General features: G+C 62.7%; 178 protein-coding genes and 1 tRNA gene. 76 read left to right on the plus strand and 103 right to left on the minus strand.

The features are described from left to right. Window positions 1-170: 170 nt before the first annotated feature. The gene (locus tag HEP69_RS17625; RefSeq protein WP_290559805.1) at window positions 171-1,079 is read right to left on the minus strand and encodes a MoxR family ATPase; all 909 of its coding nucleotides are present in this window, start codon (window positions 1,077-1,079) and stop codon (window positions 171-173) included. Window positions 1,080-1,294: 215 nt separating this feature from the next. Between HEP69_RS17625 and HEP69_RS17630 the strand changes: the two genes are divergently transcribed. The 23 genes from HEP69_RS17630 to HEP69_RS17740 all read left to right on the plus strand — a co-directional run bounded on the left by HEP69_RS17630 (window position 1,295) and on the right by HEP69_RS17740 (window position 24,393). Then, window positions 1,295-2,326 (plus strand): glycosyltransferase family 2 protein, encoded by a 1,032-nt coding sequence (locus tag HEP69_RS17630; protein ID WP_290559806.1) that lies wholly within the window; start codon window positions 1,295-1,297, stop codon window positions 2,324-2,326. Next, a complete protein-coding gene (locus HEP69_RS17635) occupies window positions 2,323-2,952 on the plus strand; it encodes a hypothetical protein (RefSeq protein WP_290559807.1) in 630 nt (209 codons plus the stop codon). The genes HEP69_RS17630 and HEP69_RS17635 overlap by 4 nt, the downstream gene beginning before the upstream one ends. Continuing rightward, complete coding sequence (locus HEP69_RS17640; protein ID WP_290559808.1) at window positions 2,952-5,315, plus strand: glycosyltransferase family 2 protein; 2,364 nt, start codon at window positions 2,952-2,954, stop codon at window positions 5,313-5,315. The genes HEP69_RS17635 and HEP69_RS17640 overlap by 1 nt, the downstream gene beginning before the upstream one ends. Before the next feature lie 3 nt (window positions 5,316-5,318). Beyond that, on the plus strand, window positions 5,319-6,029 hold the full coding sequence (locus HEP69_RS17645; protein ID WP_290559809.1) for an FkbM family methyltransferase: 711 nt from the start codon (window positions 5,319-5,321) through the stop codon (window positions 6,027-6,029). Further along, complete coding sequence (locus HEP69_RS17650) at window positions 6,026-7,072, plus strand: glycosyltransferase family 2 protein (protein WP_290559810.1); 1,047 nt, start codon at window positions 6,026-6,028, stop codon at window positions 7,070-7,072. Before HEP69_RS17645 ends, HEP69_RS17650 begins: the two co-directional genes overlap by 4 nt. Window positions 7,073-7,201: 129 nt before the next feature. After that, on the plus strand, window positions 7,202-8,131 hold the full coding sequence (locus HEP69_RS17655; RefSeq protein ID WP_290559811.1) for a phosphoadenosine phosphosulfate reductase: 930 nt from the start codon (window positions 7,202-7,204) through the stop codon (window positions 8,129-8,131). Window positions 8,132-8,184: 53 nt separating this feature from the next. Continuing rightward, on the plus strand, window positions 8,185-9,222 hold the full coding sequence (gene pyrC, locus HEP69_RS17660) for a dihydroorotase (RefSeq protein ID WP_290559812.1): 1,038 nt from the start codon (window positions 8,185-8,187) through the stop codon (window positions 9,220-9,222). A 53-nt stretch (window positions 9,223-9,275) separates the two neighbouring features. Beyond that, window positions 9,276-9,956, plus strand: coding sequence for an orotate phosphoribosyltransferase (locus HEP69_RS17665; RefSeq protein ID WP_290559813.1), 681 nt, complete (start codon window positions 9,276-9,278; stop codon window positions 9,954-9,956). Between the two features lie 201 nt (window positions 9,957-10,157). Continuing rightward, entirely contained in the window at window positions 10,158-11,657 is a 1,500-nt protein-coding gene (locus HEP69_RS17670; protein WP_290559814.1) for a replicative DNA helicase, read from the plus strand. A 146-nt stretch (window positions 11,658-11,803) separates the two neighbouring features. Then, window positions 11,804-12,592 carry a DUF1194 domain-containing protein gene (locus HEP69_RS17675; RefSeq protein ID WP_290559815.1) on the plus strand — a complete coding sequence of 263 codons (789 nt, stop codon included), beginning with the start codon at window positions 11,804-11,806 and terminating at the stop codon, window positions 12,590-12,592. A gap of 52 nt (window positions 12,593-12,644) precedes the next feature. Further along, the gene (gene alr, locus HEP69_RS17680) at window positions 12,645-13,679 is read left to right on the plus strand and encodes an alanine racemase (RefSeq protein ID WP_290559816.1); all 1,035 of its coding nucleotides are present in this window, start codon (window positions 12,645-12,647) and stop codon (window positions 13,677-13,679) included. Further along, on the plus strand, window positions 13,676-14,458 hold the full coding sequence (locus HEP69_RS17685) for an ABC transporter permease (protein WP_290559817.1): 783 nt from the start codon (window positions 13,676-13,678) through the stop codon (window positions 14,456-14,458). Before alr ends, HEP69_RS17685 begins: the two co-directional genes overlap by 4 nt. Next, window positions 14,455-15,201: an ATP-binding cassette domain-containing protein gene (locus HEP69_RS17690; RefSeq protein ID WP_290559818.1), complete on the plus strand. Its 747-nt coding sequence runs from the start codon at window positions 14,455-14,457 to the stop codon at window positions 15,199-15,201. The genes HEP69_RS17685 and HEP69_RS17690 overlap by 4 nt, the downstream gene beginning before the upstream one ends. A gap of 59 nt (window positions 15,202-15,260) precedes the next feature. Next, window positions 15,261-15,725: a paraquat-inducible protein A gene (locus HEP69_RS17695; protein WP_290559819.1), complete on the plus strand. Its 465-nt coding sequence runs from the start codon at window positions 15,261-15,263 to the stop codon at window positions 15,723-15,725. Window positions 15,726-15,848: 123 nt separating this feature from the next. Continuing rightward, entirely contained in the window at window positions 15,849-16,709 is an 861-nt protein-coding gene (locus tag HEP69_RS17700) for a DNA repair protein (RefSeq protein WP_290559820.1), read from the plus strand. A 146-nt stretch (window positions 16,710-16,855) separates the two neighbouring features. Further along, window positions 16,856-18,220 (plus strand): DNA repair protein RadA, encoded by a 1,365-nt coding sequence (gene radA / locus HEP69_RS17705; protein ID WP_290559821.1) that lies wholly within the window; start codon window positions 16,856-16,858, stop codon window positions 18,218-18,220. Between the two features lie 23 nt (window positions 18,221-18,243). Continuing rightward, window positions 18,244-18,807 (plus strand): CvpA family protein, encoded by a 564-nt coding sequence (locus HEP69_RS17710; RefSeq protein WP_290559822.1) that lies wholly within the window; start codon window positions 18,244-18,246, stop codon window positions 18,805-18,807. A 153-nt stretch (window positions 18,808-18,960) separates the two neighbouring features. Further along, window positions 18,961-20,445 carry an amidophosphoribosyltransferase gene (gene purF, locus HEP69_RS17715; RefSeq protein WP_290559976.1) on the plus strand — a complete coding sequence of 495 codons (1,485 nt, stop codon included), beginning with the start codon at window positions 18,961-18,963 and terminating at the stop codon, window positions 20,443-20,445. A 213-nt stretch (window positions 20,446-20,658) separates the two neighbouring features. Further along, on the plus strand, window positions 20,659-20,922 hold the full coding sequence (locus HEP69_RS17720) for a hypothetical protein (RefSeq protein WP_290559823.1): 264 nt from the start codon (window positions 20,659-20,661) through the stop codon (window positions 20,920-20,922). A gap of 51 nt (window positions 20,923-20,973) precedes the next feature. Next, on the plus strand, window positions 20,974-21,615 hold the full coding sequence (locus tag HEP69_RS17725; protein ID WP_290559824.1) for an SDR family oxidoreductase: 642 nt from the start codon (window positions 20,974-20,976) through the stop codon (window positions 21,613-21,615). Window positions 21,616-21,746: 131 nt separating this feature from the next. Continuing rightward, complete coding sequence (surE, locus tag HEP69_RS17730) at window positions 21,747-22,529, plus strand: 5'/3'-nucleotidase SurE (RefSeq protein ID WP_290559825.1); 783 nt, start codon at window positions 21,747-21,749, stop codon at window positions 22,527-22,529. 12 nt (window positions 22,530-22,541) lie between these two features. Then, entirely contained in the window at window positions 22,542-23,186 is a 645-nt protein-coding gene (locus HEP69_RS17735; RefSeq protein WP_290559826.1) for a protein-L-isoaspartate(D-aspartate) O-methyltransferase, read from the plus strand. 55 nt (window positions 23,187-23,241) lie between these two features. Continuing rightward, on the plus strand, window positions 23,242-24,393 hold the full coding sequence (locus tag HEP69_RS17740) for a peptidoglycan DD-metalloendopeptidase family protein (protein ID WP_290559827.1): 1,152 nt from the start codon (window positions 23,242-23,244) through the stop codon (window positions 24,391-24,393). Window positions 24,394-24,555: 162 nt separating this feature from the next. Here HEP69_RS17740 and HEP69_RS17745 read toward each other — a convergent pair whose 3' ends face one another. Genes HEP69_RS17745 through tatA form a run of 4 tightly spaced genes read right to left on the minus strand, consistent with a single transcriptional unit; the run spans window position 24,556 to window position 27,013 of the window. Continuing rightward, the gene (locus HEP69_RS17745; RefSeq protein WP_290559828.1) at window positions 24,556-25,398 is read right to left on the minus strand and encodes an ATP-binding protein; all 843 of its coding nucleotides are present in this window, start codon (window positions 25,396-25,398) and stop codon (window positions 24,556-24,558) included. Then, entirely contained in the window at window positions 25,395-26,288 is an 894-nt protein-coding gene (gene tatC, locus HEP69_RS17750) for a twin-arginine translocase subunit TatC (RefSeq protein WP_290559829.1), read from the minus strand. The genes HEP69_RS17745 and tatC overlap by 4 nt, the downstream gene beginning before the upstream one ends. After that, window positions 26,285-26,761: a Sec-independent protein translocase protein TatB gene (tatB, locus tag HEP69_RS17755; RefSeq protein WP_290559830.1), complete on the minus strand. Its 477-nt coding sequence runs from the start codon at window positions 26,759-26,761 to the stop codon at window positions 26,285-26,287. Before tatB ends, tatC begins: the two co-directional genes overlap by 4 nt. 3 nt (window positions 26,762-26,764) lie before the next feature. Next, window positions 26,765-27,013, minus strand: a complete 249-nt coding sequence (tatA, locus tag HEP69_RS17760; RefSeq protein WP_290559831.1) for a twin-arginine translocase TatA/TatE family subunit — start codon at window positions 27,011-27,013, stop codon at window positions 26,765-26,767. A 216-nt stretch (window positions 27,014-27,229) separates the two neighbouring features. On the opposite strand from tatA, the gene HEP69_RS17765 reads away from it, so the two are divergent. After that, a complete protein-coding gene (locus HEP69_RS17765; RefSeq protein ID WP_290559832.1) occupies window positions 27,230-27,901 on the plus strand; it encodes a YafY family protein in 672 nt (223 codons plus the stop codon). Between the two features lie 122 nt (window positions 27,902-28,023). Here HEP69_RS17765 and HEP69_RS17770 read toward each other — a convergent pair whose 3' ends face one another. From HEP69_RS17770 to HEP69_RS17780, 3 genes are all read right to left on the minus strand, one after another. Continuing rightward, window positions 28,024-29,118 (minus strand): ABC transporter ATP-binding protein, encoded by a 1,095-nt coding sequence (locus tag HEP69_RS17770; RefSeq protein ID WP_290559833.1) that lies wholly within the window; start codon window positions 29,116-29,118, stop codon window positions 28,024-28,026. A 79-nt stretch (window positions 29,119-29,197) separates the two neighbouring features. Then, window positions 29,198-30,325, minus strand: a complete 1,128-nt coding sequence (locus HEP69_RS17775) for a DNA alkylation repair protein (protein ID WP_290559834.1) — start codon at window positions 30,323-30,325, stop codon at window positions 29,198-29,200. A gap of 11 nt (window positions 30,326-30,336) precedes the next feature. Next, a complete protein-coding gene (locus HEP69_RS17780; protein ID WP_290559835.1) occupies window positions 30,337-31,116 on the minus strand; it encodes an SDR family oxidoreductase in 780 nt (259 codons plus the stop codon). A gap of 170 nt (window positions 31,117-31,286) precedes the next feature. Here HEP69_RS17780 and HEP69_RS17785 point away from each other — a divergent pair, with 170 nt between their 5' ends. Continuing rightward, window positions 31,287-32,297: a Hint domain-containing protein gene (locus tag HEP69_RS17785; RefSeq protein ID WP_290559836.1), complete on the plus strand. Its 1,011-nt coding sequence runs from the start codon at window positions 31,287-31,289 to the stop codon at window positions 32,295-32,297. Window positions 32,298-32,328: 31 nt separating this feature from the next. On the opposite strand, the gene HEP69_RS17790 is transcribed toward HEP69_RS17785, so the two are convergent. Beyond that, on the minus strand, window positions 32,329-32,706 hold the full coding sequence (locus HEP69_RS17790; protein ID WP_290559837.1) for a nuclear transport factor 2 family protein: 378 nt from the start codon (window positions 32,704-32,706) through the stop codon (window positions 32,329-32,331). A gap of 227 nt (window positions 32,707-32,933) precedes the next feature. Here HEP69_RS17790 and HEP69_RS17795 point away from each other — a divergent pair, with 227 nt between their 5' ends. The 3 genes from HEP69_RS17795 to HEP69_RS17805 all read left to right on the plus strand — a co-directional run bounded on the left by HEP69_RS17795 (window position 32,934) and on the right by HEP69_RS17805 (window position 37,124). After that, the gene (locus HEP69_RS17795; RefSeq protein ID WP_290559838.1) at window positions 32,934-34,541 is read left to right on the plus strand and encodes a peptide chain release factor 3; all 1,608 of its coding nucleotides are present in this window, start codon (window positions 32,934-32,936) and stop codon (window positions 34,539-34,541) included. A gap of 20 nt (window positions 34,542-34,561) precedes the next feature. Then, window positions 34,562-35,500: a glycosyltransferase family 2 protein gene (locus HEP69_RS17800; protein ID WP_290559839.1), complete on the plus strand. Its 939-nt coding sequence runs from the start codon at window positions 34,562-34,564 to the stop codon at window positions 35,498-35,500. Between the two features lie 172 nt (window positions 35,501-35,672). Then, window positions 35,673-37,124, plus strand: coding sequence for a DEAD/DEAH box helicase (locus HEP69_RS17805; protein ID WP_290559840.1), 1,452 nt, complete (start codon window positions 35,673-35,675; stop codon window positions 37,122-37,124). Between the two features lie 26 nt (window positions 37,125-37,150). On the opposite strand, the gene HEP69_RS17810 is transcribed toward HEP69_RS17805, so the two are convergent. From HEP69_RS17810 to HEP69_RS17955, 30 genes are all read right to left on the minus strand, one after another. After that, window positions 37,151-38,818: a ribonuclease J gene (locus HEP69_RS17810; protein WP_290559841.1), complete on the minus strand. Its 1,668-nt coding sequence runs from the start codon at window positions 38,816-38,818 to the stop codon at window positions 37,151-37,153. Between the two features lie 3 nt (window positions 38,819-38,821). Continuing rightward, a complete protein-coding gene (locus tag HEP69_RS17815) occupies window positions 38,822-39,595 on the minus strand; it encodes a type III pantothenate kinase (RefSeq protein WP_290559842.1) in 774 nt (257 codons plus the stop codon). A 12-nt stretch (window positions 39,596-39,607) separates the two neighbouring features. Further along, on the minus strand, window positions 39,608-40,357 hold the full coding sequence (locus tag HEP69_RS17820; RefSeq protein WP_290559843.1) for a biotin--[acetyl-CoA-carboxylase] ligase: 750 nt from the start codon (window positions 40,355-40,357) through the stop codon (window positions 39,608-39,610). Between the two features lie 61 nt (window positions 40,358-40,418). Further along, window positions 40,419-41,861 (minus strand): NADH-quinone oxidoreductase subunit NuoN, encoded by a 1,443-nt coding sequence (gene nuoN / locus HEP69_RS17825; RefSeq protein ID WP_290559844.1) that lies wholly within the window; start codon window positions 41,859-41,861, stop codon window positions 40,419-40,421. 12 nt (window positions 41,862-41,873) lie between these two features. Continuing rightward, complete coding sequence (locus HEP69_RS17830; protein ID WP_290559845.1) at window positions 41,874-43,415, minus strand: NADH-quinone oxidoreductase subunit M; 1,542 nt, start codon at window positions 43,413-43,415, stop codon at window positions 41,874-41,876. Next, window positions 43,415-45,550, minus strand: coding sequence for an NADH-quinone oxidoreductase subunit L (gene nuoL / locus HEP69_RS17835; RefSeq protein ID WP_290559846.1), 2,136 nt, complete (start codon window positions 45,548-45,550; stop codon window positions 43,415-43,417). The genes HEP69_RS17830 and nuoL overlap by 1 nt, the downstream gene beginning before the upstream one ends. Window positions 45,551-45,556: 6 nt before the next feature. After that, window positions 45,557-45,862: an NADH-quinone oxidoreductase subunit NuoK gene (nuoK, locus tag HEP69_RS17840; protein ID WP_039686350.1), complete on the minus strand. Its 306-nt coding sequence runs from the start codon at window positions 45,860-45,862 to the stop codon at window positions 45,557-45,559. Between the two features lie 73 nt (window positions 45,863-45,935). Then, a complete protein-coding gene (locus tag HEP69_RS17845; RefSeq protein ID WP_290559847.1) occupies window positions 45,936-46,412 on the minus strand; it encodes a hypothetical protein in 477 nt (158 codons plus the stop codon). Window positions 46,413-46,499: 87 nt separating this feature from the next. Then, window positions 46,500-47,102, minus strand: coding sequence for an NADH-quinone oxidoreductase subunit J (locus HEP69_RS17850; protein WP_290559848.1), 603 nt, complete (start codon window positions 47,100-47,102; stop codon window positions 46,500-46,502). Further along, window positions 47,099-47,509, minus strand: a complete 411-nt coding sequence (locus HEP69_RS17855) for a carboxymuconolactone decarboxylase family protein (protein WP_290559849.1) — start codon at window positions 47,507-47,509, stop codon at window positions 47,099-47,101. The genes HEP69_RS17850 and HEP69_RS17855 overlap by 4 nt, the downstream gene beginning before the upstream one ends. Further along, window positions 47,506-47,904, minus strand: coding sequence for a carboxymuconolactone decarboxylase family protein (locus HEP69_RS17860; protein ID WP_290559850.1), 399 nt, complete (start codon window positions 47,902-47,904; stop codon window positions 47,506-47,508). The genes HEP69_RS17855 and HEP69_RS17860 overlap by 4 nt, the downstream gene beginning before the upstream one ends. Then, window positions 47,901-48,395, minus strand: coding sequence for an NADH-quinone oxidoreductase subunit NuoI (gene nuoI / locus HEP69_RS17865; protein ID WP_290559851.1), 495 nt, complete (start codon window positions 48,393-48,395; stop codon window positions 47,901-47,903). The genes HEP69_RS17860 and nuoI overlap by 4 nt, the downstream gene beginning before the upstream one ends. A 67-nt stretch (window positions 48,396-48,462) precedes the next feature. Then, complete coding sequence (gene nuoH / locus HEP69_RS17870; protein ID WP_290559852.1) at window positions 48,463-49,494, minus strand: NADH-quinone oxidoreductase subunit NuoH; 1,032 nt, start codon at window positions 49,492-49,494, stop codon at window positions 48,463-48,465. A gap of 6 nt (window positions 49,495-49,500) precedes the next feature. Next, complete coding sequence (locus HEP69_RS17875; protein WP_290559853.1) at window positions 49,501-49,884, minus strand: hypothetical protein; 384 nt, start codon at window positions 49,882-49,884, stop codon at window positions 49,501-49,503. Continuing rightward, window positions 49,884-51,905 carry an NADH-quinone oxidoreductase subunit NuoG gene (gene nuoG / locus HEP69_RS17880; protein WP_290559854.1) on the minus strand — a complete coding sequence of 674 codons (2,022 nt, stop codon included), beginning with the start codon at window positions 51,903-51,905 and terminating at the stop codon, window positions 49,884-49,886. The genes HEP69_RS17875 and nuoG overlap by 1 nt, the downstream gene beginning before the upstream one ends. A gap of 175 nt (window positions 51,906-52,080) precedes the next feature. Then, window positions 52,081-52,494: a DUF5333 domain-containing protein gene (locus HEP69_RS17885; RefSeq protein WP_290559855.1), complete on the minus strand. Its 414-nt coding sequence runs from the start codon at window positions 52,492-52,494 to the stop codon at window positions 52,081-52,083. Between the two features lie 100 nt (window positions 52,495-52,594). Next, entirely contained in the window at window positions 52,595-52,921 is a 327-nt protein-coding gene (locus HEP69_RS17890; RefSeq protein WP_290559856.1) for a hypothetical protein, read from the minus strand. Window positions 52,922-52,926: 5 nt separating this feature from the next. Continuing rightward, a complete protein-coding gene (locus HEP69_RS17895; RefSeq protein WP_290559857.1) occupies window positions 52,927-53,427 on the minus strand; it encodes a DUF3291 domain-containing protein in 501 nt (166 codons plus the stop codon). Beyond that, on the minus strand, window positions 53,424-53,660 hold the full coding sequence (locus HEP69_RS17900; RefSeq protein WP_290559858.1) for a pentapeptide repeat-containing protein: 237 nt from the start codon (window positions 53,658-53,660) through the stop codon (window positions 53,424-53,426). The genes HEP69_RS17895 and HEP69_RS17900 overlap by 4 nt, the downstream gene beginning before the upstream one ends. Before the next feature lie 5 nt (window positions 53,661-53,665). Further along, the gene (nuoF, locus tag HEP69_RS17905) at window positions 53,666-54,964 is read right to left on the minus strand and encodes an NADH-quinone oxidoreductase subunit NuoF (protein WP_290559859.1); all 1,299 of its coding nucleotides are present in this window, start codon (window positions 54,962-54,964) and stop codon (window positions 53,666-53,668) included. A 7-nt stretch (window positions 54,965-54,971) separates the two neighbouring features. Then, window positions 54,972-55,196, minus strand: coding sequence for a DUF5337 domain-containing protein (locus tag HEP69_RS17910; protein ID WP_290559860.1), 225 nt, complete (start codon window positions 55,194-55,196; stop codon window positions 54,972-54,974). 28 nt (window positions 55,197-55,224) lie between these two features. Continuing rightward, on the minus strand, window positions 55,225-55,878 hold the full coding sequence (locus tag HEP69_RS17915; RefSeq protein WP_290559861.1) for a hypothetical protein: 654 nt from the start codon (window positions 55,876-55,878) through the stop codon (window positions 55,225-55,227). 27 nt (window positions 55,879-55,905) lie between these two features. Then, window positions 55,906-57,042: an NADH-quinone oxidoreductase subunit E gene (locus HEP69_RS17920; protein WP_290559862.1), complete on the minus strand. Its 1,137-nt coding sequence runs from the start codon at window positions 57,040-57,042 to the stop codon at window positions 55,906-55,908. Window positions 57,043-57,045: 3 nt separating this feature from the next. Beyond that, a complete protein-coding gene (locus tag HEP69_RS17925; RefSeq protein WP_290559863.1) occupies window positions 57,046-57,681 on the minus strand; it encodes a hypothetical protein in 636 nt (211 codons plus the stop codon). Beyond that, complete coding sequence (locus HEP69_RS17930; RefSeq protein ID WP_290559864.1) at window positions 57,678-58,892, minus strand: NADH-quinone oxidoreductase subunit D; 1,215 nt, start codon at window positions 58,890-58,892, stop codon at window positions 57,678-57,680. The genes HEP69_RS17925 and HEP69_RS17930 overlap by 4 nt, the downstream gene beginning before the upstream one ends. Further along, window positions 58,892-59,371 carry a GFA family protein gene (locus tag HEP69_RS17935; RefSeq protein ID WP_366111577.1) on the minus strand — a complete coding sequence of 160 codons (480 nt, stop codon included), beginning with the start codon at window positions 59,369-59,371 and terminating at the stop codon, window positions 58,892-58,894. Before HEP69_RS17935 ends, HEP69_RS17930 begins: the two co-directional genes overlap by 1 nt. Continuing rightward, window positions 59,329-59,499 (minus strand): hypothetical protein, encoded by a 171-nt coding sequence (locus tag HEP69_RS17940; protein WP_290559865.1) that lies wholly within the window; start codon window positions 59,497-59,499, stop codon window positions 59,329-59,331. The genes HEP69_RS17935 and HEP69_RS17940 overlap by 43 nt, the downstream gene beginning before the upstream one ends. Next, window positions 59,499-60,107, minus strand: coding sequence for an NADH-quinone oxidoreductase subunit C (locus tag HEP69_RS17945; protein WP_290559866.1), 609 nt, complete (start codon window positions 60,105-60,107; stop codon window positions 59,499-59,501). The genes HEP69_RS17940 and HEP69_RS17945 overlap by 1 nt, the downstream gene beginning before the upstream one ends. A gap of 9 nt (window positions 60,108-60,116) precedes the next feature. Beyond that, the gene (locus HEP69_RS17950) at window positions 60,117-60,650 is read right to left on the minus strand and encodes an NADH-quinone oxidoreductase subunit B (protein ID WP_290559867.1); all 534 of its coding nucleotides are present in this window, start codon (window positions 60,648-60,650) and stop codon (window positions 60,117-60,119) included. Then, on the minus strand, window positions 60,641-61,006 hold the full coding sequence (locus HEP69_RS17955; RefSeq protein WP_290559868.1) for an NADH-quinone oxidoreductase subunit A: 366 nt from the start codon (window positions 61,004-61,006) through the stop codon (window positions 60,641-60,643). The genes HEP69_RS17950 and HEP69_RS17955 overlap by 10 nt, the downstream gene beginning before the upstream one ends. 650 nt (window positions 61,007-61,656) lie before the next feature. On the opposite strand from HEP69_RS17955, the gene HEP69_RS17960 reads away from it, so the two are divergent. Beyond that, window positions 61,657-61,920 carry a hypothetical protein gene (locus HEP69_RS17960; protein WP_290559869.1) on the plus strand — a complete coding sequence of 88 codons (264 nt, stop codon included), beginning with the start codon at window positions 61,657-61,659 and terminating at the stop codon, window positions 61,918-61,920. A 37-nt stretch (window positions 61,921-61,957) separates the two neighbouring features. Here the strand turns inward: HEP69_RS17960 and HEP69_RS17965 are convergent, their stop codons facing one another. The 5 genes from HEP69_RS17965 to HEP69_RS17985 form a co-directional block, all read right to left on the minus strand. Continuing rightward, window positions 61,958-62,746, minus strand: a complete 789-nt coding sequence (locus HEP69_RS17965) for a crotonase/enoyl-CoA hydratase family protein (protein WP_290559870.1) — start codon at window positions 62,744-62,746, stop codon at window positions 61,958-61,960. Between the two features lie 64 nt (window positions 62,747-62,810). Beyond that, entirely contained in the window at window positions 62,811-63,662 is an 852-nt protein-coding gene (locus HEP69_RS17970) for a hydroxymethylglutaryl-CoA lyase (protein ID WP_290559871.1), read from the minus strand. Between the two features lie 45 nt (window positions 63,663-63,707). Further along, on the minus strand, window positions 63,708-64,367 hold the full coding sequence (locus HEP69_RS17975) for a glutathione S-transferase family protein (protein ID WP_290559872.1): 660 nt from the start codon (window positions 64,365-64,367) through the stop codon (window positions 63,708-63,710). After that, window positions 64,364-66,304: an acetyl/propionyl/methylcrotonyl-CoA carboxylase subunit alpha gene (locus HEP69_RS17980; RefSeq protein WP_290559873.1), complete on the minus strand. Its 1,941-nt coding sequence runs from the start codon at window positions 66,302-66,304 to the stop codon at window positions 64,364-64,366. The genes HEP69_RS17975 and HEP69_RS17980 overlap by 4 nt, the downstream gene beginning before the upstream one ends. A 64-nt stretch (window positions 66,305-66,368) precedes the next feature. Next, window positions 66,369-67,973 (minus strand): carboxyl transferase domain-containing protein, encoded by a 1,605-nt coding sequence (locus HEP69_RS17985; protein WP_290559874.1) that lies wholly within the window; start codon window positions 67,971-67,973, stop codon window positions 66,369-66,371. A gap of 131 nt (window positions 67,974-68,104) precedes the next feature. Here HEP69_RS17985 and HEP69_RS17990 point away from each other — a divergent pair, with 131 nt between their 5' ends. Further along, window positions 68,105-68,707 (plus strand): OmpW family outer membrane protein, encoded by a 603-nt coding sequence (locus HEP69_RS17990; RefSeq protein ID WP_290559875.1) that lies wholly within the window; start codon window positions 68,105-68,107, stop codon window positions 68,705-68,707. 39 nt (window positions 68,708-68,746) lie between these two features. Here HEP69_RS17990 and HEP69_RS17995 read toward each other — a convergent pair whose 3' ends face one another. The 3 genes from HEP69_RS17995 to HEP69_RS18005 all read right to left on the minus strand — a co-directional run bounded on the left by HEP69_RS17995 (window position 68,747) and on the right by HEP69_RS18005 (window position 72,137). Then, window positions 68,747-69,910: an isovaleryl-CoA dehydrogenase gene (locus HEP69_RS17995; RefSeq protein WP_290559876.1), complete on the minus strand. Its 1,164-nt coding sequence runs from the start codon at window positions 69,908-69,910 to the stop codon at window positions 68,747-68,749. A 305-nt stretch (window positions 69,911-70,215) separates the two neighbouring features. Beyond that, window positions 70,216-71,412: an aminotransferase class I/II-fold pyridoxal phosphate-dependent enzyme gene (locus HEP69_RS18000; RefSeq protein ID WP_290559877.1), complete on the minus strand. Its 1,197-nt coding sequence runs from the start codon at window positions 71,410-71,412 to the stop codon at window positions 70,216-70,218. A 44-nt stretch (window positions 71,413-71,456) separates the two neighbouring features. Continuing rightward, on the minus strand, window positions 71,457-72,137 hold the full coding sequence (locus tag HEP69_RS18005; protein ID WP_290559878.1) for an HAD-IA family hydrolase: 681 nt from the start codon (window positions 72,135-72,137) through the stop codon (window positions 71,457-71,459). A gap of 131 nt (window positions 72,138-72,268) precedes the next feature. On the opposite strand from HEP69_RS18005, the gene glmU reads away from it, so the two are divergent. The 3 genes from glmU to HEP69_RS18020 are packed head-to-tail and all read left to right on the plus strand — an operon-like array spanning window position 72,269 to window position 76,173. Then, window positions 72,269-73,624 carry a bifunctional UDP-N-acetylglucosamine diphosphorylase/glucosamine-1-phosphate N-acetyltransferase GlmU gene (glmU, locus tag HEP69_RS18010; RefSeq protein ID WP_290559879.1) on the plus strand — a complete coding sequence of 452 codons (1,356 nt, stop codon included), beginning with the start codon at window positions 72,269-72,271 and terminating at the stop codon, window positions 73,622-73,624. After that, the gene (gene glmS, locus HEP69_RS18015; RefSeq protein ID WP_290559880.1) at window positions 73,624-75,444 is read left to right on the plus strand and encodes a glutamine--fructose-6-phosphate transaminase (isomerizing); all 1,821 of its coding nucleotides are present in this window, start codon (window positions 73,624-73,626) and stop codon (window positions 75,442-75,444) included. The genes glmU and glmS overlap by 1 nt, the downstream gene beginning before the upstream one ends. An 18-nt stretch (window positions 75,445-75,462) precedes the next feature. Continuing rightward, window positions 75,463-76,173: a DNA alkylation repair protein gene (locus HEP69_RS18020; protein WP_290559881.1), complete on the plus strand. Its 711-nt coding sequence runs from the start codon at window positions 75,463-75,465 to the stop codon at window positions 76,171-76,173. On the opposite strand, the gene HEP69_RS18025 is transcribed toward HEP69_RS18020, so the two are convergent. Together HEP69_RS18025 and HEP69_RS18030 are read right to left on the minus strand one after the other, a co-directional pair. Next, window positions 76,143-76,550 (minus strand): Rid family hydrolase, encoded by a 408-nt coding sequence (locus HEP69_RS18025; protein ID WP_290559882.1) that lies wholly within the window; start codon window positions 76,548-76,550, stop codon window positions 76,143-76,145. The two genes, HEP69_RS18020 and HEP69_RS18025, sit on opposite strands and share 31 nt — an antisense overlap. Window positions 76,551-76,593: 43 nt before the next feature. Next, on the minus strand, window positions 76,594-77,043 hold the full coding sequence (locus tag HEP69_RS18030) for a hypothetical protein (RefSeq protein WP_290559883.1): 450 nt from the start codon (window positions 77,041-77,043) through the stop codon (window positions 76,594-76,596). 86 nt (window positions 77,044-77,129) lie between these two features. Here HEP69_RS18030 and moaA point away from each other — a divergent pair, with 86 nt between their 5' ends. From moaA to HEP69_RS18045, 3 genes are read left to right on the plus strand one after another with little or no spacing between them, the layout of a single operon-like run. Then, a complete protein-coding gene (moaA, locus tag HEP69_RS18035; protein WP_290559884.1) occupies window positions 77,130-78,137 on the plus strand; it encodes a GTP 3',8-cyclase MoaA in 1,008 nt (335 codons plus the stop codon). Next, a complete protein-coding gene (locus HEP69_RS18040) occupies window positions 78,137-79,438 on the plus strand; it encodes a 3-deoxy-D-manno-octulosonic acid transferase (RefSeq protein WP_290559885.1) in 1,302 nt (433 codons plus the stop codon). Before moaA ends, HEP69_RS18040 begins: the two co-directional genes overlap by 1 nt. Then, window positions 79,438-80,478, plus strand: coding sequence for a glycosyltransferase family 4 protein (locus HEP69_RS18045; protein ID WP_290559886.1), 1,041 nt, complete (start codon window positions 79,438-79,440; stop codon window positions 80,476-80,478). The genes HEP69_RS18040 and HEP69_RS18045 overlap by 1 nt, the downstream gene beginning before the upstream one ends. Window positions 80,479-80,629: 151 nt before the next feature. On the opposite strand, the gene HEP69_RS18050 is transcribed toward HEP69_RS18045, so the two are convergent. From HEP69_RS18050 to HEP69_RS18085, 8 genes are all read right to left on the minus strand, one after another. Then, window positions 80,630-81,793: a M20 aminoacylase family protein gene (locus HEP69_RS18050; RefSeq protein WP_290559887.1), complete on the minus strand. Its 1,164-nt coding sequence runs from the start codon at window positions 81,791-81,793 to the stop codon at window positions 80,630-80,632. 102 nt (window positions 81,794-81,895) lie between these two features. Continuing rightward, the gene (locus tag HEP69_RS18055) at window positions 81,896-83,059 is read right to left on the minus strand and encodes a M20 aminoacylase family protein (RefSeq protein ID WP_290559888.1); all 1,164 of its coding nucleotides are present in this window, start codon (window positions 83,057-83,059) and stop codon (window positions 81,896-81,898) included. A 114-nt stretch (window positions 83,060-83,173) separates the two neighbouring features. After that, complete coding sequence (locus HEP69_RS18060; RefSeq protein WP_290559889.1) at window positions 83,174-84,337, minus strand: M20 aminoacylase family protein; 1,164 nt, start codon at window positions 84,335-84,337, stop codon at window positions 83,174-83,176. Window positions 84,338-84,355: 18 nt separating this feature from the next. Then, window positions 84,356-85,522 (minus strand): M20 aminoacylase family protein, encoded by a 1,167-nt coding sequence (locus HEP69_RS18065; protein WP_290559978.1) that lies wholly within the window; start codon window positions 85,520-85,522, stop codon window positions 84,356-84,358. A 189-nt stretch (window positions 85,523-85,711) separates the two neighbouring features. Beyond that, window positions 85,712-86,875: an acetylornithine deacetylase gene (argE, locus tag HEP69_RS18070; protein WP_290559890.1), complete on the minus strand. Its 1,164-nt coding sequence runs from the start codon at window positions 86,873-86,875 to the stop codon at window positions 85,712-85,714. Beyond that, window positions 86,872-87,579, minus strand: coding sequence for an SDR family oxidoreductase (locus HEP69_RS18075; protein ID WP_290559891.1), 708 nt, complete (start codon window positions 87,577-87,579; stop codon window positions 86,872-86,874). Before HEP69_RS18075 ends, argE begins: the two co-directional genes overlap by 4 nt. After that, window positions 87,576-87,956 (minus strand): VOC family protein, encoded by a 381-nt coding sequence (locus tag HEP69_RS18080; protein WP_290559892.1) that lies wholly within the window; start codon window positions 87,954-87,956, stop codon window positions 87,576-87,578. Before HEP69_RS18080 ends, HEP69_RS18075 begins: the two co-directional genes overlap by 4 nt. Further along, window positions 87,956-89,776 carry an ABC transporter ATP-binding protein gene (locus HEP69_RS18085; protein WP_290559893.1) on the minus strand — a complete coding sequence of 607 codons (1,821 nt, stop codon included), beginning with the start codon at window positions 89,774-89,776 and terminating at the stop codon, window positions 87,956-87,958. The genes HEP69_RS18080 and HEP69_RS18085 overlap by 1 nt, the downstream gene beginning before the upstream one ends. A gap of 269 nt (window positions 89,777-90,045) precedes the next feature. Between HEP69_RS18085 and HEP69_RS18090 the strand changes: the two genes are divergently transcribed. The 4 genes from HEP69_RS18090 (at window position 90,046) to HEP69_RS18105 (ending at window position 94,417) form a co-directional block, all read left to right on the plus strand. Further along, complete coding sequence (locus HEP69_RS18090; RefSeq protein WP_290559894.1) at window positions 90,046-91,755, plus strand: peptide ABC transporter substrate-binding protein; 1,710 nt, start codon at window positions 90,046-90,048, stop codon at window positions 91,753-91,755. A gap of 94 nt (window positions 91,756-91,849) precedes the next feature. Further along, window positions 91,850-92,857, plus strand: a complete 1,008-nt coding sequence (locus HEP69_RS18095; protein WP_290559895.1) for an ABC transporter permease — start codon at window positions 91,850-91,852, stop codon at window positions 92,855-92,857. After that, window positions 92,850-93,845 (plus strand): ABC transporter permease, encoded by a 996-nt coding sequence (locus HEP69_RS18100; protein ID WP_290559896.1) that lies wholly within the window; start codon window positions 92,850-92,852, stop codon window positions 93,843-93,845. Before HEP69_RS18095 ends, HEP69_RS18100 begins: the two co-directional genes overlap by 8 nt. After that, window positions 93,842-94,417: a GNAT family N-acetyltransferase gene (locus tag HEP69_RS18105; RefSeq protein ID WP_290559897.1), complete on the plus strand. Its 576-nt coding sequence runs from the start codon at window positions 93,842-93,844 to the stop codon at window positions 94,415-94,417. The genes HEP69_RS18100 and HEP69_RS18105 overlap by 4 nt, the downstream gene beginning before the upstream one ends. Window positions 94,418-94,421: 4 nt before the next feature. Here HEP69_RS18105 and HEP69_RS18110 read toward each other — a convergent pair whose 3' ends face one another. Continuing rightward, on the minus strand, window positions 94,422-95,702 hold the full coding sequence (locus tag HEP69_RS18110; RefSeq protein WP_290559898.1) for a DUF3422 domain-containing protein: 1,281 nt from the start codon (window positions 95,700-95,702) through the stop codon (window positions 94,422-94,424). Window positions 95,703-95,920: 218 nt separating this feature from the next. Here HEP69_RS18110 and HEP69_RS18115 point away from each other — a divergent pair, with 218 nt between their 5' ends. After that, window positions 95,921-96,298 (plus strand): VOC family protein, encoded by a 378-nt coding sequence (locus HEP69_RS18115; protein WP_290559899.1) that lies wholly within the window; start codon window positions 95,921-95,923, stop codon window positions 96,296-96,298. A 43-nt stretch (window positions 96,299-96,341) separates the two neighbouring features. Here the strand turns inward: HEP69_RS18115 and HEP69_RS18120 are convergent, their stop codons facing one another. The 3 genes from HEP69_RS18120 to HEP69_RS18130 form a co-directional block, all read right to left on the minus strand. Next, window positions 96,342-97,838 carry an NAD(P)(+) transhydrogenase (Re/Si-specific) subunit beta gene (locus tag HEP69_RS18120; RefSeq protein WP_290559900.1) on the minus strand — a complete coding sequence of 499 codons (1,497 nt, stop codon included), beginning with the start codon at window positions 97,836-97,838 and terminating at the stop codon, window positions 96,342-96,344. Window positions 97,839-97,851: 13 nt separating this feature from the next. Then, a complete protein-coding gene (locus tag HEP69_RS18125; RefSeq protein WP_290559901.1) occupies window positions 97,852-99,423 on the minus strand; it encodes a Re/Si-specific NAD(P)(+) transhydrogenase subunit alpha in 1,572 nt (523 codons plus the stop codon). Window positions 99,424-99,547: 124 nt separating this feature from the next. Then, entirely contained in the window at window positions 99,548-99,997 is a 450-nt protein-coding gene (locus tag HEP69_RS18130; RefSeq protein WP_290559902.1) for an isoprenylcysteine carboxylmethyltransferase family protein, read from the minus strand. A gap of 212 nt (window positions 99,998-100,209) precedes the next feature. Here HEP69_RS18130 and HEP69_RS18135 point away from each other — a divergent pair, with 212 nt between their 5' ends. Further along, on the plus strand, window positions 100,210-100,962 hold the full coding sequence (locus HEP69_RS18135) for an SDR family oxidoreductase (RefSeq protein WP_290559903.1): 753 nt from the start codon (window positions 100,210-100,212) through the stop codon (window positions 100,960-100,962). A gap of 399 nt (window positions 100,963-101,361) precedes the next feature. Here the strand turns inward: HEP69_RS18135 and HEP69_RS18140 are convergent, their stop codons facing one another. Continuing rightward, window positions 101,362-101,943: a TetR/AcrR family transcriptional regulator gene (locus tag HEP69_RS18140; RefSeq protein ID WP_290559904.1), complete on the minus strand. Its 582-nt coding sequence runs from the start codon at window positions 101,941-101,943 to the stop codon at window positions 101,362-101,364. A 93-nt stretch (window positions 101,944-102,036) separates the two neighbouring features. On the opposite strand from HEP69_RS18140, the gene HEP69_RS18145 reads away from it, so the two are divergent. Further along, complete coding sequence (locus HEP69_RS18145) at window positions 102,037-102,501, plus strand: (2Fe-2S)-binding protein (RefSeq protein WP_290559905.1); 465 nt, start codon at window positions 102,037-102,039, stop codon at window positions 102,499-102,501. Between the two features lie 3 nt (window positions 102,502-102,504). Next, window positions 102,505-104,745: a molybdopterin cofactor-binding domain-containing protein gene (locus HEP69_RS18150; protein WP_290559906.1), complete on the plus strand. Its 2,241-nt coding sequence runs from the start codon at window positions 102,505-102,507 to the stop codon at window positions 104,743-104,745. A gap of 27 nt (window positions 104,746-104,772) precedes the next feature. Here the strand turns inward: HEP69_RS18150 and HEP69_RS18155 are convergent, their stop codons facing one another. Then, the gene (locus tag HEP69_RS18155; protein WP_290559907.1) at window positions 104,773-105,300 is read right to left on the minus strand and encodes a flavodoxin domain-containing protein; all 528 of its coding nucleotides are present in this window, start codon (window positions 105,298-105,300) and stop codon (window positions 104,773-104,775) included. 263 nt (window positions 105,301-105,563) lie between these two features. Between HEP69_RS18155 and HEP69_RS18160 the strand changes: the two genes are divergently transcribed. Next, window positions 105,564-107,630: a Hint domain-containing protein gene (locus HEP69_RS18160; protein ID WP_290559908.1), complete on the plus strand. Its 2,067-nt coding sequence runs from the start codon at window positions 105,564-105,566 to the stop codon at window positions 107,628-107,630. A 15-nt stretch (window positions 107,631-107,645) separates the two neighbouring features. Here HEP69_RS18160 and HEP69_RS18165 read toward each other — a convergent pair whose 3' ends face one another. From HEP69_RS18165 to HEP69_RS18200, 8 genes are all read right to left on the minus strand, one after another. After that, complete coding sequence (locus HEP69_RS18165; RefSeq protein WP_290559909.1) at window positions 107,646-108,425, minus strand: gamma-glutamyl-gamma-aminobutyrate hydrolase family protein; 780 nt, start codon at window positions 108,423-108,425, stop codon at window positions 107,646-107,648. Window positions 108,426-108,551: 126 nt separating this feature from the next. Then, window positions 108,552-108,767: a hypothetical protein gene (locus tag HEP69_RS18170; RefSeq protein ID WP_290559910.1), complete on the minus strand. Its 216-nt coding sequence runs from the start codon at window positions 108,765-108,767 to the stop codon at window positions 108,552-108,554. 8 nt (window positions 108,768-108,775) lie between these two features. Next, window positions 108,776-109,201 (minus strand): heme-binding protein, encoded by a 426-nt coding sequence (locus HEP69_RS18175; RefSeq protein ID WP_290559911.1) that lies wholly within the window; start codon window positions 109,199-109,201, stop codon window positions 108,776-108,778. Window positions 109,202-109,277: 76 nt separating this feature from the next. Beyond that, window positions 109,278-109,676 (minus strand): hypothetical protein, encoded by a 399-nt coding sequence (locus HEP69_RS18180; RefSeq protein ID WP_290559912.1) that lies wholly within the window; start codon window positions 109,674-109,676, stop codon window positions 109,278-109,280. Between the two features lie 35 nt (window positions 109,677-109,711). Then, a complete protein-coding gene (locus HEP69_RS18185) occupies window positions 109,712-110,044 on the minus strand; it encodes a hypothetical protein (RefSeq protein ID WP_290559913.1) in 333 nt (110 codons plus the stop codon). Between the two features lie 181 nt (window positions 110,045-110,225). Then, window positions 110,226-112,364 carry a malate synthase G gene (locus HEP69_RS18190; protein ID WP_290559914.1) on the minus strand — a complete coding sequence of 713 codons (2,139 nt, stop codon included), beginning with the start codon at window positions 112,362-112,364 and terminating at the stop codon, window positions 110,226-110,228. Between the two features lie 112 nt (window positions 112,365-112,476). Further along, window positions 112,477-112,620, minus strand: a complete 144-nt coding sequence (locus HEP69_RS18195) for a DUF2256 domain-containing protein (RefSeq protein ID WP_290559915.1) — start codon at window positions 112,618-112,620, stop codon at window positions 112,477-112,479. Then, window positions 112,620-114,119, minus strand: a complete 1,500-nt coding sequence (locus HEP69_RS18200; protein WP_290559916.1) for an FAD-binding domain-containing protein — start codon at window positions 114,117-114,119, stop codon at window positions 112,620-112,622. The genes HEP69_RS18195 and HEP69_RS18200 overlap by 1 nt, the downstream gene beginning before the upstream one ends. 100 nt (window positions 114,120-114,219) lie before the next feature. On the opposite strand from HEP69_RS18200, the gene pepN reads away from it, so the two are divergent. From pepN to HEP69_RS18240, 8 genes are all read left to right on the plus strand, one after another. After that, window positions 114,220-116,802 carry an aminopeptidase N gene (gene pepN, locus HEP69_RS18205; protein WP_290559917.1) on the plus strand — a complete coding sequence of 861 codons (2,583 nt, stop codon included), beginning with the start codon at window positions 114,220-114,222 and terminating at the stop codon, window positions 116,800-116,802. Next, window positions 116,799-117,200, plus strand: a complete 402-nt coding sequence (locus tag HEP69_RS18210) for a nuclear transport factor 2 family protein (protein WP_290559918.1) — start codon at window positions 116,799-116,801, stop codon at window positions 117,198-117,200. Before pepN ends, HEP69_RS18210 begins: the two co-directional genes overlap by 4 nt. Then, window positions 117,190-117,912 (plus strand): SDR family oxidoreductase, encoded by a 723-nt coding sequence (locus HEP69_RS18215; RefSeq protein ID WP_290559919.1) that lies wholly within the window; start codon window positions 117,190-117,192, stop codon window positions 117,910-117,912. Before HEP69_RS18210 ends, HEP69_RS18215 begins: the two co-directional genes overlap by 11 nt. After that, on the plus strand, window positions 117,912-118,343 hold the full coding sequence (locus HEP69_RS18220; protein WP_290559920.1) for a hypothetical protein: 432 nt from the start codon (window positions 117,912-117,914) through the stop codon (window positions 118,341-118,343). Before HEP69_RS18215 ends, HEP69_RS18220 begins: the two co-directional genes overlap by 1 nt. Before the next feature lie 159 nt (window positions 118,344-118,502). Then, entirely contained in the window at window positions 118,503-119,732 is a 1,230-nt protein-coding gene (locus HEP69_RS18225) for a hypothetical protein (protein WP_290559921.1), read from the plus strand. A gap of 67 nt (window positions 119,733-119,799) precedes the next feature. Continuing rightward, complete coding sequence (gene gatB / locus HEP69_RS18230) at window positions 119,800-121,308, plus strand: Asp-tRNA(Asn)/Glu-tRNA(Gln) amidotransferase subunit GatB (RefSeq protein ID WP_290559922.1); 1,509 nt, start codon at window positions 119,800-119,802, stop codon at window positions 121,306-121,308. A gap of 149 nt (window positions 121,309-121,457) precedes the next feature. After that, a complete protein-coding gene (locus tag HEP69_RS18235; RefSeq protein ID WP_290559979.1) occupies window positions 121,458-121,904 on the plus strand; it encodes a thioesterase family protein in 447 nt (148 codons plus the stop codon). Between the two features lie 61 nt (window positions 121,905-121,965). Then, window positions 121,966-122,517: a DUF4177 domain-containing protein gene (locus HEP69_RS18240; protein WP_290559923.1), complete on the plus strand. Its 552-nt coding sequence runs from the start codon at window positions 121,966-121,968 to the stop codon at window positions 122,515-122,517. Here the strand turns inward: HEP69_RS18240 and HEP69_RS18245 are convergent, their stop codons facing one another. Further along, on the minus strand, window positions 122,518-122,775 hold the full coding sequence (locus HEP69_RS18245) for a BolA family protein (protein WP_290559924.1): 258 nt from the start codon (window positions 122,773-122,775) through the stop codon (window positions 122,518-122,520). A gap of 133 nt (window positions 122,776-122,908) precedes the next feature. Between HEP69_RS18245 and HEP69_RS18250 the strand changes: the two genes are divergently transcribed. The 8 genes from HEP69_RS18250 (at window position 122,909) to HEP69_RS18285 (ending at window position 130,865) form a co-directional block, all read left to right on the plus strand. Next, the gene (locus tag HEP69_RS18250) at window positions 122,909-123,538 is read left to right on the plus strand and encodes a J domain-containing protein (protein WP_290559925.1); all 630 of its coding nucleotides are present in this window, start codon (window positions 122,909-122,911) and stop codon (window positions 123,536-123,538) included. Window positions 123,539-123,778: 240 nt separating this feature from the next. Continuing rightward, window positions 123,779-124,765 carry a cobaltochelatase subunit CobS gene (gene cobS / locus HEP69_RS18255; protein WP_290559926.1) on the plus strand — a complete coding sequence of 329 codons (987 nt, stop codon included), beginning with the start codon at window positions 123,779-123,781 and terminating at the stop codon, window positions 124,763-124,765. A gap of 146 nt (window positions 124,766-124,911) precedes the next feature. Next, the gene (locus HEP69_RS18260) at window positions 124,912-125,220 is read left to right on the plus strand and encodes a thermonuclease family protein (RefSeq protein WP_290559927.1); all 309 of its coding nucleotides are present in this window, start codon (window positions 124,912-124,914) and stop codon (window positions 125,218-125,220) included. 165 nt (window positions 125,221-125,385) lie between these two features. Then, a complete protein-coding gene (locus HEP69_RS18265) occupies window positions 125,386-125,802 on the plus strand; it encodes a hypothetical protein (RefSeq protein WP_290559928.1) in 417 nt (138 codons plus the stop codon). Window positions 125,803-125,820: 18 nt separating this feature from the next. After that, window positions 125,821-126,513 (plus strand): aspartate/glutamate racemase family protein, encoded by a 693-nt coding sequence (locus tag HEP69_RS18270; protein WP_290559929.1) that lies wholly within the window; start codon window positions 125,821-125,823, stop codon window positions 126,511-126,513. Window positions 126,514-126,524: 11 nt separating this feature from the next. Further along, window positions 126,525-128,402, plus strand: coding sequence for a cobaltochelatase subunit CobT (gene cobT / locus HEP69_RS18275; protein WP_290559930.1), 1,878 nt, complete (start codon window positions 126,525-126,527; stop codon window positions 128,400-128,402). A 244-nt stretch (window positions 128,403-128,646) separates the two neighbouring features. Beyond that, window positions 128,647-130,440 (plus strand): aminopeptidase P family protein, encoded by a 1,794-nt coding sequence (locus tag HEP69_RS18280; RefSeq protein WP_290559931.1) that lies wholly within the window; start codon window positions 128,647-128,649, stop codon window positions 130,438-130,440. An 80-nt stretch (window positions 130,441-130,520) separates the two neighbouring features. Then, window positions 130,521-130,865, plus strand: a complete 345-nt coding sequence (locus HEP69_RS18285; protein WP_290559932.1) for a DUF427 domain-containing protein — start codon at window positions 130,521-130,523, stop codon at window positions 130,863-130,865. Window positions 130,866-130,886: 21 nt separating this feature from the next. Here HEP69_RS18285 and HEP69_RS18290 read toward each other — a convergent pair whose 3' ends face one another. The 16 genes from HEP69_RS18290 to ftsW all read right to left on the minus strand — a co-directional run bounded on the left by HEP69_RS18290 (window position 130,887) and on the right by ftsW (window position 148,872). Beyond that, window positions 130,887-132,179, minus strand: a complete 1,293-nt coding sequence (locus HEP69_RS18290) for a calcium-binding protein (RefSeq protein WP_290559933.1) — start codon at window positions 132,177-132,179, stop codon at window positions 130,887-130,889. A gap of 157 nt (window positions 132,180-132,336) precedes the next feature. Further along, window positions 132,337-134,022, minus strand: coding sequence for a chloride channel protein (locus HEP69_RS18295; protein ID WP_290559934.1), 1,686 nt, complete (start codon window positions 134,020-134,022; stop codon window positions 132,337-132,339). Between the two features lie 252 nt (window positions 134,023-134,274). After that, window positions 134,275-135,924, minus strand: coding sequence for a DNA repair protein RecN (gene recN / locus HEP69_RS18300; protein WP_290559935.1), 1,650 nt, complete (start codon window positions 135,922-135,924; stop codon window positions 134,275-134,277). A 40-nt stretch (window positions 135,925-135,964) separates the two neighbouring features. Further along, complete coding sequence (locus tag HEP69_RS18305) at window positions 135,965-136,849, minus strand: outer membrane protein assembly factor BamD (RefSeq protein ID WP_290559936.1); 885 nt, start codon at window positions 136,847-136,849, stop codon at window positions 135,965-135,967. A gap of 134 nt (window positions 136,850-136,983) precedes the next feature. Further along, on the minus strand, window positions 136,984-137,907 hold the full coding sequence (gene lpxC / locus HEP69_RS18310; protein WP_290559937.1) for a UDP-3-O-acyl-N-acetylglucosamine deacetylase: 924 nt from the start codon (window positions 137,905-137,907) through the stop codon (window positions 136,984-136,986). 215 nt (window positions 137,908-138,122) lie between these two features. Then, complete coding sequence (gene ftsZ, locus HEP69_RS18315) at window positions 138,123-139,751, minus strand: cell division protein FtsZ (RefSeq protein ID WP_290559938.1); 1,629 nt, start codon at window positions 139,749-139,751, stop codon at window positions 138,123-138,125. A 418-nt stretch (window positions 139,752-140,169) separates the two neighbouring features. Further along, the gene (ftsA, locus tag HEP69_RS18320) at window positions 140,170-141,504 is read right to left on the minus strand and encodes a cell division protein FtsA (RefSeq protein WP_290559939.1); all 1,335 of its coding nucleotides are present in this window, start codon (window positions 141,502-141,504) and stop codon (window positions 140,170-140,172) included. Window positions 141,505-141,570: 66 nt separating this feature from the next. Next, window positions 141,571-142,449 carry a cell division protein FtsQ/DivIB gene (locus tag HEP69_RS18325; RefSeq protein ID WP_290559940.1) on the minus strand — a complete coding sequence of 293 codons (879 nt, stop codon included), beginning with the start codon at window positions 142,447-142,449 and terminating at the stop codon, window positions 141,571-141,573. After that, the gene (locus HEP69_RS18330; protein ID WP_290559941.1) at window positions 142,437-143,354 is read right to left on the minus strand and encodes a D-alanine--D-alanine ligase; all 918 of its coding nucleotides are present in this window, start codon (window positions 143,352-143,354) and stop codon (window positions 142,437-142,439) included. Before HEP69_RS18330 ends, HEP69_RS18325 begins: the two co-directional genes overlap by 13 nt. Before the next feature lie 47 nt (window positions 143,355-143,401). Next, window positions 143,402-144,382 (minus strand): UDP-N-acetylmuramate dehydrogenase, encoded by a 981-nt coding sequence (gene murB / locus HEP69_RS18335; RefSeq protein ID WP_290559942.1) that lies wholly within the window; start codon window positions 144,380-144,382, stop codon window positions 143,402-143,404. Next, the gene (locus tag HEP69_RS18340) at window positions 144,375-144,662 is read right to left on the minus strand and encodes a hypothetical protein (protein WP_290559943.1); all 288 of its coding nucleotides are present in this window, start codon (window positions 144,660-144,662) and stop codon (window positions 144,375-144,377) included. Before HEP69_RS18340 ends, murB begins: the two co-directional genes overlap by 8 nt. Window positions 144,663-144,703: 41 nt before the next feature. Beyond that, window positions 144,704-144,958 carry a DUF2484 family protein gene (locus HEP69_RS18345; RefSeq protein WP_290559944.1) on the minus strand — a complete coding sequence of 85 codons (255 nt, stop codon included), beginning with the start codon at window positions 144,956-144,958 and terminating at the stop codon, window positions 144,704-144,706. After that, window positions 144,955-145,209 carry a DUF2484 family protein gene (locus tag HEP69_RS18350; protein WP_290559945.1) on the minus strand — a complete coding sequence of 85 codons (255 nt, stop codon included), beginning with the start codon at window positions 145,207-145,209 and terminating at the stop codon, window positions 144,955-144,957. Before HEP69_RS18350 ends, HEP69_RS18345 begins: the two co-directional genes overlap by 4 nt. Then, window positions 145,206-146,612, minus strand: coding sequence for a UDP-N-acetylmuramate--L-alanine ligase (gene murC, locus HEP69_RS18355; protein ID WP_290559946.1), 1,407 nt, complete (start codon window positions 146,610-146,612; stop codon window positions 145,206-145,208). Before murC ends, HEP69_RS18350 begins: the two co-directional genes overlap by 4 nt. Further along, window positions 146,609-147,709: an undecaprenyldiphospho-muramoylpentapeptide beta-N-acetylglucosaminyltransferase gene (gene murG / locus HEP69_RS18360; RefSeq protein WP_290559947.1), complete on the minus strand. Its 1,101-nt coding sequence runs from the start codon at window positions 147,707-147,709 to the stop codon at window positions 146,609-146,611. Before murG ends, murC begins: the two co-directional genes overlap by 4 nt. Further along, window positions 147,706-148,872, minus strand: coding sequence for a putative lipid II flippase FtsW (ftsW, locus tag HEP69_RS18365; protein WP_290559948.1), 1,167 nt, complete (start codon window positions 148,870-148,872; stop codon window positions 147,706-147,708). Before ftsW ends, murG begins: the two co-directional genes overlap by 4 nt. A 230-nt stretch (window positions 148,873-149,102) precedes the next feature. On the opposite strand from ftsW, the gene HEP69_RS18370 reads away from it, so the two are divergent. Beyond that, window positions 149,103-150,290 carry an NAD(P)/FAD-dependent oxidoreductase gene (locus HEP69_RS18370; protein WP_290559949.1) on the plus strand — a complete coding sequence of 396 codons (1,188 nt, stop codon included), beginning with the start codon at window positions 149,103-149,105 and terminating at the stop codon, window positions 150,288-150,290. Window positions 150,291-150,374: 84 nt separating this feature from the next. Here HEP69_RS18370 and murD read toward each other — a convergent pair whose 3' ends face one another. After that, window positions 150,375-151,775 (minus strand): UDP-N-acetylmuramoyl-L-alanine--D-glutamate ligase, encoded by a 1,401-nt coding sequence (murD, locus tag HEP69_RS18375; protein ID WP_290559950.1) that lies wholly within the window; start codon window positions 151,773-151,775, stop codon window positions 150,375-150,377. 361 nt (window positions 151,776-152,136) lie between these two features. Between murD and HEP69_RS18380 the strand changes: the two genes are divergently transcribed. Next, window positions 152,137-152,583, plus strand: coding sequence for an NUDIX domain-containing protein (locus HEP69_RS18380; RefSeq protein WP_290559951.1), 447 nt, complete (start codon window positions 152,137-152,139; stop codon window positions 152,581-152,583). Between the two features lie 512 nt (window positions 152,584-153,095). Here HEP69_RS18380 and HEP69_RS18385 read toward each other — a convergent pair. The 8 genes from HEP69_RS18385 to mraZ form a co-directional block, all read right to left on the minus strand. After that, window positions 153,096-153,749, minus strand: coding sequence for an SDR family NAD(P)-dependent oxidoreductase (locus HEP69_RS18385; protein ID WP_290559952.1), 654 nt, complete (start codon window positions 153,747-153,749; stop codon window positions 153,096-153,098). 365 nt (window positions 153,750-154,114) lie between these two features. After that, window positions 154,115-155,236 (minus strand): phospho-N-acetylmuramoyl-pentapeptide-transferase, encoded by a 1,122-nt coding sequence (gene mraY, locus HEP69_RS18390; RefSeq protein ID WP_290559953.1) that lies wholly within the window; start codon window positions 155,234-155,236, stop codon window positions 154,115-154,117. Window positions 155,237-155,248: 12 nt separating this feature from the next. Continuing rightward, entirely contained in the window at window positions 155,249-156,700 is a 1,452-nt protein-coding gene (gene murF / locus HEP69_RS18395) for a UDP-N-acetylmuramoyl-tripeptide--D-alanyl-D-alanine ligase (RefSeq protein ID WP_290559954.1), read from the minus strand. Next, window positions 156,697-158,178 (minus strand): UDP-N-acetylmuramoyl-L-alanyl-D-glutamate--2,6-diaminopimelate ligase, encoded by a 1,482-nt coding sequence (locus HEP69_RS18400; RefSeq protein ID WP_290559955.1) that lies wholly within the window; start codon window positions 158,176-158,178, stop codon window positions 156,697-156,699. The genes murF and HEP69_RS18400 overlap by 4 nt, the downstream gene beginning before the upstream one ends. A gap of 17 nt (window positions 158,179-158,195) precedes the next feature. Then, entirely contained in the window at window positions 158,196-159,983 is a 1,788-nt protein-coding gene (locus HEP69_RS18405) for a penicillin-binding protein 2 (protein WP_290559956.1), read from the minus strand. Beyond that, window positions 159,980-160,336 (minus strand): cell division protein FtsL, encoded by a 357-nt coding sequence (locus tag HEP69_RS18410; protein ID WP_290559957.1) that lies wholly within the window; start codon window positions 160,334-160,336, stop codon window positions 159,980-159,982. The genes HEP69_RS18405 and HEP69_RS18410 overlap by 4 nt, the downstream gene beginning before the upstream one ends. After that, the gene (gene rsmH / locus HEP69_RS18415) at window positions 160,333-161,328 is read right to left on the minus strand and encodes a 16S rRNA (cytosine(1402)-N(4))-methyltransferase RsmH (protein WP_290559958.1); all 996 of its coding nucleotides are present in this window, start codon (window positions 161,326-161,328) and stop codon (window positions 160,333-160,335) included. The genes HEP69_RS18410 and rsmH overlap by 4 nt, the downstream gene beginning before the upstream one ends. A gap of 4 nt (window positions 161,329-161,332) precedes the next feature. Continuing rightward, complete coding sequence (gene mraZ / locus HEP69_RS18420) at window positions 161,333-161,836, minus strand: division/cell wall cluster transcriptional repressor MraZ (protein ID WP_290559959.1); 504 nt, start codon at window positions 161,834-161,836, stop codon at window positions 161,333-161,335. 1,065 nt (window positions 161,837-162,901) lie between these two features. Here mraZ and HEP69_RS18425 point away from each other — a divergent pair. Beyond that, window positions 162,902-163,117 carry a DUF1127 domain-containing protein gene (locus HEP69_RS18425; protein ID WP_290559960.1) on the plus strand — a complete coding sequence of 72 codons (216 nt, stop codon included), beginning with the start codon at window positions 162,902-162,904 and terminating at the stop codon, window positions 163,115-163,117. A gap of 253 nt (window positions 163,118-163,370) precedes the next feature. Here the strand turns inward: HEP69_RS18425 and HEP69_RS18430 are convergent, their stop codons facing one another. Both HEP69_RS18430 and HEP69_RS18435 read right to left on the minus strand, forming a co-directional pair. Further along, complete coding sequence (locus HEP69_RS18430; RefSeq protein ID WP_290559961.1) at window positions 163,371-164,009, minus strand: DUF1062 domain-containing protein; 639 nt, start codon at window positions 164,007-164,009, stop codon at window positions 163,371-163,373. A gap of 364 nt (window positions 164,010-164,373) precedes the next feature. Beyond that, window positions 164,374-166,770, minus strand: coding sequence for a UvrD-helicase domain-containing protein (locus HEP69_RS18435; protein ID WP_290559962.1), 2,397 nt, complete (start codon window positions 166,768-166,770; stop codon window positions 164,374-164,376). Between the two features lie 180 nt (window positions 166,771-166,950). Between HEP69_RS18435 and HEP69_RS18440 the strand changes: the two genes are divergently transcribed. Continuing rightward, window positions 166,951-167,778 (plus strand): glycosyltransferase, encoded by an 828-nt coding sequence (locus HEP69_RS18440; protein ID WP_290559963.1) that lies wholly within the window; start codon window positions 166,951-166,953, stop codon window positions 167,776-167,778. Between the two features lie 31 nt (window positions 167,779-167,809). Next, window positions 167,810-168,979 (plus strand): alpha-hydroxy acid oxidase, encoded by a 1,170-nt coding sequence (locus tag HEP69_RS18445; RefSeq protein ID WP_290559964.1) that lies wholly within the window; start codon window positions 167,810-167,812, stop codon window positions 168,977-168,979. Window positions 168,980-169,088: 109 nt separating this feature from the next. Here HEP69_RS18445 and HEP69_RS18450 read toward each other — a convergent pair whose 3' ends face one another. Then, window positions 169,089-170,519: a Glu/Leu/Phe/Val dehydrogenase gene (locus HEP69_RS18450; RefSeq protein ID WP_290559980.1), complete on the minus strand. Its 1,431-nt coding sequence runs from the start codon at window positions 170,517-170,519 to the stop codon at window positions 169,089-169,091. Window positions 170,520-170,966: 447 nt separating this feature from the next. On the opposite strand from HEP69_RS18450, the gene HEP69_RS18455 reads away from it, so the two are divergent. From HEP69_RS18455 to HEP69_RS18465, 3 genes are all read left to right on the plus strand, one after another. Next, window positions 170,967-172,550 carry a Tad domain-containing protein gene (locus tag HEP69_RS18455; RefSeq protein WP_290559965.1) on the plus strand — a complete coding sequence of 528 codons (1,584 nt, stop codon included), beginning with the start codon at window positions 170,967-170,969 and terminating at the stop codon, window positions 172,548-172,550. Next, window positions 172,547-173,086: a TadE/TadG family type IV pilus assembly protein gene (locus HEP69_RS18460; RefSeq protein WP_290559966.1), complete on the plus strand. Its 540-nt coding sequence runs from the start codon at window positions 172,547-172,549 to the stop codon at window positions 173,084-173,086. Before HEP69_RS18455 ends, HEP69_RS18460 begins: the two co-directional genes overlap by 4 nt. Before the next feature lie 67 nt (window positions 173,087-173,153). Beyond that, window positions 173,154-173,651, plus strand: coding sequence for a pilus assembly protein (locus HEP69_RS18465; RefSeq protein ID WP_290559967.1), 498 nt, complete (start codon window positions 173,154-173,156; stop codon window positions 173,649-173,651). A gap of 420 nt (window positions 173,652-174,071) precedes the next feature. Here HEP69_RS18465 and HEP69_RS18470 read toward each other — a convergent pair whose 3' ends face one another. Then, entirely contained in the window at window positions 174,072-174,545 is a 474-nt protein-coding gene (locus HEP69_RS18470) for a hypothetical protein (RefSeq protein WP_290559968.1), read from the minus strand. A 750-nt stretch (window positions 174,546-175,295) separates the two neighbouring features. Here HEP69_RS18470 and HEP69_RS18475 point away from each other — a divergent pair. After that, a complete protein-coding gene (locus HEP69_RS18475; protein ID WP_290559969.1) occupies window positions 175,296-176,207 on the plus strand; it encodes a pirin family protein in 912 nt (303 codons plus the stop codon). A gap of 174 nt (window positions 176,208-176,381) precedes the next feature. On the opposite strand, the gene HEP69_RS18480 is transcribed toward HEP69_RS18475, so the two are convergent. Next, the gene (locus HEP69_RS18480) at window positions 176,382-177,014 is read right to left on the minus strand and encodes a TetR/AcrR family transcriptional regulator (protein WP_290559970.1); all 633 of its coding nucleotides are present in this window, start codon (window positions 177,012-177,014) and stop codon (window positions 176,382-176,384) included. A gap of 79 nt (window positions 177,015-177,093) precedes the next feature. Between HEP69_RS18480 and HEP69_RS18485 the strand changes: the two genes are divergently transcribed. The 5 genes from HEP69_RS18485 (at window position 177,094) to HEP69_RS18505 (ending at window position 181,730) form a co-directional block, all read left to right on the plus strand. Beyond that, window positions 177,094-177,411 carry a hypothetical protein gene (locus tag HEP69_RS18485; RefSeq protein ID WP_290559971.1) on the plus strand — a complete coding sequence of 106 codons (318 nt, stop codon included), beginning with the start codon at window positions 177,094-177,096 and terminating at the stop codon, window positions 177,409-177,411. A 75-nt stretch (window positions 177,412-177,486) separates the two neighbouring features. Further along, window positions 177,487-178,773 (plus strand): homoserine dehydrogenase, encoded by a 1,287-nt coding sequence (locus HEP69_RS18490; protein ID WP_290559972.1) that lies wholly within the window; start codon window positions 177,487-177,489, stop codon window positions 178,771-178,773. Window positions 178,774-178,817: 44 nt separating this feature from the next. Beyond that, window positions 178,818-179,783, plus strand: a complete 966-nt coding sequence (gene glpX / locus HEP69_RS18495) for a class II fructose-bisphosphatase (protein WP_290559973.1) — start codon at window positions 178,818-178,820, stop codon at window positions 179,781-179,783. 43 nt (window positions 179,784-179,826) lie between these two features. Next, window positions 179,827-181,572, plus strand: a complete 1,746-nt coding sequence (gene recJ, locus HEP69_RS18500; protein WP_290559974.1) for a single-stranded-DNA-specific exonuclease RecJ — start codon at window positions 179,827-179,829, stop codon at window positions 181,570-181,572. Between the two features lie 83 nt (window positions 181,573-181,655). Then, window positions 181,656-181,730, plus strand: a tRNA-Glu gene (locus HEP69_RS18505). Here HEP69_RS18505 and HEP69_RS23790 read toward each other — a convergent pair. Beyond that, the gene (locus HEP69_RS23790) at window positions 181,690-182,388 is read right to left on the minus strand and encodes a tyrosine-type recombinase/integrase (RefSeq protein ID WP_366111597.1); all 699 of its coding nucleotides are present in this window, start codon (window positions 182,386-182,388) and stop codon (window positions 181,690-181,692) included. The genes HEP69_RS18505 and HEP69_RS23790 overlap by 41 nt on opposite strands. Before the next feature lie 34 nt (window positions 182,389-182,422). On the opposite strand from HEP69_RS23790, the gene HEP69_RS18510 reads away from it, so the two are divergent. Then, the coding region (locus HEP69_RS18510) for a transposase (RefSeq protein ID WP_290559975.1) at window positions 182,423-182,649 on the plus strand (227 nt) is incomplete at its 3' end.

The raw sequence follows: 182,649 nt of genomic DNA on the forward strand, positions 1-182,649 counted from the left end.
CCCCGCCTTGCGCCCCGTGGGCGGGAGAGGGTGCTGGTGGTGGGGTGTGCGGCGGGGCGGGGGGGGTGGGGGGAGGGGGTGGGGTTCTCGCCCCCCCGCCGGGGTGGGGCCCACCCCCCCCCCCCCCGCCGGTATTTGAAAAGAGAAGAAGAGGCTGGTCATCACCGGGCTCAGACCGCGTCGAGGGACGCTTTGGCCTCATCCAGAAGGCGTTTGGCCTCGGAGCCTTGCAGTTTCGCGATATCGTCCTGGTACTTCAGGATCGCGCCCAATGTATCCGAGATCACCTCGGGGCTGAGATTGATCACATCCAGCGCAAGCAGGCATTTGGCCCAGTCTATGGTCTCGGCCACGCCGGGTTTTTTGAAAAGATCCTCGGTTCTGAGTTTTTGCACGAAGGCCACGACCTCGCGACTGAGCGCAGCGGACGCCTCGGGCGCGCGGGCCTCAAGGATGGCGATTTCGCGGTCGAAATCTGGATAGTCCACCCAATGATAGAGGCAGCGTCGCTTGAGCGCGTCATGCACTTCGCGCGTGCGGTTGGACGTCACGATCACAATCGGCGGCTCGGGCGCGGCGATGGTGCCCAGCTCGGGGATGGTGACCTGAAAATCGCTGAGCGCTTCGAGCAAGAAGGCCTCGAACGGCTCATCCGTGCGGTCCAGCTCATCGATCAAAAGCACGGGCGCGCCGTTTTCATCCGGGCGCATCGCCTGCAAGAGCGGGCGTTCGATCAGGTATTCGGGGCCGAACAGCTCGGTTTTCAGCGCATCACGATCCGCGCCTCCGGCCGCCTCCGCGGTGCGGATGGCGACCATTTGGGCCGGAAAGTTCCACTCGTAAACCGCGCTGGAAGCATCGAGCCCTTCGTAGCATTGCAGCCGGATCAGGCGGCGGCCCAGCGACGCCGACAACGCCTTGGCGATCTCGGTCTTGCCGACCCCGGCTTCGCCCTCGAGAAACAAAGGCCGCCCCAGCCGCAGGGACAGAAACACCACCGTGGCCAGCGCCCGCCCGCAGACATAGCCTTGGTTGCCGAGCATCGTCTGCACGGCCTCGATGGATGTGGCTTGGGTCATTCGGATCCTCCCTGCCCGGCCAAGAGGCCACGCGCACCCGCCAAGGTCAAGCGGCCTGTCATCTGGCGCGATCGGGCCGCGCCCTGCGCCGGATTGACGCCACAGACCAGAAATGTCATCAATCCCTTAAGAAAATAACGGTATCCGTCGATAAATGGCGCGATCAGAGCAGGCGATCAGATGACCGGATATTCCGGCACGGGCAAGGCGTTCAGGTGCGCATAACGACCGTCACATGTGTAAAGAACGAAGGCCCGTTCCTGTTGGAATGGATCGCGTTCAACCGCCTTTTGGGCGTCACGGATTTTCTCGTCTACTCAAACGATTGCAGCGACGCGACCGATCGGTTGCTGGATGCGCTGGCGCGGACCGGCTGGCTGACCCACCTGCCCAATCCCGCCCAGGGGCGCAACTACCAGATGGAGGCGCTGAAGGACGCGGCAAACCAATCCGTGGTCCTGGAGGCCGATTGGGTCTGGATCGCGGATGTCGATGAGTTTCTCAACATCCATGTGGGCGATCATACCATTGCGGCGCTGATCGAGGCATGCGGCGATCCGCAGGCGATCTCGGTCACCTTTCAATTCTTTGCCAATGACGGTGTCGTCGCGTTCGAGGACGCGCCCGTGATCGCGCAATTCAGGCATTGCCACAATCCCGATCTGTGGTGTGGCGAGACGGCGATTGAGGTCAAATCCCTGATCCGGAACGACTTTCCACTTCAGTATTACGGCGCGCACCGTCCGTTTTTCCGCAAGAACCTGGCTCCGCGCAAGCGGCCGCGCTGGACCGACGGGTCGGGCCGCGATGTGCCGCACCGGTTCCTGGTGGCCGCCAACCCGCGCCGCATCCGCCGGTTTCCAGCACGTGGCGCGCGGGACTTCGCGACGCTCAACCACTATGCGCTGCGCTCTGTCGACAGTTATCTGATTAAGACCGATCGGGGCGATGTGAACCGTGAAAACCGGGTCTTTGACGACACCTATTGGCGCGAGCGAAACGATCCGGCCTGGGAGGATCTGTCGATCCAGCGCTATCTGCCGGATCTCAAACGCGAGATCGAAGCGCTCAAGGCGCTGCCGGGGGTCGGTGCGCTGCATGACGAGGCCGTCGCACTGCACCGGGCGCGCCGCGACGCGCTACTGCGCGCGCCCGCCTATCGCAAGATGCGCGACCAATTGATCGCCGCCCCGAAACTGCCGCCGCAGGAGGAAGCGTTGTTGCAGTTGCTGGGTCTGGCTCCATGAGCCTGAAGGTGGTCAACCTGGGCCTGCCCAAATCGGGCACCACCACGCTGGCACGCGCCCTGCGACGGGGATCCCTGCCCTGTGCCGATCACAGGATTACTCCATGTGTGGGTTGCATAGAAAAAACAGAGTTTTATGTCGGGGAATTGATGTATCACGGCCTCTTCGATCTGGGAGATCCAGCGGCCTTTCTGGACGGGCTCGACACCGTCTCGGAGAGGCGCGTGCTGCGCGCGGGCCGCTCGCTTTGGCCGCAGACGGATTTTGCGATCATCGACGCGCTCCGGCGTCTTCATCCAGAACTGCGGTTCGTGGCCACGCGGCGCGATCCATTCGAGATGTCGCAATCCATGCTGGCCTGGTCCAACCTGGGGGAGCGGTTGCAGCAGGCCGAAATTCCAGGCCTGCCCGCCGGGTTCGGCGACACAACCAAGGCCCAGACCCAGTGGATCGAGGGGCATTATGCCCATTTGCGCGCGCTCTTCGAGGGCAGCGACCGGTTTCTGGAGCTCGACGTCTCGGCTCCCGATGCACGCGCCCGGTTGACGGATTTTCTGGGCACCGGACTGCCCTGGTGGGGACGCATCAACACCAATCCCCTCACCAAAGAGGGGGAGAGGCTGTAATGCGCATCGTGATCCATATCGGCCCTGCCGAGGTCGGGGCGGACCGGCTGCAAAAGGTACTGGCTGACAAGCGCGAAGCTCTTGAAAGAAAAGGCGTTCTTTTTCCGCGCGTGGCAGGTGCCACGAATCACACCCGGCTTTACATGGCCGTCACCGACCCCGATCACATAGACCCCTTGCGGTTCAATCGCGGAGTGATCGCGCCCGACGCTCAGACCGATCTGCGCGAAACACTGGCGGATGATCTGGCGCGTGAGGTGGCGCGCGCGCGCCCTGATCTGTTGCTTCTGTCGGCGCACCAACTGGGCGCATCGCTTCATCGGAGGTCCGAATTGGAGCGGCTGCGGGCCCTGCTGACCCCATTGTCGGACGATATCCGGTTGGTTGCGCATATTGACGAGCCTGCACGCCTGTTGTCGCGGGTCTATGCGGCGCAGGTGATGGAGGGGCGCGCCCGCTCGCTCAGCGCTGAGTTGGCCCTGACGGATGCCGCCGACTGGTGGGAGGGCGCCTTGGCCTTTTGTAACGCGATCGATCCCCAAGCTGGGGTGTTCATCGAAACGCAAGCCCCTCCCTTTTGGCTGGATTATCAGCGCCTTCGGGGATTTTGGGAGGGGGTGTTCGGGGCCGGGAGCCTGGCATTCCGCGCCTATGACCCGGAGCGGTTCGCGGATGCGGACGTGACCGAAGAAATCCGGCACAGCTTTGGCATTGAGGCGCAGATCGGCAAAGCGCAACCGGAGGCCGCCGCCACCTTGCCCTCGGCCGCATGGCTGGCCCGCGCGCGGCAGATGAACGCGCTTTTGCTGAAACTGCTTGAGAGCCGCAAACGCATCCTGCCGCGGCCCTTGTGGCGCAGTTTCCTCCAAGATCTGTTCGTGCCGGGAGACCCCGAGGATCCCGCAACACTTGGCGCCGTGTCGGAACGGTTCAAAGGCGATCTTGCCGATCTGATCGCCGAGCAGAGCCTGCCGCCGCGCGCGCTCACGGCCCCGCCCGCGACAGGGCCCTGGGTCGAGGCGGATCCGATGTATGGCTTTCGGGCCTCTCAATATCTGTTGGGTTTCATGTGGCGGATCAACAAGGCAACAAAGCAGGAGCGTGGCACGCGCGGCGCCGCGTTGGATCAGGTCGGGCAACCCAAGGGCGATGCCGAAAACGGGCGCAAAGACAACGATCTATCGGACAAAGCCAAAGCGATCATGCCGCCACTGGCAGTCCAGAAGTTCCGCACCCTGGTCACCTCTCCCTACCGGCCGCACAACCGCATGGGGGCCGTCAATGAAGAGGACCTTGCCGCCGCTTTTACGCCTGCCCCGCGTCGGCCGCTGGCCACGGGATCCAGCGGCAATGTGATTGTCGGCTGCATGAAGAACGAGGCGCCCTATATCCTGGAATGGATCGCCTATCACCGCGCGGTCGGCGTGGACAATTTCCTGATCTATACCAACGACTGCTCGGACGGGACCGAAGAGCTGCTTGAACGTCTCGATCAGCTGGGGGTGATCCAGCATCGCAACAACGATGTGTGGAAAGGCAACTCCCCCCAGCAATACGCGCTCAACCAGGCGCTGGCCGAACCGGTGATCCAAAACGCCGACTGGCTGATCCACATCGACGTGGACGAGTTTATCAATATACGCACCGGTAACGGCACGCTGGAGGATTTCTTTGCGAAGGTCCCGGATGCCACCAATGTCGCGATGACCTGGCGTCTGTTTGGACATAACGGCGTCACCCGGCTGCGCGACGATCTGGTGATCGACCAGTTCGAGGCCTGCGCACCGAAATTCTGCCCCAAGCCGCATACGGTCTGGGGGTTCAAAACGATGTTCAAGAACATCGGCGCCTATGCAAAGCTGTCGTGCCACCGGCCAAACAAGCTGGTCGAGGCGCAGGCGGGTCGGGTTAAATGGGTCAACGGCTCGGGTCAGGACATGACCCGCGAGGCGATCAAGAACGGCTGGCGCAACTCCAAGAAATCCATTGGCTATGACCTTTTGCAGCTCAATCATTACGCGCTGCGCTCGGCTGAGAGTTTCCTGATCAAACGGCAACGGGGCCGTGCGCTGCATGTGGACCGATCGATCGGACTGAACTACTGGATCCGCATGGATTGGTCGGATGTCCGCGACATCACGATCAAGCGGAACGTCCCACGGGTGCGGGCCGAATATGACCGCCTGATGCAGGATGCACGGTTGCGGACGCTGCATCGACAGGGCTTTGCCTGGCATCAGGCCAAGGCCGCCGAATTGCGCGCCATCCCGGAATTTCGGGATCTCTATACCCAGGCCCTGAGGGTCGAGCTGAACGAGACCGAGCGTGTCGCCTATGCTCTGGCGCTGGATATGGAGAGCTGAGCGGTGGATGGCACGGCCTGGATCGATCTGACGGATATGGAGTATCTGCATTGCCGCGGCATGAGGTTTCCCAAGGTCCATGACATCATTGGCGGTGCAATCCGGCACGGGCTGCGCAATGGCGATTACGAAGCCAAGGAGGCAGAAATCGTCAGCAAAAACATCAAGCCCGAGGACACCGTTCTGGAACTGGGCGGCGGCATCGGCTTTATCTCGACCCTGGCGGCGACCAAAGGCAAGGCGCGCGCCGTCCACACATTCGAGGCCAATCCCCGGCTGATCCCTTACATCCGCGCCGTGCACGAGGCCAATGACTGCCCCCATGTCGAAGTCAACAACGCCATTCTGGGAGCGCGCAAGGGTGTGGTCGATTTCTATATCCGCAAGAACCCGCTGGCCTCTTCCATGAGCGCGGTGCCCAACAAACCAGCGCTGGAGGTCACAAGGGTCGAGATGCGCAACGCCCGACATGAGTTCAAGCGCATCAAACCCACCGTGCTGATCTGCGACATCGAAGGGGCCGAGGCCCATCTGATGCCCGCCCTGCCCTTGGACGGTCTGCGCGCGGCCATTCTGGAACTGCATCCGCAATGGATCGGGCCCGACGGGATCAACCGCGTCTTTCGGGCCTTCATGGATGCGGGGATGGCCTATTACCCGCGCTTTTCCACCAACAAAGTGGTCTGTTTCCGCCGGGCCTGGCACGTGACATGAGCAGGCTGGCCGTTCTGACCGTCCGCAATGAAGGCGCCTTCGTGCTGGAGTGGCTTTCGCATCACCGCGCGACGGGGTTCACCGATTTCCTGGTCTTTAGCAATGATTGCCAGGACGGCACCGATACCATGCTGGATCGTCTGGCCGAATTGGGTTGGCTGACGCATATCCGCAATGACGGGCCCTATGACAAACGCGGCATTCAGTTCACCGCGCTCAAGACCGCCGAAAAGCTGGACGTGGTAAAGCGGGCGGACTGGATCCTGCCCCTCGATGTGGATGAGTTCGTCAATATCCATGTCGGCGACCGCACGCTGGACGCACTGTTTCAGGCACTGCCCGAGGCCACGGCGATCCCGCTGACCTGGCGGCTTTTTGGCAATGGCGACCAGGTGCGTTTTGCCGACAGACCGGTGACAGAGACATTTACCCGGGCCGCGCCGCTGGATATGCCCTGGCCCTGGCGCTCGGCCATGTTCAAGACGCTCTATCGCAATGACGGGACCTATCGCAAACTGGGTGTCCACCGCCCGCGCGACCCCGATCCCGACCGCATCGACCAGGCCCGCTGGTTCGATGGTGAGGGGCGCGAGTTAGGCGATCAGTTTCGCAAACGCCGCATCTTCTCCAATTACGGGCGCTCCAATCACGCGTTGGTACAGCTCAATCATTACGCCATCGGCGCGATGGAAAGCTTTGTCGTCAAGGCCGATCGCGGGCGCGCGGTACATTCCGATCACATGCTGGATGTCGATTACTGGGTTGAGCGGAACTTCAACACCGAAACCGATACAACCATTCATGCATTGGCGGATCAAAGCCGCCCGCATCTGGAAGGGCTGATGGCCGATGCAACGCTGCACGCGCTGCATGAACAGGCGGTCAACTGGCGCAAGGAACGATTCGAAGCGCTTTTGCTTGAGGAGCCATTCCGCGCGCTTTTTGCCCGGCTCTTGATGACACCGCCCTCGCGCCCGATCTCGGCGGCCACGGCCCGCACGCTGATCGGTTATGCCAATCGCGGCCGCACCGCCAAGGGCTGAACCCGCCGACAGAACCCAGGGCCGCATCAAACTGGCCCGAATTTTTCTCAATTTTGCCGTATTGCGAAAATAGCTTAGATTGCTATCGGAACAGCCCGCAGATGGCTGGCGCATTGAGGATCAAGTAAGATGCAGGACACGCCCCGCAGCCTGGAAAAATCCCTGGCAGGCCTCGACAAACAGGCGTGGAAGGCCGAACTGGCCAAGCTCGCGGAAGAGTGCGGCATGTTCCAGCCATTGGGCGACAAGCATTTCGCGACCTTCATCGAAGACAAGAACACCCTTTTGGTCACGTTTGAGACAGTCGACGGCATTCGCACCTTGTCGGAGGATGCACAGCCTTTGGGCTTTGATATGATCGGCGCATTGGGATGGTCCCATCTGGCGGTGATCTCGGATGGGGATACCTGGTTTCGCGACCCGCTGATCTATGGCTTTTTCGACCGGCTGATCGATGATGGCTTTTTCGAGGGTTTTGAAAAGATCGTGTTTTACGGCGCGGGTCCCTGCGGCTACGCCGCAGCCGCCTATTCGGTGGCGGCCCCCGGTGCGACGGTGATCGCGATCCAGCCTCAGGCGACGCTCGATCCGCGCATGACCGAATGGGACGAACGCTTTCCCGAAATGCGGCGCACATCGTTTACGGATCGCTATGGCTACGCGCCCCAGATGCTCGAAGCGGCCGAACAGGCCTATATCCTTTATGACCCGCGCGAAGATCTCGATGCGATGCATTCCGCGCTGTTCGAGCGCGCGAATGTCACCCGCCTGCGTCTGCCGATGATGGGCGGAGCGCTGCAAACCAGCCTCATCGACATGCACATCGTTTATCGGATGATTGTCCAGGCGGGCCAGGGCAAGTTTTCCGAAAGGGCGTTTTACCGGATGTATCGCGCACGCCGGGATTATCCGCCCTATCTGCGCAATGTCCTGGCGCGGCTGGACCGGGACGAGCGCGAGACGCTGTCCATGGCGCTGTGCCGCAATGTCACTTCGCGCATGCATGCTCCGAAGTTCGGGCGCAGGCTGGTGCAACTGGAACGCGCAAAGGCGAACTGACGCCGCACACACGGCATCTTTCCCACCCCGCATGGCTGTGCTAGCGGGGGATCATGTCTGATACACTGACCCTGCGCCGCCCCGACGATTGGCACCTGCATCTGCGCGATGGTGCGATGCTCAAGGGTGTCCTGCCCGAAACCGCCCGCCATTTCGCCCGTGCGATCATCATGCCCAACCTGGTCCCTCCCGTGGTAACCGGCGCCCAGGCAGCCGCCTATCGCGACCGGATCCGCGCCGCGCTGCCAGATGACATGCGTTTCGAGCCGTTGATGACGCTGTATCTGACCGAAGACACCGATCCCGATGACATGGCCGCCGCCCATGCCAGCGGGCTGATCACAGCCGTCAAGCTCTATCCGGCGGGCGCCACCACCAACTCCGCCTCTGGTGTGCGCGATTTCGAGCGCGTCCGTCCGGTGCTGGAACGGATGGCCGAGATCGGCCTGCCGCTCTGTGTGCATGGCGAGGTCACCGATGCCGATATCGACATCTTCGATCGCGAGGCCGTGTTCATCGACCGCGTGCTGGACCCGATCCGCCGCGCCACCCCCGGCCTGCGCGTGGTCATGGAACATGTCACCACCAGCGACGCGGTCGACTATGCGCGTTCGGGCGGGGAGGATCTGGGCGCGACGATCACCACCCATCACCTGGTGATCAACCGCAACGATATCCTGGTGGGCGGGATCAAGCCGCATTACTACTGCCTGCCCGTGGCCAAACGCGAGGAACACCGCCTCGCCCTGCGCGCCGCTGCAACCTCCGGTGAGCCTACGTTCTTCCTGGGCACCGACAGCGCGCCCCATGTGGATCCGCTCAAGGAACAGGCCTGCGGCTGCGCGGGATGTTTCACCGCCACCAACACCCTGTCGATCCTGGCCGAAGTCTTCGAGCAGGACGGCGCGCTCGACCGGTTCGAAGGCTTTGTTTCGCTCCACGGACCCCGCTTCTATCATCTGCCCGTAAACGAAGACACCATCACCCTCACCAAAGGCGATCCGGTCGTCTACCCCGCCAAACTCGACACCGGCGAGGGCCCCGTCACGATCTTCGACCCGATGATGCCGCTTCATTGGCGCGTGACCTGATCTTCTTCTCTTCTTAAATACGGCACTCCGCCGCTTGCCACGAAAGACCCGCGATGATCCCGTCCTCCTACCCGCCCGCCGATGAAATCGCCCGCCTCACCGCGCGCATGCTTCTGGAAATCGAGGCGGTGCATCTGAATGGCGACGATCCCTTCATCCTGGCCTCCGGCCTGCCCTCGCCCACCTACATCGATTGCCGCAAGCTGATCTCCTTTCCGCGCATCCGCGCCACGCTGATGGATTTTCTGACCGTCACCGTGATGCGCAACGCGGGCTTTGAGGCCTTCGACAATATCGCGGGCGGCGAGACCGCCGGTATCCCCTTCGCCGCGATGGTGTCCGAACGCATGGCTCTGCCAATGACCTATGTGCGCAAAAAACCCAAAGGATACGGCCGCAATGCGCGTATCGAAGGGGTGATGACCGAAGGCCAGCGCGTGTTGCTGGTCGAGGATCTGACAACCGATGGCGGCTCGAAACTGTCCTTCGTCGACGCGATCCGTGACACGGGCGCCCGCTGCGCCCATACGGCGGTGATCTTTTCTTATGGCATTTTCCCAGAAACCGAAAAAACCCTCGGCGACCATGGCGTGACCCTTCATGCGCTCTGCACCTGGTGGGATGTGCTCGCGGAAGCCAAAGAATCAGGCAGCTTCACTGCTGCAACCCTGACGGAAGTCGAAGCCTTTCTGAACGCCCCCCGGGCCTGGCAGGACGCGCGGAAAAACGCCTGAACCAGGGGCAAGACCAGGCAGATCCCGTCACGCATATTTGACAGAAGATCCCGCCGCTGACACTGTATCTGGTAGAACAGCGTCGGATGTGATCTGTATGATGGGGTTTGGGGATCGACCCACAACCTATCCACAGAAACATACAATTTGCACAAAATCCCGGGCACGCGCTATGCCAGCCCCGGTAGGCGTGGGGACGACATGAACGAGATTTCAAGCATTGATGCGGTACGCATGCAGGCCGAGGGCGATGCCCTGACGCAGCCGCATTCGATCGAGGCCGAACAGCAGCTGCTGGGCGCGATCCTCACCAATAACGACGTTTATGACCGTATCGCCGCGATCATCGGTCCGCAGCATTTCTACGATCCCGTACATGCCCGCATCTACGAGATCGCCGCCAGCCGCATCGCCAAGAATGCGCTGGCCTCGCCGGTCACGCTCAAGGCCTTTCTTGAGGATGACGAGGGGCTCAAAGAACTGGGCGGGCCAGCCTATCTGGCCCGTCTGGCAGGCGCCGCGATCAGCGCGTTTGCAGTGCGCGACTATGCCCAGATGATCTATGATTTCGCGATCCGGCGCGAGTTGATCGGCCTGGGCCGCGAGATCGCCGACAAGGCCGCCAAGGTCGATGTCGCCTCCGAACCCCGCGAGCAGATCGTCGAGGCCGAGCAAAAGCTCTACAAGCTCAGCGAGCAAGGCCAGTCCGAACGCGGTTTTCAGAGCTTTCTCAAAGCCGTAACAGACGCGGTCAATGTCGCAAACGCCGCCTATCAGCGCGAAGGCGGCCTTGCGGGCATCTCCACGGGTCTGACGGATATGGACAAGAAGCTGGGCGGATTGCACCGCTCGGACCTGCTGATTCTGGCCGGGCGCCCATCCATGGGCAAGACCTCGCTGGCCACCAATATCGCCTTTAACATCGCCAAGACCTACAAGCGCGGCCTGACCCCGGACGGCACCGAAGGCGCTGTGGATGGCGGCGTCGTGGGGTTTTATTCACTGGAGATGAGCGCCGAGCAGCTCGCCGCGCGGATTCTGTCAGAAGCATCCGAAGTGCCATCCGAACAGATCCGTCGCGGCGACATGACCGAAGCCGAGTTTCGCCGCTTTGTCGAGGCCGCCAAGGCGCTCGAGGCCTGCCCGCTCTATATCGACGACACCCCCGCCCTGCCGATAAGCCAGCTGGCCGCGCGCGCCCGGCGCCTCAAGCGGACCCATGGGCTCGATGTGCTGATCGTGGATTACCTCCAACTGGTCCGCCCCGCCACGGCCAAGGACAGCCGCGTCAACGAGGTTTCGGAAATAACCCAGGGCCTCAAAGCCATCGCCAAAGAGCTGGATATCCCCGTTGTGGCGTTGTCGCAGCTCAGCCGTCAGGTCGAAAGCCGCGAGGACAAACGGCCGCAACTCAGCGATCTGCGCGAATCAGGCTCCATCGAACAGGACGCCGACGTGGTGATGTTCGTCTTCCGCGAGGAATACTACGCCGAGCGTGAAAAACCCTCCGATGACCGCCTGGAGGAAATGGCCGCCTGGCAGGAGCGCATGGAACGTCTGCACGGCAAGGCGGAAGTGGTGATCGGCAAACAGCGCCACGGCCCGATCGGCACGGTCGAGCTGAGCTTCGAAGGGCGCTTTACCCGTTTTGGCAACCTGGTCAAACCCTGGCAACAGGACGGCGCAGCGGGCGATTACTGACCCGCGAGCCGCAAAATCCCGTCGGCCGAGAGACCGCCCCGGGCTTCTTCTGGCCATAAGTATTCCCGGGGGTCTGGGGGCAGCGCCCCCAGTCTGACCGCAAAGTGAGTGGACAGGCCCGGTCCTGCCGGGCGAGAGTTCGGAACATGCGCTGGCTCATGCTCCTGCTCTTTTTTCCCACACTGACCCTGGCCGATGAGCCGGTCGAGGTCGATGTCGAACTGTTTCTGGCGGTCGATCTCTCCCGCTCCATGACCCCGGCAGAGATCGATATCCAGCGGCGCGGCTATGCGACCGCCCTGGCCGACGGCGCGGTGTTCGCGGCCATTCAACAAGGGCTCTTGCAGCGCATCGCAGTCACCTATGTCGAATGGGCCGGGGAATACGCCCAGCGCGTGGTCGTGCCCTGGACCCTGATCGAAACGGCACAAGACGCCCAGACCGTTGCCGACCGGATTCAGTCGGAACTCAGCGACGGGATGAGCAGAACCTCGATCTCAGGCGCGCTCCTCTATGCGGCCCAAAGCATCCAGAGCAATGATTTCAACGGCTTGCGACGTGTCATTGATATTTCGGGTGACGGGCCCAACAACCAGGGCCGCCCGGTCCTTCGCGCCCGCGACCACGTGCTGGAGCAAGGGATCGTCATCAACGGCCTGCCGCTGATGACGCGCGACCAGATGAGCCGCATCTGGGACCTGCCGGATCTTGACGAATACTATCGTCGTTGTGTGATCGGCGGTCCGGGCGCCTTTGTGATCCCGGTCGAGGATTGGTCGCAATTCGCCGACGCCGTCAAACGCAAGCTGGTCTTGGAAATCGCAGGGCTGCCCGCCCGCCCGCTCCGGGTCCAGATGCGCAGTTTGCCGCCCTATGATTGTCTGGTCGGCGAAAAATTGTGGGAACGCAACCGCCGCTATTTCGACCTGCCCTGACCTGGGTCGCTTTCGCTTGACCTTGCCGTGCATCGACCGCATGAACCGGGCCATGGGTACGGCGCGACTTTCCATCAACCATTCGGCCATCGCCGCCAATTGGCGGGCGCTGGATGCATTGACCCGGTGCGAAACGGCTGCGGTGGTCAAGGCCGATGGCTATGGGTTGGGCGCGGGTCCGGTGGCGCGCACGCTGGCCCGGTCGGGCGCGCGGGTGTTTTTCGTGGCCATGGCCGAAGAAGGCGCCGCCATACGCGGGGCGCTGGGGCCCGAGCCGCAGATCTGCGTTTTTTCGGGCCATATGGAGGGCGATACCGACATCCTGCGCGCCCATCGGCTGACGCCGATGCTGAATTCGGTCGATCAGATGCTGCGCCATGTAGAGGCATTGCCGGGTCACAGCTTTGGCTTGCAGCTGGACACCGGGATGAACCGTCTGGGTATGGAGCCCGGCGAATGGTCCGCCCTGCGCGAGATCGCGATTGAGCAGAACCCGTTTCTGATCATGTCCCACCTGGCCTGCGCGGATGAACCGGATCATCCGATGAATGCGCATCAGCTCAGGCTGTTTCGCGATATGACCGCCGAGATGGAGGCGCCCCGCTCTCTGGCCGCGACCGGCGGCATCCTTTTGGGGCCAGAGTATCACTTTGAGCTGACCCGGCCAGGCATCGGCCTTTATGGCGGCCTGCCCTTCGCCGAGGCCGAACCGGTCGTGCGGCTGGATGCGCCAGTTATTCAGATCCGGACCGTCGAAGCGGGTGAAAGCGTCGGATATGGCAATAGCTGGATCGCCCAACGCCCCAGCCAGATCGCCACAGTTTCAGCCGGTTATGCCGATGGGCTGATCCGCGCCATGGGGCCGCGCGCGCTGGTCTATGCGGGCGAAAAACCCTGCGCCGTTGTCGGTCGCGTCTCGATGGATCTGATCACCGTCGATGTGACCGATCTCGACACCGCACCCGAGACGCTCAGCCTGTTGAATGCACATCAGACAGTCGACGACCTCGCCTTGGCGGCGGGCACCATCGGATACGAGATCCTGACCTCTCTGGGTGCGCGCTATAAACGGAAGGTGCTGGGATGATCGTTCTGTCGCCGCTGGGCGCGCTGGGTCGGGCCACGTTGGATGTTCTGTCGGCGATGGGACGGGTGGCGATCTTTGCCTTTGCCACATTCAGCCATATGGTCCGCCCGCCCTTTTATCCGCGCGAATTTGCGCTGGCGCTGTTGCAGATCGGCTGGCTGTCGCTGCCGGTGGTGGGCCTGACGGCGCTTTTCACCGGCGGCGCTCTGGCGCTCCAGATCTATGCCGGCGGCGCGCGGTTCAATGCCGAAGCGGTGGTGCCGCAGATCGTCGCCATCGGTATGGTCCGCGAGCTTGGGCCGGTTCTGGTTGGGCTGATGATCGCGGCGCGCGTCACCTCATCCATCGCCGCCGAGATCGCGACAATGAAAGTCACCGAGCAGATCGACGCGCTGGTGACACTCTCCACCGACCCGATGAAATACCTCACCGCCCCGCGTGTGCTGGCCGCACTGATCACGGTTCCAATTCTGGTGGGGATCGGCGATGTCATCGGCATTTTCGGCGGCTATGCTGTGGCGACGCAAAACCTTGGGTTCAACCCCGCGACCTATCTCAAGAACACAGTCGATTTTCTGGAGTTCCGCGACATCGTCTCAAGCCTGATCAAAGGCTGTGTCTTTGGCGGGATTGCCGCGTTGATGGGGTGCTACTATGGCATGAACTCGGGCCGCGGCGCCCAAGGGGTCGGACGTGCCACCAAGGGATCGGTTGAGGCGGCAGCCGTCATGATCCTGGCGGCGAACTTCCTTCTGACAGGGGTGTTTTTCTCGGTATGATCCGATTTGAAGGCGTGCATAAGGCCTTTGGCGACAATCGCGTGCTCAGAGGTGTCGATCTTGAGATCACCAAGGGCACCTCGATGGTGATCATCGGCGGGTCCGGCACTGGAAAATCAGTGGCGCTGAAATGCGTTCTGGGGCTGATCACGCCGGATCAGGGGCGCATTCTGGTGGATGGGAAGGACTCTCGGGCGGGCGATCACGACGCGTTTCTGGCCCGGTTCGGGATGCTCTTTCAAGGTGGTGCGCTTTTTGACAGCCTGCCGGTCTGGCAGAACGTGGCGTTTCGTCTGCTGCGCGGGTCGCTCAAGCGCCCGCAGGCCGAGGCGCGCGAGATCGCCATCGAGAAACTGCGCCGGGTGGGGCTGAAACCGGATGTGGCCGACAGGTTTCCGGCCGAGCTTTCGGGGGGCATGCAGAAACGCGTCGGATTGGCGCGCGCGATTGCCGCCGAACCACAGATCATCTTTTTTGACGAACCCACCACAGGGCTGGATCCGATCATGGCAGGCGTGATCAACGATCTGATCCGCGAGATTGTGACCGAGATGGGGGCGACGGCGATGACGATCACTCATGACATGAGCTCGGTCCGGGCGATTGCGGATACTGTGGCAATGCTGCATGACGGGGTGATCCAATGGACCGGACCCGTGGGACAGATGGATGTTTCGGGCGATCCGTATCTCGATCAGTTCATCCACGGACGCGCCGAGGGGCCCATTGAAGCCGTCCGATAATCCCCGGGCCCAGAAAATACGTATTTTCTGGGACATTTTCTGTTAGAAAATGGGTGCTTATGATCCTGCGCATCCTCACCCTTTCCCTGCTGGTTCTTTACCCCGTCGCGTGGTTCGCACCGCTGATGCGCGCGGGCCTTCTGCCGCTCTTTGGGTTGTCAGAAATCTCGGTGATCACCGGGCTTCAATCTCTCTGGGAATCCGATGTGTTTCTGGCGCTTGTCGTGACGGGTTTTGCGCTCTTTGCTCCTTATCTCAAGACAATCGGTCTGGCGCTGGTGCAATGGGACCTGCTGTCTCCGCGATTGATGCCTGCGCTGCACGTTCTGGGCAGGCTCGCCATGGCCGATATTTTCCTGATCGCGCTCTACATCACCCTCGCCAAAGGCATCGGTGTCGGCAGGATCGAGGTCGCCTGGGGCCTTTACCTGTTCACCGCGTGCATTCTATCGGGTCTGGTTCTGCATCATCTGACAGAGCGGGCCGGCGAGATTGACGCAGATCTGGAAACAACAACCAGATAATGTCCATGATTTGCCACCTTTCTGACACATTCCGCTAACCGTATGCTTTTTCCTTTGAAAACGCGGTGTTGGCCAACGTAGACTCTCGCGGTGGTGCATCATCTCGCACCATTGGGGGACAAAATGAATGATACGCTGCGCGCGACCTGGGCGGTCGTGGTCTATTTGTTGCAACGTCTGGCGGTCTTTATCATCGCGCTGACCGCACTGGGGCTTGCGGGGTACGTGTTGGCTTGCGGGTTGGGCCTTGCCCCCTGGCTCAGCCTTGAGTTGCGTTTTGGTCCCTATTTGGTCCAGGAGGCCGGGATCGCGGTGCAACTGGCGGTGACCTTTATGGCCCTGACATTGCTCTTTTACCTGCCCAGCCACACCCGCATGATGGCTCTGGAAACCTCACACCGCAACTTTCACATGACCATGCGCGACGTGGCGCGCGCCTATGCCGCTGCGCATCAGGAAGACCGGGAGGGGGCGTTCACCCTGTCCTCCGAGTTCGACTCGATCCGTGACCGCATCGCCTTTCTGCGCGCCCATCCCGATCTGGACACGCTTGAGCCCGAGGTGATGGAGCTGGCGGCCCAGATGAGCCATATCTCCCGCGAGCTGGCTCGCACCTATTCGCAAAACAACGTCGCCCGCGCCCGCGATTTTCTGGTCCAGCGGCAAGAGGATATCGCCGAGTTCGAGGACCGCGTGCGCCTTGCCAAATCGGTTGCCGAAGAGCTGACCCGCTGGAATAGGCGGGTCGAACTGGAAGAAAGTGTCGCGCGCTCGCAGCTTGAACAATTGCGCATTGAGCTGGCCGATATCCTGCCCGAGCTGATCGCCGAGCCGGAGCCAACCGCGCCCGCCACCGAGAGGATCGCCAGGGACGATCCGGGGGACCATCCACGCCCCGCTCCGCCGGATCTGAACGATGAGGCCGACCTTTATGCCGAAGACGGGCGCATCGTCGCGCTTCTGGCCCGGCGGGCGGTGCGGTAGCAGCTCGCGGCCGCTTCAAGATGGGCATCGACATGCAACGGGCCCGCGCCTTGCGGGTGACGCGCGAGATCACCTGACATGACTTCGGTCCTGCGCCTTGACGTCTGGGCCTTGTTGGCGCGCCCACTCTGAGGCAAGAAGCAGGCATGGCTAAAACCAAATCCTTTACCTGCACCGCCTGTGCCAGCACCTTCACCAAATGGTCGGGCCGCTGCGAGAATTGCGGCGAATGGAACACCATCGCAGAACAGGGCCCCCTCTCCTCCGGCCCGCCGTCCAAGACGTTGGGAGGCAAGCGCGGTCAGACGATACAGCTTACCGATCTTGCCACGTCCGAGGCGCCGCCACCGCGCACCCATTCGGGCCTGGGAGAGCTTGACCGCGTCCTGGGCGGCGGTCTGGTCGCGGCCTCGGCCACGCTGGTGGGCGGAGATCCCGGTATCGGGAAATCCACGTTGTTGCTGCAAGGCGCGGCGCAGTTCGCCCGGGCAGGTCTCAAGACGCTCTACATCTCGGGCGAGGAAGCCTCCGCCCAGGTCCGCATGCGCGCCCGGCGTCTGGGCCTTACCGACGCGCCCGTCAAGCTGGCCGCCGAAACCAATCTGCGCGACATCCTCACCACGCTGGAGGCCGAACGCCCGCAGCTTGCCATTGTCGATTCGATCCAGACCATGTGGGCCGATAATGTTGAAAGCGCGCCGGGGTCGGTCGCCCAGGTCCGCGCCTGTGCGCATGAGCTGACCGCCTTTGCCAAACGGCACGGCACATCCGTGATCCTGGTGGGCCATGTCACCAAGGATGGCCAGATCGCGGGCCCCCGCGTGGTTGAGCATATGGTCGATACCGTGCTTTACTTTGAAGGAGAGCGCGGACACCAGTTTCGCATCCTGCGCAGCGTCAAGAACCGCTTCGGCCCCGCCGACGAGATTGGCGTCTTTGAGATGACCGGTCGCGGGTTGGAAGAGGTCACCAACCCCTCGGCTCTCTTTCTGTCGGAACGGGGCGAGCCCAGCCCCGGCTCTATCGTTTTTGCCGGAATCGAGGGGACGCGCCCGGTGCTGGTCGAGCTTCAGGCGCTCGTGGCCCCGACCCCGCATTCGCAACCCCGCCGCACGGTCGTGGGCTGGGATGGCGGACGGCTGGCGATGATTCTGGCGGTGCTTGAAGCGCGCTGCGGCATCCCGTTTGCCGGGCTCGATGTCTATCTCAATGTCGCGGGAGGGCTGAAAATCACCGAACCCGCCGCCGATCTGGCCGTGGCCGCGGCGCTTTTGTCGGCGCGCGAAGATACGGCACTTCCCGCGGATACGGTTGTTTTTGGGGAAATCAGCCTTTCTGGCGCGCTGCGCCCCGCGCCGCAAACCGAAAACAGGTTGAAAGAGGCGCAAAAACTTGGTTTTTCAGGGGCCATCGCACCCGCCGGTGGCAAGATCGGGTCGGGCGGTGGTCTTACCCTGACCCGCCCCTCCGATCTGACGCAATTTGTCGGTGACGTGTTCGGAGCGGGCTGACAACACACATACAGGCGAGGGACATGGAAGGCTTTACCATCATCGACGGCATCGTGGCCGTGATTATCGTGCTTTCGGCGCTGCTGGCCTATTCCCGGGGTCTGGTGCGCGAAACGCTGGCTATAGCCGGATGGATCGTCGCGGCGATTCTGGGGTTCATCTTTGCCCCGCAAGTCGAGCCGCTGGTCAAGGAAATCCCTGTCGTGGGAGAGTTCATCGCCGACAGTTGCGAGCTTGGCGTGATCGCCGCCTTTGCCGCGGTCTTTGCCGTGGCGCTGATCGTGGTCAGCTTTTTCACGCCGCTTTTTTCCTCGCTCGTGCAACGCAGCGTGCTGGGCGGGCTCGATCAGGGGTTGGGCTTTCTTTTCGGGGTGGCACGCGGCGTGCTTTTGATCGCAATCGCCTTTTTCGTCTATGACGTCGTGATCACCGGGCAGACCTTCACCATGGTGGACGAAAGCCGCTCAGCGGTGGTGTTTGACCAGTTCTCCTCACGTATCGAAGAGCAAAACCCCCAGGCCGCCCTGGGCTGGATCACCGCGCAATACGAGAACCTTGTCAGCAGTTGTGCCGCGCCTGCCCAGTGAGCCCTTGCATCGCTGCAACAGGCAGTCGGCACGACCCCTTGAAATGCGATCCTTTCGTGACATGTATGGCGTGACCTTTTAAGGAAAGGTTGCGTCCCCTTTTCCCGGATCCGGAGCTGCCCCTTGTCCGACCAGATCGTCGCAGACGACCCGTTGCCGCCCTCCAGCCCGTTCGATGTAGATGCGTTTTATCCTGACGCTGCGGATGAGGATAAGCTCAAGGAGGAATGCGGCATTTTCGGCGTGATCGGCGTCAAGGATGCGGCAAGTTTCGTGGCTCTTGGCCTGCACGCCCTGCAACATCGCGGTCAGGAGGCGGGTGGCATTGTCACCCACCACCCCGAGCACGGTTTCAACCAGACGCGGCGTTTTGGCTATGTGCGCGACAATTTCACCAGCGCATCGGTGATGGAGACGCTGCCCGGGCCCCTGGCCATCGGGCATGTGCGCTATTCCACCGCTGGAAGCAAAGGGCCCACAGCGATTCGCGACGTGCAGCCGTTTTTTGGTGAGTTTTCCATGGGCGGTGCCGCGATTGCCCATAACGGCAACATCACCAATGCCAATGCGCTACGCCGTGAGCTGATCGAGCGCGGCTCGATCTTTCAATCCTCGTCAGACAGCGAATGCATCATCCATCTGATGGCCCGGTCGCTGCAACGCAACATCCCCGAACGGATGGAAGATGCGCTGCGCCGGGTCGAGGGCGCCTTTTCCGTGGTCGCCATGACCCGCACCAAGCTGATTGGCGTGCGCGATCCCTTGGGTGTGCGCCCGCTGGTTCTGGGCCAGGTCGGCGATGGCTGGGCGCTGAGTTCCGAGACCTGCGCGCTCGACATCATCGGTGCCGATTTCGTGCGCGAGATCAAGCCCGGCGAAATGGTGGTGATCACCGAAAAAGGCGTGGAGAGCCATTTCCCCTTCCGCCCCGCGCCGCCGCGCTTTTGCATCTTTGAGCATGTGTATTTCTCGCGCCCTGATTCGATCATCGGCGGACGGTCGGTCTATGAAACGCGCGAGGCCATCGGGATGGAACTGGCCAAGGAGTCCCCGGTCGACGCAGACCTCGTCTGCCCTGTTCCCGACAGCGGCACGCCTGCGGCCATCGGCTATGCCCGGCAATCGGGCATTCCGTACGGCATGGGCATCATCCGCAACCAATATGTGGGACGCACCTTTATCGAGCCGACCGAGCAGATCCGAAACATGGGTGTGCGGCTCAAGCTGAATGTCAACCGTGCGCTGATCAGCGGCAAACGGGTCATCCTGGTGGACGATTCGGTGGTGCGTGGCACCACCAGCCGCAAGATCAAGGAAATGATCCTGGATGCCGGCGCGGCCGAGGTCCATTTCCGCATTGCCTCCCCTCCGACGGCCTGGCCGTGCTTTTATGGGGTCGACACGCCGCAGCGCGAGAAACTCCTTGCCGCCACCATGTCCGAGGATGAGATGTGCGCGCATCTGGCGGTCGACAGTCTGAAATTCATCTCGCTCGATGGGCTCTACCGTGCCGTAGGCGAGGCCAAAGGCCGCGACAACAGCTGCCCGCAATATTGCGATGCGTGTTTTTCCGGCGAATACCCGGTTGAGCCTGCCGACATGATCGCCCAAGGCTTCGAGCTGAAAGCGGCGGAGTAACCCTCCGCTCCCGGCTCGGGGTCCGCCCGGTTTCAAGAGGATCGTCACGCATACCCGCTTTGCGTGGCGACGCTTTGCCGATGGCAGGCGCCCCTTTGCCGACACGCGACCGCCGCAATTCGGCCCCCTCTTTTCGCCGTCTCCTCCGCATGATAGCGCCCGGTGCTGCAACGCAGCAGGAAACGCGTCGACCAGACGCTGGAGACAGGCAGAATGGCAGAACCAATCCCCGCGGCAGACGCTGCTCAGGATTTCGCGACCGAAGATGGGGTGCTGCCCTTGGGCCGGATGAGCCTGATCGGTACGATGGGCACCGACACGGTACGCCGTGCGCTGATCCGCCTGCCCAGTGGCCGGATCGAACGGGTGGGCGTTGGTGACACGCTGCGCGGACGCCGGATTGATGCGATTGAACCCGAACGCGTTTTGCTGAGCCGCAATGGACGTCAAAGCGTTCTGGAAATGCCCCATGGATGACCCGGCAAAGGGGGGCTTGACCCCACATCGCCCAAAGGCCAAACCGCAGCCATGACCGAGAAACTTGCCCTGATCACCGGTGCCTCACGCGGGCTTGGCGCCGCTATGGCCGAAGCGTTGGCCCCGACCCATCATATCGTGGCCGTCGCGCGCACCGTCGGCGCGCTTGAAGAGCTCGACGACAGGATCACCGCCAAGGGCGGCACGGCCACGCTGGCGCCGATGGACATCACCAATGCGGATGCGATGGCGACCCTCTGCCGAGGGATCTATGACCGGTGGGGCATGCTCGATCTTTGGGTCCATGCCGCGATCCATGCCGCACCTCTCAGCCCGGCCAATCATGTGGATGCCAAGGACTGGCAGAAATCGGTCGCAATCAACGCCAACGCGACCTCGGTGCTGATCCCCTATATCGCGCCGCTCTTGGGCCGGACGGGACAGGCCGTGTTCTTTGCCGATCCCGACACGACGGGCGCGAAGTTCTTTGGCGCCTATGGGGCCACCAAGGCCGCGCAGATCGCCCTCGCCCGCAGTTGGGCGGCAGAGACTGAAAAGACCGGGCCCAGGGTGCAGATCCTCAGCCCCCGGCCAATGCCGACGGCCACCCGCGCGCGGTTCCATCCCGGCGAGGATCGCAGCCGCCTTGCCGCACCCGGCGACGAGGCGCGGCGCCTGCTGTCGATGATCTGAACGATCGGCCCGGGCACCCGCGCCGCGCCGTTGAAACATCAGGCTGGACCAACCCAACCGCTTTGCCGGTCTGGGCAATGCTTGCCCTGCCCTGCCCGCCCGTCTATCAAGTGCCAAACAAGGGGCAGATCATGCGAATTTTGTTGACGAATGACGATGGGATCAACGCGCCCGGGCTTGCGGTTCTCGAAGACATCGCCGCCGAACTTGCAGGCCCCGATGGAGAGGTCTGGGTCGTCGCCCCTGCCTTTGAACAATCGGGCGTGGCCCATTGCATCAGCTATACCCATCCGATGATGATCGCCCAAATGGGGCCGCGCCGTTGGGCCGCCGAAGGCTCTCCGGCCGATTGTGTTCTGGCCGCCATTCACGACGTGATGACCGACGCGCGCCCCGATCTGATCCTATCGGGGGTGAACCGGGGCAATAACTCGGCCGAGAACGCGCTTTACTCCGGCACGCTGGGGGGCGCGATGGAAGGGGCGTTGCAGGGCTATCCCGCAATCGCATTGTCGCAGTTTTATGGACCTGCCGTCGCACAATTGCCCGATCCCTTTGGTGCGGCCCGTGCCCAAGGCGCCGAGGTCATCAGGCGGATCCTGAATGCGGAAATGCCCAAATCGGATGAGTATCGCCTGTTTTACAACGTCAATTTCCCGCCCGTCCCAGGCGATGAGGTCAAAGGCATCAAGGTGGCACCCCAGGGGTTCCGCCGCGACATGGGCTTTGGCGTTCAGCCGCACCTGTCGCCCGGCGGCAAGCGCTTTTTGTGGGTCACCGGCGCGCCGCAGCAACAGCCGACCCATCCCGGCACGGATGCGGCGGTGAACCTTCAGGGCTATGTCTCTGTCACACCGATGCGGGCGGATCTGACCGATCACAGTGCTCTGGACGCGCTGAAAGTCATCGAATGAGCAGGCTCTGACATGGGCCCGACGCCCGAAACCACGATGCAGTTTCTCTACGCTTTGCGGTCCAAGGGCGTGACCGATGCACGGGTGCTGAGCGCGATGGAAGAGATCGACCGAGGCCCTTTCGTGCGCGGTCTGTTTGCCGAACGCGCCTATGAGGACATGCCCCTGCCGATCAATTGCGGCCAGACGATCTCGCAGCCTTCGGTGGTGGGGCTGATGACGCAAGCCTTGCAGATCAACCCGCGCGACAAGGTGCTGGAGGTGGGCACCGGCTCGGGCTATCAGGCGGCGATCCTGTCGAAGCTGGCGCGGCGCGTCTATACGGTGGACCGGCACCGCCGTCTGGTGCAGGAGGCGCGCGCGGTTTTCGCCGACCTCGATCTGACCAATGTCACGGCCGTCACCGGCGATGGATCCTTCGGGTTGCCCGAACAGGCCCCCTTCGACCGCATCCTCGTGACCGCCGCCGCCGAGGACCCGCCCGGCCCCCTATTGGCGCAGCTCAAGATCGGGGGTATCATGGTGGTGCCGGTGGGGCAGTCCGATGCGGTTCAAACCCTGATCCGGGTGCGCAAGACCGAAGACGGCCTTGAATATGACGAGCTGAGGCCGGTTCGCTTTGTTCCTCTGCTTGAGGGGCTGAGCCGCGACAGTTGAAAAGCTTTGATGCAAAATCCCCGGACAACATGGGGAGGTTTTTGAGGATATCGAGATGCGTTTTGCGAAACGATCTGCTGCAGCGATGACGGCATGCCTGGCCTTGGCGGCCTGTAGTGAGCCGCTGGACTTCGACCTGCGGGGCAATCTGGGTGCGTTTTCGACCGCCGATGCGGCGCGCACGGCGACGGCCTCCCGGCCCGCGCCGGACGCGCGTGGCATCATTTCCTATCCCACCTATCAGGTTGCCGTGGCACGCCGGGGCGACACGGTCACGTCGCTTGCCCAACGCATCGGCAGCGATGCCGACGCACTGGCCCGCTTTAACGGGGTCGACAAGGACGTGCCGCTGCGCGACGGCGAAATCCTGGCCCTGCCCAGCCGGGTAACCGAACCCGCACCGGGCACCCCCGGCTCGATCGATCTGACCACGCTGGCCGGGAACGCGATTGACGACGCACCCAGCACCCCGCGCGTGACCACAGCGGCTCTGGAACCGGCTCAGCCCAGCCAGGCGGACGCACAGGGCGAACCCATCCGCCACAAGGTGTCACGCGGCGAGACAGCCTATACCATCGCGCGGCTCTACCGCGTGCCGGTGCGCGCCCTGGGAGAATGGAACGGGCTCAGCTCGGACTTTGCGATCCGCGAGGGGCAGTACCTGTTGATCCCGGTCGCGAATGCGGAGCCGCCGCGCCGCACGGCCTCGGCCCAGCCGGTCACCGAACCCGGTCAGGGCTCCCCGACGCCGACCCCACCCAGTGCAACCACACCCCTGCCTGACGAGGATGTCGCCTCGGCCAGTTCGGTGCCGCCCGCACCCACCGTCGATGTGGGCACCCCGACACGGGCCAGCACGGCGCGTATGGCGATGCCGGTTCAGGGCAGCATCATCCGTGACTATGCCAAAGGCCGCAATGACGGCATCGATATTGCGGCCGATCCCGGCGCACCGGTGCGCGCCGCAGACGATGGCACGGTGGCCGCGATCACATCGGACGCCGATCAAGTCCCCATCGTCGTGGTCCGCCACGCGGACAACATCCTCACCGTCTATGCCAATGTGGACGGCATTTCGGTTGAGAAAGGCGATACTGTCACGCGCGGCCAGCAGATTGCCAGGCTGCGCGGCGGAGACGACGCCTATGTGCATTTCGAGGTCCGTGAAGGCTTTGACAGCGTCGATCCCAACCCATACCTGAACTGATCGTCTGAAGACGGCCCGCCGAAGCGGGGCAGATCCGCAACGCAACGCAAAGAGGCCCTCTTGCCAGGCGGCAAGCGGGATCAGCCGCTAACGCCGCAACCCATTGCGCCGCGCCTGAAACGCAAAAGCAGCCAGGTCGTATGAGGTTATTGGCGGGGCGCCCTAGATCAGGGAAACCCCGTGACGCCCGGCCAGATCGACAAAGAACTGCCAGGCGACCCGGCCCGACCGCGCGCCGCGCGTGGCCTGCCACTCGATCGCCTCGGCGCGCAGTCTGTCGGCGTCAACGGCCACATTGTGGGCCGCGCAATAGCCGTCGATCATCGCCAGATACTCATCCTGGCTACAGGGGTGGAAACCGAGCCAAAGCCCGAACCGATCCGAGAGCGATACCTTCTCCTCCACCGCCTCTGACGGGTTGATCGCCGAGGAACGCTCATTCTCGATCATATCGCGGGGCATCAAATGCCGACGGTTGGATGTGGCATAGAAGACGACATTCTCAGGCCGTCCCTCGATCCCGCCATCCAGCACGGCCTTGAGGCTTTTATAGTGCTGATCGTCGTGGGAAAATGATAGATCGTCACAAAACAACACAAAACGATAAGGCGCCCCGCGCAGAAGATTGAGCAGACGCCCCACAGATGGCAGGTCCTCGCGTTGCAGTTCCACCAGCTTGAGATCCGGATGATCGGTGTGAACTGCGGCATGGATCGCTTTGACCAGGCTTGATTTTCCCATGCCCCGCGCACCCCAGAGAAGTGCGTTGTTGGCCCCGAACCCCCTGGCAAAGCGCAGGGTGTTGTCCAGCAACGTATCGCGGGACCGGTCGACGCCCACCAACAGGGTCAGATCCACCCGGTTCACATCGACCACCGCTGCCAGCCGATCCGGCTCCACGTGCCAGACAAATGCACCGGCCTGAGAGAAATCAGGGGCCTCCAGTGGCGCGGGAGACATCCGCTCCAGCGCCGCTGCAATGCGGTCCAACGCATCATCGCTCACGATTTGCGGTCCTCGCCCATATCGGCCATGTCATCTGCGGCCTCGGGGTCTTCGTCCTCGTCATCGTCAAACCACAGGCCTTGGGCGCGCAGCTCTTTTTCACGCTTGCGCTCCACCCGGCGCACCAATTGGATCGAGATCTCGTAAAGCCCATAAACCACGACAAAGAGGATGGCCTGGGTGATCACATCCGGCGGCGTGACAAGCGCGGCCAGCACCAGAATGCCCACCACCGCGTATTTGCGCACATCACCCAAGCCCTGGGCGCTGACCAGGCCCGCCTTGCCCATCAATGTCAGCAAAACCGGCAGTTGGAAACACATGCCAAAGGCAACGATGAATTTGATCGTCAGGTTCAGATATTCCTGAGCCGACCCCTGGAACACCACCGATAAAGGCGCTGTCTGCCCCTCGGGAACGGCCTCACCTTCGGCGCCAAACTGCTGAAATCCCAAGAAGAAATCATAGGCCAAGGGCGTCACGATATAGAATGCGAAGGACGCGCCCAGAAAGAACATGAATGGGGAGGCGACCAGAAACGGCAGGAACGCCCCTTTTTCCTGCTTGTAAAGACCCGGCGCCACGAACCGCCAGAGCTGATGCGCGATAAACGGAAAGCCCAGGATGAACCCGCCCAGAAGCGACACCTTGATGGCGACAAAGAACCCTTCCTGCGGGCTGATAAAGATCAGGTCGCAGTCCTGCCCCCGATCGGCCAGCACCTGACACAAGGGCGCCGTGAGAAAGTTGAAGATCGGCGTGGCCACCGTAAAACACACGATCATGCCGGCCAGAAAATAAAGAACACAGCGAATGAGCCGCGTGCGCAGCTCGGTCAGATGCTCGATCAGCGGGGCGGCCGAGTCGTCGATGTCTTCGGTCTGGCTCATGTCTTGGTCTCGGAGCTTTCAGGGCTTGGGGGCGTCAGCTGCGCCTCGTACTCTTCGGCCTTGGCCAGCGCGTCAGCGGCTTCCTTGGCCTTGCGCTCGGCTGCGGCGCGGGCGGTCGCTGCCTGAATTTTCCGCGCGTTTTCAGCACGCTCCGCGGCCAGCTTGCCCGTCTCGGTCTCGGGATCGTATCTCGTGGGATCAAGGCCCTTGGTGATATCGCGTGTGGCCTCCTTGACGCTGTCCATCGCGCTGCCAACCGGGTTGGCCGCAGCCTTGAGGCCTTTGGCCACCTCATTGACGCCCGCCTCATCGGCGGCATCGTTCATCGCGCGCGAAAACTCCCGCGCCATGCCGCGCGCCTTGCCCACGAAGCGGCCGATATTGCGAAACAGCATCGGCAGGTCTTTGGGACCCACGACGATCAGCGCGACAATGCCAATGACCAGAAGCTCGGTCCAGCCAAGGTCAAACATGGATCAGACCTTGTCCTTGTCCACGTCAGCCGTCGCTTTGCTCGGCGCATCGGCACCGGGTGTAACGTCTTTGGCTTCAACCGCGGCGGCCTGTTCCTCCATCTCATCGGTGCTGTCTTTGACGCCCTTCTTAAAGGCGGTGATGCCCTTGCCCACCTCTCCCATCAGGCTGGAGATTTTACCCCGCCCAAACAGAACGAGCACCACAACGGCAATCAGCAAAAGGCCAGGAAGGCCGATATTGTTCAGCATGTCAGTCTCCTTGCAAGTCAGTGGCGGACCGGCAGTGCCGGATCGCGCATCAAGTCCTGCCCTGTCTAAGCGTGCCGCCCCCTGTCGGAAAAGGGCCAAGGCGCGGGAATTGCGGCGCAACACACAGAATAGGCCGGAGTTTTGGGCCTTGGCACACTCTCCTGACAGGTTTATGTCAGTTGTATGCCCCCTTTCGCCGCCCATGAGTGAGGCCAGATGCGCCGGTCCGACCGCCTGCTTGAGATTCTGCAAATCCTGCGTGACGGAAACCGGCACCGCGCCGAAGACATCGCGGCCCGCTTGGGCGTGTCGGTGCGAACGATCTACCGGGATATGGACACGCTTCAGGCCTCGGGCCTTTCCGTCGAAGGCGCGCGCGGACAGGGGTACAAGATCGGTGACACGATCAGCCTGCCGCCTCTCACCCTGACCGAGGCAGAGCTGGAAGCGCTGAACCTCGGGATCGCAATCGTGTCAGAAGCCGCTGATCCCGCTCTCAAGACGGCCGCGCAGCACCTGGCGGAAAAGATTGATGCAGGTCTGTCGGTTGAAGCCGTAGCCGAGGCGGATGCCTGGAAATTCGCGATTTACCCCTTTGCGGATGCGGCGCGCGGACTGTCTCATATGGCGCCGTTGCGGGCGGCCATTACGGGGCGGCAAAAGTTGAGGATCTGCTACCGGCGCCCCGATGGTACACGAAGCACGCGCCAGATCCGGCCATTGATGATGGAGTATTGGGGGCGTGGCTGGATCCTGACCGCCTGGTGCGAATGGCGGTCGGATTTCCGAATGTTCCGCCTGGACCTGATCGAAGAGGCGACGGCCCTGCCCGAGCTCTTTGTGGATGAGCCTGGCAGGACCCTATCCGATTTCCGAAGTCGCACCTGATCCAATTGCGCGCCTGCGGCGCATGCGATGCTGGCACGTCGTGCCGCCGCCCCTATCCAAGGGTGCGTCTTTTCGCGCCCAAGCAGACCGAATGCCCCGAAAGCGTGACAGAAGGCAGGGCGTCAGGCGGGGAAGACAAAGCACTTGTCGCGCCGCACCGTCAGCCACATCACCTTGCCTTCCTTGGGCAAGAATACCCCCGGCACGGTCACCCGGATCATGGATTGGTCGTAATCCATCCGGAACTCCACCAGGCTCTCATTGCCCATGAAACGCGCGCGCTGCACCAACCCGCGTGCAGGCGTGCCATCCGTCGCGGTGGGGACAGGCCCCCTGCCATTGCGGTCGAAATCGATCCGCACATGTTGAGGGCGAAAGACGATTTCAACCTCTGTATCGTCCGGCACCCCCGGAGCCAGAAACCGCCCGAACGGTGTCATAGCGAGAGCACCGTTCACGCGGGCGCGCAGCACGTTGGTGTCGCTGAAAAACGCCACCGCCGCATGATCCAGCGGGCGGGTATAGACGTTATAGGGCGCGCCCTGCTGGACGATGCGACCGTCGCGCATCAACGCGATCTCATCAGCCATGCGCATCGCCTCATCCGGCTCATGCGTGACCAACAAAACGGCGGTGTCCTCGGCCTTGAGCAGATCCAGCGTCTCGTCCCGGATGCCATCGCGCAGCCGGTTGTCGAGACCGGAAAACGGTTCGTCCATCAGCATGATCCGGGGGCGCGGGGCCAGCGCGCGGGCCAAGGCCACCCGTTGCTGTTCGCCCCCCGACAACTGATGCGGATAGCCGTCGATGAACCGCAAAAGATCGACCTTGGACAGCAGCTCTTCGACACGGGCGCGCTTGGCCTCCTTGGGGCCCTTGAGGCCGAAGGAGACGTTGTCGGACACGCTCAGATGTGGAAAGAGCGCGAAATCCTGGAACATCAGGCCGATCTCGCGCCGCTCTGGCGGCACCCGGGTGATGGTGTCACAAACCAGTTTGCCATCCACATAAATCTCGCCCGAATCCTGCATTTCAACCCCGGCGATCATGCGCAGCGTCGTAGACTTGCCACAGCCCGATGGACCCAACAGGCACGTCACCTGCCCCGGCATGATACGAAGCGAGACATCGTCCACCACCGCACGATTGTCGAATCGGCGGATCAGATTGCGGACCTCCAGTCTGGCGACTGGGACTTGGGGGGCGTGGGGCAGCAATCGGGCCTCTCTTCGGTGATCCCGATCAAAACCATCGGACATTTCCGCAGTTACCAACCCCGCCCGCGACGTGCAAGCCTCAGGCAATCAGATCGAAGCACGCCTTGGCCCTGATGCGGCCATTGACCTGCACCTCGATACGATGCGGGCCGGGGATCAATGCAAAGGTCGTGGCGTTGGCTTTAAGCTTGTGGGCTTTGGTCAGCCTCAGCTCCTGTCTCGCGGGCACTGTCGATTGCTTTAACTTGAAGGTTTTCTGCCGCGTCTTGCCCGATGCCGTGGGAAAAAACAGCACATAATCCACAATGACGGGCGTATCCTTCGATGCCGTCAGCGTAACCGCGACGTCAAGCGTCTCTCCGATCCGGATCTTGGTTGCCACCAATGACAGACCGACCTCCAGGGCCGCATCTGGATCGAACCCCAAAAGCCGCAGCGCTTGCGGGGCGCCTGCCTTGACCTGGGTGCGCAGCGCATGGCGGGTCATCCAATCCAGTTCCTTGGCGGTCTGATCGCTACGACCCTGCCAGTCCTCCAGATGGGCAATGACGCGGTCCGGCACCGTCTTGGTCAGGTCATTGAGATGGTTGGCCACCGACCGGGTCACATAACGGGCGCGATCCGCATGCAGACGATCCAACAGGGGCAAGGTGCGCTCCGGGCTCAGATCCACCGCCCGGGCCCAGGGCAGTTTGGGGCGCGTCCCCTCGCTGACCAGACGTCTGACATGGTAGTTGTCCGACCCGGCCCAGAGTGACAGACGCGCCAGCGTCTCCTCTGGCCAACGGTTCAGAAACGGACGGATGTAGAACTCCATCGAGAACCGCTGTGTCGCTTCATGCAACAGATCGAGCGCGCGGTCCCGATCCCCCTCCAGCCCGTGCCGCACCGCGATGATGCCCGGAACGGCATGGATGAACCGGCCAAAATCATCATCGGTCAGGGTCAGATCGAGAGGCGGCGGCATGGCGGCCTCCAACGCCTCGGCCATGGCGGGAAACCCCGCTGGAAGCGAGGGCTCCAGACAATCGGCAATCCAGTCCAGCCGCTGCATCAACTCGCGGTCCGGAAATCCCGCCAGGACCTCTGCGGTGAACCGCTCGGCATCGAAGTCAGGCCATGCAGCGGCATATTCCGCCGCCAGATCGCCGATGCTTTCGGCGTTAAAAAGGTGGTCTTTCAGCGAAAAGCGCTCGGTGCCTGCCAAGTCAGCCACCGTTACAGGGTCGCGTTCGTGGCGCCGCCGTCCAGCAGCAGGTTCTGCCCGACGATGAACCCCGCATGTTGGGAGCATAGAAATGCGCAGGCCGCGCCGAACTCCTCCAGCGTGCCATAACGGCGCACCGGGATTGTGGCCGCGCGGCGTGCGCGGGCCTGCTCCATCGTGATGCCCTGGGCGCGCGCCACCGGGCCATCCAGCGCCTCTGCCCGGTCCGTGGCGTGGATGCCCGGCAGCAGGTTGTTGATCGTCACTCCCGCCTCGGCCACTTGCCGCGCGGTACCCGCAACAAAGCCGGTCAGCCCGGTGCGCGCCGCATTCGACAGCCCCAGCTGCGGGATCGGCGCCTTGACCGACTGGCTGGTGATATTGACCACCCGGCCCCATCCTCGCTCCATCATCCCCGGCAATACCGCCTGCATGAAGGCAATCGGTGTGAGCATATTGGCGTCGAGCGCGGCCACGAAATCATCGCGGCTCCAGTCGTGCCACATACCCGGCGGAGGCCCTCCGGCATTGGTCACCAGGATATCGACTTCGCCCGCCGCCGCCAGCACAGCCGCGCGCCCATCCGGTGTGGTCACATCGGCGGCCGCGGTTGTCACCTCCACGCCATGGGCGGACCGTATGGCCTCCGCCGTGGTCTCCAGCGTCTCGGCTCCGCGCGCGTTCATCACCAGGTGAACCCCTGCGCCTGCCAGCGCCTCGGCACAGCCGCGGCCCAAGCCCTTGCTCGATGCGCAGATCAATGCGCGTTTTCCGGCGATCCCAAGATCCATAATTCGTCCTCCCATATGCCTGATTTTCCGGGCATTTAGCACCACCGACCTTGCAATCGCCAGCAAAATACCGGGGCGTTGACCCCTTCGCGCCACAATCCTAGTCTAGCGTTCCTGGACATCGCGGTTCACCCCCGCGCCGCAGGCAGATCCACGCAGGAGTCCACAGCATGCCCCATAGGACAGCGCCCGTCCAATCGGTTCAGGTCTATTCTGCGGATATGCTGCGGGTGTCCGCCGGTGCCAATCTGGGCGACGGTGTGTCCTGGCATCAGGAACTCGACCTCGACGATATCTATATGCTGGATGCAGGCGCTGACCGCGCGCGGCTGTCGCTTCAGCCGGATGCGACGGGCGGGTTTCATGTGGCCGAGGAGACCGGGATCGGCCGACCCGGAGCGCCGCTGCATCTGGATTGTGCGCTGACCTTCATGTCGCCGGATGGGTTGACCCAAGTCGTGATCGTGATGGTGGAATTGGACGCCGAGGATCAAATCGCGGCGATCTATCTTCTGTCGCTGTCGGTGCTGCGCCCGAAAATCGAATACTCGCTGGTGGGCATCGACACGGACGGCGCGCGCGAACACTTTGCCCGCGTTGCCTGTGTGTACTTCACCCGCGGCACGCATATCACGATGCATACCGGAGAACAGCGCCGGATCGAGACCCTGCAAGCGGGCGATCGGGTGCTGACTCGGGATGATGGCGCGCAGGAAATCCACTGGATCGGATCGTCGACCATCCGCGCCCAGGGAGCGATGGCACCCGTGGTGATCGAAGCGGGCGCACTCAACAACGACCACGACCTGGTGGTCAGCCCCGATCACCGCCTCTTTGTCTATCAGCGCAAGGATCGGATCGGTGCCGGCCAGGCCGAGATCATGGTCAAGGCCAGGCATCTGGTCAATGGCGACACAGTGCGGGTGGCTGAGGGCGGATTTGTCGACTATTTCCAGATCCTGTTCGAGCGGCACCACATTATCTATGCCGAAGGGATCGCGGCGGAATCCATGCTGGTCGACCCGCGCACCCGGCCCGCCCTGCCGCCGGACATGCTCGACAAGCTGACCGAAGTGATGCCTGGCCATGCCCGCTCCGGCCAGCACGGTGTCGATGTGCAAGAAGCGCTGCTGGATCGGCCCGATGCGATCGACATCCTGCGCCGCGCATCCTCGCGCTGAGGCCGACCCATCACGCGTTTTCGCCGAAAACCTAGGCTTGGGCAGAGGTCTGATAGAAGAATTCTTCGCGCGTGATCTTGCCGTTTGCCACGGTATAGACGCCGACTTCCTTCATATCGAAGGGTTTGCCTCCGTCCTTTTCGTGGCCCTTGACCTCGAAGATCACCGCGAACCGGTCCTCGCCATGCACCATCGGATCGCTGACGTTGGTTTGCGTCGCCTCCATCGCGCTGTTCCACCACTCATGTTTGCCGCGAATCGCCTCCAGACCCGCGGCCTCACGCCCGTTGCCCATGTCCGCCGCCTCCACCGAAACGGCGTCCGGCGCATAGAGTTTGTCCAGATTGGCCATTTCCGTTCCGGCGCGACATCCGGCGACCAGCGCATCTGCGATTTGTTGAAGTGTCATGGTCTTTCTCCCTATTTTGTTCACTTTATGTTCTCAATCTATGTCAAAGCCGTTGAATGGCCAAGTCCGAATTCCGGACAGCCCCCGGGCGCGCCACTCTCCGCCGATCAAGCCCTGCATCCACGGACGACAGAAGGCCGGGTTCGAGCGCAAAGGCCCAAGAGCGTTTCCACAGATCCATGCGGGCGTTCTTGCCTTGCTGCCAAGCCTCACCTATACGCGCGATCATGTTAGACGCGCCGAAAAACCGCCCCGATCTGCCCGCCGAAATCGCCCGGCGGCGCACCTTTGCGATCATCTCGCACCCGGACGCGGGCAAGACCACCCTGACCGAGAAGTTCCTGCTTTATGGCGGTGCGATCCAGATGGCCGGCCAGGTCCGCGCCAAGGGCGAGGCGCGGCGCACCCGTTCCGATTTCATGGCGATGGAGAAGGATCGCGGCATCTCGGTCTCGGCCTCGGCAATGTCGTTTGATTACAAAAACTTCCGGTTCAATCTTGTGGATACACCGGGTCACTCGGACTTCTCCGAAGACACTTATCGCACGCTCACCGCCGTGGACGCCGCCGTGATGGTGATCGACGGTGCCAAGGGGGTGGAAAGCCAGACGCGCAAGCTTTTCGAGGTGTGCCGCCTGCGCGATCTGCCGATCCTGACATTTTGTAACAAGATGGACCGGGAAAGCCGGGATACCTTTGAAATTATTGACGAAATTCAGGAAAATCTGGCTATTGACGTGACCCCGGCCTCGTGGCCCATCGGGGTCGGTCGCGATTTCATCGGCTGTTATGATATCCTGCGAGACCGGTTGGAGCTGATGGACCGCGCGGATCGCAACAAGGTCGCGGAAACCATTGAAATCAACGGGCTGGATGATCCAAAGCTGGCCGAACACGTGCCCGAAGCGCTGCTCGATCAGCTCAAGGAAGAGCTGGAGATGGCGCGCGAATTGCTGCCTGCGCTGGATCAGACCTCGGTATTGGAAGGAACGATGACGCCCATCTGGTTCGGCTCTGCCATCAACTCGTTCGGGGTCAAGGAACTGATGGACGGTATCGGTCTCTATGGGCCGGAACCGCAGGTGCAGTCGGCTCAGCCACGTCAGATTTCCCCCGAAGAAACAAAGGTTTCTGGATTTGTCTTTAAGGTTCAGGCGAATATGGATCCCAAGCATCGCGACCGCGTGGCGTTTGTGCGCATGGCCTCGGGGCATTTCAGGCGCGGCATGAAACTGACCCACGTGCGCACCAAAAAACCCATGGCGATTTCCAATCCGGTGCTGTTTCTGGCCTCGGATCGCGAATTAGCCGAAGAGGCCTGGGCCGGCGACATTATCGGCATTCCCAACCATGGCCAGCTGCGCATCGGCGACACGCTGACCGAAGGCGAGGCGCTGCGGGTGACGGGCATCCCGTCCTTTGCGCCCGAGCTGTTGCAGGGCGTGCGCGCGGGCGATCCGATGAAGGCCAAACATCTGGAGAAAGCCCTGATGCAGTTCGCCGAGGAAGGGGCCGCCAAAGTGTTCAAACCCGCCATCGGCTCGGGATTTGTCGTAGGCGTTGTCGGCGCGTTGCAGTTTGAAGTGCTGGCCTCGCGGATCGAGCTGGAATACGGGCTGCCGGTCCGGTTTGAAAACTCACAATTCACCTCTGCGCGCTGGGTGAAGGGTGACCGACAAGAGGTTGAGAAATTTATCAAATCCAACCAGCAGCATATTGCGCATGATCATGATGGCGACGTGGTGTACCTGACCCGGTTGCAATGGGATATTGACCGGATCGAGCGGGATTTTCCCGCGTTGACGTTGAGCGCGACCAAGGAAATGATGGTCTGAACCTGAACGGGAGCGGGCACATGACCAGATGGGGCATCGTCTCCACCATCAAGGCGCCGGTGGACGAGACGCTGCGCTTTGCCGCTTACCACCTCAGCCAGGGCGCACACCGGCTCTATCTTTATCTCGACGATGCGAACGAAGCCGCGTTTGTCGCTTTGAACGACCATCCGCAGATCACTCCCATCCTGTGCGACGAGGTCTGGTGGCAAAAGCGCGGACGCCGTCCGGAAAAGCACCAGGTGCGCCAGACCCGCAATGCCACCCACGCCTATCGCCGTCTGGCGCGGGTCGACTGGCTGATCCATATGGATGTCGATGAGTTCCTGGTCAGCGAGGCCTTCCTCTGCGATCAACTGGACGCCCTGCCGGCCGACACGCCGATTGCCCGGGTCCGCCCGATGGAGCAGCTGTCCGGCGATCCCACCCTTTTCAAGGTCTTCTTGCCAGGGGGCGCGCACCGCCACAGGCTGGTGGAGGAGATCTATCCCACCTTTGGCGCGCATCTCAAATCCGGTTTTCTCAGCCATGTGGCGGGCAAGATCTTTGTGCGGACGGGCCAGCAGGATCTGCAATTGCGTATCCACCAGGCCTTTCGCGACAACGCACGGATCGTCGGCGAGGTCGAGATGCAAGGCGTCGATCTGGCCCATGCCCATGCCAAGGATTGGGACGCGTTTCGCGCGGCTTTCCGGTTTCGGCTGGAGCGCGGATCCTATCGCTCCGAACTGGCGCCCGAGCGCGCGCGCGCAGATGGGGGGCTGACCCTGCATGAGCTCTTTCAGCAGATTGACGCCACCGACGGGGACACCGGGCTGCGCGCCTTTTTCGACGAGGTCTGCGCGGCCACACCGCGTCTCACCCAGGCCCTGGAGCGCCATGGCCTGCTCAGACATGTCGCGTTGGAGCTCGATACACATTTGCGTGAACATTTCCCCCAATACGTGCGAAAACCCTGACATATCCGCAACAATCCCCCGCTCTGCCCCGTGCTGCGGCCGCGTGATTTGACGACAGGCAAGTGCAGTGCTATCTGCCCCTCCAAGCCAACCATGCGCAGGTGCGCGGGCCATCCGGGCCAGGCTGATAACCGTGCGGGCCGCGTCGAGTGTCCGCAAATTGCGGATACACATGACAAAATTTTCTGATCTGAATCTGAACCCCAAGGTTCTCAAAGCCGTTGTTGACGCGGGTTATGAGACCCCCACCCCCATTCAGGCCGGCGCCATTCCGCCCGCTCTCGATGGGCGTGACGTTCTGGGTATCGCCCAGACCGGCACCGGCAAAACCGCCAGTTTCACCCTCCCAATGATCACCCTTCTTGCCCGGGGACGCGCACGTGCCCGCATGCCGCGCAGCTTGGTTCTGTGCCCCACGCGGGAACTGGCGGCGCAGGTCGCCGAGAACTTTGACACCTATGCCAAGAACGTCAAGCTGACCAAGGCGCTGCTGATCGGTGGCGTCAGCTTCAAGGAGCAGGACCTTTTGATCGACAAGGGCGTCGATGTTCTGATCGCGACGCCAGGCCGCCTGCTGGATCATTTCGAGCGCGGAAAGCTGATCCTGTCGGATGTCAAGGTTATGGTCGTGGATGAGGCGGACCGGATGCTCGATATGGGATTCATCCCCGATATCGAACGCATTTTCGGCCTGACGCCCTTTACCCGCCAGACCCTCTTTTTCTCAGCCACCATGGCGCCCGAGATCGAACGGATCACCAATACCTTCCTCAGCAATCCCGAACGGATCGAGGTTGCCCGGCAGGCGACAGCGTCCGAGACGATTGAGCAGGGCGTGGTGATGTTCAAAGGATCGCGCAAGGATCGCGAAGCCAGCGAAAAGCGCAGGCTATTGCGGATGCTGATAGATGCCGAAGGCGAGAAATGCACCAACGCGATCATCTTCTGCAACCGCAAATCAGATGTCGATATCGTCGCCAAGTCCCTGAAAAAATATGGCTACGACGCTGAACCGATCCATGGTGACCTGGATCAGAGCCAACGCACGCGCACGCTCGATGGGTTCCGGTCGGGCGATATTCGACTGCTGGTGGCATCGGATGTGGCCGCCCGCGGGCTCGATATTCCCGCAGTGAGCCATGTGTTCAATTTCGACGTGCCCAGCCATGCCGAAGACTATGTGCACCGCATCGGCAGGACCGGGCGCGCCGGGCGTGAAGGCAAGGCCGTGATGATCTGTGTGCCGCGCGATGAAAGGAACTTCGACGATATCGAGCGGTTGTTGCAAAAAGAAATCCCGCGCCTTGAGAATCCGTTGCAAACCGCCAAAAGCGATACGGGTGAGACCGAAGAGCAGACCGAAAAGCCCAAGCGCACCCGCCGCAGCCGGAGCCGCAAGGACGATGCGACCCCTGAGGCCAAACCCGCCCCCGAGGCAGGCCTGTCCAGTGAGACTGTCGAGACAGCTCCCACATCGCCCCCGAAAGGCCCGGTCGAGGCAAGACAACGCTCCCGCCAGGGTCGGCGCAGCGGTCAGGAACGCGGCGACGCGGCCGTTGTCGGCATGGGCGATCACATGCCGGGCTTTATCGCACTGAGCTTTGATGAGCGCCGCACCGGGTAACCTCGGACGGCGCCCTCACGGCCAGCTCAGCGCATCCGGCTCACAACCACCGTCACTTCGGGCTTCTTGCCGATTTCGGACTGCGATGTCTGCCGCACGATCCGGCGCAGCGCCTCTTCCAGCGCGTCATCGTCCCGCAGCGTTTTCTCGCCCGCACGCATCATGAACTGGCCGAGATCTTCTTCCAGCACATCCACCAAGGGCGCCTTGGACTTGCCCGTCTCTGCCAATCCTTTGAGATCACACCAGGGATCGCCAAGGGGTTCATCGGCTTCGTCCAGGATCACGGTCACGACCACATGTCCGTTCAGTGCCATGCGGATGCGATCGCGCACGATACCGTCCAGCGCACCGATCTGCATCGAACCATCCAGATAGGTCCGCCCGGTTTCGATGTACTCGGCCACCGATGGGGCATTGCCGCTCAGGTCGATCATCATCCCATTGACCGCGACAATTGCCTGGAACCCATTGGCTTCGCTCAGCTTCACATGCTCGCGCAGGTGCCGGTGCTCACCATGCATCGGGATCACGATCTGGGGTTTGACAATGCGCTGCAACCGCTCAAGGTCGGGCCGGTTGGCATGGCCCGACACGTGATAGAGGCCAGAACTGTCATCGACAACATCCACCCCTTTTTCCGAAAACTGGTTGATAATGCGGATCACCCCGCGCTCGTTGCCCGGGATGGTCTTCGAGGAAAAGAGGAAAAGATCCCCCTCCTTGATCTCCAGCCCCATATACTTGCCGCGCGCCAGTTGCGCAGAGGCCGCGCGCCGCTCCCCCTGGCTGCCGGTGACCAAGAGGAGCAGGTTCTCACGCGGGATTGACGCTGCATCTTCGGGGCTGACGACCCGCGGAAAATCGGCCAGAACGCCGGTCTCGATCGCGGCTTCGATCATCCGCCTCATGGCGCGGCCCAACAAGACGATGGATCGGCCCGCACGCTCTCCTGCTTCGGCCAGGGTTTTGACCCGTGCCACATTTGAGGCAAAAGTGGTGGCCACCACCATGCCCGTGGCCCCCGCCACCAGCTTTTCAATCTCGGGCCCCACGTCGGCTTCGGATCGGCCCGGGTGGGGTGCAAAAACATTCGTGCTGTCGCAGATCAGTGCGCGCACCCCCTGTTTGGACACATCGCGCCACAACGCCTCGTCAAAGGGCTCCCCGACACCCGGCGTTTCATCCAGTTTGAAATCGCCGCTGTGGATCACCCGTCCGTCCGGGCTGTCGATCACCAGGCCGGCGCTTTCCGGTATGGAGTGCGATATCGGCAGAAAGCCCACGCGAAACGGCCCGGCCTGCACCTGTTCGGGCCAGGCACCAACGGTTTGCACGGCGTCTTCAGGATGGTTGTGTTCGGCCATCTTGCGCCGCGCGATGTTGGCGGTGAAGGCGCGCGCATAGACCGGCGCACCCAGCGCATTGTAGAAATGCGCCACAGCGCCGACATGATCCTCGTGAGCATGGGTGATGAAGATCGCGTCCAATCGGTCGGCGCGCTCTTTCAGCCATGTCATATCCGGCAGGATCAGATCAACCCCGGGAGAACCATCCATATCCGGGAAGGTTACACCCAGATCGACCAGGATGAACCTTTCCGCATCTACAGGGCCATAGCCATAGACATAGGCATTCATGCCGATTTCGCCCGCCCCGCCCAGAGGGAGGTAAATCAGTCTTTCACTGCTCATTTTTTATCCGTTTTCCTTGTTATGGGCATGGATCACCGTCAGCCCATGCATCGTCAAGTCATCTTCAAAGGCATCAAATAGGTCTTCTGTCTCGTCAAACAACGGGGCAAGGCCGCCGGTCGAGATGACGGTCATCTCACTCTCCCTCTCGGCCTTGATGCGCGCGCAGCACTCCTTGACCAGCCCGACATAGCCCCAGAACACACCAGACTGCATGCAGGTCACGGTGTTGGTCCCCACAACCCTCTGAGGTTTTGAAATATCCACATGCGGCAGGGCGGCGGCGGCCATATGCAGCGCCTCAAGGCTCAGGTTCACCCCCGGCGCGATCAACCCACCGACATAGGCGCCATCGTGATCGACCACGTCAAAGGTCGTGGCAGTGCCGAAATCCACCACGATCAGGTTCCCGCCATGCCGGTCAAATGCGCCCGCCGTGTTCACCAGCCGATCCGGACCCACACTCGTGCCTTCATCGACACGCGGGTTGCGCGGCAAGGCGCAGTCGGGCTTGCCCACCACCAGCGGGCGGCAGCCAAAGAACCGGTCGGCAAAGACACGCAGGTTGAAGACCACCCGCGGCACGGTCGAAGAGATAATCACATCGGTGATATCCGGGGCAATCCTGTAATGATCCAAAAGCGTCGAGAACCACGTGAAATAGGCATCCGCCGTGCGCGCATGGTGGGTCGAGGTGCGCATCGTGCACAAGAACCCTGTCCCGTCCCAGATCGAAAACACCGTATTGGTATTGCCGCAGTCGATGGCCAAAAGCATGTCGGCCTCCCCTCAGAAGTAAATCTCGGCGGCAGGAATGGTGACCTGCCCGCTCTGGGTTCCCAACACCAGATTACCCGTGGCATCAATCGTCTCAAAGATGCCGCTTGTCTCGGATCGTGCGGTGCGGGCCATGATCGGCTCCCCCAATCGGGCCGCGCGCTCCAGCCAAGCGGTTCGGATTGGCTCAAATCCGAAATCCTGCATCTGCCGCTCGTAATGCGCAAACCGGCTGGCCAGCACTGTCAGAAACCCTTCGGGCTGGATCGACATCCCCGTCTCGCCCATCAGGGATACGGGCCGCACCGCCAGAGGCTCGACACAGTCCGGCGGCGGCGCCTCGGCCAAGTTCACACCAATCCCGATCGCCAGATGCCGCACCCCACCAGTGGCGCCGGCACTCTCCAACAGGATACCGGCCAGCTTTCCGCCGTTCAACAGCACATCATTGGGCCATTTCAGCGACAGCCCCTCCGTTCGGCCCGTCACATCCGCTACCGCATCATAAAGGGCCAGTGCCGCGACGAACGATCTGAGTGCGGCCACGCCAGGACCGCCTTCGGGCCGCATTACCAACGTGGCCGACAGGTTCCCTTCGGTAGTAACCCAGGCCCGGCCCCGGCGACCGCGCGCAGCCGTCTGGCGATGCGCCAGGATCCACACCGGACCGCTCAGCTCTGGCGCAAGGCGGGCAGCCTCGTTAAGCGTGCTGTCGACCTGCGCCAGAACATGTCTGCCATATCCAGACGGCCAGTCACTCATGGATGTCCCGCGCTTCTTCTCTTTCCAAATACGGCACCCTGCCGGTGACGCGGCGCGACACTCAATTGACCAAGACCGTCGCCGCCGCCTCTGCCACGCCTTCGACGCCGAACATATTCACAATGCCCAGCACCATTATCGCCGCCGATCCCATCAGAAAACCCCAAAGCACCGGAGAGTTGCCGGTCTCCAGCTCGTCGCCCGTATCGTCGCCGAAATACATGTAAAAGACGATGCGCAGATAATAGAACGCACCGATCACCGACGCGACCACACCGGCCACGGCCAGCCAGATCAGATCTGCCTCATAGGCCGCTCTGAGCACATAGAACTTACCGAAAAATCCCAACATCGGCGGCACCCCGGCCAGGGAAAACAGCAGCACCAGCATGGCCAGCGCCTTGCCCGGCTCACGTTTGGAATACATGTTGAGCGATGAGATATTCGTAACTGGCTGACCGTCACGCTCCATCATCAGGATAAAGGCAAAGGTGCCGATATTCATCGTCACATAGATCGCCATATAGACCAGCATCGCCTGGACACCGAAAGCGGTGCCCGCGGCCAGACCCATCAGCGCATAGCCCATATGGGCAATCGATGAATAGGCCATCAGCCGTTTGATATTGGTCTGACCGATTGCGGCAATAGCGCCCAGAAACATCGACAGCACCGACAAGAGCGCCACGACCTGGCTCCAATCCGGGACCGCACCGCCAAAGGCGTCATGCAGCACCCGAGCGAAAAGACCCATCGCCGCCACTTTTGGCGCGGTCGCAAAAAATGCCGTAACCGGCGTGGGCGAGCCTTCGTAGACATCCGGCGTCCACATATGGAACGGCACGGCGGAGACCTTGAACGCCAGACCGGAAATCACGAAGATCAGACCAAAGAGCATACCCAGCGAAATCTCTTCTTGGGTCGCGGTCTGGATGATGCCGGAAAAGAGCGTTGTGCCCGAATAGCCGTAAACCAGTGACGCGCCATAGAGCAATAGACCGGAGGAGAGCGCACCCAGCACAAAGTATTTCAGCCCGGCTTCGGTCGATTTTGCACTGTCGCGGCGCAAAGAGGCCACCACATAAAGCGAGAGCGATTGCAGCTCCAGCCCCATGTAAAGGGCCATCAGATCGCCCGCGCTGACCATCATCATCATGCCGACCGTCGCCAGGACGATGAGAACCGGATACTCGAACCGCAGAAGATCGCGTTTGGTCATATATTCCTGGCTCATCACCAGAACGGCTGCCGCCGAGAGCAGGATCACCACCTTTGCAAAGCGCGAGAATGCATCATCGACGAACATGCCGCCAAAGGCGATATTGGTGCCTTGCCCAAAAAGCCCGATATAGGCCGCCACCCCGGCCATCACCGCCGCCGAAAGCCAGACCAGCATCGGGGCCAGCTTGTCCTTGGAGGTGTAGACCGCAAAGATCAGCGCGGCCATCGCATAGACCGCCAGCGCGATCTCGGGCAGGATAACGTTCAGATCAGCCTGGATCATGCCCCGGCCCCCTTAATTCGATGCAAGCTGGTTGGCGGCCTCTGCCGCAGCCAGCGCCGTTTCGTAATTGCCCACCAGTGCGGCGACCGAGGGCCCAATGATATCGAGGATCGGGGCAGGATAGACGCCAAAGAGGATCGTGGCCACCACAAGCGGGGCAAAGATCGCCCGTTCACGCCGCGACATATCGGTGATCGTCTTGAGGCTTTCCTTGATCAGATCGCCCATCACCACCCGGCGATAGAGCCAGAGCGCATAGCCGGCAGACAGGATCACGCCTGTGGCCGCTACCGCCGCTACCCAGGTATTGACCTGAAAGACCGCCATCAGCGTCAGGAACTCTCCGACAAAGCCCGACGTCCCCGGCAGGCCCACATTTGCCATGGTAAACAGCATGAAGATCAGCGCATAGGCAGGCATCCGGTTCACCAGACCGCCATAGGCGTCGATATCGCGCGTGTGCATCCGGTCATAGATCACACCGACACACAAAAAGAGCGCGCCCGAGATAAACCCGTGGCTGATCATCTGAAAGATCGCGCCGTCGATGCCCTGCTGGTTGGCCGCAAAGATCCCCATGGTCACAAATCCCATGTGCGCGACCGAGGAATAGGCGATCAGCTTTTTCATATCCTCCTGCACCAGTGCGACCAGCGAAGTATAGACGATGGCGATGGCGCTCAGCCACAGAACCAGCGGCCCCATCACATCCGATCCGACCGGGAACATCGGCAGTGAAAACCTCAGGAACCCATAGCCACCCATCTTCAAAAGGATCGCCGCTAGCACGACCGAGCCTGCGGTGGGCGCCTGCACATGCGCGTCAGGCAGCCAGGTATGGACCGGCCACATCGGCATCTTGACCGCGAAACTTGCGAAAAACGCCAGCCACATCAGCGTTTGCACACCGCCCACGATCTGCACGCCCAACAGGCTAAAGGTCTCGGTGCCGAACTGATGGCTCATCAACTGTTCGATATCGGTGGTGCCCGCATCCACATACATGCCCACCATCGCCACCAGCATCAGGACCGAGCCCAGGAAGGTGTAGAGGAAGAATTTGAACGAGGCATAGATACGTTCCTTGCCGCCCCAGATGCCGATGATCAGGAACATCGGGATCAGGCCTGCCTCGAAGAACAGGTAAAACAGCACAAGATCCAGCGCCATGAAGACGCCCAGCATCAGCGTTTCCAGCAGCAAAAACGCGATCATGTATTCCTTGACGCGGTGCGTGATTTCCCAACTGGCCAGAATGACCAGCGGCATGATGAACGTCGTCAGCATCACAAACAGAACGCTGATCCCATCCACACCCATCTTGTAATTCAAGCCGAGGATCCACTCCCCCTCCTCTACGAACTGAAAGCCCGTGTCGTTGGGATCGAAGCCAAAGAGGATGAAGAGCGAGACGACGAACGTGGCCGAAGTTGCAAAAAGTGCGGCCCATTTGGCGTTTTTCTGCGCGGCCTCGTCATCGCCACGCAAAAACAGTGCGAGGATAACGGCGGCAATCGCCGGGATAAACGTGGTGATGGAAAGGAGGTTATCCATTATTCCGCTCCTCCGCCAATCGACATCCAGGTGATCAGCACCGCGATGCCGACGACCATCCAGAACGCATAGGTAAAGATGTATCCAGACTGGGCGCGACCGGCGAGACGGGTGATAAACGGGATGATCCCCATCGCCACGCCGTTGATCGTCCCGTCGATCACATTGCCATCGCCGCGCCGCCAGAACAGGCGACCCACACCCATCGCAGGTTTGACAAAGATCGCATCGTAAAGCTCGTCAAAATACCATTTGTTCTTGAGAAAGAGGTAGAGCGGGCGCTGGTTTTCCGCCAGCCGCCCCGGCAGGCTGGGGTTCTTGATATAGAACCAATAGGCCATCAGGAACCCGATCAGCATTGCTGCAAAGGGCGAGGTCTTCACCCAGTACGGCACCTTATGCGCGTCGTCCAGCAAGGTGTTGTCGGGCGCGATGTAAAGCGCGCCCTCGCCGGGTTGTCCGGCAAAGGCATAGTGATGCTCTTTCTCGGTCCCGTGATCGTCCCCGGCTGGGGCAGCACCGTGATCGTCACCATGCCCCGCATCCGCCTCACCATGCCCGGCGGCGTCCTCATAGGGAATGCCATAGAATGTGCCGACCTGATCCACATGGCCAAAGAAGGGCTTGTACCAGATCATACCGGCAAACACCGCGCCGATGGCCAGCACCCCCAGCGGCACCAGCATGACGGTGGGGCTTTCATGGGCATGCTCATGGGTGTGCTTGCTGCCGCGCGGCTCGCCGTAAAAGGTCAGAAACATCAGCCGCCAGGAATAAAAGCTGGTAAAGAGCGCAGCGATCACCAGAAGCCAGAAGCCATATCCGGAACCGGCCGCATAGGCGCTTTCGACAATGGCGTCCTTGGAATGGAACCCCGCAAAGCCGATGGGGATCTCACCCAGTGTCACGATCCAAACAGGGATACCGACCCCGGTAATCGCCAGCGTGCCGATCATCATCGCCCAGAACGTATAGGGGATCTTTTTGCGCAAGCCCCCGTAATTCATCATGTCCTGCTCATGATGCATCGCATGAATGACCGAGCCTGCGCCCAGAAACAGCATCGCCTTGAAGAACGCGTGCGTCAGCAGATGGAACATGGCCGCCGAATACATGCCGACGCCCGCGGCCACGAACATATAGCCCAGTTGCGAACAGGTCGAATAGGCGATCACCCGTTTGATGTCGGTCTGAACCAGACCCACAGTGGCCGCGAAAAACGCGGTCGTGGCCCCCAGGAAGGTGATGAACATCGTAGCGTTGGGTGCAAATTCCATGATCGGCGACATCCGGCAGACCAGGAACACACCCGCCGTCACCATGGTTGCCGCGTGGATCAGCGCCGAAACCGGAGTCGGACCTTCCATCGCGTCAGGCAACCAGGTGTGCAGGAAAAGCTGCGCCGATTTCCCCATCGCCCCGATAAAGAGCAGGAACGCCACCAGCTCGGCCGCGTTCCACGAGGTCCACAGGAAGGTCACCTGTGTCTCGGCAAGCGTCGGCGCGGCGGCGAAAATGTCGCTCAGGTTGATGGAATCGACCAGGAAGAACAGCGCAAAAATCCCAAGTGCAAAGCCGAAATCCCCGACCCGGTTCACGACGAACGCCTTGATCGCGGCGGCATTGGCACTTGGCTTGCGGTAGTAGAACCCGATGAGAAGGTACGAGGCGACGCCAACACCCTCCCAGCCAAAGAACATCTGCACCAGGTTATCTGCCGTCACCAGCATCAGCATCGAGAAGGTGAAGAACGACAGATACGCAAAAAAGCGTGGCTTATATGTCTCGCCCTCGCGCCATTGCGGGTCGTGATCCATATAGCCAAAGCTGTAAAGATGGACGAGCGCGGAGACGGTGGTGATCACGATCAGCATGATCGCGGTCAGCCGGTCCATCCGGATCGCCCAATCGGTGCTGAGCGTGCCGCTTTCGATCCAACGCAAGATCGAAACGGTGTAATGCCCGCCCTCATGCGCCGAGGGATCAAAGCTCAGGAAGATGATCCACGACAGGATCGCCGACAGGAACAACAGCCCCGTGGCCACCCACATCGCGGCCGTCTCGCCGATGATCTTCCAGCCAAAGCCGCACAGAAGCGCGCCCACCAGCGGGGCAAAAAGCAGAATGGTTTCCATCGGTCCCTACCCCTTCATCACGTTGACATCTTCCACCGCGATCGTGCCGCGGTTGCGGAAGAAGCAAACGAGGATCGCAAGGCCAATCGCGGCCTCGGCAGCAGCCACCGTCAGGACAAAAAGCGTAAAGACCTGCCCCACCAGATCGTCCAGAAAGGACGAGAACGCGACCAGGTTGATATTCACCGCCAACAGCATCAACTCGATGCTCATCAGCAGGATGATCACGTTCTTTCTGTTGAGAAACAGCCCGAAGATACCGATGACGAAAAGCGTCGCCGCCACCGTCAGGTAATGTTCCAAACCAATCATATCGTCCCTCAGGCCTCTTTGGTTCCTGGCGAGGTCTTGTTGCCCCGTCATGTTCCAGTGTCGGGTGGCCGGATCAGCCGCCCAAGTGAAATTCCGTCTTGTCTCCGCGCCGGTCGCCATAAAGGGCGGCACAGGCGCAGGGTTCATCGTTCAATGTGCTCAGCGTAATGTCGCGCGCTGTGGAGCCAAGCGCGTCCGCCATCCGGTCGAGCGTTGCAAAGACGCGGTCGCCTGTCTCATGCTCGGCCACGATGCGCAACGCCGCGTCGGTGCGATCGAATGTCGACCGCGCGTTCATCCGGTCCTCGGCGGTACGAAACCGCAAGGCGGCACCGGGCCCGCAATCAACGATCACGATATCGGTGGCGGTGCCCTCCTGAGACCACCAGTCGCGCCACATCACCCGGCCCGCGCCCAGATCGACATGTGCGGTCTCGCCCCCATGCGACACATGCGTGGTGCGGTCACAGCCGGACAACGTCAGAGCCTGTGCCCCGCTGGCGCCCAGCATCATCAGTGCTGCCATCATATGAGGGGAAAGCCGTTTCATCCCATCCTTACCGATTGAAATATCCACGCGCCGCCAGAAGGGCCACGGCAATCGCCACCAGAATGGCAATGATCTCTGTCTCACCCATTACAAGCCCTGCCCCGGTTTGACGTCTTTCAGCTCCATCGCCTTGGCCGGATCGCGATACATCTGGGCCAGAACGTCCTGGCGTTTGATGTCCGAACGGTGGCGCAGGGTCAGCACGATGGCGCCCACCATGGCAACCAGCAGGATCAGACCCGCAAGCTGGAACAGAAGGAAATACTGATCATAAAGGATCATCCCCAGCGCCTCGGTGTTGTGGCGATCCACCGGGGTGACTTGCGCGCGCAGCCCCTCGGCGGCGGCGTTGCTTTCCCAGGCGCCGAAGGCCATCACGAACTGCATCAGGATCACCACACCGATCAGCAGAGCAAGCGGCATGTATTTGGCCATCTCGGCCTTCAACTCGGCGAAGTCCACGTCCAGCATCATCACGACGAACAGAAACAGCACCGCAACCGCACCCACATAGACGATGATCAGCAGCATTGCGACGAACTCGGCCCCCAAAAGGACGAACAGCCCCGCTGCCGACAAGAACGCCAGGATCAGCCACAGCACCGAATGCACCGGATTGCGGCTGATCACGGTAAAGAGCCCCCCGGCGATCACGCTGACCGCGAAAAGATAGAATGCAAAGACGCTCATGCCTCGTCCCCTTCTGTGTCGGCCATCGCCTCTTGCGCCAGCTCCAGCGCGCGGGTCATGGCCGGGATGCCGGCAAAGACCGACATCTGTCCGATCGCCTCGACGATCTCCTGTTTCGTTGCGCCCGCCTCCACCGCGTGGCGCACTGTCTGACGGACTGCCGCATCCGCTTGCGCGCCCTGCATGGTCAGCCCCGCAAGGGTCAAAAGCAGCCGCGTCTTGGCATCCAACCCATCCTTGTTCAGCGTGTTGCCAAACCAAAACTCCATCGCATCCTTGGGCATCGTCGGCCACAGAGCCTCAAACCCCTTGGGGTTGAAATTCTCCAGCGCGGGATTGAACGCCTTTGCCATTTCCTGTGCCTGGACCATCATGGCCTCGAACGGGTTGCGGGGGGTGTCGGTCATGGCGCGGTCTCTGCCTCCTCGAACACTTCGATAGCGGCATTCAGCGCATTGATCATCGCCGGAAATCCGCCATAGAGAGCGGTCTGCAAAATGGTCTCGCTGATCTGTTGTGGCGACCATCCCTGGTCCAGCGCCGACCGGACGTGGATCTTGAGTTGTGGGCGCGTTTGCCCCCCCAGCGCCGCCAGAACCGCAACCGTGTTGAGTTGCCGCGTCTTCAGATCGAGCCCCTCGCGCGCATAGGGTCCGCCATAGACTGTCGCCACCTGCCAAGCGGCAAAGCCCGGCAGATAGCGGTCGTATTTCCCGGCAAGGGCGGCTTCGAGCCCGGGCATCATCTGTTCGGAAAGATCCCGACCGGTCTCAAGCGCGGTTTGAAAGACAGGGTCACTCATCTGTAGGGCGCGTCCAGTTCCAAGTTATGCGCGATCTCCGCCTCCCAGCGTTCGCCATTGGCCAGCAGCTTGTCCTTGTCGTAAAACAGCTCTTCACGCGTTTCGGTCGCAAACTCGAAATTCGGACCCTCGACGATGGCGTCGACCGGGCAGGCTTCCTGACAAAACCCGCAATAGATGCATTTGGTCATATCGATATCGTATCGCGTGGTCCGGCGGCTGCCATCCTCGCGCGGTTCGGCATCGATGGTGATGGCCTGGGCGGGGCAGATCGCCTCGCAAAGTTTGCAGGCGATGCAGCGTTCTTCGCCATTGGGATAGCGGCGGAGCGCGTGTTCGCCCCGGAAGCGCGGGGACAGCGGGCCCTTTTCATGCGGATAGTTCAGGGTCGCCTTGGGAGCGAAGAAGTACTTCAATCCCAGCTTCATCCCCTTGGCGAAATCGGCCAGCAGAAAGTACTTCGCGGCGCGGGTGTAATCCATCTGTGTCATGCGTTGCCTCCTTGGCCGGGGCATCGCGCAAGGCGGGCCACGGTCCATCTGGGGGTGAGCGTCAGGGTCATGCGGGCCACCGTGCGAAGATGCCCCAGAACCAGTCGAACCGCGCGGCAAAGGCCACGAATACGACCCAGGCCAATGAGAACGGCAGGAACACTTTCCACCCGATCCGCATCAGTTGGTCATAGCGGTAGCGCGGTGTGATCGCTTTGACCATCGCGAAGAGGAAGAAGAAGAACGCCATCTTGGCGATCATCCAATGCGCCCCGTCGGCCAGGAACGGCACGGGGGAGAGCCAGCCGCCAAAGAACAGCAGGCTCATCAGCGCGCACATCAGGAAGATCGCGATGTATTCGCCGGCCATAAAGAGCAGGAATGGCGTGGAGGAGTATTCCACCTGATAGCCCGCCACCAGTTCAGACTCGGCCTCCGGCAGATCGAACGGGGGTCGGTTGGTTTCGGCCAAGGCACTGATAAAGAACAAAAACACCATCGGAAGATGCGGCAGCCAGTACCAGCCGAAAAAGCCATAAGCGGTGTCCTGCGCGCCCACGATGGCGCCGAAATTCATCGAACCTGTGGACAGGATCACCCCGATGATGATCAGACCGATCGAGACCTCGTACGAGATCATCTGCGCCGCAGACCGCAAGCTGCCCAGGAACGGGTATTTCGAGTTCGACGCCCAGCCGCCCATAATCACGCCGTAAACCTCAAGCGAGGAGATCGCGAAGACATAAAGGATCGCCACGTTGATGTCCGACAGAACCCAGCCATCGTTGAACGGGATCACCGCCCAGGCCACCAGCGCCAGCACGAAGGAGGTCATCGGCGCAAGCATGAACACCGTCTTGTCCGCGCCCGCCGGGACGACCACCTCTTTGACGACGTATTTCAGCGCGTCGGCCACCGTCTGCAACAGGCCAAAGGTACCGACCACATTGGGGCCGCGCCGCATCTGGACCGCAGCCCAGATCTTGCGGTCGCCATAGACCAGGAACAACAGCGACAGCATGACAAAGGCAACAACCGCAAGCACTTGCGCCAGGATCAGGACAGCCAGGCCGCCGGGAGTGGTAAAGAAATCAGCCATTGTTCCTCACACCATGGGTATTCCGTTTTCCGCGCAATTGGCGGCCACGACTTCGGCGTCGATGGTGCGCGCCCCGCGCGGCAGGGAGGGCGAGATGGTGTAAACAGCATCCGCCGACCAGACGCCACCCTCTTCGGCCACTTTTGTGCGTAAATGCCGCGCAAATCCGTAACCCCGGATCAGCGTGTATTGGGCCGCCGCACATTCGGCGTAGGCTTCGACATCCAGGGGCGTGCGCGCCCCCGTCATCGAGACCTGAAACTGCACCAGTTCCCCTTCCAACAGCCGTGTCTCCACGCCTTGATAGGTCGGCGCAAAGCGCGCGACCTCCGGCTCGCTCGTATCACAGCCCGCCAGGACACAGAGGGGGATCAGAGGGCTCAAACGCATCACTCCGCAGCGATCTTCGCCGCGCCCCGGGCCTTGGCGTTGGCCGAGAGTTCGGCCATCAGCTGGCTGGCGCGGGCGATGGGGTTGGTCAGGTAAAAATCGCCGAGAGCGTAGCGGAAAGGCGCCTCGCCCATGGGGCCGCTGGGCAGTGGGTGCCAATCGTTTTCCGGCACCGCGTCGATCTGCGCAAGATGCGGCACCTTCGCCACCAGCGCCTGGCGCAGTTGCGGCAGGCTGTCCCAGGGTTGCACAGCGCCCAGCTCCCCCGAAAGCGCGCGCAGAATCGCCCAGTTCTCCTTGGCTTCACCAGGAGGGAAGCCTGCGCGGAAGGCCAGTTGCGGACGCCCTTCGGTGTTCACGAAAAGGCCGTTTTCCTCGGTATAGGCGGCAGCGGGCAGAATCAGATCGGCGCGGTGCGCGCCCCGGTCCCCGTGGCTGCCCTGATAGATCACGAAGGGTCCGGCGGGAATGTCCCCCTCATCGGCGCCCAGGTTATAGATAACGTCGGCGGGTTTGACCGCGCCCATGCCCTCCTCGGCCACGGCGCCGACATCCAGCGCGCCAACACGACCGGCGGCGGTATGCAGGATCAGCAGACCGGCTTTGGCGGCTTCGGCGATCCGCATCGCTTCGGCGAGGATCGCCGCGCCGTCGTCCCGGCAGAGCGCGCCCTGCCCCACGATCACCATGCCCGGCCCGCCGGCCGACATATTGTCGATGGCACATTGCGCATATTCGGCCAGCGCCTGCGGGCCGTCGCCGAAATGCCCGTACTCATAGGTCAGATCCACCGCGGGGCCGACCAGGCCAACCTCGGCCCCGTCGATCCAGGCCTTGCGAATACGCGCGTTCAGCACCGGTGCCTCGATCCGCGGATCGGTTCCGATCAACAGAAATGACCTTGCCGCGTCAATATCCTCGATACCGGCGGTGCCCACATAGGCCGAGCGGTTGTCGGCCGGCAGCTTGGCCCCATCCGTGCGGCACTCAACCTGGCCGCCCTGCCCCTCGATCAGCTGTTTAAGAGAGAAGGCCGCCTCGGTCGGGGCAAGGTCCCCCACCAGACCGACAAGCCGTTCGGCCCCGTTGATCGCGTAAGCGGCTGCCGCCAGCGCTTCATCCCAGTCAGCCGGGCGCAGCTTGCCGTTTTGACGGATATAGGGCCGGTCTAGCCGCTGACGGCGCAGCCCGTCCCAGACAAAGCGGGTCTTGTCGGAAATCCACTCCTCGTTCACGCCGTCATGGTTGCGCGGCAAAAGCCGCATCACTTCGCGGCCCTTGGTGTCCACGCGGATGTTCGATCCAAGCGCATCCATCACGTCGATGCTTTCGGTCTTGGTCAGCTCCCATGGCCGCGCGGTAAAGGCATAGGGTTTCGACACCAGCGCTCCCACCGGGCAAAGGTCGATGATATTGCCCTGGAGATTGCTGTCCAGCGTCTCCCCCAGATAGGAGGTGATCTCGCTATCCTCACCGCGCCCGGTCTGGCCCATCTGGGTGATGCCCGCCACCTCGGTGGTGAAGCGCACGCAGCGCGTGCAGGAGATACAGCGCGTCATATGCGTCTCGACCAGCGGCCCCAGATCCAGATCGTCAACGGCGCGCTTGGGTTCACGGAAGCGGCTGAAGTCCACGCCATAAGCCATTGCCTGGTCTTGCAAATCGCATTCGCCACCCTGATCGCAGATCGGACAATCCAGCGGGTGGTTGATCAGCAGAAACTCCATAACGCCCTCACGGGCCTTCTTGACCATGGGCGAGTTTGTCTTGACGACCGGCGGCTGGCCCTCCGGTCCGGGGCGCAGATCCTTGACCTGCATCGCGCAGGAGGCGGCCGGTTTGGGCGGTCCGCCGACAACTTCCACCAGGCACATCCGGCAATTCCCGGCAATCGACAGCCGCTCGTGATAGCAAAAGCGCGGGATCTCGATCCCGGCCTCTTCGCAGGCCTGGATCAGGGTCATCGCCCCCTCCACTTCGACCTCGGTCTCGTCGATGATGATTTTGCGCAGATCGCTCATGTGCATTGCCCTGTGAATTGCCATATGTCCGGCACGGCCCTTTTGCCGCGCGTGGCTGTGTCTGTGATGTGTTCCGCCGCGCCGAACTGTGCCGCGCAATGGCGCCCGGTCGCGCGATACGCCGGATCACGCGCATGGTTGCCGAGCAGGCCAGCAAGATATGTCGCCGCCCCCCTCATCGGGCCCGCAACAACGCCCCGATGGCGCTTTTCTTGGCGATCTCTTCCCGGCCCATCCGGCACAGATCGTCAGGGTTGTCCGGGTTTACCCCCCGGGCCTCAAAAAGCGCCGCACCCCGCGCGATCATCCGATCCTTTTCCGCCCGGCTGTCGACATAGGCGTCGATTTCGGCATCCGAGTACCCCAGCGACAGCGCGTGGTTCTTGATGTCCTGCATCACGCCAATCGCCTTGAAGAGGCGCCCGTCGATGCTGTCGCAGCGCTTGCGGATCACATTGGCCACAGCCACCTGAAACAGCCCGTCATCCACCTGCGCCACCTCGCGCAGGGGCGGTTTGGCCGCCGCGACCGAACTGACCGCGAGACAGAGCGTCGCGGCAATCGCCACCGGTTTGAACAATCCGATCATAGGTCACCTCTTTGCGGATCAAAGAGGGCACGCAAATGCATACCGCCACCGTTATGCAATAACAGGGACGCCGACCGGCAGGGATATGTCACCCGCCGCGTCACCGTTTGCACATCCCCGCGAAACTTAGCCGGTCACGTTCGATCACCAGCGCTGCGGGATCGGTGTCGGGGCCGACACTCCACTCGATATTCGAGGTGCCATATTCGTTGATGCAGTACTTGATGCCTTCAAACCGCCCCGCTTCGCGCGCACCATCAAGCGATGCCGAGACCGGCGAAACCTCTACGGTGAACTTGCGACGGTCGTCCCGATCATGGGACGCCTTGCCGCGAAACACCTCCCCATCAAAGCGGACGCGGTCGTCGCGCGCCGTGCAACCGGCCACAAGCGCCAGGGCCAAACTCATCAGGATCAAGGGTTTCATCACACTCACTCCGCTGCCACCGGGGCGCATTGATGGGTGCGCCACATGTCGCTGTCTTTCAGATGCGACCAGCCAAACGCATGCTCACTGTCCCCATGGGCCTTGAGGTGCTCCAACCGTGCCAACGCCTCATCCAGGCTGGGCCGGTGACCGGCGGGCACCCACCACATCACGAAATGCATGGCGCCCAGAACCTCGAACCACTCTTGCCGCCGTTCATAGAACCGCTTGTGGATGGTGCCCCAAACAAATTTTTCCAGGCTGGGCGCGTCTTGCCATACGGTCAGATTGGCGACTGCTTGCGGGTCATCGCCAATAGCGTTTTCGGTATTTCCGGTACCCGGTTCACCGGAACCTTCCATCATCCAGACGAAACCCGGCATGCGTTTGCCCAGCCCGTTGATCCGGTCGAGGTTTTCCATGAATTCCGCCACGCGAGGATCATCCGTCGGCGCCAACAGACGGCCAATATTCAACTCCGCCAGGTGCATTTCAGCCGCCGTCATGACTGTCCCTCATAAGCGGACAGCAGATCACTGACCAGAATGCCCCGGATGCGCATACCGGTCAGGTTCGCGTCCGAGATATCTACGTCACCGAGGTTAACATTCTCGAACCGCGACCCGGCCAGGTTCACATCGCTGAACGTCGATGCCGAGAGATCGACATCACGAAAAACCGAGCCAGACAGCCCTGCATCGACTGCTTCGATCCTGTCTTGGGTATCGGTCAGCTTCATTGCGCCTACTCCGCCGCCACGGCGCTGGAGCGGCCGGTGCGTTTGTGTTTGATACGATCTTCGATCTCATCCCGGAAATTGCGGATCAGACCCTGAATGGGCCAGGCTGCCGCGTCTCCCAGGGCGCAGATCGTGTGGCCCTCGACCTGTTTGGTGACGTCGAACAGCATGTCGATCTCCTCGACCTCCGCCTCTCCGGTCACCAACCGCTCCATCACCCGCATCATCCAGCCGGTGCCCTCGCGACAGGGGGTACACTGGCCGCAGCTTTCGTGCTTGTAGAATTTCGACAGCCGCCAGATCGCCTTGATGATATCCGTGCTCTGATCCATCACGATCACCGCGGCCGTGCCCAGGCCACTGCCCAGCTCACCACGCAGGTAATCGAAATCCATCAGCGCGTCTTTCATGTTCTCGCCGCGCACACATGGCACCGAGGAGCCGCCGGGGATCACCGCCTTGAGGTTGTCCCAGCCGCCGCGGATGCCGCCGCAATGCTTGTCGATCAACTCCTCGAAGGAAATCGACATCGCCTCCTCGACCACACAGGGATTGTTCACATGGCCCGAGATCGCAAAGATCTTGGTGCCCGCGTTATTGGGGCGGCCAAAGCCCGCGAACCATTCCGGGCCGCGCCGCAGGATGGTGGGCACAACGGCAATGGATTCCACGTTGTTGACCGTGGTGGGGCAGCCATAAAGCCCCGCGCCCGCAGGAAACGGCGGTTTCATACGCGGCATGCCCTTCTTGCCTTCAAGGCTCTCCAGAAGGGCGGTTTCCTCACCACAGATATAGGCACCCGCGCCGTGATGCAGGTAGAGATCGAAATCCCAGCCCGATCCGGCGGCGTTCTTGCCCAGAAGGCCCGCGTCATACGCCTCGTCAATGGCGATCTGGAGCGCCTCTTTCTCGCGGATATATTCGCCGCGAATGTAGATGTAGCAGGCGTTGGCCTGCATCGCGAAGCTGGCGATCAGGCACCCTTCGATCAGGGTGTGCGGATCGTGCCGCATGATCTCGCGATCCTTGCAGGTGCCGGGCTCGGACTCGTCGGCATTGACCACCAGATAGCTGGGCCGCCCATCGCTCTCCTTGGGCATGAAGGACCATTTCAGACCGGTGGGAAAGCCCGCCCCGCCGCGGCCGCGCAGGCCGCTGTCCTTCATTTGCTGGACGATCCAGTCGCGCCCCTTCTTGATCAGATCCGCCGTGCCGTCCCAATGGCCGCGCGCCCGTGCGCCTGCCAGGGTACGGTCATGCATGCCGTAAAGGTTGGTAAAGATCCGGTCCTGGTCTTTCAGCATCTGCCGATTACCCTTTGCTGTCCCGGCGCATCCGCCGGAGTTGCACAATATTGACGCCCGCATAGATCAGCGCGGCCAGAGCGAAGAAATCGAACAGCAGGGCGAACCGCCCTGGCCATCCCATCTGCCCCCCGATGAACTGAGCGACAAGCCAGATCACCATTGTGCCCGCGATCACCAACCCGATGTGGCGACCCTTGGCTGCGATCTGCTTGTCTTGCTCGGCGCTCATGTCGTTCTATCCGCCCTCTCGGACGGTCCTATTTGCTGCGTTTGGAAAATTCGGTCTCGCCGCCGGCGGCCAGAATTTTCGCCTGTTCGATCCAGCCGTCCCGTTCGATCCGGCCTTTGAATTTCAACCGCGTATCGACCCAAGCCACCTCGGCCTCGGTCCATTTGGCGATCTGGTCGAAATGGAAAAACCCAAGCTCGTTCAGGGTTTGCTCCAGTTTCGGACCCACCCCTTTGAGAAGCTTGAGATTATCGGCGCGGCCGTCACGCGCGCCGACAAGCGTCTCGGGCTGGCTTTCAGTGGTCGCGTCAGATGTATTGCCGGACCCTTCGAAAGACCAGGTGCCTTTACGTTCGGCCAGTTCCGCCTCACCGGGCAATTGCGAGGATTTGACCTCCGCTGTGGCCGGTGCCTGTGCCGGTGCAGATTGCGCGGCTGGCTGCGGCGCAACCGCCCGCTTGGCCCCGTGCGGATTGACCGTTCCGATCGGAGGAAGCGGCTTGCAGATGAGCCAGCTTAACAACGCGCCCGCCACGAAGAAGATCAGAGCGGCAATGAACATAGATTGCAGGAAGGTCCAGTCCGCCGCCACGATCAGCAGGGCGGCTGCCAGAAAACCGCTGAGCGATGCAACCGCCCAACAGCCCAACGTGCAGATAAGCTTATCCGAAGTCTTGTTCATGTCTTTCCCTCTCCCGGTTCGCTGTGTTTACTGCTCCGTCTTACCGCCTTTTTGCTTGGCTTTGGAAAATTCCGTCTCACCCCCATCCGCGAGGGTTCGGGCCTGGTCGATCCAACCGTCCCGTTCGATCCGCCCTTTGAACTTCAACCGCGTATCGACCCAGGCCACCTCGGCCTCGGTCCAGTCTGCGATCTGGTCGAAATGATAGACCCCCAGAGCGTTCAACGTCTGCTCGAGTTTCGGGCCGACACCCTTGAGCAATTTCAGATCATCCGCCCCATCCGAACGCGCGGCGCTCAGCATCGCGGGTTCCTGTTCATCCACAGGATCCGAGGCCGAGGGCGGCTTGGCTGTCGACTGCGCCTGTGCGGCTTGCTTGACAACGCCTGTTGCATCCGCAGGAGCCGCAGCAGCCGGTTTGGCCGCCGCGGAGGGCTTGCCATCGGCATTGGCCGCCTTGCCTTGCCAGGGCGTGATCAGCGGCACTTCGGTGCCATCGATCCGCTTGATCGTGTCGCCGATGTCAGCAGCCAGTTGCACCGATGCGTTGTATTTCGTGTGCCCGCTGTCGAACTCCTTGAGAGAGGTCAGTCCGCTGGCCGGTTCGGAGGCAAAGCGTCCGATCTGCGAGCCCGGAGTCGGCACCTTGCCCGCGGCCAGCTCGTCGAGCATTTCGGCGAAGCGTTCGGCGGTCAGATCCTCGTAATAATCCTTGCCGATCTGGGCCATCGGCGCGTTGGCGCAGGCGCCCAGGCATTCGACCTCCTCCCAGCTCATCGTCCCATCCGCTGACAATTGATGCGGTTTGGGCGCGATTTTCTCGCGGCAGACCGCCACCAGATCCTCGGCCCCGCAGATCATGCAGGAGGTGGTGCCGCAGATCTGAATATGTGCCACCGATCCAACCGGTTGCAGCTGAAACATGAAGTAGAACGAAGCGACCTCAAGCGCCCGGATATAGGCCAGGTCCAGCATCTCCGCGACCGCTTCGATGGCCGGTCGGGTCAGCCAGCCCTCCTGTTCCTGCGCACGCCACAACAGCGGGATGATCGCAGAGGCCTGACGGCCTTCGGGATATTTGGTGATCTGCGCCTCGGCCCAGGCCAGATTGGCGGGGCTGAAGGCGAAACCATCGGGTTGATCAGGGTGAAGACGGCGGAGCATAATCTATCTCAACAGTTCAAGCTTTTGTTCGTAACGGGGCAGGTTCGCCTCAGAGGCTCCGGTGTTGCTTGCAACCAACATCGGGGGCCCCCAAGGACCGGACAACAAAAGCGGTATGACGGCTCGGTGTATGTCCAACTCAGATGCACCTTGACGTCGCAGGTGATCGCGCAGCTCATCGCTGCTAAACTTTGCGGGGTTGTTGTTCACAAGAGCGAGCACATCGTTTTGAAGGTTCCGAACGCGTGCCGCTTCGGCCTCGTTGCCAAGCATGGTCGCGAATTGCAATGGCACACGATAGTTGTTGTCTGTGCCCATTATGATCGAGTTCTTGGAGGCAAGTTCGATAATACCGCCAAGAACTTGTTTCTCAGTGGCCACATCGGGATTGATCGATGTGAACGCACGGCCCTCGATCATGGATCGCTGCACGCCGGTGACCAACTCCTCCAGCGAGAGCCCGCTCTCGCCGGACTCCAAGACCAAGGCAAAGATCTCCACGGCCTGCCAAGATCTGGCTTGCGCAGATTGCCGGGCCTGTACATCGTTATAATAGGTATAGGTAAAGCCAATAAACGCCATCAGCCCCGATAGCCCGGCAATGCCCTTGAGTATCGAGTAAAGGCGACCCCAGTTCACCGATCGATCTCCCCGAACACCACATCGAGCGTACCAATAATCGCTGCGACATCGGCGAGTTGATGGCCCTTGCTGATGTGATCCATCGCCTGCATATGCAAGAACCCCGGCGCGCGTATCTTGGCGCGGTAGGGCCGGTTCGTGCCATCGGCCACGAGATACACACCGAACTCGCCCTTGGGCGCCTCGACGGCGGCATAGATCTCGCCCTCGGGCACGTGGAAGCCTTCGGTGTAAAGCTTGAAGTGATGGATCAGCGCCTCCATCGAGGTCTTCATCTCCGACCGGGGCGGCGGGGTAATCTTGCCGCGCGCCAGCACATCGCCAGTGGCCTCGCGCAGTTTCACAATGGCCTGGCGGATGATCGAGGTCGATTGGCGCATCTCCTCCATCCGGCAGAGGTAGCGGTCATAGCAATCGCCGTTCTTGCCCACAGGGATCTGGAAATCGAACTCGTCATAACATTCATAGGGCTGCGCGCGCCGCAGATCCCAAGCCAGACCCGAACCGCGCACCATCACACCGGAAAAGCCGTAGTTGAGGATATCCTCTTCGGTCACCACACCGATATCGGCGTTACGCTGCTTGAAGATGCGATTTTCGGTCAAGAGCCCGTCAATATCGTTGAGCAGATTGGGGAATTCAATCGCCCATTCCTCGATATCGTCGAGCAGTTCATCAGGCAGATCCTGATGCACGCCACCGGGCCGGAAATAGGCCGCGTGAAGCCGCGCGCCACAGGCCCGCTCGTAAAAGATCATCAGCTTCTCGCGTTCCTCGAACCCCCAGAGCGGCGGCGTCAGCGCCCCCACGTCCAGCGCCTGCGTGGTCACGTTCAGCAGGTGGTTCAGCACGCGCCCGATCTCGGAATAAAGCACCCGGATCAGCGAGGCGCGGCGCGGTACCTCGACGCCAGTCAACCGTTCGATGGCCAGACACCAGGCATGTTCCTGGTTCATCGGCGCGACATAGTCCAGCCGGTCGAAATAGGGCAGGTTCTGGAGGTAGGTCCGGCTCTCCATCAGTTTTTCGGTGCCGCGATGCAAAAGGCCGATATGCGGATCGCAGCGTTCGACGATCTCGCCGTCCAGCTCAAGCACCAGCCGCAAAACACCATGCGCGGCAGGGTGTTGCGGGCCAAAGTTGATGTTGAAATTGCGGATTTTCTGTTCACCCGTTAGGGCGTCATCGAACCCTTTGGAACCGTCCATCACGACTGGCCCTCCGCATTCTGCGCAAACAGCGCAATAACCTCTGCCTCGGTCATGGTATTGCGCTCTCCGGCCAGCGCATAATTTGCGGGCTTGTTGTCAATGAAAACCTCGACACTAAGGTCGAATTGACCGGGCTTGTCAAAGCACTGGATCGACGCGTTCTGCATCGAGCCGTCCTGTAGCTGCCAAACGAGTGAGGAACCGCACTCACCACAAAACAGACGCTCACCCCAGTCCGACGCTTTGTAGGATTTGACCGGTGAGCCCTCGGCAAACTCCACCGAATTGCCGCAATCCACGGACATGAAAATCCCGCCGGACCAATGCCTGCACATGCCGCAATGACACGCGCCGGCCCCTTGGCCGGATGGCGTTGCGGTGAAGGAACATGCGCCACACATGCACGATCCGCTCAGTTGCGTGGTCTCGGCCATCAGCGTTTCTCCAACTCTTGCAGCTTGACGGCCATGTACCATGCAAGCACCGGCACCCCGATGGGGATCAAACAAGCCGCAGCCCAGTATTTGTTGATGCCAAAATGCGGCAGCAGTTTCAGCATCGGGATCGTGGTCAGCGCGCTGATCAGCCAGATGAAGCCACCCATTACTTGGCCTCCTCTTTCTTTTCATCGCCGGGCAGGATGTATTCCGCCCCTTCCCAGGGGCTCATGAAATCGAACTGGCGGTACTCCTGAACCAGGCTGACCGGTTCATAGACAACCCGTTTCTGCGCCTCGTCATAGCGCACTTCGGTATAGCCCGTGGTCGGGAAATCCTTGCGCAGCGGATAGCCGCGAAAGCCGTAATCGGTCAGGATACGGCGCAAATCGGGGTGGCCCGAGAACAGGATGCCGAACATGTCGAACACCTCCCGCTCGAACCAGTTGGCCGAAGGGTGCACATCGCTGATCGAGGGCACCATATCCTCTTCCCGCACGCCCACGCGCAGGCGAATGCGGTGATTTTGGTACATCGACAGGAAATGATAGACCACGTCGAACCGCTTGGGCCGTTCGGGATAATCCACGCCGGTTATATCCACCAGGGTGGAAAACCGGCAGGTCGCGTCGCCTTTCAGAAAATCGACGAACCCCACAATGTTCGACAGCGCCACATCGACATTCAGCTCGTCATGCGTTACATCCCATGCAATCACGCAATCGGGACGTTTGGCTTCGATATAGGCACCCAGTTCGGTCAATGCGTCAGACATCTGCCCTCCTTACCGCACAATTGTGCCGGTGCGCCGGATTTTGCGTTGCAATTGCATGATACCGTAAAGCAGAGCCTCGGCCGTGGGTGGACAGCCCGGCACATAGACGTCCACCGGCACGATGCGGTCACAGCCACGCACCACCGAATAGCTATAGTGGTAGTATCCCCCGCCATTGGCGCAGGAGCCCATGGAGATGACATAGCGCGGCTCGGGCATCTGGTCGTAAACCTTGCGCAGCGCGGGCGCCATCTTGTTGGTCAGCGTGCCGGCCACGATCATCAGATCCGACTGGCGCGGGGATGCGCGCGGCGCGGTGCCAAAGCGTTCAAGATCATAGCGCGGCATCGACGTATGCATCATCTCGACCGCGCAACAGGCCAGACCGAAGGTCATCCAGTGCAAGGACCCGGTCCGCGCCCAGTTGATAATGTCTTCGGTGGAAGTCAGCAGGAAGCCTTTATCCTGCAATTCGCGGTTCAGGTCCTGGGTCGCCACCTCCCGGTCGGGGGCTGCGGTGTTGGCTCCTGTCATCACTCCCATTCCAAGGCCCCTTTCTTCCATTCATAGGCGAACCCGATAGTCAGGACGCCCAGAAACACCATCATCGACCAAAACGCCGTATCGCTGAGATCGCCGAAGCTCACCGCCCAGGGAAACAGGAACGCAATCTCCAGATCAAAGATAATGAAAAGGATGGAGACGAGATAAAAACGGACGTCGAATTTCATCCTGGCATCGTCGAACGCGTTGAATCCGCATTCATAGGCCGAGACTTTTTCGGGGTCGGGATTGCGCACAGCCAGGACGACGGCGGCAAGGATCAAAACAAGGCCGAGGCCGATGGCAACGGCCAGGAACACGAGAATGGGGAGGTATTCCCTCAGCATCTCTTCCACGAGGTGGCTCCTTATCAGGGCACGCCATGAATGCGGCGTGCGCAGTCAACAAGTGACTTGGCTGAATTTGGGTGTAGCCCCCGTTGCCAGAGGCGTCAACGGGGGGCAGCGGTGAGAAACACGGCTGAATTGACGCATTTCAGACTTTGTGATCACAAACCATGCGTTGCCGTTAAGAGAGATTAACAACATAGCGCCAAACCGGGGTGCGGCGAGGTCGTCAGAGCAGGTTATCGGAGGGCTTTGGGGAACCGCGACCAGAGGCAGAGCCCCCAGTGCTGCCCGCCCACGGGCTGTCTTTGCATCTCTGCTGACTTTACGCGATGTCATGCAAGAAGAGCTGCTTTGCGGACGCCACAATGTGGCTCAGACATGCGCGGAACGGCGGCGTCGCCACTCCGACAAAGCATGGCTGCGCATTTGCCGACCCAAGTGGGCGCAACGTAGGCCGCCGCCGATGCGGGATGTCCGCGGATCCCCGTCCGGCGGCGCAGCCCGGAGCAACCGTAACGCTATTGAAAGGATCGGCGGCTAGCTTTGCCGGCCGATGAGGGTGGCAAGGCGATGATACGATTTAAGGGGCTGTTCCGGCGGATGTTTGACGACGGGGGCAAACGGCCTAAATCGCGCGTTTCAAAGGAGAGCACATCATGAAAGATACCCATATCGGCATCGCCAGCGAGGCGGCAGAGCCCCGCCATAGCGAGACCTATCTGCGGGCTGTCCGCGCACTGGATGCCGACAAGCGCCGCAAGCAGCAAAACGGGTATGCCGTGATGCTGACCGCCGCCGCGATGGTGGGGACAACCGATGGCAGCAGCGCACCTGGGCGGGTGGCGCGGGCGGCGCAGAAATTCTGCATCCTGTTTGCCTTTGCGGCGCCCAATATCCTGTTTGCCATGTATGTGCTCTGACCTTGCCAGCAGCTCTTAGATGAGCCTGCAGGGTCCGCTAGCTCATCCAGTTCGCCTTGCGCTTGTCAAAGAATGCGGTGATGCCTTCAACCGCCTCGTCGGTCTCCCATCTGGTCTTGAGTGCCGCGATGGTCATTGCGATGGTCTGCTCATCGATCCTGGGACCCAGATCGCGGGCCAATGCCTTGGCGGCGGCAACCGCCCCGGGCGCGCAGGAAAGGTAAGGCGCGACCTCGGCCTCGACTGCCGTCATCAGATCGGCGGCGGGCACGACGCGCGCCAGAAGACCCAGTGTAACGGCCTCATCCGCACCGAACAGGCGTGCGTTCATAAAGACCCGCCTTGCCCGCCCCTCGCCCATCCGCGCGATGACATAGGGCCCGATGGTCGCTGGAATGATACCCAGCCGCGTCTCTGTCAGCCCCATTTTCAGGTGATCGACGCCAATCGCGATATCACAGACCGAGGCCATGCCGACCCCGCCACCAAAAGCATTGCCCTGCACCGCACCAATCAGCGGTTTGGGCAGGGTGTTGAGCGCCTGAAGCATCTGGGCCAGCTTTGCCGCTTCCCGCGCGCGGGTGTCGGGATCGGCGGCCATCTGCGCCTGCATCCAGCCCAGATCGCCGCCCGCGCAAAAGCTTTTGCCCGCGCCGGTCAGCACAACCACACGCACATCCGCATCCGCCCCCAATTGCTGTGTGGCCTGGGTCAGATCGGCCAGCATCTGCGCCGACATCGCGTTATGCTTGTCGGGGCGGTTCAAGGTGAGCGTCGCCACCCCGCGCCCATCCACGTCAATCGAAATCGTCTCGAACCCGTCCATCCTGGCTCTCCCTAAAATATTTGTCGAACATGCGCTCTTGCCAATACTCTTCTGCGAAGAGTTTTCAGCTGCGCATCGCGCGTGCCATTCCGGCTGCCGCCACGATGACGTCCATGTCGAGCCGGGTTTCATATCCCCGATCGCTCAGATGCGCGACCACCGCCTCTGTCGCAACATTTCCCGCAGCTCCGGGCGCATAAGGGCACCCGCCCAGCCCGCCGACAGCGGCATCAAACACCCGCACCCCCCTCTCCAGCGACGCGTCGATATTGTCGAGCGCCTTGCCCCCGGTATCGTGATAGTGCCCAGCGATCCGGTCCACCGGGATCTCTTGCTCGACCGCGCACAGCATTGCGCGAATCGTTTCGGGTGTGCCTTTGCCAATCGTATCGCCCAGACTGATCTCGTAGCACCCCATGGCAAAAAGCGCGGCCGCCACACGCGCCACCTGATCCGGCGCAACCGGCCCGTCATAGGGGCAGTCTGTCACACAGGACACATATCCCCTGACCGGCATCCCGATTGCCCGAGCCGCCTGCGCAACCGGTCTGAACCGCTCCAGGCTGTCGGCAATCGTTGCGTTTATATTGGCACGCGAGAACCCCTCGCTGGCCGAGCCGAAAATGGCGATTTCATCGGCCTTGGCCGCGACCGCATCTTCAAATCCACGCATATTGGGCGCCAGCGCGGCATAGGACACGCCCGGCACGCGGGTGATTCCCGCCAGCACATCCGCGCTTCCGGCCATTTGCGGGACCCATTTCGGGCTCACAAAACTTGCGCATTCGATGCGGCGGAACCCGGCCTCGCTCAACCGGTCGACCAGCGCGATCTTTTCGGCCACCGGGATATCTCGGGCTTCGTTCTGCAAGCCGTCGCGGGGACCCACTTCGAAGATCTCAACATATTCTGCCATTGCCATTCCCATCGTAGATGAAACGTCCTGCGCCGACCCGCCGGATTAGTCCGTGCCGACAAGCCGGTCCATGAAATCGGGCCGCGTCTGGGCAAACGAACCCCGTTCCGCCATGGAACCGAACCAATGCGCGAGCGCGGGCCGCGCCTCCAGCAGAGCGCGCGCCTCCGGAAGGGCCGCGAAATAGTCGATCATCGGGGCCAGATGGCAATCGGCGCGGGTGATGTCGCGCCCGTTCAGAACAAGGCCCGCGCCCGCGATCTCTTCGAGCGCATCCAGGACCGTGCCGGACGCGGCCAAACCCGCCGCAACGGTTTCGGGATCCGCCGACTCTCCCAGATGCGGCAGATAGATCCCGTGCGAGAACACCTGCCGGACCAGCGGCTGGTAGAGATAGCTGTCGACGATGCCCTCAACCTGTATCACGCGGGCGCGCGCCTTGGCCCCTTTGGGCCAAAGCGGCGGCGCATCGAAACCGTCATCAAGATAACCCAGGATCGCCGCTGTCTCATAAAGCACGAACGCGTAATGGCGCAGCACCGGGACCCGGCCAAAAGGGTGCATTCCGACCAGGGCCGCCTGACCCGCCGGCGTGAACGGGTCTACCTCGTCATAGTCGTAGGCCAGGTCTTTTTCATGCAGCGCCATCCGCACCGCACGGGTATAGACGCTGTGCTCAAAGCCGATAAGAGCGAGCCCCTTCACGCCGCATCCTCCTCCTCGAGCCGGACCAGCGCAGCGCCGGCCTCGACCTGGGCGCCCTCGGCCGCCAGAACCTCGGCCACCACACCGTCGCGCGCCGCCAGCAGCGCGTGCTCCATTTTCATCGCCTCGAGCACCGCCAGCCTGTCGCCCGCATTCACGTTCTGACCCGGGGTCGCGTAAAGCGCCTTGACCAGGCCAGGCATCGGCGCCTCGATCACATTGCCATCGCCCGCGGCACTCGTCGCCCGGTCGAGCGGATCGACAATATCAAAAGCCAGGCCATATTGCGCGAAAACAAACACCTGTCCGCCGACGACCGCCGCGCGCGGAGCGGATGCGCCATCCAGGCGCCAGCCCGCATCGCCATGCCGCGCAGCCACGACCGTTTCTCCCACATGAACGTCGATGGCCGTGGCGGTGTGCACTTCCAGCTCGACCGCAATGTCCTGATCGTCGTGCCGCAAGGGGATCGCGCGCCGCAAACTGTGCCACAACGTGAACCCCGCATCCGTCGTGGGCCACTCCAGACCTGCCGCAACGATCGCCGCCCAGGCGATATCGGCCACCGCCGGCGCGTTCTCGGCCACCAGAGCCTCGAGATCCCGGTCGATCAGCCCTGTGTCCACATCGCCCGCGGCAAAGCCCGCGTGATCGACCAAGGCGCCCAGAAACGCCAGGTTGGTCACCGTCCCGCCCACTTCGGTTTCGCGCAAGGCCTGCGCCATGCGGGTCAGCGCAACCGCCCGTGTGGATCCATAGGTGATCACCTTGGCGATCATCGGATCGTACCAAGGGCTGATCGCATCGCCCGCGCGCACGCCGCTGTCGGACCGGGCGATGGGCGGAAACGCCAGATGCGCCAGCGTACCGGTGGCGGGCAAAAACCCCTTGGGCACATCCTCGGCATAAAGCCGCGCCTCAAAGGCGTGGCCGGTAATCCGCAAATCGTCTTGCGTGGCAGGCAACGGCTCACCGGAAGCCACCCGCAACTGCCAATCCACCAGATCGACGCCCGTGATCGCCTCGGTGATGGGATGCTCGACCTGAAGGCGGGTGTTCATCTCCATGAACCAGAACCCGTCCGCGCGCAGCCCGTCCGAGCCATCGACGATAAACTCGATGGTTCCGGCCCCCTTATACCCGATCGCCTCGGCCGCGCGCACGGCGGCCTGTCCCATCGCGGCGCGCATCTCGGGGGTCATGCCCGGCGCGGGGGCCTCCTCGATCACTTTCTGGTGGCGCCGCTGGAGCGAGCAGTCCCGCTCAAACAAATGCACCGCGCGGGTGCCGTCGCCAAAGACCTGCACCTCGATATGGCGGGGCGTGTCGACGAATTTCTCGATCAGCACCGCGTCATTGCCAAAGGCGGTGCGCGCCTCGGCCTTGGCACTTTCCAGCGCGCTGACAAAGGCTTCGGGTGCATCCACCTTGCGCATGCCCTTGCCGCCACCGCCCGCCACCGCCTTGATCAACACCGGATAGCCGATCTGCGCGGCCTCAACCTCCAGATGGCCGGGATCCTGATCGGCGCCGTGATAGCCCGGCACGACGGGCACGCCTGCCTCCTCCATCAGTTTCTTGGCCGCATCCTTGAGGCCCATGGCGCGGATTGCCTCTGCGGAGGGGCCGATAAAGGTCAGGCCCGCCGCCGCGACAGCCTCCACGAAATCGGGGTTCTCCGAAAGAAAACCATAACCGGGGTGGATCGCCTGCGCGCCCGTATCCAACGCGGCCTGAATGATCCGGTCGCCCCGCAGATAGCTTTCGGCAGGAGCTGCGCCCCCGATCTGGACGGCAAGATCGGCCATGGCGACATGTTTAGCCCCCGCATCCGCGTCCGAATAAACCGCGACACAGCGCACGCCCATGGCTTGTGCCGTTTGCATCACCCGGCAAGCGATCTCGCCCCGGTTGGCAATCAGGATCGTGTCGAACATGGGTCTTGTCCTTTTTGAAATGGCTGGATCAGGCGCTCACCGGGATGCTGGGAACAGACGTGCCTCACATCCGGAAGACGCCGAAGCGTGTCTCTTCGATGGACGCGTTCAGCGCGGCGGAGAGGCTGAGGCCGAGCACGTCGCGCGATTTGCGCGGGTCGATGATCCCGTCATCCCACAGCCGCGCGCTGGCATAGAGCGGATGGGACTGTTCCTCGAACATCTCGATGGTGGGGCGCTTGAACTCCGCCTCCTCACCGACGGACCAGTCGCCGCCCTGCCGTTCGATGGCGTCGCGTTTGACGGTGGCCAGAACCCCCGCCGCCTGTTCACCGCCCATGACCGAGATGCGGCTGTTGGGCCAGGTCCACAGGAACCGCGGCTGATAGGCGCGCCCGGCCATGCCGTAATTGCCCGCGCCGAACGAGCCGCCCACTAGCATGGTGATCTTGGGCACCGAGGTGGTGGCCACAGCCGTGACCATCTTGGCCCCATGCCGGGCGATGCCTTCGTTCTCGTATTTGCGGCCCACCATGAAGCCAGTGATGTTTTGCAGGAAAACCAGCGGAATTTTCCGCTGGCTGCACAGTTCGACAAAATGTGCGCCTTTTTGCGCGGCTTCGGAAAAGAGCACGCCGTTATTGGCGATGATCCCGACAGGGCAGCCTTTGACATGTGCAAAGCCGCAGACCAGCGTCTCGCCGAACCGCGCCTTGAACTCGTCAAAGCGCGAGCCATCGACCAGCCGGGCAATGACCTCGCGGATATCATAGGGTGTGCGCAGATCGCCCGGCACCACGCCCAGGATCTCTTCGGGATCATAGGCCGGCTCTTCGGGGCTTTGCCATTCGACACCGTTTGGCTTGGCCCGATTCAACCCCGCCACCGCGCGCCGCGCGAGCGCCAGCGCATGGGCATCATCCTCGGCCAGATAGTCGGCCACACCGGAAAGGCGGGTATGGACATCACCGCCACCCAGATCCTCGGCAGTGACCACCTCGCCGGTCGCGGCTTTCACCAGCGGGGGACCGGCCAGAAAGATCGTGCCTTGCTCCTTGACGATGATCGTCACATCCGACATCGCCGGAACATACGCGCCGCCCGCCGTGCACGAGCCCATCACCACCGCGATCTGGGGAATGCCCTTGGCGCTCATCCTGGCTTGATTGTAAAAGATGCGCCCGAAATGATCGCGGTCGGGAAAGACCTCGTCCTGATTGGGCAGGTTCGCGCCACCGGAATCGACCAGATAGACGCAAGGCAGATTGCATTCCTCGGCGATCTCCTGGGCGCGCAGGTGCTTTTTGACTGTCATCGGGTAGTAGGTGCCGCCCTTTACAGTGGCGTCGTTGCAGATCACCATCACCTCCTGGCCCTGCACCCGGCCCACCCCCGCAATCACTCCTGCCGACGGCGCGGCCCCGTCATAAAGCCCATGCGCGGCCACCGCCCCCACCTCCAGAAACGGCGATCCAGGGTCGAGCAGATTGGCCACCCGCCTGCGCGGCAGCATCTTGCCCCGGCTTTCGTGGCGCGCGCGGGATTTCTCCCCTCCGCCCAGCCGCGCGGCCCCTGCCGCGGCCTCGATCGTTGCCAGAGCTTCAAGATGGGCGGCCCGGTTCTGAGCAAAAACCTCGCCTGAGGTCAGAACGGCGGATTTCAGTTTCATATGACGGCTCCCTTACGCGCGCGTATTAGTGGAATGTGACGTAGCGGCATTTTGTTTTCTTGATGCAAATCAAGACACTGACCCGTCCGGCAACGGTAGAGTGAAGCATAACTCAATGAAATGGTGACATCATGACCCGTATCTCTGTCTTTGCCGCTGCCTCCACCGCGCTTTGCCTGTTGGCCGCACCCGCTTTCGCGCAATCCCAGGGGGATTGGACCTTTGGCATCGGGATCGGCAACGTCGATCCGAAATCCGACAACGGCACGCTTGCGGGCGGCTCGGCGACAATTGACGACAACACCCAGTTGACCCTCACAGGGGAGTATTTCATTCGCGACAATCTGGGGATCGAGCTTCTGGCGGCCACACCGTTTGAGCATGACGTCTCGATCAATGGCGGCTTTGCCGGCCGGGTCAAGCATCTGCCACCGACCGTCTCGCTCAACTATCACTTCCCCACACAGGGCAATATCAAACCTTTCGCCGGGATCGGTCTGAACTATACCACCTTCTTTGACGAAAGCTCGCCGCTGGGCACGCTTGAGTTGGACGACTCGTTCGGGGTGGCCGTGCAGGTCGGCGTCGACTTCATGGTTGGGCCGCAAGGTGCGTTGCGCGTGAATGCACGCTGGATCGACATCGAAAGCGATGTCACCCTGAACGGCGCGCCCATCGGCACAGCCGAGATCGATCCGGTTGTTCTGGGCGTCGCTTACGTCCATCGGTTCTGATCCCCCCTCTGGCCGGGGGCGACCCCGGCCAGCCTCCCCTCAGGACATTGCGCCCATCAATTCGCGCCCGATCAGCATCCGGCGCACTTCTGACGTTCCGGCACCGATTTCCATCAGCTTGGCATCGCGGAAGATCCGCGCCACCGGACTGTCGTTCAGGAACCCTGCCCCGCCCATCGCCTGCACCGCTTGGTGCGCTTGGGTCATCGCCACTTCCGAGGCATAAAGACAGCACGCCGCCGCATCCTGGCGCGTGGCCTCTCCCCGGTCACAGGCTTTGGCGCATTCATAGACATAGGCCCGTGCGGAATTCATCGCCGTGTACATATCGGCGATCTTGCCTTGCATCAGTTGGAAATTTCCGATGGGCTGGCCGAACTGCTTGCGCTCGCTCAGATAGGGCATGATCTCATCGAGACAGGCCGCGATAATGCCGGTGCCGATCCCGGCCAGCACGACGCGCTCGTAATCCAGGCCCGACATCAGCACGGCAACGCCGCGCCCCTCTTCGCCCAGCACATTCTCGAACGGGACCTCGACATCTTCAAAGATCAGCTCGGCCGTGTTCGATCCGCGCATGCCCAGCTTGTCGAAATGCGGTGAGGTCGAAAATCCTGTCATCTCCTTTTCGATCAGAAACGCGGTGATCCCCTTGGAGCCCGCCTCCGGGTCGGTCTTGGCATAAACCACCAGCGTATCGGCATCCGGCCCGTTGGTGATCCAGTATTTCGTCCCGTTTAGACGGTAGTGGTCGTTGCGCTTTTCCGCGCGCAGCTTCATCGACACAACATCCGATCCCGCACCGGCTTCGGACATGGCCAGCGCACCCACATGCTCGCCCGACACCAGGCCCGGCAGGTATTTGGCCTTCTGCTCGGCCGTGCCGTTCAGCTTGATCTGGTTCACGCAGAGGTTGGAATGCGCGCCATAGGACAGTGAGACCGAGGCTGACGCGCGCGCGATCTCTTCGACCGCGACAACATGAGCGAGATAGCTCATGCCCGCCCCGCCATAGTCTTCGTCAACGGTGATGCCCAACAGGCCCAACTCGCCCATTTCGCGCCAAAGCTCATTGGGAAAGGCGTTCTTGGCGTCGATCTCGGCGGCCATGGGTTTGACCCTGTCTTGCGCCCAGCGATGCACCACCTCGCGCAACGCGTTGACGTCTTCCCCCAGATCGAACTGCATCACGGCATTGAACATGGCCCGCGACTCCCTCAGCGTTATTGAACACTTGTTCATATAACGCGCAGAAAGCCCCCCGGTCAAGGCATGCCGCGCTTTCCGGTGCAGCGTGTGTCTGAGCAGTCGCGTGACAGATATGATTTCAAAATTGACCCGGAGGCTTGCACTCCACGCCTGCGCACCGAAGACGTCGGCACCACGCGCAAGGTCGCGCCGATCTCGAGACAGGGGCACCCCGCGCGGGGCGGCGGCAGGTTCGGGCAAAGCTCTGCCAGAATGCGCCAATCAAGCACATGAAACGCGCCGTGAGGCGCTCCTTTGGATCACGCGGCGCTTTGATAGACCGCGCTGACCTCGGCCCGGATGATACGTGCGATCAGTTCGCAATCCTCCAACGAAAACGTCAGCGGCACCCGCATGTCCAGAATTCCCGCTAAAATACGATCGCTCCGGGGCATCTGCTCGCTCCGGGCATAGCGCCAGCTGTCATAGCGGGAGGTAAAGCCCTTGGGCTCTGCCTCGCCGAACCACTTCAACTCGACACCCCGCAGCGCACAGCGCCGCACAACATCGGCCACACCCTCCGCCGCCCAATCGAGCAGCAAGACCTGAATGGAAGAGCCGACGAATTTCTCGGTCTCGGGCCGCTCGATCAAGGTCAGCCCGGGCGTGTCGCGCAGACCCTGTTCGAGGGTCCGGTAGCGCGCGTTCCAGCGTGCCACACGGTCTTCCAGATCGCGCAGCTGCGGCCGCAGGATCGCGGCGCGCAGATTGTCCATCCGGCTTGATGTGTTTGGCGTGTCGTATTTGACGCGCTCAAACACGTCCGCCGGAGGACCGGCCAAGTGCCGCTCGTAGAGCATGTAGGAGCCTGACAGAATGATCGCCCGCGCCGCAATCTCGGCGTCGTCGGTCACCACAAACCCGCCCTCGCCGGAATTGGCGTGCTTGTAGGTCTGGCACGAATAGCACCCGACCAGCCCATGCCGCCCCGACGGTATGTCGTTCCAGGCCGCCCCCATCGTATGCGCGCAATCCTCGATCACCGCGACACCGGCGGTATCGCAGAGCGCCATCAGCCGATCCATATCGCAGATATGCCCGCGCATATGGCTGAGCAGCAGCACCCTGGACTGATCGAGCTTGGTTTCCAAATCGTCCAGGTCGATGGTCAGATCCTCGGTCACGCCGACGAATACGGGGCGCGCGCCAACAGCGGCAATCGCACCGGGTACCGGGGCCAGGGTGAAGGCGTTCGACAGAACCGGATCGCCGGGCTGCACCCCGATCGCGCGCAACGCGATGGTCATCGCTGAACCGCCCGAGGCCACGGCAAGCGCATAGCGCGCGCCAGTCAGGGCCGCGAACGCCTGTTCCAGAAGGGCTGTTTCACCCACCTCACCCTCTGCCACGTTATAGCGGTGCAACCGCCCATGGCGCAAAACGGCCAGCGCCGCCGCGATCCCCTCTTCCGGGATCGGCTCCTGTTGCGTGAAACTGCCGGTGAATATCTCGCTCATAGATCTGTTTTGGGGCGCGGTGGCGGACGGGTCAATGGGGTGCGTTAAGGTTTTGCATCCGCAGGACCGATCAGACCGCTGACAACCGCTGGCAAATCGGCGAAATCGCCCAACAGCGCCTCGGGCGACAGGGCCGCCATGTCCCCGCCGGCGGGGCCGAATGTCACCAGAACGGACGGCACCCCTGCGGCGGCCGCCGTCTTGCGGTCTGTATCGCTGTCACCGATCAGGCAGGTCAGGGCCGGATCGCCTCCGGCACGTCGCGCCGCCTCGCGCAGTGGCTCTGGATCGGGCTTGCGCACCGGCAGAGTATCGGCCCCGACCATCGAGGCAAAGGCATCCCGCACACCCAGACGGCTGAGCAGTGTCTCGGCCAGCCCGGCCGGTTTGTTGGTGCAGATACCAACGCCGTAGCCCGCCGAACGGAGTGCTGCAACCGCGTCCATCGCACCGGGATAAAGCACCGTGTGATGATCAATCGCCTCGGCATAGGCGTCCAGCAAGACCGGATAATACTGCGTGACGACCGCCTCATCAAAGGCGCCCATCCGCTCCAGCCCCCGGGTCAGCATCATGCGCCCCCCGCGCAGTGCGATGCCCGCATCCCGGCCCGGCACCAGAACATCCCCCAGCCCCATCTGGCGGAAACAAACATTGGCCGCCGCGATCAGATCGCCGCTGGTATCGGCCAATGTGCCGTCCAGATCAAAGATAACCGTTCGCATGGCATTGCCCCCAATCGGCGCGTTTCCGCACGCATGTATTGCAGTCCGCAACCGGAATTGATGGCCCTTGGTGTTGCGCGCTCCTGTCAGCCGGATAAAACGGGACCAGCGAAAAGACAAAGAGAAAACACATGAGCACCGCGCTTGTCATCCTGGCCGCAGGCAAAGGCACACGGATGAACTCGGACCTGCCCAAGGTCCTGCACCCTCTGGCCCAAGCCCCGATGCTTGCCCATGCGATGCGCGCGGGGCAGGTTCTGGCGCCCGAACGCACCATCATCGTCGCAGGCCACGGGGCGGATCAGGTCACCAAAGCTGCGCACAAGATCGACGAGACCGCTCAGGTGGTGCTTCAGACCGAACAGTTGGGCACCGCCCATGCCGTGGCCCAGGCCCGCACGGCGCTGGAAGGGTTTGGGGGCGATATCATCGTGCTTTACGGTGACACGCCCTTTGTCCGGCCCGAAACGCTGCACGCAATGATGGCCGCACGCGCCGCGCATGACCTTGTGGTGCTTGGGTTCGAGGCAGCCGACGCCGGGCGCTATGGCCGTCTGGTGATGGCGGGTTCGCAACTGGCCCGCGTCGTGGAATTCAAGGATGCATCACCTCAAGAGCGGGCGATAACCCTCTGCAATAGCGGGCTTGTTGCCTGCGACGCGCAGGTTCTCTTTCGACTGATCGACGCGGTCGGCAATGACAATGCCGCTGGTGAATACTATCTGCCCGATATCGTCGCACTGGCCAGGCAGCAGGGGTTGTCCGCAACGGCCGTGACCTGTGACGAAGCCGAGACGCTGGGCATCAACACCCGCGCCGAACTGGCAGGTGCCGAGGCGCTTTTTCAAGATCGCGCGCGCCACGATCTGATGGAAGCCGGCGTCACCCTGATGGCCCCCGACACGGTGCATCTGTCGCTCGACACCGTGATCGGGCGTGATGCGGTGGTGGAGCCCAATGTCGTCTTTGGCCCGAACGTCACGGTCGAGTCCGGGGCGACAATCCGCGCGTTTTCGCATCTTGAGGGCTGCCATGTCAGCCGGGGGGCGATTGTAGGTCCCTACGCCCGCCTGCGCCCCGGCACGGAACTGGCAGAAGACACGCATATCGGCAATTTCGTCGAAATCAAGAACGCCACCTTGGCCGAAGGTGCCAAGGTCAATCACCTGAGCTATATCGGGGATGCCAGTATCGGCGCCCGAACCAATATCGGCGCGGGCACGATCACCTGCAATTACGACGGGGTGATGAAACACCGCACCGATATTGGAGAGCGGGCCTTTATCGGGTCGAATACAATGCTCGTGGCCCCTGTCACGGTCGGTGACGAGGCCATGACGGGATCGGGCAGCGTCATCACCGAGGATGTCGCGGCAGGCGCGCTCGCCCTGGCGCGGGCTCCGCAAACGGCCAGGCCCGGCGCGGCGCGCAAGCTCATAGCGATTCTGAAATCAAAAAAGAAACAACAGGGTAAGGGCCAAAGCTGATGTGCGGAATTGTTGGTGTTCTGGGCGAACACGAGGCTGCGCCCATCCTTGTCGAAGCGCTCAAACGGCTGGAATATCGCGGCTATGACAGCGCCGGCATCGCGACAATCAATGCAGGCACCCTGGACCGCCGCCGGGCGGTGGGCAAACTGGTCAATCTCAGCGATCTGCTGGTGCATGAACCGCTCGCGGGCAAGGCCGGGATCGGGCACACCCGCTGGGCCACTCATGGCGTGCCGTCTGTCGGCAACGCACACCCTCACAAGGCAGGCAAGGTGGCGGTTGTGCATAACGGGATCATCGAGAATTATCGCGAAATCCGAACCGAACTTGCCACCCATGGCATCGGGTTCGAGACCGAGACCGACACAGAGACCGTGGCCCTTCTGACCAGCCACTATATGGAGCAGGGCGCCAACGCCGCCGAAGCCGCGTTTCAGACGCTTGACCGATTGGAAGGTGCATTCGCGCTGGCCTTCCTGTTCGACGGGGAGGTCGACCTGATCGTGGCCGCGCGCAAAGGTTCTCCGCTGGCCATTGGACATGGGGATGGAGAGATGTTCGTGGGCTCCGACGCGATCGCATTGGCCCCTCTGACCGACCGGATCACATATCTGGAGGAAGGCGACCGCGCCATCGTGACCCGTGCCGGTGTCGAAATTCGCGACCAGAACGGCACCCTTGCCAACCGCCCGGTTAAGGTTGTCTCGATTGAAAACACCCGCGTTGACAAAGCCGGTCACAAGCACTTCATGGCCAAGGAGATCGCGGAACAGCCCAAGGTCGTAGGCGACGCGCTCGGGCAGTACGTCACCGCAAATGGGAACATAAACATCTCGGACAAAGCGATTGATTTTGCAGAATTTGATCGCATCGTCATGGTTGCTTGCGGGACGGCGTATTATGCCTGTCTGGTGGCCAAATACTGGTTTGAACAGATCGCACGCCTGCCGGTCGAGGTCGATATCGCCTCGGAATTCAGATATCGCGAACCGCCCATCCCCGCGCGCACGTTGGCCATCTTTGTGAGCCAGTCGGGCGAGACCGCCGACACCTTGGCCGCGCTTCGCTATTGTGTTGGAAAGGCGGACAGAATCCTGTCGATGGTGAATGTGCCCGAAAGCTCCATCGGCCGCGAAAGCGATATGTCGCTCCAGATCCATGCAGGCGTCGAGGTGAGCGTCGCGTCCACCAAGGCCTTTACCTGTCAGCTCACCGTGCTGCTGGCGCTGGCCCTCAAGGCCGCCGAGGCGGGCGGGCATTTGAGCGCCGAGGCGCGCAGCGATCACCTGTCGGCCATGCGCGGACTGCCTGCCGCGATCTCGCTGGCGCTTGATCAGACCGAGACGATCCACAAGGCCGCCCTGAGGCTGGCAGAGGCGCGTGACGTTCTCTTTCTGGGGCGCGGATTGATGTACCCCCTCGCCCTGGAAGGGGCATTAAAGCTCAAGGAACTCAGCTATATACATGCCGAAGCTTATGCATCAGGCGAGCTGAAGCATGGCCCGATCGCCCTGATCGACAAGCATATGCCGGTGGTGGTCATGGCGCCACGCGACAGCGTTTTCGACAAGACCCTCTCGAATATGCAAGAGGTCATGGCGCGCAAGGGCAAGGTCATCCTGGTCTCGGACGAGCCGGGAATTGCGGAAGCCGGAGACGAGGTGTGGAGTACGATCCGCATGCCCACTGTTGCCCCGATCCTGGCTCCGATCCTCTATGCGATACCGGCGCAGCTTTTGGCCTATCACACGGCGGTGGCCAAGGGGACAGATGTCGACCAGCCGCGCAATCTGGCCAAATCCGTGACCGTGGAGTAACCGGGAAGGATCCGACCCTTGGCCAGTCATGAGCCCTATCTGGACGCCCTGCGCGCTGTCGCCGATCCAGACCGCGCGCCGCAAATGGCTGCCTATCACAAGGCGGATCGCGTCTATCTGGGGCTGAAGAACGGGCAGATCGACGCGCTGGCCAAAGCGTGGCGACGGTCCTTGACCGTGGCGGAGCGGGTCGCACTGGCCCGTGGCCTTTGGAATACCGACATCTACGAAGCACGGTTGGCGGCGGCCAAACTTCTGACCCAAGCCCGCATCCGGCCCGATGATGCGGTTTGGGCACTGATCGCAAGCTGGGTGCCCGATTTCGACAGTTGGGCGATTGCCGATCACGCCTGTATGGCGGGCCAGCGACGGCTGATGGCAGATCCCGCGCGTCTGGATGAGGTGGAACGCTGGACCACCTCGGAGCACATGTGGACCCGGCGCGCGGCGCTTGTCATCACCCTGCCCTGGACCAAGCAAAACCACCCCAACCCCGAGGATCTGGCCCGGCGAGACCGAATCCTGGGCTGGGCGGCGGGCTATGTGCCCGACCGTGAGTGGTTCATTCAAAAGGCCATCGCCTGGTGGCTGCGCGAGCTCAGCAAACACGACGCGCCCCGGGTCGAGGCGTTTCTGGCCGCGCATGGTGCAGCACTGAAACCCTTTGCCCGGAAAGAAGCCGCCAGGTATCTCAGAAGTCAGACGTCAGAGGCGCGCCCGCCCGCATAGGCAATCGCGCGGATCTCGATCACGGCCCCTTCCCGCCGCAAACCGGCAACTTCGACGGCAGTCCATGCCGGAAACGGCGCCGTGCAATAGTGACAGCGGATCTCATCGAAACGGTCGAAATGGGCACGCAATCCAATATGATAGCTGGTCATCTCGACCAGCGCGTCAAAGCCCAGACCGGCCTCGGCCAGTATCTGCCCTATCTTGTCAAACGCGTTGCGGGTCTGTTGACCGGGATCGTCCGGCATCACTCCATCAGCCCCGCCCCCCGTCGCGCCGGTGAGAAAGAGGTAATCGCCCGCCAAAAGGCCCGGCGACATCCGCAGCGTTTCAGCCGTCTGGCGCAGGCTCTCAGGCATGATCGCACGTCTGCTCATGAACCGGGCTGGTCAAGGGCGGTTCTGCAATCGGGCATGAGGCTCAGGTCGCCTCGACCGTGACTTCGACAAGGTCCGTCAGCGACGCGCCCAACGCCTGCATCGCCCTGAGCGAAATCTGGCTGCCCGATCCAACCGGCAGATCCAGTGGCTGCAATGTGACTGCCACGACAGATCCGCGATACCGCACCTGACCGGGCCGCTCGGAGCGTACCAAAGGTGTTTTGAGCCACATGCCGCCCTGCGCCGGATCGCCCAATGAGGCCACCGTCATGCCCAGCGTCGATCCCTGACCGACAGGCGGAGGCAAGGCCGCATTGGGAAGGTTTGACCCGGCTGCCGCGTCGGTCACCGCATCGTTTTCGCCGTCCGGCTCCGGCATGGCGGGCGCCACTGTCTGCTGGCCCGGCGCGTCGGCCGGACCCGGCAGGATGGACCGCGCCAGGTCGCATCCCGGCAAAGCTAACAAGGCTAGACAACAGATCAATCGCATGGCGTCTCTTTATCCCTCCCGATCGGGTGCCGCAATTGGCAACTGTCGCCTTGCAACGCGCCGACGGGCTGAGTACCTATAGGCGCATGACCGCTCCTTTGATTGACCCGTTCGCCCGCGCGATCACCTACCTGCGCGTTTCCGTCACCGACCGGTGCGATTTCCGCTGCGTCTATTGCATGTCGGAAAACATGACCTTCCTGCCGAAGAAAGAGCTTCTGACGCTGGAAGAGCTGGATCGCATGTGTTCGACCTTTGTCAAGCTGGGGGTCGAGAAACTGCGCATCACCGGCGGCGAACCGTTGGTGCGGCGCGATATCATGACGTTTTTCCGGTCTATGACTCGGCACCTGGACAGCGGCGCACTCAAGGAACTGACGCTGACGACCAATGGCTCTCAGCTGGAGCGTTTCGCCGACGACCTCTACGATGCGGGCGTGCGGCGCATCAACGTTTCGCTCGACACGCTGGACGAGGAGAAATTCGCCGAAATCACCCGCTGGGGCCGTCTGCCGCAGGTGCTTCGCGGGATCGACGCTGCACAAAAGGCCGGTCTCAGGGTCAAGCTGAATGCGGTGGCGCTCAAGGGCTTTAACGAGGACGAGCTGCCCAAGATCACGCAATGGTGCGCCGAGCGGGGCATGGATCTGACCTGGATCGAGGTGATGCCGATGGGCGATATCGGCAATGAGGATCGCCTGGGTCAGTACTGGTCGCTCAAGGATGTGCGCAAAACCTATGAAGAGCATTATCAGGTCAGCGACCTGGCAGAACGCACCGGTGGCCCCGCCCGCTATGTGCGGCTGGAAGAGACCGGCCAGAAGATCGGCTTTATCACGCCGCTCAGCCACAATTTCTGCGAAAGCTGCAACCGGGTACGGCTGACCTGTACCGGTGAGCTTTACATGTGCCTGGGGCAGGAGGATATGGCCGATCTGCGCGCGCCGCTGCGCGATCATGTCGACACCGAGGCCCCGCTTGAGGCCGCGATTCGCGCCGCCATCGACCGCAAGCCCAAGGGCCATGATTTCGACTATTCGCGCCAGCGTCTGGATGGTCAGGTCTCGCGCCACATGAGCCACACAGGCGGCTGATGCAGCCCCAGCCCCGCAGGGCGACGGCGCTCTACCGGGTCTACCGGGGGGCGATGACAGGGCTGGCTCCGCTGATCTGGTGGGTGGTCTCACGCAAACTCAAGCACCATGGCGTCCCCGCCCTACGCATGCATGAACGGCTGGGACATGCCAGCATCGCGCGACCGGTTGGTCCTTTGGTGTGGTTTCACGGCGCCAGCGTGGGCGAAAGCCTGGCCGTGCTCAGCCTGATCGAGGCCTTGCTGGCGCGCCGTCCCGACCTGAACGTGCTGATGACCTCCGGCACCGCCACCTCTGCCGAAATCCTCGCACAGCGGATGCCGGAACGGTGCCAGCATCAATTCGTGCCGCTGGATGTCGCAGGCCCCGTGGCGCGGTTTCTGGATTACTGGCGCCCGGATGCGGGCATCTTTGTGGACAGCGAGATCTGGCCCAACATGCTGGTCATGGCACGCAGCGCGGGCACCAGGCTGGCACTGGTCAATGCGCGGCTCTCGCGGAAATCGGTGGACGGGTGGCGCAAATACCCCGAGACGAGCGCCTTTGTGCTGGATCAGTTCGACCTGATCCTGACCCAGAACCGCGACACAGCCGCAGCCCTGCGCCAGATGGGTGCGCCCGAGGACCGGCTGCGCATCGGTGTGAACCTGAAATCAACCGCCAAACCTCTCCCCGTGGATGAGTTGGAACTGGCACGGCTGCGCGGACATCTGGGTGACCGACCGCTTTGGATTGCCAGCTCCACCCATCCGGGGGAGGAGGAGGAGGTGCTCAAGGCACATTGCGCGGTTCTCAGATCTCATCCCCAGGCCTGCCTGATCCTGGTTCCCAGACATCCCCAACGGGGCGCGGAGATTGCAGAGCTGATCCAGACCGAGGGGTTGACCGCCGCCCGCCGCAGCCTTTCCGAGCCGCCGGCGCCCGGGGTGCAGGTCTATCTCGCCGATACGCTGGGGGAGTTGGGGCTGTGGTACAGTCTGGCGCAGATCGTGTTTCTGGGCGGTTCCCTGCGGGAAATCGGCGGGCATAATCCGTTTGAACCGGCCCAGTTCGGCACCGCCATCCTCACCGGCCCATATGTCACGAGCTTTCCCGAGACCTATCAGGCGTTGGCAGCCATTGACGGGGTCAGGACAGTGACGACTGCGGCCGAACTGGGCGATCAGGTATTGCGGCTCATCACACAGGACGCGGCGCGCGCGCAGATGTCGGAGGCGGCGCAGCGCTTTGCCCAGCGCGGGCAGGAGGCATTGGACCGGGTGGCCGGGGATCTTCTCTGCGTGATCGACGGAGCCGGGTGATGCCAGAGCTTTTCGTCACCAATTTCAATCGGAACTTCACCGGGGTGTCGGCCACTGCCGCCAATGTGCTGCGCCAGCAGAGGGCGGACTACGATCTGCGTCTGGTGGGCCACCCCCTGCCCGGCTGTCCGACACCGATCTCGCTGCGGCAGGCACGCGCGCTCAGCCGCACGGCTCCGCCGGGTCTCCCCTTTGCGATCTGGCATGTGCGCCGCAACCCTGAAATGCGCGCGGCAATCTGGGCGCGCGATGTATTGGGCCTGCCGATCCGCGTGGTCTTCACCTCGGCCGCGCAGCGCCGTCATTCGCTGGTCCCGCGTTGGCTGATCTCCAGAATGGATGCCGTGATCGCCACGACCGATCGCGCGGCCACGTTCGTACCGCATGTGCGCGGGATCGTCCCGCATGGCGCGGACACCGATCTCTTTACGCCCGCGCTCGACCGCGCGGCGGCCTGGACCGCGACGGGATATGGTGGCACCGCAGGCGTCGCCACCATCGGGCGCATCCGGCCAGAGAAAGGGACGGATCTGTTTGTCGATGCGATGATCCGTGCCCTGCCCGATCTGCCCGGCGTCACGGCCCTGGTGATCGGGCGCGCCACGCGGGATCACCAGAAATTCGAGCTGACCTTGAAAGATCGCGTGCAGCGCGCGGGGCTTATCGACCGGATCCGCTTTATCGGTGAGATCCCGGCACCTGAACTACCGCCCCTTATGCGCGCGCTGTCTCTGGTCATTCAGCTGCCGCGTTACGAAGGGTATGGTATGGCACCGCTCGAAGGGATGGCCTCTGGCGTGCCATTCATCGGCTCGAACGCGGGCTACTACGAGGCGTTCAGCGCACAGGGCAAGACCGGTCTGATCGTGCCACCGGACATGGCTCAGGCGGCCAGCGACGCCGCCGCCGCGCTGCTTTCGGACCCAGAGCGGCATGCCGCCATGAGCCGCGCGGCCCGGGACGTTGCCGAAAACAGCTTTAGCGCGCGGAACGAGGCGGCGGGCATCGCAGAGGTGTATCGCAGTCTTTGGGCCGGTTAAGGGCGTCAGGCCAACCCACTCCCAAAGACCGGAGACGGGCTGTCTCTGGCGTGCTCAGACATTTGATCTGCAAGATGAAGAGCGATTTGCATCCTCTTCATCTTGCTGGATAAACACCGGATAGTGAGAGGGCGGCCTTCCTGATCCGGCCTTACGCCGCTGGCATACGGGTTTCGACAATCTCTGCCCACCAGCTGCATCCGGCCGGAATCGCCTCGTCGTTAAAGTTGTACTCCGGATGATGCACCATCGCCGTGTCACCATTGCCCACCAGGATATAGGCGCCGGGGCGTTCCTCGAGCATGAAGGCGAAATCCTCGCCACCCATCACCAGGGGCGCCTCATCGCAATCGCCGGACACTTTGCGCGCGACATCCGCCGCGAAGGCGGTCTGTTCGTCACTGTTGACCATCACCGGATAGCCGCGATGATAACTGATGTCGGCGCTGCCGCCGAATGTGGCAGCGATGCCGTTGCAGATCTCCTTGATCCGGGTTTCGGCCAGCGTGCGCATCTCGGCCGACATGGTGCGCACGGTGCCCTTAAGCTGCACCCGCTGCGGGATCACGTTGAAGGCCTTGGACGATGTCTCGAACGAGGTGACCGAGACCACGACCTGATCCACCGGATCGGCATTGCGGCTGGCGATGGTTTGCAGCGCCAGAACGGTTTGCGCCGCCATCACGGTGGTATCCACGGTATCCTGCGGCTTTGCGGCATGACCGCCGCGCCCTTCGAGCGTGATATCAAACGTGTCGGTGGCCGCGAAGAACGCGCCGGGCCGGATCGCAAAGCTGCCCACGGGACGGCCCGGCCAGTTATGCATGCCGTAAACCTCCTGAATGCCCCAGCGCTCCATCATGCCATCGTCGCACATCTCCTTGCCGCCGCCGCCGCCTTCCTCGGCCGGCTGAAAGATCACCACGACAGTGCCGTCGAAATTGCGCGTCTCGGCCAGATATTTCGCCGCCCCCAGCAGCATCGCGGTATGCCCGTCATGGCCGCAGGCATGCATCGCGCCATCGGTCTTGGAGGCATAGTCGAGCCCGGTCTGCTCGTGAATGGGCAGCGCGTCCATATCCGCGCGCAACCCGATCACCCGGCCCTTGCTGTCAGATTTGCCCTTGATCACGCCGACAACACCGGTGCGCCCGATACCGGTAACCACCTCATCCAGGCCGAAGGCTTGCAGTTTTTCGGCCACCAGTGCGCTGGTGCGGTGGGTTTCGAACAGGATTTCGGGATTTTCGTGCAGATCGCGGCGCCATTCGGTGATCTCGGTCTGCAATTCTGCAAATCGGTTTTTGACAGGCATGGGTATTCTCCTTTTTGAGTGCGCGCTCAGGGCGCATTTGTTTCGGACCGTGTGACAGGGACCACGGGTTTTCAACGAAAACCCGGTTTGTCCGCACGAAGTCTAAGCCGCAGGCATGCGCCGTTCGACCAGTTCGGCGAAATAGCTGCATCCCACGGGGATGATGTCGTCGTTGAAGTTGTATTCAGGGTGATGCAATGCTGCGGTCTCTCCGTTGCCCAGAAAGATGAACGCGCCGGGTCGGGCCTGCAACATGTAAGAGAAATCCTCGCCCCCCATGATCAGCGGAGAGGTGTTGCAGCCTCCGCTGATCTCGCGGGCGATCTCGGCGGCAAAACTGGCCTGTTCCTCGGCATTCACCGTGACGGGCACCTGACGGCGGTAATCGAGCGTGGCCGTGCCGCCCATCGTGTGTGCGATACCGCTCACCACCTCGCCCATGCGCGCCTCGATCCGGTCGCGCACTTCTTCGGAATGGCTGCGCACGGTGCCGCGCAGCGTCGCGCGGTCGGGGATCACGTTGAACGCATGCGAGGAGGTGTCGACGGCTGTAAAGGACAGCACGGCCTCCTCAACCGGGTCCATGTTGCGCGACACAACCGTCTGCATGGCCACGATCATCTGGCTGGTCAGCACGGTGGTGTCGACCGTCTCTTGCGGTTTGGCCGCGTGCCCGCCGCGCCCCTGAACGGTGATCTCAAAGAAATCGACAGCTGCCATCAGCGCCCCGGGGCGGATCGCAAACTGTCCCGCGGGCAGACCCGGAGAGTTATGCAGGCCATAAACCTCCTGAATGCCCCACCGCTCCATCATGCCATCCTCGACCATGGCAAGCGCGCCATTGCCACCCTCCTCCGCCGGCTGGAAGATCACGACCACGGTGCCGTCGAAATTGCGCGTCTCGGTCAGGTACCGGGCCGCGCCCAGCACCATCGCGGTGTGCCCGTCATGACCGCAGGCATGCATCGCACCGGGAATGGTGGAGGCATAGTCGAGCCCGGTCTGTTCTTGCATCGGCAACGCGTCCATATCCGCGCGCAGCCCGATTACCGATCCCTTGGTGTCGGTCTTGCCGCGGATCACGCCCACGACCCCTGTGCGTCCGATGCCCGTCACCACCTCGTCACAGCCGAAATCGCGCAGCTTGTCGGCCACCAGCGCACTGGTGCGGTGGGTATCGTAGAGGATCTCGGGATGCGCATGGATATCGCGGCGCCATGCGGTGATATCGGCATGCAGATCGGCGAGGCGGTTCTTGACGGGCATGGCTTGGGGTCCTTTTCGTGGTCGACTGGGTGTTCTCGTTTTTCAGGTGGCGCGTTCCGCAGGTTTTCTTCGGTGACCCACTCTGGCCGCATATCGCGGGGCGGACAGGTGCCGCTACATCAGCGGCATCCGTGTTTCGGCAAGTTCGGCGTACCAGCTCACGCCCGCCGGAATGATCTCATCGTTAAAGTCATAGGCCGGGTTGTGCAAATCGGCGCTGTCGCCATTGCCGATGAAAAGATAGGCGCCCGGACGTTCGGCCAGCATGTCCGAGAAATCCTCTCCCGGCATCACCGGATCGAGATCGCGGATCACATCGCCGGCGACCCGTCGCGCCACATCCGCGGCGCGCGCGGCGGCGTCGGGGTCGTTGATCGTGGCGCCCACCTGATTGGTATAATCGACCACCGCGCTGGCCCCGTAGGCGGCCGCCGTGGCCTCGGCAATCGCCGTCAGCCGCGTGACAATCATCTCCTGCACCTGCGGCTCCAGATACCGCACCGTGCCTTTCAGCGTCACGGTATCGGGGATCACGTTGAACGTATCGGTATCCGACCGGATGCCGCCAATGGACAAAACCATGGTTTTCAGCGGGTCGAGATTGCGCGCCGCGATGGATTGCACCGCCACCACGGTGGCCGAGGCCGCAAGGGACGTGTCCACCGCCAGATGCGGCAGCGCCGCATGGCCGCCGCGCCCCTTGACGGTGATGGTGAAGTAATCCACCGCTCCCATCTGCGGACCGTCGCGCACCGCGAAGGCCCCCGCGGGCAGACCGGGCCAGTTATGCATGCCATAGACCTCGTCGATGGACCACCGTTCCATCAGCCCATCGGCGATCATCGCGCGGGCCCCGCCGCTGCCTTCCTCGGCCGGTTGAAAGATCACCACGACTGTGCCCGCGAAATTCCGCGTCTCGGCCAGATACCGCGCCGCGCCCAAGAGCATCGCGGTGTGCCCGTCATGGCCGCAGGCATGCATCTTGCCCGGGCTTTGCGAAGCATGGGGCGCGCCGGTCGCCTCCTCGATCGGCAGAGCGTCCATATCGGCGCGAAACCCGATCACGCGATCGCCCGGTGCGCGGCCTTTGATGACGCCCACCACACCGGTTCGACCGATGCCCGTGGCCACCTCATCGCATCCGAAAGCGGCAAGCCTTTCGGCGACCAAGGCGCTGGTGCGATGTTCCTCAAACCGCAATTCGGGGTTGCTGTGCAGATCGCGCCGCCAGGCCGTCACTTCGGCATGCATATCCGCAATGCGGTTCTTGATGGGCATGGGGGTCCTCCGGGTCTGTCAGGCGGCGGGCATCCGGCGTTCGACCAGTTCCACAAACCAGCTGGAGCCTGCCGGGATCGCCTCGTCATCAAAGACATAGGCCGGGTGGTGGCATTGCGCCGTGTCGCCATTGCCCAGGAACATATACGCGCCCGGGCGTTCTTCCAGCATATAGGCGAAATCCTCGGACGGCATAATCGGGTCAACATCGTCGATGACATCGCCCGCCACGGCCCTCGCCGCGTCGGCGGCAAAGGCGGTCTGGTCGTCGTGATTGACCGTCACCGGATAGCCGGAGGTCCAGACGACCTCGGCGGTCGCACCGAAGGCGGCCGCCGTGCCGGCCACAATCGCATTCACCCGTTCCTGGGCCAGCGCGCGGCATTCGCTATCGAGCGTGCGTACGGTGCCTTCCAGGATCGCCTGATGCGCGATGATGTTCGAAGCTGAGCTGTCTGTGTTGAACGTCCCGACCGTGAGGACCACGCGCTTGATCGGATCAATGGTTCGGCTGACCACAGATTGCAGCGACACCACGATCTGGGAAGCCACGAGCGTTGTGTCAACCGCATCATGGGGTGCGGCTGCGTGGCCGCCCTTGCCGGTGACGGTGATCTCGAACTCGTCAGAGGATGCCAAAAGCGCACCGGGCCGGATCGCGAAGCTGCCGGTCGGCACACCGGGGGCGTTATGCAGGCCATACACCTCCTGAATGCCCCAGCGCGCCATCAGACCATCGTCGCACATCGCCTTGGCGCCTGCTCCGCCCTCTTCGGCAGGCTGGAAGATGAACACCGCGGTGCCATCGAAATTGCGTGTCTCGGCCAGGTATTTCGCGGCCCCCAGCAGGATCGAGGTATGCCCGTCATGACCGCAAGCATGCATCTTGCCCGGCACCTTCGAGGCATAGTCCACCCCTGAGGCTTCGTGGATCGGCAGCGCGTCCATATCCGCGCGCAGACCGATCACCCGGCCGGATGTGTCGGTCTTGCCCTTGATAACCGCCACGACGCCGGTTTTTCCGATACCGGGGGTGATCTCGTCCACGCCCATCTCTTTGAGCCGCTCGGCGACAAAGGCAGCCGTTTCATGCACCTCGTAAAGCAGTTCGGGGTTTTCATGCAGATGCCTGCGCCACCCGGTGATTTCCGGGTGCAGTTCGGCCAGACGGTTTCGGATCGGCATTGGCATGTCCTCCCTCATTTGACCGCGCTACCCTGCCCGACAGGCAAGGGAGCCGCAAGGGCCGCACGCGCGGATGACACCGCGCCTTCAATGCCGGGATGAGACCGGCCCGGTTCCTGCCGATCTGAGGTTGACCGGTTCGGCAAACGGGGTCTGCGTCATCGCCGACACCACCGCGCCGCGGATCGCTTATGCCAACCTTTTGAGCAGCGCGCGCATAAATTCAACGCCTGCGTTGAACTGCGCGACCGAGACAAACTCATTGGGCTGGTGCGCCTGCGCGATATCGCCCGGCCCGCAGACCACCGCAGAATAGCCTGCGGCCTGAAACTGCCCGGCCTCGGTTCCGTAGCTGACCACATGGGTGCCATTGTCACCAGTAATCGCGCGAGCCAGCGCTTCGGCCTGGCCCTCCTCTTCCGGGCGCAGGGCGGGCACATGGAAGCGTTCGGTCACGTCGATCCGCGCCTCGGGGTGGACGGCCCGCATATCGGCCTCGACCGCGCGGATGCGGGTGACGATGCGATCCCGCCAGACCTTCGGATCGCTGTCGGGCACCGCGCGATAGCCGATATCGAAGGTGCAGTGCTTGGCCGTGATGTTCTGCGCCGTCCCGCCCGAGATCGTGCCGGTATGAAGCGAGGTCCAGGGCGGATCGAACATCGCCGCCACGGTCGAGGGCGCGCGCGCGCGTTCCTCCTCATTGACGTGATTGGCCCAGTCGATGATGCGCGCAGCCTCCATGATCGCGTTCACACCTGTGTGCATGATCGACGAGTGCACCTCGAACCCCCAGACCTCGACGGCAAAGCCCTGCCCGCCCTTGTGGCCGGTGACCGCCCTCATCATCGACGGCTCCCCCACGATGACCGCACCGCCCTTGGGCAGAACGGGCTGCATCGCCTCGATCATCGGAGGTGCGCCGGTGCAGCCGACCTCTTCGTCGAAACTCAACGCCAGTTGCAGCGGGCGTGTAACGCCGCGATGATGCGCCTCGACCAGGGCCCAGATCGCAAGCGCGTCGAAGCCTTTCATGTCGCAGGTGCCGCGCCCGTAATACTTGCCGTTCCGCTCCACCACCTCGAACGGATCGCTGTCCCAGGGTTGCCCGTCCACCGGCACCACATCGGTATGGCCGGACAGGACAACCGCTCCCTCTTCCCATGGTCCGACATGGGCAAAAAGGGCCGCCTTGTGCGGTTGGTTCGGGTCCGGCCAGCGATGGGCTGTGATCCCGTGAGTGCCAAGATAGCGTTCGACCCAGTCGATCAGCGGCAGGTTGGTGTCGCGGCTGACAGTGGGGAACGAGACCAGCTTTTGCATGATCTCATAGGCAGAGAGGCGGTCTGTCACAGCCGGTATCCTCCGGAAACGGTCAGCACCTCGCCCGTGATGAACTCTGCCTGATCGCTCGCCAGAAACCGCACGGCCTTTGAAATATCCTCGGGCGTGCCGATACGGCCCAGGGCGGTCATGTCCACGAAAGCCTGTGTCAAATCTGGCGGGCGCGGGTCTTCGGCGATGTTGATGGCACCCGGAGCCACGGCGTTGACGCGGATGCCTCTGGGGCCCAACTCCTTGGCCATGGCGCGGGTCCACAGGTCAAGCGCGGCCTTGCTAGCCCCGTAAAGCGCGGCGCCCTGCGGCGGCAACACCGCGTTGACCGACGAGATATTGATCACCGCCGCACCCGGTTGCAGATGCGCCAGAGCGGCAGCCAACAGGCCATGCGGCGCCAGCAGATTGACATCAAGAATAGCGCGGTAAGCGTCCTGATCGAACTGATCCACTTTGGAGTGTGCGATGGCACCGGCATTGTTGACCAGCACGTCCAATCTGCCAAAGCGGTCGATAATTGCGGCGATCACGTCTGCCGCGCTCTGCGGTTCGGAGAGATCGGCCTGAATGGCCAGGCTTTCGGCAGGCGTCGTGCCCGGAGCAGTCGTGTTCCAGGTGATGGCGACCCGATGATCGCGCGCCAGGTCCGCCGCGATCACCCGACCAATCCCCCGGGCGGCGCCGGTCACCAGTGCGACAGGCGTCTCAGGCCCGGTCATCGGTCAATCGCCTGGCCAAAGAACACCAGCGTGCAATCCTCGTCGAGGACGTGAAATTCGCGCTGGCCATAGTCCTGATCAAAGGGGCCCCGCACACGCCCTTCTGGCAATGTGCTCAGCCCCGGTTCGAGACTGCGATAAAGCGCGTCAATCCCCTCGACATCTATATAGAACGACATCTCCCGCTCGGGCGCTGTCAGATCAATGCCTGCGGCGACCTCGATCAAACGGATCGCCACATCGCCGCGCTGCAAAAACGCGTAATTCTGGGCCTGAAACCCCACGGTAAAGCCCAGCAGATCGCAGTAAAACCCGACCTGACGCGCCAGCGTGCTGCACGGAACAAACGGGGTGATCCGCGCCAGCCGGTACGCCATCAATACCCGCTATCGGTGGTCAGCACGAAATGCCCCGGCTCGACCTCATCGTATTCGGACGGCGCGGGCTCATAGCCGATGGGATGAATGGGCGACGGGATCGGTTTGAAATTGAGATCCTTTTCGGCCTTGCGCTTGCGCGGATCGGCGATGGGTACGGCCTTCATCAATGCCTGGGTATAAGCATGCTGGGGGTTCTCGAACACGCGGGCGCGCGGCCCCATCTCGACGATGCGACCCAGATACATCACGCCCACATCATGGCTGACCCGTTCGACCACGGCCATGTCGTGGCTGATAAACAGATAGCTCAGCCCCAGATCGGCCTGAAGCTCCATCATCAGGTTCAGGACCTGCGCCTGCACCGACACGTCCAGAGCCGAAACCGCCTCATCCGCGATGATCAACTTGGGGTTCAGCGCCAGCGCACGGGCAATCGCGATCCTTTGCCGCTGGCCACCCGACATCTCATGCGGGTACCGGCGCATGAAGCTGCGCGGCAGATGCACCCGGTCAAAAAGGCTGGCGACGCGGTCCTGCAACTCGGACCCGGACGCGATATTGTAATTGCGCATCGGCTCGGAGACCTGGTCCATCAGTTGCATCTGCGGGTTGAGCGACGCAAACGGATCCTGGAAGATCATCTGCATATCCAGACGTGCGCGGCGCAGCCCGCCGGTATCCAGCTTCATCACGTCGGTGCCGTCGATGTCGATCTGGCCCGACTGAGGTTCGACCAGACGCAGGATCGACCGACCGGCGGTGGATTTTCCACACCCCGATTCGCCCACAAGGCTGAGCGTGCGGCCCTTGTTGAGGGTAAACGACACATCCTCGACCGCGTGGACATTTGCCACCGTGCGGCGAAAGAACCCACCCTTGACCGGAAACCGCGTGGTCAGGTTCTTGACGGTCAGCAGAACCTCGTCGGTGCCGGGGATCGGCTCGATCTTCTGGCCCTCGACGCCCAGCAGTTTCATCGGTTCGGGGCAGGCTTTGCCGCGCATCTCGCCCAGTTTCGGGACGGCCGCCAGCAGCGCCTTGGTGTAATCGTGCTTGGGGTTCTCGAAAATCTCCTCGACGGGCCCTTCCTCGACCTTGTTGCCACGGTACATGACCACCACGCGGTCGGCCATCTGGGCCACGACAGCCATATCGTGGGTGATGAACATCACCGCCGTGCCCGTCTCGCGTTTGAGCCGGTCCATTAGCGCCAGGATCTCGGCCTGGATCGTCACATCAAGCGCGGTCGTCGGCTCATCCGCGATCAAGAGCCGCGGCTCGCAGGCCAGCGCCATGGCGATGACCACCCGCTGGCGCATACCGCCAGACAGCTCATGCGGATATTGTTGCAGGCGCCGCTCCGGTTCGGGAATGCGCACCTGCCTGAGCAGCTCCAATGCGCGTGCTTCCGCCTCGCGCTGGGTCAGACCCTTGTGCAGGCGCAGCCCTTCGGTCAACTGCCGTCCGACGGTAAAGACCGGGTTGAGCGCGGTCATCGGCTCCTGAAAGATCATACCGATCTCATTGCCGCGAATACCGCGCATCACCTCCTGACCGGCCGTGGCCAGATCGAACTCGGACCCATCGCGCCGGTCGAACATCAATTGTCCCCCGGCAATGGCCCCGCCGCCAAACTCCACCAGCCGCATCAGCGACAGCGACGAGACCGACTTGCCGGACCCGGATTCGCCCACGACACAGACGGTTTCTCCGGGGTGGATATCGAATGAAACGTCCTCGACCCCCACGACCGGTCCGTCCTTGGTCTGAAACTCGACCCTCAGTCCCTTGATCTGTGCAATCGCGTGATCCAGCACCTGCCGTCCCCTTTATCAGTCACCCCGAAACGCTAAGACTACGCGCTAGGCAGTGTCAAACCAATCGCGCGGATTTCCCAACGGCAAGGCTTGCATTTTTCCAAAACTCTGTTTCGATGAACAGGTACCCGTTTAGGCAGGCGGCGCGGCTTGGTAGCACCATCTGGTATTACGCAAGCTTCTCAGTTACTTGCCACAAGAACGGCAACAACGGGCCCGCAGAGTATGCGGCCAGTAACGGGACCAACGTGTCCGACATGGAGTGATAAATGAAACTCAAGACCCTTTTGATGGGTGCAATTGCGTCCGCCGCATTTGCCCCCGCCGCCTTTGCCGAGCGCGGTTCGGACGGCAATGTCAGCATTATCTATTGGCAAGCGCCATCGATTCTGAACCCGTTCCTGTCGGGCGGCACCAAGGATGTGGAATCCGCCTCATTGGTGATCGAACCGCTGGCGCGGTACAATCAAGATGGCGAGCTGGTGCCCTGGCTGGTGGACGAAGTGCCCACCGTCGCCAATGGCGGCGTGAACCAAGAGCTGACCCAGATCACGTGGAACATCACGCCCGGTATCCTGTGGTCTGATGGCACGCCCTTCACCTCGGCGGATGTGAAATTCACCTATGATTATTGCACCCACCCCGATGGCGGCTGTGCGCAGGTCACCAAGTTTGAAGGGGTCGAAAGCGTGGAAACGCCCGACGACCTGACCGTCATCGTGAACTTCGCCCAGCCGACGCCGTTCCCCTACGGACCCTTCGTCGGCGGCGAGAGCCCGATCCTGCAAGCCGCGCAATTTGCCGATTGCTTGGGCGCACGCGCCCCTGAATGCACCGAGCAGAACTTCAACCCAATCGGCACCGGCCCCTTTGTCGTGGATGAGTTCAAGCCCAACGACGTGATCACCATGTCGGCCAATCCCAACTTTCGCGATCCGTCCAAACCGGCCTTTGCGACGCTGACCTTCAAGGGCGGCGGCGATGCCACGGCGGCGGGCCGCGCGGTGATGGAGACGGGCGAGTTCGACTATGCCTGGAACCTGCAACTGGCGCCCGACGTGATCGCGCAGATGGAAGCGGGCGGCAAAGGCACTCCGGTGGCAGGCTTTGGCCCGCTGGTCGAGCGGATCAAGCTCAATAACACCAATGCCGATCCCTCCCTGCCCGAAGGCGAGCGTTCGACTGCGATGCATCCGCACCCGTTCCTGCGCGACCCGGCGGTCTATAACGCCATGTCGCTGGCCATCGACCGGCCGCTGCTGGTGGAAATCGGCTATGGCCAGGCGGGTCGTGTAACCTGCAACTGGGTCCCTGCCCCGGCCGCCGTGAACTCTGACACCTTCACCTGCGACACGCAGGATATCGAAGCGGCCAAGGCGATGCTGGAAGAGGCAGGATATGTCGACACCAATGGTGACGGCATCCGCGAAACGCCTGATGGGCAAGAGATGCGGATCCTCTACCAGACCTCGACCAACGCTGTGCGCCAGGACTTCCAGGCGCTGATCAAGCAGTGGTGGAGCGAGATCGGCATTGACGCCGAACTGCGCAACGTGAACGCATCCGTCTTCTTTGGCGGTGACCCGGGCTCGCCCGACACCTTCCAGAAGTTCTATGCCGATGTGCAGATGTACGCCAACACCTTCAACGGCACCGATCCGCAGTCCTATTTGGGCAACATGCTCTGCGACAAGGCCCCGCGCCCGGAAACGCAGTGGCAGGGCGAAAACATCGCGCGGTTCTGCATGGAAGAGTATGACGCGCTGCATGCGACACTGACCACCACCGCCGGCGCGGAGGAACGCGCGGCGATTGCCCGCCAGCTCAACGACATGGCCGTCGGCAATGGCGCAATGATCCCGCTGGTGCATCGCGGTCGTCTTTCGGCCCATGCCAACACGCTGGGTGGCGTCATCCTGAACGTGTGGGACAGCGAGCTTTGGAACGTGGCGGACTGGTATCGCCTCGAAGGGTCCTAAGCCCCTTGTGATCTCAGGTGCGACCCCGGCATTTCGCGGGGTCGCACCTCATTTCATCCAATAAGAACAGACTAATCTGCAAAGGCGCCCTTGAATGCTGACCTTTACGATCAGGCGGCTAGTCCTGGCCATTCCGACGCTTTTGTTCATCAGTTTGGTGATCTTCCTTCTGCTGGAGCTTGCCCCCGGCGATCCCATGGCGCAGGTGCCGCTTACCGTGCCGCCGGAAGTCAAAGAACGCATGCGCGAAGCGCTGGGACTGGGCCAGCCCTGGCCGATCCGCTACTGGAAATGGCTGGTGCAGTTCTTCTGGATCGAGCCGCAGGTCCTGATCGATTATTATTTCGGCACCACATTCAGTGCCGATGATCTGCGGGTGATCAGCTGGCAGACCCGCTCGCCGGTGATGGACATCGTGGTGCAGCGTCTGCCCCAGACCCTGTGGGTCGTGGGCACTGCCTATGTGGTGGGGATCCTGATCGCCCTGCCGGTGGGCATCTACTCGGCCTACAGGCAGTATTCGTGGTTCGACAATGCTGGTACCTTTGTAACCATGGTCGGCTTTTCGGTGCCGCCATTCTTCTCCGGCGTTCTGGTGATCGTGATCTTTTCGGTGCAACTGGGCTGGTTCCCGTCGATCTATGACACCACGCTCAGGGTGACCGATTGGGACAGTTTGGTCCTCCAGCTGCAACAGATGGTCATGCCGGTGATGGTGCTGGCCCTTCAGATCACGTCCCAGATCAGCCGGTTCATGCGCGCCTCAATGCTGGACAATCTCAACCAGGATTACGTGCGCACCGCCCGCGCCAAAGGTCTGCGCGAGAAATCGGTGGTTCTGGTGCATGTGCTGCGCAATTCGATGATCCCGGTTGTCACGGTCATCGCGCTGGGTATTCCGGGCATCTTTGGCGGTGCGATCATCACCGAACAGGTGTTCAAGGTGAACGGCATCGGCCAGCTTCTGATCACCGCCATTCAGGCCAATGACCTGCCGATGGTGCAGACCCTGACCTTTATCTTTGCGGTGCTGATCGTGCTCTTCAACCTCATCGCAGACGTGCTTTACGGGCTGCTTGACCCGAGGATCCGCTATGACTGACCCCGCAGCCGAGATTCATTATGACGATAAGGGCGTTGTCGAGGCAATCCCGACCAGACCGCCGCGCAGCCAATGGGCCGAGGTCTGGCAACAGCTCAAGGCCCACAAGGGCGCGATGGCGGGGGCGTATCTGTTTATCTTCATCGTGCTCGCGGTGATGGTCGGCCCCTTTATCTGGCATGCCGACCCGCAGTTCCTGCCACAGGGGCGTGACTTCATCAATCTGCGCGATACACGGCCCATCTATACGGCGCTGTGGGACAGCGGCGCCAAGGTGAACTGGGCCCATCCGCTGGGCACCGACAATCTGGGACGCGACACGCTGGCGCGGCTTTTGTCGGGCGGTCGGGTGTCGATTGCCGTGGGTCTGACGGCGATGGTGCTGTCGATCCTGTTGGGCACGCTGGTGGGCGTGGTCGCGGGGTTCTTTCGCAAGTTCGACGGCCCGCTGATGCGCCTGACCGACCTCTTCCTCGCGCTGCCCCTGCTGCCGCTGATCCTGGTGGCCTCACTGTTGTTCCGCGAACCGCTGTCAAATACCTTTGGCACCGAGGGGGGCATCTTTATACTTATCGTGGCCCTGATCGGGATCACCTCATGGATGCAGACCGCGCGGATCGTGCGCGGCGATGTTCTGGCCCTGAAAGAGCGTGAGTTCGTCCTGGCCGCCCGGTCCGTGGGCACAAACCCGATCCAGTTGATGATCCGCCACCTGCTGCCCAATGTGCTGTCGCCGATCATGGTGTCGGCCACGCTGGGCATTGCCACGGCGATCATCACCGAAAGCGCCCTGTCGTTCCTGGGCTTTGGTTTCCCCCCCGATTTTCCGACCTGGGGGCGGCTGTTGAATGACAGCGTGGACCGCATGGTTCTTTATCCAGAACGGGTGATTTGGCCGGGGCTGCTGATCTCGCTCACCGTGCTTAGCGTGAACTATCTGGGCGACGGTCTGCGCGACGCGCTGGACCCGCGCATCCGGGGTCGGTGAGCGTTCACACAGAGCCGGTGACCCCGGATCGCTGGGGCGATCTGGAAACCCTGTTTGAGGAAGCCAGTGCGACGCGCAATTGCTGGTGCATGTGGTGGCGGATCGCGGGCACTGCCTGGCGCGACACCGACAAGGGATCGCGTAAGCAGTCATTCTCGGCTCTGGTCGCCACAGGCCCGCCGCCGGGCCTGCTGGCCTATGACAAGGCTATGCCAATTGGATGGGTCCAGATCACGCCCCGCGCGGTCCTGCCCCGCTTTAACGCCGCGCGCACGGCCAAACCCGACACGGACGCGGATCTGGATGCTGTCTGGGCGCTGTCGTGTTTCTATATCGCGCGCAGTCACCGGCGCACCGGAGTGATGGCCCGGCTGGCGCAAGACGCCTGCCTCTGGGCGGCCAGGCAGGGCGCGCACAGCGTCGAGGCCGCCGCCCTGCGCCCCGGCAAACCGCTGCAATGGAGCGACGGCTATACCGGCCTTTCCAGCGCGCTGACCAGGGCAGGATTTGAAACCGTCGAACCGCGCGGCACCCGGCGCGTGCTGATGCGCTGGCATCCCCGCACGGCTTGACGGGCTATTTGATCTTGCCCCTGATGCGGCGGATCAACCCCCAGACCAGCAGCACCACGGGCACCGTCACAATCGCCACCAGCGCCCCTTCGGACAGCCCCGTGGCATCGCTGAGCGGATAGAGCAGATAGCCCGCCAGCGACACCGCGTAATAGCTGATCGCCACAACCGACAGCCCCTCGACCGTGTGTTGCAGGCGCAGCTGCATATCGGCGCGCCGATCCATGCTTTCCAGGAGTTTCTGGTTCTGCGCGCTCCGCTCCACATCGACCCGTGTCCGCAAGAGATCCCCCGCCCGGATCGCCCTGTCGGCAAGCGCCTGAAGGCGCATTTCGGTCGATTTGACTGTCCGCATCGCAGGCTCATAGCGGCGCACCATGAACTCCGCAAAGGTCTGACGGCCCTTGAATCGCCCCTCGCGCAGCGCGGCGATACGCTGCATCACGATGGCCTCATACGCCCCTGTCGCGCCAAAGCGAAACGAGCTCTTGGCGGAGGTCGCCTCCAGCTCGGCCGAGATCGCCAAGAGCTTGGGCAAGGTCTCCTCCGCCGGTATCTCTCCGGAGGTCATGTCGCCCATCAGTTCGGTCAGGCGCGTGTCCAGCTCTCCGATCCGGGGCGAAAGACTGCGCACCCGGGAAAACCCCAGCATCGACATGGACTTGTAGGTTTCGACCTCACACAGGCGCTGCACGATCCGGCCCAGCCGCCTGCTGCCTGTATCGGCATTGGCAAAAACGGCAAAGCGCAGATGTCCCGCCGGATCGATGCGGAAATCCCCGGCCACGACCGCATTGTCATCCAGCACGGTGCTGACCGCCAGACTTTCGGGCACGAACCACTCCGCCAAATGCGCTTCGATCTGGGTATCGGCGGGCCGCGCGTCCAGACGGATATGGGCCGAGGTGATGCGCTGACCGGGTGCGGCGTCCAGCCACTCCTCGGGGAAAACCTCGAAATCTGCGGGATCGAAGGCCCGGTCGCTCAGCCCGTCGGAAAACGCCGTATAGGTCACGAATTCGGTGTGCTGCTCCCACTTCATCCGATAGCGCCCGATCTGCCCTGAAAAATGCGTGGCCCCGGGTTGGGGATGGGGCGCGCCGTATTTGTCCAGCAGCGTTGTCAGATGCGCCAGATCCGCCGCGCGGTCGCGGCCCGCGGCATCGGTCGGTTGCTTGAACGCGATATAGACGACCGTGCAGGGTGTCGCCATCGTCGGAAACGGGCGGGCATGCAGCTCATTGGCGAGCTTATAGCGCAAAGGGTGATCTTCGATGGGGGCCATAGCAGTATCCTTTGCAGCTCAGATGGCATGCCGTTCTCCTAATTTCAAGAAAAATAGGTTGTTAATCAATGCGTTGCGAGAATGCAATTGTATGCCGTCCGCTATCCGGGCAGTCATGGCGTTGATCTGGCATCGAATTTCGCACGCATCACCCCACAAAGGTGATTTGGCCTGATCGCTGGACCGGTCTAGGCTGAGCGCAAACGGAGGTGCCCAGCATGGAAAAGGTAACCGGTATCGGTGGCGTGTTCTTTCGCGCCAAGGACCCGGCGACGCTCAAGGACTGGTACGCCACCCATCTGGGTGTCGGCTGGAGCGATGAGGCGCCCTGGCAGCAACAACAGGGGTTTACGATCTTCGAACCCTTTGCCCAGGACACGACGTATTTCGGGCGCCCGGATCAAGGCTGGATGATCAATTTCCGGGTCGACGATCTGGACGCCATGATCGCACAGCTTGAGGCCGCGCAGATCGCCGTTCAAGCCCGGGCCGAATGGAACGGCCCCGTGGGCCGCTTTGCCCGCGTCCATGACCCTGAAGGCAATCCGATCGAGCTTTGGGAGCCCGCGAACGAAACGGCCCCGGAGGCGGAGTGAACCGCGCCCCGGGGCCGTGATCTGTCTCAGGCCGTGCTTTGGATCAGTCGATCTTGGGCAGCAGCGTATCGAGCGATGCCTTGGCGTCGCCATAGAACATGCGCGTGTTCTCTTTGTAAAAGAGCGGGTTTTCGATGCCGGAATAGCCCGTGCCCTGACCCCGCTTGGAGACGAAGACCTGCTTGGCCTTCCAGCATTCCAGCACCGGCATGCCGGCGATGGGGCTGTTGGGGTCTTCCTGCGCGGCCGGGTTCACGATGTCGTTCGAGCCGATCACGATGGCGACGTCGGTGTCGGGGAAGTCGTCGTTGATCTCATCCATCTCCATCACGATGTCATAGGGCACCTTGGCCTCGGCCAGAAGCACGTTCATATGCCCCGGCAGACGACCCGCCACCGGGTGGATCGCAAAGCGCACGGTCTTGCCCTTGGCGCGCAGCTTGCGGACCAGTTCGCTGACCGACTGCTGGGCCTGGGCCACCGCCATCCCGTAGCCGGGGATGATGATGACGCTGTCGGCCTCGTTCAGGGCCGTGGCGACCCCGTCGGCGTCGATGGCGACCTGCTCGCCCTCGACCTCCATCGCGGGGCCTGACGCGCCGCCAAAGCCGCCCAGGATCACGCTGATGAACGACCGGTTCATCGCCTTGCACATGATGTAGGACAGGATCGCCCCGGACGAGCCCACAAGCGCGCCCACCACGATCAGCAGGTCATTGCCAAGTGAGAAACCAATCGCCGCCGCCGCCCAGCCGGAATAGCTGTTGAGCATGGAGACCACGACAGGCATGTCGGCGCCGCCGATCCCCATGATCAGGTGATAGCCGATGAACAGCGCCAGAAGCGTCAAGAGAACCAGCGTCCAGCTGCCCGCATCCCCCAGATACAGCGCCGCCAACAGCACCGACCCCAGCGCCGCGCCCGCGTTCAGCAGATGGCCGCCCGGCAATTGCTTGGCCGAGGTGTCGACCTTGCCCGCCAGCTTGCCATAGGCGATCACCGATCCGGTAAAGGTCACGGCTCCGATCCAGATCCCCAGGACCAGCTCGATCTTCAGGATATTGATCTCGACATTGGATTTCTTGGCGATCAGCTGCCCGAACGAGGACAGCCCGTCATTGATCTCTTTCGGCAGGCCGATGGCGGTATAGCCATCCGGCCCCACAGCGCCCAGCACGAGGCTGTTGGCCTCATAGATCCCCGCAACCGCGTTGATCATGATATCGGCGTTAAAGCCCACGAACACCGCCGCGAGACCCACGAGGGAGTGCATGATCGCGACCAGTTCGGGCATCTGGGTCATCTGCACCCTGGTGGCCAGCTGATAGCCGACAGCAGCCCCCAGCGCGATCAGGACGATAGACGCACCCCAAAGACCCTGACCGGGTCCGACCATCGTGGCCACAACCGCGATCGCCATACCGGCGATGCCGTACCACACGGCACGTTTCGCGCTTTCCTGCCCCGAAAGGCCGCCCAGCGATAGGATGAAGAGAACAGCCGCGACCGCATAGGCCGCAATGGTAAATCCGAAATCCATATCTCAGGCCCCCTTAGGATTTCTGGAACATGGCAAGCATGCGCCGTGTCACGAGGAAGCCACCGAAGATATTCACCGAGGCCATGAAGACACCTGCGGCTGCAAGTATCGTGATAAGGGCGGAACTGGATCCGATCTGGATCAGGGCACCCAGAATGATGATGGACGAGATCGCGTTGGTCACCGCCATCAGCGGCGTATGCAGGCTGTGCGCCACGTTCCAAATCACCTGGAAGCCGATAAAGACCGACAGCACGAAGACAATGAAATGCTGCATGAAGCTGGCCGGAGCGACAAGGCCCACCGACAGCACCAGCAATGCACCGACCCCAAGCAGGATGACCTGGTTCTTGGTCTGCGCCTTAAAGGCCGCAACCTCTTCGGCGCGGATCTCTTCGGGGGTCTTTTCCTTGACCGGTTCTTTTTTCTGCGCCGCGATGGCCTGCACCTTGGGCGGCGGCGGCGGGAAGGTGACCTCCTTGGCATGCGCGATGGTCGCACCCCGGATCACGTCGTCTTCCATGTTGTGATTGACCACGCCGTCTTTCTCGGGCGTCAGATCGGTCATCATGTGGCGGATATTGGTGGCATAAAGCGTCGAACTCTGCGCCGCCATCCGGCTGGGGAAGTCGGTATAGCCGATGATGGTGACACCGTTATCTGTGACGATTTTCTCGTCCATCACGGTCAGTTTGCAGTTGCCGCCACGTTCGGCCGCGAGATCCACGATGACCGATCCGGGCTTCATCGCCTTGACCATGTCTTCGGTCCAAAGCTCGGGCGCCTCGCGGTTAGGGATCAGCGCCGTGGTGATGACGATGTCCATCTCCGGGGCCAGTTCGCGGAATTTGGCAAGCTGGGCCGCAGCGAATTCAGGCGAGGAGACCGCGGCATAGCCACCCGTCGCCGCACCGTCCTGCTGTTCCTCCTCGAAATCGAGGAAGACGAACTCGGCCCCCATCGATTCGACCTGTTCGGCCACCTCGGGGCGCACATCGAACGCATAGGTGATCGCCCCCAGCGAGGTCGCCGTGCCGATGGCGGCCAGGCCCGCGACACCGGCGCCCACGACCAGAACCTTGGCGGGCGGTACCTTGCCGGCGGCAGTCACCTGACCGGTGAAGAACCGGCCGAAATTGTTGCCGGCCTCTATCACCGCGCGGTAGCCTGCGATATTGGCCATCGACGACAGCGCGTCCATCTTCTGCGCGCGGCTGATGCGCGGCACCATGTCCATCGCGATGACCGTGGCGCCCTTGTCGGCGGCCAGGCCCATCAGTTTCTCATTCGAGCCCGGGTAGAAAAACGAAATCAGCGTCTGGCCCTCGCGCAGACGTTTGACCTCTGTTTCGGAGGGCGGGCGCACCTTGGCCACGATGTCGGCGGCCTTGAAGAGGGCGGCCCCGGTCTTGACGACCTCGACGCCGGCATCTTTGTAAAGCTGATCAGAAAAGCCAGCCGCAGCCCCAGCGCCCGCTTCGATCACACAGTCGTGGCCCAGCTTTTGCAGTTGAAGCGCGCTGTCGGGCGTCATCGCGACGCGGTTTTCGCCTGTGGCCGTTTCTTTCGGTGTTCCGATTTTCACCCTGTCATCCCCCTATCGCCGTCCGCGGCGCAAAATGGTCCGGTTGCAGACCTTGTCCACTACCGCGCGCAATTAAATTGCGCAAGCAAGTGGCGAAACTTGCCTGGAATTTGTCGCAGACTGTCTACACCCAACGGCGCACCTTGTTGGCATAACGCGCAAATTCCATGCGAAACGTGCGCCGCATGCGGTCTTCCTCGGGCAGGATAAAGCGCCTTTCGATCACCCAGACAAAGATTGGCACCAATGGTAGCGCCAACACCGCGTCCCATCTGAGAATCAGACCCAAGAGAACCAGGGTATCGCCCAGATAGATCGGGTTGCGCGTTCGGCTGAAGATGCCAGACTGGATCAACTGGGACGGTGTCTGATGTGGTATCAAGGTCGTCTTGTGGCGGCGAAACTCGGCAAATGCCAGCGCCATCAGGAGAATGCCGCCACCCACGCAGAGCCCCCCGACCAGATCCGCCCACGCACCGCCAAAACTCAGACCATAAGGCAGATAGCTTACCTGGGCCCAGGCCAGGAGAACGAAAACCGCCAACCATACCGGTGGAAGATCAAGCCATTTCATTGCGTTACCTCGAATGCGACGGTGCTGCCGGAGACGCCCGCGCAGCCCAGAAACTGACACAGTTTCTGGGCATTTTCTGTGTCAGAAAATGCCGCCTTGGGTTGGGTCATGCAGGTCTCATACCAAAATGAAAAAGTGACGGAACGGCGCGTCTTGTCACGGGGGGGCCAGAGCGCCACGCTGCGATCAGCTTGAATTACGGGAGGAAAGACATGTCACTTGCAGGCAAACACGCGCTGATCACAGGTGGTGGCACCGGGATCGGTCTGGCAATCGCTCAGGCTCTGGTTGCCGAGGGTGTTCACGTTACCATCACCGGTCGGCGCCAGGCGGTGTTGGATGACGTGGCAACCGACGGTATGACGGGCCTTGCGATGGATGTGCGAGACGAGGCCGACGTGACAGCCAAGATCGCCGCTGCGGTCGACAAGAACGGCCCCATCCAGATCTGCATTCCAAATGCGGGTATTGCCGAAGGGAAAGCGGTGCACAAGACCACCATGGAGTTCTGGCGCAACATGATGGCAACCAATCTCGACGGGGCCTTCATCACAATCCGGGAAAGCCTGGCGTCCATGCGCCAGACCGATTGGGGCCGGGTCATCACCATCGCCTCGCTCGCGGGGCTGCGCGGGTTGCAGGGCGCTGCCTGCTATTCGGCCTCCAAACATGGCATGATCGGCCTGACCCGCTCGCTCAGCGAAGATTATCTGGGCACGCCGTTTACGTTCAACGCCATCTGCCCTGGCTATGTGGACACCCCCATCGTCGCGCGCAATACGACCTCCATCGCCAACCGGGCGGGTGTGTCGGAGGATAAGGCGCTCAGCATGATGATCAATGCCAACCGCCACCAGCGTTTGATTGCCCCCGAAGAGGTGGCATCCGCTGTCATGTGGCTCTGCCGTCCAGGATCGGAGAGCATCAACGGCCAGACGATCGAGATCGCCGGAGGGCAGGTCTGACCCCCGGCGGTGGATCTGTTCTTCGTATTTGCAGCGAGAAGAAGACGGGGCGCGCGCGCCATCCAGTTGGGCGCGCCCTTTGCCGTGAGGCGGGGTGGCTGGCGCGACAGGCCATTGCGCTGGTGCTTTGGTCAAGCGCGTGGATGCGCCCGCGAAGACCGCATTGCTTTTGTATCGGGATCACCACTCGTCCCTGTCACATCAGGCTGGTCGGCGCGCCCGAGTTTCGGGCCAAAGGTCGGCATGATCGACCTTTGGCAGAGCGGATCGCGTCTTTTGGCGCTCGACGTGGGCAGCACCGCAGCTTGGCGGGGCAAAACCGGACACACAGACGCGGCGCGGCCCGATACACCCCGGCGAGAACAGACCTGTTCAAATCCGCAACAGCCGCTTGGATCTTTAGGCCGTGCGCAGCCCTGCGCCGAGGATCTGGGCCAGTACGGCCAGCCTTGCGGAGAGTGTCGTGTAATCCATGCCCGAATCCTTCAACCCTTTGAGCGCAGATGAAATCGTCGCGGCAACGTCAGATGCCGGGGCAAAAAGCCTGATATGGCCCGCCGCGGCTTCGCGCACCAGCCAGTCTGCATAAAGGCCGCGCAACCGCGTCTCGCCCGCCTCCTTGATGTCTGAGGCCGCCGCCGCGCCGGTATCGAGAAGCTCATGCCCGTGTGGCGAGTTGAGCATCATCTCCACCACCTCTCCGGTCTGCGCCTCAAAGGCGGCCGCCAGCACATCGCCGGGCATGCCAGAGCTCTGCAAGGCAGCTTCGACACCCTCGGAGGCGGTGTCATAGTAGAACTGCACAAGGCTGCGGAAAATCGCTTCTTTGTTGGGATAGTGGAGGTAGAGCGCCGGGCGCGACATCGCTGCCCCGCGCGCTATGTCATCCATCGAGGTCTTGCGGAATCCATAGGTGGCGAATGCATGCCATGCGGCATCCAGAATGGCATTCAGCTTAGGATCGGGACTGAGGTCTTTCATGCCCTTTTCCTGACAGCCTGGCCAAATAATGTCAATTGACGCACTGACATTAATGATATAATATGTCAGAATGTATTCATCAGGGAGTGGCCCATGGCAACCTCACTCAGGATCAACGGAACTGCGCATAATGTCGAGCTTCCAGAGGACGTCCCGCTCTTGTGGGTGTTGCGCGATGAGATCGGTCTGACCGGTACGAAATTCGGGTGTGGCGTGGCCGCCTGTGGTGCCTGCACCGTGCATATCGACGGTGAGGCCGTCCGGTCCTGTCAGGTGGCTCTGGGCGATGTCTGGGGCGATGTAACGACAATCGAAGGGGTCGGCACGCCGGACGCCATGGCGACGATCCAGCGCGCCTGGGTCGAAGAGCAGGTCGCGCAATGCGGCTATTGCCAGTCCGGGCAGATCATGCAGGCCGCAGCGCTGTTGGCCGAAAACCCCGACCCGACGGATGCCGACATAAACGACGCAATGCAGGGCAACCTGTGCCGCTGTGGCACCTATCCACGTATCCGCGCCGCCGTAAAATCGGCCGCCCGCATGATGAAGGAGGCATAAGCCATGGCATCGGTTGGCAAAATCCTGCGCCGGACCTTTCTGATCGGCTCAACCGCCATCGTCGGCGGCGTGGCCTTTGGCGCCTATATGGTCTCCCGCCCCGCCGCGAACCCGCTGCAACCGGGCGACGGCGAAGCCGCGCTGAACCCATTTGTCTTCATCGACCAGGAGGGCGTGACGCTGATCGCGCCCCGGGCCGAGATGGGCCAGGGCGTGCATACAACCTGGGCCGCCCTGATCGCCGAGGAGTTGGACGTGGCGCTTGAGGATGTGCGCGTCCTGCACGGACCGCCCGCCAAGGCATACTACAATACCGCGATGATCGGTGAGGTCTTGCCCAACAAAGGCTATGATATCAGTGACTTCCAGCATAATCTGGGGGAGTTGCTGGGCGTTGTCGGCAAGGTCGTGAACCTTCAGGTCACGGGGGGGTCGACCTCGATGCGGGACGGGTTCGTGCGGATGCGCGAGGCCGGAGCTTCGGCCCGCGAGACCCTCAAAGAGGCCGCCGCGCAACAGCTTGGCGTGCCCCGCGATCAGCTTAGAACCGACGCCGGAAAGGTGATCGCACCGGACGGGACCGAGCTAAGCTATAGCGCGCTCGCACCCGCCGCTGCCGGGATCGACCCGATCGAGGCCCGGCTGCGCGATCCGGCGCAATGGCGGTATCTGGGGCAGACCGTTCCGCGCATCGACATCGTGGCCAAATCCACCGGAACGGCCGAATTTGGCGTGGATGTCCGCCTGCCGGGTATGAAATTCGCCTCGGTCCGCATCAATCCGCGGCTGGGCGGGGTGATGAACGGCTTTGACGACAGCGCCGCGCGGAATATGCCCGGGGTCGAACAGATCGTCGATCTGGGCAATGGCGTGGCGGTTGTCGCCACCAACAGCTGGCTGGCCGCGCAGGCCGCCAACGCCATTGAGATCGATTGGGGTGCAGCCCCCTACCCGCCCGAAACGGACGGCCTTTTTGCCGAGATCGCCAAGGCGTTTGACACGCGCGCCAACTCGACCATGCGCGACGACGGCGATGTCTCGACCATTCCATCCTCCGCCACCCGGATCGAGGCGGAATACAAGCTCCCCTATCTCGCGCACGCGACGATGGAGCCGATGAATGCCACAGCGCTTTACACCGGCACCGCGCTTGAGATCTGGTGCGGAAACCAATCCCCGACCTTCCAGCAATCAACCTGCGCGAGCATCGCGGGTCTGGAGACCGAAGACGTGATGGTCCACACGACGCTGATGGGGGGTGGCTTTGGCCGCCGGAGTGAGCTGGATTTTGCCGGATATGCCACGCAGGTCGCGATGGCGATGCAGGGCACGCCTGTGCAGGTTGCCTGGACACGCGAAGAGGATATGACGCATGACTTCTATCGACCCGGTGCGATGGCCCGCTTTACCGGGGCGGTGGACGGCGGTCAGGCGGTGATGCTGGACGGACAGATCGCATCGCAATCCTGTGCGCAGCAGGCAATGGGACGTCTGACCGGTATGCAGATGGGGGGCCCCGACAAGGTGCTGGTCGAAGGTGCGTTCAACCAGCCCTATGCGATCCCGAATTACCGCATTCGCGGCCATATCGCCGAGCTGGACGTGCCTGTCGGGTTCTGGCGGGCGGTTGGCAACTCTCACAACGGGTTCTTTTTCGATACCTTCATGGACGAGATGGCCTATGCCGCGGGCGCCGATCCATTGGAGTTCCGCCTGGCCCTGATGCGCAGCGAGCACGCCCCCAGCGCCGGTTGCCTGGAGGCCGTGCGCGAGATGTCGGGATGGACCGGGCAAACGCCGGATGGCGTGGGCCGCGGCGTGGGGTTCACCTATAGCTTCGGCACTCCGGTCGCTCAGGTCATTGAAGTGGTCGATGAAGACGGCACCATCCGCGTCAACAAAGCCTGGATCGCCTGCGACATGGGCATCGCACTGGATCCCGGCAACGTGCGCGCGCAAATGTTCGGCGGTATGATCTATGGCCTGTCGGCGGCGTGTTACGAAGAGATCACCTTTGCCGATGGCGCGGTGGAGCAGCTGAATTTCCCCGACTACGAGGCAATGCGCATGCATACCGCGCCCGAGGTCGAGGTGCGCATCCTGGAAACCAACACCCATATGGGCGGAGCCGGAGAGCCGGGCACCCCGCCCGCAGCGCCCGCATTGGGCAATGCGCTGTTTGACCTGACCGGGATCCGGGCGCGCGAACTGCCGTTCTCCAAAACCTTCGATCTGCTGATCTGAGACCCCCTTCGGGAGACTGGCGCGCGCTCAGGGCGCGTGCCAGCTCTCCAGGACAGAAGCCAGCGCCGCCCAGTCAGTATACTCGGTGTCCATCCCGGGCGCGACATCGTGATCTCGTTGTGACGCGATCCACCGCATCGCCCAGCCCTTGAAAAAATCATATTGGGTGAACCGGAACGCACCCGCAATGTGATGGACGGCCCCCGGGCGCCACCCGGCCCCGTCGCAAAACCCCTGCGCGATCAGATCCAAATCGGCCCGTTCGTCCGCGTCCTCCCCCGCGGCGGCCAACGACACCTGCAAAAAGAGAGTCGGCAGTGTGTTCAGCCCTGCCGCATGCGCCTCGGCGAAATCCGCCAATTCACGCTGGATCCGACCGGCATGGACCGATCCGGCCAAGATCGCGGCGTCAAAGAGCGACAGACCGATCTCTTGCGCGTCGGTCGCGGCGATCACCTCCACGCTGTGCCCATGCGCAATCAACTGGCTTGCGCAGAACCGCGCGATCTTGCGCGTTTGCCCCTCGCTGGTGGCATAGCATATCAGAATGTTCATCGAACTCCTCGCCGTTGGTGAGACTTTGCGCCATCCTAGCAGACGGCCTATCGGTCCGTCTTGAGACGGATCGTGACCACGCCGGTTGGACCGGTTTGCAGAGCCACGCGGGCAAAACCTTACAAACGCCTCAAAATATCCAGAAATTGACCAAATCCGCTTGCCATTTTATAAGACAGGGAACCGGGCACCATAGGCCCGGATATGATCGCAGAGGATCCGAACCCTCGGACCATCGTGCGACGGTAATGAGGATAGAGCGTATGCCAGTGGGATATCTGGTTGATCTGGGTGCGAATAACGCGCTGGGATCATCCGATCTTATCAGTGATCCATGGACGGATTTTGACAGCGCCGAAGAGTTGGGCCGCGGTGAATGGGAATTCACAGGGCGCGACGGCGGCAACAATTTTTCCAACGAGCAGGAGCCCGGGACCTATTTCCTGGCCACAGACGGCCAGGTCTATTTCGTTCCGGACTTCGGCGAGGTCGACCGGCTGGACACGGCGCAAGTCATCACCGCGCCGGACTATGCGGCGATCAACATCGTTGACGGCACCGATGAGGACGATGTCATCGACGGGACCTTCACCGATACCGACGGCGATCAGGTCGATGAAGGGACCACCGGCGGCGCCAATGCCGACCTGGTCTTTGGCAATCAGGGTGACGACGACATCTCCTCCGGCGCGGGCCAGGACACCGTCTATGGCGGGCTGGGAGACGACACCATCAGCGGCGGCCGCGGCGGGGATCTGCTCTTTGGCGATGATCCTGACGATGCCCCGGCCATAACCGAACATCTCAGCTGGTCCTCCCAGGGCAGCGACGAGGCGGATATCTCGGGCACCTTCACCCAGGATACCGGCCTGATGAACGTCACGGTCGAATTCGATCAGCCGGGTTTTAACAACAACGCGACCTTCACGGTCGAGAGCAGCGACAGGATCTATACCGAAAGCGGAGAGCCCTTCGACCCCAACTCAAGCGCTCATGTGTTCGGGGATGGCGACGATGGGACCGGTCTGATCAGTCTGGGTTTCTCGTCCGGGGACCCGTCGGTCGAGGATGAGGTCACCAATGTTGTCTTTCGGATCAACGATATCGATCATTCAGGCGGCAATCACAGGGATGTGCTGACGATCACCGCGACAGACGCGAATGGCGATCCGGTCAAAGTGACGATTACCGCCGAAGGAGACGACACCGTCAGCGGCAATGTTGTGACAGCCGCCGATGGCGGGCAGACCCAGGCTCAGGCGGAAGGCTCTGTTCTGGTCGAGATCGCGGGCCCGGTCTCGGACATCGAGATCCTTTACGAGAACGCGCTGGACGGCACCCAGGCGATCTGGATCAGCGACGTCTATTTCGACGTCGTTCCAGTCGACGGCAACGATCAGATCTCTGGCGATCAGGGCAACGACACGATCTTCGGTCAGGGCGGTGACGATCTTCTGGACGGCGGGAAAGGATCCGACAGCGTCGAGGGCGGCGCAGGCAACGACACGATTGACATCGCGCAAGGCGACACCGTGTCGGGCGGCGCGGGTGACGATCTGTTCCGCATCGTCGATCTGGCCGAAAGCGGCAGCGGCACGATCACACTTGTCGGCGGTGAGGATGACGAGACCGGCGGCGACACGCTGGATCTGGGCGGTCAGGCGGATCGCACCACGCTGAACCTGACCACCAATGAGCTGGGTGAGCTGGCAGGCTCGGTCGAGCTGATCGACGGCACGCTCCTGACCTTCAGCAATATCGAGAACATCATCTGCTTCACGCCCGGCACGCAGATCCTGACGGTTGCAGGGCTCCGTCCGATCGAAACGCTGGCACCGGGCGATCTGATCCTGACCCGTGATCATGGCCCGCAGCCGCTGCGCTGGATGGGCCAACGCACGGTGCCCGCAACGGGCGGGTTCGCGCCGGTGGAGATCGACCCGATGCTGATCGATGGCGCCACGGCACCCTTGCGTGTCTCGCAACAGCACCGGATCTTGTGGGAAGGCTACAGGGCGCAGATGCTGTTCGGCGAAAGCGAGGTTCTGGTTGCGGCCAAGCATCTTCTGTCGAGCCCTGCGGTGCGCCTGCGGGTCGGTGAAACCGTGACCTATATTCACCTGCTTTTTGACCGGCACGAGGTGATCTATGCCAATGGCATACCCACCGAGAGCTTTTATCCAGGCGATACGGCTCTCGAAACCGTGACCGATGAAGGACGCGACGAATTGTTCAGGATCTTTCCGGATCTACGGTGCGATCTTGGTGATTTCGGCCGTACCGCACGGGTCTGCCTGCGTCAGCATGAGGCGCCGTTGCTGGTCGCCTGACCGGCAATATGCCCTTTACCCGGCGGCTTTGAGAATATCGGGACGTTCGCCCGCCGCCCAGCTGCGCACCGCATCCCCGAACGCGGCGAACAAGGGCCGTGAAACCGGATCGTTGGCCGCGTCCCATTCCGGGTGCCACTGCACCGATAGGGTAAAGCCCGGCGCACCCTCGACATAGATCGCCTCGGGTGTGCCATCGGGGGCGTAGCCATCAATCGCGATGCGCGCGCCCGGCGTCTTGATCCCCTGACCGTGCAATGTGTTTGTCATCACCTCGGCGGCGCCGAAAAGGCGGTGAAACACGCCGCCTTCGGACAGGGTCACCTTGTGGCGCAGCGCAAACTTTTCTTCCAGCGTGCCATCGGGCGGCATGCGGTGGTTCATCCGCCCCGGCAAATCGCGGATCTCCGGATAAAGCGTGCCGCCCATGGCGACGTTGACCTCTTGAAACCCCCGGCAGATACCCAGGAACGGCTGCCCGCTTTCGACACAGGCCCGCACCAGCGGCAATGTGATCGCGTCGCGCGCCCTGTCGAAATCGCCATGCGCTTCGGTCGGCGGCTCGCCATATTCCTCGGGATGCACATTGGGCCGCCCGCCGGTCAGGACAAAGCCGTCGCAAACCTCAAGAAGTTCGGGCACCGAAGTCAGGCGCGGATCTGAGGGGATCAGCATCGGCACGCAGCCCGACACCTCTGCGACCGCGTGTGAATTCATGGTGCCACCCGCATGTACGGCGTACTGATCGTTGATCAGATGCGAATTGCTGATGATGCCGACGACAGGCCGCGCCATGTGTATCCCCGTGATCGTGTCCCTTGGCGAAAAGATAGAGCCGCAATACACCAACAGCAACTACGTGAGCTGCGCGGGCGCGCACACGCCCCTGTGCGCCTGCCCATCCTGCCCAAAAACTGTAACTTAAGCGTTGATGGATGCGTTGCCGGACATCGGGCCGGATTGGCCGCCCCATTCGCAAACAGCGATCCGATCCGAGCGCGTGTTCAAAACAGCACGATCCGGCCCGCGCACCATCCGCTGCGCTCCCCCCCCGGCCACACGGGCAAGCAGGCGGGCGCGCTGCGCATACTCCGTCTCGATCCGCGCCGCGCCATCTGTCTGTCGCGCGGCGCGCAATCCTCGGCTCAGATCTCTCCGATCAGGCCCGCCGCTTCGATCCCCGCCATTGCGGCGACGGCGTCATTGTCCGATGTGTCGCCGGTCACGCCCACGGCACCAATCACAACACCTTTCTTGTCGCGCAGCAGAACGCCCCCCGGCACCGGGACAAGCTGCCCACCGAAAAGCCCGTTCACAGCGCCCATGAAATAGGCCTGGGTTTCGGCGCGCGCCATCTGCGCGGTGCCCGCCAGCCCCAGCATCACCGATCCATAGGCCTTGCCATGGGCGACCGCGAACCGGCCCGGCGCCGCGCCGTCCTCACGCTCGAACGCCTGCACATGCCCGCCCGCATCCAGCACCACGACCGAGAGCGGTTTGAGCTCCATCTCACGCCCCTTCTCCAGCGCTTTGCGGATAATCGTGCGTGCTTTTCTGAGTGAAATCGTCATTCTGCGGCTCCCGTTGGCAGTTGTCGCGTTCAGATATCTGGGTGCGCGCGAGGAGGCAACGCCCCCTCGCCGCTTTTCAGCCCGGAACCCGATCGCGATGAGCCAGACCCGCGATCTCCAGCATCCTTGGATCGGCCTCTTGCATGCGGGTAACCACCTGCGGGCAACGATGGCAGGCCGCGGCACCTTCCTGCACATACCACCGGCAGGTCCGCCGGATCGCACAGGGCGGTAGCTTGTCCACACGGGGTGACAACCCATCGGCGATCCGCACCGCAAGCTGGCATTTGCCTGCCTCGAAATGGGTGCATTTGCTCTCGGCACATGGCGCTGCAAAGCGCAGCACATGCGTCGGTGGCACGGCACCGGTGGCCTCCAGCAGATCCGGCGTCACCGGCACATGGGCGTTGACATAGGTAAGCTCAGGCCCCTCCGGCCCTCGCTCGACCACGCCCAAAACCTGTGCATCCGGCATCTCCGGCTGCGCCGAGGGGCAACTCAGCGGGCGTTTCACCGGAGCGTGTCGAACTGGATGGGCCCGGAGGGGAAGTAACCCATCGTGCCGAAATCCTTGAAGATCTGGACGGTGGGACTGGCGCCTTCGGCGACAGGCCCCATCGCATCGGTGATCTTGGCAGACATCTCATAAACCTCACGCATGTTAAGCCGGTCCAGATCCATATCGCGCCAGATCAGCCCTACCGTGCCGATATCGGGAAAAACGCCGATCTCGACCCGACCGCCGCCAAGGACCTCGATCCGGTCGGCAATCACGTGTTCCGCGGCTTTTCTGGCCCGCGCCGTCACCTCGTCCACTGGGACGGATTTTGCTCGTATTGACATGACTTTCTCCTAAAAATTGCTTTTGAAAACCGGTGCGACAGGCGCACCGCGACGCAGAAAAAAATGGATCTGCGCCGCTAAAGCGTACAGCAAAGGGCCGCGAAAAACAATTCTGGCGCGAGTAGGGTAATCCATACTCGCGCCAGAACCCTGGTCATGTAACATGTAAGCTGTGTTGCGTTCAGGACGCTTTGAGTTCCAACCGCCGGGCATGCAGCACCGGCTCGGTATATCCCGAGGGCTGCACACGCCCCTCGAACACCAGATCGCAGGCGGCGCGGAAGGCAACGCCATCGAAACCGGGCGCCATCGGCACATAGGCGGGATCGCCCGCGTTCTGATTGTCCACCACTTCGGCCATTTTCTTCATCGCGCCCATCGCCTGATCACGACTGACCACACCGTGATGCAGCCAGTTGGCAATGTGCTGGGCCGAGATACGGCAAGTCGCGCGGTCTTCCATCAGACCGACTCCGTTCAGATCCGGCACCTTCGAGCAGCCCACACCCTGATCGATCCAGCGCACGACATAGCCTAGGATACCTTGCGCGTTGTTTTCGACCTCGCGCAGGATCTGTGCCTCGGTCCATTTGCGGAACGTGGCAAGCGGAATGCCCAGAATACCATCCACATGGGCACGGCGACCGGTCGCCTTCAGCGCGTCCTGGACGGCAAAGACATCGATCTGGTGGTAATGCAGCGCATGCAGCGTCGCGGCCGTCGGGCTGGGCACCCAGGCGCAATTGGCGCCGGCCTTGGGATGCTCGATCTTCTGTTCGAGCATGGCGGCCATCCGGTCGGGCATGGCCCACATGCCCTTGCCGATCTGCGCTTTGCCCTGCAACCCGCATTCAAGCCCGATATCCACGTTCAGGTTCTCATAGGCGGTGATCCAGGATTTCCTCTTGATGAAGTCCTTGCGGCTGAATGGCCCGGCCTCCATCGAGGTGTGGATTTCATCCCCGGTCCGGTCCAGGAAACCGGTATTGATGAAGGCCACCCGGTGCTTGGCTGCCCGGATACATTCCTTGAGATTGACCGAGGTGCGCCGCTCTTCGTCCATGATGCCCAGCTTGACCGTGTTTCGCGGCAGCCCGAGGATCTCTTCGACCAGCGTAAAGATACGGTCGGCAAAGGCCACCTCTTCGGGGCCGTGCATCTTGGGTTTGACCACATAGACCGAGCCGGTGACCGAATTCCCGCTGTCGCGCGCCAGATCGTGCATCGCGATCAGGGTGGTGACCAGGGCGTCCATCAAACCCTCGAATACCTCGGCCCCGTCAGTGTCCAGGATTGCCGGGTTGGTCATCAGATGGCCCACATTACGCACCAGCATCAGGGCGCGGCCCTTGATCGTGACCTCTGCGCCGTCGGGCGCGGTATAGACACGATCCGCGTTAAGCCGCCGCGTCAGCGTCTCGCCCGCCTTCTCGAAGGTCTCGCTCAGGTCGCCCTTCATCAGGCCCAGCCAGTTGGTATAGGCCAGCACCTTGTCTTCGGCATCGACGCAGGCCACCGAATCCTCGCAATCTATGATCGCCGAGACGGCACTTTCCATCACCACATCGGCCAGACCCGCCTGATCGCGGCTGCCGATCGGGTGCGTGCGGTCAAAGACCAGCTCCACATGCAGCCCGTGATTGCGCAAGAGCACCGCGTCGGGCGCTTTGGGATGTCCGGTGAAGCCCACGAATTTGGCGGGATCGGCCAATGGCATATCGTCGATCAAAAGCGCGCCGTCATGCACGTAGTACCGCCGCGCATCCGCATGGCTGCCCCCGTCGATGGGGAACGCCTCGTCCAGAAACACCCGCGCGCGCGCCACGACCCGAGCGCCGCGGCCCTTGTCATATCCGCCCTTGGGCGGGGCCGAGCCCATCGCATCGGTGCCATAAAACCCATCATAAAGACTGCCCCAGCGGGCATTGGCCGCATTCAGCGCATAGCGCGCATTGGTGATCGGCACCACAAGCTGGGGTCCTGGAACCTGCGCGATCTCAGGGTCGACATTGGCGGTCTCGATCTCAAATGCAGGGCCTTCGGGCAAGAGATATCCGATCTCTTCCAGAAAGGCGCGATAGGCGGTGTGATCATGGGGCTGGTCGCGATGCGCGATGTGCCAGGCGTCGATCTTGGCTTGCAGATCGGCACGTTTGTCCAGCAGCGCCCGGTTGTCCGGCCCCAGTTCATGCACCATCCGCGACAGCCCGCTCCAGAACCTGCCGGACGCGATACCGGTTCCCGGCAGCGCCTTGTTCTCGATGAAATCCACCAGTTCGGGCGCCACCTGCAGCCCCTCAATGATCTGACGCTCGCTCATGTGACGGCTCCCTGTTTGCCCCGTGTACGGCTGTATACCGCGCGCTAGGTAGAACGAAAGTTTCCTATAGGCAACAGACGCGGTCAGAGTTTTTGACCAATCTCGGTGTTTTTCAATGGCGCCTGCGGCGGCAGCGGTCAGAGCAGTATTTGACCTGGTCCCAGACCTTCGCCCATTTCCGGCGCCAAGCGAACGGGCGTCCACAGGCGGCACAGTCCTTTTGTGCCAGGTCGGGCTTGCGCCGCATCCGGGCCATCAGAACTCGAATCCCAGCTGGCGCGGGTCGGCCCGGCCTTTGGCACGCGGCGCGCGGTCGTTGACGAAATGCCCCTGTGGGTCCTTGCGCGAGGCGTGCTTTTCGATCACCCGCGCGGCCTCGGCCCGGAAGGCACCGCCCTTGCGCACCGCCCAGATCGCCTGACGCGCGGCGCGCGCGGCCTCGGCCAGATCGACGATGGGGGCTCGGTAGGCAAGGCGCGCAGCACCCTCCCAGCGCCAGGGTTCTTGCAGGAGTATGTCGGGCACCGCCGCCAGTTCAGGCAGCCAGCGGCGGGTGAAGATGCCCTGCGGATCCTGATCCAGCCCCTGTTTGACGGGGTTATAGATCCGTACGGTGTTCATGCCCGTGCTGCCCGATTGCATCTGCACCTGAGACCAGTGGATGCCCGGCTCATAGTCAGTGAACCGGCGCGCCAGATGCAGCCCGGTCTGCCGCCAGTCGAGCCACAGGTGATAGGAAGCGAAAGACATCACCATCGACCGCATTCGGAAATTCAGCCAGCCTGTCGCCTCAAGATACCGCATGCAGGCATCCACGAACGGCACGCCGGTCTCTCCGGTCTCCCACGCAGCCCGGCGTGCGGGGTCGTCGCCACGCAGATCCTGATAGGCTGAATGCAGGCAGCGCTGTTCAAGCGCGGGCGCGTCTTCGAGCTTTTGCATGAAATGATCGCGCCAGGCGAGCCGGGCCTGAAAGCTCTTGAACGCCCCGCCCCAGCCCACGCGTGTGCCTTTGACCTCCCGTTGGCGGGCGGCAGTGGCCCGGGCCGCCTCGCGTCCCGACACGGTGCCCAGCGCCAGATGCGGCGAGAGGCGCGAACAGGCGACCTCCCCCGTCAGGGGTGAGGACATCGCGCGGCGATAGTCCTGCCCACGGGTTGTCAGGAAACTCTCCAACAGCGTCAGCGCCGCGGTCCGCCCACCGGGCTGGCGGTCGGCGCAATCATCGGCCAGCAGATCCGGCCAGGCATCGCCGGGCTGGGCGGGAGCGGCGCGCAGGCCCGAAACCTCGGCGACAGACGCGCGCAGAAAGGCGTTGCGCCGCGCGGCCCAGCCATCGCGCCCGGGCAATCGGCGCACCACGCCCGATTGCGGCAGCTCGGTCCAGACCACACCCTGGCCCCGCGCCCAATGCGCCACAGCGCGGTCGCGGGCGAATGTCCAGGCGTTGCCGGTTTCCTCGTGGCTGACCAGATGCTGCGCCCCGGTCCGGGCGCGCAGCGCCTCAAGCACATCGACGGCGCTGCCCACGCGCAGGCAGAGCGTCAGGCCCAGCGCATCGAGCTGGTCGCGCAGATCGGCCACGCATTCCCGCAGAAAGGCGAACTGACGCCCCGATACGTCCTCAAGCGCCCAATACTCCGGCTCAACCACATAGACCGGCAGAACCGGACCCAGCGCCGCAGCATGCGCCAGCGCCGGGTGATCGGCCACCCGCAAATCTCTCTTGAACCACAGCAGAACCGGTCGTGTCATGGCCTCTGACATAGCGGGCGCGCGGGCCATGGAAACCCCGCTTGCAGCCCTGCTGCGATGGCCCTACCGTCTGCCCAACCCCCAAAGACCGGAGCCCCCGATGCGCGACGCTGCCCCCACAACGATCTATCTCAAGGACTATGAACCTTTCGGCTTTGCGGTTGAAAACGTCGAGCTGACATTCGAGCTGCACCCAACCGCGACCCGTGTCAAAAGCCGTATCGCCTTTCGCCCCAACCCGGCCACCACGGACCGGCGGTTTTTCCTGCATGGCGAAAACCTCACCCTGATCCGGGCGGCCATCGACGGGGCCGAGGTGACGCCCGAGATCACGGATGAAGGGCTGATCTGCACCGTCGCCGACGCGCCCTTCACCTGGGAGGCGGAGGTGGAGATCAACCCGCAAGCCAACACCGCGCTCGAAGGGCTTTACATGTCCAACGGCATGTATTGCACCCAATGCGAGGCCGAGGGGTTTCGCAAGATCACCTATTACCCCGACCGGCCCGATGTCATGGCGGTATTTACCGTGCGCATGATCGCACCCCAGGACGAGATGCCAGTGCTTTTGTCGAACGGCAATGGCGAGGGGATGGGCAGCGACACGGCCTCTCCCGGCACGCATTACGCCACCTGGCACGATCCCTGGCCCAAGCCCGCCTATCTCTTTGCGCTGGTGGCCGGCAATCTGGTGTCGATCGAGGACAGCTTTACCACCCTGTCTGGCAAACATGTGCGTCTGGCGATCTGGGTGCGACCCGGTGACGAGCACAAATGCGCTTTTGCGATGGAGGCGCTGAAGAAATCCATGGCCTGGGACGAAAAGGTCTATGGCCGCGAATACGATCTGGATGAATTCAACATCGTCGCGGTCGACGATTTCAACATGGGCGCGATGGAAAACAAGGGCCTCAATATCTTCAATTCCTCGGCTGTGCTCGCCTCGCCCGAGACCGCGACGGACATGAATTTCGAACGGATCGAGGCGATTGTCGCGCATGAGTATTTTCACAACTGGACCGGCAATCGCATCACCTGCCGCGACTGGTTCCAGCTGTGCCTGAAGGAGGGGCTGACGGTGTTTCGCGACGCGCAATTCACCGCCGACATGCGCTCGGCCCCGGTCAAACGGATCCAGGATGCGATTGATCTGCGCGCGCGCCAGTTCCCCGAGGATCAGGGGCCGCTGGCGCATCCCGTGCGGCCCGAAAGCTTCCAGGAGATCAACAATTTCTACACCGCCACGGTTTATGAAAAAGGCGCCGAGGTGATCGCGATGCTCAAGCGGCTGGTGGGCGATGACGCCTATGCCCGCGCGCTCGATCTCTATTTCCAGCGGCATGACGGCCAGGCCTGCACCATCGAGGATTGGCTGACGGTGTTCGAGGATGTCACGGGCCGCGATCTGACCCAGTTCAAGCGCTGGTATTCGCAGGCAGGCACCCCGCGCCTGCGCGTGACCGACGACTGGGCGGACGGCACCTATACGCTGCATGTCACCCAGACGCTGCCGCCCAGTGCCACGACGCCCGATCCGCAGCCGCAGGTGATTCCGATCAACCTGGGCCTTCTGGGCCCCAATGGCGACGAGGTGGTGCCCACCACCATGCTGGAGATGACGCAGGTCTCCCAAAGCTTTCGCTTCGAGGGGCTGGCGGCAAAGCCCATACCGTCGATCCTGCGCGATTTCTCGGCGCCGGTGGTGCTGGAACGTGACAGCGACAGCGCGGAACGTGCGTTTCTTCTGGCCCATGACACCGACCCCTTCAACCGGTGGGAGGCCGGGCGCGCGCTGGCGCGGGCCACGCTGACCGACATGGCGACCCAAGGCGCGGCCCCCGACCCCGCTTATCTGGATGGAATGCTCACCGTGCTGCGCGACGACACGCTCGATCCGGCCTATCGCGCGCTGATGCTGGGCATGCCGGGGCAGTCGGATCTGGCGGGTTCCATCGCGCAGGCGGGAGGCACGCCCGATCCGATGGCGATCTGGCAGGCCTCCGAGACGCTGAAACAGGCGCTGGCGCAGCAATGTCAGGACGTGCTGCCGCGGCTTTACGCCGAGGCGCATGTGGACGCGCCCTATCGCCCGGATGCGGACCAATCGGGCAAACGCGCGCTTGGCGGCGCGGTGCTGTCGCTGATCAGCCGTCTCGATGGCGGCGCGCAGGCGGCCACGCAATATGCCCAGGCCACAAACATGACGCTGCAATTGCAGGCGCTGGGATGCGTGCTGTCGGCCAAACGCGGCACCGCCGAGCTGGGCGCGTTCTATACTCAATGGCAAACCGACCGGCTGGTGATCGACAAATGGTTCATGATGCAGGTCGTGCAGGCCGAGCCAGGCGACGCGGCGCGGATCACCGAAACGCTCACCGCGCATCCAGATTTCAACTGGAAAAACCCCAACCGCTTCCGCGCGACCCTGGGCGCGCTGGCGATGAACCACGCGGGTTTTCACGCCGCCGATGGCGCGGGCTATGCCCTGCTGGCCGATTGGCTGATCCGGCTCGATCCGGTCAATCCGCAGACCACCGCGCGGATGTGCCAGGCCTTCCAGACCTGGAAACGCTATGACGCCGACCGTCAGGGCATGATGCGCGAAGCGATGGAGCGGATCATGGGCCAGGATGGCCTGTCGCGCGATACCGGGGAGATGATCGGACGGATCCTGTCGGCATGACAACGGCGCCGCGCGATCTTGTGTCGGAGTTTTGGCGGGTCATGGGAACAAATGATTTCCAGGCCGCGTCCCTGCTGCTGTCGCCCGATTTTCGGGGTGTTTGGCCGCAATCGGGCGAAGTCATCGAAGGGCGCGCCAATTTCGCGGCCCTCAATACGGCCTATCCCGCAAAGGGACCATGGCGGTTCACGCTCAACCGCTGCGTTGCCGGGCGGGACCAGGTTGTCACCGATGTGACCGTCACCGATGGCGAAACGGTGGCCACCGTGATCAGTTTCCATACCGTGCGGGGCGGCCATATCGTAAAGCAGGTCGAATACTGGCCCGATCCCTACGACCCGCCGAGCTGGCGCGCGCACTGGGTGGCACAGATGGAGGATCCAAGCGATGAGCCGTAAATCCCTGCTGATCACCGGCGCCTCCGCTGGCATTGGTGCGGCCTGCGCACGGCTTGCGGCGACCCGCGGCTATGATCTGGTGCTGACCTACAACTCCGATCGCGCTGGCGCGGAGGCGGTGGCGCGCCAGACCCGCGCGGCTGGCGCCGAGACGACGCTGCACCAGCTCGACGTCGCAGAGCCGGACGCCATCGCGGCCCTCTTTGCGGATATCGCCCACCTGGACGGGTTGATTAACAATGCAGGCATCGTGGCCCCCAGCGCGCGGCTGACCGAGATGGATCACGCCCGCCTGCGGCGGATGTTCGATGTCAATGTCATCGGTGCGATGCTGGTCGCCAAGGAGGCGGTGCTGCGCATGGGCAAGGGCGGTGTGATCGTCAATGTCTCTTCCGCGGCGGCACGGCTGGGATCTGGCAATCAATATGTCGATTATGCGGCCTCCAAGGCGGCCATCGACACGTTTACCAAGGGCCTCAGCGATGAGATGGCGGGCGATGGCATCCGCGTCATTTCGGTCAGGCCCGGGATTATCGACACCGGCATTCACGCCAAGGGCGGAGAGCCGGACCGCGCCGACCGGCTTGCCCCGGCGGTACCGATGCGGCGCAAGGGCGACGCGGCAGAGGTGGCCCAAGCCGTGCTGTGGCTGCTGTCGGACCACGCAAGCTATGTCACCGGCACCACGCTGGATGTCACCGGCGGGCGCTGATGGCAGAGCCGTTTACATTCGAGGCCAGGGGGCGAAGCCGCAAGACGATGATCGCTCTGGCGGTGGTCTATGTCCTTTTACTGGCAGGATTTATCCTGATTGATGCCGCCTGGTGGATCGTGGCGTTTCTGGCGCTGATGACGCTGCCTGCGCTGTGGGATCTGTGGTCTGACCGCCGCTCGGGCCTGCGGCTGACGGAAGAGCGGCTGGAATGGTGGAGCGGGCGCGGCAAGGGCGAGATGCCGGTTTCGGAGATCGATCACATGCGGTTCGACACGCGGCTGGACTTTTCCGTGCGGGTCAGCGCGGTGACGGCCCATAAACGGCGGATCCGCCTGCCCTATGAAGCGTTGCCCCCGCACAAGATCTTTGAGGCCGCCTGCCAGGCCCGGGGCCTGAAAACCCAGCGACACCACTTTACCCTGCTCTGAGCAGCGACGCGAAATCCGCCCGGAAATGCCCGCCAAGCTTCATTCCCGCGCCATCATTCAGTCCCAAACCAGGGCTACTTCCGCATAACGGCATGTAACGATACGAGCGGGCAGATCATGATGGACGAAGGCACCAGATTCGGACAGTTTGCGCGACGCATGAAACGTTGGTCGCGCATCAAAATGCACCCCACCGACGCGCCAGAAGCGCCGCCTCTCCTTTTGGGCAAGGCGGACACCCCCCCGACCGACAAGCGGCTTTTGCATATTCCGGTGCGCGATACGACCGCGGATGATGACGAATGCACCCGGCTGCGCAGCCTTGGACAGTTTCTTGCGCGTCAGGACCGCTGGTGTGATCTGTCCGCCAAGATCCGTATGGCGGATGCCGCGCGATCCAAGACCCCAGGCGGGATGCCGGTCACCGATCTGTTGACCTTTGGCGCCCGATCTGACGTGGTGGCCGCCGCTGAACACGCGATTGAGGAGGGGGTCGCGCCAGGCAACCCTGCGCTTTTGTCGGGCATCGGCGGGCTGGAGGCGGTGCTGGAAGAGCACGGCAATGATCCCGCCATCGCATTGACCGTGGCGCATGCCCATATCGACATCGGCTGGGCCTGGCGCGGCTCAGCCCCCGAAATCGCAACGCCGCGTCATCGCCGCGCCTCCTTTGCCGCGCATTTTGAGCGCGCGGGCGTTATCCTGAGCGGATTTCGGGGGGCGGCATTGAACAGCCCGTCGCTGGCCGCGGCGCGCTGCGCGCTGTTGCCGGGCCTGCGCGACCCGCGTGCGCAGATCACCCGGGACTATGAGGAGCTGATCGACCTCGATCCACATAATGAGCGGCATATGCGTGCAATGGGCAACCACCTGTTGCCACGCTGGTTCGGCGATTATGATCAGTTGGAGCTGGAGGCCCGACGCATCGCAGCGCGTACGCAGGATGTCTGGGGTGACGCAGGGTATACCTGGGTGATGTTCGACGCGATTGCCATCGACGCCGAGGCCTGTGCCAGGGTCGATCCGGATTTCTTTATCGACGGGCTGCGTGCCATTCTGGCACGGCGCCGGGATCAGGGCACGGCCAATCTGCTGGCGGCATATTGCGCCATAGCACTTGGCGCGCACCGGTCCGTTCATGCGGCCGCCGCACAGATCGGCGCCTGTGCCGATTGGGTGATCCGCGATCACATGACCGAGTTGCATCCGTTGGTCTGGGCGCATGCCGCCGAGGGTTTTGACAACGCGGCCCCGGTCACGTCGCTGAGCCGGTTCGCCGCGCATGGGCAGGCGCGGGCGCTGCGGGTCCTGGCGGACCTCTTCCAGGACGAGATCGCGCGCGGCAGGCAGGTTGTCTTTACCCCCGAGGGCTTGCAGATCACCGCCTGACCCTCTTGCCCGCGCGCGGTCGCTGGCCTAGAACGCAGGCCAAACGCTCAGCGCACGAGGCCTGCCCATGCTCGATCTGACTTATGAAACGCCGACCGTAAGAACCATTGCCGGGGCCAAGCACGATTGGGAGCTGGTGATCGGCATGGAGGTGCATGCCCAGGTCTCCTCCAACGCCAAGCTCTTTTCCGGCGCCTCCACCCAATTCGGCGCCGAGCCCAATTCCAACGTCGCCTTCGTGGACGCGGCCATGCCCGGTATGCTGCCGGTGATCAACGAATTCTGCGTGGAACAGGCGGTGCGCACCGGGCTGGGCCTTAAGGCCGAGATCAACCTGCTCAGCGCATTTGACCGCAAGAATTATTTCTACCCGGACCTGCCGCAGGGCTATCAGATTTCCCAGCTTTATCAGCCGATTGTCGGCGAGGGCGAAGTGCTGGTCGAGATGGGCGAAGGCATCGCGCGGCTGGTACGGATCGAGCGCATTCACCTCGAACAGGATGCGGGCAAGTCCATTCACGACATGGACCCCAACATGTCCTTCGTCGATCTCAACCGCACCGGTGTGGCGCTGATGGAGATCGTCTCGCGCCCCGATATCCGGGGCCCGGAGGAAGCGGCCGCCTATCTCGCCAAGCTGCGCCAGATCCTGCTCTATCTGGGGACCTGCGACGGCAATATGCAGAACGGCAGTATGCGCGCGGATGTGAACGTGTCGATCTGCCTGCCGGGCGCCTACGAGGCCTATCAGGAAACGCAGGACTTCTCTCATCTTGGCACCCGCTGTGAGATCAAGAACATGAACTCCATGCGCTTCATCCAGCAGGCAATCGAGGTCGAGGCGCGCCGCCAGATCGCGATTGTCGAGGCCGGAGGCAAGGTCGAACAGGAAACCCGCCTATACGATCCCGACAAGGGAGAGACACGCTCCATGCGCTCCAAGGAAGAGGCGCATGATTATCGCTATTTCCCCGATCCCGATCTTTTGCCGCTGGAGATCGAACAGGCCTGGGTCGATACCATCGCGGCGTCGCTGCCCGAGCTGCCCGATGAAAAGAAGGCCCGGTTCATCAAAGAGTTTGGTCTGACCGACTATGATGCCTCGGTGCTGACGGCGGATGTGGAATCGGCGGCCTATTTCGAGGAGGTCGCGGCAGGGCGCGATGGCAAGATGGCCGCGAACTGGGTAATCAACGAGCTGTTCGGACGGCTCAAGAAAGAGGATCACGGTATCTCCGAAAGCCCGGTCTCGCCCGCGCAGCTTGGCGGGATCGTGGATCTGATCGCGAAGGGCGATATCTCGGGCAAGATCGCCAAGGATCTTTTTGAGATTGTGTATACCGACGGCGGCATTCCTGCCCGGATCGTCGAGGAACGCGGTATGAAGCAGGTCACCGACACCGGCGCGATTGAGGCGGCAGTCGACAAGGTCATCGCGGAAAACCCCGCGCAGGTCGAAAAGGCGCGTGAAAACCCCAAGCTCGCCGGTTGGTTCGTGGGCCAGGTAATGAAGGCCACTGGCGGCAAGGCAAACCCCAAAGCCGTGAATGAGATCGTGGCGAGGAAACTGGCGTAGGGCGGGACTTGTCCCGCCGTGCGGGTTCGGAAAGGGGCGGCGGGACAAGTCCCGCCCTACGGTACCCCGGTTGCTGGCGCGCATAACCCGTCCCCAAAAACGACCACAAAAGGAGCCGCTCCTTGACTGCCCCCCATCGCTCACGCCGAATGACGGTTCAGCCGGACTGGATCGACTTCAACGGTCATCTGAACATGGCCTACTACAACGTCCTCTTTGATCGCGGGGCCGACGATCTTTTTGCCGAATTCGGGATCACACCGGACTATCCCGCCAAACGGGGGTTTTCGACGTTTTCGGCCGAGTTTCATGTCTGCTACCTCAGAGAACTGAAAGAGGGCGACCCCGTCTATGTCACCTCACAGCTGCTGGATATGGACGAAAAGCGGTTTCATTTCTTTCAGGAACTTCATCACGAGGACGGCTGGCTGTCGGCCACAGGCGAAGGTCTGGGCCTGCATATCGACATGAGCGGACCAAAGGTCGCGCCCATGCCCGCCGATGTGGCACAGAAAATGCGCGCAATCCTCAAGCAGCACAGCGGATTGCCGCGCCCGGACCGCGCCGGTCGGCGGATTGGCATCCCCCGGCGATGAGCCCTCTGGCCCCTGCGCGCGGCCACCGCTATGATGCGCGGCGCATCAGCGGAGTGAGGCCATGCCTGAATTTGAGTACAAAGTCATCCCCGCCCCCAGCAAGGGCGAAAAGGCAAAGGGCCTGAAGTCGCCCGAGGCGCGCTTTGCCCATGCCATTGAGAGCCTGATGAACCGGATGGCGGCGGATGGCTGGGAGTATCAGCGTGCCGATATGCTGCCCAGCGACGAGCGTCAGGGGCTGACCGGCTCGACCACGAACTGGCGCAATATTCTGGTCTTTCGCCGTGACAAGGCCGGGATCCTCGCGGATTTTCAGCCCCGCGTGATGGATGCAGAGCCCGCGGTGGCGAAAGCGGAGGCACCGGAGGATCTGGCGGCGGCCGAACAGTCGGGCACATCCGCGACAACCACGCCACCGCAAGAGGCCGCGCGGCGTGCCCCACCGCCGTTGCGCCCCGCCTCTGGTGCGGAGCGCATTCTCAAAGACAACGGCGTGGAGGAGTTAAGCGACGTCTCGGGTATGACGGCAGCGCTGAGGGCGCGCGCGGAAGCCACCCGGAAGGACGGCACCACCGAGGTCGAGTCCGGTCAATCCGACCGCCCCGCGCAATGATCAATCGCTGATATCGAGGGCCAACGCATGGATCCGCCCCACCAGATCGGCCCCCAGCGCGGTGTGTACCGCCCGATGGCGGGCAATGCGCGACTGGCCCTTGAAGGCCGCGGACCGAATACGCACATTGAAGTGGCTTTCTCCGCCTTCCTGAAACCCCGCATGACCCCGGTGGCTTTCGCTGTCATCGACAACCTCCAGCTCGCGCGGGTCAAAGGCGGTTTGCAGTTTCTGGGTGATTTCCTGGGTAACGGTCATGTCGAACCTTTCTGGGGGACGGGGTGCGGCAAAAATTTCACGCGCGCCCTCTTCTATCTTTTGCGGGACAGACTAAACTCACCCGTCCGAGTCGAAAAGAGCATGTGGCCGAGCAGCCGGAAGGAGATGCCTGATGAGCAAAAGTGATCCCTTTGGATTTGACATGTCCGTCTCTTCGGCCAAAAAGAAAAATCCGCGTGGGCGGCGGGGGATGTCGGGCGCGTCCGAGACCTCGACCCGGATCTGCGATCACGCGGGATGCCAGGAGGCCGGCAAGTACCGTGCGCCTAAGGCCCCGGACGTTCTGGATGATTTCCTGTGGTTCTGCCAGCAGCATGTGCGGGAGTACAATCAAAAATGGAACTTCTTCGATGGCGTGACCGAGGCGGAGATCAACGCCCAGCAATCCAAGGACAAGGTCTGGGAGCGTCAGACCAAACCGATGGGAGATCCCGAGGCGCGCGCCTGGGCGCGGCTGGGGATCGAAGACCCGCATCAGGTCCTTGGCGGCAACGCCACCAAGAACCCCGGACGTGGAGCTGCGGGCGGCGGGCGCAAACTGCCCCCGACGGAGCGGCGCGCATTGGAGATCCTGGAGGCCGAGGATATCTGGACCAAGACCGATATTCGCAAAGCGTATAAGAAGCTCATCAAAGTGCTGCATCCGGATATGAACGGCGGCGATCGCAGCCAGGAAGAGCAGCTGCAACTGGTGGTCTGGGCCTGGGATCAGATCAAGGTCAGCCGCAGTTTCAAGGAATGACCCTGCTCCAGATTGTGACACACAATCTGGTCATTTTCTGACACAGAAAATGACCCCGCCGGTTGGTCACCGGGCGGGGCAGAATTTGTGTCAAATTCTGGCTGTTTTCGCGGGCTGGTCGCGCCGGTGCCAAGGGCGCGAAAAACCAACCCTTCCTCTTGCACGCTTGCCCAATATGTTGCACGACGGGCGGGTTGACGGATCGCTCCACCACCGGGTGGAAATGAAAGGAACTGTTCCATGGCTGACGGCGCAATCGAGATGACTGCCAAACCGACCGAAGAGGTTTCGGTCCGCGAGGTGTTTGGTATCGACACCGACATGACGGTGCGCAGCTTCGGCGAGCGGACAGAACGGGTGCCCGAGCTGGATCATACCTATAAATTCGATCCCGAAACGACGCTGGCCATCCTGGCGGGGTTCGCCCGCAACCGCCGGGTCATGATCCAAGGCTATCACGGGACCGGAAAATCCACCCATATCGAGCAGGTTGCGGCACGGCTGAACTGGCCGACGGTGCGGGTGAACCTCGACAGCCACATTTCGCGGATCGATCTGATCGGCAAGGACGCGATCAAGCTGCGCGATGGCAAGCAGGTGACCGAATTTCACGAGGGTATCCTGCCTTGGGCCTTGCGCAACCCCTGCGCCATCGTGTTCGACGAATACGATGCCGGCCGCGCCGACGTGATGTTCGTCATCCAGCGCGTGCTGGAGCATGACGGCAAGCTCACCCTGCTCGATCAGAACGAGATCATCACGCCGAACCCCTATTTCCGCCTCTTCGCCACGGCCAATACCGTGGGTCTGGGCGACACGACGGGCCTTTATCACGGCACCCAGCAGATCAACCAGGCCCAGATGGACCGCTGGTCGCTGGTGGCCACGCTGAACTATCTCAGCCACGATGCGGAGGTGGCCATCGTTCTGGCCAAGGCGCCGCATTACAACACCGAGAAAGGGCGCAAGACAGTCAGCCAGATGGTGACTTTGGCCGACTTGACGCGCACGGCCTTTATGAACGGCGATCTTTCGACCGTGATGAGCCCGCGAACGGTCATCACCTGGGCGCAGAACGCCGAGATTTTCCGCAATGTCGGTTATTCCTTCCGCCTGTCGTTCCTGAACAAATGCGATGAGCTGGAACGCCAGACCGTGGCGGAGTTCTATCAACGCTGCTTTGACGAGGAACTGCCCGAAAGCGCGGCGAGCGCGGCACTGATCTGATACGCTTCGCAGGCGCGCTGATCGCGGCCTGCCTCTGCCTTGCCGGATGCACCTCGCAGACGGGTCTGCGGACGATTGCCGGGATCCCGACGCGCGACAATTCGGTCTGTGACATTGTCGAGGTCGTTGACGGGGATACCGTCAAGATGGTCTGCAACACTGGTCGCGGCGGATCGGTGCGGCTCACCGGATACGACACGCCAGAGACCTTCCGCCCCGGATGTACGGCCGAGCTGCACCTGGGCCGGAGCGCGACGGTCTATCTTGAACAGCGCCTGCGCACAGCGCAAATGATCGCTGTCGAGATGGAGGGCAAGGACAGGTATGATCGCCTTCTGGTCCGCATGCGCCTTGATGGCCGCGATCTGGCACAGATCATGATCTCTCAAGGGCTGGCCGTGCCCTATGACGGCGGGCGGCGCATCAACTGGTGTGACCGCCTGCGGCAAAGCTGAGCCGTCACCTTTCGCACGGCAACCACAGAACGCTGCGTCAAACCCTTCGGCGGGATTGCGCCGATGCGCTGGGATGCGTAGGATTCCGCGCAAGGGAAGACGGCTGTGTTCGCGCCACCATGCCCAAGACCTGGTCGATGCAGCCCCGGGTACAAGGATAGCGACATGCGCAAGACTGCACTTGCGGCTGTGGTCACGCTCGTGTCATGGGCGGCAACAGCCACGGCCGGGACACCTTCGGTGGCCCTTCTGGAGATAGACGACAACAGGCTGACCCCCATTGCAGCGACATTTCCGCCGATGTCGGAGGCTGCGATCGGGCAGCGATGTCAGGGGTTTTTTCGCGCCATGCAGGTACGCCGCCAACTGGCCCAGGCGATGGGTCTGCGCAACCTCGACCTTTTTGCGTTTCTGACGGATCTGCCGCTGGCCCGTCTGACCGGGACAGAGGCGACGGGGCGCGATTTCGTCACCTCCTATATGGTTGCCTTCGGCCCGCTGAACCCGCCGCGCACCGCGCGGTCGGGCCTTTTCAACGCGGACCGGAAAACCTGCACGGAGTTCCTTGACGCGCTGGGGTGACACCGGCATGACAGGCGAATGAACAAGCGTCTTCATATCGGGTTGATCGGCGGCATCGGTGTGGCTGCGGCGCTGGCCTATTACCAGCGTCTGTCGCGCGCTGTGGAGGGGCCGCTGGAGTTGACCGTTGTCCACGCTCAGGTCGCCGATCTGCTGACAAACAGTCTGGCGGACGACCGCCGCGCCCAGGCCGAGATCTATGCACGGCTGATCGACCGGCTGCGCGATGCCGGTGCCGATTGCGCGGCCATTACCTCGCTGGGCGGGCATTTCTGTTTTGACGAGACCGTATCGCTGTCATCCCTGCCGCTGGTGAGTGCTGTTACACCTCTGGATGCGTATTTTCAGCGAGAAGACCTTGGGACAGTGGGCCTTTTGGGCACGGCGCGAGTTATGCGTACGCGGCTTTACGGTCAGTTGCAACGGACCCGCGCCGTGGTGCCCGATGAGGACCTGGACACGGTTGGTACGGCCTATCAGGATCTCGCCATTCGGGGCGAGGCCGCTTCGGGCGATGCGCCGTTCTTTCAGCAGGCAGGGCGCCGCCTGGTGACGGATCAGGGTGCGGAGGCGGTGGTGCTGGCCGGCACCGACCTCAACCTTGTGTTTGACGGGCATGATCCGGGGTATAGGGTCATTGATGCGCTGGATGTTCATGTGGATGTGCTGGCGCGGCTCGCCATGGGGCGAATGTCCCTCGACGATCTTTGAGAAGGCTGGATATGACCAAACCCAACGACAACCCCGCCGATCCGTTCAAGAAGGCGCTGGCCGAAGCCACAAAGGTCATGGCCGACGACCCTGAGTTGACGGTCAGCTATTCGGTGGATCCATCGGGCCTGTCGGGGGATGCGATGCGCCTGCCTCAGGTGTCGCGCCGGATGAGCCGCGACGAGGTTCTGTTGGCACGCGGCACGGCGGATGCGCTGGCCTTGCAGCACAAATACCATGACATCGGAACCCATGACAAATTCGCCCCTCAAGGCGAAATGGCGCGCGATCTTTACGAGGCGATGGAAACGGCGCGCTGCGAAGCGATGGGCGCGCGCGACATGCCCGGCACCGCGGGCAATATCGACGTCAAGATCGGCCATGAGGCGATGCGGCGCGGATACGACCAGGTCAAGGAATCGGCCGAGGCGCCGCTGGCTGTGGCCGCGGGCTATCTCATCCGGCATCTGGCGACGGGGCGCGATTTGCCCGGGGGGGCGCAGAATGTGATGGACCTCTGGCGCGGCTTTATCGAGGAACAGGCGGGCGGCACGCTGGAAAACCTCGATGAGATCCTGTCGGATCAGTCGGAATTTGCCCGCTTTGCCCGGCAGGTCATCTCGGATCTGGGCTATGGCGATCAGCTGGGCGACGACCCCGATGAGCTGGACGACGAGCAGGACGAAGGCGCTGAGGACAGTGCCGAGGAGGAGCAGGACCCCGACAGCACCGGGTCGGATGACAGTGAGGAAGAGGACGCCGAGGCGAACCCCGAGCAGACCCAGGAGGATCAGCAGGACGCGGCACAGGCCCAGGTCTCGATGGATGAGATGGCCGACCAGGAGATGGGCGAGGAGGCCGAAATGCCCGAGGGCGAGGCGCCGCTGGACCCCCCTGCCCCGCAGCCCGTGTCCGAAGCCGACCCCGACTACAAGGTCTATAACGCCGAACATGATGAAGAAATCGGAGCCGAGGATCTGGCTGATCCGGTCGAGTTGGAACGGCTGCGCGCCTATCTCGATCAGCAGTTGGAGCCTTTGAAGGGCGCGGTGTCGCGGCTGGCCAACAAATTGCAGCGCCGCTTGCAGGCGCAGCAGAACCGCAGCTGGGAGTTCGACCGAGAGGAAGGTATTCTGGACGCGGGCCGTCTGGCGCGGGTGGTGGCCAACCCCACCACGCCGCTGAGCTTCAAGGTCGAGAAGGACACCGAGTTTCGCGACACGATCGTGACGCTGCTGTTGGACAATTCCGGCTCGATGCGCGGGCGGCCGATCTCTATTGCTGCGATCTGCGCGGATGTGCTGGCGCGCACGCTGGAGCGGTGCGATGTGAAGGTCGAAATCCTGGGCTTTACCACCCGCGCCTGGAAGGGTGGTCAGGCGCGCGAGGCCTGGCTGAACGAGGGGCGGCCACAGGTGCCCGGTCGGCTCAACGATCTGCGGCACATCATCTATAAATCCGCGGACGCGCCCTGGCGCCGGACCCGGCCCAATCTGGGGCTGATGATGAAAGAGGGGCTCTTGAAGGAAAATATCGACGGCGAGGCGCTGGAATGGGCGCATCGGCGGATGTTGGCGCGGCGCGAGCAGCGCAAGATCCTGATGGTGATCTCCGATGGTGCACCGGTGGACGATTCAACCCTGTCGGTGAACCCCGCCAATTACCTTGAAAAACACCTGCGCGATGTGATCGCGATGGTCGAAAAACGCAAGATCGTGGAGCTTCTGGCCATCGGTATCGGGCATGATGTGACACGGTATTACGACCGTGCGGTCACGATCACCGATGTTGAGCAATTGGCCGGTGCGATGACCGAGCAGCTTGCCGCGCTCTTTGATACCGATCCGCGCGCGCGGGCGCGGGTGATGGGGATCCGCAACGCAAGCTGAGCTCTGAACGAACGGTGTGAGACGTTTGCAGCGCGACCCGCTGGGGCACCCATTCCTCGCTGGGAATGGCAGGCATGGCATCTCTTAGAGCTTTGGCGCGACGCAGCCGGCCCGCGCGGCTCTGGCCTGAAACTGCGGTCTGAGGCGTGTTTGGCTGCCGAGGCGGAAAAGACGCTGGCCGCTCTGGACTTTTGCAGGACCGCGATCCAGTTTCTGCACTCCTTAAGAAAAAGGCGGCCCGCTCATGTTCCAGACATTCGACATTACCGCGCGACCCGATCAGGGCCCGCCCCGGCTGGAGGCTCTGCGAGCCGCGTTGGTCGCTCAGGGGCTGGATGGGTTCATCGTGCCGCGCGCGGATGCGCATCAGGGCGAATATGTCGCGCCGCGTGATGAGCGTTTGTCCTGGCTGACCGGATTTACCGGCTCAGCAGGGTTTTGCGTGGCTCTGGCGGCCTCTGCCGGAGTGTTCATCGACGGGCGCTATCGCACGCAGGTCAAGGCGCAAGTGGCGCTGTCGCATTTCACGCCGGTGCACTGGCCCGAGGTGAGCCTTGCCGCCTGGCTGCGCGAGCAATTGCCGACAGGTGGCCGTATCGGGTTTGATCCCTGGCTGATGTCGCAATCGCAAGTGGCTCAGGCGCGCGAAGCCCTTGAGGGCAGCGCGGTGGAACTGGTGGCGGTTGCGGACAATCCGGTCGACCGGATCTGGGTGAATCAACCCGGCCCCGCGCTGGCGGCCGCCAAGATCCATCCGCTGGAATTCGCGGGCGAAAGCCATGAAGCCAAGCGTGCGCGGCTGGCCGAGGATCTGCGCGCGCGCAAGGTCATCGCGGCGGTAATCACCCTGCCCGACAGTCTGGCCTGGCTGTTGAATATCCGGGGCGCGGATGTGGGCCGCAATCCGGTCATGCAGGGCTTTGGCATCCTGCACGATGACGGCGCGGTCACCCTGTTCGCGCATCAAGAAAAGCTTGTCGGGTTGCGCGATCACCTGGGTGCGGATGTCACCGTCGCTCACCCCGAAACCCTGGGTGATCAGGTGGCCGCTCTGCAAGGCCCTGTCCTGATGGATCGCGATACGGTGCCTTATGCCCTGTGGAAGGCCTGTGCCGAGCCGGTGCTTGACAGAGATCCCTGTGCGCTGCCCAAAGCGCGCAAGAATCCAACGGAAATCGCGGGCATGGCCGAAGCGCATCTGCGCGATGCCATGGCGATGATCGAGCTTCTGGCCTGGCTGGATGAGCAAAACCCCGGCACGATCACGGAAACGGATGTGGTGCGCCGCCTGGAGGAGCTGCGGCGGCGCGACAATGCGCTTCAGGACATCTCCTTCGACACGATCAGCGGCACCGGCCCCAACGGCGCGATCATGCATTACCGCGTGACCGAAGAGACCGACAGCCGATTGGAAGATGGTCATCTTCTGGTGCTCGACAGTGGTGGGCAATATCTGGACGGCACCACCGATATCACCCGCACCATTGCTATCGGCGATGTGGGGGAAGAGGAAAAAGCCTGCTACACCCGTGTGTTGCAAGGGATGATCGCGATGAGCCGCCTGCGCTGGCCCAAGGGGCTGGCCGGGCGCGATATCGAAATGGCGGGACGGATGCCGCTGTGGCTGGCGCATCAGGATTTCGATCACGGGCTGGGCCATGGTGTGGGCGCCTATCTCAACGTCCATGAGGGACCGCAACGCCTGAGCCGGATCAGCCATGTCCCGCTTGAGCCCGGCATGATCCTGTCGAACGAGCCCGGGTATTACCGCGAGGGCGCCTTTGGTATCCGCCTGGAAAACCTGGTCGTCGTGGAGGAGGCCGAACCACCCAAGACCGGAGACGCCCATCGCGCGATGCTGGCCTGGCGCACGCTGACCTTCGTGCCGCTGGACCGGCGGCTGATCCTGCCGGGGGCAATGAGCCGGGCTGAGATCGACTGGCTGAACGGTTATCACGCGCAGGTTCGGGAAAAAGTCGGGCCACGGCTGGGCAAGGCCGCGCAGATGTGGTTGGATGCGGCCTCTGCCCCGATCTGATGGACCGACCCATCCGGCATGTGCGTGTCACATGGCGCGGGCAAGAGACAGCACAACACCCCAAGGGAGGATCCCACGCCATGGCTGATCATATTCGTATTCGCAAGACAGACGACCTCTGGACCGTGCGGTCCGGCGGCGCCGTCCTGGGCGAAAGCCGCAATGTGCTGGAGCTGAGCGAGGGCGACTATCCCCCGGTGATCTATTTCCCGCGCGCCGATATCGCCATGGCGTTTCTGGATCGCACCGACAAGGTCACCCATTGCCCGCACAAGGGCGATGCCACCTATTTTTCCATCGTCAACAAATCCGGCACGGTGGAAAACGCGGTCTGGAGCTATGAGGATCCAAAGGACGACGTCGCCGAAATCCGCGATCATCTGGCGTTTTATGCCAGCGATCAGGTCACGGTGGAGCGGGTCTGAGACCCGCTCACACCCAAGGCTTTAGGTTGCGGGCAGGCGCGTGTTGGCCAGCCACAGGGAGGTATCGGACAGCTCGGCTGCGGTGATCCCTTCGAGCACCAGAACCTCATCTTCGTTGTAAACCACGCTGGTCGATCCATCCGCGTTATCGAGCAAGGTGAGGTTGGCCGCAATATCCGTGGCCGGGATCGGATCGCCGTTCAAGAACGTCAGCAGCACCTGCTCGCTGCTTTCGGTGTCAGCACCCAGCGTCAGATCTTCAATCGTGGAGGCCTGATCGGGCCGATCGAGAATGCCCGAGGCCTGGAAGGTGTCGAGCCCTTCGCCCCCGGCCATCACGTCCGACAGACCGGCTGTGATCGTGTCATCCCCCTCGCCGCCTTCAAGACGGGAGACGAAGAAATCCGGCTCGGAGCCGTTGTTGATCACACCGCTGATCGCGTCATTGCCAGCACCCCCCCGCATCACGTGGCTGCCGGTGTCGTCAGCACGCAGGACGTCGTCGCCCTCGCCACCCTCAAGCACGAAATCACCGAACCCGGCCACCAGAGTGTCATCGCCCGCATCGCCAAAGAGCTGGTCATCGCCTTCCGCGCCAAAGAGGGAGTCGTTGCCATCCCCGCCACGGGCAATATCGGTAATGTTGGCATCATCGTCGCCAGGGTCTTCCCCATCCCTTTCGCCGGTATTGATAATGTCATCGCCCAGGCCGCCTTCCAGCGTATCGGCCCCGGCGCCACCGTTGAGCGCGTCATCGCCGGCACCGCCGCGCAGGCTGTCGTCGCCATCGCCCCCGTTCAGCGTATCCGCCCCGTTGCCACCGCTCAGCGTATCGTCATCACCGCCGCCAAACAGCAGATCCGCGCCAGATCCCCCCCTGACCACGTCGTTGCCAAGGCCGCCATTCGCGAAATCCGCGCCATTGTTGCCTTCGATCAGGTCTTCGCCGCCATGGCCATTCAGGCTGTCGTCGCCCCAACCGCCATCGATCCGGTCCGCGCCGGGACCGCCGCCCAGCGTATCGTCTCCGGCCCATCCGTTGAGTGTATCGTCGCCACCAGCACCCCGTCCGACATCGTCCCCTGGCCCGCCAACGATGCGGTCATCGCCAGCAAAGCCGTTGATCGTGTCGTTCCCGGCCAGACCGTTCAGCAAATCCGGCGCGCCGGTGCCAAGAAGGGTGTCGTCCCCCTCTGTCGCTTGCGTCGGTGTCGGTTCGGGGGGCGGCTCACTGGTCGCGCCATCGTCATCGTCATCACTCTCAACAATCGCCCAGACCGCAACCAACGGCAGCAGCGCCAATGCCCACCACATACAATTTCCCCCATATTTCAGCAGCTTGCTTCTCAACCAAGATTAGATGGGGCGACAATGGCGCGTAAAGTAATTTTGTTAACTATATGTTAATACTTTGGCATTTCGCAGATTTATGGAAACAGTCGTATCCGATTCGATCTATTGTTTCCAATACTCATGAATGCTCCTCGGCGGCGGTTGCGGCAAGCGCGCGATTATAGGCTTTGAGTGCGTCGACCTGAAAGAGCGCGCCCTGCAATTCCGGGGCCGCGTGTTCGCCCGTCAGGGTCACCACGGGGATGAACGAAACGCCCGCCCGATCAAAGACCGGCATCGCGATTTCCAGTGTGGCGCCGGCATCGATATAGATGCCCTCGGCAATCATGTCCCAGCATTCGGTGACCGGTGCCGCACGCGGATCGTCCGGCGCGCGCATCACGCCCGAAACGCGGAACATCGCCAGAAGATAGGCCTGCGGCCCGGCGGCCAGGTGAATGCCGCGCCGCTCGATCTGGGTGAGAAAGAACGACCGGTTGACCAGGCGCGATGCCAGCGCGGTCGAAAGCGACACCGACACCATCACCGCAAGACCGGTCTGCCAGTCACCGGTCAGCTCGAACACGATCAGCGTGGTCGAGATCGGCGCGCCCAGGACGGCCGCGGCCACCGCCCCCATCCCTGCCAGTGCATAAAGCGTATAAGAGCCTGACACATCCGGAAAAAGCGACGTCGCAACCAAGCCAAACGCCAGACCCGAGAGCGCCCCCACCATCAGCGAGGGGGAAAACACGCCGCCGCCCATGCGGCCCCCGATGGTGATGGCCACCGCCACCACTTTGAGCATGCAGAACACCACCGCTTCATGCAGGGCAAGCTGGCCTGTCAACGCCAGCGAGGTCGTCTCGTACCCCACCCCGATGATATGGGGAAACCAGATCGCCAGCGCCCCCAGCAAAAGCCCCGCGATCGCCGGGCGCAGCCAGCGCGGGATGCCCGTGCGGTCCTGAATGTGATTTGCCATATCCTCGGCAAAGAAGATGGATTTCATCAGGGCGACGGCGACAAACCCCGACAGAAGTCCCAGCAGCAAAAAGGCCGGCAGCTCCACATAGAATTGCAGGGCACCGGGCTCGGCCAAAGTGAACTCGGTCACATCGCCATATTCCAGCCGGTTGATCACCGTGCCCGCCGCTGCCGCGATGGCGATGGGCGCAAAGGCATGCACCGCGAAATGGCGCAGCACCACTTCCAACGCAAAAAGCGCGCCGGCGATGGGGGCATTGAAACTTGCGGACACTGCCGCCGCCACGGCGCAGCCCAAAAGATCCCGACCGGTGATGCCATCCGCCTTGATCCAGCGCGAGATCTTGGTCGAAAGCACCCCGGCCAGATGGACAACCGGCCCCTCCCGACCGGATGAACCACCCGATGACAGCGTGATCAGCGAGGCCAGGGCCGAGGCAACGCCTGCCCGCGTCTCGACCCGGCCGTCATGCAGTGCAGCCCCCTCGATCACATCCGCCACCGACCGCACCCGCGCATCCGGGGTGAACCGGTGCAGGATCAGCCCCACCACCAGACCACCGATCACCGGGATGATCAGGATCCAGTACCACGGCAGCGACTCTGCAAAGCTATGGATATAATGGACGTCGTCAGTGCCGTAGAGAAATGCCTGAAGCGCCTCGATCCCCTTGCGGAAAAACAGAGCCGCCGTGCCCGCCGCGATCCCGATGGCCAGCGCGATGAACCAGAACTGCACCTGCGAAGGGCCGCGATGGCGCAGCACGCGCCAGCCATCCTGACAGGCGGTCACCGCCTGGTCGAGCTGTTGCGACAGAATGGATCGGTTCCGGGCCATTGCCCCGCCTTTGGCGTCGTTTCCCGTATGTCTAGGGGAGTGCGCGGTTACATAAAACCCCGTTTTGGTTCAAAGAGATGCGAGCGGCCTGAAATCTACCGGCAAAGTTTGCAGCCCGGATGCAAACGACAGGGGCTGTCCGATCTGGAGAACCGGCAACACGCAGAAAGGCGCCCGCGCCCCTTCTTCTCTTGAAAAATACCGGCGGGGGAGGCCGCAGGCCGGGGGCAGCGCCCCCAAACCCGCGCGGCCTCAGGCCTCAAGCAAGGCACGCGCCGCAGCGCGGGCCTCTTCCGTCACAGTATCGCCTGCCAACATGCGCGCGATCTCGTCCACACGCTCGGGCGCGGGCAGGGGCGTGACGGTGGACAGGGTGACCCCCTGGCGCACCCGTTTCTCCACCCGCCAGTGATGCGCGCCGCGCGCGGCCACCTGCGGCGAATGGGTGACGACCAGAACCTGGCCCGTCCGCGCCAGATCCGCCAGCCTCCGACCCACCGCGTCGGCGGTTGCACCGCCCACACCCCGGTCAATCTCGTCAAAGATCAGCGTGCGCCCGCTCTCGGTCCCGGTCAGGCAGACCTTGAGCGCCAACAAAAAACGGCTCAGCTCGCCGCCCGATGCGATCTTGCCCAGCGGTCCGGCAGGCGCGCCGGGATTGGTGGCCACCGTGAAAGTAACCATGTCCCGGCCATCGGGTCCCGGATCGGCAGGGTCGATCAGCGTCTCGAAGGCGGCGCGGTCCATTTTCAGCGGCGCAAGCTCGGCCATCACCGCCTTGTCGAGCCGCGTGGCGGCCTTGGCGCGAGCCAAGCTCAGCGCCGCCGCCGCCGTGTCATAGGCCGCTTGCGCATCGCGCAGCGCCTGTTCAAGCGTACCCAGTTCAGCATCTCCTGCATCGAGCGCCGCGAGCCGGGTGCGCAAGCCCTCGGCAAAGCCGTTCAGATCGTCCGGGGCCACGCCGTGTTTGCGTGCCAGCGCCCGGATGGCAAAGAGCCGCTCCTCGGCCTCTTCCAGGTCTGCGGGATTGAACTCGAGACTGTGCAGGACATCTTCGACGCCGGCCTGCGCCTCGCCCAGCTCTACCAGCGCGCGCGACAGCGCCGCCATGGGGGCAGTCAACGCCTCGCCCGCCTGATCCATCACACCGTCAAGCCAACGGGCCGCGTCGCCAAGCGCCCCTTCAGCCGCCTCCGGCCCCAGCAGCTGATGCGCGCGCGCGATGTCGTCCCGAATGCGTTCGGCGCCCTGCATCCTGCGGCGGCGCGTGTCGAGGCTGGCCTCCTCGCCCGGTTGCGGATCAAGCCCGTCCAGCTCGGCCACCGCATGGCGCAGAAAATCCTCCTCCGCACGGGCAGCGGCAACCTCCTCTTGCAGCGCGGTCAAGGCCTTGCGCGCATCGGTCAAACCTGTCCAGGCGCGTCGCACCAGGGTCTGGGTCGCACCATAGCCGCCAAAGGCATCCAGCAGCGCACGGTGACCGCGCGGGTTCAAAAGACCGCGATCATCATGCTGGCCGTGCAGTTCAACCAGCACATCCGAAAGCGCTCTGAGCACCTCGCCACTGGCGCGGCGATCATTGATCCAGGCCGTCTTGCGGCCATCGGAGGTGTTGATACGGCGCAGGATCAACTCGTCGCCCGCAGGCAGACCCGCATCTTGCAGAACCGCACGGGCGGGATGCGCGGCGGGCAGCTCAAAGACCGCCACAACCTCCCCCTGTTCCGCCCCCTGGCGCACCAGTTCCGCCCGGCCTCGCCAACCCAGAACGAAGCCCAGGGAATCCAGCAGGATGGATTTGCCCGCGCCCGTCTCACCGGTCAGCACATTCAGACCAGGCCGAAGCTCAAGCTCCAGCCGGTCGATGATCAGCATATCCCTGATTTCAAGCGCCCGTAACATCCGGTCTATCCGTAGGGTGCCGTGCGAGCCGGCACCGCGCTTACAACCACTCGCCTTTAAGGGTCTGGCGATAAATCTGCGAAAGCCAGTTGTTGCCCCGTGCGCGGGGTTCCAGCCCACGTCCGGTCAACAGGCGGAAACTGTCCTCGTACCACTCGGTCGCGCGGTAGTTGTGGCCCAGAATCGCACCGGCTGTCTGCGCCTCATCCGTAAGACCCAGCGACAGATATGCCTCGACCAGGCGGTGCAAGGCTTCGGCGGTGTGGGAGGTGGTCTGGAAGTCCTCGACCACCACGCGGAACCGATTGATCGCAGCGGTGAAATGATCCCGGCGCAGGTAATAGCGGCCGATCTCCATCTCTTTGCCCGCCAGATGATCAAAGGCCAGATCGAATTTCAGGATCGAGCTGTCGGCATATTCGCTTTCCGGATAGCGTTCGATCACGGCCCGCAGCGCCTGAAGCGCCTGGAAAGTCAGCCCCTGGTCGCGGCCCACCTCGTCGATCTGGTCGTAATAGCTGAGCGCCAGCAGATACTGGGCATAGGCCGCATCCTCATCGGCGGGGTAAAAGTCAATGAACCGCTGCGCGGCCGAGCGCGAGTTGGGGTAATCCTGCCCGACATGGTACGAGAAGGCCTGCATGATCAGCGCCCGGCGGGCCCAGCTGGAATAGGGATAGAGCCGCTCGATCTCGGAGAAATACCACGCCGCATCATCGGTGCGCCCGCGCGACAGCTCAAACTCGCCGCGCTCAAAGATCTGTTCGGGGGTAAAGGCCTCCAACGACTGATCCCGGTCCGCACCAGGGCCGCCAAAGATCGTACCGCCTCCGCCGCATCCCGCCAATGCGATCATAAGACATCCCGCGATCATCAGTTTGATCACTGTGTGCACCCGCATGCCTGCTGACGCGCTGCCTGTCATCCGTGCCATTCCCTACCGCAAGAAACCGGGCTTGCTGCCCTGAATTTGACCTTGGTCTAGCACATTCATTTGCGGTGCAAAACGCCTTAAGTGGAGCAAGAGGACAGTCCAGCCAGACAAGACCGCCCGGGCCATCAGGCGACCTTGGGAATTTCGCCCCAATGCAGGCCGACGCCCGGTAGACGCGCGGTGGTGGCGGTGTCACAGACGATCATCCGGGCCGCACCGGGCGTTGCAAACACCTTGCGGAGCAGCAGATTGGTCAGTGTATGACCCGCCCGCAGCCCGGTATATTGGCCCAATACAGGCCCGCCGGCCAGAGCGAGATCGCCCAGCGCGTCCAGCATCTTGTGGCGGACAGGTTCATCGCGATGGCGCAACCCGCCCGGGCTGGTTACCCGCGCACCATCAAAGACCACGGCATTCACACCGGGTGTTCCGCCCAGCGCCAGACCGTTGGCGCGCATCGCCTCCACATCGGCCTGACGGCAGAAGGTTCGGCTGTCACACAGTTCCCGCGCAAAGGTGCCATTGTTCAGCACCAGCGATTTTGTCTGTTGTCCGATTGCCGCGTCATCAAAGTCGATATGGAAATCAATCTTGAGCGTATTGGCGGGCGCAAGCCGCGCCTCTGCCCCGTCGCGCTCTACGCGGATATCCTTGAGGATCTCTATTGCCCGTACGGGCGAGGCAAGCTGGCGCAGGCCCTTTTCCATGATCGCGCGCACGAAGGGCGCGGCCGAGCCGTCAAGGATCGGGATTTCGGGCCCGTCCACCTCGATCATGGCGTTATGCACGCCGCAGCCCGCCAGGGCGGCCATCAGATGCTCAACGGTCGAGATCGAGACGCCCGCGTTGTTTACCAGCTTGGTACAAAGCGGCGAATGCTCCGACGCGCTCCACACAGCGGGGATCAGGGTGTCGCCGGTGTCGATATCGGCACGACGGAACCAGATCCCATGTTCGGCGGATGCAGGACGGATCACCATCCGTACCGGCCTGCCGGTATGCAGGCCGACCCCGGTAAAGGTCACTGGGTATCTGATCGTATTTTGCACTGCTGTCCTGCCTATTCCACCTTACGCCTGTGAAAGATGGTTCCTCGTAACCGTGGTTAAAGAGGGCGCTGACAATGCTCAACTCACTCTTTGCAACTGTCTGAAATGTTTCTGCAACATGTGGGCGAAACCCTGCTGGCGCAAGATTAAGCCATTGTATTTAAATCAAAAAAGGCCGCCATGCGGCGACCTCTTCTGTGGAAATGTGACCGGATTCAATTCGCTTGACGGCGCAGGAATGCCGGGATTTCGATGCGATCCTGTTCAGTGTCTTCGGCTTGGCTCGGCTGTGCGGCGGCCCCGGTCTGCGGGGCCGACTGGCGCACCACCGGTTGCTGACGCGGAGCAGGCGCCGGTGTGTCAGCCGCATGCCCGGTCATCCGATTGATGAGCGAGTTGATGCCAAAGCCCCGTTTTTCGGCGCCCGGCACCTCTTGGGATGCGGCGGGCTGAGCCGCCGTCGGTTGGGTCCGCTGTGCGGCGGCGGCGCGCAAACGCTCCAGCGCCTCGGGGGAGGGCGTGCCGGGTGCTGGCGCGCGTGGCGCGACGAACTCGGCGGCGGGCTCGACCGGCTCCTCGGTGAAGTCCGGCTGCGGCTGAAACTCAGCGGCGGCTGGCTGATAGGCGGGTGGCGGCAGATCATCGTCCTGTGCGGCCGGTTCGAAAAGACCCCCTGCCCGCTCCTGCGGCGCCGTCTCTTTCGCATGCAGGCTGTCAAAAAGCATCGGCTCTTCGGCGGCCACGGCCGGTTCGGTCTGCACCGGCTCTTCGAGCGGGGCGCGCGGCGCCTCTTCGATCGCCGTTTCCTCGGCCACATGGGGCAAGGTGAGGGGCTGGCTCAGCTTGCGGCGCGGCACAGGGATTTCCGAGTCGACATCGCTGGCATCGATACCGGTTGCCACGACGCTGACGCGCATCATGCCCTGCATCGCTGTGTCGAGGGTCGATCCAACGATGATATTGGCCTCTGGATCCACTTCTTCGCGAATACGGTTTGCAGCCTCGTCCAGCTCAAAGAGCGTGAGATCATGCGCGCCTGTGATGTTGATGAGCACGCCTTTGGCCCCCCGCAGCGAGATCTCGTCCAGCAGCGGATTGGCGATGGCCTTTTCGGCGGCCTGGATGGCGCGGTCTTCGCCATCGGCTTCGCCGGTTCCCATCATCGCCTTGCCCATCTCGTCCATCACGGCGCGGACATCGGCGAAATCGAGGTTGATCAGACCAGGGCGCACCATCAGGTCGGTCACGCCTTTAACACCTTGATAAAGCACGTCATCGGCCATCGAGAAGGCTTCGGTAAAGGTGGTCTTTTCATTGGCCAGACGGAACAGGTTCTGGTTGGGAATGATGATCAGCGTATCAACGACCTTTTGCAGCGCGTCCACACCGTCTTCGGCCTGACGCATCCGCTTGGCGCCCTCGAACTGGAACGGTTTGGTCACGACCCCTACGGTCAAAACGCCCAGCTCCCGCGCGGCCTGCGCGATGATCGGGGCCGCCCCGGTGCCTGTCCCTCCGCCCATGCCGGCGGTGATAAAGCACATATGGCTGCCCGCCAGATGATCGACGATCTGTTCGATGCTTTCCTCGGCGGCGGCGGCACCCACGGTGGCGCGCGCTCCGGCACCCAGCCCTTCGGTCACCTTGACGCCCATCTGGATCTTGGAATGCGCCAGAGACTGCTGAAGCGCCTGAGCGTCGGTATTGGCCGTGACAAAATCAACCCCGTCGAGTTCCTTCTCGATCATGTTGTTGACTGCGTTGCCGCCCGCGCCACCCACGCCGAATACCGTGATCCGGGGTTTGAGCTCTTCCTGACCGGGCATCGAGAGATTCAATGTCATGTGACTGGTCCGCCTGTTCCTGCTGCCCGTTCTTTGCACGGGGTTTTCTTGCCTATCAGGCTCAATCCTACTGCCGCGTCACGCCGGCGTCACGCAAAAAACGCCAAAAAACCCCAAAATATAGGTGATTTGCATCGATTACCCCCGTCATGTCGCAGGATTGGCAAAATCTTGCCTGCGGCAGCATGCGCATAGCCACATATAGACGGGCATGCAAAAGAGGGGCCCGCACCGGATCGGTCGGAAAAAGTCATGCGAATCGTGGGAAGACTGCTCTGCCCGCCCGGAGATACGGTCTTAATGCCGCTGTGGATAACCTAGCAGATTCGCCCGCACCGCGTCACCTGGCAATCTGCATCGCACCGCGTCTTTGTGATCCTGACCCTTCCATTGCTGTCGGCAGGCACCGCCTGCCCGTTCACCAATTGTCGCGGAACCACTTGACCGCGCGCCGAAAGCTGCGGGCCGAGTAGCGATCGATTGGCACCTCGAAATCCCACCATTCGTCCTGCGGACAGGCCGCAAAAAGACTTAAGCCCACAGCACTTGCAAAGCCCGGACCCGTCGCAGCCTGCGGCAGGCCATGCACCCGCAGCGGCCGACCCAAACGCACCTGCTGACCCAGGATGCGGCTGGCCAACATATCGAGGCCCGGGATCTGGCTGCCCCCACCGGTCAGCACGATCTGCTGTGAGGGCATGTGGTCGAAACCGGCGGCATCGAGCCGCGCACGCACCTCCTCAAGGATCTCTTCGACCCGAGGGCGCATGATACCGATCAACTCGGCCCGGCTGGCGGTGCGGCGGTCATGTTCCCAATCGCCGGTCTCGCCGCCGATCTCGATCATCTCGCGGTCATCCATGCCCGTGGCATGCACCCCGCCATGCATGGTCTTGATCCATTCCGCCTTGGTCATCGGCACGCCGAGCCCCATGGAGATATCGGCGGTCACATGATCGCCGCCCATCCGCACGCTGTCGGCATAGATCATATGTTTCTTCATAAAGATCGAGAGGCCGGTCGCCCCGCCACCCAGATCAATGCAGGCCGCGCCCAGCTCCTGCTCGTCCTCGACCAGCGCGGCAATGCCGGCCACATAGGCCGATGACGCAATGCCCGCCAGCTCCAGATCGCAGCGCTTGATGCAATAGATCAGGTTCTGGACCGCCATGGCGTCGACGGTCAGCATATGCATATCGACCGACAGGCCATGGCCCGCTTGGCCCCGCGGATCGGCCAAACCCGATCGGTGGTCGAGCGCGAAATTAACCGGCTGGGCATGCAGCACCTCGCGGCCCGCGCCGTATTCGGGCACATCACAGGAGGCCAGGACACGGGCGATATCCTGTTCACTGACCACCTGATCCTCGACCTCTATCTGGGCGTCGAGCCCGTAAGAGCGCGGATCGGCTCCCGAAAAACACGCAATCACATGATCGACCCGGATCCCGGCCATCTTCTGCGCGGCCTGAAGGGCGGTGCGAATGGCGCGCTCGGTCTCGGACATGGCGTTGACCTCGCCGAACTGGACCCCGCGCGAACGCGTGGTTGCCGCACCCACAACGCGAAAGCCCGATTGCCCGGCCAGCGACCCGATCTCGCCATCTTCGCTGAGACGGCCCGACCCGTCAAAGCGCAGCACAAGGCAAGCGATCTTGGAACTGCCCACATCCAGAATGGCCACGACACCACGTTGCAGTGCCTGTTTGCGCATCTGCCGCATGGCCCGTTGGGAGGTGTAGAGATCTGTCATTTTACCTGTCTGCCCATGATCTTGTTATCGTGTTCCCCGGGTCGTTGCCCGGCCTCGTCCAAACCGTTACTGTCCGATCCCGTTGATCTGGCGGATCGCCCACCAATCCTTGACCGCCTCATCCGACATCCGCAGGGTCGGACGTTCGCCAAGGCGCATGTCGATGACCACCACATCGCGCTCCAGCATGTCGTCGGCCTCGCTCAGCGCGATCACGCGTTCCAATGCGCGCACGGGATGCCGTTCGGGTAACTGAATGCGCTGATCGCGATCCAGCACCACGTCCCAGCGCCGCTCACCCACGCGCACCAGCCCGCGCATTCGCGCGCCCAACGGTGCTGAGGCAGCGTAGAGCGCCATAGCCTCCGCCACATGCCCATCCGCCCCGTCGCCCGCGATCAGCGGCAGGTCGGGTCGCTCGCCCCGCGCGTCGAGAAATCCCACATGGGCGCCGGTTTCGTCCAAAAGCTCGATCGCCTCCCGGGTGCGCCAGACCAGCGTCGGCACCCGTTCGACAATGTCGATCTGGAGGATGCCTCCGGGCCGGATACGCACACTGGCCTCCTTGACGGGATAAAGCCCGGTGATCGTCTCGCGGATCTCTTGAAGGTCGAGGTCGAAGGAACTGACCGGAAAATCAATCGGGACGATTTCCCGGATATCGCTGGCAACCGAGGGGCCCGCCCCGTCCACGGCCATCAGGTCTACCATGAATTCCGGGCGTTGCTGGATGGAATTGCGGATATCCACCAGCGCCATATTGAACGCATCGCGCCGGTCCTGATCGGCAAGATGGCCGGACACCGCCCCAAAGATCAGCGCAAAGGGCAGGCCGACACGCAACAGAAGCCGGATGCCCGGCGTGAGCATCCAGCGCTGCACACGGTAGCTGAGCCTGGACGGTGCGGGATCGGGGCGCGCGGTATCGTCGGTTATCGGTCGCATGAGGCATCCTCCACCATCCAGCGGCAGAGCTGGCCAAAGCTCATCCCACAGTGTTCGGCCTGTTCGGGCACCAGAGAGGTCGGCGTCATGCCGGGTTGGGTATTGGTCTCCAGCAGAATCAACCCGTCCAGACCGCGTTCCGCGTCCCAGCGGAAATCGGTGCGCGTGACACCGCGACAGCCCAAGGCGTCATGGGCCCGCAGCGCATAGTCCATGCAGGCCTCGAAAATCTCGCCGGGGATCTGTGCGGGAAGGACATGGCGCGACCCGCCTGGCCTGTATTTGGCGTCGTAATCGTACCAGCCAACGGTCAGGATATCGGTTACGGTCAATGCGCGATCGCCCAACACGGATGTGGTCAGCTCATGCCCCGGCGCATACGCCTCGACCATCACCGTTTCGGGCATCTCGTCAGAGAGCGCGGGCGGACCGTTGGAGCCCTCATGCACCAGATAGACACCAACGCTGGAACCTTCGTTGTTCGGTTTGACCACATAGGGCGGGGTCATCACGTGGCGCGCGCGGACCGTTTCACGGCTGGCCAGAACGCTGTCGACGACCGGCAGGCCAGCCGCGCGAAACGCGGATTTGGAGCGGTCTTTGTCCATGGCCAGCGCCGATGCAAGCACACCGGAACTGGTATAGGGCAAGCCCATCCATTCCAGCAGTCCCTGCACGCAGCCATCCTCACCCCACCGGCCATGCAGCGCGTTAAAGACGACATCGGGCTTTGCGTCCAACAGACGGGCACACAGGTCGGCGCCCGCGTCGATCTCGGTGACGTCAAAGCCTTCTTCGCGCAAGGCGCACGCGCATTCCTGGCCTGAGGACAAGGAGACCTCACGCTCCGCAGAGGGACCGCCCATCAACAAAACAACTTTGGGGTCTTCGCCTGACTGCCCCACGGATCCGCCTCGATTTTTCCGGACCTTTGCGGCCCTTGTTATCCGGATCAGCGGCGGGTGTTATTGAGTGCCTGTTTATCGCCCTGCCCGGGTGTTTTCTGTGGTGCCGGTTCGCCGACACGCTTGATTTCCCATTCTAGCGTGATCCCACTGGAATCGTAAACCTTTTTTCGCACCTCCTCACCCAGAGATTCGAGATCGTCGGCCGTCGCGCCCCCGATATTGATCAGGAAATTCGAGTGTTTCTCGCTCATTTGCGCGCCGCCCCGGCGGACACCGCGCAGACCGGCCCGGTCGATCACCGCCCAGGCCTTGAGGTCATGGATGTCATCCGCGCGGCCCGTAGAGCTGAACCCTGCCGGATTGCGAAAGGTAGAGCCCGCGCTGCGCTCTTTGGTGGGCTGGGTGGCATCGCGCTTGGCCAGTTGCTCGGCCATGCGCGCATGCAGCGCGGATGGATCGTCGCGGGGGCCTTGCAGCGTCACGCGGGTGATCACGGCGCCTTCGGGCAGATCACTTTGCCGATAGCGGAAATTGAGGTCTTTTGCCGTCAGCGTGCGGCACTGGCCATCGCGGGTCACCATCTCGGCGCTCTGAAAGACATCCGCCGTATAGCTGCCGTAACACCCTGCGTTCATCCGCACCGCCCCGCCGATGGAACCGGGGATCGTGCGCAGAAAAGTCAGATCGACCCCCGCATCCGCGGCCTTGCGCGCCACATGCGCGTCAAGTGCCGCAGCGCCTGCCGTCACCGTCCGCCCCTCGATCGTGATGTCGTTGAACCCGCGCCCCAGCCGGATCACGACCGCGCGCAGCCCGCCGTCGCGCACGATGAGGTTCGAGCCGACGCCCATGGGAAAGACCGGGATCGCCGGGTCAAGCGCGCCCAGGAACGTCACAAGATCTTCGGTGTCGGCGGGTTGAAAAAGCCAATCGGCGGGCCCGCCCACCCGCAGCCAGGTCAGTTCACTGAGCATACGGTTCGGTGTCAGCCGTCCGCGCGGGTGGGGCATCTGCGCATCAGCCATGGATGTTCAATGCGCGGCGACGGCGCAGCCAGCCCATGACCAGACCGATAAACGCGCCGCCCGCGATGGGCACGATGATCAGCAACGCCACAATCGCGTACCCGATACCATCCCAGCCCTGCATGTCCTGGGCCAGATGCAGGCAGAGCCAGAAACCAAACGCCGCCGCCAGAAACAGCACACCAATCGGTGCGTAGCGCCCGGCGCGCGCCAGCTTGAAGCCAAGCGCTCCGCCGCCCGCGATACACGCCAGCGGCAGGATATAGATCAGAACGTTCATGGTATGAGTTTAACAGTGCACATGCCGAAAGCGAAGCCGCGTCAGGCGTTGCCGCCCAGCCGCCGCCCGATCCAGCGTGCGGCATAGATCATCGGCCAGCGCAGCAGCGACATGCCCGCCAAAAGGACCAACAGACCGATCCATGGCCCGTTCTCATAGGTGACGTAGCCCAGCAGCGGCACACCCACACCGATCAGCGCATAGGCCCGCCGCCAGTGATTGTCCCGGCTGGGCAGCATCGCCAGCACATTGGCGATCACGGCCCAGAGTGCTGCCAGCACCAGCGAGACCGTCATTCGACCCGCTCCATCGGGTGGCCGCGCCATTTGCGCCACAGATAGCGCAGCGGGTTACGATACATCGACGCAAACCCCAGAACGGCCGGGATCACCCAGATCCAGCCATGTTGCGCCCCCAGCCCCAGGATCACCAGCGGAGCAGCCAGCATCAAAGTGGCGCCAGGGATGTATTGATGGCGCATCGGCAGGAACGCCACGATGGTCGAGGCAATCGCCCAGAGCACAGCGATGGCGATCGACAGGCTCATGCGGCGACCTCGCTCAGGCGGGCGGGCAAGGCATTGGCCCAGGCGCTGATGGTGCCCGCACCAAGGCAGACCACCATGTCGCCGGATCGCGCATGGGTCTGCACCAGCGCCAACAGATCATCTTCGGAGGTGACCGCATGCGCATCGCGGTGGCCATGACGGACCAGCCCGGCCACCAAATCGTCACGCGACGCGCCGGGGATCGGATCCTCTCCGGCGGCGAATACCTCGGCGATGCCGACCACATCGGCCTCGTTGAAACAGGCGCAGAAGTCTTCAAAGAGGCTGGAGAGCCGCGTATAGCGATGCGGCTGATGGACAGCGATCACCCGGCCGGACGTGGCCTGACGGGCGGCCTTCAGGACCGCCGCAATCTCCACCGGGTGGTGGCCGTAATCATCAATGATCGTCACCCCGTCAACTTCGCCCACTTTGGTAAAGCGCCGGTTAACACCGCCGAATTTCGAGAGCGCCTCCCGGATCTCGGCCCCTGTCATGCCCAAATGGCGCGCCACCGCCACCGCCGAGAGCGCGTTGGAGACGTTGTGATCGCCCGGCATCGGCAGCGTGCAGCCCTCGATCACCATCTCGTCATTCTGAAGCGCGATATCGAAATGCGCGACACCCTTTTCATAGCGCAGATTGACCGCGCGCACATCGGCCTGGGCGTTAAAGCCATAGGTCACCACCCGCCGGTCGGTGATCTTGCCCACCAGCGTCTGCACATCCGGATCATCGGTGCAGCAGACCGCCAGCCCGTAGAACGGAATGTTGGAGACGAAATCGACAAACCCCTGGTGCAGGGCCGCTTCGGTCCCCCAATGCTCCATATGCTCGGGGTCGATATTGGTGACGATGGCGATGGTCGCGGGCAGCCGGTTGAAGGTGCCGTCGCTCTCATCGGCCTCCACCACCATCCATTCGCCCCGCCCCATCCGCGCGTTCGAGCCATAGGCGTGGATGATCCCGCCATTCACGACCGTGGGGTCGAAATTGCCCGCATCCAGCAGCGTGGCCACCATCGTCGTGGTGGTGGTCTTGCCATGGGTGCCTGCCACGGCGATATTGGATTTCAGGCGCATCAGCTCGGCCAGCATCTCGGCCCGGCGCACGACGGGCAGACCCTGGCGGCGCGCCTCGTCAAGCTCGGGATTGCCGGGCTTGATGGCAGACGAGATTACCACGACCTCGGCCGCCTCCAGGTTTTCGGCGCGTTGCCCTTCGAAGATCAGCGCGCCCTGCTTGGCCAGCCGGTCGGTGATTTTCGAGCGTTTGAGGTCGGAGCCTTGCACCACATAGCCGTGATTGAGCAACACCTCGGCGATGCCCGACATGCCGATACCGCCGATGCCCACAAAATGAATCGGGCCGACATCTCCGGGAAGTTTGGTGGCAGGGCTCATGCGGCCTCCTTTTCGGCCAGGGTCTCGACCAGATCGGCCAGCTCAATGGCGGCGTTGGGACGTCCCGCCCCCAGCGCGGCCTGGGCCATCTTAAGCGCGGCATCGGGATTGCCCAGAACGGTGGCGATGTGCGCGCTCAGGTTGGCGGGGTCAAGCCGATTCTCGGGGATCAGAATAGCGGCGCCTGCGTCAACCAGCCCGCGCGCATTCGCGGTCTGGTGATCGCCCGCCGCAGCGGCAAAGGGGACCAGGATCGCGGGACGCCCGATGACAGTCAGATCGGCGATGGACGACGCGCCCGCGCGCGAGATTACAAGCTGCGCCTCGCTCATCCGGCGCGGAACGTCCTGAAAGAACGGCCGCACCTCGGCCACGATACCATGTTCGGCGTAAAAGGCGGTGACGCGTTCGGCATCCTCATCGCGGGCCTGATGGCTGACGCGCAGGCCCGCCTGCATCGCTTCGGGCAGATCGGCAATCGCCTGCGGGACAACATCGGAGAGGACCCGCGCCCCCTGACTACCGCCCATCACCAGAAGCTGCATGGGATAAGGGCCCGGCACGATGTAAGGAGAGGCCTGCCGCGCCAGCACCGCAGCGCGCACGGGGTTTCCCAGATGAATGGCATTGGCACCGTTGGGCAATTCTGTCGGCCAGACACCGCAGGCCACCTGATCGACACGAGCGGCAAAAATCTGGTTCACCCGGCCCAGAATGCCGTTTTGCTCATGGATCATGCGCGGAAGCTTGAGAAGCGTTGCCGCCCCCATCGCCGGGATCGACGGATAGCCGCCGAAACCCACCACCACATCCGGGCGGTCTCGGCGCATCGCGCGGGCGGCGCTGACGATGCCCGCCAGGATCCGCGGCAGCACCAGCGCCTTGGCCAGCAGGCCGCCGCGCGCAAAGGTGGCCGACGTGACCTCGGCGATCTCGGTCGAATGCGGAAACCCGCCGGTATAGCGCGCGCCGCGCGCATCGGTCGACAGCTTGACCCGCCAGCCGCGCTGCAACAGCGCCTCGGCCAGAGCCTGCGCGGGGAACATGTGCCCGCCGGTTCCGCCAGCGGCGATCAGGCACAGCGGCTGGCCGCTCACCGGACACGCCCGCGCAGAATGTCGCCAATCTCACCCTGCGGCCTTGTGCGGGTAAAGGCCAGCAGCATGCCCACCGCGATGCCGCCCGCAATCAGCGACGAGCCGCCATAGCTGACGAATGGCAAGGTCATGCCTTTGGCGGGCAACAGCCGCACCGCGACACCCATATTGATCATCGCCTGCACGCCGAACATACAGGCCAGCCCGGCGCCCGCCAGCCGCACGAAGGGATCCCTCTCCCGCATCAGCCGCAACAGCGACCGCACCACGACCGAGGCATAGAGCCCGATAATGATCATCACCAGGATCAGCCCGTATTCCTCGGCCGCCACGGCGATGATGAAATCGGTATGGGCATCGGGAAGCGACCACTTCACCTCCCCCTCGCCCACGCCCACGCCCAAAAGACCGCCTTCGCGGATGGCGTTGGTGGCATATCCCAGCTGGGTGGTGGGGTCGATCTCGGGGTTGAGAAAGCCGTCGATGCGGCGGGCGAAATGTTCCGAATTTGCATAGGCGATCGACCCTGCGACAACCACCATGCCGGCCATAGCCACAAGCAGCAGGATCGGCGCGCCGGCCACGAAATACATCACACCCCAGCCGAACAGAACCAGCGCCGCCTGCCCGAAATCGGGCTGCAACGCCAGCATCAGCACGATGGAGATACACAGCGCGAAGGACCACGCCGTTCCTGGCGGGCCGTTGATCTGCTGGCTGGCCGCGATCATCCAGGCGGCCACGACAACAAAGCCAGGTTTGAGGAACTCAGACGGCTGGATGCTGGCAAATCCCAGCGAATACCAGCGCATCGCCCCCTTGCCGAAATCGGTGCCGAAAAACGGCAGCAGCGCCAGCCCCACAAAGGCCACCAGAAAACCCAGCACCGCCAGACGCCGCACCAGCGTCGGCGACATCATCGAGGTGACGATCATCGCGATCAGTGCCAGCCCGCCAAAGAGCGCCTGACGCTCCACATAGTGAAACGGGTCATGTCCGTTGCGCTCGGCCAGCGGCGGCGAGGCGGCAAAGCCCAGAAGCAACCCGATGGCAAACAGGATCAGGACGCAGGACACAGTCCATTTGTCGATAGTCCGCCACCATTTTGGAAGAATAGGTTCGCCGCCTTGCGCGGGAACCGCTCCATAGACCATTTCCGTCATGGATCACCGCCTGATTTTCTGCCTCTGCCGTCCCGTTTTCGGGATCTGTCGCGGCATTCTAGCGTGAAGCGCGGCACCGCGCCAGCTTAATAGCGGTTCGGGGGGCAATTGGGTCGGATCTTTGCCACCGGTCCACGCGCGACGGCCCAATCAGATATCTATCGGCCTTGTTCAGAGCTGCATGCGTTGAACGGTTGCGCTTGGCGGAAATTCGCGGCAGCACGCGGGCGATGGAATATGACACGATCATTCTGGGGGCCGGCGCTGCGGGCCTGATGTGCGCGGCACATGCCGGCGGGCGCGTCTTGGTCATCGATCACGCCCGCGCGCCCGGAGAGAAGATCCGCATCTCGGGGGGTGGGAGGTGCAACTTTACCAACCTATATGCGGGGCCAGAGAATTTTCTTTCCGGCAACCCGCATTTTGCGAAATCCGCGCTGGCCCGGTACACGCAATGGGATTTTATTGATCTGGTCGACGCCCATGGCATTGCCTGGCATGAAAAGACGTTGGGGCAGCTTTTCTGCGACGGCAAATCGACCCAGATCGTGGCCATGCTGCTGGCCGAGATCGAACGCGCGGGCGCGTCCCTCTGGCTGTCGACACAACTCACCGAACTGACCCACCGCGATGGGCGCTTTGTCCTCAGCGTCCAGAAAGAGGGCACAGCGCACCGGATCAGAGCGCGCAATCTGGTGCTGGCCACGGGCGGCAAATCCATCCCCAAGATGGGCGCCACCGGCTTGGCCTATGATGTCGCCCGACAGTTTGGCCTGGCCGTGACCCAGACCCGACCGGCATTGGTGCCGCTGACCTTTCCCGAGGGCCGCTTTGCAGACCTCTCCGGCGTGTCCCTGCCCGTGCGCGCTCGGACCGCACGCGGCTCTTTTGACGAAGCGATGCTTTTTACCCATCGAGGCCTTTCCGGACCCGCGATTTTGCAAATCTCCTCCTATTGGCAGGAAGGGGAGGCAATCCACGTGCATCTGGCGCCGCAAACCGATCTACTCGCCGCCTTGCGGGAGGCGCGGCAGGCGGCAGGCCGGGTTCAGTTGAAAACCGCCCTTGCGCGTCACCTGCCTGGCCGTCTGGTGGAGTATCTGGCCAATGTGCTGCGGCTGGACGGACGGCTGGCCGATCAATCGGATGCGCGGCTGACCGAGATCTGTGACGCGCTGACCGACTGGTCCCTGACCCCGTCCGGATCCGAAGGATACCGCACCGCCGAAGTGACGCTGGGCGGGATCGCAACGGACGGCTTTTCCTCCTCCTCGATGGAGTGCAAGACCATACCGGGTCTTTATGCAATCGGCGAGGCGATGGATGTCACAGGCTGGCTGGGGGGGTATAATTTCCAGTGGGCCTGGGCATCCGGCCATGCGGCGGGCACGGCCTTGCAATCACCGCGATCCGATTGAGCGCCTGCGGCGCAGTCTTTTTGACGTGTTTGCCTCCGGCGGTCGTATTTATGGGCAAGAAGAAGACATGGTATCGCATGCCCCCTACCCGACCAGCCGCTTGCGCACTTCGGCAATGAAATCATCGCCACGCTCTTCGAAATTGTCATATTGATCGAAGCTTGCCGCAGCCGGAGCCAATAGGACCGTATCACCGGCCTCGGCCTCCTCCATCGCGCGGCCAACGGCTTCGGCCATGGTGGTGCAAACCTCGGCCTCGACATCGAGCCAGAGCGCGAAACCCGCCGCCTCGCGCCCGATCACATAGGCCTTTTTCACCGACGCTTGCGCGCCCTTGAGCTGATCCAGCCCACCTTCCTTTTCCAGCCCGCCGCAAATCCAGCGGATGCTGCCAAACGCGGCAAGCGCCTTGGCGGCGCTGTCGACATTGGTGGCCTTGCTGTCATTGACATAACGCACCCCGTCCCGCTCTGCGATCAGTTGGCTGCGGTGGGGCAACCCGGCAAAGCTGCGGAATGCCGCCTCGATGACCTTGGGCGCAAGACCCAGCGCGCGGGTCGCGGCATAGGCCGCACAGGCGTTCTGGTGGTTATGCGCACCGGGCAGACCCGCGATCCCGCGCAGGTCGATCGAGGCTGTCTGGCGTCCCTTGCGCTGTTCTGACAAAAACCCCTTGCGCGCAAAGACCTGCCAGCCCGGCCCCGTCAGTTTATGCCGAGCCGAGATGCGGATCACCCGGTCATCGCCCGGCGTCTCGGAGAGCTGACCCGCGAGAAACCGGCCTTCGGCCTCATCCACGCCGATCACGGCGCGATCCGGGCCACCTTCGGAGAAAAGGCGGCGCTTGGCCGCGAAATAGCCCCCCATGCCGCCATGCCGGTCCAGATGATCTGGCGTCAGGTTGGTAAAGACCGCCACATCGGGGGTCAGCGCGCGCGCCAGTTCGATCTGATAGCTGGAGAGCTCCAGCACGATCACGGCCCCATCGCCTGGCGGGTCGAGATCCAGAACACCGCGCCCGATATTGCCGGCCAACTGGGCCGAACGACCCGCCTGGGTCAGGATGTGGTGGATCAACGCGGCGGTCGTGGATTTTCCGTTCGATCCGGTCACTGCGATCACCCGCGGCGGGGTTGCGAACCGCTCCCAGTCCTGGGTGGCCAGCGAGCGGAAGAAAAGCCCGATATCGTTATCGACCGGCACACCCGCCTCAAGGGCCGCCGCGATGGCCGGGTTCGGCTGAGGATAGAGATGCGGGATGCCCGGCGAGGTGATCAGGGCCGAGACCCCCTCGAATGCGCCCGGTTTGCGCAGGTCGCGCAATGTGAACCCGTCTGCCTCGGCGCAGGCGCGGGCCTCGGCATTGTCGTCCCAGCAGAGCGGCGTGGCCCCGCCCGCCTCAAGCGCGCGCGCGGCGGAGAGGCCGGTGCGGCCCAGGCCCAGAACGGCCACTTGTTGATCCTGAACGCCTTGGACGGGAATCATGTCTCACCTGTGTTTTGTGCCGCGGCGAGAGTGGCTTCTGCGCTTCGGGGGTGCAAGGTCCGGCTCTGCCCCTGGCGGCGCGGACCCCGAGACCCGCCAGGGCCGCCTCGGCCTTCCGGGCAGGCATATGAGCAGGCATGAGGGCAGGATGTTGCAACCAAATCGGATTTGCCCAACAGACATGTCACCACAGGGCATGACGGCAGGAAGGCTTAGCAGCCAGAAGACTTCAGATATCGCGGGGCTGAAAAGCCCTGCCGAGCGATTTCCCAATCACTCAGAAACGAATGCAGCTCGACAAAGCTGATCAGAGCGGTACGTAGGAGACATGACGATTTGGCGACCGCAACAGAGTATACAAGTGAAAGCGCTTGGCCTTGTTTGGCGAGCTGGCCTGTTGCTTGCGAGTGAAATCTATCGTGATAATGGGAGCGTGAAGGGCGTCAGGCCTCTTGGTGGTGGACTGGAATTCGGTGAATCTTGGCGCGATGCCCTTGTAAGGGAATTCCATGAAGAATTGGGCGTTTCGGTTACGTTAGCGGGAGAACCGCTGGTTCTGGAAAACATCTATACTCATCAGGGTTTTGTTGGGCATGAAGTCACTTTTGTTTCAGATGTGACACTCCCTACCGGAGTTTACCAGGGAGATAGGCCAATTGAGTATCATGAGGACAACGGCGAGAAATGCGTCGCGCGCTGGTTTGATATATCCCAGCTGGACTGCGGCGATTTGGAGCTCTACCCGAGTGGCCTCAAAGCCGTGCTGGAGCGGAGAGCCAAGCCAGTCCAGACACTCATTCAAGGCTGAAGGCGCGCCATACATCCCCTAGCTCTGGCTTTGAAGTGCTGGCTCACCTGCCGGTTCCGCGCGCCCGCGTTCATCATACACTTCCATCCTTGAGGGCCGTCCAGGAGGTGGTCGCCCCGTCTCCTTATTGTCGTTCTTTGCGCTGATGGGTTTGACCTTTGGCGGCGGTGCGGACGTCTCTTGTTCTTCTTTGATATGGGCGTGGACCGCCTTGCGGTACAAGGACCGCGCCCCTCTCTCCAAGCCGTTGCAACCGCAGCGGTCAGGCCCGCGCCATCGAGGGCGGAATGGACCTGGAGCGTGATGCAGGCCATCGGCAACGCGGTATCGGCCCCGTCGGCGCGTGCGATGTTCAGCGGTAGGATCAGAGGGGTGCCACCCTATTGGCGGATCATGGCCAGCGCATGCGGGGCAAGCCCGTGCGCCACATCGCCATCTGGCGTGCAAAGAATGGCCCTTCGGCCCGGATGGGCGCATCCCTCAAAATATCGCCGTGGCGTCGCTGACCGTTCCTACCAGGCAAGCGGCTCGCGGTTGCGGAAAAAGCCCCCCGTGGGACCGTCTTCGGGCAGACGAGCGAGCCAGAGCGCGGTATCGGCCCCCTCCTCCGGCGTGCGCGGCGCGCCCGTGCCGCCCATGCGCGTCTGCACCCAGCCGGGGCACATCGCGTTGACCTTGATACCTTCGGGCAAATCGCGCGGCAGCGCATGGGTCAGCGCATTCAGCGCCGCCTTGGCCACGCCGTAGGCCCCCGGCCCCGCCAGCCCTTGAGAGAACGCGCCCCAATCCGACGAGACATTGACGATGCGCCCCCAGCCCTGCGCCTCCATATGCGGACGGCAGGCGCCGATCAGGTGGTAGGGCCCGTGCAGCATGACCTGCATCGAGGTCTCGAAGCCTTGGGGATCCTCCATCATCGAGCTCTCGATCAGCACACCCGCGTTGTTGACCAGCACGTCGATGCCGCCCGCCTGTGTCAGCGCGGGGCCGAAAGTGCCCGGATCTTCGAGGTCGAGATGCACCCACTCGCAATCGAGCGCTTGGGCCGCCTGACGGCCCGACTTCGGATCCCGCGCCCCAATGATAACGCGGTGATCCGGGGTCAGCCCCTTGGCGATGGCATAGCCGATGCCGCGATTGGCGCCGGTGACGAGAGCGGTTTTCATGCAGGCTCCTTTTGAACAGATGGTGTGGGGCAAGGTAGGGCCCGTGGCAAGCGTGGCGTACCGCCCAGGCTCTGGTCCAGCCCATGTGCTAGGGCATCGGCCTGAAGATCTCCAGCACCAGCGCCAAAGTGCCGGGACCAGCGCCCGAGCCTGGTTGGGGGCAAAGCCCTTCCCCGAGGGGAAGGTCGGGGGCTGTTCGGCGGTGCCGACCGGGCAAGGCGGCAGAGCGGAGCGCGTTTGGATTTTCTGGACGATGCCCTGGCATTGGCGGCAAGGGATCTTTGGTGCCTGGCAAAGCTTCTGCGTGCGCACGCAGTGGGCTGTGCCAACTGCATTTTTGCGCAATGCTGGCTAGTTTGGAGGCGTTACCGAACCTTTAAAGTTGCCAATCCGATCATCGCGAGGATCAGCGATATGATCCAGAAGCGGATCACGATCTGGGGCTCCGCCCAGCCCTTTTTCTCATAGTGGTGATGGATCGGCGCCATCAGGAACACGCGTTTCCCGGTGCGCTTGTAATAGAGCACCTGGATGATGACCGAGAGCGCCTCGACCACGAAGACACCGCCGACGACGGCCAAAACCAGCTCGTGCTTGGTCGCCACCGCGATGGCGCCCAGCGCACCGCCCAGGGCCAAAGACCCGGTGTCGCCCATGAACACGGCGGCCGGCGGGGCGTTGTACCACAAGAACCCTAGGCCACCGCCAAAAAGACCTGCGGTAAAGATCAGGATCTCTCCGGTGCCGGGCACGTAGTGCACGTCGAGATATTCGGTGAAATCGACGCGCCCCACCGCATAGGCGATGATCCCCAGCGTGCCCGCCGCGATCATCACCGGCATGATGGCAAGCCCGTCCAGCCCATCGGTCAGGTTCACCGCATTGGCCGAGCCCACGATCACCAGCATACCGAAGGGGATGAACAAAAGCCCCAGATTGATCAGCACATCCTTGAAGACCGGCAGCGCCAGACGCCCCGCCAGCGCGTCGTAATCGGCCACGCGGGCCGCCAGATCGGCATCGTTGATCGCATGGACCGACATCGCCCAGTAGGTCGCCACCGCTGCAATGGCAAACCCCGCCAGCAGCCGGATCCGGCCAGGAACACCCTTGTGATTGCCCTTGGAAACCTTGGCATAGTCATCCAGGAATCCGATCAGCCCGAAGCTGAGCGTGACAAAGAGCACCAGCCACACGAACGGATTGTCGAGCCGCGCCCAGAGCAGCGTCGAGGTGGCCAGCGCCCCCACGATCAACAGACCGCCCATGGTGGGTGTGCCTGCCTTGGCGAAATGGCCTTCGGGGCCGTCCTCGCGGATCGGCTGACCCTTGCCCTGGCGTTTGCGCAGCACGTTGATCAGCGGCTTGCCAAAGAGAAAGCCAAAGATCAGCGCCGTCATGAATGCTCCGCCCGCGCGGAAGGTGATATAGCGAAAGAGGTTGAAAAAATCCCCCCCGTCCGACAGCGCGGTCAACCAATAGAGCATGCTGGGGTGTCCTTAGTGATTATCGTGTGGCCCATCCGTCTTGGGATCGGGGCCATGACCCATTTTGCGGATCGCGTCAACGACCTGGCCCATCCCGGTGGAGAGCGAAGCCTTGACCAGCACCACATCGCCGCTGTCCAGCCGCGCGCGAATGCGGGCGGCCATCTCCTCGGCCGTGTCGCAATGCAGACCACGTTTGTCCTCGGGCAGCGCATCATAAAGCGCACGCATCAGGGGGCCGGTGCAATGGACCTTGTCGATCTCCGCGATCGCAGGCAGCCCGGCCAACGCGCCATGCATCTCGGCCTCCGCCGGGCCCAGCTCCTTCATATCGCCCAGAACGGCGATGCGGCGCCCCTTGGAGACGCGGCCGGTGCTGTCGCGGGGCGTGCAGGCGGCCAGAACCGCCAATGCCGCCTCCATCGAGGTGGGGTTGGCATTATAGCTGTCGTCAATCAGCGTCAGTGCCAGGTCGTCTTCCACCAGATCGAGCGCAATGGTCTCGCGCACGCCGCGCCCCTTGTAGGGCGCCCAGCGGCCCAGCGACTGCACAGCCAGCGCGAGATCCGCGCGCAGCGCCGCCACACAGGCCAGCGCACCCAGCGCATTCATCGCGAAATGCGTCCCCGGGGTTGCCAGTTTGAACAAAAGCGGATCCTGCCCCGCCAGCGCCTGAACGACGGTGACATCGTCCTGCACGCGGACATCTTCAAGCTTGAAATCAAAGCCATGCCAGCCGAACCCGATATCGCGGGCCTGCACGTCATGGGCTTTGGCCTGAAGGATCGCGGCATGTTCGATATCGTTGTTCAGAACGGCGATACCGTTCGGCATCAGCCCTTCGAGGATCGAGGCCTTTTCGATGGCAATGCCCATGATGTTGTCGAACGCTTCGAGATGGGCGGCGCCCACGGTGGTGATCATGGCCACATGCGGACGTGCCATCCTGGCCAGCGGGGCGATCTCTCCGGGGCTGTTCATGCCGATCTCGATCACCGCATATTCGGTGTCGGCAGGCATCCGCGCCAGCGTCAGCGGCACACCCCAGTGATTGTTATAGGACGCGACCGAGGCATGGGTGCGGCCCTGATCGCCAAGCATGGCGGCCATCATCTCTTTGGTGGAGGTCTTGCCGACACTGCCGGTGATCGCGACGACCTGCGCCTGGGTGCGGGCGCGGCCCGCGCGACCGAGTTCTTCCAGCGCGGTCTGGACATCCTCCACGATCAAAAGCGGTGCATCCTCCGCAACCCCCTCGGGGATCCGCGAGACCATGGCCGCCCCGGCCCCGGCACGCAGCGCATCGGCCACGAAGTCATGGCCGTCGCGCGCCGCCGTGAGGGCCACAAACAGCTCTCCAGCTTTGATCGTGCGGGTGTCGATGGAGATCCCCGTGACCTCCCAATCGCCGCGCGCCTCGCCTGCCGTTGCAGCGGCGGCGTCCTGTGATGTCCAAAGGCTCATGCGATCCCCCCATCCAAAGCGGCCACCGCGACGCTGGCCTGTTCGGCATCGTCAAAGGGCAGCACATCGTCCCCCACGATCTGGCCGGTCTCATGCCCCTTGCCCGCGATCAGCAGCGCATCGCCCGGCTGCAACGCATCGACCCCGCGCAGGATCGCCTCGGCCCGGTCGCCGACCTCGACCGCGTCGGGCGCACCTGTCAGAACGGCGGCGCGGATCGTGCCGGGATCCTCGCTGCGCGGGTTGTCGTCGGTGACAAAGACGATGTCGGCGTGTTCATGCGCGGCCTGCCCCATCAGCGGGCGCTTGCCCCGGTCGCGGTCGCCGCCCGCGCCGACAACAACCACGAGACGGCCCAGCACATGCGGCCGCAGCGCCTTGAGCGCCGTGGCCACCGCATCAGGCGTATGGGAGTAATCCACATAGACCGCGGCACCATTGGCCCGCGTCGCCGCAAGCTGCATCCGGCCCCGGACAGTGGTCAGATGCGGCAGGGTCTCGAACACCCGGTCGGGCGGCGCCCCGGCGGCGATCACCAGACCGCAGGCCAGCAAGATGTTTTCCGCCTGAAACCCGCCGATTAGGTTCAGCCGCGCCATATGCGGCGCGCCCTGATAGGCAAAGCGCAAATCCTGCCCTGTGGCGTCAAAGCGTTGGCCCATCAGCGTCAGATCGCCCGGACCGCGCCCGACGGTCAGGATGCTTTGGCCGCGCGCGGCGGCAATCGCGCGCATCGGCGCGCCCTTGGGATCGTCGAGATTGATCACCGCGATGCCATCTTCGGGCAGAACCCGGCGAAACAGCCCCGCCTTGGCGGCGAAATAGGCCTCGAACGTCTCGTGATAATCAAGGTGGTCCTGGCTGAGATTGGAAAACCCGGCGGCCACCAGCTGCACCGCATCCAGCCGCCGCTGGTCGAGCCCGTGGCTGGAGGCTTCCATCGCCACATGGGTGATGCCCTGCTGCGCGGCCTCCGCCAGGACACGGTGCAGCGTGATCGGCTCGGGCGTGGTGTGGGCCAGCGGTTTGGTCCAGGCGCCCTCGACCCCGGTGGTGCCCAGATTGACCCCGGCATAGCCCAGCTCGATCCAGATCTGGCGCACGAAGGTGGTGATCGAGGTTTTGCCATTGGTGCCCGTCACGGCCACGATGGTGGGCGGCTGGGCCCCGAACCACAGGGCAGCGGTAAAGGCCAAGGTCTGGCGGGGATCCTCGCTGATGACAAGGGCCGCGTCACTGCGTGCAAGCTCGGCTTCGGCGATCCGGGCACCCGGGGCATCGGTCAGGATCGCCGCTGCGCCCTGGCGCAGGGCATATTGTATGAACTCACCGCCATGGACACGGCTGCCGGGAAGGGCAGCGAAAAGGTAGCCATCCTTGACTGCGCGGCTGTCCACGGCCAGCCCGGTAATCTCGGGATCGCGGCCGCCTTGCGCGGTCAGGGCCAGTTGGCTGAGTGTCTGTGCCGGTCTGCCCATCTCTGCCCCCCGCGCCTCTAGTTGGATGTGAGCGTTATACCAGTGGGCGCCAGAGGCTCAACCTGGGGCCTGAGGCCCAGCAGCGGCGCGATGCGCCCGATCATTTCGGCGGCCACCGGCACGGCGGTCCACCCCGCCGACCGGCGCGGACGGTCGCCTGAGGTCTCCGCCGGCTCATCCAGGGTGACGATCAGCACATATTTGGGATCGTCGGCCGGAAAGATCGAGGCGAAAGTGGCGATCACCTTGTCATCGTAATACCCGCCACCCCGGGGACGGGGCTTGTCGGCCGTTCCGGTCTTGCCGCCCAGCGCATAGCTGGGCATACGCGCGAAACTGGCGGTGCCATCGGTGACCACCTTGCGCAACATCCGGCTGGCGGCGTCGGCCGCGCGTGGCGAGAGCACACGTGGGCCATATTGCGGACCGGTCTGCCTGAGGATCGTCGGGCTGACATAATGCCCGCCATTGGCTATCGCGGCATAGCCTGCGGCCAGATGCATCGGCGTGGTCGAGATGCCATGCCCGTAGGAGATGGTGACGGTGCTCAGCTCTCCCCAGCGGTCGGGATAGAGCGGCTGACCACCGGCGGCTTCGACAATCTCGAACGGCGTGGGATCGAGCATGCCCAGATGCTCCAGAAACGCCTTTTGCCGTTCGCCACCGATTTCCAGCGCCATGCGACCCGTGCCCCGGTTGGAGCTGTGAACGATCACATCCGCGACGCTCATCTTGCCATAGTTCTTTTGGCGGAACTCCCCGATGGGAAATCCACCGATGCGCATCGGGCCGGACGCGTCGATAATGGTGTCCGGCGTGACCAGCCCCAGATCGACCGCCTGGGCGGCGGCAAAGATCTTGAAGGTCGAGCCCAGTTCATAAACCCCCTGCACGGCGCGATTAAAGAGCGGGCTGTCGGCAGGCTCGCCTTCGGTGGGCGGGCGTGGACGGTCATTGGGATCGAAATCCGGCAATGACACGACCGAAATCACCTCGCCGGTATGCACATCCATCAGGATCGAGGTGGCCCCTTTCGCATTGAGCAGCCTCATACCCCCCCGAAGCACACGTTCGGCGGCGGCCTGAATGGTCAGATCCAGCGAGAGCTGAAGCGGTTTGCCGCCATTTCCGGGATCGCGCAGGAACTGGTCGAACTGTTTCTCGACGCCTGCAACGCCGATCACTTCGGCAGCACTCACGCCCTCTTTGCCAAAGGACGCGCCGCCCAGCACATGCGCGGCCAGCCGACCGTTGGGATAAAGCCGCATCTCCCGCGGACCAAAAAGCAGTCCGGGTTCGCCCAGATCATGCACGGCCTGTTTCTGTTCCGGGCTGATCTTGCGTTTGACCCAGACGAACTTGCGGCTGCCGGTGAACTGGCCGAGCAGGCGCTCGCGGTCGAGATCGGGGAAAATCTCGGCCAGTTTTTCGGCCGCACCCTCGCGGTCAATCATCTGTTGAGGTTGAGCATAGAGCGCGTGGGTCTCGAAATTCGTGGCCAGGATGCGGCCCTTGCGATCCACGATATCGGCGCGCTGGGCTGCGATCTGGGCACCGGGGGCCTGGGCACGCGGCTCCATCGGTTCGGTGGACGCAACAAAGCCCATGCGCGCGCCGATCACGATGTAAGCGCATAAAAAGCACAAGCCCAGAACCAGAAGACGGCTTTCGGCGCGGCTTCGGGCGCGGTCCTGCATCTGTTCGTGGCGCAGGCGAATGTTCTCACGCTCGATGGCATCGGGGTTCTCGCCCTTGGCGCGGGCCTCAAGAACCCGCGCGAGCGGACGCAGGGGGGTGCGGATCATGGGTCGGTCTCCCCGGATTGGCCGCGGTTCATCACCTCGACCGGGTCGGTAATGGGCAACGGGGCGGGCGGCGGGAACGCCACCTCATCCACCCGCCCGAACTGATCGGCGCGCAGCGGCAAAAGACCCAGACGGTCGAAATTGATATCCGCCAGTTCGCGCAGCCTGTCGGGCCGGTTGAGATAGGCCCACTCGGCGCGCAACATATTAAGCCGCGCATGCGACTGGCCGATCTGGCGTTGCAGTGTCTGCAATTCATCCAGCGCCGCCTGGGTCTTGTAATTCTCGCGGTAGGCCCAGAAAGCCAGGCCGATGACCGCAAGGGCGGTCAACATATACATCAGGGTTCTCATCGCCGGGACACCTCCAGCACGGGCATGCCAATGGATTTGGGATCAATCGGGCCTGGCGCGGCGTCGGTGCGGATCCCGACACGCAGCTTGGCCGAGCGGGCGCGCGGGTTCTCGGCCAGCTCCTGCGGATCGGGGCCGATGGCCTTGCGCGATTTGAGGGTGAACTGAGGCGCCACCTCCTCGGCCAGAGGCGCATAGCGGTTGGCCCGCCCCGCCGTGCCCGCGCGGGCCTGGAAAAAGCGTTTGACCATCCGGTCTTCAATCGAGTGAAAGGTGACGACCGCCAGCTTGCCACCCGGTTTCAGCGCACGTTCGGCCGCCATAAGCCCCTCAAACAGCTCCCCGTATTCGTCGTTCACCGCGATACGCAGAGCCTGGAAACTGCGCGTGGCCGGGTGGCTTTGGCCTGGCTTGGGACGTGGCAGACAGCCCTCGACGATCTCCGCCAGCCGGAGCGTTGTCGTGACCGGCGCCTCTGCCCGCGCACGGGTAATGGCGCGCGCGATACGGCGGCTGGCACGCTCTTCGCCATAGTGAAACAGGATGTCGGCGAGGGTCTCTTCGGAGCTTTGCGCGATCAGATCGGCGGCGGAGGGTCCCTGCTGGCTCATCCGCATGTCGAGGGGGCCATCCTTCATGAAGGAAAAGCCGCGATCCGCCTCATCCAACTGCATTGACGACACGCCCAGATCCAGAACCACACCGTCAAGGTCCGATCCATATGCGTCGAGTGTCGAGAACACGCCCTGCCGCATCACCAGCCGGTCGCCATATTGGCCCGCCCAGGCAGCCGCCATCTCAAAGGCAAGCGGATCGCGATCCACCGCGATCACCCGCGCGGCCCCCGCATCGAGCAGCGCGCGGGTATAGCCCCCCGCGCCGAAGGTGCCATCAAGCCATACGCCGGTGACAGGTGCGACCGCCGCGATCAGCGGGCGCAGCAGGACGGGGATATGGGGGACGGGATCGTCGAGGCGCTCTGCCGCCGCCATCGCCTCAACCCCCTCCGACGCCGTCGAGATAGATGAGTGGATCCACATCGTCGGGCAACTCGTCAAGCCAGGCCTCGGTCCGGGCCAGCTCCTCCTGTTCATAGGTTTCCGGCTTCCAGATCTGGAACGTGTCGCCTGCGGCAATGAAGAAGGCCTCATCCTCCAGCCCGATTTTCTGGCGCAGTTTGGCCGTCAGCACCAGCCGCCCGGTCTCATCGACAGAGGTCGGCAAGGATTGGCCCTGAAACAGTTTTTGCAGCATTTTGCGTTCGTTCGAGCCGCGCGGCAGGCGGTCGATCTTTTCGTCCAGCTCATCAATGGCCTGCATGGTGTAGCATTCCAGATAGCTGCGGCGATGATCGCCATAAACAATGACCAGTTCGGGGTTCTTGCCGGTTTCCCAGTTCGGGTCCGACGCTTCGAGGACACGGCGAAACGTGGCCGGGATAGACACCCTGCCCTTGCCATCCACCTTGTGGTGGCTTTCGCCTCTGAACCTTTTTGCCAAGGTCCCTGTCCCTTTCGCGCCCCCGCACCGTGTTGCCCCCGAAAATGAAAACGACGGGTTGATCAGCTGCCATTGATCAACCCGCCGCCCTCGTCCCGCCTTGCGGGTTGTCCAGCTGCGCGCGCCACCTGGGGGGATGTCTGCTCGCCCGCGCGCCGGATCTCTGTGTCTGATGAAGAGCGGCTGCCTGTATGAAACCTTGTTTTTGAGTTTGGGGTCGTTTGGTGCCCCGTGTGCCTCGTCCTCATCCGATGCAACAGGGATGCCATGGGAATTCATGGAAATCAACAAGAATTTGTGGGAATTTTGCGATCACCTCTTAGAAGGCGAGATTGATAATAGGCAGATTGCGCTCGAATTTGGAGAGATCACCTCACAAATTGCGATTGCTTTCATCCCGACCACTATATATTGATCACATGCGCTGAGGCTGAACCGTCCCACGAAATCCCGTATATTTTGCACGAATGGTCAACTCCGGGCAGGAATTGGAGTCCTCGCGGCTGTTTTCGCACCAAACACGGCAGATTCACCCGTGATTCGCATCCGGAATTGATGGGAACGCCCGTGATCGCCCATGCGGTCCCGCCGGTCCCACGAATTCCCGTGTCTTACGGGCCCGCGCGATGCTCGCGTGACAGACCGCTATCCATCGTGCTGATCCAATAGGATGCAGGCCAACGCGCCCGCCGATCCGGCGGCATCTCTCCTCCCCGCTGCCCGGCACGGCGCCAGTGCCGCGCGCCTTGAGAGAGTCGACGCCTGGGCCGCAGATCTGCGCCTTAACCATTGCGCCCGACTCGCTGCGGGCGCATCGCCGCCGCGCCCGGTTGGTCAGCAGATCGCCCATCGGGACCGCCAGACGCCTCTTTAAAAGGCGTTCGGACTGCCGCCTGAGAAGGGGGCCGCCCGGTTGCCCGCAAACAAAGCCGCCCGATGAAAAAAGATGCACCCAATCCATGCATTTTCTGCATAGCAGCATTTCTCATGTAGGTATTGTGCAGCCGCAGCATGATCCTATTCTCTAACCCAACGAGACGACACGCAACCAGATGGAGTGGCACGATGACAACGCTGACCCAGATTTTGCAGATCACGCCCAAGGGCGAGACGCGTCTGGTGGCGTTTGTTGCGGCCAAGCGGACCCAGTTCGCCCGGTGGCGGCTGTATCGTCGGACGCTTGCCGAGATATCGGCGTTGTCAAACCGCGAGCTGGCCGATCTTGGTCTGCATCGGTCAGAATTGAAACGTGTGGCCTGGCAGGCCGCACTTGAGAGTTAAACGGGATCAGGCCCCATCTCCTCCTCCCTTGGGGTCTGTAATCTGCGGCGGCATCGCTTCTCCTCCCTAGATGCCGCCGCACTTTTTATTCAGTCGGGCTCGCCCGACACGAGACAGGCACCGGGGCCTCTCCTCCTCCCTGGTTTCGGTGTCCTTGACGCGCATCGCCCTCTCCTCCTCCCTCGGGTTGGTGCGCAGATGAAGCGGCGGCCCCACCTCCCTGGGGTCGCCGTTTCTCTTTTCTGGCGCCGCGCTAGGCGGGTCCCGGACAAAGCACACGCGTGAGATGGTCTCGATGCGCGCGGTGCAGATCCCGCGCGACAAAAGCGACCCATGTATCGCCGGTCAGAGCGTGGCGCAGGCCCTTCGCTCCTTTCGGCGTTCTAAGCCCTCCGGTCCGAACCATCGCGCGCAACCCCGCACGGCTCAGCGCCACCTCCCGCGCCAACAGCCGGTCCAGACGGCAGCCCGTGGGGCATGGAACGCGCAGGTCGAGGTGCAGAATGCTCCAGTCCCGCGACGGCCCGTCTGCCACGCTGCGCTGCACTGTTACCTCGGCGCTGGTCTCGATCCGGTCGCAGTGACGTCTCAGGACGCTGAGGTCATTCGCGTGACGCCACACCCAGGCAGGGGCGCTCAGATGCATTGCGTCAAGCTCCTGCGATGCGAGATCGGATAGGGTCACCCTCTCATAAACCGGGCAGTTCCAGGTGCGATCGCAAGTTGTGCATTTATAGATGAGCCAGGCATCGAGCTTGCGGCCATTGGCGTTCAGCCTCACCTTGCCGCTGGGATGGAAGGGGCGGGTCGTCCCGCAGGTCGCGCAGTGACGCAGGGGGCCGGGTGGGGTTGTGGGCTGGATAACCCAGATTTGTCGGAAAGCTCCGGTCATGGAGGTCAGATCCTTGGAACGGACGTGAGCCGGAGCGACAGCAGAGAGCACCAAAACGGCGCTTGGCATGGCAATACAAAACGAGAATGCGCGCGATCAGGACGACCTGTGCGAAAGGCATCTGATGAAGGATTGCCAAACCGGTCTCGACCCGATCACCCGGCGCACGAAAAAGGCGCGCCCGGGCGCAAAGCCTGCGGGCGCAATCGTGGGGTTACGTCAGAGACCGGGTATTACGATGGCAAATCAGGACCCTCGGATGGCTGTTACGCGTGGCCGGGTTTGTGCCGGATTTGCGCAAACCTGGCAAGGGTGGGCGCTGCATGGAGGCAGAGCGCAATAGATTGACCCGATAGCCTGCATGCTAGAACGGGATATCGTCGCTGGCCGAAACATAGGAGGCCACGACCTTTTTAGTGCCCGCCTTCTCAAATGCGATCTCCAGCTTGTCGCCTTCGATCCCGGTGACGGCGCCATAGCCAAATTTCTGGTGAAACACGCGCTCGCCCACGGTAAAGGCCGACATGGCGGTGGCGTCAATCACGGTATTGCGCGTCTCGCGCGGTTGCGACAGGCCACGTTCGCCCGCGCGCGCCTGAAGGCGGCGCCAGCCGGGCGAGTTATAGACATTTGCCTCGGCAGCCTTTTCGTGCAGATCCGATCGCAGGGGCGGTGCCGCCGCACCGTACCCGCCACCATAAAGCCCGGGCGGGGTCAGCACCTCCACATGGTCTTCGGGCAGCTCGTCGATAAACCGCGAAGGCAATTGGGATTGCCATTGGCCAAACACCCGGCGATTGCCCGCAAACGAGATGGTGCACACCTCCTCGGCGCGGGTGATGCCCACATAGGCCAGGCGGCGCTCCTCCTCCAGCCCCTTGATGCCGCTTTCATCCATGGAGCGTTGCGAGGGAAAGAGCCCGTCTTCCCACCCCGGCAGGAACACGGCGGGAAACTCCAGACCCTTGGCCGCGTGCAGCGTCATGACCGACACCTTCTCATCCGCGTCGGTCTTGTCGTTGTCCATCACCAGCGCGATGTGTTCGAGAAAGCCTTGCAGATTCTCGAACTGTTCCAGCGCCTTGACCAATTCCTTGAGATTTTCCAGCCGCCCCGGCGCTTCGGGGGTTTTCTCAGCCTGCCAGTGGCCGGTATAGCCGCTCTCATCGAGGATCACCTCGGCCAGCTCCACATGGGTCACGTCCGTGTCGCCGGTCATCCGGCCCCAGCGGGCGATATCGTCGACAAGGCGGGCCAGTTCGGTGCCGCCCTTGCCCTTGATCAACCCGCCCTGGACGGCCAGCCGCGCGCCTTCCACCAGGCTCACGCCATTGGCGCGCGCGGTGCGCTGGATGGTCTGTTGCGCCTTGTCGCCAAGGCCGCGCTTGGGAGTGTTCACGATCCGCTCGAATGCGAGATCGTCCTCGGGCGAGGTCACGACGCGGAAATAGGCCATGGCATCGCGGATCTCCATCCGTTCATAGAACCGCGGCCCCCCGATCACGCGGTAGGGCAGCCCGATGGTCAGAAACCGGTCTTCGAACGCGCGCATCTGATGCGAGGCGCGCACCAGGATCGCCATCTGGTTGAGGCCGATAGGACGCATGCCACGGGTGCCGGTCTGCATCGCCTCGATCTCTTCTCCGATCCAGCGGGCCTCTTCCTCGCCGTCCCAATGGCCGATCAGACGGAGCTTCTCGCCTTCCTGCGCGTCGGTCCACAGCTCCTTGCCCAGACGCCCCTCATTGCCCCGGATCACGCCGGACGCGGCAGCCAGAATATGCGGGGTGGAGCGGTAATTCTGCTCCAGCCGAACCACATGGGCGCCTGGGAAGTCCTTTTCAAAGCGCAGGATATTGCCCACCTCGGCACCGCGCCAGCCATAGATCGACTGATCGTCATCGCCCACGCAGCAGATATTCCTGTGCTGGGCCGCCAGCAGGCGCAGCCACATATATTGCGCGACATTGGTGTCCTGATACTCGTCCACCAGGATATAGCGGAACCAGCGCCGGTATTGGTCCAACACGTCCTCATGCGTCTGAAAGATCGTGAGCATATGCAGCAGCAGATCACCGAAATCGACGGCGTTCAGCTCAATCAGGCGACGCTGGTACTGGGCGTAAAGCTCAACGCCCTTGTTGTTATAGGCCCCCGCATCGGCGGCGGGCACCTTGTCGGGGGTCAGCGCGCGGTTCTTCCAGCCATCGATGATGGAGGCCAGTTGCCGCGCGGGCCAGCGTTTGTCATCAATGCCCGAAGCGGCAACAAGCTGTTTCAAAAGGCGCAGCTGATCGTCGGTATCGAGGATGGTGAAATTGGATTTCAGGTGGATGCGATCGCCGGTGCCGGTGATCAGATCGCCCTGCGGTTCCACCCCGATCAGTTCGGCGTGGCGGCGCAGCAGCTTGACGCAGATCGCATGAAAGGTGCCCAGCCAGGGCATGCCTTCGACCGCCTGGCCCAGCATCGCCCCCACACGCTCCTTCATCTCGCGCGCGGCCTTGTTGGTAAAGGTCACCGCCAGGATCTCATTGGGGCGCGCGGCCCCGGTGGAGAGCAGATGCACAATCCGCGCGGTCAGCGCGCGGGTCTTGCCGGTGCCCGCGCCTGCCAGCATCAGAACCGGCCCGTCACGCCGCTCAACCGCCTCGCGTTGGGCAGGGTTCAACCCGTCCAGGTACGAGGCCGGTCGCGCGCCCATCGCACGGGCCGACAGCGAGGCCCCTTCAAAGGCGTCCATGTCATCGTAACTGCTCATACGCATGATCCTACCCGCAGCGCGGCCCAAGGAAAAGCCGCAAGTTCGCCAATTGTTCCGATCCGGGTATCCATCGTTCGACAAGCCATGCAACAACCACCTCGCAAGGTCTTGCCGGGTCGATCCGGCCTGCGATACCGTCTGCCAAATCCGATCGCCAAATCCAAGGTACAAGACACCATGAAACCCGGCCTGCAAATCCTCTTTCAGACGCGGTATTCGTTTTTTGGCCTGTCCGGGTGGCGGTCTCAAGACAGTCAGGACATGGCGCGGCTGTTTGACCCTGCGCGGTTGGCACAGCGGTTCGATCTGTTCCAGAGGCTGAACCTCGCCTCTCTGCGCGATCAGACGGATGCCGATTTCAAGCTGGTGCTGCTGACCTCGACCGAACTGCCCGAGGACCATGCGCGACTGGTAACCGAGGCGTGTCACGACATGATCGGGGAGGAGCGGACCCATATCATTGCCCGCCCGCCAGGCCGAGCGGGCGCCTGGTTGCAAAAACACATCTCGCGCAAGCTCAATGATATCAGCCATTCCGCGCAGATCGTTCTGGACGACGACGACGCGGTGTCGGCCGATTTCGTGGCGCTTTGCCGGGCTGAGGCCGGCTTTGCCCTGTCCCGTCTGCGCCCGGATCAAGAGGCGGCCTATCTGTCGTTCGCCGACGGGCTAACGGGGCTTTTTCGCGAGGACGGTGGGGTGGATCTGGCCCCACGGTCAGCCCCTTTCACCAATCTGGGGCTGACTCTGGTGGCGCCGACAGCGACCCGGAAAAACCCCTATCTGCTTGCGCACAAGAAGGTCGCGCGCAGGCATCAGGTTCGGGTTCTGCACGATCAGCGGCCCTTCTATATCCGCGCGGTTCATGACACCAATGACAGCCGCGCCCAATATCGCGACGAAATCCTGGGGGCCGATGCGATCAAGGCCGCGCTGCCCTATTTCCCGCTGCTGATGGATCTCGATCTGATCAAGCTGCGCGACAGCAACACCGCCGTCGCATGACCAAACACATAGCCCAAGAAGGGCCGTCGTAATGGATCTGCATGCGAGATATCCTGCGCTCGTTGATCTGAAAAGGCGCGCGCGGGCGCGGCTGCCGCGGTTTGTTTGGGAGTATCTCGACAGCGGAACCGGGCGGGAGGCGACCAAGGCGCGCAACCGGGCAGCTTTGGACCGGGTGGGATTGATGCCGTCAATCCTGCACGGGCCGTTCAAGCCGGATCTGTCGGTGCGGTTTCTGGACCGGCAAATGGCCGTCCCGTTCGGCATGGCGCCGGTGGGCATGTCCGGCCTGATCTGGCCGGACGCCGAAGGGCATCTGGCCCGGACGGCCGCGCGGCACGGGCTGCCCTATGCGCTGTCGACCGTGGCGAGCCAGAGCCCCGAAGACCTGGAGCCGCATTTGGGTGAGCATGCCTGGTTTCAGCTTTATCCGCCCAGGGATGAAGAGATCCGGCGCGATATGCTGGCCCGTGCGCGCGCGGCCGGGTTCGCAACGCTGGTCCTGACGGTGGATGTGCCCGTCGCGTCGCGCCGCGAGCGCCAGACCAGGTCGGGCCTGACCCAGCCACCGCGCCTGACACCGCGGCTCTTGGCGCAGTCGGCCATGCGGCCTGCCTGGGCGCTGGGCATGGCCCGGCGCGGGATGCCGCATATGCGGATGCTGGACGCCTACAGCTCTGCTGGGGGTCGTAACCTGTCGCCCACGGCGCATGTGGGATACCTGCTGCGCACAGCGCCCGATTGGGAGTATGTGCGGTGGCTGCGCGATGCCTGGCACGGGCCGTTCATCGTCAAGGGCGTGCTGCGGGCCGAGGATTGTCCCGGCTTGGCCAGAATAGGCGTCGATGCGATCTGGGTGTCGAACCATGCCGGGCGGCAATTTGATGGGGCCCCCGCAACGATCAAGCTATTGCCCGCGATCCGGGCGGCAACTGATTTGCCGATTGTTTTTGACAGCGGGGTGGAAGGCGGGCTGGATATCCTCCGGGCGCTCGCACTGGGGGCGGATTTCGTGATGCTCGGCCGCGCCTGGCATTTCGCGCTGGCGGCATTGGGCCCCAGGGGTCCGGATCATCTGCATGAGATGCTGACCCGGGATCTGGTGGCCAATATGGGTCAGCTGGGATGGCGTGATCTGGGTGATCGGCGATCGCGGCCTGAACCGCTGGATCTGGGCGATGCGCCGCGCCCCAAATTCTGACGCAGAATATGGGGCAGATTTTGACACAAAATCTGACGCGCTACTGCCGACGCGGCACCCCAGAAACTGCATCAGTTTCTGGCCAGATTTTGCGTCAAAATCTGGTCCGTCATAGGCCTTTGGCTCGGTAGCTGGACGCGACCTTTCCGATCGCGACAAGATAGGCGGCGGTGCGCAGATCATCGACCCTGTCATTCTCGTGCCAAACCTCGCGCATCGACTGATAAGCGATCCGCATAGTATCATCGAGACCCGAGCGCACCAGTTCCAGCTCATCGGCCCCGCGCAGGTATTTCTGCTTGAAATTCGGACTGAGCGTCCATCCGATCCCGGTATCGGCGCTCAGCCGCTCCAGCTCGTCGATCACCAGTTGGTGACGCGCCTCTTCCTGACGGCGCTGCATCCGGCCAAAGCGGATGTGGCTGAGGTTCTTGACCCACTCGAAATAGGACACCGTAACCCCGCCTGCATTGGCGTACATATCCGGGATGATCACTGTGCCTTTCTGGCGCAGGATGTCATCGGCCCCGGCGGTGACCGGACCGTTGGCGGCCTCGATGATCAACGGTGCCTTGATCCGCTCCGCGTTGGAGAGATTGATTACCCCTTCCAACGCCGCCGGGATCAGAATGTCGCATTCCTCTTCCATCACGACCGAGCCTTCGGCGGTATGGGCGGCATCGGGGAACCCTGTCACGCCACCGCGCCCGACGATCCAGTTGCGCACCGCTTCCACGTCGAGGCCCTGAGGGTTAAAGAGCGCGCCGTCGCGTTCGATGATGCCGATGACCACGGCGCCATCCTCCTCCACCAGGAACTTGGCCGCGTGATAGCCCACATTGCCCAGACCCTGCACGATCACGCGTTTGCCGTCGAGCGAGCCGGTCAGCCCGGCCTTGGCCATATCCTGCGGATCGCGAAAGAACTCGCGCAGCGCATATTGGACACCGCGGCCTGTCGCCTCCACCCGGCCCGCGATCCCGCCCGCATTCAGCGGTTTGCCCGTCACACAGGCGCGCGCGTTGATATCGGTGGTGTTCATCCGCGCATATTGATCGGCGATCCAGGCCATCTCACGCTCCCCTGTGCCCATATCCGGGGCCGGCACATTCTGGGACGGGTGAATGAGGTCGCGTTTGGCCAGCTCATAGGCGAACCGGCGGGTGATCTGTTCCAGCTCATGCTCATCATATTGCCGCGGGTCGATCCGCAGCCCGCCCTTGGAGCCGCCAAAGGGTGCCTCGACCAGGGCGCATTTATAGGTCATGAGCGCGGCCAGCGCCTCGACCTCGTCCTGGTGCACGCTCGAGGCGAAGCGAATGCCACCCTTGACCGGCTCCATATGTTCAGAATGCACCGACCGGTATCCGGTAAAGGTGTGCATCTGCCCCCGCAGCCGCACCCCGAAGCGAACCGTATAGGTCGAATTGCAGACGCGGATCTTCTCTTCAAGCCCCGGGGGCAGGTCCATCAGCGCCACGGCGCGATTGAACATCAGGTCCACGCTTTCACGGAAACTGGGTTCGGCTTTCATGCTCATGTTCATGTGTTCTGTCCCTATTGGCGGTGACCTTCGGCCCCTTGGCGATGTCTGAGTCGGTTCCTCTCATCGCACGGCCACTATGAGGGTTTGGTAAATCGGGTGCTACAGATTTAAGCAAACCCGATTTTTGCCGAAACCCGAAGGGACCCGGCGGGCTTCCGCCGCATTGTAGATAGATTTGATACAATCAGTCATATCAGGTCGTTCTATCTGAAAAAGACCTCCCTAAACCCCCTATTTTGAACGCGAATTGCCCCATTTTCGCCATGTTCCAGAACGATAAGTTCTGAGCCGTATTGTGTCCGGCGCCGCGCTGAGGCGTTGGTTGCCAAGAAAGGCTAGGCCATGACGACAACGACATTCAAAGACGCCGCACACCGCGCAGATCGCGTGATACGGCGCCCGGGGAGGCCGGGTCAGTTCTTTAAAGATGACGCCGGGTCGATGACGATCTTCGGTATGTTCATGTTGATGTGCATGATGGTGATGGTCGGTATCGGCGTGGACGCAATGCGTCACGAACGCGAGCGTGCGCATCTGCAATACACGCTCGACCGTGCGGTTCTGGCCGCTGCCGATCTTGACCAGCCGCTTTCGCCTCAGGCCGTGGTCGAGGATTACTTTGCCAAGGCGGGATTGTCGGACGCGTTGTCGAATGTACAAGTGACCGATACGCTTGGATCGCGCACGGTCTCGGCCACGGCCGAAAGCACCCTTCCCACGTTCTTCATGCGCATGACCGGCGTCGACGATCTGGCCGTGGCGACAGCCAGCACCGCGCAGGAAAACATCGACGCGGTCGAAATCTCATTGGTGCTGGACGTGTCGGGCTCGATGAACCGGCACAGCCGACTGAGCAACCTCAAGGTCGCGGCCAAGGATTTCGTGGACGAGATGTTCGACAATTCGGTGCCCGGCACGATCACCATCTCGATCGTGCCCTATGCCACCCAAGTGTCGGTGCCCGAAGAACTGTTTGACGAGCTGAACGTGTCGGAAGAGCACAACTTTTCCCGCTGCATCAACTGGGCGGCGGACGAGTTCAACACCACCACGATCAGCACCACCGAAGCCTATCAGCGCACGATGCATTTCGATCCTTGGAACGATTTCGACGGGCGCGACAATGGCAGTTCCGGCGAACTCGTCCGCGACCCGATCTGTGAAGCTGAGGCAAGCCGCGAGATCCTGCTGCTCGAAGATGACCGCACCACGCTGAAAACCTTCATCGACAACCTCTTTGCCGATGGCAACACCTCGCTCGACGTGGGCATGAAATGGGGCTCGATCCTGGTCGATCCCACGTTTCGCCCCATCGTGCAGGCGCTGGCGCACCCGGATGTCGGTTTAATCGACCCATCTTATGCAAACCGGCCCGTGGCGCACACCGATGCCGAAACGATCAAGGTCGTGGTGTTGATGACCGATGGTCAGAACACCAACCAGTATTACATCGAAGACGGGTTTCGCGAAGGACCCTCAAACATCTGGTGGAATGCGGAGGAGGAAGAGTACTCTGTCTACGATCCCCCGTCCGATCGTTACTTCATTCCGCACCGCGACGCATGGGCCGACCAGCCCTATGGCAACGGGTCCGATACGGTCTGCGACTGGCGGCTCGACGGGTTCTACTGGAGCTACGGGTGCGAAACCGAAGAACAGCCGGGTTCGGCCGTTCAACTCAGCTATCCCGACCTTTGGGCCTATACCTCCATGGAATGGATCGTTGAGGATCTCTATGAGCCCTGGATGAACGACGATCTGGCCTGGAGCCGCTGGTACCATGACGTCCAGAGCAGCTATGGCCGGTCGGTCAAGAACACCCGGACCACAAACATCTGCGGGGCGTCCAAGGATAACGGGACGGTTGTCTTCACCATCGGTTTCGAGGCACCGGATGCAAGCGAAACACTGCTGGAAAACTGTGCCAGCTCGCCGTCGCATTACTTTGATGTGGAGGGGCTTGAGATCTCGGACGCGTTCTCGGCCATCGCCTCGTCGATCCGCGCGCTGAGGCTGACCCAATGATGCGCTTTGCTCACAAGGCGATGCGGCGGTTTGCCCGCAAAGAGGATGGCAATGCCACGATTGAGTTCGCGGTGCTGTTTATGCCGATGTTCGTCACCATGCTCTGGGCGGTGGAACTGGGCATGATCCACATCAACTATGCGATGCTGGAACGCGCGGTCGATGCCACCGCGCGGGACCTGCGGCTGGCCACCGGGACCGCGCCGCAGCATGACGACATTCGCGACGTGATTTGCGAGCGCACGGGATTTGTCCAGGATTGCGCCAATAACCTGCGGATCGAGATGATCCTGATCGACCCAAACAACTGGTCGCCGCCACCTGCAACGGTCGATTGCGCGGATGTGTCCCAGCCGGTCGAGCCGGTCCGCGAATTCGTGAACAACGCGCAAAGCAACGAACTGATGTTCATGCGGGTTTGCGCCAAGTTCGATCCCTTCATGCCGCATATCGGAATGGGCGGCAGTATCATCAAGGACGGGGCCGGCAAATACGCGTTGGTTTCCAGCTCGGCCTTCGTTCAGGAACCGAGGTAAGACGATGCGCCTGTTTTCAGCATGCCGCCGATTTTTGGGGCGCTTTCGCGATGACACGCGGGGCAGCATGACCGTGGAGTTCGTGCTGATTGTCCCGATCCTGTTTTGGGCTTATGCGGCAAGCTATGCGTTCTTCGACGGCTACCGGCAAAGCTCGATCAATCTCAAGGCGGCCTATACAATCGGTGATTTGCTGTCACGCGAAAGGCAGATCATCACTCCGGCCTATATCGATTCGATGTATGCCCTGGCCCAGCACCTCACCCGCACGGATTCCCCTCTGGATATGCGGATCACGGTGATCCGGTGGGATGAAGAAGACGACATGTTTTATTTCGACTGGTCACAGACCCGCGGCAGTGTGCTGCCGCTGACCCAGGCCGATCTGCCGGACATCGCGCACCGGTTGCCGGTGATGCCAGATGAAGAGCGTGTGATACTGGTGGAGACATGGAACACCTGGAAGAGCGTCGTGTCGACTGGAATGCCAGAGCGGTCCTTCGACAATTTCATCTTCACGCGCCCCCGCTTTGCTCCGCAGCTCAAGTTCGAGGACGGAACCTGACGCCAGGGCGCGCGAGGGCCGCTTGCGCGCGGCGGTGCCTGAGGTGAAGCCCGGACGATGGATCACACGGCGTGACAACCTGGCAGGCATTGCGCCTGTCCCGTGCAGGGCTATCGGCGCGTCGTTCACCTCCGGTTTTGGGATGCCCGGTTTGAACTCCATGTGCGACCGGAGCCGACCCGAAACCCCGTCAAGCGTGGCGCACCACCGTCGCCTTTGAGAGGCTGCCGTCACACCCTCTATCGGTCCCTTGCGCCGCATCATCCGTCCTGCACCTGCTTGCAAATGCACAACGGACGCGCGGTCACATGGCAGGACAACCCGTCTTGGCCATCTGCCAAGACACGCTCCTCCACTGAGGGTGACCCGCAAATCACGGCTCAGGTGCAGCCTCTCGATCCTGCGTGCTGGGACAACGCCTTATTCGCGGGACATGATCAACCGCGCGCTGATCATATCCGACATGATTTTGGCCTGTGAGGCCGATGTCACACCGCCCACCCCGATCCTGCGCCCGACCCGCCACCACAGGCCCGGCTCCCATCTGCGAGGCCCTGGTGTCCGGGTCTTGATCAGAAATCCGTTCGAGGGTTTGAATGCCAGAAACCCGCGCTCCACATTTTCGATCTCGTCCAGCCGGGCGATGAGGCCCCCGTTGTGATCGCGGATCACGTCATCGGTCATCTCGATGGACCCGGCGGTGGCCCGTCGCATCTTGTCACCGATCCAGAGCGCGCCCGCACCGGTCACGATCAGAAAGATCTGCCACTCAAACGTGGGCGGCGTGGCCAGGGCCACATAGATCAACAGCGCCCCCAGAAAGAGCAGCATGCCAACGCCAAACCACCGGCGCGGCTGCGACACCTCGATCCTGGCATGAATTTCGTCTGACATCCCCGGCCTATCCCCTGCTCTATGAGCGGGATCTAACGCGGAACTGGCGCGGGTGACAGCCCTATTTGCCAGGTCCCGAACGCGCGCAAAGCCCGGCGACCGCAGGTGGAGGCCCGCGGACAATGCCGACCCCGCACGCCCACCGACCAATCCGGGACGGCGAGGAACCATTGCGCGGCGGTGCCGGGCTGCCATGTATCACCAGATTCCGGCCGACCCGTCACCGGCCCACGGCGGAGACGGTGCGAGGCGGGCCCGTGCATCTGGCGTTTCGCGTTCCGCATCCAGCCCCCCAACGCCACGGGGCGGCTCCGCCCGGGATCCAGCGCTTTTTCTGTGCAAGGTCGGCTTTTCGGCACTCCTGGATATCCAACGACCGGCGCCGGAGGCGTACTCAGTTCCCCTCAGTTCCGCAAAGAGACAGACGCATTGCACGCGCCACCGGATGGCGCATTCCTCGAAGAACCCTTGCATGACGGGAGGCAGGCAGCCTCAGCGCCATATGGCTGTGCGCAGGGTCGTGCGCTGCCCGCATCGCGTCTGATCCGCGTCGTGTCCCCAAAAACCACCCATCCGAAATCGATCGGGGCACGCGCGGGGGCGCAGCCCCCGCGCCGGTCGGATCGGCGCAGCCGATCCGAAACCCCTCCCGCTGTGCAGCCGGGCACATCTGCGGTGCGCGGCGGCAGAATTGTGAGCGGACCCACCGCGCCCTATCTCCTTATCAAACAGAAAACCCGGAGCATTCCCATGTCCATCCGACCCACTCTGGAGGCCCGCAAGGCCATCCCCACCCTCGAAGGGGCCGGTGTCAAACTGCACCGTGCCTTCGGCTTTCAGGATCCCTCCGAGCTCGATCCCTTTCTGCTGTTCGACGATTTTCGCAACGATCGTCCACAAGACTTTGAGCGCGGCTTTCCCTGGCATCCCCATCGCGGCATCGAGACGATCACCTATGTGCTGGACGGCACGGTGGAGCATGCCGACAGCCTGGGCAATACAGGCACCTTGCAGGCCGGATCGGTGCAATGGATGACAGCCGGATCCGGCATCCTCCATCAGGAGATGCCACATGGCAACGCAAACGGGCAGATGCACGGCTTTCAGCTTTGGGGCAACCTTCCATCGGCGCTGAAGATGACTGCACCGCGTTACCAGGACATCGACGGCACGCAGATCCCCGAGGTTATCGACGATGACGGCACGCGGGTCAAAGTGATCGTGGGCGCGTTCTGGGGCAAGACCGGCCCTGTCGACGGCATCGCGGCAGACCCGCAATACCTCGACATCTTCGTCCCCGCAGGGGTGCGAAAGACATTCAGGATCGACACCTACCGCCGGGCCTTTGCCTATGTGTTCGACGGCGCGGGGGCCTTTGCCGATGCATCCGCGCCCTCGGGGGTTCTGTTGGAAAAGGAAGTCGGCGGCGAGGAGCTGAACATTCGCGACCTTTCGGGCAACCGCACGTTGATCCGCTTTGGCACCGGCGATGAGGTGACCGTCCAGGCAGGTCCGGACGGGGTGCGGTTTCTGCTGATCTCCGGGGCGCCCATCGCCGAGCCCGTCGCCTGGCACGGCCCCATCGTGATGAACACCCAGGCCGAGCTGGAGCAAGCCATGCGGGATTTGCAGAACGGGACGTTCATCCAGCCCACCCATTGACCCTCGCAGGGCGCCGAAGGCAGGTTCGGCGCCCCTTCCCTTTTCGCGGGTCCAGATCACACCTCATCCAAACACCAGCTCACAACCAGCAGCGCTGATCGGGGCCGCAAGATCGCAGGATCGCAACGGCAACACCATCGGTTCGGGCATTGATCAGCACAGGCATGCACGGCCTCAGGTCCCCTGTTGGGCACCGGTTCCAAGGCTCGAACCGCCCAGGTCTGCCGCCACCATCTGCCGCGCCATATCCCAATAGATGGTCTGTACATCCTCCAGCGACAGCCGCCCGCCCGCCCGGTACCAGGTGTTGACCCCTGTCAGCATCGCGATCAGCGCCAAGGAGGCGACCTTGGGATCTTGGACCCGAAAGGCGCCTGCGCGCACGCCCTCGCTCAGAATGCCTTCCAGCGCCGTTTCGTAAGCCCGCCTCTGCGCCTCGATCGCGGCGAAATTCTCGCCGGTCAGGTTGCGCAGTTCCATGTACGAGATAAAGACCGCGTCGGCCCGCTCCAGATTGAAACGGATATGAAACCGGGTGAACGCCTCCAGCCGCTCAAGCGGGCTCAGCCCTTTGGGCGCTTCGCGCCACGCGGTCAGCAACGTGGCCATATGCTCCTCCATCAGTGTATAGAGGAGCGACTGCTTGTCGGGGGTATAGTTGTAAAGCGCGCCGACCTGTACGCCGACCTCAGCCGCGATCTGGCGCATGGAGACGGCGGCATAGCCGTTTTGCGCAAAAAGCCTCAACGCGGCCGCGCGGATGCGCGGGCCGGTGATGTCGGAATGGGAACCAGCGGTACGAGCCATGAAACAAAGGCTAACTGAACGGCCGTTCAGATAAAAGCCCTGCTTGCGCTGGCGCGCAGGCTGGGGCATCACCAACGGTATGATACGTTTTTCCGCCCTCCCGATCCGGATATTGCTTTTGGGCTGCCTGTCGACGGGGCTGCTTGCCGCGTGCACCGATCCGCCCGAACTGCCGGTCACCAGTCGGCCAGACCTGGCAAGGGCGGAGTTCCCCACGCTGGTTCCGATAGAGCAGATCCTGGGCGCGCCCACGGACGCGGCTGAAACCGATCAGGACCGCATCGATCGGCTGGATGCGCGGGTCGCCGGATTGCAGGCCCGCGCCAATCGGTTGCAGGGCAGCGGGATCGATCCCGCGCTCCGCGACCGCCTGGACGGGGACACCATCTCCGACTGAGCGACCTGTTGCGCGCACCCGCGCGACCGGCTAGAGGAAGGCAAAGCCCCGCCCCTCAATTCCGAAAGGATCCCCATGACAGCACCGCTTCGCCTTGGCATTGCAGGCCTGGGAACGGTCGGCATCGGCGTCGTCAAGATCATCCGCCAGAAAGCCGAACTGCTGCGCGCGCGGATCGGGCGCGAGTTCGTCATCTCGGCAGTGTCGGCCCGGAACCGCGACACTGATCGCGGCGTCGCGCTTGCGGGTTATGAATGGGAGGATGACCCGGTCGCTCTGGCCACGCGGGACGATGTCGATGTCTATCTCGAGCTGATAGGCGGCACCGAAGGGGCTGCCAAAGCCTCGGTCGAGGCCGCATTGCGCGCAGGCAAGGACGTGGTGACCGCCAACAAGGCGATGCTGGCCATTCACGGTCAAGCCCTGGCCGAAGAGGCCGAGGCGGCAGGCCGCGCAATCCGCTATGAGGCCGCCGTCGCCGGTGGTATCCCGGTGATCAAGGCCCTGACCGAGGGCTTGGCCGGCAATGAGATCAGCCGCGTGATGGGGGTGATGAACGGCACCTGCAACTATATTCTGACCCGGATGGAAAAGGCAGGCCTCAGCTATGACGCGGCCTTTGCCGAGGCTGACGGGCTGGGCTATCTCGAGGCCGATCCAACGCTCGATGTGGGCGGGATCGACGCCGGGCACAAGCTGGCGATCCTGTCGGCCATCGCCTTTGGCGCGCGCCCCGATTTCGACGGGATCGAACTGGAAGGCATCGAGCGCGTCACCATCGAGGATATTCGCGCCGCCGCCGATATGGGCTTTCGCATCAAACTGTTGGGCGTGGCACAACGTACCGGGCGCGGGCTGGAACAGCGCATGCAGCCGTGCCTGGTGCCTGCGAACTCTCCTCTCGGGCAGCTCGAAGGCGGCACCAACATGGTCGTGATCGAAGGCGACGCGGTCGAACAGATCGTGCTGCGCGGCCCGGGGGCCGGCGAAGGGCCCACCGCCAGCGCGGTGATGGGCGATGTCTGCGATCTGGCGCGCGGGTTGCGCCAGCCGACCTTTGGCCAACCCGCAGACACCCTTCAGGAGGCCACACGCGCGCGATCCGAACTGCCCGCGCCGTTCTATCTGCGCATGGCGCTTTTGGACAAACCCGGCGCGCTGGCGAAGATCGCGACGATCCTGGGCAACTCGGGTGTCTCGATCGACCGGATGCGCCAATATGGCCATGACGACACCACCGCACCGGTTCTGATCGTCACACACCGGACCTCGCGCGTGGCGCTGGACGAGGCGCTGACCGCAATGGCACAGACCGATGTGGTGGCGGGTGCGCCCGTGGCGCTTCGGATCGAACATCTCTGAACCCGACGCTTTGAGCCCGGACAAAACCAAAGGGGACAATTTTTATGACCAAGGACATTGAATTTTACGACCGGATGCTGTCGCTGGGCCTGGCGCGGGTGGCCGAACAGGCCGCATTGGCTTCGGCGACGCTGATCGGCCGGGGCGATGAAAAGGCCGCCGATCAGGCGGCGGTGAATGCGATGCGCGAACAGCTCAATCTGCTCGATATCGCGGGCGTCGTGGTGATCGGCGAAGGCGAGCGGGACGAGGCGCCGATGCTCTATATCGGCGAAGAGGTGGGCACCGGGAACGGACCCGGCGTGGACATCGCGCTCGACCCGCTGGAGGGCACGACGCTGACCGCAAAGGACATGCCCAACGCGCTGACGGTGATCGCGATGGGGCCGCGCGGCTCGATGCTGCATGCGCCGGATGTCTATATGGACAAGCTGGCTGTGGGGCCGGGATATCCCGACGGTGTCGTGAGCCTGGATATGAGCCCATCCGAGCGGGTGGCGGCGCTGGCCGCGGCGCGGGGCTGCAAACCCTCTGACATCACCGTCTGCATTCTGGAGCGGCCCCGGCATGAAGCGATGATCGCTGATGTGCGGTCCACCGGGGCGGCGATCCGGTTGATCACTGATGGCGATGTGGCCGGCGTCATGCATTGTGCCGAGGCAGAAAAGACCGGCATCGACATGTATATGGGCACCGGCGGCGCGCCCGAAGGCGTGCTTGCGGCAGCAGCGCTCAAATGCATGGGCGGCCAGATCTTTACGCGCCTTGTGTTCCGCAACGATGACGAACGAGATCGCGCAACCCGTGCGGGTGTCACCGATTTCGACCGGATCTATACCCGCGACGAGATGGTGACCCAGGACGTGATCTTTGCCGCCACCGGTGTAACGGGTGGCAACCTTTTAAGCGGGATCCGGCGCGAACCCGGCTGGGTCACAACCGAGACTTTGCTGATGCGGTCGAAAACCGGATCGGTGCGGCGCATGGAATACCGCACTCCGGTAAGCTGAGCGCCCGCAAGAGGTATTCGCGACTCTAATACAGGGGGCTGTCTTGGCGTTTCTCGGGGTTGAACAGTCGATCACCGGGCGCCGGTGGATCGGCCCGGACATAGAGACCGAACGCGCGGCAGAGGCGCTTGTCCAGGCCTGTGACCTGCCCCACCCCGTGGCCCAGGTCCTGGCCCGCCAGAGCGTGGCGCCAGAGGATGCAGCGGCCTATCTCAACCCCCGCCTCAAGGACCTTCTGCCCGACCCGCGCGGGCTCAAGGATATGCAGATCGCGGCGGCCCGGTTTCTCGGGGCCGTGTCGCGGCGCGAACGGATCGCGATCTTTGCCGATTACGATGTCGATGGCGGCAGCTCGGCCGCGCTGCTGATCTGGTGGCTGCGGGCGCTGGGTCTGTCTGCAACGCTTTATGTTCCCGACCGCATCGACGAGGGCTATGGCCCCAACGCGCCTGCGATGCAGGCACTGGCGCGCGATCACGACCTGATCCTCTGTGTCGATTGCGGTACGTTGAGCCATGACGCGCTGGCCGCCGCGCAAGGGGCGGATGTGGTGGTTCTGGATCACCACCTGGGAGGCGAGACGCTGCCCCCTGTCCTTGCGGTGGTCAATCCCAACCGGCAGGACGAGAGCGGTGATCTGGGGCATCTTTGTGCGGCGGCAGTGGTTTTCTTGATGCTGGTGGAGGCCGGGCGGCAAATGCGCGAGGCCGGATCACGCGGCCCGGATCTGATGGCGCTGCTGGATCTGGTCGCGCTGGCCACGGTGGCCGACGTGGCCCCGCTGACAGGTGTGAACCGGGCACTGGTCCGGCAGGGCCTGACAGTGATGGGGCGGCGTGAGCGGCCCGGGCTGGTCGCCTTGGCGGATGCCGCGCGGCTGGATACCGCGCCGATGGCCCATCACCTTGGGTTTGTGCTGGGGCCGCGCGTGAATGCGGGCGGTCGGATCGGGCAGGCCGATCTGGGCGCACGGCTGCTGGCCACCGCCGACAGCCACGAGGCCGCCGCCATGGCAGACCGGCTCGAAGAGCTGAATGCCGAGCGTCGCGAGATCGAGGCGCAGGTGCGCGCTGCCGCGATGGACCAGGCCGAGATCCGCGGGATGGAGGCACCGCTGGTCTGGGCGGCTGGCGAGGGCTGGCACCCGGGCGTCGTCGGTATCGTGGCGGCGCGGCTCAAGGAGGCTGCAAACCGCCCCGCCGTCGTGATCGGGTTTGACGGCGACGAAGGCAAGGGTTCCGGCCGGTCGGTGGCCGGTGTCGATCTGGGCGCGGCAATCCAGCGCCTGGCGCAGGAGGGGCTGCTGATCAAGAGCGGCGGCCACCGGATGGCGGCGGGCCTGACCGTGGCACGCGATCAGCTGGAGCCTGCGATGGCGCGGCTCGGCACGCTTTTGGCCAAACAAGGCGCGGGCATGGGCGGTCCTGCGGATCTGCGCCTGGATGGCGCGCTCCTGCCTCAGGCCGCCACACCGGACCTGATCACAGCGCTGGAGCAGGCAGGCCCCTATGGCGCAGGCGCCCCCGGTCCCAGGTTTGCCCTGCCCGACATAGCGGTGCGCTTTGCCAAACGCGTGGGCGAGAACCATCTGAAACTGACCCTTTCGGATGGCATGGGCGGGGGTCTGGACGCGATTTGTTTCGGCGCGTTCGAGGGCGATCTGGGTCCGCGCCTGAGTTCCGGCGACGGCGCGCGCTATCATCTGGCAGGTCGGCTGGAGATCAATCATTGGGGCGGGCGTCAAAGGGTGCAGATGCGCCTGGAGGACGCCGCCCCCGCCACAGGTTGAGCGACCTAAAATATGCAGACCGGTGCAAATTTCCGCTTGCACGCGGGGCTACGATTCCATAATCACGCGCTCACGACCAGCGTGGCCCGTTCGTCTATCGGTTAGGACGCCAGGTTTTCAACCTGGAAAGAGGGGTTCGATTCCCCTACGGGCTGCCACTTCCATCTTTTTTTGTTGTGTTTCATGGGGATATTCCTCGTGCTTGCTAGCCCTATCAGGGTGGTTAGCGAATCTTGGGTTTCCATCGGTCCGTTGAAGCTTGTCCAACGCATTATCCGCAAGCCGCATCTGATCGGATTTCTGCGTGTAGCGCCGAACTTCCGCATCAGAATTGTGGCCGGTAATAGATTTGATCTCGTGCAGCGTGCAGCCTGCTTCGGCCAAACGCACAGAACATGCATTGCGTAGGCCATGGGATGTGCACTTAGGCAAACCGGCCTCATCGCATCGCTTCCGCATCCAGTTGCCAAAGCCTGCAACCGCGAACGGTTTGCCGTACTCTGTTGTTACAAATGCAGGTGCATCCCTTGGCAACCCTTCAATCGCAACCTTGAGTTCTGATGCCAATGGGATCATCAGCGGGGTGTTCGTCTTTTGCTGTAGGACCGAAATTCTGCCGTCAGAAACATCCTTCCAGCCCATCCGCACTGCATCACACTTGCGTTGACCCGTGCAGAGCATGAGTGTTAACGCAAGGTGAGCTTTGGTTCCGGCTGGGTGCCGAGCAGTAAATTGCGCAATCTCAGCTTCCGTCCAAGTGTGATAGCCCTCACTATTCGATCTATACGGCTTTGTTGCACAAATCCCGCTAGGGATTCATCCCGTGAATCCAGCATGATAGCTGGAGGGCATGAGCAGTTGGGCCCCTACAAAGCACAAGACCACGAACTGGTCGGCTTACAATGACAGCCTGAAGCGACGCGGATCGCTATCGATTTGGTTTGATCCGGAGATGGTTCGGGTGCCACCGCCGAGCGGCAAGCGCGGCCGGCAACAGAGTTTCAGTGATGCTGCGATCCAGGCGGGCCTCACCCTGAAGGGGCTGTTCGGGGGGCCGCTTCGGCAGACAACCGGTTT

Origin of the sequence: Aestuariivita sp. (genome assembly GCF_021404545.1) — a bacterium.
Taxonomy (GTDB): domain Bacteria; phylum Pseudomonadota; class Alphaproteobacteria; order Rhodobacterales; family Rhodobacteraceae; genus Aestuariivita.

Excerpts from the sequence above, each read along its gene's own strand:
- HEP69_RS18225 (WP_290559921.1), top strand. The coding sequence starts at position 118,503 with ATGAAACGTTGGTCGCGCATCAAAATGCACCCCACCGACGCGCCAGAA.
- cobT (WP_290559930.1), top strand. The coding sequence starts at position 126,525 with ATGACCAAACCCAACGACAACCCCGCCGATCCGTTCAAGAAGGCGCTG.
- pyrC (WP_290559812.1), top strand. The coding sequence starts at position 8,185 with ATGTCTGATACACTGACCCTGCGCCGCCCCGACGATTGGCACCTGCAT.
- HEP69_RS18385 (WP_290559952.1), bottom strand. The coding sequence starts at position 153,749 with ATGAAAACCGCTCTCGTCACCGGCGCCAATCGCGGCATCGGCTATGCC.
- HEP69_RS17805 (WP_290559840.1), top strand. The coding sequence starts at position 35,673 with ATGACAAAATTTTCTGATCTGAATCTGAACCCCAAGGTTCTCAAAGCC.
- HEP69_RS17985 (WP_290559874.1), bottom strand. The coding sequence starts at position 67,973 with ATGAAACTGAAATCCGCCGTTCTGACCTCAGGCGAGGTTTTTGCTCAG.
- HEP69_RS17635 (WP_290559807.1), top strand. The coding sequence starts at position 2,323 with ATGAGCCTGAAGGTGGTCAACCTGGGCCTGCCCAAATCGGGCACCACC.
- HEP69_RS17940 (WP_290559865.1), bottom strand. The coding sequence starts at position 59,499 with ATGGGTGGCTTCATCTGGCTGATCAGCGCGCTGACCACGATCCCGATG.
- HEP69_RS17625 (WP_290559805.1), bottom strand. The coding sequence starts at position 1,079 with ATGACCCAAGCCACATCCATCGAGGCCGTGCAGACGATGCTCGGCAAC.
- HEP69_RS17930 (WP_290559864.1), bottom strand. The coding sequence starts at position 58,892 with ATGGACGGTTCCAAAGGGTTCGATGACGCCCTAACGGGTGAACAGAAA.
- cobS (WP_290559926.1), top strand. The coding sequence starts at position 123,779 with ATGGCTGACGGCGCAATCGAGATGACTGCCAAACCGACCGAAGAGGTT.
- HEP69_RS18340 (WP_290559943.1), bottom strand. The coding sequence starts at position 144,662 with ATGAACGTTCTGATCTATATCCTGCCGCTGGCGTGTATCGCGGGCGGC.
- HEP69_RS18220 (WP_290559920.1), top strand. The coding sequence starts at position 117,912 with ATGGCAGAGCCGTTTACATTCGAGGCCAGGGGGCGAAGCCGCAAGACG.
- HEP69_RS17700 (WP_290559820.1), top strand. The coding sequence starts at position 15,849 with ATGAATGATACGCTGCGCGCGACCTGGGCGGTCGTGGTCTATTTGTTG.
- HEP69_RS18130 (WP_290559902.1), bottom strand. The coding sequence starts at position 99,997 with ATGAAATGGCTTGATCTTCCACCGGTATGGTTGGCGGTTTTCGTTCTC.
- HEP69_RS17690 (WP_290559818.1), top strand. The coding sequence starts at position 14,455 with ATGATCCGATTTGAAGGCGTGCATAAGGCCTTTGGCGACAATCGCGTG.
- surE (WP_290559825.1), top strand. The coding sequence starts at position 21,747 with ATGCGAATTTTGTTGACGAATGACGATGGGATCAACGCGCCCGGGCTT.
- HEP69_RS18095 (WP_290559895.1), top strand. The coding sequence starts at position 91,850 with ATGCTGACCTTTACGATCAGGCGGCTAGTCCTGGCCATTCCGACGCTT.
- HEP69_RS17815 (WP_290559842.1), bottom strand. The coding sequence starts at position 39,595 with ATGCTTTTGGCCATCGACTGCGGCAATACCAATACGGTGTTTTCGATC.
- HEP69_RS17795 (WP_290559838.1), top strand. The coding sequence starts at position 32,934 with ATGTTAGACGCGCCGAAAAACCGCCCCGATCTGCCCGCCGAAATCGCC.
- HEP69_RS18100 (WP_290559896.1), top strand. The coding sequence starts at position 92,850 with ATGACTGACCCCGCAGCCGAGATTCATTATGACGATAAGGGCGTTGTC.
- rsmH (WP_290559958.1), bottom strand. The coding sequence starts at position 161,328 with ATGGCGGCGGCAGAGCGCCTCGACGATCCCGTCCCCCATATCCCCGTC.
- HEP69_RS18115 (WP_290559899.1), top strand. The coding sequence starts at position 95,921 with ATGGAAAAGGTAACCGGTATCGGTGGCGTGTTCTTTCGCGCCAAGGAC.
- HEP69_RS17910 (WP_290559860.1), bottom strand. The coding sequence starts at position 55,196 with ATGAGCGCCGAGCAAGACAAGCAGATCGCAGCCAAGGGTCGCCACATC.
- HEP69_RS18075 (WP_290559891.1), bottom strand. The coding sequence starts at position 87,579 with ATGACCGGGCCTGAGACGCCTGTCGCACTGGTGACCGGCGCCGCCCGG.
- HEP69_RS17735 (WP_290559826.1), top strand. The coding sequence starts at position 22,542 with ATGGGCCCGACGCCCGAAACCACGATGCAGTTTCTCTACGCTTTGCGG.
- mraY (WP_290559953.1), bottom strand. The coding sequence starts at position 155,236 with ATGCTCTATTGGTTGACCGCGCTGTCGGACGGGGGGGATTTTTTCAAC.
- HEP69_RS18295 (WP_290559934.1), bottom strand. The coding sequence starts at position 134,022 with ATGGCCCGGAACCGATCCATTCTGTCGCAACAGCTCGACCAGGCGGTG.
- HEP69_RS17920 (WP_290559862.1), bottom strand. The coding sequence starts at position 57,042 with ATGCTCCGCCGTCTTCACCCTGATCAACCCGATGGTTTCGCCTTCAGC.
- HEP69_RS18270 (WP_290559929.1), top strand. The coding sequence starts at position 125,821 with ATGAACAAGCGTCTTCATATCGGGTTGATCGGCGGCATCGGTGTGGCT.
- nuoK (WP_039686350.1), bottom strand. The coding sequence starts at position 45,862 with ATGATTGGTTTGGAACATTACCTGACGGTGGCGGCGACGCTTTTCGTC.
- HEP69_RS17885 (WP_290559855.1), bottom strand. The coding sequence starts at position 52,494 with ATGATCGGATTGTTCAAACCGGTGGCGATTGCCGCGACGCTCTGTCTC.
- nuoG (WP_290559854.1), bottom strand. The coding sequence starts at position 51,905 with ATGAGCGATCTGCGCAAAATCATCATCGACGAGACCGAGGTCGAAGTG.
- HEP69_RS18260 (WP_290559927.1), top strand. The coding sequence starts at position 124,912 with ATGGTCTGCAACACTGGTCGCGGCGGATCGGTGCGGCTCACCGGATAC.
- HEP69_RS18195 (WP_290559915.1), bottom strand. The coding sequence starts at position 112,620 with ATGGCCCGGATGCGGCGCAAGCCCGACCTGGCACAAAAGGACTGTGCC.
- HEP69_RS17655 (WP_290559811.1), top strand. The coding sequence starts at position 7,202 with ATGCAGGACACGCCCCGCAGCCTGGAAAAATCCCTGGCAGGCCTCGAC.
- HEP69_RS18190 (WP_290559914.1), bottom strand. The coding sequence starts at position 112,364 with ATGAGCGAGCGTCAGATCATTGAGGGGCTGCAGGTGGCGCCCGAACTG.
- nuoN (WP_290559844.1), bottom strand. The coding sequence starts at position 41,861 with ATGATCCAGGCTGATCTGAACGTTATCCTGCCCGAGATCGCGCTGGCG.
- HEP69_RS18055 (WP_290559888.1), bottom strand. The coding sequence starts at position 83,059 with ATGCCCGTCAAGAACCGCCTCGCCGATCTGCATGCCGATATCACCGCA.
- HEP69_RS18240 (WP_290559923.1), top strand. The coding sequence starts at position 121,966 with ATGCCTGAATTTGAGTACAAAGTCATCCCCGCCCCCAGCAAGGGCGAA.
- HEP69_RS18235 (WP_290559979.1), top strand. The coding sequence starts at position 121,458 with ATGACGGTTCAGCCGGACTGGATCGACTTCAACGGTCATCTGAACATG.
- HEP69_RS18050 (WP_290559887.1), bottom strand. The coding sequence starts at position 81,793 with ATGCCTGTCAAAAACCGATTTGCAGAATTGCAGACCGAGATCACCGAA.
- HEP69_RS18110 (WP_290559898.1), bottom strand. The coding sequence starts at position 95,702 with ATGGCCCCCATCGAAGATCACCCTTTGCGCTATAAGCTCGCCAATGAG.
- HEP69_RS18345 (WP_290559944.1), bottom strand. The coding sequence starts at position 144,958 with ATGACGGTCTCGCTGGTGCTGGCAGCACTCTGGGCCGTGATCGCCAAT.
- murF (WP_290559954.1), bottom strand. The coding sequence starts at position 156,700 with ATGAGCCTTTGGACATCACAGGACGCCGCCGCTGCAACGGCAGGCGAG.
- HEP69_RS18140 (WP_290559904.1), bottom strand. The coding sequence starts at position 101,943 with ATGAAAGACCTCAGTCCCGATCCTAAGCTGAATGCCATTCTGGATGCC.
- ftsA (WP_290559939.1), bottom strand. The coding sequence starts at position 141,504 with ATGACAGATCTCTACACCTCCCAACGGGCCATGCGGCAGATGCGCAAA.
- HEP69_RS17970 (WP_290559871.1), bottom strand. The coding sequence starts at position 63,662 with ATGGCAGAATATGTTGAGATCTTCGAAGTGGGTCCCCGCGACGGCTTG.
- HEP69_RS18400 (WP_290559955.1), bottom strand. The coding sequence starts at position 158,178 with ATGGGCAGACCGGCACAGACACTCAGCCAACTGGCCCTGACCGCGCAA.
- HEP69_RS17800 (WP_290559839.1), top strand. The coding sequence starts at position 34,562 with ATGACCAGATGGGGCATCGTCTCCACCATCAAGGCGCCGGTGGACGAG.
- HEP69_RS18165 (WP_290559909.1), bottom strand. The coding sequence starts at position 108,425 with ATGGCGCGGCCTGTCGTCGGCATCATCAGCAATTCGCATCTGATCAAC.
- HEP69_RS17965 (WP_290559870.1), bottom strand. The coding sequence starts at position 62,746 with ATGGACGGGTTCGAGACGATTTCGATTGACGTGGATGGGCGCGGGGTG.
- HEP69_RS18135 (WP_290559903.1), top strand. The coding sequence starts at position 100,210 with ATGTCACTTGCAGGCAAACACGCGCTGATCACAGGTGGTGGCACCGGG.
- HEP69_RS17665 (WP_290559813.1), top strand. The coding sequence starts at position 9,276 with ATGATCCCGTCCTCCTACCCGCCCGCCGATGAAATCGCCCGCCTCACC.
- HEP69_RS17790 (WP_290559837.1), bottom strand. The coding sequence starts at position 32,706 with ATGACACTTCAACAAATCGCAGATGCGCTGGTCGCCGGATGTCGCGCC.
- HEP69_RS18180 (WP_290559912.1), bottom strand. The coding sequence starts at position 109,676 with ATGCCGGATGCACAGGTTTTGGGCGTGGTCGAGCGAGGGCCGGAGGGG.
- murC (WP_290559946.1), bottom strand. The coding sequence starts at position 146,612 with ATGAGCCCTGCCACCAAACTTCCCGGAGATGTCGGCCCGATTCATTTT.
- HEP69_RS17765 (WP_290559832.1), top strand. The coding sequence starts at position 27,230 with ATGCGCCGGTCCGACCGCCTGCTTGAGATTCTGCAAATCCTGCGTGAC.
- HEP69_RS17890 (WP_290559856.1), bottom strand. The coding sequence starts at position 52,921 with ATGAAACCCTTGATCCTGATGAGTTTGGCCCTGGCGCTTGTGGCCGGT.
- HEP69_RS18290 (WP_290559933.1), bottom strand. The coding sequence starts at position 132,179 with ATGTGGTGGGCATTGGCGCTGCTGCCGTTGGTTGCGGTCTGGGCGATT.
- HEP69_RS18445 (WP_290559964.1), top strand. The coding sequence starts at position 167,810 with ATGGATCTGCATGCGAGATATCCTGCGCTCGTTGATCTGAAAAGGCGC.
- HEP69_RS17960 (WP_290559869.1), top strand. The coding sequence starts at position 61,657 with ATGAAAGATACCCATATCGGCATCGCCAGCGAGGCGGCAGAGCCCCGC.
- HEP69_RS18175 (WP_290559911.1), bottom strand. The coding sequence starts at position 109,201 with ATGACGATTTCACTCAGAAAAGCACGCACGATTATCCGCAAAGCGCTG.
- HEP69_RS17995 (WP_290559876.1), bottom strand. The coding sequence starts at position 69,910 with ATGTTCAATGCCGTGATGCAGTTCGATCTGGGGGAAGACGTCAACGCG.
- HEP69_RS18160 (WP_290559908.1), top strand. The coding sequence starts at position 105,564 with ATGCCAGTGGGATATCTGGTTGATCTGGGTGCGAATAACGCGCTGGGA.
- HEP69_RS18120 (WP_290559900.1), bottom strand. The coding sequence starts at position 97,838 with ATGGATTTCGGATTTACCATTGCGGCCTATGCGGTCGCGGCTGTTCTC.
- alr (WP_290559816.1), top strand. The coding sequence starts at position 12,645 with ATGGGTACGGCGCGACTTTCCATCAACCATTCGGCCATCGCCGCCAAT.
- HEP69_RS18080 (WP_290559892.1), bottom strand. The coding sequence starts at position 87,956 with ATGGCGTACCGGCTGGCGCGGATCACCCCGTTTGTTCCGTGCAGCACG.
- HEP69_RS18325 (WP_290559940.1), bottom strand. The coding sequence starts at position 142,449 with ATGCGACCGATAACCGACGATACCGCGCGCCCCGATCCCGCACCGTCC.
- HEP69_RS17810 (WP_290559841.1), bottom strand. The coding sequence starts at position 38,818 with ATGAGCAGTGAAAGACTGATTTACCTCCCTCTGGGCGGGGCGGGCGAA.
- tatC (WP_290559829.1), bottom strand. The coding sequence starts at position 26,288 with ATGAGCCAGACCGAAGACATCGACGACTCGGCCGCCCCGCTGATCGAG.
- HEP69_RS18025 (WP_290559882.1), bottom strand. The coding sequence starts at position 76,550 with ATGAGCAGACGTGCGATCATGCCTGAGAGCCTGCGCCAGACGGCTGAA.
- radA (WP_290559821.1), top strand. The coding sequence starts at position 16,856 with ATGGCTAAAACCAAATCCTTTACCTGCACCGCCTGTGCCAGCACCTTC.
- HEP69_RS18250 (WP_290559925.1), top strand. The coding sequence starts at position 122,909 with ATGAGCAAAAGTGATCCCTTTGGATTTGACATGTCCGTCTCTTCGGCC.
- HEP69_RS18490 (WP_290559972.1), top strand. The coding sequence starts at position 177,487 with ATGACAGCACCGCTTCGCCTTGGCATTGCAGGCCTGGGAACGGTCGGC.
- tatA (WP_290559831.1), bottom strand. The coding sequence starts at position 27,013 with ATGCTGAACAATATCGGCCTTCCTGGCCTTTTGCTGATTGCCGTTGTG.
- HEP69_RS18005 (WP_290559878.1), bottom strand. The coding sequence starts at position 72,137 with ATGCGAACGGTTATCTTTGATCTGGACGGCACATTGGCCGATACCAGC.
- HEP69_RS17780 (WP_290559835.1), bottom strand. The coding sequence starts at position 31,116 with ATGGATCTTGGGATCGCCGGAAAACGCGCATTGATCTGCGCATCGAGC.
- recN (WP_290559935.1), bottom strand. The coding sequence starts at position 135,924 with ATGTTACGGGCGCTTGAAATCAGGGATATGCTGATCATCGACCGGCTG.
- HEP69_RS17990 (WP_290559875.1), top strand. The coding sequence starts at position 68,105 with ATGACCCGTATCTCTGTCTTTGCCGCTGCCTCCACCGCGCTTTGCCTG.
- HEP69_RS17785 (WP_290559836.1), top strand. The coding sequence starts at position 31,287 with ATGCCCCATAGGACAGCGCCCGTCCAATCGGTTCAGGTCTATTCTGCG.
- HEP69_RS18030 (WP_290559883.1), bottom strand. The coding sequence starts at position 77,043 with ATGCGATTGATCTGTTGTCTAGCCTTGTTAGCTTTGCCGGGATGCGAC.
- HEP69_RS18040 (WP_290559885.1), top strand. The coding sequence starts at position 78,137 with ATGCAGCCCCAGCCCCGCAGGGCGACGGCGCTCTACCGGGTCTACCGG.
- HEP69_RS17740 (WP_290559827.1), top strand. The coding sequence starts at position 23,242 with ATGCGTTTTGCGAAACGATCTGCTGCAGCGATGACGGCATGCCTGGCC.
- HEP69_RS17850 (WP_290559848.1), bottom strand. The coding sequence starts at position 47,102 with ATGAGCGTCTTTGCATTCTATCTTTTCGCGGTCAGCGTGATCGCCGGG.
- HEP69_RS17650 (WP_290559810.1), top strand. The coding sequence starts at position 6,026 with ATGAGCAGGCTGGCCGTTCTGACCGTCCGCAATGAAGGCGCCTTCGTG.
- HEP69_RS18280 (WP_290559931.1), top strand. The coding sequence starts at position 128,647 with ATGTTCCAGACATTCGACATTACCGCGCGACCCGATCAGGGCCCGCCC.
- HEP69_RS18470 (WP_290559968.1), bottom strand. The coding sequence starts at position 174,545 with ATGTCAGACGAAATTCATGCCAGGATCGAGGTGTCGCAGCCGCGCCGG.
- moaA (WP_290559884.1), top strand. The coding sequence starts at position 77,130 with ATGACCGCTCCTTTGATTGACCCGTTCGCCCGCGCGATCACCTACCTG.
- HEP69_RS17945 (WP_290559866.1), bottom strand. The coding sequence starts at position 60,107 with ATGTCTGACGCATTGACCGAACTGGGTGCCTATATCGAAGCCAAACGT.
- HEP69_RS18200 (WP_290559916.1), bottom strand. The coding sequence starts at position 114,119 with ATGACACGACCGGTTCTGCTGTGGTTCAAGAGAGATTTGCGGGTGGCC.
- HEP69_RS18485 (WP_290559971.1), top strand. The coding sequence starts at position 177,094 with ATGATACGTTTTTCCGCCCTCCCGATCCGGATATTGCTTTTGGGCTGC.
- HEP69_RS18350 (WP_290559945.1), bottom strand. The coding sequence starts at position 145,209 with ATGAGCCTGTCGATCGCCATCGCTGTGCTCTGGGCGATTGCCTCGACC.
- HEP69_RS18090 (WP_290559894.1), top strand. The coding sequence starts at position 90,046 with ATGAAACTCAAGACCCTTTTGATGGGTGCAATTGCGTCCGCCGCATTT.
- HEP69_RS17915 (WP_290559861.1), bottom strand. The coding sequence starts at position 55,878 with ATGAACAAGACTTCGGATAAGCTTATCTGCACGTTGGGCTGTTGGGCG.
- HEP69_RS18245 (WP_290559924.1), bottom strand. The coding sequence starts at position 122,775 with ATGACCGTTACCCAGGAAATCACCCAGAAACTGCAAACCGCCTTTGAC.
- nuoH (WP_290559852.1), bottom strand. The coding sequence starts at position 49,494 with ATGGCTGATTTCTTTACCACTCCCGGCGGCCTGGCTGTCCTGATCCTG.
- HEP69_RS17725 (WP_290559824.1), top strand. The coding sequence starts at position 20,974 with ATGACCGAGAAACTTGCCCTGATCACCGGTGCCTCACGCGGGCTTGGC.
- HEP69_RS18045 (WP_290559886.1), top strand. The coding sequence starts at position 79,438 with ATGCCAGAGCTTTTCGTCACCAATTTCAATCGGAACTTCACCGGGGTG.
- HEP69_RS18370 (WP_290559949.1), top strand. The coding sequence starts at position 149,103 with ATGGAATATGACACGATCATTCTGGGGGCCGGCGCTGCGGGCCTGATG.
- HEP69_RS18000 (WP_290559877.1), bottom strand. The coding sequence starts at position 71,412 with ATGAGCGAGATATTCACCGGCAGTTTCACGCAACAGGAGCCGATCCCG.
- HEP69_RS18465 (WP_290559967.1), top strand. The coding sequence starts at position 173,154 with ATGACCGTGGAGTTCGTGCTGATTGTCCCGATCCTGTTTTGGGCTTAT.
- tatB (WP_290559830.1), bottom strand. The coding sequence starts at position 26,761 with ATGTTTGACCTTGGCTGGACCGAGCTTCTGGTCATTGGCATTGTCGCG.
- HEP69_RS18455 (WP_290559965.1), top strand. The coding sequence starts at position 170,967 with ATGACGATCTTCGGTATGTTCATGTTGATGTGCATGATGGTGATGGTC.
- HEP69_RS18145 (WP_290559905.1), top strand. The coding sequence starts at position 102,037 with ATGGCAACCTCACTCAGGATCAACGGAACTGCGCATAATGTCGAGCTT.
- HEP69_RS17685 (WP_290559817.1), top strand. The coding sequence starts at position 13,676 with ATGATCGTTCTGTCGCCGCTGGGCGCGCTGGGTCGGGCCACGTTGGAT.
- HEP69_RS18450 (WP_290559980.1), bottom strand. The coding sequence starts at position 170,519 with ATGAGCATGAAAGCCGAACCCAGTTTCCGTGAAAGCGTGGACCTGATG.
- HEP69_RS18425 (WP_290559960.1), top strand. The coding sequence starts at position 162,902 with ATGACAACGCTGACCCAGATTTTGCAGATCACGCCCAAGGGCGAGACG.
- glpX (WP_290559973.1), top strand. The coding sequence starts at position 178,818 with ATGACCAAGGACATTGAATTTTACGACCGGATGCTGTCGCTGGGCCTG.
- HEP69_RS17720 (WP_290559823.1), top strand. The coding sequence starts at position 20,659 with ATGGCAGAACCAATCCCCGCGGCAGACGCTGCTCAGGATTTCGCGACC.
- nuoF (WP_290559859.1), bottom strand. The coding sequence starts at position 54,964 with ATGCTGAAAGACCAGGACCGGATCTTTACCAACCTTTACGGCATGCAT.
- gatB (WP_290559922.1), top strand. The coding sequence starts at position 119,800 with ATGCTCGATCTGACTTATGAAACGCCGACCGTAAGAACCATTGCCGGG.
- ftsW (WP_290559948.1), bottom strand. The coding sequence starts at position 148,872 with ATGACGGAAATGGTCTATGGAGCGGTTCCCGCGCAAGGCGGCGAACCT.
- HEP69_RS18285 (WP_290559932.1), top strand. The coding sequence starts at position 130,521 with ATGGCTGATCATATTCGTATTCGCAAGACAGACGACCTCTGGACCGTG.
- HEP69_RS18305 (WP_290559936.1), bottom strand. The coding sequence starts at position 136,849 with ATGACAGGCAGCGCGTCAGCAGGCATGCGGGTGCACACAGTGATCAAA.
- HEP69_RS18475 (WP_290559969.1), top strand. The coding sequence starts at position 175,296 with ATGTCCATCCGACCCACTCTGGAGGCCCGCAAGGCCATCCCCACCCTC.
- HEP69_RS17845 (WP_290559847.1), bottom strand. The coding sequence starts at position 46,412 with ATGAAACGGCTTTCCCCTCATATGATGGCAGCACTGATGATGCTGGGC.
- HEP69_RS18435 (WP_290559962.1), bottom strand. The coding sequence starts at position 166,770 with ATGAGCAGTTACGATGACATGGACGCCTTTGAAGGGGCCTCGCTGTCG.
- HEP69_RS18150 (WP_290559906.1), top strand. The coding sequence starts at position 102,505 with ATGGCATCGGTTGGCAAAATCCTGCGCCGGACCTTTCTGATCGGCTCA.
- pepN (WP_290559917.1), top strand. The coding sequence starts at position 114,220 with ATGCGCGACGCTGCCCCCACAACGATCTATCTCAAGGACTATGAACCT.
- HEP69_RS17895 (WP_290559857.1), bottom strand. The coding sequence starts at position 53,427 with ATGACGGCGGCTGAAATGCACCTGGCGGAGTTGAATATTGGCCGTCTG.
- nuoI (WP_290559851.1), bottom strand. The coding sequence starts at position 48,395 with ATGACACAGATGGATTACACCCGCGCCGCGAAGTACTTTCTGCTGGCC.
- glmU (WP_290559879.1), top strand. The coding sequence starts at position 72,269 with ATGAGCACCGCGCTTGTCATCCTGGCCGCAGGCAAAGGCACACGGATG.
- HEP69_RS18410 (WP_290559957.1), bottom strand. The coding sequence starts at position 160,336 with ATGAGAACCCTGATGTATATGTTGACCGCCCTTGCGGTCATCGGCCTG.
- HEP69_RS18480 (WP_290559970.1), bottom strand. The coding sequence starts at position 177,014 with ATGGCTCGTACCGCTGGTTCCCATTCCGACATCACCGGCCCGCGCATC.
- HEP69_RS17695 (WP_290559819.1), top strand. The coding sequence starts at position 15,261 with ATGATCCTGCGCATCCTCACCCTTTCCCTGCTGGTTCTTTACCCCGTC.
- HEP69_RS18430 (WP_290559961.1), bottom strand. The coding sequence starts at position 164,009 with ATGACCGGAGCTTTCCGACAAATCTGGGTTATCCAGCCCACAACCCCA.
- HEP69_RS17855 (WP_290559849.1), bottom strand. The coding sequence starts at position 47,509 with ATGACCGACACCCCCCGCAACCCGTTCGAGGCCATGATGGTCCAGGCA.
- HEP69_RS17830 (WP_290559845.1), bottom strand. The coding sequence starts at position 43,415 with ATGGATAACCTCCTTTCCATCACCACGTTTATCCCGGCGATTGCCGCC.
- HEP69_RS17950 (WP_290559867.1), bottom strand. The coding sequence starts at position 60,650 with ATGGGAGTGATGACAGGAGCCAACACCGCAGCCCCCGACCGGGAGGTG.
- HEP69_RS17935 (WP_366111577.1), bottom strand. The coding sequence starts at position 59,371 with ATGGTACATGGCCGTCAAGCTGCAAGAGTTGGAGAAACGCTGATGGCC.
- HEP69_RS18065 (WP_290559978.1), bottom strand. The coding sequence starts at position 85,522 with ATGCCGATCCGAAACCGTCTGGCCGAACTGCACCCGGAAATCACCGGG.
- HEP69_RS18215 (WP_290559919.1), top strand. The coding sequence starts at position 117,190 with ATGAGCCGTAAATCCCTGCTGATCACCGGCGCCTCCGCTGGCATTGGT.
- glmS (WP_290559880.1), top strand. The coding sequence starts at position 73,624 with ATGTGCGGAATTGTTGGTGTTCTGGGCGAACACGAGGCTGCGCCCATC.
- HEP69_RS18185 (WP_290559913.1), bottom strand. The coding sequence starts at position 110,044 with ATGTCAATACGAGCAAAATCCGTCCCAGTGGACGAGGTGACGGCGCGG.
- HEP69_RS17675 (WP_290559815.1), top strand. The coding sequence starts at position 11,804 with ATGCGCTGGCTCATGCTCCTGCTCTTTTTTCCCACACTGACCCTGGCC.
- murD (WP_290559950.1), bottom strand. The coding sequence starts at position 151,775 with ATGATTCCCGTCCAAGGCGTTCAGGATCAACAAGTGGCCGTTCTGGGC.
- HEP69_RS17820 (WP_290559843.1), bottom strand. The coding sequence starts at position 40,357 with ATGAGTGACTGGCCGTCTGGATATGGCAGACATGTTCTGGCGCAGGTC.
- HEP69_RS17860 (WP_290559850.1), bottom strand. The coding sequence starts at position 47,904 with ATGAGTGACCCTGTCTTTCAAACCGCGCTTGAGACCGGTCGGGATCTT.
- murB (WP_290559942.1), bottom strand. The coding sequence starts at position 144,382 with ATGGCTGATGCGCAGATGCCCCACCCGCGCGGACGGCTGACACCGAAC.
- HEP69_RS17670 (WP_290559814.1), top strand. The coding sequence starts at position 10,158 with ATGAACGAGATTTCAAGCATTGATGCGGTACGCATGCAGGCCGAGGGC.
- HEP69_RS17710 (WP_290559822.1), top strand. The coding sequence starts at position 18,244 with ATGGAAGGCTTTACCATCATCGACGGCATCGTGGCCGTGATTATCGTG.
- HEP69_RS18440 (WP_290559963.1), top strand. The coding sequence starts at position 166,951 with ATGAAACCCGGCCTGCAAATCCTCTTTCAGACGCGGTATTCGTTTTTT.
- ftsZ (WP_290559938.1), bottom strand. The coding sequence starts at position 139,751 with ATGACATTGAATCTCTCGATGCCCGGTCAGGAAGAGCTCAAACCCCGG.
- HEP69_RS18265 (WP_290559928.1), top strand. The coding sequence starts at position 125,386 with ATGCGCAAGACTGCACTTGCGGCTGTGGTCACGCTCGTGTCATGGGCG.
- HEP69_RS17640 (WP_290559808.1), top strand. The coding sequence starts at position 2,952 with ATGCGCATCGTGATCCATATCGGCCCTGCCGAGGTCGGGGCGGACCGG.
- HEP69_RS18210 (WP_290559918.1), top strand. The coding sequence starts at position 116,799 with ATGACAACGGCGCCGCGCGATCTTGTGTCGGAGTTTTGGCGGGTCATG.
- HEP69_RS17875 (WP_290559853.1), bottom strand. The coding sequence starts at position 49,884 with ATGCGTTTGAGCCCTCTGATCCCCCTCTGTGTCCTGGCGGGCTGTGAT.
- HEP69_RS18460 (WP_290559966.1), top strand. The coding sequence starts at position 172,547 with ATGATGCGCTTTGCTCACAAGGCGATGCGGCGGTTTGCCCGCAAAGAG.
- nuoL (WP_290559846.1), bottom strand. The coding sequence starts at position 45,550 with ATGGAAACCATTCTGCTTTTTGCCCCGCTGGTGGGCGCGCTTCTGTGC.
- HEP69_RS17980 (WP_290559873.1), bottom strand. The coding sequence starts at position 66,304 with ATGTTCGACACGATCCTGATTGCCAACCGGGGCGAGATCGCTTGCCGG.
- HEP69_RS17900 (WP_290559858.1), bottom strand. The coding sequence starts at position 53,660 with ATGAAGCTGACCGATACCCAAGACAGGATCGAAGCAGTCGATGCAGGG.
- HEP69_RS18155 (WP_290559907.1), bottom strand. The coding sequence starts at position 105,300 with ATGAACATTCTGATATGCTATGCCACCAGCGAGGGGCAAACGCGCAAG.
- HEP69_RS18405 (WP_290559956.1), bottom strand. The coding sequence starts at position 159,983 with ATGATCCGCACCCCCCTGCGTCCGCTCGCGCGGGTTCTTGAGGCCCGC.
- HEP69_RS18060 (WP_290559889.1), bottom strand. The coding sequence starts at position 84,337 with ATGCCCATCAAGAACCGCATTGCGGATATGCATGCCGAAGTGACGGCC.